This window comes from Burkholderia sp. MBR-1, assembly GCF_013822785.1.
In the GTDB taxonomy this organism is placed as follows: domain Bacteria; phylum Pseudomonadota; class Gammaproteobacteria; order Burkholderiales; family Burkholderiaceae; genus Burkholderia; species Burkholderia vietnamiensis.
The window spans coordinates 168,102-398,787 of sequence record NZ_CP053609.1; the positions used below are offsets into that span (position 1 = coordinate 168,102).

Annotated in this window: 191 protein-coding genes, 8 tRNA genes, 3 rRNA genes, 2 pseudogenes, 3 riboswitches and 1 other annotated feature (2 of these 208 only partly in view); of the genes and pseudogenes, 73 read left to right on the forward strand and 131 right to left on the reverse strand. The window is 66.5% G+C overall.

From position 1 onward, the window contains the following. The 18 genes from fusA to MBR110_RS00925 form a co-directional block, all read right to left on the reverse strand. Positions 1-1,825: the 5' portion of an elongation factor G gene (fusA, locus tag MBR110_RS00840; protein WP_011883003.1), read on the reverse strand. Its footprint begins 278 nt before the window's first position; only the first 1,825 of its 2,103 coding nucleotides appear in the window; its start codon is at positions 1,823-1,825; the stop codon falls past the left edge of the window. 122 nt (positions 1,826-1,947) lie between these two features. After that, a complete protein-coding gene (gene rpsG, locus MBR110_RS00845) occupies positions 1,948-2,418 on the reverse strand; it encodes a 30S ribosomal protein S7 (RefSeq protein ID WP_006477195.1) in 471 nt (156 codons plus the stop codon). Between the two features lie 172 nt (positions 2,419-2,590). After that, complete coding sequence (rpsL, locus tag MBR110_RS00850) at positions 2,591-2,971, reverse strand: 30S ribosomal protein S12 (RefSeq protein ID WP_006400662.1); 381 nt, start codon at positions 2,969-2,971, stop codon at positions 2,591-2,593. A gap of 271 nt (positions 2,972-3,242) precedes the next feature. Beyond that, entirely contained in the window at positions 3,243-5,093 is a 1,851-nt protein-coding gene (gene recQ, locus MBR110_RS00855; protein WP_011883002.1) for a DNA helicase RecQ, read from the reverse strand. Between the two features lie 241 nt (positions 5,094-5,334). Further along, positions 5,335-9,576: a DNA-directed RNA polymerase subunit beta' gene (rpoC, locus tag MBR110_RS00860; RefSeq protein WP_011883001.1), complete on the reverse strand. Its 4,242-nt coding sequence runs from the start codon at positions 9,574-9,576 to the stop codon at positions 5,335-5,337. A 21-nt stretch (positions 9,577-9,597) separates the two neighbouring features. After that, complete coding sequence (gene rpoB / locus MBR110_RS00865; RefSeq protein WP_011883000.1) at positions 9,598-13,704, reverse strand: DNA-directed RNA polymerase subunit beta; 4,107 nt, start codon at positions 13,702-13,704, stop codon at positions 9,598-9,600. Between the two features lie 376 nt (positions 13,705-14,080). After that, positions 14,081-14,452: a 50S ribosomal protein L7/L12 gene (rplL, locus tag MBR110_RS00870; protein ID WP_011882999.1), complete on the reverse strand. Its 372-nt coding sequence runs from the start codon at positions 14,450-14,452 to the stop codon at positions 14,081-14,083. Positions 14,453-14,515: 63 nt separating this feature from the next. Next, complete coding sequence (gene rplJ / locus MBR110_RS00875; protein WP_014722280.1) at positions 14,516-15,013, reverse strand: 50S ribosomal protein L10; 498 nt, start codon at positions 15,011-15,013, stop codon at positions 14,516-14,518. A gap of 304 nt (positions 15,014-15,317) precedes the next feature. Then, positions 15,318-16,016: a 50S ribosomal protein L1 gene (rplA, locus tag MBR110_RS00880; RefSeq protein WP_011882997.1), complete on the reverse strand. Its 699-nt coding sequence runs from the start codon at positions 16,014-16,016 to the stop codon at positions 15,318-15,320. After that, positions 16,017-16,448 (reverse strand): 50S ribosomal protein L11, encoded by a 432-nt coding sequence (gene rplK / locus MBR110_RS00885; RefSeq protein WP_006753591.1) that lies wholly within the window; start codon positions 16,446-16,448, stop codon positions 16,017-16,019. It lies immediately after the preceding gene. Between the two features lie 140 nt (positions 16,449-16,588). Further along, positions 16,589-17,146, reverse strand: coding sequence for a transcription termination/antitermination protein NusG (gene nusG, locus MBR110_RS00890; protein ID WP_006400672.1), 558 nt, complete (start codon positions 17,144-17,146; stop codon positions 16,589-16,591). A 1-nt stretch (position 17,147) separates the two neighbouring features. Continuing rightward, positions 17,148-17,528 carry a preprotein translocase subunit SecE gene (secE, locus tag MBR110_RS00895; protein WP_006482892.1) on the reverse strand — a complete coding sequence of 127 codons (381 nt, stop codon included), beginning with the start codon at positions 17,526-17,528 and terminating at the stop codon, positions 17,148-17,150. A 42-nt stretch (positions 17,529-17,570) separates the two neighbouring features. Further along, positions 17,571-17,646: transfer RNA gene (locus MBR110_RS00900), tRNA-Trp, on the reverse strand. 59 nt (positions 17,647-17,705) lie between these two features. Next, positions 17,706-18,896, reverse strand: a complete 1,191-nt coding sequence (gene tuf, locus MBR110_RS00905; RefSeq protein ID WP_011882996.1) for an elongation factor Tu — start codon at positions 18,894-18,896, stop codon at positions 17,706-17,708. Between the two features lie 65 nt (positions 18,897-18,961). Next, positions 18,962-19,036, reverse strand: a tRNA-Thr gene (locus MBR110_RS00910). 24 nt (positions 19,037-19,060) lie between these two features. Continuing rightward, positions 19,061-19,134: transfer RNA gene (locus MBR110_RS00915), tRNA-Gly, on the reverse strand. Between the two features lie 43 nt (positions 19,135-19,177). Beyond that, positions 19,178-19,263 (reverse strand) — tRNA-Tyr (locus MBR110_RS00920). Positions 19,264-19,291: 28 nt separating this feature from the next. Further along, the gene (locus MBR110_RS00925; protein WP_045578594.1) at positions 19,292-19,483 is read right to left on the reverse strand and encodes a hypothetical protein; all 192 of its coding nucleotides are present in this window, start codon (positions 19,481-19,483) and stop codon (positions 19,292-19,294) included. A gap of 488 nt (positions 19,484-19,971) precedes the next feature. On the opposite strand from MBR110_RS00925, the gene MBR110_RS00930 reads away from it, so the two are divergent. Continuing rightward, positions 19,972-21,177, forward strand: a complete 1,206-nt coding sequence (locus MBR110_RS00930) for an IS110-like element ISBma3 family transposase (protein WP_034193736.1) — start codon at positions 19,972-19,974, stop codon at positions 21,175-21,177. A gap of 806 nt (positions 21,178-21,983) precedes the next feature. Here MBR110_RS00930 and rrf read toward each other — a convergent pair. From rrf to MBR110_RS00960, 6 genes are all read right to left on the reverse strand, one after another. Further along, a 5S ribosomal RNA gene (gene rrf / locus MBR110_RS00935) occupies positions 21,984-22,096 on the reverse strand. A gap of 154 nt (positions 22,097-22,250) precedes the next feature. Continuing rightward, positions 22,251-25,129: ribosomal RNA gene (locus tag MBR110_RS00940) — 23S ribosomal RNA — on the reverse strand. 285 nt (positions 25,130-25,414) lie between these two features. Further along, a tRNA-Ala gene (locus MBR110_RS00945) sits at positions 25,415-25,490 on the reverse strand. Positions 25,491-25,528: 38 nt separating this feature from the next. Further along, positions 25,529-25,605 (reverse strand) — tRNA-Ile (locus tag MBR110_RS00950). Positions 25,606-25,669: 64 nt separating this feature from the next. Further along, a 16S ribosomal RNA gene (locus MBR110_RS00955) occupies positions 25,670-27,204 on the reverse strand. Together the 16S, 23S and 5S rRNA genes with 2 tRNA genes alongside form the textbook arrangement of a ribosomal RNA operon. Before the next feature lie 559 nt (positions 27,205-27,763). Beyond that, the gene (locus MBR110_RS00960) at positions 27,764-29,026 is read right to left on the reverse strand and encodes an SGNH/GDSL hydrolase family protein (protein WP_059735434.1); all 1,263 of its coding nucleotides are present in this window, start codon (positions 29,024-29,026) and stop codon (positions 27,764-27,766) included. A gap of 203 nt (positions 29,027-29,229) precedes the next feature. Here MBR110_RS00960 and paaA point away from each other — a divergent pair, with 203 nt between their 5' ends. The 8 genes from paaA to MBR110_RS01000 all read left to right on the forward strand — a co-directional run bounded on the left by paaA (position 29,230) and on the right by MBR110_RS01000 (position 35,531). Then, complete coding sequence (gene paaA, locus MBR110_RS00965; RefSeq protein ID WP_011882993.1) at positions 29,230-30,228, forward strand: 1,2-phenylacetyl-CoA epoxidase subunit PaaA; 999 nt, start codon at positions 29,230-29,232, stop codon at positions 30,226-30,228. Between the two features lie 35 nt (positions 30,229-30,263). Beyond that, positions 30,264-30,548, forward strand: coding sequence for a 1,2-phenylacetyl-CoA epoxidase subunit PaaB (paaB, locus tag MBR110_RS00970; protein WP_006752453.1), 285 nt, complete (start codon positions 30,264-30,266; stop codon positions 30,546-30,548). A gap of 10 nt (positions 30,549-30,558) precedes the next feature. Further along, on the forward strand, positions 30,559-31,362 hold the full coding sequence (paaC, locus tag MBR110_RS00975; protein ID WP_034192909.1) for a 1,2-phenylacetyl-CoA epoxidase subunit PaaC: 804 nt from the start codon (positions 30,559-30,561) through the stop codon (positions 31,360-31,362). Between the two features lie 34 nt (positions 31,363-31,396). After that, on the forward strand, positions 31,397-31,966 hold the full coding sequence (gene paaD, locus MBR110_RS00980; protein ID WP_034192910.1) for a 1,2-phenylacetyl-CoA epoxidase subunit PaaD: 570 nt from the start codon (positions 31,397-31,399) through the stop codon (positions 31,964-31,966). Between the two features lie 2 nt (positions 31,967-31,968). Next, entirely contained in the window at positions 31,969-33,057 is a 1,089-nt protein-coding gene (gene paaE, locus MBR110_RS00985; RefSeq protein ID WP_011882990.1) for a 1,2-phenylacetyl-CoA epoxidase subunit PaaE, read from the forward strand. Positions 33,058-33,186: 129 nt separating this feature from the next. Continuing rightward, positions 33,187-34,002 carry a DUF1835 domain-containing protein gene (locus MBR110_RS00990; protein ID WP_059735435.1) on the forward strand — a complete coding sequence of 272 codons (816 nt, stop codon included), beginning with the start codon at positions 33,187-33,189 and terminating at the stop codon, positions 34,000-34,002. Positions 34,003-34,043: 41 nt separating this feature from the next. After that, positions 34,044-34,649 carry a TetR/AcrR family transcriptional regulator gene (locus tag MBR110_RS00995; RefSeq protein WP_011882988.1) on the forward strand — a complete coding sequence of 202 codons (606 nt, stop codon included), beginning with the start codon at positions 34,044-34,046 and terminating at the stop codon, positions 34,647-34,649. Between the two features lie 234 nt (positions 34,650-34,883). Beyond that, on the forward strand, positions 34,884-35,531 hold the full coding sequence (locus MBR110_RS01000; RefSeq protein WP_011882987.1) for a GNAT family N-acetyltransferase: 648 nt from the start codon (positions 34,884-34,886) through the stop codon (positions 35,529-35,531). A gap of 67 nt (positions 35,532-35,598) precedes the next feature. Here MBR110_RS01000 and MBR110_RS01005 read toward each other — a convergent pair whose 3' ends face one another. After that, positions 35,599-36,123 carry an Lrp/AsnC family transcriptional regulator gene (locus MBR110_RS01005; RefSeq protein WP_011882986.1) on the reverse strand — a complete coding sequence of 175 codons (525 nt, stop codon included), beginning with the start codon at positions 36,121-36,123 and terminating at the stop codon, positions 35,599-35,601. Between the two features lie 213 nt (positions 36,124-36,336). On the opposite strand from MBR110_RS01005, the gene hppD reads away from it, so the two are divergent. Then, the gene (hppD, locus tag MBR110_RS01010; protein WP_041493933.1) at positions 36,337-37,434 is read left to right on the forward strand and encodes a 4-hydroxyphenylpyruvate dioxygenase; all 1,098 of its coding nucleotides are present in this window, start codon (positions 36,337-36,339) and stop codon (positions 37,432-37,434) included. 112 nt (positions 37,435-37,546) lie between these two features. Here hppD and MBR110_RS01015 read toward each other — a convergent pair whose 3' ends face one another. Further along, on the reverse strand, positions 37,547-37,735 hold the full coding sequence (locus MBR110_RS01015) for a hypothetical protein (RefSeq protein ID WP_059462768.1): 189 nt from the start codon (positions 37,733-37,735) through the stop codon (positions 37,547-37,549). Positions 37,736-38,054: 319 nt separating this feature from the next. Between MBR110_RS01015 and MBR110_RS01020 the strand changes: the two genes are divergently transcribed. After that, complete coding sequence (locus MBR110_RS01020; RefSeq protein WP_034192914.1) at positions 38,055-41,645, forward strand: indolepyruvate ferredoxin oxidoreductase family protein; 3,591 nt, start codon at positions 38,055-38,057, stop codon at positions 41,643-41,645. Positions 41,646-41,785: 140 nt separating this feature from the next. Here the strand turns inward: MBR110_RS01020 and MBR110_RS01025 are convergent, their stop codons facing one another. Beyond that, a complete protein-coding gene (locus tag MBR110_RS01025; RefSeq protein ID WP_011882982.1) occupies positions 41,786-44,056 on the reverse strand; it encodes an NADP-dependent malic enzyme in 2,271 nt (756 codons plus the stop codon). 457 nt (positions 44,057-44,513) lie between these two features. On the opposite strand from MBR110_RS01025, the gene MBR110_RS01030 reads away from it, so the two are divergent. From MBR110_RS01030 to MBR110_RS01060, 7 genes are all read left to right on the forward strand, one after another. Further along, positions 44,514-45,200, forward strand: a complete 687-nt coding sequence (locus MBR110_RS01030; protein ID WP_006752465.1) for an orotate phosphoribosyltransferase — start codon at positions 44,514-44,516, stop codon at positions 45,198-45,200. A gap of 243 nt (positions 45,201-45,443) precedes the next feature. After that, positions 45,444-46,052: a YbhB/YbcL family Raf kinase inhibitor-like protein gene (locus MBR110_RS01035; protein ID WP_046425079.1), complete on the forward strand. Its 609-nt coding sequence runs from the start codon at positions 45,444-45,446 to the stop codon at positions 46,050-46,052. A gap of 196 nt (positions 46,053-46,248) precedes the next feature. After that, entirely contained in the window at positions 46,249-46,821 is a 573-nt protein-coding gene (locus MBR110_RS01040) for a flavodoxin family protein (RefSeq protein ID WP_011882980.1), read from the forward strand. 185 nt (positions 46,822-47,006) lie between these two features. Further along, the gene (gene argC, locus MBR110_RS01045; RefSeq protein WP_014722267.1) at positions 47,007-47,957 is read left to right on the forward strand and encodes an N-acetyl-gamma-glutamyl-phosphate reductase; all 951 of its coding nucleotides are present in this window, start codon (positions 47,007-47,009) and stop codon (positions 47,955-47,957) included. A gap of 426 nt (positions 47,958-48,383) precedes the next feature. Then, on the forward strand, positions 48,384-49,802 hold the full coding sequence (locus MBR110_RS01050; protein ID WP_059454793.1) for a DUF2957 domain-containing protein: 1,419 nt from the start codon (positions 48,384-48,386) through the stop codon (positions 49,800-49,802). Positions 49,803-49,971: 169 nt separating this feature from the next. Then, positions 49,972-51,213, forward strand: coding sequence for a DUF2957 domain-containing protein (locus MBR110_RS01055; RefSeq protein ID WP_011882977.1), 1,242 nt, complete (start codon positions 49,972-49,974; stop codon positions 51,211-51,213). Between the two features lie 16 nt (positions 51,214-51,229). Then, complete coding sequence (locus MBR110_RS01060; protein WP_011882976.1) at positions 51,230-52,063, forward strand: OmpW/AlkL family protein; 834 nt, start codon at positions 51,230-51,232, stop codon at positions 52,061-52,063. Positions 52,064-52,277: 214 nt separating this feature from the next. Here the strand turns inward: MBR110_RS01060 and MBR110_RS01065 are convergent, their stop codons facing one another. Continuing rightward, positions 52,278-53,198 (reverse strand): LysR family transcriptional regulator, encoded by a 921-nt coding sequence (locus MBR110_RS01065; RefSeq protein WP_011882975.1) that lies wholly within the window; start codon positions 53,196-53,198, stop codon positions 52,278-52,280. Positions 53,199-53,294: 96 nt separating this feature from the next. On the opposite strand from MBR110_RS01065, the gene MBR110_RS01070 reads away from it, so the two are divergent. After that, the gene (locus MBR110_RS01070) at positions 53,295-54,572 is read left to right on the forward strand and encodes an MFS transporter (protein WP_034192917.1); all 1,278 of its coding nucleotides are present in this window, start codon (positions 53,295-53,297) and stop codon (positions 54,570-54,572) included. A 275-nt stretch (positions 54,573-54,847) separates the two neighbouring features. Here the strand turns inward: MBR110_RS01070 and MBR110_RS01075 are convergent, their stop codons facing one another. The 3 genes from MBR110_RS01075 to MBR110_RS01085 all read right to left on the reverse strand — a co-directional run bounded on the left by MBR110_RS01075 (position 54,848) and on the right by MBR110_RS01085 (position 56,887). Next, entirely contained in the window at positions 54,848-55,483 is a 636-nt protein-coding gene (locus MBR110_RS01075) for a LysE family translocator (RefSeq protein WP_011882973.1), read from the reverse strand. 70 nt (positions 55,484-55,553) lie between these two features. Further along, the gene (locus MBR110_RS01080) at positions 55,554-56,498 is read right to left on the reverse strand and encodes an NAD(P)-dependent oxidoreductase (protein WP_224019990.1); all 945 of its coding nucleotides are present in this window, start codon (positions 56,496-56,498) and stop codon (positions 55,554-55,556) included. A 155-nt stretch (positions 56,499-56,653) separates the two neighbouring features. Beyond that, complete coding sequence (locus MBR110_RS01085; RefSeq protein ID WP_014722260.1) at positions 56,654-56,887, reverse strand: hypothetical protein; 234 nt, start codon at positions 56,885-56,887, stop codon at positions 56,654-56,656. A 364-nt stretch (positions 56,888-57,251) separates the two neighbouring features. Between MBR110_RS01085 and MBR110_RS01090 the strand changes: the two genes are divergently transcribed. From MBR110_RS01090 to MBR110_RS01105, 4 genes are read left to right on the forward strand one after another with little or no spacing between them, the layout of a single operon-like run. Then, complete coding sequence (locus tag MBR110_RS01090) at positions 57,252-58,457, forward strand: efflux RND transporter periplasmic adaptor subunit (RefSeq protein WP_181709125.1); 1,206 nt, start codon at positions 57,252-57,254, stop codon at positions 58,455-58,457. 10 nt (positions 58,458-58,467) lie between these two features. Further along, entirely contained in the window at positions 58,468-59,166 is a 699-nt protein-coding gene (locus tag MBR110_RS01095; RefSeq protein WP_014722258.1) for an ABC transporter ATP-binding protein, read from the forward strand. An 18-nt stretch (positions 59,167-59,184) separates the two neighbouring features. Further along, positions 59,185-60,339: an ABC transporter permease gene (locus tag MBR110_RS01100; protein ID WP_014722257.1), complete on the forward strand. Its 1,155-nt coding sequence runs from the start codon at positions 59,185-59,187 to the stop codon at positions 60,337-60,339. Positions 60,340-60,343: 4 nt separating this feature from the next. After that, positions 60,344-61,510 carry an ABC transporter permease gene (locus MBR110_RS01105; protein ID WP_011882967.1) on the forward strand — a complete coding sequence of 389 codons (1,167 nt, stop codon included), beginning with the start codon at positions 60,344-60,346 and terminating at the stop codon, positions 61,508-61,510. Between the two features lie 24 nt (positions 61,511-61,534). On the opposite strand, the gene MBR110_RS01110 is transcribed toward MBR110_RS01105, so the two are convergent. Together MBR110_RS01110 and MBR110_RS01115 are read right to left on the reverse strand one after the other, a co-directional pair. Continuing rightward, on the reverse strand, positions 61,535-62,866 hold the full coding sequence (locus MBR110_RS01110; protein WP_045579417.1) for a carotenoid oxygenase family protein: 1,332 nt from the start codon (positions 62,864-62,866) through the stop codon (positions 61,535-61,537). A 17-nt stretch (positions 62,867-62,883) separates the two neighbouring features. Next, a complete protein-coding gene (locus MBR110_RS01115) occupies positions 62,884-63,513 on the reverse strand; it encodes a DUF2239 family protein (RefSeq protein ID WP_011882965.1) in 630 nt (209 codons plus the stop codon). Positions 63,514-63,762: 249 nt separating this feature from the next. On the opposite strand from MBR110_RS01115, the gene MBR110_RS01120 reads away from it, so the two are divergent. Together MBR110_RS01120 and MBR110_RS01125 are read left to right on the forward strand one after the other, a co-directional pair. Further along, positions 63,763-65,103 (forward strand): MFS transporter, encoded by a 1,341-nt coding sequence (locus MBR110_RS01120; protein WP_011882964.1) that lies wholly within the window; start codon positions 63,763-63,765, stop codon positions 65,101-65,103. A gap of 67 nt (positions 65,104-65,170) precedes the next feature. Further along, the gene (locus MBR110_RS01125; protein WP_059568076.1) at positions 65,171-66,568 is read left to right on the forward strand and encodes an enolase C-terminal domain-like protein; all 1,398 of its coding nucleotides are present in this window, start codon (positions 65,171-65,173) and stop codon (positions 66,566-66,568) included. Positions 66,569-66,743: 175 nt separating this feature from the next. Here the strand turns inward: MBR110_RS01125 and MBR110_RS01130 are convergent, their stop codons facing one another. After that, complete coding sequence (locus MBR110_RS01130; protein ID WP_258569970.1) at positions 66,744-67,211, reverse strand: DUF3304 domain-containing protein; 468 nt, start codon at positions 67,209-67,211, stop codon at positions 66,744-66,746. Here MBR110_RS01130 and MBR110_RS01135 point away from each other — a divergent pair. Together MBR110_RS01135 and MBR110_RS01140 are read left to right on the forward strand one after the other, a co-directional pair. Further along, a protein-coding gene (locus MBR110_RS01135) for an IS3-like element IS1416 family transposase (RefSeq protein ID WP_105819029.1) occupies positions 67,210-68,447 on the forward strand; the annotation gives its coding sequence in 2 pieces (ribosomal slippage) (positions 67,210-67,501 and positions 67,501-68,447; 1,239 coding nt in all). The two genes, MBR110_RS01130 and MBR110_RS01135, sit on opposite strands and share 2 nt — an antisense overlap. Beyond that, positions 67,491-67,607: a sequence feature (AL1L pseudoknot), on the forward strand. It overlaps the preceding gene by 117 nt. 293 nt (positions 68,448-68,740) lie before the next feature. Then, positions 68,741-69,124 carry a hypothetical protein gene (locus tag MBR110_RS01140; protein ID WP_181709127.1) on the forward strand — a complete coding sequence of 128 codons (384 nt, stop codon included), beginning with the start codon at positions 68,741-68,743 and terminating at the stop codon, positions 69,122-69,124. A 147-nt stretch (positions 69,125-69,271) separates the two neighbouring features. Here MBR110_RS01140 and MBR110_RS01145 read toward each other — a convergent pair whose 3' ends face one another. Together MBR110_RS01145 and MBR110_RS01150 are read right to left on the reverse strand one after the other, a co-directional pair. Continuing rightward, positions 69,272-70,480 (reverse strand): XRE family transcriptional regulator, encoded by a 1,209-nt coding sequence (locus tag MBR110_RS01145; protein ID WP_059645500.1) that lies wholly within the window; start codon positions 70,478-70,480, stop codon positions 69,272-69,274. Further along, positions 70,477-71,124, reverse strand: coding sequence for an alpha/beta hydrolase (locus MBR110_RS01150; RefSeq protein ID WP_181709128.1), 648 nt, complete (start codon positions 71,122-71,124; stop codon positions 70,477-70,479). Before MBR110_RS01150 ends, MBR110_RS01145 begins: the two co-directional genes overlap by 4 nt. A 354-nt stretch (positions 71,125-71,478) precedes the next feature. Here MBR110_RS01150 and MBR110_RS32565 point away from each other — a divergent pair, with 354 nt between their 5' ends. The 4 genes from MBR110_RS32565 (at position 71,479) to MBR110_RS01170 (ending at position 75,271) form a co-directional block, all read left to right on the forward strand. Beyond that, a complete protein-coding gene (locus MBR110_RS32565) occupies positions 71,479-71,673 on the forward strand; it encodes a type II toxin-antitoxin system Phd/YefM family antitoxin (protein WP_181709129.1) in 195 nt (64 codons plus the stop codon). Between the two features lie 163 nt (positions 71,674-71,836). Then, positions 71,837-73,039: a PP2C family protein-serine/threonine phosphatase gene (locus MBR110_RS01160; protein WP_181709130.1), complete on the forward strand. Its 1,203-nt coding sequence runs from the start codon at positions 71,837-71,839 to the stop codon at positions 73,037-73,039. Between the two features lie 64 nt (positions 73,040-73,103). Continuing rightward, positions 73,104-74,132 (forward strand): protein kinase domain-containing protein, encoded by a 1,029-nt coding sequence (locus MBR110_RS01165; RefSeq protein ID WP_258569960.1) that lies wholly within the window; start codon positions 73,104-73,106, stop codon positions 74,130-74,132. Beyond that, positions 74,129-75,271: a protein kinase domain-containing protein gene (locus MBR110_RS01170; RefSeq protein WP_181709132.1), complete on the forward strand. Its 1,143-nt coding sequence runs from the start codon at positions 74,129-74,131 to the stop codon at positions 75,269-75,271. Before MBR110_RS01165 ends, MBR110_RS01170 begins: the two co-directional genes overlap by 4 nt. 107 nt (positions 75,272-75,378) lie before the next feature. On the opposite strand, the pseudogene MBR110_RS01175 reads toward MBR110_RS01170, so the two are convergent. The 6 genes and pseudogenes from MBR110_RS01175 to MBR110_RS01200 form a co-directional block, all read right to left on the reverse strand. Next, positions 75,379-76,467 (reverse strand): annotated as a pseudogene (locus MBR110_RS01175) (integrase); the annotation flags it as partial. Between the two features lie 120 nt (positions 76,468-76,587). Further along, positions 76,588-76,663, reverse strand: a tRNA-Ala gene (locus MBR110_RS01180). 65 nt (positions 76,664-76,728) lie between these two features. Beyond that, positions 76,729-77,085, reverse strand: a complete 357-nt coding sequence (locus MBR110_RS01185; protein WP_011882941.1) for a c-type cytochrome — start codon at positions 77,083-77,085, stop codon at positions 76,729-76,731. After that, complete coding sequence (locus tag MBR110_RS01190) at positions 77,082-77,879, reverse strand: BON domain-containing protein (protein WP_011882940.1); 798 nt, start codon at positions 77,877-77,879, stop codon at positions 77,082-77,084. Before MBR110_RS01190 ends, MBR110_RS01185 begins: the two co-directional genes overlap by 4 nt. 17 nt (positions 77,880-77,896) lie before the next feature. Further along, a complete protein-coding gene (locus tag MBR110_RS01195) occupies positions 77,897-78,481 on the reverse strand; it encodes an SIS domain-containing protein (protein ID WP_011882939.1) in 585 nt (194 codons plus the stop codon). Positions 78,482-78,607: 126 nt separating this feature from the next. Further along, positions 78,608-79,036: a YraN family protein gene (locus MBR110_RS01200; RefSeq protein WP_011882938.1), complete on the reverse strand. Its 429-nt coding sequence runs from the start codon at positions 79,034-79,036 to the stop codon at positions 78,608-78,610. 46 nt (positions 79,037-79,082) lie between these two features. Here MBR110_RS01200 and rsmI point away from each other — a divergent pair, with 46 nt between their 5' ends. Beyond that, positions 79,083-79,961, forward strand: a complete 879-nt coding sequence (gene rsmI, locus MBR110_RS01205) for a 16S rRNA (cytidine(1402)-2'-O)-methyltransferase (RefSeq protein ID WP_011882937.1) — start codon at positions 79,083-79,085, stop codon at positions 79,959-79,961. A gap of 121 nt (positions 79,962-80,082) precedes the next feature. Here the strand turns inward: rsmI and MBR110_RS01210 are convergent, their stop codons facing one another. Next, positions 80,083-80,694, reverse strand: a complete 612-nt coding sequence (locus MBR110_RS01210) for a septal ring lytic transglycosylase RlpA family protein (RefSeq protein WP_014722250.1) — start codon at positions 80,692-80,694, stop codon at positions 80,083-80,085. A gap of 657 nt (positions 80,695-81,351) precedes the next feature. Here MBR110_RS01210 and MBR110_RS01215 point away from each other — a divergent pair. From MBR110_RS01215 to MBR110_RS01225, 3 genes are all read left to right on the forward strand, one after another. Then, positions 81,352-81,996 (forward strand): MBL fold metallo-hydrolase, encoded by a 645-nt coding sequence (locus MBR110_RS01215; protein WP_011882935.1) that lies wholly within the window; start codon positions 81,352-81,354, stop codon positions 81,994-81,996. Then, positions 81,993-82,652 carry an exonuclease gene (locus MBR110_RS01220; RefSeq protein ID WP_011882934.1) on the forward strand — a complete coding sequence of 220 codons (660 nt, stop codon included), beginning with the start codon at positions 81,993-81,995 and terminating at the stop codon, positions 82,650-82,652. Before MBR110_RS01215 ends, MBR110_RS01220 begins: the two co-directional genes overlap by 4 nt. 79 nt (positions 82,653-82,731) lie before the next feature. After that, positions 82,732-83,202 carry an Lrp/AsnC family transcriptional regulator gene (locus tag MBR110_RS01225; protein ID WP_011882933.1) on the forward strand — a complete coding sequence of 157 codons (471 nt, stop codon included), beginning with the start codon at positions 82,732-82,734 and terminating at the stop codon, positions 83,200-83,202. 27 nt (positions 83,203-83,229) lie between these two features. Here the strand turns inward: MBR110_RS01225 and MBR110_RS01230 are convergent, their stop codons facing one another. The 3 genes from MBR110_RS01230 to MBR110_RS01240 form a co-directional block, all read right to left on the reverse strand. After that, entirely contained in the window at positions 83,230-84,387 is a 1,158-nt protein-coding gene (locus MBR110_RS01230; RefSeq protein ID WP_034192927.1) for a cation diffusion facilitator family transporter, read from the reverse strand. 236 nt (positions 84,388-84,623) lie between these two features. Continuing rightward, positions 84,624-84,917: an H-NS histone family protein gene (locus MBR110_RS01235; protein WP_011882931.1), complete on the reverse strand. Its 294-nt coding sequence runs from the start codon at positions 84,915-84,917 to the stop codon at positions 84,624-84,626. Between the two features lie 347 nt (positions 84,918-85,264). Then, complete coding sequence (locus MBR110_RS01240; protein ID WP_011882930.1) at positions 85,265-85,942, reverse strand: HugZ family pyridoxamine 5'-phosphate oxidase; 678 nt, start codon at positions 85,940-85,942, stop codon at positions 85,265-85,267. Between the two features lie 315 nt (positions 85,943-86,257). On the opposite strand from MBR110_RS01240, the gene MBR110_RS01245 reads away from it, so the two are divergent. Next, positions 86,258-87,472, forward strand: a complete 1,215-nt coding sequence (locus tag MBR110_RS01245; RefSeq protein WP_043290649.1) for an MFS transporter — start codon at positions 86,258-86,260, stop codon at positions 87,470-87,472. Between the two features lie 84 nt (positions 87,473-87,556). Here MBR110_RS01245 and MBR110_RS01250 read toward each other — a convergent pair whose 3' ends face one another. Further along, positions 87,557-88,699: a branched-chain amino acid ABC transporter substrate-binding protein gene (locus MBR110_RS01250; protein ID WP_011882928.1), complete on the reverse strand. Its 1,143-nt coding sequence runs from the start codon at positions 88,697-88,699 to the stop codon at positions 87,557-87,559. Positions 88,700-89,189: 490 nt separating this feature from the next. Further along, positions 89,190-90,269: an NAD(P)H-dependent flavin oxidoreductase gene (locus tag MBR110_RS01255; protein ID WP_045579418.1), complete on the reverse strand. Its 1,080-nt coding sequence runs from the start codon at positions 90,267-90,269 to the stop codon at positions 89,190-89,192. 367 nt (positions 90,270-90,636) lie between these two features. Here MBR110_RS01255 and MBR110_RS01260 point away from each other — a divergent pair, with 367 nt between their 5' ends. Next, on the forward strand, positions 90,637-91,329 hold the full coding sequence (locus MBR110_RS01260) for a dienelactone hydrolase family protein (protein ID WP_011882926.1): 693 nt from the start codon (positions 90,637-90,639) through the stop codon (positions 91,327-91,329). Between the two features lie 78 nt (positions 91,330-91,407). Next, positions 91,408-92,880, forward strand: coding sequence for an amidase (locus MBR110_RS01265; protein WP_181709134.1), 1,473 nt, complete (start codon positions 91,408-91,410; stop codon positions 92,878-92,880). Between the two features lie 96 nt (positions 92,881-92,976). Here the strand turns inward: MBR110_RS01265 and metF are convergent, their stop codons facing one another. The 25 genes from metF to flhD all read right to left on the reverse strand — a co-directional run bounded on the left by metF (position 92,977) and on the right by flhD (position 119,014). Then, positions 92,977-93,807, reverse strand: coding sequence for a methylenetetrahydrofolate reductase [NAD(P)H] (gene metF, locus MBR110_RS01270; protein ID WP_011882924.1), 831 nt, complete (start codon positions 93,805-93,807; stop codon positions 92,977-92,979). 24 nt (positions 93,808-93,831) lie between these two features. Then, a complete protein-coding gene (locus MBR110_RS01275) occupies positions 93,832-94,185 on the reverse strand; it encodes a phage holin family protein (RefSeq protein WP_011882923.1) in 354 nt (117 codons plus the stop codon). Between the two features lie 167 nt (positions 94,186-94,352). Continuing rightward, entirely contained in the window at positions 94,353-95,771 is a 1,419-nt protein-coding gene (gene ahcY / locus MBR110_RS01280) for an adenosylhomocysteinase (protein ID WP_011882922.1), read from the reverse strand. 34 nt (positions 95,772-95,805) lie between these two features. Next, a riboswitch (S-adenosyl-L-homocysteine riboswitch) is annotated at positions 95,806-95,921 on the reverse strand. 94 nt (positions 95,922-96,015) lie between these two features. Further along, positions 96,016-96,750, reverse strand: coding sequence for an RNA polymerase sigma factor FliA (locus MBR110_RS01285; RefSeq protein ID WP_011882921.1), 735 nt, complete (start codon positions 96,748-96,750; stop codon positions 96,016-96,018). A gap of 22 nt (positions 96,751-96,772) precedes the next feature. After that, positions 96,773-97,591, reverse strand: coding sequence for a MinD/ParA family ATP-binding protein (locus tag MBR110_RS01290; protein WP_175949371.1), 819 nt, complete (start codon positions 97,589-97,591; stop codon positions 96,773-96,775). Beyond that, the gene (gene flhF / locus MBR110_RS01295; RefSeq protein ID WP_060044680.1) at positions 97,584-99,374 is read right to left on the reverse strand and encodes a flagellar biosynthesis protein FlhF; all 1,791 of its coding nucleotides are present in this window, start codon (positions 99,372-99,374) and stop codon (positions 97,584-97,586) included. Before flhF ends, MBR110_RS01290 begins: the two co-directional genes overlap by 8 nt. Beyond that, positions 99,371-101,473 carry a flagellar biosynthesis protein FlhA gene (gene flhA / locus MBR110_RS01300; RefSeq protein WP_034192934.1) on the reverse strand — a complete coding sequence of 701 codons (2,103 nt, stop codon included), beginning with the start codon at positions 101,471-101,473 and terminating at the stop codon, positions 99,371-99,373. Before flhA ends, flhF begins: the two co-directional genes overlap by 4 nt. After that, positions 101,470-102,669, reverse strand: coding sequence for a flagellar biosynthesis protein FlhB (gene flhB, locus MBR110_RS01305; RefSeq protein WP_011882917.1), 1,200 nt, complete (start codon positions 102,667-102,669; stop codon positions 101,470-101,472). Before flhB ends, flhA begins: the two co-directional genes overlap by 4 nt. A gap of 504 nt (positions 102,670-103,173) precedes the next feature. Next, positions 103,174-103,554 carry a DUF805 domain-containing protein gene (locus MBR110_RS01310; protein ID WP_011882916.1) on the reverse strand — a complete coding sequence of 127 codons (381 nt, stop codon included), beginning with the start codon at positions 103,552-103,554 and terminating at the stop codon, positions 103,174-103,176. A 349-nt stretch (positions 103,555-103,903) separates the two neighbouring features. Beyond that, a complete protein-coding gene (locus tag MBR110_RS01315) occupies positions 103,904-104,401 on the reverse strand; it encodes a VOC family protein (protein WP_011882915.1) in 498 nt (165 codons plus the stop codon). Positions 104,402-104,563: 162 nt separating this feature from the next. Further along, complete coding sequence (locus MBR110_RS01320; RefSeq protein ID WP_034192937.1) at positions 104,564-105,835, reverse strand: DUF3443 domain-containing protein; 1,272 nt, start codon at positions 105,833-105,835, stop codon at positions 104,564-104,566. Positions 105,836-105,851: 16 nt separating this feature from the next. Then, entirely contained in the window at positions 105,852-106,358 is a 507-nt protein-coding gene (locus tag MBR110_RS01325) for a DUF2844 domain-containing protein (protein WP_011882913.1), read from the reverse strand. A 301-nt stretch (positions 106,359-106,659) separates the two neighbouring features. Continuing rightward, positions 106,660-107,391 carry a protein phosphatase CheZ gene (gene cheZ / locus MBR110_RS01330; protein WP_011882912.1) on the reverse strand — a complete coding sequence of 244 codons (732 nt, stop codon included), beginning with the start codon at positions 107,389-107,391 and terminating at the stop codon, positions 106,660-106,662. A 1-nt stretch (position 107,392) separates the two neighbouring features. Next, positions 107,393-107,788, reverse strand: a complete 396-nt coding sequence (gene cheY, locus MBR110_RS01335; RefSeq protein ID WP_006754880.1) for a chemotaxis response regulator CheY — start codon at positions 107,786-107,788, stop codon at positions 107,393-107,395. Positions 107,789-107,855: 67 nt separating this feature from the next. Then, positions 107,856-108,947: a protein-glutamate methylesterase/protein-glutamine glutaminase gene (locus tag MBR110_RS01340; protein ID WP_011882911.1), complete on the reverse strand. Its 1,092-nt coding sequence runs from the start codon at positions 108,945-108,947 to the stop codon at positions 107,856-107,858. A gap of 5 nt (positions 108,948-108,952) precedes the next feature. Next, positions 108,953-109,693: a chemoreceptor glutamine deamidase CheD gene (cheD, locus tag MBR110_RS01345; protein ID WP_011882910.1), complete on the reverse strand. Its 741-nt coding sequence runs from the start codon at positions 109,691-109,693 to the stop codon at positions 108,953-108,955. Beyond that, positions 109,693-110,673: a CheR family methyltransferase gene (locus MBR110_RS01350; protein ID WP_011882909.1), complete on the reverse strand. Its 981-nt coding sequence runs from the start codon at positions 110,671-110,673 to the stop codon at positions 109,693-109,695. Before MBR110_RS01350 ends, cheD begins: the two co-directional genes overlap by 1 nt. A 3-nt stretch (positions 110,674-110,676) precedes the next feature. Further along, positions 110,677-112,629, reverse strand: coding sequence for a methyl-accepting chemotaxis protein (locus MBR110_RS01355; protein WP_181709135.1), 1,953 nt, complete (start codon positions 112,627-112,629; stop codon positions 110,677-110,679). A 37-nt stretch (positions 112,630-112,666) separates the two neighbouring features. Then, positions 112,667-113,182: a chemotaxis protein CheW gene (cheW, locus tag MBR110_RS01360; RefSeq protein ID WP_011882907.1), complete on the reverse strand. Its 516-nt coding sequence runs from the start codon at positions 113,180-113,182 to the stop codon at positions 112,667-112,669. A 48-nt stretch (positions 113,183-113,230) separates the two neighbouring features. Then, positions 113,231-115,540 (reverse strand): chemotaxis protein CheA, encoded by a 2,310-nt coding sequence (cheA, locus tag MBR110_RS01365; RefSeq protein WP_034192941.1) that lies wholly within the window; start codon positions 115,538-115,540, stop codon positions 113,231-113,233. 33 nt (positions 115,541-115,573) lie between these two features. Beyond that, positions 115,574-115,951 (reverse strand): response regulator, encoded by a 378-nt coding sequence (locus tag MBR110_RS01370; protein WP_011882905.1) that lies wholly within the window; start codon positions 115,949-115,951, stop codon positions 115,574-115,576. A 23-nt stretch (positions 115,952-115,974) separates the two neighbouring features. Beyond that, complete coding sequence (motB, locus tag MBR110_RS01375) at positions 115,975-116,991, reverse strand: flagellar motor protein MotB (protein WP_011882904.1); 1,017 nt, start codon at positions 116,989-116,991, stop codon at positions 115,975-115,977. 13 nt (positions 116,992-117,004) lie between these two features. Then, positions 117,005-117,865 carry a flagellar motor stator protein MotA gene (motA, locus tag MBR110_RS01380; protein WP_011882903.1) on the reverse strand — a complete coding sequence of 287 codons (861 nt, stop codon included), beginning with the start codon at positions 117,863-117,865 and terminating at the stop codon, positions 117,005-117,007. A gap of 179 nt (positions 117,866-118,044) precedes the next feature. After that, positions 118,045-118,599, reverse strand: coding sequence for a flagellar transcriptional regulator FlhC (gene flhC, locus MBR110_RS01385; protein ID WP_011882902.1), 555 nt, complete (start codon positions 118,597-118,599; stop codon positions 118,045-118,047). A gap of 94 nt (positions 118,600-118,693) precedes the next feature. Further along, positions 118,694-119,014 (reverse strand): flagellar transcriptional regulator FlhD, encoded by a 321-nt coding sequence (gene flhD, locus MBR110_RS01390; RefSeq protein WP_034193026.1) that lies wholly within the window; start codon positions 119,012-119,014, stop codon positions 118,694-118,696. Positions 119,015-119,664: 650 nt separating this feature from the next. Between flhD and MBR110_RS01395 the strand changes: the two genes are divergently transcribed. Further along, on the forward strand, positions 119,665-120,729 hold the full coding sequence (locus MBR110_RS01395; protein WP_014722229.1) for a glycosyltransferase family 4 protein: 1,065 nt from the start codon (positions 119,665-119,667) through the stop codon (positions 120,727-120,729). 143 nt (positions 120,730-120,872) lie between these two features. Here MBR110_RS01395 and MBR110_RS01400 read toward each other — a convergent pair whose 3' ends face one another. Continuing rightward, positions 120,873-121,169, reverse strand: a complete 297-nt coding sequence (locus MBR110_RS01400; RefSeq protein WP_011882898.1) for an H-NS histone family protein — start codon at positions 121,167-121,169, stop codon at positions 120,873-120,875. Between the two features lie 295 nt (positions 121,170-121,464). On the opposite strand from MBR110_RS01400, the gene aqpZ reads away from it, so the two are divergent. Further along, complete coding sequence (gene aqpZ, locus MBR110_RS01405; protein WP_011882897.1) at positions 121,465-122,202, forward strand: aquaporin Z; 738 nt, start codon at positions 121,465-121,467, stop codon at positions 122,200-122,202. A gap of 105 nt (positions 122,203-122,307) precedes the next feature. Here aqpZ and MBR110_RS01410 read toward each other — a convergent pair whose 3' ends face one another. Both MBR110_RS01410 and MBR110_RS01415 read right to left on the reverse strand, forming a co-directional pair. Continuing rightward, on the reverse strand, positions 122,308-123,141 hold the full coding sequence (locus MBR110_RS01410) for a Cof-type HAD-IIB family hydrolase (protein WP_046428576.1): 834 nt from the start codon (positions 123,139-123,141) through the stop codon (positions 122,308-122,310). A 119-nt stretch (positions 123,142-123,260) separates the two neighbouring features. Then, positions 123,261-124,142, reverse strand: coding sequence for a BadF/BadG/BcrA/BcrD ATPase family protein (locus tag MBR110_RS01415; RefSeq protein ID WP_059602959.1), 882 nt, complete (start codon positions 124,140-124,142; stop codon positions 123,261-123,263). Between the two features lie 141 nt (positions 124,143-124,283). Here MBR110_RS01415 and MBR110_RS01420 point away from each other — a divergent pair, with 141 nt between their 5' ends. Next, entirely contained in the window at positions 124,284-124,886 is a 603-nt protein-coding gene (locus MBR110_RS01420; protein ID WP_059462317.1) for a DNA-3-methyladenine glycosylase I, read from the forward strand. A 250-nt stretch (positions 124,887-125,136) separates the two neighbouring features. Here MBR110_RS01420 and rpsU read toward each other — a convergent pair whose 3' ends face one another. Beyond that, a complete protein-coding gene (gene rpsU / locus MBR110_RS01425) occupies positions 125,137-125,349 on the reverse strand; it encodes a 30S ribosomal protein S21 (protein WP_006401410.1) in 213 nt (70 codons plus the stop codon). A 541-nt stretch (positions 125,350-125,890) separates the two neighbouring features. On the opposite strand from rpsU, the gene MBR110_RS01430 reads away from it, so the two are divergent. The 3 genes from MBR110_RS01430 (at position 125,891) to MBR110_RS01440 (ending at position 128,637) form a co-directional block, all read left to right on the forward strand. Beyond that, a complete protein-coding gene (locus tag MBR110_RS01430; RefSeq protein WP_014722224.1) occupies positions 125,891-126,709 on the forward strand; it encodes a flagellin domain-containing protein in 819 nt (272 codons plus the stop codon). 189 nt (positions 126,710-126,898) lie between these two features. Beyond that, positions 126,899-128,317 carry a flagellar filament capping protein FliD gene (gene fliD, locus MBR110_RS01435; RefSeq protein WP_014722223.1) on the forward strand — a complete coding sequence of 473 codons (1,419 nt, stop codon included), beginning with the start codon at positions 126,899-126,901 and terminating at the stop codon, positions 128,315-128,317. A gap of 23 nt (positions 128,318-128,340) precedes the next feature. Next, positions 128,341-128,637 (forward strand): flagellar protein FliT, encoded by a 297-nt coding sequence (locus MBR110_RS01440; RefSeq protein WP_014722222.1) that lies wholly within the window; start codon positions 128,341-128,343, stop codon positions 128,635-128,637. Between the two features lie 221 nt (positions 128,638-128,858). On the opposite strand, the gene MBR110_RS01445 is transcribed toward MBR110_RS01440, so the two are convergent. The 3 genes from MBR110_RS01445 to MBR110_RS01455 all read right to left on the reverse strand — a co-directional run bounded on the left by MBR110_RS01445 (position 128,859) and on the right by MBR110_RS01455 (position 135,574). Further along, positions 128,859-131,345: a tetratricopeptide repeat protein gene (locus MBR110_RS01445; protein WP_059462316.1), complete on the reverse strand. Its 2,487-nt coding sequence runs from the start codon at positions 131,343-131,345 to the stop codon at positions 128,859-128,861. Beyond that, a complete protein-coding gene (locus tag MBR110_RS01450; RefSeq protein WP_181709136.1) occupies positions 131,342-133,540 on the reverse strand; it encodes a tetratricopeptide repeat protein in 2,199 nt (732 codons plus the stop codon). Before MBR110_RS01450 ends, MBR110_RS01445 begins: the two co-directional genes overlap by 4 nt. A gap of 246 nt (positions 133,541-133,786) precedes the next feature. After that, positions 133,787-135,574 carry an O-linked N-acetylglucosamine transferase, SPINDLY family protein gene (locus MBR110_RS01455; RefSeq protein ID WP_181709137.1) on the reverse strand — a complete coding sequence of 596 codons (1,788 nt, stop codon included), beginning with the start codon at positions 135,572-135,574 and terminating at the stop codon, positions 133,787-133,789. Here MBR110_RS01455 and MBR110_RS01460 point away from each other — a divergent pair. The 7 genes from MBR110_RS01460 (at position 135,573) to MBR110_RS01490 (ending at position 144,112) form a co-directional block, all read left to right on the forward strand. Next, positions 135,573-135,836, forward strand: a complete 264-nt coding sequence (locus tag MBR110_RS01460) for a hypothetical protein (protein WP_041493726.1) — start codon at positions 135,573-135,575, stop codon at positions 135,834-135,836. The genes MBR110_RS01455 and MBR110_RS01460 overlap by 2 nt on opposite strands. A 144-nt stretch (positions 135,837-135,980) precedes the next feature. After that, positions 135,981-136,766 (forward strand): class I SAM-dependent methyltransferase, encoded by a 786-nt coding sequence (locus tag MBR110_RS01465; RefSeq protein WP_014722216.1) that lies wholly within the window; start codon positions 135,981-135,983, stop codon positions 136,764-136,766. Next, the gene (locus MBR110_RS01470) at positions 136,763-138,148 is read left to right on the forward strand and encodes an NAD(P)/FAD-dependent oxidoreductase (protein ID WP_059462313.1); all 1,386 of its coding nucleotides are present in this window, start codon (positions 136,763-136,765) and stop codon (positions 138,146-138,148) included. The genes MBR110_RS01465 and MBR110_RS01470 overlap by 4 nt, the downstream gene beginning before the upstream one ends. Continuing rightward, the gene (locus MBR110_RS01475) at positions 138,145-138,867 is read left to right on the forward strand and encodes a WbqC family protein (RefSeq protein WP_155624608.1); all 723 of its coding nucleotides are present in this window, start codon (positions 138,145-138,147) and stop codon (positions 138,865-138,867) included. The genes MBR110_RS01470 and MBR110_RS01475 overlap by 4 nt, the downstream gene beginning before the upstream one ends. A gap of 10 nt (positions 138,868-138,877) precedes the next feature. Further along, positions 138,878-139,525: a class I SAM-dependent methyltransferase gene (locus tag MBR110_RS01480; RefSeq protein ID WP_014722213.1), complete on the forward strand. Its 648-nt coding sequence runs from the start codon at positions 138,878-138,880 to the stop codon at positions 139,523-139,525. A gap of 58 nt (positions 139,526-139,583) precedes the next feature. Continuing rightward, on the forward strand, positions 139,584-140,741 hold the full coding sequence (gene rffA / locus MBR110_RS01485; protein ID WP_059561592.1) for a dTDP-4-amino-4,6-dideoxygalactose transaminase: 1,158 nt from the start codon (positions 139,584-139,586) through the stop codon (positions 140,739-140,741). Positions 140,742-140,860: 119 nt separating this feature from the next. After that, positions 140,861-144,112, forward strand: a complete 3,252-nt coding sequence (locus MBR110_RS01490) for a glycosyltransferase (RefSeq protein WP_258569961.1) — start codon at positions 140,861-140,863, stop codon at positions 144,110-144,112. 69 nt (positions 144,113-144,181) lie between these two features. On the opposite strand, the pseudogene MBR110_RS01495 reads toward MBR110_RS01490, so the two are convergent. Continuing rightward, positions 144,182-144,942 (reverse strand): annotated as a pseudogene (locus tag MBR110_RS01495) (TIGR04222 domain-containing membrane protein); the annotation flags it as partial. A 282-nt stretch (positions 144,943-145,224) separates the two neighbouring features. Between MBR110_RS01495 and MBR110_RS01500 the strand changes: the two are divergent. After that, positions 145,225-145,650, forward strand: a complete 426-nt coding sequence (locus tag MBR110_RS01500; protein WP_041493721.1) for an RICIN domain-containing protein — start codon at positions 145,225-145,227, stop codon at positions 145,648-145,650. A 408-nt stretch (positions 145,651-146,058) separates the two neighbouring features. Here the strand turns inward: MBR110_RS01500 and MBR110_RS01505 are convergent. Further along, a tRNA-Arg gene (locus MBR110_RS01505) sits at positions 146,059-146,134 on the reverse strand. Positions 146,135-146,392: 258 nt separating this feature from the next. On the opposite strand from MBR110_RS01505, the gene MBR110_RS01510 reads away from it, so the two are divergent. Continuing rightward, the gene (locus MBR110_RS01510; protein ID WP_014722208.1) at positions 146,393-147,292 is read left to right on the forward strand and encodes a c-type cytochrome; all 900 of its coding nucleotides are present in this window, start codon (positions 146,393-146,395) and stop codon (positions 147,290-147,292) included. A gap of 114 nt (positions 147,293-147,406) precedes the next feature. Here the strand turns inward: MBR110_RS01510 and MBR110_RS01515 are convergent, their stop codons facing one another. Beyond that, positions 147,407-149,494: a UvrD-helicase domain-containing protein gene (locus tag MBR110_RS01515; protein ID WP_011882856.1), complete on the reverse strand. Its 2,088-nt coding sequence runs from the start codon at positions 149,492-149,494 to the stop codon at positions 147,407-147,409. A 326-nt stretch (positions 149,495-149,820) separates the two neighbouring features. Between MBR110_RS01515 and MBR110_RS01520 the strand changes: the two genes are divergently transcribed. From MBR110_RS01520 to MBR110_RS01555, 8 genes are all read left to right on the forward strand, one after another. Further along, the gene (locus MBR110_RS01520; RefSeq protein WP_059735508.1) at positions 149,821-150,531 is read left to right on the forward strand and encodes an SGNH/GDSL hydrolase family protein; all 711 of its coding nucleotides are present in this window, start codon (positions 149,821-149,823) and stop codon (positions 150,529-150,531) included. Between the two features lie 248 nt (positions 150,532-150,779). Beyond that, entirely contained in the window at positions 150,780-151,832 is a 1,053-nt protein-coding gene (locus MBR110_RS01525; RefSeq protein WP_059561604.1) for an oxidoreductase, read from the forward strand. 226 nt (positions 151,833-152,058) lie between these two features. Continuing rightward, positions 152,059-152,427 carry a hypothetical protein gene (locus MBR110_RS01530; RefSeq protein WP_059460826.1) on the forward strand — a complete coding sequence of 123 codons (369 nt, stop codon included), beginning with the start codon at positions 152,059-152,061 and terminating at the stop codon, positions 152,425-152,427. A 111-nt stretch (positions 152,428-152,538) separates the two neighbouring features. Beyond that, positions 152,539-152,641, forward strand: a riboswitch (glycine riboswitch). Positions 152,642-152,674: 33 nt separating this feature from the next. After that, positions 152,675-152,807: riboswitch (glycine riboswitch) on the forward strand. Positions 152,808-152,892: 85 nt separating this feature from the next. Further along, positions 152,893-154,011: a glycine cleavage system aminomethyltransferase GcvT gene (gene gcvT, locus MBR110_RS01535; protein ID WP_011882852.1), complete on the forward strand. Its 1,119-nt coding sequence runs from the start codon at positions 152,893-152,895 to the stop codon at positions 154,009-154,011. A gap of 123 nt (positions 154,012-154,134) precedes the next feature. Beyond that, positions 154,135-154,515 carry a glycine cleavage system protein GcvH gene (gene gcvH / locus MBR110_RS01540; protein WP_011882851.1) on the forward strand — a complete coding sequence of 127 codons (381 nt, stop codon included), beginning with the start codon at positions 154,135-154,137 and terminating at the stop codon, positions 154,513-154,515. 60 nt (positions 154,516-154,575) lie between these two features. Further along, positions 154,576-157,503: an aminomethyl-transferring glycine dehydrogenase gene (gene gcvP, locus MBR110_RS01545; RefSeq protein ID WP_011882850.1), complete on the forward strand. Its 2,928-nt coding sequence runs from the start codon at positions 154,576-154,578 to the stop codon at positions 157,501-157,503. A 151-nt stretch (positions 157,504-157,654) separates the two neighbouring features. Beyond that, positions 157,655-158,791 (forward strand): alginate lyase family protein, encoded by a 1,137-nt coding sequence (locus MBR110_RS01550; RefSeq protein ID WP_045578623.1) that lies wholly within the window; start codon positions 157,655-157,657, stop codon positions 158,789-158,791. A gap of 30 nt (positions 158,792-158,821) precedes the next feature. Further along, entirely contained in the window at positions 158,822-160,210 is a 1,389-nt protein-coding gene (locus MBR110_RS01555) for an L-serine ammonia-lyase (protein WP_011882848.1), read from the forward strand. A gap of 67 nt (positions 160,211-160,277) precedes the next feature. On the opposite strand, the gene MBR110_RS01560 is transcribed toward MBR110_RS01555, so the two are convergent. After that, on the reverse strand, positions 160,278-160,679 hold the full coding sequence (locus MBR110_RS01560; RefSeq protein ID WP_034192973.1) for a type II toxin-antitoxin system VapC family toxin: 402 nt from the start codon (positions 160,677-160,679) through the stop codon (positions 160,278-160,280). After that, the gene (gene vapB / locus MBR110_RS01565) at positions 160,679-160,915 is read right to left on the reverse strand and encodes a type II toxin-antitoxin system VapB family antitoxin (protein ID WP_011882846.1); all 237 of its coding nucleotides are present in this window, start codon (positions 160,913-160,915) and stop codon (positions 160,679-160,681) included. The genes MBR110_RS01560 and vapB overlap by 1 nt, the downstream gene beginning before the upstream one ends. A gap of 278 nt (positions 160,916-161,193) precedes the next feature. Here vapB and MBR110_RS01570 point away from each other — a divergent pair, with 278 nt between their 5' ends. Both MBR110_RS01570 and MBR110_RS01575 read left to right on the forward strand, forming a co-directional pair. Then, complete coding sequence (locus MBR110_RS01570; protein ID WP_059621851.1) at positions 161,194-162,897, forward strand: thiamine pyrophosphate-binding protein; 1,704 nt, start codon at positions 161,194-161,196, stop codon at positions 162,895-162,897. After that, complete coding sequence (locus MBR110_RS01575; RefSeq protein WP_059621849.1) at positions 162,894-164,021, forward strand: hypothetical protein; 1,128 nt, start codon at positions 162,894-162,896, stop codon at positions 164,019-164,021. The genes MBR110_RS01570 and MBR110_RS01575 overlap by 4 nt, the downstream gene beginning before the upstream one ends. On the opposite strand, the gene MBR110_RS01580 is transcribed toward MBR110_RS01575, so the two are convergent. The 4 genes from MBR110_RS01580 to exaC all read right to left on the reverse strand — a co-directional run bounded on the left by MBR110_RS01580 (position 163,987) and on the right by exaC (position 168,002). Beyond that, positions 163,987-164,193, reverse strand: coding sequence for a hypothetical protein (locus MBR110_RS01580; RefSeq protein ID WP_181709139.1), 207 nt, complete (start codon positions 164,191-164,193; stop codon positions 163,987-163,989). The two genes, MBR110_RS01575 and MBR110_RS01580, sit on opposite strands and share 35 nt — an antisense overlap. A 60-nt stretch (positions 164,194-164,253) precedes the next feature. Then, positions 164,254-165,288: a helix-turn-helix domain-containing protein gene (locus tag MBR110_RS01585; protein ID WP_011882843.1), complete on the reverse strand. Its 1,035-nt coding sequence runs from the start codon at positions 165,286-165,288 to the stop codon at positions 164,254-164,256. Positions 165,289-165,493: 205 nt separating this feature from the next. Next, positions 165,494-166,030, reverse strand: a complete 537-nt coding sequence (locus tag MBR110_RS01590; protein ID WP_011882842.1) for a hypothetical protein — start codon at positions 166,028-166,030, stop codon at positions 165,494-165,496. A gap of 445 nt (positions 166,031-166,475) precedes the next feature. Continuing rightward, a complete protein-coding gene (gene exaC, locus MBR110_RS01595; RefSeq protein WP_011882841.1) occupies positions 166,476-168,002 on the reverse strand; it encodes an acetaldehyde dehydrogenase ExaC in 1,527 nt (508 codons plus the stop codon). Positions 168,003-168,316: 314 nt separating this feature from the next. Between exaC and MBR110_RS01600 the strand changes: the two genes are divergently transcribed. Then, complete coding sequence (locus MBR110_RS01600) at positions 168,317-168,745, forward strand: pyridoxamine 5'-phosphate oxidase family protein (RefSeq protein WP_045578627.1); 429 nt, start codon at positions 168,317-168,319, stop codon at positions 168,743-168,745. A 40-nt stretch (positions 168,746-168,785) separates the two neighbouring features. Here MBR110_RS01600 and MBR110_RS01605 read toward each other — a convergent pair whose 3' ends face one another. Next, a complete protein-coding gene (locus MBR110_RS01605) occupies positions 168,786-170,390 on the reverse strand; it encodes an MFS transporter (protein ID WP_059475946.1) in 1,605 nt (534 codons plus the stop codon). A 146-nt stretch (positions 170,391-170,536) separates the two neighbouring features. On the opposite strand from MBR110_RS01605, the gene MBR110_RS01610 reads away from it, so the two are divergent. Beyond that, positions 170,537-171,421 (forward strand): LysR family transcriptional regulator, encoded by an 885-nt coding sequence (locus tag MBR110_RS01610; protein WP_011882838.1) that lies wholly within the window; start codon positions 170,537-170,539, stop codon positions 171,419-171,421. Positions 171,422-171,475: 54 nt separating this feature from the next. On the opposite strand, the gene eutC is transcribed toward MBR110_RS01610, so the two are convergent. The 6 genes from eutC to MBR110_RS01640 form a co-directional block, all read right to left on the reverse strand. Further along, positions 171,476-172,267, reverse strand: a complete 792-nt coding sequence (gene eutC / locus MBR110_RS01615) for an ethanolamine ammonia-lyase subunit EutC (protein ID WP_011882837.1) — start codon at positions 172,265-172,267, stop codon at positions 171,476-171,478. Further along, complete coding sequence (locus MBR110_RS01620) at positions 172,264-173,661, reverse strand: ethanolamine ammonia-lyase subunit EutB (protein WP_059475945.1); 1,398 nt, start codon at positions 173,659-173,661, stop codon at positions 172,264-172,266. The genes eutC and MBR110_RS01620 overlap by 4 nt, the downstream gene beginning before the upstream one ends. A 127-nt stretch (positions 173,662-173,788) precedes the next feature. Next, complete coding sequence (gene eat / locus MBR110_RS01625) at positions 173,789-175,201, reverse strand: ethanolamine permease (protein WP_014722192.1); 1,413 nt, start codon at positions 175,199-175,201, stop codon at positions 173,789-173,791. 407 nt (positions 175,202-175,608) lie between these two features. After that, on the reverse strand, positions 175,609-177,072 hold the full coding sequence (locus MBR110_RS01630; protein ID WP_014722191.1) for a mechanosensitive ion channel: 1,464 nt from the start codon (positions 177,070-177,072) through the stop codon (positions 175,609-175,611). 454 nt (positions 177,073-177,526) lie between these two features. Further along, complete coding sequence (locus tag MBR110_RS01635; RefSeq protein ID WP_080957676.1) at positions 177,527-177,943, reverse strand: zinc ribbon domain-containing protein; 417 nt, start codon at positions 177,941-177,943, stop codon at positions 177,527-177,529. Positions 177,944-177,953: 10 nt separating this feature from the next. Continuing rightward, complete coding sequence (locus tag MBR110_RS01640) at positions 177,954-180,560, reverse strand: heavy metal translocating P-type ATPase (RefSeq protein ID WP_181709140.1); 2,607 nt, start codon at positions 180,558-180,560, stop codon at positions 177,954-177,956. Between the two features lie 81 nt (positions 180,561-180,641). Here MBR110_RS01640 and cadR point away from each other — a divergent pair, with 81 nt between their 5' ends. Together cadR and MBR110_RS01650 are read left to right on the forward strand one after the other, a co-directional pair. After that, positions 180,642-181,073: a Cd(II)/Pb(II)-responsive transcriptional regulator gene (cadR, locus tag MBR110_RS01645; RefSeq protein ID WP_011882831.1), complete on the forward strand. Its 432-nt coding sequence runs from the start codon at positions 180,642-180,644 to the stop codon at positions 181,071-181,073. 68 nt (positions 181,074-181,141) lie between these two features. Beyond that, on the forward strand, positions 181,142-181,714 hold the full coding sequence (locus MBR110_RS01650; protein ID WP_059460831.1) for a PadR family transcriptional regulator: 573 nt from the start codon (positions 181,142-181,144) through the stop codon (positions 181,712-181,714). 25 nt (positions 181,715-181,739) lie between these two features. Here the strand turns inward: MBR110_RS01650 and MBR110_RS01655 are convergent, their stop codons facing one another. The 4 genes from MBR110_RS01655 to MBR110_RS01670 all read right to left on the reverse strand — a co-directional run bounded on the left by MBR110_RS01655 (position 181,740) and on the right by MBR110_RS01670 (position 186,149). Then, positions 181,740-183,182 (reverse strand): FAD-binding oxidoreductase, encoded by a 1,443-nt coding sequence (locus MBR110_RS01655; protein WP_175898695.1) that lies wholly within the window; start codon positions 183,180-183,182, stop codon positions 181,740-181,742. Positions 183,183-183,194: 12 nt separating this feature from the next. Then, complete coding sequence (locus tag MBR110_RS01660; protein WP_011882828.1) at positions 183,195-183,983, reverse strand: ABC transporter substrate-binding protein; 789 nt, start codon at positions 183,981-183,983, stop codon at positions 183,195-183,197. Positions 183,984-184,098: 115 nt separating this feature from the next. Further along, on the reverse strand, positions 184,099-185,253 hold the full coding sequence (locus tag MBR110_RS01665; RefSeq protein ID WP_014722182.1) for a pyridoxal phosphate-dependent aminotransferase: 1,155 nt from the start codon (positions 185,251-185,253) through the stop codon (positions 184,099-184,101). A gap of 227 nt (positions 185,254-185,480) precedes the next feature. Next, a complete protein-coding gene (locus MBR110_RS01670) occupies positions 185,481-186,149 on the reverse strand; it encodes a TetR/AcrR family transcriptional regulator (RefSeq protein WP_059568056.1) in 669 nt (222 codons plus the stop codon). 88 nt (positions 186,150-186,237) lie between these two features. On the opposite strand from MBR110_RS01670, the gene MBR110_RS01675 reads away from it, so the two are divergent. Further along, the gene (locus tag MBR110_RS01675) at positions 186,238-187,890 is read left to right on the forward strand and encodes an acyl-CoA dehydrogenase family protein (protein ID WP_011882825.1); all 1,653 of its coding nucleotides are present in this window, start codon (positions 186,238-186,240) and stop codon (positions 187,888-187,890) included. 120 nt (positions 187,891-188,010) lie between these two features. Here MBR110_RS01675 and MBR110_RS01680 read toward each other — a convergent pair whose 3' ends face one another. From MBR110_RS01680 to hemE, 4 genes are all read right to left on the reverse strand, one after another. After that, positions 188,011-189,150, reverse strand: a complete 1,140-nt coding sequence (locus MBR110_RS01680) for a branched-chain amino acid ABC transporter substrate-binding protein (protein WP_011882824.1) — start codon at positions 189,148-189,150, stop codon at positions 188,011-188,013. An 84-nt stretch (positions 189,151-189,234) separates the two neighbouring features. Then, entirely contained in the window at positions 189,235-193,164 is a 3,930-nt protein-coding gene (putA, locus tag MBR110_RS01685) for a trifunctional transcriptional regulator/proline dehydrogenase/L-glutamate gamma-semialdehyde dehydrogenase (protein WP_181709141.1), read from the reverse strand. Positions 193,165-193,517: 353 nt separating this feature from the next. Further along, complete coding sequence (locus MBR110_RS01690; RefSeq protein ID WP_181709142.1) at positions 193,518-195,770, reverse strand: primosomal protein N'; 2,253 nt, start codon at positions 195,768-195,770, stop codon at positions 193,518-193,520. 445 nt (positions 195,771-196,215) lie between these two features. Then, positions 196,216-197,310 carry a uroporphyrinogen decarboxylase gene (gene hemE / locus MBR110_RS01695; RefSeq protein WP_014722178.1) on the reverse strand — a complete coding sequence of 365 codons (1,095 nt, stop codon included), beginning with the start codon at positions 197,308-197,310 and terminating at the stop codon, positions 196,216-196,218. A gap of 146 nt (positions 197,311-197,456) precedes the next feature. Here hemE and MBR110_RS01700 point away from each other — a divergent pair, with 146 nt between their 5' ends. Beyond that, positions 197,457-198,254 (forward strand): transporter substrate-binding domain-containing protein, encoded by a 798-nt coding sequence (locus MBR110_RS01700; protein ID WP_045578637.1) that lies wholly within the window; start codon positions 197,457-197,459, stop codon positions 198,252-198,254. A 175-nt stretch (positions 198,255-198,429) separates the two neighbouring features. Here MBR110_RS01700 and MBR110_RS32010 read toward each other — a convergent pair whose 3' ends face one another. The 20 genes from MBR110_RS32010 to MBR110_RS01800 form a co-directional block, all read right to left on the reverse strand. Then, positions 198,430-198,666 carry a hypothetical protein gene (locus MBR110_RS32010; RefSeq protein WP_164715973.1) on the reverse strand — a complete coding sequence of 79 codons (237 nt, stop codon included), beginning with the start codon at positions 198,664-198,666 and terminating at the stop codon, positions 198,430-198,432. 194 nt (positions 198,667-198,860) lie between these two features. Continuing rightward, positions 198,861-200,588 (reverse strand): AMP-binding protein, encoded by a 1,728-nt coding sequence (locus MBR110_RS01710; protein ID WP_181709143.1) that lies wholly within the window; start codon positions 200,586-200,588, stop codon positions 198,861-198,863. Between the two features lie 257 nt (positions 200,589-200,845). Continuing rightward, positions 200,846-201,271 (reverse strand): F0F1 ATP synthase subunit epsilon, encoded by a 426-nt coding sequence (locus tag MBR110_RS01715; protein ID WP_011882817.1) that lies wholly within the window; start codon positions 201,269-201,271, stop codon positions 200,846-200,848. A 160-nt stretch (positions 201,272-201,431) separates the two neighbouring features. After that, entirely contained in the window at positions 201,432-202,826 is a 1,395-nt protein-coding gene (gene atpD, locus MBR110_RS01720) for a F0F1 ATP synthase subunit beta (RefSeq protein WP_011882816.1), read from the reverse strand. A 65-nt stretch (positions 202,827-202,891) separates the two neighbouring features. Continuing rightward, positions 202,892-203,767 (reverse strand): F0F1 ATP synthase subunit gamma, encoded by an 876-nt coding sequence (gene atpG, locus MBR110_RS01725; protein WP_011882815.1) that lies wholly within the window; start codon positions 203,765-203,767, stop codon positions 202,892-202,894. Between the two features lie 69 nt (positions 203,768-203,836). After that, positions 203,837-205,378, reverse strand: coding sequence for a F0F1 ATP synthase subunit alpha (gene atpA, locus MBR110_RS01730; protein WP_011882814.1), 1,542 nt, complete (start codon positions 205,376-205,378; stop codon positions 203,837-203,839). 44 nt (positions 205,379-205,422) lie between these two features. Beyond that, positions 205,423-205,962, reverse strand: coding sequence for a F0F1 ATP synthase subunit delta (locus MBR110_RS01735; RefSeq protein WP_011882813.1), 540 nt, complete (start codon positions 205,960-205,962; stop codon positions 205,423-205,425). Positions 205,963-205,964: 2 nt separating this feature from the next. Continuing rightward, positions 205,965-206,435 (reverse strand): F0F1 ATP synthase subunit B, encoded by a 471-nt coding sequence (locus MBR110_RS01740; protein WP_011882812.1) that lies wholly within the window; start codon positions 206,433-206,435, stop codon positions 205,965-205,967. Between the two features lie 129 nt (positions 206,436-206,564). Beyond that, complete coding sequence (gene atpE / locus MBR110_RS01745; RefSeq protein ID WP_006482730.1) at positions 206,565-206,834, reverse strand: F0F1 ATP synthase subunit C; 270 nt, start codon at positions 206,832-206,834, stop codon at positions 206,565-206,567. A 75-nt stretch (positions 206,835-206,909) separates the two neighbouring features. Beyond that, a complete protein-coding gene (gene atpB, locus MBR110_RS01750; protein ID WP_011882811.1) occupies positions 206,910-207,761 on the reverse strand; it encodes a F0F1 ATP synthase subunit A in 852 nt (283 codons plus the stop codon). A 110-nt stretch (positions 207,762-207,871) separates the two neighbouring features. Continuing rightward, entirely contained in the window at positions 207,872-208,399 is a 528-nt protein-coding gene (locus MBR110_RS01755) for an ATP synthase subunit I (RefSeq protein WP_011882810.1), read from the reverse strand. Positions 208,400-208,973: 574 nt separating this feature from the next. Further along, positions 208,974-210,104: an SLC13 family permease gene (locus MBR110_RS01760; protein ID WP_176044245.1), complete on the reverse strand. Its 1,131-nt coding sequence runs from the start codon at positions 210,102-210,104 to the stop codon at positions 208,974-208,976. 13 nt (positions 210,105-210,117) lie between these two features. Further along, positions 210,118-211,011, reverse strand: a complete 894-nt coding sequence (locus MBR110_RS01765) for a ParB/RepB/Spo0J family partition protein (protein WP_011882807.1) — start codon at positions 211,009-211,011, stop codon at positions 210,118-210,120. A gap of 31 nt (positions 211,012-211,042) precedes the next feature. Then, a complete protein-coding gene (locus MBR110_RS01770) occupies positions 211,043-211,822 on the reverse strand; it encodes a ParA family protein (protein WP_011882806.1) in 780 nt (259 codons plus the stop codon). Between the two features lie 50 nt (positions 211,823-211,872). Then, positions 211,873-212,559 (reverse strand): 16S rRNA (guanine(527)-N(7))-methyltransferase RsmG, encoded by a 687-nt coding sequence (gene rsmG / locus MBR110_RS01775; RefSeq protein ID WP_046425470.1) that lies wholly within the window; start codon positions 212,557-212,559, stop codon positions 211,873-211,875. Then, positions 212,556-214,526, reverse strand: a complete 1,971-nt coding sequence (gene mnmG, locus MBR110_RS01780) for a tRNA uridine-5-carboxymethylaminomethyl(34) synthesis enzyme MnmG (RefSeq protein WP_011882804.1) — start codon at positions 214,524-214,526, stop codon at positions 212,556-212,558. The genes rsmG and mnmG overlap by 4 nt, the downstream gene beginning before the upstream one ends. Positions 214,527-214,996: 470 nt before the next feature. Then, a complete protein-coding gene (locus MBR110_RS01785; protein ID WP_011882803.1) occupies positions 214,997-215,752 on the reverse strand; it encodes an ABC transporter ATP-binding protein in 756 nt (251 codons plus the stop codon). Further along, positions 215,752-217,536, reverse strand: a complete 1,785-nt coding sequence (locus MBR110_RS01790) for a branched-chain amino acid ABC transporter ATP-binding protein/permease (RefSeq protein WP_059735492.1) — start codon at positions 217,534-217,536, stop codon at positions 215,752-215,754. Before MBR110_RS01790 ends, MBR110_RS01785 begins: the two co-directional genes overlap by 1 nt. 4 nt (positions 217,537-217,540) lie before the next feature. Beyond that, a complete protein-coding gene (locus tag MBR110_RS01795) occupies positions 217,541-218,596 on the reverse strand; it encodes a branched-chain amino acid ABC transporter permease (RefSeq protein WP_043290604.1) in 1,056 nt (351 codons plus the stop codon). A 162-nt stretch (positions 218,597-218,758) separates the two neighbouring features. Continuing rightward, complete coding sequence (locus MBR110_RS01800; protein WP_011882800.1) at positions 218,759-219,916, reverse strand: ABC transporter substrate-binding protein; 1,158 nt, start codon at positions 219,914-219,916, stop codon at positions 218,759-218,761. Positions 219,917-220,077: 161 nt separating this feature from the next. Between MBR110_RS01800 and MBR110_RS01805 the strand changes: the two genes are divergently transcribed. Then, entirely contained in the window at positions 220,078-220,500 is a 423-nt protein-coding gene (locus tag MBR110_RS01805) for a hypothetical protein (protein WP_043290601.1), read from the forward strand. Positions 220,501-220,988: 488 nt separating this feature from the next. Here MBR110_RS01805 and MBR110_RS01810 read toward each other — a convergent pair whose 3' ends face one another. From MBR110_RS01810 to MBR110_RS01835, 6 genes are all read right to left on the reverse strand, one after another. After that, positions 220,989-221,963 (reverse strand): branched-chain amino acid ABC transporter permease, encoded by a 975-nt coding sequence (locus tag MBR110_RS01810; RefSeq protein ID WP_059568085.1) that lies wholly within the window; start codon positions 221,961-221,963, stop codon positions 220,989-220,991. Further along, the gene (locus MBR110_RS01815) at positions 221,963-222,847 is read right to left on the reverse strand and encodes a branched-chain amino acid ABC transporter permease (RefSeq protein WP_014722163.1); all 885 of its coding nucleotides are present in this window, start codon (positions 222,845-222,847) and stop codon (positions 221,963-221,965) included. Before MBR110_RS01815 ends, MBR110_RS01810 begins: the two co-directional genes overlap by 1 nt. A 119-nt stretch (positions 222,848-222,966) precedes the next feature. Then, on the reverse strand, positions 222,967-224,166 hold the full coding sequence (locus MBR110_RS01820; RefSeq protein WP_014722162.1) for an ABC transporter substrate-binding protein: 1,200 nt from the start codon (positions 224,164-224,166) through the stop codon (positions 222,967-222,969). A 77-nt stretch (positions 224,167-224,243) separates the two neighbouring features. Continuing rightward, a complete protein-coding gene (locus tag MBR110_RS01825) occupies positions 224,244-224,999 on the reverse strand; it encodes an ABC transporter ATP-binding protein (RefSeq protein WP_014722161.1) in 756 nt (251 codons plus the stop codon). Next, the gene (locus tag MBR110_RS01830) at positions 224,996-225,775 is read right to left on the reverse strand and encodes an ABC transporter ATP-binding protein (protein ID WP_011882795.1); all 780 of its coding nucleotides are present in this window, start codon (positions 225,773-225,775) and stop codon (positions 224,996-224,998) included. The genes MBR110_RS01825 and MBR110_RS01830 overlap by 4 nt, the downstream gene beginning before the upstream one ends. Before the next feature lie 467 nt (positions 225,776-226,242). Next, the gene (locus MBR110_RS01835; RefSeq protein ID WP_059735490.1) at positions 226,243-227,928 is read right to left on the reverse strand and encodes a GMC family oxidoreductase; all 1,686 of its coding nucleotides are present in this window, start codon (positions 227,926-227,928) and stop codon (positions 226,243-226,245) included. Positions 227,929-228,092: 164 nt separating this feature from the next. On the opposite strand from MBR110_RS01835, the gene MBR110_RS01840 reads away from it, so the two are divergent. Together MBR110_RS01840 and MBR110_RS01845 are read left to right on the forward strand one after the other, a co-directional pair. Then, positions 228,093-228,992: a LysR family transcriptional regulator gene (locus MBR110_RS01840; protein ID WP_043290600.1), complete on the forward strand. Its 900-nt coding sequence runs from the start codon at positions 228,093-228,095 to the stop codon at positions 228,990-228,992. Positions 228,993-229,078: 86 nt separating this feature from the next. Continuing rightward, positions 229,079-229,612: a class IV adenylate cyclase gene (locus MBR110_RS01845; RefSeq protein ID WP_011882792.1), complete on the forward strand. Its 534-nt coding sequence runs from the start codon at positions 229,079-229,081 to the stop codon at positions 229,610-229,612. A 79-nt stretch (positions 229,613-229,691) separates the two neighbouring features. Here MBR110_RS01845 and MBR110_RS01850 read toward each other — a convergent pair whose 3' ends face one another. Then, the gene (locus MBR110_RS01850; protein ID WP_006408082.1) at positions 229,692-230,177 is read right to left on the reverse strand and encodes an Lrp/AsnC family transcriptional regulator; all 486 of its coding nucleotides are present in this window, start codon (positions 230,175-230,177) and stop codon (positions 229,692-229,694) included. 106 nt (positions 230,178-230,283) lie between these two features. On the opposite strand from MBR110_RS01850, the gene phhA reads away from it, so the two are divergent. Then, on the forward strand, positions 230,284-230,686 hold the 5' end (the start) of the coding sequence (gene phhA / locus MBR110_RS01855) for a phenylalanine 4-monooxygenase (protein ID WP_176322690.1). Its footprint extends 524 nt past the window's final position; only the first 403 of its 927 coding nucleotides appear in the window; its start codon is at positions 230,284-230,286; the stop codon falls past the right edge of the window.

Below are 230,686 nucleotides of genomic sequence, written 5' to 3' on the forward strand. Positions count from 1 at the left end.
CGAGGACGACCGGGTTCGCCTTGCGCATTGCTTCCTTGAACGCCATCGAACCGGCCATGCGGAACGCATTTTCGTTCGAGTCGACGTCGTGGTACGAACCGAACGTCAGGTGAACCTTCACGTCGACGACCGGGAAGCCGGCCAGCACGCCCGACTTCAGCGTGTCCTGGATACCCTTGTCGACCGCCGGGATGTATTCACGCGGAATCACACCACCCTTGATCTCGTCGAAGAACTCGTAGCCCTTGCCCTGCTCGTTCGGCTCGAGCGTGATGACCGCGTGACCGTACTGGCCGCGACCACCCGACTGCTTGACGAACTTGCCGTCGACGTCCTTCGCCGTCGAACGGATCGTTTCGCGGTATGCAACCTGCGGCTTGCCGACGGTTGCTTCCACGCCGAATTCACGCTTCATCCGGTCGACCAGAATTTCGAGGTGGAGCTCGCCCATGCCCGAAATGATGGTCTGGCCCGATTCTTCGTCGGTCTGCACGCGGAACGACGGGTCTTCCTGCGCCAGACGGTTCAGCGCGAGGCCCATCTTTTCCTGGTCGGCCTTCGTCTTCGGCTCGACGGCCTGCGAAATCACCGGCTCCGGGAACACCATGCGTTCGAGAACGATCGGGTTCGCCGGGTCGCACAGCGTGTCGCCCGTGGTTGCTTCCTTCAGGCCGACCGCAGCGGCGATGTCGCCGGCGCGAACTTCCTTGATTTCTTCACGCTGGTTCGCGTGCATCTGCAGAATCCGGCCGAGGCGTTCCTTCTTGCCCTTGGTCGAGTTCAGCAGCGTGTCGCCCGAGTTGACGACGCCCGAGTACACACGGAAGAAGATCAGCTGGCCGACGAACGGGTCGGTCATGATCTTGAACGCCAGCGACGAGAACTTCTCTTCGTCCGATGCCTTGCGCTCTGCCGCTTCACCGTTTTCGAGTTCGCCCTTGACCGGCGGAATGTCGACCGGCGACGGCAGGAAGTCGATCACGGCGTCGAGCATGCGCTGCACGCCCTTGTTCTTGAACGCGGTACCGCACAGCATCGGCTGGATTTCGCACGCGATCGTACGGTCGCGCAGCGCCTTGATGATGTCGGCTTCCGGCAGATCGCCTTCTTCCAGGTACTTGTTCATCAGGTCTTCGCTGGCTTCAGCAGCCGCTTCGACCATCTTTTCGCGCCATTCCTTGCAGGTTTCCGCGAGCTCGGCCGGGATGTCGACGTAGTCGAACTTCGTGCCTTGCGACGCTTCGTCCCAAATGATCGCCTTCATCTTGATCAGGTCGACCACGCCCTTGAAGTTTTCTTCCGAGCCGATCGGCACCACGACCGGAACCGGGTTCGCCTTCAGGCGCAGACGGAGCTGGTCGTAGACCTTGAAGAAGTTCGCGCCGGTACGGTCCATCTTGTTGACGAACGCGAGACGGGGCACCTTGTACTTGTTCGCCTGGCGCCACACCGTTTCCGACTGCGGCTGCACGCCGCCCACTGCGCAGTAGACCATGCACGCGCCGTCGAGCACGCGCATCGAGCGCTCGACTTCGATCGTGAAGTCGACGTGGCCCGGGGTGTCGATGATGTTGATGCGGTGTTCCGGATAGTTGCCGCCCATGCCCTTCCAGAAGGCCGTGGTTGCAGCGGACGTGATCGTGATGCCACGCTCCTGTTCCTGCTCCATCCAGTCCATCGTTGCTGCGCCGTCGTGGACTTCACCGATCTTGTGGTTCACACCGGTGTAAAACAGAATGCGCTCGGTCGTCGTCGTCTTGCCGGCGTCGATGTGAGCGCTAATACCGATATTGCGGTAGCGCTCGATGGGAGTCTTGCGAGCCACTTTGATCCTCTACTGGGATGACGTGACGCAGCCCTGCTGCATCACGCCTCAACACAAACGGGCGAGGCGCCTGAAAAGCGCACCCGCCCGGAATTTATTTCCGCTACAGCCCAGCCAGGCGCTTAGAAACGGAAATGCGAGAACGCGCGGTTGGCTTCTGCCATGCGGTGAACTTCATCGCGCTTCTTCATCGCGCCGCCACGGCCTTCGGCCGCTTCGGAGAGTTCGCCTGCCAGACGCAGAGCCATCGACTTCTCGCTGCGCTTCTTCGCAGCCTCACGCAGCCAGCGCATCGCCAATGCCATACGACGCGACGGGCGCACTTCGACCGGAACTTGATAGTTGGCACCACCAACGCGGCGGCTCTTCACTTCGACCACCGGCTTCACGTTGTTGAGCGCAACGGTGAACACTTCCAGCGGGTCCTTGCCACCCTTGGTCTGGATCTGTTCGAATGCGCCATAAACGATGCGTTCTGCAACCGACTTCTTGCCGGACAGCATCAGCATGTTCATGAACTTGGCTACATCAACGTTGCCGAACTTCGGATCCGGCAACACTTCCCGCTTGGGGACTTCGCGACGACGCGGCATGATTCTTCCTTTACCTGTTCAGTTGGAGCTGCATCCAGCTCCGCGGCCACCAACAAACCCGATCACATCTTCACGACTAACCAGCTTGGCCGGGTGACCACTTACTCGACAGCACCGGCAATCCGGCACTCCCGCCTTGACCGCCCTGCGGCGATCCCTGATCAAAAACTGCTTACTTGGCAGCCTTTGCACGCTTCGCGCCGTACTTCGAGCGCGCTTGCTTACGGTCCTTGACGCCCTGGGTATCCAGCGAGCCGCGAACCATGTGGTAACGCACACCCGGCAAGTCCTTCACACGGCCGCCGCGGATCAGCACAACCGAGTGTTCCTGCAGGTTGTGGCCTTCACCGCCGATGTACGAAATCACTTCGAAGCCGTTCGTCAGACGAACCTTGGCAACCTTACGGAGTGCCGAGTTCGGCTTCTTCGGCGTCGTCGTGTACACACGGGTGCACACGCCGCGACGCTGGGGGCAGTCCTGCAGGGCCGGGCTCTTGCTCTTCGTCGTTTCCGACTGACGGCCTTTGCGAACCAGTTGGTTGATGGTTGGCATTGTTTATTCCTGAAATTGAACAAAATCTGCACACCGATTTCGGGCAAAGCGAAAATCGGCGCACAGTTGACTTCCGAACCGGCGATACGGGCACGAACCTTCGAACAGCGCTCGACGCGACTCGGCCCACCGAATACCGGAACCCAACATCATATTCCGGAAATACCAACTAAGTCAACGGCTTGCGTGATTTGCCGGGCGCGCGGCCGGTTTACGTCGACGGTTGGGACGGACACGGTCGTGCTGCCCGCGCGCCGCCGTCACGCTTCGATCACGCCGATTCGACGACGTCGATGATCTCGTCGCCGAAGCGTTCGAGCTTGCGCACGCCCATGCCGGGGATATGGCGCAGGTCTTCGATCGTCTCCGGCGCGTTGCGCGCGATTTCGGCGAGCGTCGCGTCGTGGAAGATCACATACGCCGGCACGCCGTCGGACTTCGCGGTTTCCGCGCGCCATGCACGCAGCGCGTCCCAGCGTGCCCGCTCGCGGGCGCCCATGCCGGCCGTCGGGTCGACGCGCGTGCCGCTGCGGCTGGACGACTGGCGCGAGGAGCGCTGCGGCTTCACGTAGCGGCGCAGCGTCACCTTCTCCTCATTCTTCAGCACCGGCTTCGCGGCCTCGGTCAGCACGAGCGCGCCGAAGCCCCCGTGATCGACGGCCAGATAGCCGTACGCGACCAGTTGCCGGAAAATCGCGCGCCACTCGGGCTCGGACAGCGCCGCGCCGATCCCGAAGGTGCTCAATTGATCGTGGCCACGCTGCAGGACCTTCTCGGTGCGCGCGCCGCGCAGGATCTCGATCAGATGGCTCGCGCCGAAATTGAAGCCGCTCGCGCGCTGCGCGCGGAACACGCACGACAGCGCCATCTGCGCCTCGCGCGTCGCATCCCACGAATCGGGCGGCTCGAGACAGGTATCGCAGTTGCCGCACGGCTCGCTCGCCTCGCCGAAGTAATTCAGCAAGCGCACGCGCCGGCACGAGATCGTCTCGCACAGCCCGAGCAGCGCGTCGAGCTTCGACGTTTGCACGCGCTTGTGCGCGTCGTCCGCATCGGATTCGTCGATCATCTTGCGCTGCTGCACGACGTCGCCGAGGCCGTACGCCATCCAGGCGTTCGCCGGCAAACCGTCGCGCCCGGCGCGGCCGGTTTCCTGGTAGTAGCCCTCGACGCTCTTCGGCAAATCGAGGTGCGCGACGAAGCGCACGTCGGGCTTGTCGATGCCCATGCCGAACGCGATCGTCGCGCACATCACGACGCCTTCTTCGCGCTGGAACATTTCCTGGTGCTTTTGCCGCACCTCGAACTCCATCCCCGCGTGATACGGCAGCGCGCGCACGCCTTGCGCCTTCAGCCATTCGGCCGTCTCCTCGACCTTGCGACGCGACAGGCAGTAGACGACGCCCGCGTCGGTCGTGCCGTCCGCGTTCGTGTGTTCGGCGCGGATGAAGTCGAGCAGCTGCGCGCGCGCGTTGTCCTTTTCGACGATCCGGTAGCGGATGTTCGGGCGGTCGAAGCTCGACACGAACACGCGCGCATCGTCGAGCGCGAGACGATGGATGATCTCGTCGCGCGTGATCGCGTCGGCGGTGGCCGTCAGCGCGATGCGCGGCACCGACGGGAAACGCTCGTGCAGCACCGACAGCTGGATGTATTCAGGCCGGAAATCGTGCCCCCACTGCGACACGCAGTGCGCCTCGTCGATCGCGAACAGGCCGATCCTCGCGCGCTCGAGCAGCTCGAGGAAGCGGCCGGTCATCAGACGCTCCGGCGCGACGTACAGCAGATCGATCTCGCCTTCGCGCAGCGCACGCTCGGTCGCGGCGGCCTCGGCACCGGACAGCGTCGAGTTCAGGTACGCGGCGCGCACGCCGACTTCGCGCAGCGCGGCGACCTGGTCCTGCATCAGCGCGATCAGCGGCGACACGACGATGCCGGCGCCCTGCCCGACCTCGCGGCGCAGCAGCGCAGGAATCTGGTAGCACAGCGACTTGCCGCCGCCCGTCGGCATCAGCACGAGGCAATCGCCGCCGCCGGCGACGTGTTCGACGATCTCGCCCTGCTGGCCGCGAAAGGCGGAATAACCGAAGACTTCGTCGAGGATTTCGAGGGCGCGGGACATGAATGAGAAATAGGACAGCGGAAGGATGACCGCAATTTTAACAACCCGCCCGCACAACGCACGGCGTATCGTGCAACGTCGGCCAATCGGACGGGTTCACGCGCGCGCATGACGGGCCTGCCCGATCGTGCGGCAAGCCCGTCATGCGCGTGGACGACGGACAAAAAAAACCGCCCGGCGGACCGGGCGGTTTCGACGACAGCGAATAAGGCAACGGGAAGCGGCTCGCGCCGCCCCGCGCTTATTCGGCTGCCGGGTGTTGCGGCTCTTCCGCGGGCGCGCTCGGCGTGCCGAAGTCGAATGCCTCTTCCGCTGCGATCTGGTCGAAACGCTCGCGGTCGGACATCTCCTTCGCCTTGCGTGCCTTGTGGAACGCGAGACCCGTACCGGCCGGAATCAGACGGCCGACGATCACGTTTTCCTTCAGGCCGCGCAGATCGTCGCGCTTGCCCATGATCGCCGCTTCGGTCAGCACGCGGGTCGTTTCCTGGAACGATGCCGCGGAGATGAACGAGTCGGTCGACAGCGACGCCTTCGTGATACCGAGCAGCACGTTGTCGTACGAAGCCGGGCGCTTGCCCTCGGCGATCATGCGATCGTTCTCGTCCAGCATGTCGGAACGCTCGACCTGTTCGCCCGGGATGAAGCGCGTATCGCCGTTGTCGGTGATCTGCACACGACGCAGCATCTGGCGAACGATCACCTCGATGTGCTTGTCGTTGATCTTCACGCCCTGCAGACGGTACACGTCCTGCACTTCGTCGACGATGTAGCGCGACAGCGCCTCGATACCCTGCAGACGCAGGATGTCGTGCGGATCGGCCGGGCCGTCCACGATCATTTCGCCCTTGTTGACGACCTGAGCATCGTGGACCAGCACCTGCTTTTCCTTCGCGATCAGGAACTCGTGCTGATTGCCTTCGAGGTCCGTGATGACGAGACGCTGCTTGCCCTTCGTGTCCTTGCCGAACGACGTCGTGCCGGTGACTTCCGCGAGAATGCCCGCATCCTTCGGCGAACGCGCTTCGAACAGTTCCGCCACCCGCGGCAGACCGCCGGTAATGTCACGCGTCTTCTGCGCTTCGGTCGGGATACGTGCGAGCACTTCACCCACCTGCACTTGCTGACCATCCTTCACGGTGATCAGTGCGCCAACCTGGAAGCCGATCTGCACCGCGTGCTCCGTGCCCGGGATCTTCACTTCCTCGCCGTTCGCGTCGAGCAACTTCACCTGCGGACGCACGCTCTTCGACGCCTGCGAACCGCGGCGCTTCACGTCGATCACGACCAGCGTCGACAGACCGGTCACGTCGTCGATCTGCTTCGCGACGGTCACGCCTTCCTCGACGTTCTCGAACTTCACCGTACCACCGTACTCGGTGATGATCGGACGCGTCATCGGGTCCCACGTCGCCAGCTGCGTGCCGGCCTTGATCGTCGCACCGTCGAGCTGCAGCAGCGTCGCGCCGTACGGGATCTTGTGACGTTCGCGCTCGCGGCCGATATCGTCGGTGATCAGCGCCTCGCCCGAGCGCGAAATGACGATCTGCTCGCCCTTCGCGTTCGTCACGTAGCGCATCGTCGCCGTGAAACGCACGATACCGTTGCTCTTCGCTTCGACCGACGACGCCACTGCCGCACGCGATGCCGCACCACCGATGTGGAACGTACGCATCGTCAGCTGCGTGCCCGGTTCGCCGATCGACTGTGCCGCGATCACGCCGACTGCTTCGCCGACGTTCACCAGCGAGCCGCGGCCGAGGTCGCGGCCGTAGCAGGCCGCGCACAGACCGTAGCGCGTTTCGCAGGTCAGCGGCGTGCGCACGCGCACTTCGTCGATGCCGAGGCGTTCGATTTCCTCGACCGCCGTTTCGTCGAGCAGCGTGCCCGATTCGTACAGCGTTTCCTGCGTTTCCGGATTCACGACGTCCGCCACCGCGACGCGGCCGAGGATACGGTCGCGCAGCGCTTCGACGACTTCACCGCCTTCGACCAGCGCCTTCATCGCGACGCCGTTCGACGTGCCGCAATCGTCCTCGACCACCACCAGATCCTGCGTGACGTCGACGAGACGACGCGTCAGGTAACCCGAGTTCGCGGTCTTCAGTGCCGTATCAGCCAGACCCTTACGTGCACCGTGGGTCGAGATGAAGTACTGCAGCACGTTCAGGCCTTCGCGGAAGTTCGCGGTAATCGGCGTCTCGATAATGGAGCCGTCCGGCTTCGCCATCAGGCCACGCATACCGGCCAGCTGACGAATCTGCACCGCCGAACCCCGGGCGCCCGAGTCGGCCATCATGTAGATCGAGTTGAACGACTCCTGGCGCGTCTCGTTGCCGTCGCGGTCGATCACCGGCTCCGTCGACAGCTGCTCCATCATCGCCTTGCCGACCGCTTCCGACGTTGCCGACCAGATGTCGACCACGTTGTTGTAGCGTTCCTGCGCGGTGACGAGACCCGACATGTACTGACGGTCGTACTCCTTCACCTTCTTCGCGGCGTCGCCGACGATCGTTTCCTTCTGCGGCGGCACGAGCATGTCGTCCACGCAGATCGAAATACCGGCACGCGTCGCGAGACGGAAACCCGACTGCATCAGCTGGTCGGCGAACACGACCGTCGCACGCAGACCGCACTTGCGGAACGCGGTGTTGATCAGGCGCGAGATTTCCTTCTTCTTCAGCGGCTTGTTCAGCACCGAGAACGGCAGGCCGTGCGGCAGGATCTCCGACAGGATCGCGCGGCCGACGGTCGTCGCGTACAGCGAGATCTTCGGCACGAATTGCGGCGCGCCTTCCGACGTGTCCTCGTTGCGGACCATTTCGGTGATCCGCACGTTCACGCGCGATGCGAGCTCGACTTCCTTGTTCTCGTACGCGCGGATCACTTCCGACACGCCGGTGAACGAGAGGCCTTCGCCCTTCGCGTTGACCGCTTCGCGGGTCGCGTAGTACAGACCCAGCACGATATCCTGCGACGGCACGATCGACGGATCGCCGTTGGCCGGGAACAGCACGTTGTTCGACGCCAGCATCAGCGTGCGCGCTTCCATCTGCGCTTCGAGCGACAGCGGCACGTGAACGGCCATCTGGTCACCGTCGAAGTCGGCGTTGAACGCCGCGCAGACGAGCGGGTGCAGCTGGATCGCCTTGCCTTCGATCAGCACCGGCTCGAACGCCTGGATACCGAGACGGTGCAGCGTCGGCGCACGGTTCAGCATCACCGGGTGCTCGCGGATCACCTCTTCGAGGATGTCCCACACGACCGGCGTCTGGTTCTCGACTTCCTTCTTCGCAGCCTTGATGGTCGTCGCGACGCCCATCACTTCCAGCTTGTTGAAGATGAACGGCTTGAACAGTTCGAGCGCCATCAGCTTCGGCAGACCGCACTGGTGCAGCTTCAGCGTCGGGCCGACCACGATGACCGAACGGCCCGAGTAGTCGACGCGCTTGCCCAGCAGGTTCTGACGGAAGCGACCGCCCTTGCCCTTGATCATGTCGGCGAGCGACTTCAGCGGACGCTTGTTCGCGCCCGTCATCGCCTTGCCGCGACGGCCGTTGTCGAGCAGCGAGTCGACGGCTTCCTGCAGCATCCGCTTTTCGTTGCGGACGATGATTTCAGGCGCCTTCAGCTCGAGCAGACGCTTCAACCGGTTGTTACGGTTGATCACGCGGCGATACAGGTCGTTCAGGTCCGACGTCGCGAAACGGCCGCCGTCCAGCGGCACGAGCGGACGCAGTTCCGGCGGCAGCACCGGCAGCACTTCGAGGATCATCCACTCGGGCTTGATGCCCGAGCGCTGGAATGCCTCGAGGACCTTCAGGCGCTTCGCGTACTTCTTGATCTTCGCTTCCGAGCCGGTGTTCTTCAGCTCGGTGCGCAGCGTCTCGACCTGCTCGTCGATGTTGATCGCGCGCAGCAGCTCACGCACGCCTTCCGCGCCCATCTCGGCACGGAATTCGTCGCCGTATTCCTCGACCTTGTTGTAGTAATCCTCTTCGGTCATGATCTGCCGCGCCTTCAGCGGCGTCATGCCCGGTTCGATCACCACGTACGCTTCGAAGTACAGCACGCGTTCGATGTCGCGCAGCGTCATGTCGAGCACCATGCCCAGACGCGACGGCAGCGACTTCAGGAACCAGATGTGCGCGACCGGCGAGGCCAGCTCGATGTGGCCCATGCGTTCGCGACGCACCTTCGCCAGCGTCACTTCGACGCCGCACTTCTCGCAGATCACGCCGCGGTGCTTCAGGCGCTTGTACTTGCCGCACAGGCACTCGTAGTCCTTGATCGGCCCGAAGATCTTCGCGCAGAACAGACCATCGCGTTCCGGCTTGAACGTACGGTAGTTGATGGTCTCCGGCTTCTTCACTTCGCCGAACGACCACGAACGGATCTTGTCCGGCGAGGCCAGACCGATCTTGATCGCGTCGAAAACTTCTTCCTGTTGGACTTGCTTGAATAGATCGAGCAGAGCTTTCATTGCCTTCTCTCCGTAGTCCGATTAATTGCGGTCGAGATCGATGTCGATACCGAGCGAGCGGATTTCCTTCACCAGCACGTTGAAGGATTCCGGCATGCCTGCATCGATCACGTGATCGCCCTTGACGAGGTTCTCGTAGACCTTCGTCCGGCCGGTCACGTCGTCCGACTTCACCGTCAGCATTTCCTGCAGCACGTAGGACGCGCCGTACGCTTCGAGTGCCCACACTTCCATTTCACCGAAACGCTGGCCGCCGAACTGCGCCTTACCACCCAGCGGCTGCTGCGTGACGAGCGAGTACGGGCCCGTCGAACGCGCGTGCATCTTGTCGTCGACAAGGTGGTGCAGCTTCAGGTAGTGCATGTAGCCGAGCGTCACGCGACGTTCGAACTGCTCGCCCGTGCGACCGTCGTACAGGCGGACCTGGTTCTTCGACGGGTTCATGTCGAGCTGTTGCGCGATGTCGTCCGGGAACGCGAGGTCGAGCATCTTGCCCATTTCTTCCTCGGTCGCACCGTCGAACACCGGCGTCGCGAACGGCACGCCTTCGCGCAGGTTCTTCGCGAGTTCGAGGATCTCTTCGTCGGTGAAGCTTTCCAGATCTTCCTGGCGGCCCGACTCGTTGTAGATCTTCGTCAGGAACACGCGCAGTTCCTCGATCTTCGCCTGACGCTGCAGCATTTCGCCGATCCGCCAGCCGAGACCCTTCGCGGCCCAGCCGAGGTGAACTTCGAGCACCTGACCCACGTTCATCCGCGACGGCACGCCGAGCGGGTTCAGCACGACGTCGGCCGGACGGCCGTCGGCCATGTACGGCATGTCTTCGATCGGGACGATCTTCGACACGACACCCTTGTTACCGTGACGGCCTGCCATCTTGTCGCCAGGCTGCAGGCGGCGCTTCACCGCGAGGTACACCTTGACCATCTTCAGCACGCCCGGCGGCAGTTCGTCGCCTTGCGTGAGCTTCTTGCGCTTCTCTTCGAACGCGAGGTCGAACTGGTGACGCTTCTCTTCGATCGAGTTCTTGATCGCTTCGAGCTGCGCCGCTGCTTCGTCGTCCGCGAGGCGGATGTCGAACCAGTGGTAGTGGTCGAGATCTTCCAGGTAAGCCTGGTCGATCTTCGTGCCCTTCGCGAGCTTCTTCGGACCGCCGTTCGCGACCTTGCCCACCAGCATGCGGGCGAGACGCTGGAACGCGTCGCCTTCCACGATGCGCAGCTGGTCGTTCAGGTCGAGACGGTAGCGCTTCAGTTCGTCGTCGATGATCTGTTGCGCACGCTTGTCGCGCTGGATGCCTTCGCGCGTGAACACCTGGACGTCGATCACCGTGCCGCTCATGCCCGACGGCACGCGCAGCGACGTGTCCTTCACGTCCGAAGCCTTCTCGCCGAAGATCGCGCGCAGCAGCTTCTCTTCCGGCGTCAGCTGGGTCTCGCCCTTCGGCGTGACCTTGCCGACCAGCACGTCGCCCGCTTCGACTTCAGCACCGATGTACACGATGCCCGATTCGTCGAGACGGCCGAGCTGGACTTCCGCCAGGTTCGAGATGTCGCGCGTGATTTCTTCCGGCCCGAGCTTCGTGTCGCGTGCAACGACGTTCAGCTCTTCGATGTGGATCGACGTGTAGCGATCGTCCGCGACCACCTTCTCCGAAATCAGGATCGAGTCTTCGAAGTTGTAGCCGTTCCACGGCATGAACGCGATCAGCATGTTCTGACCGAGCGCGAGCTCGCCCAGGTCCGTCGAGGCGCCGTCGGCCAGCACGTCGCCGCGCGAGACCTTGTCGCCCATCTTCACGATCGGACGCTGGTTGATGTTCGTGTTCTGGTTCGAACGCGTGTACTTGATCAGGTTGTAGATGTCGACACCGACTTCACCTGCGACCGCTTCGTCGTCGTTCACGCGAATCACGATACGGCCTGCGTCGACGTAGTCGACCACACCGCCGCGGAACGCCTGAACCGTCGTGCCCGAGTCGACCGCACAGGTGCGCTCGATGCCCGTACCGACGACCGGCTTCTCCGGACGCAGGCACGGCACGGCCTGACGCTGCATGTTCGAGCCCATCAGTGCGCGGTTCGCGTCGTCGTGCTCGAGGAACGGAATCAGCGAAGCTGCCACCGACACGATCTGCGACGGCGCGACGTCCATGTACTGGATGCGATCCGGCGTGACCATCATCGTTTCGCCGGCTTCACGCGACGACACGAGTTCGTCGATCAGCTGGCCGTTCTCGTCGATCGCGGCGTTCGCCTGAGCGATCATGTAGCGCCCTTCCTCGATCGCCGACAGGTAGTCGATCTGGTCGGTCACCTTGCTGTCCACGACCTTGCGGTACGGCGTCTCGAGGAAGCCGTACTCGTTCAGGTGCGCGTACAGTGCGAGCGAGTTGATCAGGCCGATGTTCGGACCTTCCGGCGTTTCGATCGGGCACACGCGGCCGTAGTGGGTCGGGTGCACGTCGCGGACTTCGAAGCCTGCGCGCTCGCGCGTCAGACCGCCCGGGCCCAGTGCGGAAACACGGCGCTTGTGCGTGATTTCCGACAGCGGGTTGGTCTGGTCCATGAACTGCGACAGCTGCGACGAACCGAAGAACTCGCGGATCGCCGACGAAATCGGCTTCGAGTTGATCAGGTCGTGCGGCATCAGGTTTTCGCTTTCGGCCTGGCCGAGGCGTTCCTTCACCGCGCGCTCGACACGCACGAGACCGGCGCGGAACTGGTTTTCCGCCAGTTCGCCGACGCAACGCACGCGACGGTTGCCGAGGTGGTCGATGTCGTCCACTTCGCCCTTGCCGTTGCGCAGCTCGACGAGGATCTTGATCGTCGCGAGGATGTCGTCGTCCTGCAGCGTCATCGGGCCGACGATTTCGTCACGGCCGACGCGGCGGTTGAACTTCATGCGGCCGACCTTCGACAGGTCGTACGCTTCTTCGCTGTAGAACAGACGGTTGAACAGCGCCTCGACCGCTTCTTCGGTCGGCGGTTCGCCCGGACGCATCATGCGGTAGATCGCGATGCGCGCGGCCGTACGGTCGGTCGTTTCGTCGACGCGCAGCGTCGACGAAATGTACGGACCCTGATCCAGATCGTTCGTGTAGAGCGTCTGGATGTCCTTGATGCCGGCTTCGCGCAGCTTCTCGAGCACGCTTTCCGTGACTTCGTCGTTCGCGCTCGCGATCACTTCGCCGGTGTCGCCGTCAACGACGTTCTTCGCCAGCACGCGGCCGAGCAGATAGTCTTCCGGCACCGAGATGAACTTGGTCTTCGCGGCTTCGAGATCGCGAATGTGCTTCGCGTTGATCCGCTTGTCCTTCTGGACGATGACCTTGCCGTCGCGATCGGTGATGTCGAAACGCGCGACTTCACCACGCAGGCGCTCGGGCACGAACTCGAGTTGCGCGCCTTCGTCCATCAGCGTGAAGTTGTCGAACACGAAGAAGTTCGCGAGGATCTGTTCCGGCGTGAGGCCGATGGCCTTCAGCAGGATCGTGACCGGCATCTTGCGGCGACGGTCGACGCGGAAGTACAGGATGTCCTTCGGATCGAATTCGAAGTCGAGCCACGAGCCGCGGTACGGAATGATCCGTGCCGAGAACAGCAGCTTGCCCGAGCTGTGCGTCTTGCCCTTGTCGTGTTCGAAGAACACGCCCGGCGAACGGTGCAGCTGCGAGACGATGACACGCTCGGTGCCGTTGATGACGAACGAGCCCGTCGGCGTCATGAGCGGAATTTCGCCCATGTACACTTCCTGCTCCTTCACTTCCTTGACGACCGGCTTGTTCGGCGATTCCTTGTCGAGGATGACGAGGCGGACCTTCGCGCGCAGCGCCGAGCAGTACGTCAGGCCCCGCTGCTGGCATTCCTTGATGTTGAATGCCGGCGAGGACAGCGCATAGCTCACGAACTCGAGGCGCGCGAAACCGTTGTGCGAAACAATGGGAAATACCGACGTGAACGCGGCCTGCAAGCCTTCGGGCTTGCGTTGCGTTGCCGGCACATCAGCTTGCAGAAACGTGCTGAATGATTCAAGCTGGGTGGCCAGCAAGAACGGAACTTGGTGAACGATGGGGCGCTTCGCGAAACTCTTGCGAATGCGCTTCTTCTCGGTGAAGGAATATTGCATACGATCTCCGAATCACGGCGGGTGCTGTCGAGGCGGGATACCTGGACGTTTCAAACCCGAGTGTTCACCGACTGAGACCCGATGGCCGCCCGATGGCTTGAACGAGCCGAGAAGCTTGGTGGTTGGCCGCTACCAACCGCTGGCTGACGGCAGCGGATGCCTGTGTTGCCCGCTACCCGACCAAACTTGCCTTCTGCAGTCGCTTCAGAAGACAAAGAGAAACGCCAGTCGCGACATCGGCAACGATTTGACGGTTTTCTTTGGCTTCTGGGGCCGATCATTCGGGCTCCCGAAAGAGTGCCAGAATAACGTCCCCACAAAGCACAAAAAGGCCGGCGGTGAAAATACCGCCAGCCTTCGCACGGCGCGTCGAAACTTACTTGACTTCGACCTTCGCGCCTGCTTCTTCCAGCTTCTTCTTGGCTTCTTCAGCAGCAGCCTTGTCGACGCCTTCCTTGACAGCCTTCGGTGCGCCGTCAACGACGTCCTTCGCTTCCTTCAGGCCCAGGCCCGTCAGTTCGCGAACTGCCTTGATGACTGCAACCTTGTTGCTGCCTGCTTCAGTCAGGACGACCGTGAATTCGGTCTTCTCTTCCACAGCAGCGGCTGCGCCGCCTGCCGGGCCAGCGACTGCCACTGCAGCTGCCGACACGCCAAACTTCTCTTCGAATGCCTTGACCAGTTCGTTCAGTTCCAGAACGGTCATCCCTTCGACTGCTGCCAGGATGTCTTCTTTTGCGATTGCCATTTGAAATACTCCTAAATTGAATTCGGATACAGCCAGCGATCAATGACGCTGATGCACGTTCGCTTACGCAGCTTCCGCTTGCTTCTTCTCGGCCAGCGCGGCGAGAGCGCGCGCGAAGCCCGAAACAGGCGATTGCATAACGAACAGCAGCTTCGAGAGCAGTTCTTCGCGGCTCGGGATGCTTGCCAGCGCTTGCACGCCAGCCTTGTCCATCACCTTGCCATCGAACGAACCAGCCTTGATGACCAACTTTTCATTGCCCTTGCTGAAGTCGTTGACGACCTTAGCAGCAGCAATGGCATCTTCCGAGATGCCGTAGATCAGAGGACCAGTCATCTGCTCTGCCAGCGGAGCAAACGGCGTACCTTCGACGGCGCGACGCGCCAGCGTGTTCTTCAACACGCGCAGGTAAACCTGTTGCTCACGCGCTTTCGCGCGCAGCTTGGTCAGATCGCCAACCGCAATTCCACGATACTCAGCCAGCACAACGGTCTGGGCCTTCGCGACTTGCGCGGCAACCTCAGCGACGACGGCTTGCTTGTCTTCTCTATTAAGCGGCACGGTTAGCCTCCAGAAACGATACGTTCGGCTTGCCGATAGGGCTACCTCACGTACCTCGTTCAACAACGGCGTCCGACCTCGTTAGGAGTATTTCCACCTCATGCCGTGAATCGCTTCACGACCTGCGGCTTCACCACTGCAAAACTTTTTCGGGTTCGCCATCTGCGTTGGCTTGAATTAAGGGCTCGCCTGCCTGCTGCGTCCCACCAACGGTCTTTGATAACCGGTTGTTCGCCTTGCTGCACGAACAACCGCCCAAAGCCCATTTAGGCCGCCTCGCGAACGAGGCGGCCCGAATACTTGCTTACTGCGCTGCCAGCGTAGCCTGGTCGACGCGCACGCCGACGCCCATCGTGCTCGACAGTGCGATCTTGCGCAGGTAGACGCCCTTGCTCGTTGCCGGCTTGGCCTTTTGCAGCGCTTCGATCAGTGCCGACAGGTTCGAACGCAGTGCGGTCGCTTCGAACGACGCACGGCCGATCGTTGCGTGGATGATACCGGCCTTGTCGACGCGGAACTGCACCTGACCTGCCTTTGCGTTCTTCACTGCGGTTGCGACGTCCGGCGTGACCGTGCCGACCTTCGGGTTCGGCATCAGGCCGCGCGGGCCGAGGATCTGACCGAGCGTACCGACGATACGCATCGTGTCCGGCGAAGCGATCACGATGTCGAAGTCCATCTGGCCAGCCTTGATCTGCTCAGCCAGGTCTTCCATACCGACGATTTCGGCGCCTGCTGCGCGAGCCTGCTCGGCCTTTTCGCCTTGCGCGAACACCGCAACGCGAACCGACTTGCCCGTACCTGCCGGCAGAACGACCGAACCACGAACGACCTGGTCCGACTTCTTCGCATCGATGCCGAGCTGAACTGCGACGTCGATCGACTCGTTGAACTTCGCGCTCGCGCATTCCTTCACGAGTGCCAGTGCGTCTTCGATCGCGTACAGCTTCTGACGATCGACCTTCGCTTCGAATGCCTGACGGCGCTTGGAGATCTTAGCCATTTACACGCCCTCCACGGTGATGCCCATCGAGCGTGCGCTACCAGCGATGGTGCGAACGGCTGCGTCCAGATCAGCTGCCGTAAGGTCCGGCATCTTGGTCTTCGCGATTTCTTCGGCTTGAGCGCGCGTGATCGAACCGACCTTGTCGGTGTGCGGCTTGCTCGAGCCCTTGTCCACCTTCGCCGCCTTCTTGATCAGGACGGTCGCCGGCGGCGTCTTCATCACGAACGTGAAGCTCTTGTCAGCGAATGCCGTGATGACCACCGGCACCGGCAGACCCGGCTCCATGCCTTGAGTCTGCGCGTTGAACGCCTTGCAGAACTCCATGATGTTCAGGCCGCGCTGGCCCAGTGCCGGACCGACCGGCGGCGACGGGTTGGCTTTACCTGCAGGGATCTGCAGCTTGATAAAGCCGACAATCTTCTTTGCCATTTGAAAACCTCGTTGGAACGCCAGGCGGCGTTCGGTGAGTGATAACGCGCGTTCGCCGCTGGCTACTGACGCTCCTCAACGGCCATGACGCGGGCCGTAAGCGCGAAGGTGGGCAGCCTGGGCTGCCCACCGAATCGGGATCAAACTTTTTCGACCTGGCCGAACTCGAGCTCGACCGGAGTGGACCGGCCAAAGATCGTGACCGATACACGCACGCGCGACTTCTCGTAGTTGACTTCCTCGACGGTGCCGTTGAAGTCCGTAAACGGGCCTTCCTTGACACGCACCATCTCGCCAACTTCGAACAGGGTCTTCGGACGCGGCTTTTCCACGCCTTCCTGCATCTGCGACATGATCTTTTCGACTTCCTTCGGGGAAATCGGGGTCGGGCGGTTGCGCGCACCGCCGACAAAACCGGTGACCTTCGCGGTGTTCTTCACGAGGTGCCACGTTTCGTCCGTCATTTCCATTTCCACCAGCACGTAGCCGGGGAAAAAACGACGCTCGGTCACTGCCTTGTGACCGCCTTTGACTTCGACCACTTCTTCGGTCGGAACGAGTATCTGACCGAACTTGTCCTGCATGCCGGCACGTTCGATGCGCTCTTGAAGCGCACGCTGCACGCTCTTCTCCATGCCGGAGTAGGCGTGCACGACGTACCAACGCTTTCCGCTCGGGGATGCCGGAGTATCGCTCATATCATTTCCAACCCAGAATCGCCGAGAAAATCACCCATTCGATCGATTTATCACTCAACCAGAGGAAAATCGCCATCACGAGCACGAAACCGAACACGACGAGTGTGGTTTGCGTTGCTTCCTTGCGGGTGGGCCAAACGACCTTGCGGACTTCCTTGTACGAATCCTTAGCAAAGGCGATGAGGCTCTTGCCAGGTGCGGACATCAGACCGACGGCCACGCCGGCGATGATACCTACCGCCAATGCGGCACCGCGGACATACCACTGCTGGTTGGCCAGCCAGAAGAAGCCCACGAATCCGGCCAAGACCAGCAATACGCCCAGGGCCAGCATCAGCTTATCGCCGGAGGTATTTACAGTTTCGACGGATGGATTCGCCATAACACCTTAAAACAAATGCCACGTGTGACACGTGGCGATTTTTGGCAGGGGCAGAGGGAATCGAACCCCCAACCTTCGGTTTTGGAGACCGACGCTCTGCCAGTTGAGCTATACCCCTAAACCATGTTGGGGCCGGCTGCTGCCAGCCCCAAAACTGTCGATCAACGAATAACTGGCTTACTCGATGATCTTGGCGACGACGCCAGCGCCGACGGTACGGCCGCCTTCGCGGATTGCGAAGCGCAGACCTTCTTCCATCGCGATCGGCGCAATCAGCTTCACCGTGATCGACACGTTGTCGCCCGGCATCACCATTTCCTTGTCCTTCGGCAGCTCGATCGAGCCCGTCACGTCCGTCGTACGGAAGTAGAACTGCGGACGGTAGTTGTTGAAGAACGGCGTATGACGGCCGCCTTCGTCCTTGCTCAGCACGTACACTTCAGCCGTGAAGTGCGTGTGCGGCGTGATCGAACCCGGCTTCGCCAGAACCTGGCCGCGCTCCACGTCTTCACGCTTCGTGCCGCGCAGCAGGATACCGACGTTGTCGCCTGCCTGACCCTGGTCCAGCAGCTTGCGGAACATTTCAACGCCCGTGCAGGTCGTCTTCACCGTCGGCTTGATACCGACGATTTCGATTTCCTCGCCGACCTTCACGATGCCGCGCTCGACGCGACCCGTCACCACCGTGCCGCGACCCGAGATCGAGAACACGTCTTCCACCGGCATCAGGAACGCGCCGTCAACCGCACGCTCCGGCGTCGGGATGTACGTGTCCAGTGCGTCTGCCAGGTTCATGATCGCCACTTCGCCCAGCTCGCCCGTGTCGCCTTCCAGCGCCAGCTTGGCCGAACCCTTCACGATCGGCGTGTCGTCGCCCGGGAAGTCGTACTTCGACAGGAGTTCGCGAACTTCCATCTCGACCAGCTCGAGCAGTTCAGCGTCGTCCACCATGTCGCACTTGTTCAGGAACACGATGATGTACGGAACGCCAACCTGACGTGCCAGCAGGATGTGCTCGCGCGTTTGCGGCATCGGGCCGTCTGCTGCCGAGCAAACCAGGATCGCGCCGTCCATCTGCGCTGCGCCCGTGATCATGTTCTTCACGTAGTCGGCGTGGCCCGGGCAGTCGACGTGTGCGTAGTGGCGGTTCGCCGTTTCGTACTCGACGTGTGCCGTGTTGATCGTGATGCCGCGCGCCTTTTCTTCCGGTGCCGCGTCGATCTGGTCGTAGGCCTTCGCTTCGCCGCCGAACTTCTTCGTCAGCACCGTCGTGATCGCTGCCGTCAGCGTCGTCTTGCCGTGGTCAACGTGACCGATCGTACCAACGTTGACGTGCGGCTTGGTCCGCTCAAACTTTTCCTTGGCCATTTTCAACTCCCGAAAGGAATTTCACATGTTGCGCCGCGCGCAAACAGACACTGACTTTTTACTGCTGGTGCCCATGGGCAGGATCGAACTGCCGACCTCTCCCTTACCAAGGGAGTGCTCTACCACTGAGCCACATGGGCATGTAACGCTTCAACTTCGCGGACTGGAGCGGGTGAAGGGAATCGAACCCTCGTCGTAAGCTTGGAAGGCTTCTGCTCTACCATTGAGCTACACCCGCACGGGCCACTAACGATTCCCTACCGCTCTCTGCGCTGATGTTCTGGTGGAGGAGGTTGGATTCGAACCAACGTAGGCGTAAGCCAACAGATTTACAGTCTGCCCCCTTTAGCCACTCGGGCACCCCTCCGTAGAGAACTGACGATTATGGGGGTGCATCACACTCTTGTCAAGCACATCCGGAAGATTATTTTCATTTTCTTCCAAGGCACCAGACCGACACACCCGACACCCGCACTCGCCCGGCTAAAGGCAAGTTCGAGAGGATCGCCATCGGCGTCCACATCTTCGTCAGACCCCGTCTTCAGCAGCGATTTGCATCTTTGCTGAAAACGAAAGACCGCCATCATACGACCTCCTGCCCGGAATGCCAAGCAGGTAGACGAAAAAATTTCGCAATTTCCATGCCGGGCAATTGGAACGGCGTCGGTTGGAGTGTTTGGCGGCGGTTCGGATGTCGTGGAGACGGGCTCGACATAATGCGCTTCGTTGTGCTGGAGCTGGGATCGCAGATCCGCTGTTGCTCGCGCACGCTACGAAGCGCGTGATCTCCGCACGACGGCGGACGCGCTCTTCGTCGGCGATGGCTGGGGCGCGTTATAAGCAGCCCCGTTACTATCTTCACGCCCCGATAATCGGGGTTTTGGCCAGCCAGGCCCGGCATGATTCCCGCCCCCAGTCGCAGTCATGATCCGGTGGGTGTTGTCACCGGGCCTGGTGGGTGGCTGGTGATCGCTGATAGGGGTTTGGCCGGGATATCCCGACGCCGTCCGTAACGTGGATGCCGAGACCTGCCACCGTTGTTGCAGGCCAATCCGTTCACTCTGCAGAAACTTCGATGCAAGACACTCAACAACGTGACGCCGTCGATGTCTTTGTCGGCGTCGATGTCGGTAAGGGCCACCATCACGCCGTGGCACTCGATCGGAACGGTAAGCGCCTGTACAACAAGGCACTGCCCAACGATGAGGCCAAGCTGCGCGCCCTCATCGCCGAACTCAAGACTCACGGTCGACTGCTGTTCGTCGTCGATCAGCCTTCCACCATCGGTGCGCTTCCTGTAGCCGTCGCCCGCGCCGAAGGCGTACTCGTCGCCTATCTGCCCGGACTGGCCATGCGCCGCATCGCTGATTTGCACGCCGGCGAAGCCAAGACCGATGCCCGCGACGCCGCGATCATCGCCGCAGCCGCTCGCTCGATGCCGCATACGCTGCGCTCGCTTCGACTGGCCGACGAGCAACTCGCCGAACTCACCATGCTCTGCGGCTTCGATGACGACCTCGCCGCTCAGGTCACGCAAACCAGCAACCGCATTCGCGGGCTGCTTACCCAGATCCATCCGGCGCTCGAGCGTGTTCTCGGACCGCGCCTTGACCATCCAGCGGTACTCGATCTGCTTGAGCGCTATCCGTCGCCCGCCGCGCTTGCCGGCACCAGCGAGAAGACGCTCGCCAATCGCCTGACCAAGCTCGCTCCGCGCATGGGCAAAGGCTTAGCGGCCGAAATCGTTCAGGCACTGAGCGAACAAGCCGTGACCGTGCCCGGCACGCAAGCCGCCACCATCGTCATGCCCCGTTTAGCCCAGCAGCTTGCGGCATTGCGTAAGCAACGCGACGAGATCGCTGCCGAAGTGGAGCGATTGGTGCTTGCTCACCCTCTTTGGCCGGTCCTGACCAGCATGCCGGGAGTCGGCGTCAGGACCGCCGCCAGACTCCTGACCGAGGTCGCTCATAAGGCGTTCGCTTCGGCGGCGCATCTGGCGGCCTACGCCGGCCTCGCGCCGGTTACCCGACGCTCAGGTTCATCGATACGCGGTGAACATCCATCCAGACGCGGCAACAAGGTGCTCAAGCGCGCCTTATTCCTATCCGCCTTCGCGGCCTTGCGGGACCCAGTCTCACGGGCCTATTACTCGCGCAAGATCCAGCAAGGCAAGCGTCATAACCAAGCGCTCATCGCGCTCGCGCGGCGACGCTGCGACGTTCTGTTCGCCATGCTGCGCGACGGCACCATTTACCAACCCAAGTCAGCCCCTAACGCTTGACGAAACACATAGGGGCACCCCCCCCAGTGCCCGTGCAGCCATAGTTCGCTGTATGGCGACCGTTAGGACGGTCGCCATACGCCGATCGAGCTGAAAATGCCTCCGGCTAGGCCACTCCCGGTCGGCGCAATCGAGTAATAGCAGGCGCCCAAGGCACAAAACATCGGCAGCACAACTTCGCCCCGACCTACACGTGCCCACCGTGCACGCTCTTACGCGCCACCCTGGCCGCCCTCAAGTGACGATGTCGTGGACACGCCACCGGGCCGCACATGCTGCACGGACTGAGACCACCAGGTCGCGGCCGGCCAAGCCCTAAATCTTGACGGAACGGACCGCAGCTGCGGCTCGTCGCCGGAGGGAGATATCGGAAATCGGCCGCAGTTCATTGCAGTACGCGTCCGGATATCGCGGGGTGTGGTGCACCATCGCTGGAAGCGATAGATGTCCAGCGGGCCGATAACCCGTTCGATTTCCGAGGAGCTACCGACCGCCCGAGGGACGCACTCAAGCGGCACCATGCTCTGGCGGGCAGCACAAGATTAACCCGCAGTTCGGACTGCCGAAGTGACTATAGGGGGCAGGTACCCGGGAGGGTGTACTGCTTAGCGCTGTGCCTACAGGCATCCGTTCTCGGCCTGTCGATGCGTCGTCCGCTGGGGCGGCTGATCGATATATGTAGGCAGGGGACCTCGGGCGACACGCTGGCAGCAGAGCTTACTACCAAGTCACGAAGGCATAAGACTTTTCCGTCGCGCCAATGCAAAAACCCCCGCCTTATCGGGCGGGGGTTCCTGGCTTAGGGAGCCTGACGATTACCTACTTTCACACGGGAATCCGCACTATCATCGGCGTAGAGTCGTTTCACGGTCCTGTTCGGGATGGGAAGGGGTGGGACCGACTCGCTATGGTCATCAGGCAAAGAGGGTTGTTCTGCTGGCGTGGCCAACAGAACCAATCTTGGAAGAAGCAGTAATTTAGGTTGTGTGTATCACACACGAGAATCCAACATGTCGCTCCGGATCGCGGCCAGTGCTTTCGCACGGCGCCGATCTACAAGGCAGACTTGTTATAGGATCAAGCCTTACGGGCAATTAGTATCAGTTAGCTGAACGCATTACTGCGCTTACACACCTGACCTATCAACGTCCTGGTCTCGAACGACCCTTCAAGGGGATCTAGTCCCCAGGGATATCTCATCTTAAGGCGAGTTTCCCGCTTAGATGCTTTCAGCGGTTATCTCTTCCGAACATAGCTACCCGGCGATGCCACTGGCGTGACAACCGGTACACCAGAGGTTCGTCCACTCCGGTCCTCTCGTACTAGGAGCAGCCCCCTTCAAATATCCAACGCCCACGGCAGATAGGGACCAAACTGTCTCACGACGTTTTAAACCCAGCTCACGTACCTCTTTAAATGGCGAACAGCCATACCCTTGGGACCGGCTACAGCCCCAGGATGAGATGAGCCGACATCGAGGTGCCAAACACCGCCGTCGATATGAACTCTTGGGCGGTATCAGCCTGTTATCCCCAGAGTACCTTTTATCCGTTGAGCGATGGCCCTTCCATACAGAACCACCGGATCACTATGACCTGCTTTCGCACCTGCTCGACTTGTCGGTCTCGCAGTTAAGCACGCTTATGCCATTGCACTATCAGCACGATTTCCGACCGTACCTAGCGTACCTTCGTACTCCTCCGTTACGCTTTGGGAGGAGACCGCCCCAGTCAAACTGCCTACCATGCACTGTCCCCGACCCGGATCACGGGCCAAGGTTAGAACCTCAAACAAACCAGGGTGGTATTTCAAGGACGGCTCCACCGAAACTAGCGTTCCGGTTTCATAGCCTCCCACCTATCCTACACAGATCGGTTCAAAGTCCAATGCAAAGCTACAGTAAAGGTTCATGGGGTCTTTCCGTCTAGCCGCGGGTAGATTGCATCATCACAAACACTTCAACTTCGCTGAGTCTCGGGAGGAGACAGTGTGGCCATCGTTACGCCATTCGTGCAGGTCGGAACTTACCCGACAAGGAATTTCGCTACCTTAGGACCGTTATAGTTACGGCCGCCGTTTACCGGGACTTCAATCAAGAGCTTGCACCCCATCATTTAATCTTCCGGCACCGGGCAGGCGTCACACCCTATACGTCCACTTTCGTGTTTGCAGAGTGCTGTGTTTTTATTAAACAGTCGCAGCCACCAGTTTATTGCAACCCCTTCACCCTCCTGGCGCAGGCCAGTCAAGCTACAAGGGCGTACCTTATCCCGAAGTTACGGTACCAATTTGCCGAGTTCCTTCTCCCGAGTTCTCTCAAGCGCCTTAGAATACTCATCTCGCCCACCTGTGTCGGTTTGCGGTACGGTCATCGTTAGACTGAAGCTTAGAGGCTTTTCTTGGAACCACTTCCAATTGCTTCGCTCCCGAAGGAGCTCGCGCCACACCCTTGAATTACGCACCCGGATTTGCCTAAGTGCCTTCTCCAATGCAGCGACCGGGACTTCCAACACCCGGACAACCTTCCGCGATCCGTCCCCCATCGCATCTAACAATGGTGCAGGAATATTGACCTGCTTCCCATCAGCTACGCATTTCTGCCTCGCCTTAGGGGCCGACTCACCCTACGCCGATGAACGTTGCGTAGGAAACCTTGGGCTTACGGCGAGGGGGCCTTTCACCCCCTTTATCGCTACTCATGTCAGCATTCGCACTTCCGATACCTCCAGCACCCTTTACAAGGCACCTTCGCAGGCTTACGGAACGCTCTCCTACCATGCGAGCAAAGCTCGCATCCGCAGCTTCGGTATATAGCTTAGCCCCGTTACTCTTCCGCGCAGGACGACTCGATCAGTGAGCTATTACGCTTTCTTTAAAGGGTGGCTGCTTCTAAGCCAACCTCCTGACTGTTTTAGCCTTCCCACTTCGTTTCCCACTTAGCTATATTTGGGGACCTTAGCTGGCGGTCTGGGTTGTTTCCCTCTTGACACCGGACGTTAGCACCCGATGTCTGTCTCCCGTGATTGCACTCTTCGGTATTCGGAGTTTGCTATGGCGGGGTAATCTGCAATAGACCCCCCAACCATGACAGTGCTCTACCCCCGAAGGTGAGACACGAGGCACTACCTAAATAGTTTTCGGAGAGAACCAGCTATTTCCAGGTTTGTTTAGCCTTTCACCCCTATCCACAGCTCATCCCCTAACTTTTCAACGTTAGTGGGTTCGGACCTCCAGTACGTGTTACCGCACCTTCATCCTGGCCATGGATAGATCACCTGGTTTCGGGTCTACGCCCAGCAACTGAACGCCCTATTCGGACTCGCTTTCGCTACGCCTGCCCTATACGGTTAAGCTTGCTACTGAACGTAAGTCGCTGACCCATTATACAAAAGGTACGCCGTCACCCCTTACGAGGCTCCGACTGTTTGTATGCATGCGGTTTCAGGATCTATTTCACTCCCCTCCCGGGGTTCTTTTCGCCTTTCCCTCACGGTACTGGTTCACTATCGGTCGATCACGAGTATTTAGCCTTGGAGGATGGTCCCCCCATCTTCAGACAGGATTTCACGTGTCCCGCCCTACTTGTCGCACACCTAGTTCTTTCATACTGTTTTCGCCTACAGGGCTATCACCTGCTATGGCCGCACTTTCCAGAGCGTTCGGCTAACAATACAAATAAAGAGTGCAAGGCTCATCCCATTTCGCTCGCCACTACTTTGGGAATCTCGGTTGATTTCTTTTCCTGCGGTTACTTAGATGTTTCAGTTCACCGCGTTCGCTTCTCTGGACCTATGTATTCAGTCCAGGATGACCCAAAAGGGCCGGGTTTCCCATTCGGACATCTACGGATCAAAGCTCGTTTGCCAGCTCCCCGTAGCTTTTCGCAGGCTACCGCGTCCTTCATCGCCTGTGATCGCCAAGGCATCCACCACATGCACTTGTTCGCTTGACCCTATAACGAGTCTGTCTCATCGACAGTCGCTACAGGTTGAGTTCTCGCGTTGTGCCGTATTCCAATTAGAGCCGAACATGAAGTTCGAATCATCTTGAGATACATCGATACAATCACAACCCGGATAGTTTTCACGTCCATCTCAAGACGCTTCCGCTATCCAAATTACTTACTTCTTCCAGATTGTTAAAGAACGACAGCCGATATGGTGTTACTCATATCACCCTGACTGGCTCAATCGCCAATGACAAAAGCTCGACGCGTCGAACGCTTGTCATTGAGGATTGGTGGAGGCAGACGGGATCGAACCGACGACCCCCTGCTTGCAAAGCAGGTGCTCTCCCAGCTGAGCTATGCCCCCATGAGTACAGATGCCTCAGGGTGTTACCGCCAGACAAATGGTGGGTCTGGTTGGATTCGAACCAACGACCCCCGCCTTATCAAGACGGTGCTCTAACCGACTGAGCTACAGACCCCTGAGTCTGTCTTTAAATTTACAGCCGATAAGCGTGAGCGCTCAATTTTGCGAGATAGCTCTGGAAAGGAGGTGATCCAGCCGCACCTTCCGATACGGCTACCTTGTTACGACTTCACCCCAGTCATGAATCCTACCGTGGTGACCGTCCTCCTTGCGGTTAGACTAGCCACTTCTGGTAAAACCCACTCCCATGGTGTGACGGGCGGTGTGTACAAGACCCGGGAACGTATTCACCGCGGCATGCTGATCCGCGATTACTAGCGATTCCAGCTTCATGCACTCGAGTTGCAGAGTGCAATCCGGACTACGATCGGTTTTCTGGGATTAGCTCCCCCTCGCGGGTTGGCAACCCTCTGTTCCGACCATTGTATGACGTGTGAAGCCCTACCCATAAGGGCCATGAGGAGGACTTGACGTCATCCCCACCTTCCTCCGGTTTGTCACCGGCAGTCTCCTTAGAGTGCTCTTGCGTAGCAACTAAGGACAAGGGTTGCGCTCGTTGCGGGACTTAACCCAACATCTCACGACACGAGCTGACGACAGCCATGCAGCACCTGTGCGCCGGTTCTCTTTCGAGCACTCCCGAATCTCTTCAGGATTCCGACCATGTCAAGGGTAGGTAAGGTTTTTCGCGTTGCATCGAATTAATCCACATCATCCACCGCTTGTGCGGGTCCCCGTCAATTCCTTTGAGTTTTAATCTTGCGACCGTACTCCCCAGGCGGTCAACTTCACGCGTTAGCTACGTTACTAAGGAAATGAATCCCCAACAACTAGTTGACATCGTTTAGGGCGTGGACTACCAGGGTATCTAATCCTGTTTGCTCCCCACGCTTTCGTGCATGAGCGTCAGTATTGGCCCAGGGGGCTGCCTTCGCCATCGGTATTCCTCCACATCTCTACGCATTTCACTGCTACACGTGGAATTCTACCCCCCTCTGCCATACTCTAGCCTGCCAGTCACCAATGCAGTTCCCAGGTTGAGCCGGGGATTTCACATCGGTCTTAGCAAACCGCCTGCGCACGCTTTACGCCCAGTAATTCCGATTAACGCTTGCACCCTACGTATTACCGCGGCTGCTGGCACGTAGTTAGCCGGTGCTTATTCTTCCGGTACCGTCATCCCCCGACTGTATTAGAGCCAAGGATTTCTTTCCGGACAAAAGTGCTTTACAACCCGAAGGCCTTCTTCACACACGCGGCATTGCTGGATCAGGCTTTCGCCCATTGTCCAAAATTCCCCACTGCTGCCTCCCGTAGGAGTCTGGGCCGTGTCTCAGTCCCAGTGTGGCTGGTCGTCCTCTCAGACCAGCTACTGATCGTCGCCTTGGTAGGCCTTTACCCCACCAACTAGCTAATCAGCCATCGGCCAACCCTATAGCGCGAGGCCCGAAGGTCCCCCGCTTTCATCCATAGATCGTATGCGGTATTAATCCGGCTTTCGCCGGGCTATCCCCCACTACAGGACATGTTCCGATGTATTACTCACCCGTTCGCCACTCGCCACCAGGCGCAAGCACCCGTGCTGCCGTTCGACTTGCATGTGTAAGGCATGCCGCCAGCGTTCAATCTGAGCCAGGATCAAACTCTTCAGTTTAAACCTGTTACTGTTTTCGGTTCCGTTAAGAACCGGTCGCTCACTCAAAGCTGACAGGTATATGAATCTCTTCATAAACCTGACTTACTTTAGTGTGAGACTCTTGATACTTTCGCTTTCTGATCCGAAGATCAGCCCGCTTCCATCAAGCGCCCACACTTATCGGCTGTTAATTTTTAAAGAGCATTTCTGCGAGGAACTTCGTGTTCCTCAGCAGCGCTGCGTTTTCAGCAGCAGAGAAGCGAGATTATGAACCGTCTTTCTTCACTCGTCAACAACTTTTTGAACTGCTTCGTTGTGACGGTGAGGGGTTCAGCTTCGTGTGCGTTCGGGTCGTTACAACCGCCCCAACCGCACCGCTTCCCTTCTTCTCCCGCGCCGCGTTTCCGGTAGCGCGAAAGAGGCGTGATTCTATGCATCCGCCCCTCGCAATGCAACCCCTTTTGTGAAAATATTTTGAAAAAGCCTCGCACGCTGCCGCGTGCGGGGCTCAGGCTAAACCGGCAATACCTCCGCGCCGCGTCGTTCTCTATATATAGATAGAGTAAGTGCAGGCAACTCAGTTACCGCGCACCGCCACCCGCAGTTGCTCCAACGGCACGGCGTCGGCCATCGCCGTGTAGCCGGCGTCGCTCGGATGAATCCCGTCGCCGCTGTCATAGCGGCGCTGCAGCACGCTCGGGCGCGCCGGGTCGCGCAGCGCCGCATCGAAGTCCACCACGCCGTCGAACCCGCCGCCGCTGCGGATCCACCGGTTCACCTCCAGCCGGGTCGCCTCGCGCGCGGCCGGCAGCGCGGCCGGCGTCAGCGTCGCGCCGAAAACCTTCACGCCCCGGCGATGCGCGGCGTCGATCAACCGCCGATATCCGTCGATCAACGACGCGGCCGTAACCTGCGTGTGCGGGCTGTCGCAGTCGAGCCCCGCACGCGCCGGCATCGCCGCGAAGTTGATGTCGTTGATGCCGATCAGCACGATCGCTGCCTTCACGCCCGAGCGCGACAGCGCATCGCGCTCGTACCGCGCCGCCAGCGACGTGCCGTAGCACGCGGAATCGCTCAGCAACCGGTTGCCGCTGATGCCGAGATTCACGACGCCGACCGAATCCGAGCCCGCGGCCGCCAGCCTGCGCGCGAGCCCATCCGGCCAGCGGTGGTTGCGGTTCAGGCTCGAGCGCAGCCCGTCGGTAATCGAATCGCCGATCGCCGCGACGCTGGCCCGTGCGGAGCCGTCCTCGACGGCCAGTTCCGTCACCCACGCATACTGCGTGAAGCGGGTCCGGAACACGCGAGCGTCGGCGTCGGTCACGTGGTCGCCGGGCGACGACACGTAGTTGACCTGGTTCGACACCCGGTGCCACACCGTCATCCGCTGGCGCGCGCCCATCTGCAAACTGATCGCATACGGTCGCCCGGACGTCACGTCGATAGTCACCGGATCGCTTTCGAGTTCCTGGCCCGGCGCGAGCGTCACCGCCGCCCGTCCGCCGAAGCGCACCGCGGCTGCACCACCCGCAAGCGCCGCACCGGCGCCCGCCGGCGCCAGGCTCGCCGCGTCGATCTGGAGCGGCGCATGCCCGTACGTGTTACTCACGCGGATTCGCGCGGCCCGCCCCGATACCGTCGGGTAGACGATCTGCCGGACCGTACGACCGGCCACGTCCGGCGCGCGGTAGAGCGGCGGCGGCGCAGCGAGGTCGGGGATCGGCTGCAACGCGGTCGCCCACGCGGCAACCCATCCGCCCGGTGCGGCGGACGCCGCAACCGGCGACAGGAATACGGACGCGCCCACCAGCGCCGCGACGAAACCACTTCGAAATGACATCGGCGAAATCCTCTTCGGAAAGCGGGAATTGTGCCGCAGAACCGGCTCCCGTCACGCAGCGCACCATAAATCGGACGCAATCCCCTCTCGCCGCGACACCTGTCGTTTACCCGCATCTCGCCGTGAATCCATGCAAAATATATTAACCGACCGGTCGGTTGGTTTATACTTTGCGCACAATCAACCGGACGAGAATCTCCGCCATGTACACGCAATCCCTCGACATCCCCGGCAACGTCGCGCCGCTCGACGCCGCAGCCGAGTCACCCGAGCAAGCGCGGTTCGACGCGGTCATGGCCGCGGACGGCAAGGTCGAACCGCAGGACTGGATGCCCGACGCCTATCGCAAGACGCTGATCCGGCAAATCTCGCAGCATGCGCACTCGGAAGTCGTCGGCATGCTGCCGGAAGGCAACTGGATCTCGCGCGCGCCGAGCCTGAAGCGCAAGGCGATCCTGCTCGCGAAAGTACAGGACGAAGCCGGCCACGGCCTTTATCTATATAGCGCGGTCGAAACGCTCGGCGTGTCGCGCGAATCGCTGATCGACGCGCTGCACGCCGGCAAGGCGAAATATTCGAGCATCTTCAACTACCCGACGCCGACCTGGGCCGACGTCGGCGTGATCGGTTGGCTCGTCGACGGCGCCGCGATCATGAACCAGATTCCGCTGTGCCGCTGCACCTACGGCCCGTATGCGCGCGCCATGATCCGCGTGTGCAAGGAGGAATCGTTCCATCAGCGGCAGGGCTTCGATGCCCTGCTGTCGATGATGAAGGGCACCGACGCGCAGCGCGCGATGGTTCAGCAGGCGGTGGACCGCTGGTGGTGGCCGGTGCTGATGATGTTCGGCCCGAGCGATGCCGATTCGGTCCACAGCAACCAGTCCGCGAAGTGGGGCATCAAGCGGATCTCGAACGACGACCTGCGGCAGAAGTTCGTCGACGCGACCGTCGAGCAGGCCAAGGTGCTCGGCGTCACGCTGCCCGACCCCGACCTCAAGTGGAACGACGCGCGCGGCCACTACGACTACGGCGCGATCGACTGGGACGAATTCTGGCGCGTCGTCAACGGCGACGGCCCGTGCAACAAGGAACGCCTCGCGACCCGCGTGAAGGCGCACGCGGACGGCGCATGGGTGCGCGAAGCCGCGCTCGCGCACGAAGCGAAGCGCCGCGCCCGCGCCGAACAGCACGCCGCCTGAGCGGCACCATCGAATACAGGAATCAGGAGAGAGTGATGAACAAGGAATGGCCGATCTGGGAAGTGTTCGTGCGCAGCAAGCAGGGGCTCGACCACAAGCATTGCGGCAGCCTGCACGCGGCAGACGCGTCGATGGCGCTGCGCATGGCGCGCGACGTCTACACGCGCCGCCAGGAAGGCGTAAGCATCTGGGTGGTGCCGTCGTCGGCGATCACCGCGTCGGATCCGGCCGAAAAGGCCGAGCTGTTCGAACCGGCGGGCGACAAGATCTACCGCCATCCGACGTTCTACACGCTGCCCGACGAAGTCAACCACATGTAACGCCCGCGCCATGACGATCACGCCCGAACACCTCTCCTACGTGCTGCGCCTCGCGGACAATGCGCTGATCCTCGGTCAGCGCAACGCCGAATGGTGCGGCCACGGCCCGATCCTCGAGGAAGACATCGCGCTCACCAACATGAGTCTCGACCTGATCGGCCAGGCCCGCATGCTGTACACGCACGCAGCCGAGCTCGAGCGCCAGCTCAACGGCGCGGCGAAGACGGAGGACGATTACGCGTACTTCCGCACCGAACGCGAGTTCGCGAACTTCACGCTCGTCGAGCTGCCGCACTACGGCCCGCTCGCCGGCACCGCGCACGCCGACAAGGACTACGCGGTGACGATCGTGCGCAACTTCCTCTACACGACGCTGATGCTGCACGTGTGGACCGCGCTCGAAACCTCGACGGACGCGCAACTCGCGGCGATCGCCGCGAAATCGGTGAAGGAGACGCGCTATCACGTGCAGCACGCGCGCGAATGGCTGGTGCGCCTCGGCGACGGCACCGACGAATCGCATCGCCGCGCCCAGGCCGCGCTCGACTATCTGCTGCCGTACACGCGCGAGTTCTTCGTCGCGGACGCAATCGACGCCGCCGCCGTCGCCCAGGGCCTCGGCCCGGCCGCGGCCGCGCTCGAGACCGCGTGGCGCGCGGACGTGGACGATGCGCTCGCCGAAGCGACGCTCGTGCCGCCCGCGCCCGTGCAGCACGTGACGACCGGCAAGCACGGCGAGCACTCGGAGCACATGGGCTACCTGCTCGCCGAAATGCAGAGCCTCGCGCGCCAGCATCCCGGCGCGAGCTGGTAAGCGGCCGCCGCGACCCACCGAACGGAGCCCGACGATGTCCGCCCAGACTGCCGCCCCCGCCCATGCCGACGCCGCGCCCGCCGCGCAGCGCGACGATCCGTTGCTCGCACGCGCGTGGGACGTGCTCGAGGCCGTGCCCGATCCCGAAATCCCGGTCGTATCGATTCGCGAGCTCGGCATCCTGCGCGACGTCCGCCGCGCGCACGATGGCCTGCTCGAGGTCGTGATCACGCCGACCTACTCGGGCTGCCCGGCGATGTCGCAAATCGCCGAGGACATCGCGGCCGCGCTGCAGGCGGCCGGCCTGCCGCCGCACCGGATCGAGACGGTGCTCGCGCCCGCCTGGACGACCGACTGGATCACGCAGGAAGCGCGCGACAAGCTGCGCGCGTACGGCATCGCGCCGCCCGTCGGCCAGTGCGGCAGCGCCGCGCCGCGCGAGCAGGTCGTGCGCTTCGTGCCGCGTCCCGTCGCCGCGCCCGTGTGCCCGCGCTGCGGCTCCACGCGCACCGAACGACTCGCGCAATTTGCGTCCACGGCCTGCAAGGCGCTGTATCGCTGCGTCGACTGCCGCGAACCCTTCGACTACTTCAAACCTTACTGATCATGGCGACCCCGCAATTCCACCCGCTGCGTATCCGCGACGTGCGCCCCGAAACCGCCGACGCCGTCACCGTCTCGTTCGACGTGCCGCCCGAGCTGCGCGACGCGTACCGCTTCACGCAGGGCCAGTTCGTCACGCTGAAGACGCACATCGACGGCGAGGAAACGCGCCGTTCGTATTCGATCTGCGTCGGCACGACCGACTACGACCGCGACGGCGAACTGCGCATCGGCATCAAGCGAGTGCGCGGCGGCCGCTTCTCGAACTTCGCGTTCGACACGCTGAAGCCGGGCCACACGATCGACGTGATGACGCCGGACGGCCGCTTCTTCACGCACCTGAACGCCGACCACGGCAAGCAGTACGTCGCGTTCTCGGGCGGCTCTGGCATCACGCCGGTGCTGGCCATCGTGAAGACCACGCTCGAGCTCGAGCCGCGCAGCACGTTCACGCTGATCTACGGCAACCGCAGCGTCGACGCGATCATGTTCGCGGAAGAGCTGGAGGACCTGAAGAACCGCTTCATGAACCGCTTCGTGCTGTATCACGTGTTGTCGGACGATCAGCAGGACGTCGAGCTGTTCAACGGCGTGCTCGACCAGGCGAAATGCGCGCAATTCCTCGCGACGCTGATGCCGGCCGACGCGATCGACGAAGCGTTCATCTGCGGCCCCGCACCGATGATGGATGCGGCCGAGGCCGCGCTGAAGGCCGCCGGCGTGTCGCCGGAGAAGGTGCACGTCGAGCGCTTCGGCACGCCGCTGCCGCAAGCCGGCGCGCCGGTCGTCGAGATCACCGAGCAGACGCCGGCCGCGGACCTCGAAATCGTCCTCGACGGCAAGAAGCGCAAGCTGCGCTTGCCGTACGAAGGCGTGAGCCTTCTCGACGTGGGGCTGCGCGCGGGCCTCGCGCTGCCGTACGCGTGCAAGGGCGGCGTGTGCTGCACGTGCCGCGCGAAGGTGGTCGAAGGCGAGGTGCGGATGGACAAGAACTACACGCTCGACGAGCGCGAAGTGAAGGACGGCTTCGTGCTGACGTGCCAGTGTCATCCGGTCAGCGACAAGGTCGTCGTGAGTTTCGACGAGCGTTGAGCGGCGTCGCACCGGCGCGCCGCGCCGGTTTCTCGCCGTCACACATCTCGCTTACACTAGGGGCCGCCGGCCGGTCGGACGTCGCAACGTCCGGCCGGCCGGCGGTTTTCTTTTGTTGACCACAGGCCGATGAGTACCATTCACGTGATTCAAGGCGGAAGCGCCGCCGAGTCGCTGCGCGACGCGCTCGCGCAAGCGGGACGCGACGAGCACGTCGTCGGATTGCTCAACGATCTCGCGGTCGGCCCCTTGCAGGGCGTCGACGAGACGCCGGACACGCGCGCCGCGTTCTGGCAGCACGTGCTCGGCGACCAGATTCCCGACTGGCACGCGCAGATCGAAGGCGAGCTGGCCCGGCTCGACGCGCTCGCGGCGGACACCGGCCAGGTGGTCGTCTGGCATGCACCGAGCGTCGGTGACAAGCTGCTGCTGCGCCGCGTCGCCTATCATCTGCGCAACGTGCCGCAGCGGCTGAACGAAGTGCGGATGTCACCGGCCGATCTCGATGCACCGGCCCGCGCGGCGCTGACGCGCACCGATCAGGCGTGCGCGACCGGGATGTTCCCGCCGGCGGCGTTCGCCCGCAAACGCCCGGTGGCCGCGCCGATCTCGGTGCTGCGCATCGGCCGGCTCGCGCTCGAATGGCAGGAGGCGAAGCACCTGAACGCGGAATTGCGCTACTGGGTCAGCAACACGATCAAGAGCGGGCACTACACCGACCTCGACGCGCTGATCCTCGCGCATGCCGAAGCCGGCTGGCAACCCGCGCGGCGGCTCGTCGGCAGCGTCATGGCCGGCGCCGACCGCGGCGGGCTGTTCGTCAGCGATTCGATCGCGTGGTGGCGCTGCCGCGAACTGGCGGCAGCGGGCCGCCTCGAGCTGCAGGACGACGCGCCGGCCGCCCTCTCTTCCACGCAGGTGCGCGCGGCAGCCGCCGCCCGCTAACGTCCTGCATCTCCCTCTTTCGTCCCCTTTCGCATTCCACCATGGCCCGTACCCGAGCGCCCGACCACGAATCCCAGCGCGAGCAGATCCTCGATCTCGCCGCCGAGAAATTTGCGCAGACGAGCTATCCGAGCACGTCGATGTCCGATCTGGCGACCGCGAGCGGCACGTCGAAGGCCCGCCTCTATCACTACTACGAGAGCAAGGAAGCGATCCTGTTCGACCTGCTCGACCGCTACACGAAGCGGCTGATGCTGATCATCGCCGAGGTCGAAGGCGCGAGCCAGCGGCGCGGGCTCAGCGAGCGCGACGCGTTCGCCGAGCTCGTGCGCGCGTTCCTCGCCGAGTATGAGACGTCGCACAGCCGCCACGTGGCGCTGCTCAACGACGTCAAGTATCTGGAGGACGCACAGCGCGAAATCGTGCTCGATCGCCAGCGCGATATCGTCGCGGCGTTCGCGCGCCAGCTCGCACGCGCGTATCCCGACCGGATCTCGAAGGAAAACCAGACGTCGGTCACGATGATGGTGTTCGGGATGATCAACTGGACCTTCACGTGGCTGAAGCCCGGCGGCCGCCTGGGCTACCGCGACTTCGCCGAACAGGTGATCGACCTGATGGAGCGCGGGCTGTCCGGCACGGCATGATTGCCGCGCAGCAGCATGCGTTGCGCGGCCGTCACACTGCGACAGGCGGCCGCGCGTTTCATATGATGAATTTTCAATCCTTTAAAAATCAAATAGATACGCGGTTAGCTAAGCGGATTTAGAATTCCCCCTCGGCACGAACACGGCGAAATACGGGTTTTCCCCAACCCACTCAGGTAGAATGCTGCTGCGTCGCACAAGTCGCTTGTGCAGCTACACACTGAGGAACCCACGATGAACACGCAATCCGACCGCCGTGCCGATGCTGTCGGCAACGCCGGGACTGCGCCGGTTCTCGTCAGGGAACTGGCTTCCAAAGACCGTGAGCGCATGCTCACTCACTTTCTCTCGCTCGACGAAGAGGACCGCCTGCTGCGCTTCGGCCAGATGGTGCCCGACCACGTGATCGAGAACTATGTCCGTACGATCGATTTCGGTCGCGATACCGTATTCGGCGTGTTCGACCACGCGCTCGAACTGATCGGCGTCGGCCATCTGGCGTACCTGCCGGCCGACGGCGACAAGCGCACGGCCGAATTCGGCGTGTCGGTGCTGGAACGCGCGCGGGGTTGCGGCGTCGGCTCGAAGCTGTTCGAGCGCGCGGCGATCCGCAGCCGCAATACCCACGTGACGATGCTGTACATGCATTGCCTGTCGCGCAACGCGACGATGATGCACATCGCGAAGAAATCGGGGATGCGGATCGAATATGCCTACGGCGAAGCCGATGCATATCTGTCGCTGCCGCCGGCCGACCACTCGACGATCCTCGCCGAGATGCTGCAGGAGCAGGCCGCGGTGTTCGACTATGCGCTGAAGCGCCAGGCGCACCGCACGTCGAAGTTCATCGAATCGATGATGCCCGCCGCGCTGACGGCGTAACGCATTGGCCGGTCGCGCCGCCCTGCGGGGCTGCGCGGCCGGCACACTTCCCCACTTCCTCCGCGCGCTAGCGCACCGACCGGATCGGCAACGCGGTCGTCTCCTTGAAGCATTCGAGCGAGAAGCTCGTCTTCACGTCGATCACCGACGGATGGTGCAGCAGATGCTCCTGCACGAAGCGGGAGAAATGCGCCATGTCCTCGACCTGCACACGCAGCAGGTAATCCATGTCACCGGTCATCGCATGGCACGCCACCACTTCCGGCCAGGTCTGCACCGCCGCGCGGAACAGCTCCGCGTGGGTCGCGCCCGCGCGCGCCGACGTCTCGTCGCCGCGGGCCGGCGCCAGGCCGCCGCGCTTCTCGAGCCGCACGCTGACGTACGCGAGCAGGTCGAGCCCGAGCTTCTGCGGGTCGAGCAGCGCGACGTAGCCGGTGATCACCCCGATCTCCTCGAGCCGCCGGATTCGCCGCAGGCACGGGCTCGGCGACAGGTTCACGCGCTCGGCGAGCTCCTGATTCGACAGGCGGCCGTTTTCCTGAAGGATCGCGAGAATCCGCCGATCGATGGCGTCCAATTCGACGAGCGCCATTTTCTGCCCTCCGTTCGTGATATTGAGGCTGGAAATTGCGCCATCGTAGGCACCTGCGATTAAGTTCGCAAGTTTTCGCTCGTGGCTGCCCGCTACACTCTGTCGCAGGTATCGATCGCGTTGTGCGCGCCCGCCGCGCGCGCCGCGTTCGACGTGAACCGGGCCGGCGCCCCGCATCGCCCGGCCGATCGCCAAGCAGACAGGAGACAAGGCATGCAGATTCCCAACTGGGACAACCCCGTCGGCACCGACGGCTTCGAATTCATCGAATACACGGCGCCGGATCCGAAAGCGCTCGGACAGTTGTTCGAGCGGATGGGTTTCACCGCGATCGCGCGCCATCGCCACAAGGACGTGACGGTCTACCGTCAGGGCGACATCAACTTCATCATCAACGCCGAGCCGGATTCGTTCGCGCAGCGCTTCGCGCGCCTGCACGGCCCGTCGATCTGCGCGATCGCGTTCCGCGTGCAGGACGCCGCGAAAGCGTACCGGCACGCGCTCGAACTCGGCGCGTGGGGCTTCGACAACAAGACGGGTCCGATGGAGCTGAACATTCCGGCGATCAAGGGCATCGGCGATTCGCTGATCTATTTCGTCGACCGCTGGCGCGGCAAGAACGGCGCGCAGCCGGGCGCGATCGGCGACATCAGCATCTATGACGTCGACTTCGAGCCGATTCCCGGCGCGAACCCGAACCCGGTCGGCCACGGCCTCACTTATATCGACCACCTGACGCACAACGTGCATCGCGGCCGCATGCAGGAATGGGCGGAATTCTACGAACGCCTGTTCAACTTCCGCGAAGTGCGTTACTTCGACATCGAAGGCAAGGTCACCGGCGTGAAGTCGAAGGCGATGACGTCGCCGTGCGGCAAGATCCGGATCCCGATCAACGAGGAAGGCTCGGACACGGCCGGCCAGATCCAGGAATATCTGGACGCGTACCACGGCGAAGGGATCCAGCACATCGCGCTCGGCACGAACGACATCTACGGCGCCGTCGACGGGCTGCGCGGCAAGGGCGTGAAGCTGCTCGACACGATCGATACGTATTACGAGCTGGTCGATCGTCGCGTGCCGAACCACGGCGAATCGCTGGACGAACTGAAGAAGCGCAAGATCCTGATCGACGGCGCGCGCGACGACCTGCTGCTGCAGATCTTCACCGAGAACCAGATCGGCCCGATCTTCTTCGAGATCATCCAGCGCAAGGGCAATCAGGGCTTCGGCGAAGGCAACTTCAAGGCGTTGTTCGAATCGATCGAGCTCGATCAGATCCGTCGCGGCGTGGTGCAGGACAAAGCCTGACGCACCGGCCTCCTGCCCCGCGGCCGCACAGGAAAAAAGGGCGGGAATCTTGCGATTCCCGCCCTTTTGTCGTCTTGCTCCAGCGGCGCGGCCGGACGGCCGCGCGAGCGGATCAACACGCGTTCGCCTTACGTGCGGCGCGCGCCGCGGCCGGCTGCGCATCGGCGTCCTGCGGGGCGATGTGGCGCAGCTGCGCGCCGACGCTCGCCAGTGCGCTCGCACCTTGCGCGCGCACCGGGCCGGTCATCGCGAAAAAGGCCGCGGACACGATCAGGAAACTCTGGATATGGCGTGTGTTCATTGCACCTCCTTTAAAACTGCCGGCGCCTCCCCGGTTGCACCGGAGCAAACCGACGCGGCCGGGCACCTCCGGCAGGCCGATAAGATTAACGGCGTTTGCACGAAGATGGGGACGGCTTTACATGCTTTTACATGATGTAACGCAATGCCGCGTGCAACTTCATTGCCTTGCGGCGGCACGGCCGGCGCTGGGCGGCGGGTTTATCCCAGTGCTACCATCACTTAAAACCGGCCAATATGCCGGCCACTGCCGACACGTTCACAAGACGTCGACGCAATCGAAGCTTTGGTGATCCCAAACTGGGTGGAGGAGACTGTTAATGAATGCCCCGCTAGACGCAGGCCAACGCGCGTCGCTTGAAGCCGCGCTGAAGTCCGTCACGCTTGACGACAAATACACGCTCGAACGCGGCCGCGCGTACATGAGCGGCATCCAGGCGCTCGTCCGGCTGCCGATGCTACAGCAGGAACGCGACCGCGCCGCCGGCCTGAACACGGCCGGCTTCATCTCCGGCTACCGCGGCTCGCCGCTCGGCGGCCTCGACCTCTCGCTCTGGAAGGCCAAGCAGCATCTCGCCGCGCACCAGATCGTGTTCCAGCCCGGCCTGAACGAAGATCTCGCCGCCACCGCCGTGTGGGGCTCCCAGCAGGTGAACCTGTACCCCGGCGCGAAGTACGACGGCGTATTCGGCATGTGGTACGGCAAAGGCCCGGGCGTCGACCGCACCGGCGACGTGTTCAAGCATGCGAACTCGGCCGGCTCGTCCGCGCACGGCGGCGTGCTCGTGCTCGCCGGCGACGATCACGCCGCGAAATCCTCGACGCTCGCGCATCAGTCGGAACACATCTTCAAGGCCTGCGGGCTGCCGGTGCTGTTTCCGTCCAACGTGCAGGAATATCTCGACTTCGGCCTGCACGGCTGGGCGATGAGCCGCTACTCGGGGCTGTGGGTCGCGCTCAAGTGCGTGACGGACGTCGTCGAATCGTCGGCATCGGTCGACATCGACCCGCATCGCACCGACATCGTGCTGCCGACCGACTTCGTGCTGCCGGAAGGCGGCCTGAACATCCGCTGGCCGGACCCGCCGCTCGTGCAGGAAGCGCGGTTGCTCGACTACAAGTGGTACGCGGCGCTCGCGTACGTGCGCGCGAACAAGCTCGATCGGATCGAGATCGACTCGCCGAATGCCCGCTTCGGGATCATGACGGCCGGCAAGGCCTACCTCGACGTGCGTCAGGCGCTGACCGACCTCGGCCTCGACGACGACACCTGCGCGCGGATCGGCATCCGCCTGTACAAGGTCGGCTGTGTGTGGCCGCTCGAAGCGCAGGGCGCGCAGGCGTTCGCGCGCGGCCTCGACGAAATCCTGGTCGTCGAGGAAAAGCGCCAGATCCTCGAATACGCGATCAAGGAAGAGCTGTACAACTGGCCCGACGCGCAGCGCCCGCGCGTGTTCGGCAAGTTCGACGAAAAGGACGGCGCCGGCGGCGAATGGTCGGTGCCGATGGGCAACTGGCTGCTGCCCGCGCATTACGAGCTGTCGCCCGCGATCATCGCGAAGGCGATCGCGACGCGCCTCGACAAGTTCGAGCTGCCGTCCGACGTGCGCGCGCGCATCGCCGCGCGGCTCGCGGTGATCAACGCGAAGGAAATGGCGCTCGCGAAGCCGCACGTGCAGACCGAACGCAAGCCGTGGTTCTGCTCGGGCTGCCCGCACAACACGTCGACCAACGTGCCGGAAGGCTCGCGCGCGATCGCCGGGATCGGCTGCCATTACATGACGGTCTGGATGGACCGCAACACGAGCACCTTCAGCCAGATGGGCGGCGAAGGCGTGCCGTGGATCGGCCAGGCGCCGTTTACCGACGAGAAGCACGTGTTCGCGAACCTCGGCGACGGCACCTACTTCCACTCGGGCCTGCTGGCGGTGCGCGCGGCGATCTCGTCGAAGGCGAACATCACCTACAAGATCCTCTACAACGACGCGGTCGCGATGACGGGCGGCCAGCCGGTCGACGGCGTGCTGACGGTGCCGCAGATCACGCACCAGCTCGCGTCCGAAGGCGCGAAGCGGATCGTGATCGTCACCGACGAGCCGGAAAAGTACGACAGCCAGAAGGCGCTGCTCGCGCCCGGCGTGACGGTCCATCACCGCGACCAGCTCGACGACGTGCAGCGCGAGTTGCGCGAGATCGCAGGCACGACGATCCTGATCTACGACCAGACCTGCGCGACCGAGAAGCGCCGTCGCCGCAAGCGCGGCACGTATCCCGACCCGGCGAAGCGCGTCGTGATCAACGATGCGGTATGCGAAGGCTGCGGCGACTGCTCGGTGAAGTCGAACTGCCTGTCGGTCGAGCCGCTCGAAACGGAATTCGGCACGAAGCGCCAGATCAATCAGTCGAGCTGCAACAAGGATTTCTCCTGTGTGAAGGGGTTCTGCCCGAGCTTCGTCACGGTCGAAGGCGGCCAGCTGAAGAAGCCGAAGGCGGTGGCCGTCGACGGCGGCGCGCTGCCGCCGATCCCGGAGCCGGCGCTGCCGGCGATCGACCGCGCCTACGGCGTGCTCGTGACCGGCGTGGGCGGCACCGGCGTCGTCACGATCGGCGCACTGCTCGGGATGGCCGCGCACCTGGAGAACAAGGGCGTGACCGTGCTCGACGTCACCGGCCTCGCGCAGAAGGGCGGCGCGGTGATGAGCCATGTGCAGATCTCGCATGCGCCGACCGACATCCATGCGACGCGGATCGCGATGGGCGAGGCCGACCTCGTGATCGGCTGCGACGCGATCGTCACGGCCGGCGACGAATGCACGTCGCGGATGCGGCGCGATGCGACGCGCGTCGTCGTGAACAGCGCGCAAACGCCGACCGCCGAGTTCATCAAGAACCCGAACTGGACGTTCCCGGGCTTGTCGGCCGAGAACGACATTCGCGCGGCGGCCGGCGAAGCCGTCGACTTCATCGACGCCAACCGCTTCGCGGTCGCGCTGCTCGGCGATGCGATCTACACGAACCCGTTCGTGCTCGGCTACGCGTGGCAGAAAGGCTGGCTGCCGCTCACGCTCGCGTCGCTCGAACGGGCGATCGAGCTGAACGCGGTGTCGGTCGAGAAGAACCGCGCCGCATTCGACTGGGGCCGCCGCGCGGCGCACGACCTGGCGAGCGTGAAGCAGGCGGCCGCCGGCGCCGCGGGCGCCGCGCAACGCGCCACCGTGATCGCGCTGCACACGAAGAAGGCGGTCGATGCGCTGATCGCGAAGCGCGTGGAGTTCCTCACCGCTTACCAGAACGCCGCATATGCGGCGCGCTATGCGGCCTTCGTCGACAAGGTGCGCGCGGCCGAACGGGCGCTTGCCGACGGCGACGCCGCGCAGGAGCCGCTGACCGAAGCAGTCGCGCGCAACCTGTTCAAGCTGATGGCGTACAAGGACGAATACGAGGTCGCGCGCCTGCAGTCCGATCCGGCGTTCGTCGCGCGTCTGTCGTCGCAGTTCGAAGGCGACTGGAAGCTGAAATTCCACCTCGCGCCACCGCTGTTCGCGAAGAAGGACGCGCACGGCCATCTCGTGAAGAAGGCGTACGGCCCGTGGATGCTGTCGGCGTTCCGCCTGCTCGCGAAGGCGAAGTTCCTGCGCGGCACCGGCCTCGATCCGTTCGGACGCACCGAGGAGCGCCGCACCGAGCGCGCGCTGATCGGCGAGTACGAGGCGCTGATCGACGAAGTGCTGGGCCGGCTGAACGCGGCCAACCGCCCGCTCGCGCTCGAGCTGGCCGCGCTGCCGGACGGCATCCGCGGGTTCGGCCACGTGAAGGAGAACAACCTGCGCGCGGTGCGCCAGAAGTGGGATGCGCTGCTGGCGAAGTGGCGCTCACCGGCCGGCGGGCAGTCGCACCAGCAGGTCGCGTAACGGCAGGTGGCGGGCGGTCGCGCCGCCCGCCGCCCGCCGTTGCAATAGCGCCGGTTCGCAGCAAAAGCGCGAAAAAAGCCACGGAACCTGCATTCCGTGGCTTTTTCCATTGCGCGGCGCGCATAAGCGCGCCGGCGACCTTACTTCGTGTTCGCGTTCGCGGCGGCCACGGCGGTCATGTTGATGATCCGGCGCACGGTCGCAGCCGGCGTCAGGATGTGAACCGGCTTCGCGGCGCCGAGCAGGAACGGGCCGACCGTCACGCCGTCCCCGCCGACCATCTTCAGCAGGTTGTACGCGATGTTCGCCGCTTCGACGTTCGGCATGATCAGCAGGTTCGCTTCGCCCGACAGCGTGGTGCCCGGGAACGCAGCCTTCCGGACCGCTTCGGACAGCGCCGCATCGCCATGCATTTCGCCATCGACCTCGAGGTTCGGCGCACGCTCGTTGATCAGCCGGCGGGCTTCGGCCATCCGGCGCGACGACGCCGACGGCGCGCTTCCGAAGTTCGAGTTCGACAGCAGTGCGGCCTTCGGCGTGATGCCGAAGCGCTCGATCTCGCCGGCCGCCTGGATCGTCATGTCGGCGAGCTGCTCGGCGCTCGGCAGCTCGTTCACGTAGGTGTCGCACATGAACAGGTTGCGGCCCGGCAGCATCAGCAGGTTCATCGCCGCGAAATGCTCGGCGCCCTTCGCACGGCCCAGCACCTGCTCGATGAACTTCAGGTGCGTGTGGAACGTGTCGATCATCCCGCAGATCATCCCGTCCGCGTCGCCCAGATGCACGAGCATCGCGCCGATCAGCGTGTTGAACTTGCGCAGCGCCGCCTTCGCGACTTCCGGCGTCACGCCGTCGCGCGCGCCGATCTCGTGGTACGCCTGCCAGTAGCGCTGGTAGCGCGTATCGTCTTCCGGATTCACGATCTCGAAATCGACGCCGGCCTTCAGCTTCGAGCCGATCTTCTCGAGGCGCATCTCGACGACCGACGGCCGGCCGATGATGACCGGCTTCGCGATCTTCTCGAGCAGCACGAATTGCGCGGCACGCAGCACGCGCTCGTCCTCGCCCTCGGCGAACACGATGCGCGCTTCCTTCTTCTTCGCGGTCGCGAACACCGGACGCATCACCATGCCGGTGCGGTAGACGGTCGTGCCGAGTTGCTCGCGGTAGGCGTCCATGTCCTCGATCGGACGGGTCGCGACGCCCGAATCCATCGCGGCCTGCGCGACGGCCGGCGCGATCTTGATGATCAGGCGCGGATCGAACGGCTTCGGAATCAGGTATTCCGGCCCGAACTCGAGCGAGTGGCCTTCATATGCCTTCGCGACTTCCTCGCTCTGGTCGGTTTCCTCGGCCAGCTCGGCGATCGCGCGCACGCATGCGAGCTTCATTTCCTCGGTGATCGTCGTCGCGCCGACGTCCAGCGCGCCGCGGAAGATGAACGGGAAGCACAGCACGTTGTTGACCTGGTTCGGATAGTCCGAACGGCCGGTCGCGACGATCGCGTCCGGGCGCACGGCCTTCGCGTCTTCCGGGCGGATTTCCGGCTCCGGGTTCGCCAGTGCGAGGATCAGCGGCCGGTCGCCCATCGTCTTGACCATGTCCTGCTTCAGCACGCCCGCGCTCGAGCAGCCGAGGAACACGTCCGCGCCGACGATCGCATCGGCGAGCGTGCGCGCGTCGGTGGTCGCCGCATAGCGCTGCTTCGACGGATCGAGATTGCCGCGCCCTTCGTAGATCACGCCCTTCGAGTCGGCCACCAGGATGTTCGTCTTCGTCAGGCCGAGCTTCACGAGCAGGTCCAGACACGCGATCGCGGCCGCGCCGGCGCCCGAGCACACGAGCTTCACGTCGGCGAGCTTCTTGCCGACGACCTTCAGGCCGTTCAGGATCGCGGCCGACGCGATGATCGCGGTGCCGTGCTGGTCGTCGTGGAAGACCGGAATCTTCATGCGCTCGCGCAGCTTCTGCTCGATGTAGAAGCATTCGGGCGCCTTGATGTCCTCGAGGTTGATGCCGCCGAGCGTCGGCTCGAGCATCGCGATCGCCTCGACCAGCTTGTCGGGGTCCGATTCGGACAGTTCGATGTCGAACACGTCGATGCCCGCGAACTTCTTGAACAGGCAGCCCTTGCCCTCCATCACCGGCTTGGCGGCCAGCGGGCCGATGTTGCCGAGGCCGAGCACGGCCGTGCCGTTCGTCACGACGCCGACCAGGTTGCCGCGCGACGTGTATTTCTGCGCGTCGAGCGGATCGGCGTGGATCGCCTCGCACGCGGCGGCGACGCCCGGCGAGTAAGCGAGCGACAGATCGAGCTGGTTCGACAGCGGCTTGGTCGGCGTGACCGAAATCTTGCCGGGCTTCGGGTTCAGGTGATAAGCGAGAGCGGCCTGCTTCAGTTGTTCGTCCATGATTGACCTGCGAGAGACATGCGAAATATTGACGGTTCAGTACACAGCACCAGCGGCCGCATCTGCGTGAATCGAAGAGGTAGTCGACTGCGAGACGGCCCGCGGCACGCCCGGTCGGCGCGCCATCGAACCTCGGCGGGTGGCAACGGGAAAGTACAAAGTACTGAACGATTTCCAAGGGGCGACTAGTGTACACCCGCGCATGCGCCGTGTTGGTGCGCCGCCGCATATGCGCCGTCGATGGACGTTCGATCGGTCCCCGGTTGATCCGGCGGCGTCGGCCGCCCGCCCGAACCCGCGAATTCCGCCGAAAACCGGCCTGAATCGGGTAAAATAGCGGGCTACGCGCGCAGCGAAACGATCGGTGTTCCGATCGTGCCCCGGCCCTTCGGGCAGGTTCCCCTTGCTGCGCCATCGGGCGCGCGCCCGCTCTTCGCTCATCACCCAAGGAATGCCCATGACAGGCTACGATCGTCAGTCGATCTCGGATACGACCGCCAAAATCCTGCTGGAAGTGCAGGCGGTGCACTTCAACGCCGAAAAACCGTTCATCTTCACGTCCGGGTGGGCAAGCCCCGTCTACATCGACTGCCGCAAGCTGATTTCGTATCCGCGCGTGCGCCGTGCGCTGATGGAAATGGCGGAAACGACGATCATGCGCGACGTCGGCTTCGAGCAGATCGACTCGGTGGCGGGCGGCGAGACGGCCGGCATCCCGTTCGCGGCATGGCTCGCCGACCGCATGATGGTGCCGATGCAGTACGTGCGCAAGAAGCCGAAGGGCTTCGGCCGCAACGCGCAGATCGAGGGTCATCTGGAAGAAGGCTCGCGCGTGCTGCTGGTGGAAGACCTGACGACCGACAGCCGCAGCAAGATCAACTTCGTCAACGCGCTGCGCACCGCGGGCGCGACGGTGAACCACTGCTTCGTGCTGTTCCACTACAACATCTTCAAGGAAAGCGTGTCGGTCCTGAAGGACATCGACGTCGACCTGCACGCGCTCGCGACCTGGTGGGACGTGCTGCGCGTCGCGAAGGCGTCGGGCTACTTCGAGACCAAGACGCTCGACGAAGTCGAGAAATTCCTGCACGCGCCGGCCGAGTGGTCGGCGGCGCACGGCGGCGCCACGGCCCCGAAGGAATGACGCCACCCCGGCCACGCTGCCGGCGCCCAGGCTGAAACGGCCGCCCGCGACCTCGTGGGCGGTTTTTTTTCGTCCGTCGATCCAGATCAGCATCGCGCCGGTCCGCGGGCCACGGCATGCATCGCGCATCCAACCCTAATGCTAGACTTGCTCCAGCGCCGCCATCGGCTGCGCGCGCAACCACCTACAACGCCAATCACGCCGGGAGCGTCGGCCCGGCTCACGTGACGGGAGCAGCGCCATATGCGTGTGGATCGCCGGATCACCTCACCTGCGCCACCCGGTCGTACGGCTCCGTTCATCGCTACCCTGCTCTGCGCCGCCACCGCCGCGTTGGCCACGTTCGCCACCGCGCCCGCGCGCGCGGAAGGCCCGTTCACCGTCACGAGCACCGACCTCGCGCCCGGTGGGCGCGTCGGCGCCGCGCAGCTGTTCGACCGCGGCGAGTGCAACGGCGAAAACCGCTCGCCGCAGCTCAGCTGGCGCAATCCGCCGCCCGGCACGCGCGGCTACGCGGTGACGATCTTCGATCCCGATGCGCCGGGGCACGGCTGGTGGCACTGGGCCGTCGCCGACCTTCCCGCGACCGTCACGAGCCTGCCGGCCAATGCGAGCGCGTCGGGCTTCCTGCGGCGCATCGGCGCGAGCGAGGCGCGCAACGACTTCGGAACCGACGGCTACGGCGGCCCGTGCCCGCCGCCGGGCAAACCGCACCGCTACGTGATCACCGTGTACGCGCTCAAGGGCACGGACCTGCGCGTGGCCCAAGGGCGCCCCGCGCCGATGTTCGAGCACGAAATCGGCACGCTGACGATCGGCACCGCGCAGCTCACCGTCACCTACGGGCGATGAGCGCAGGCGGGCGTCGCGATCGCTTCGGCGCGCGAACGTGCACGCACCGCGCGCCGTTCTCCCGTCATTTCGGCTTGCTAGACTCCACCGCAGCGGTCGCGGCATCCCGCCGCGCACCCGTCGCGCCGCCCCGCTGCGGCGCGTGACGCGGCAGGCCGCGGCGCCCGCCGTGTCGTCCCCTTCCGGAGAACGCCTCATGTCGAACATCGTCATCGTCTATCACAGCGGCTACGGTCATACGCAGAAACTCGCCGAAGCCGTCCACGCCGGCGCGCAGGACGCCGGCGCGGCCGCACGGCTGATCGCAGTCGGCGAGCTCGACGACGCGGGCTGGGCCGCGCTCGACGCGGCAGACGCGATCGTCTTCGGCGCGCCGACCTACATGGGCGGGCCGTCCGCACAGTTCAAACAGTTTGCAGATGCGACGTCGAAACCGTGGTTCACGCAGAAATGGAAGGACAAGCTCGCCGCCGGCTTCACGAACTCGGCGACGATGAACGGCGACAAGTTCTCGACGATTCAATATTTCGTCACGCTGGCGATGCAGCATGGGATGGTATGGGTCGGCACGGGGATGATGCCGGCCAACTCGAAGGCGGCGACCCGCAACGACATCAATTACGTCGGCGGCTTCACGGGCCTGCTGGCGCAGTCGCCGGCCGACGCGACGCCCGACGAGGCGCCGCTGCCCGGCGACCTCGAGACGGCCAAGCTGTTCGGCCAGCGCGTCGCGCAGGCCGCCGTGCGCTGGACGGCCGGCGGCCGCTGAACGCCCGACGCTGGGCAGCGCGGCGGCACGCGGCGCGCGCACCACGCGCGCCGCACGCGCCAAAGCGACACAAGGCGGCCCGCGGGCCGTCTTTTTTTGGCCGCCGGCGGGCAGGCCCGCCGGCTGACGTCTTAAAATGGCGGTTTCAGGGCGCCGCGGCTCCCGTTTCATTCAGCGAGAACGAAATGAGCACCAAAGTTTTTGTCGACGGCCAGGAAGGCACCACCGGCCTCAAGATCTTCGAATACCTGTCGGCGCGCAACGACATCGAAATCCTGCGCATCGACGAAGCGAAGCGCAAGGACGTCGACGAGCGCCGCCGCCTGATCAATGCATCGGACGTCACGTTCCTGTGCCTGCCGGACGTCGCATCGCGCGAGTCGGCCTCGCTCGTCGAGAACCCGAACACGACGCTGATCGACGCGAGCACCGCGTTCCGCACCAGCGCCGACTGGGCGTACGGCCTGCCCGAGCTGACCCGCACGCAGCGCGACAAGATTCGCAACGCGAAGCGCATCGCGGTGCCGGGCTGCCACGCGTCGGCGTTCGTGCTGGCGATGCGCCCGCTCGTCGATGCCGGCATCGTCGCCCCGAGCTTCGCCGCGCACAGCTACTCGATCACCGGCTACAGCGGCGGCGGCAAGTCGATGATCGCCGACTACGAAAACGCGGCGCCGGGCGGCAAGCTCGCGAGCCCGCGCCCGTATGCGCTCGCGCTCGCGCACAAGCACCTGCCGGAAATGGCCGCGCACACGGGCCTCGCGCACGCGCCGATCTTCACGCCGATCGTCGGGCCGTTCCTGAAGGGCCTCGCGGTCACGACCTACTTTTCGCCGGAGCAGCTCGCGAAGCGCGCGACGCCGCAGGACGTGCAGCGCGTGTTCGCCGAGTACTACGCGGACGAGCCGTTCGTGCGCGTCGCGCCGTTCAACGCCGACGAGAATCTCGACAGCGGCTTCTTCGACGTGCAGGCCAACAACGACACGAACCGCGTCGACCTGTTCGTGTTCGGCAACGAAGAGCGCTTCGTCACGGTCGCCCGCCTGGACAACCTCGGCAAGGGCGCATCGGGCGCCGCGATCCAGTGCATGAACCTCAACATCGGCGCCGCCGAGGACACCGGCCTCAAACGCTGAGCGCGCTTGCACGCGATGCAAAGCCGGCCGCGGGCCGGCTTTTTATTTGCCCATATCGGGCAATGAATTAAATCCAGTCGCCGGATTTACAAATATTTACAAGCTTTCCATTGCGCGAGTGGCGTTGAATTAATTCAACGGTTTTTATCCAGTCAATCCCGAATAGGGATAAACCGGATACCCGCGATTTAAACGCAGCCGTTATACGCGGGAAGGCTCCGGACGCCCGAGCCGCGCGGCCGACGCCCACCACGGCGCCACTCTATGACGCGTCGCGCGTTTTAATTCTTACTGAAATCCGCTTCCCGCAAGGATTCGTCGCGGGCGCTTTGTTTCAAGCGCCTTTTTTAGACGAGTTCATCAATTGACAGCGAATATCCAGACGGCGACATTAGCTCGCACAATTAAACGATTGGAGACAGCGGCATGTCGCACGCCTTATCGAAGGGGGTGGCAACGGCCTTTGCCATCGCACCTTTCCTGATTGCCTGTGGTGGGGGGGATTCCGGCGGCGCGCTCGCGCCGGTCGACGCGCCCCAATGTTCCGGATCGAGTTGCGGCACGCAAGGCCAGCCGCCGTCGCAGCCCATCAACGGCGCGCTGTGTCCGGCCGATGCCGACATCGTGAAGAGCACGTACCTCGGCGGCGCCGGCAGCGGCGAGGTCGTCAGCGTCAACATCGACGCGGTCGCGATGACCTACACGCTCAAATGGCTCGAATCGCCGATTCCGCTCGCGACCGGCACCGTCACGCCGAGCCGCGCCGGCGTCACGATCACCGGCAAGGTCGTGCACCCGCCGACCGGCACGCTGCCCACCGCCGAGCAGACCCGCTGCGCGTTCGTGCTGACGCCGGGCGCCGGCACCGCCCCGAACGGCTCGACCTACTCGACGGCCGCCGACTTCAACCAGGCGAACCCGCCGATGCTGCTGGTCGGCATGGGCGTCGCGGGCGGCGGCATCCCCGGTGCGACGGTCCAGTACGACGGGCTCACGATCATCCCCGGTGTGATCCAGAACGTCGGCCAGGTGCCGAACCGCCATTTCGATTTCTACCCGTTCCTCGGCTTCGCGAGCACGACGACCGACCTCTCGAAGCTGCCGGGCACCTACAACGCGCTGATCTATCACCTCGTGCCGTCGGGCAACTACGCGACGAAGGGCGTCAACTCGAGCGAGACGTTCGATGCGAACGGTGCGTGCACGTCGTCGTCCGGCAGCTGCATGACGACCGGCAATCCGTGGACGCCGCATGCGAGCGGCGGCTACTTCGACAGCACGCAGGCGCCGCAGATCCTGCCGCAGACGTCGCTGCCGCTGATCGGCGCGACCGGCAAGTCGGCGACCGCGCACATGGTGATCGGGCAGCTCAACGGCGCGACGGTGCCGGTGATCGTGCGTACCGGCGACGTGAACCTCGGCACGCCGCCGCTGCATACGGACGCCAAGGTCGACGACGAATCGGGGATCGCGGTGCTCGCCGGCGCGACGGCGATCCAGTCGGGCGCGATCGACGGCGGCTACGCGGGCGCGGACTCGAACTTCAAGTACACCGCCGCGCTGATCCGCGGCAGCAACGCGTCGTTCATCAATCCGAGCACGCAGGCCGAAGAGGACGGCTTCACGCTCGACTACGGCCAGTCGACGCCGGGCCTGCTGAACACGACCACGAAGCCGGCCAGCGGCGCGACCTACCCGTCCGCGTCGGGCGTGGTGATCGCGACGGGCGGCTTGTACGCGGCACTCGTGCAGGGCACCGTGAACGGCGGCGTCACGTCGACGTCGGCGAACGCGAGCACCTCGTCGACGCCGTACTTCGGCGTGGGCGCGCAGATCAGCAAATAAGCGGTGCGCGGCGGCGGGCGCGCCGCCGCGCACCGCACGCAACGCATCGCAGGAAAGGCACGAAACGACGGCGCCCGGCACGGCGCAGCTACGCACGCGGCACGAGCAACGAAACAGAAGCGGTCGACAGGGAGCCGGCCGCCGGACAAGACAAATCTGGAGGAGCAACATGAAGCGCAACCTCGTTCTGGCGGCGGCCCTTGCCGCCCCCCTTCTTTCCGCATGCGGCGGCGGCAGCGACAACCCGCCGCCGCTCGTCGAAGACCGGCTCTGCCCGGCGTCGCTCGACTACAGCACCGTCTTCACGGGCGGCGCGGGCAGCGGCGAACTGGCCAAGGTCCAGCTCGACACGACCAAGATGACCTGGCAGGTCACCTACGTCGAATCGGCGGTTCCGCAAACCACCGGTACCGTCACGCCGACGCGCGCCGGCACCGTGGACAGCGGCACGCTCACGCAGGAAACGATGTTGCCGACCAACAAGCTCAACCAGTGCGCGTTCCGCCTGAACGGCGCGAGCCTCGATCCGTCGCGGCCGGCGCGCATCTTCGTCGGCTTCGGCGTCGCCGGCGGCACGATTCCGGGCAAGGAGATCCAGTTCAACGGCGTGCTCGGCCAGGCCGCGGTGCCCGACACGAAGTTCCCGTACTACCCGTTCATCGGTTTCTCGTCGATCGAAACCGACATCACGAAGGTCGCCGGCACGTACAGCCATATCGGCTTCGGCGAAGTGCCGTCGCAGAAATTCGCGCCAGCGTCGATCGATGCGAAGGTGACGATCAACGCCGACGGCACGTGGACCAAATGCGACACGACCGGCCAGTTCGCCGGCGGCGCGTGCGTGCAGCAGGGCACGAACTTCGTGCAGTCGGCCGACGGCAGCGGCGCGTTCCAGAGCAACAACTACCAGAGCCAGCTGAAGCCGACGCTGTCGGCGACGCCGCAGGGCAAGGGCTTCATGATCGTCGGCAGGCTGCGCAACCAGCTCGTGCCGGTGCTCGTGCGCACGGGCGTCGCGAACCCGAACCCGACGCCGGACAGCAACGGCGTGCCGGGCCTCACCGCCGACGACGAATCGAGCATCTCGATCCTGTCGCCGCAGACGGCGATCGCGGCCGGATCGCAGAACGGCGAATACATCGGCGTCGACAGCCAGTTCGACTACCGCACCACCGCGCTGATCAACAACCAGGCCACGCTGCTCGATCCGTTCCAGCCGTCGCAGGCTTCGCTCGCGACCGCGCTCGACCTCGACTACACGCAGAAGGTGCCGGGCACGGTCACGACGATCCACACGGGCTCGGGCAGCACGTCGCCGACCGGCAAGTTCATCTTCACGGGCGGCGTGTTCGGCTTCCTCGACAACGCTGGGACGACGCCGTATTTCACGATCGGCGCGTTCGTCCAGTAAGCGGAGGCAAGCCGTGATGAACAAGACCCTTCTCTGCGCGGCAGCCGGGGCGCTTGCCCTGGCGCCGCTCGCCGCGCAGGCGCAGAGCGCCGGCAGCAACGTCGTCACACTGGGCTGGTTCCACGTGATGCCGCAGCAAAGCAGCACGCCGATGACGACCAACGTCGCCCCGACGCCGATCAACACGCCGCTGCGGCTGCCGCCGACGTTCACGTCGCCCGGCACCGGCCTGCGCACGAGCGGCGCCGACACGGTCGGGCTGACGGTCAGCCATTTCCTGACCGACCACATCGCGGTGACGTCGGTGGCCGGCGTGCCGCCGGTGTTCAAGGTGTCGGGCCAGGGGACCATCAGGCCGCCGGGACCGGCCGGCGCGCTCGGCACGCAGAACATCGGGCTCGCGTCGGTGAACCCGATCGTCAAGAGCGTGCGGCAGTGGAGCCCCGCGGTGTTGCTGCAGTACTACTTCGGCGCGGCGACCGCAAAGTTCCGGCCGTTCCTCGGGCTGGGCGTGTCGTACAACTGGTTCAGCGACCTGCAGCTCAATACGAACTTCATCAAGCAGACGCAGGACAATCTGGGCGCGATTCTCGCGGCGGGCGCGGGCAAGCCGGGGACGACGTCGGTGGAGGCGAAGGCTTCGTCGTCATGGCAGCCGGTGTTCAACGCGGGCTTGCAGTACAACTTGACCGAGCACTTCGGGCTGATCGCGTCGGTGACCTACATCCCGCTGAAGACGACGTCGACGGTGACGATCAAGGCCGCCGACGGCACGGTGCTCGCGGAATCGAAATCGGAGCTGAAGGCGGATCCGATCATCAGTTACGTCGGGATGACGTACAAGTTCTGATGCGGACGAAGCCGGATGAAACCGGCCGAAGCTGCAGGAAGCGACAGCCCGCGTCAAAAAACGCGGGCAAAAAAAAGCCCGCCTAAGAGGCGGGCTGAATCCATATCAGAGGAGACATGGAGGAGACAGGTGTAACTATAGCGAATCGAATGCGGCATTGCAACATTTCCGTAGAGAAAATCAGGATTTTCCCTCGAACGCGCACTCTAGCCGTTTAGTCGTCATCCGACCCCTCCCCGTTCTCCCGCTCCAGCACGGCGCCGAGCGTGTCGCGCAGCAGCGCGACCGGCCGCGTCAGGCGGCCCGGCAGCGCGCCGTGCACCATCCATACGTTGATCCGCGTCTCGAGCCCCGTGGTTTGCACCACGCGCAGCGCGTCGCGATGTGCGCTGCGCGCGAGCGCATTCGGCGAGGCGATGCCGATGCCCGCGCCGCGCGCGACCAGCGACAGCTGCAATTCCGAGCCGAACGCCTCGACCGCGACGTCGAACGGCAGGCCGGCCGCGCCGAGCGCGCGGCTCAGCGCCGAACGCATGCCGCAGCCGTCCTGACTCAGCACCCACGGAAAACCCGACAGCACGTCGAGCGACAGCGGCCCGTCCGGCAGCGGGAAATCGCGCGCGGCGACCAGCACCGTCGGCTGCGTGCCGAGCAGCGTGGCCGTCAGCGTGTCGGGCAGCGCCGCGCTGGCCGGCACCATCACGGTCGCGACATCGACCGTGCCGCGCTCGATGCCCTGCACCAGCGCCGGCGACCAGCCGGCCGTCACGCGCAACGTGAGCCGCGGAAACGCATCGCGCAGCCGGTCGATCGGCTGCTCCAGCGCGAGTTCGGACAGAAACGGCGGCACGCCGATGCGCAGCTCGCCCGACGGCTCGCTGTCGGGCGAGCCGGCCGCCATCAGCTCGTCGATCGCACCGAGCACGTTGCGCGCCAGCGCATAGACGTCGCGCCCGGCGGCGGTCGGCTTCAGCGGCTTGCTCTGCCGCTCGAGCAGCGGCAGGCCCAATAGCGCCTCGAGGTTCTGCACGCGGCGCGTCAGGCCCGGTTGCGTCAGATGGAGCTTCGCGGCGGCGGCGACCATCGAGCCGCTGTCGACCACGGCGACGAACGCCTCGAGATCACGCGTATTCAAAGCAAACTCGCATAATCATGTTAGACATATTTCAATTGTCGCATAACGATGCGATACCTACGATGAGGACTTCTTCCTCACTTGCGCGGAGCTCCGATGAACTGCCCTGCCGACGCCTGCCCCGCCGCCGTTCGCCGCGCGGCGCACGCCCAGCCTGCGCTCAGCGCCGGCATGACGCTGTTCTTCGCCGCGACGGTCGGCGTGATCGTGATGGACCTGTTCGCCGCGCAGCCGCTGACCGGCGCGATCAGCGCGGACCTGCGCCTGCCGGCGGGCCTCACCGGCCTGGTCGCGATGCTGCCGCAGCTCGGCTACGCGGCCGGCCTCGTGCTGCTGGTGCCACTCGTCGACCTGATCGAGAACCGTCGGCTGATCGTCGCGACGCTCGTGGTCTGCGCGGCAGCGCTCGCGCTGCCCGCGTTCACGCGCTCGGGCGCCGTGTTCCTGGCGGCGACGCTCGTCGCCGGCGCGGCTTCCAGCGTGATCCAGATGCTGGTGCCGATGGCCGCGGCGATGGCGCCCGAAGCGCAGCGCGGGCGCGCGGTCGGCAACGTGATGAGCGGGCTGATGCTCGGCATCCTGCTGTCGCGGCCGCTCGCGAGCCTGATCGCCGGCACGGCCGGCTGGCGCGCGTTCTACGTGCTGGCCGCGCTCGCCGACGCGGCGATCGCCGCGGTGCTCGCGCTGCGGCTGCCGTCGCGCGTGCCGTCGGTCACGACCGGGTATCGGGCGCTGCTCGCGTCGATGGGCCGCCTCCTCGCCGCCGAGCCGGTACTGCGCCGCCATGCGCTGTCGGCGGCGCTGGCGATGGCCGCGTTCAGCGCATTCTGGACGGCCGTCGGGCTGCGCCTCGCGCAAGCGCCGTTCGGCCTCGATCTGCACGGGATCGCGCTGTTCGCGTTCGCGGGCGCGAGCGGCGCGATCGTCACGCCGCTGGCAGGTCGCGTCGGCGATCGCGGCCACGGTCCGGCCGCGCAGCGCGCCGCGCACCTGACGATGCTCGCCGCGCTGACCGTGCTGGGCATCGCCGGCGCCGGCTGGTTCGGCTTCGACGCGCCCGCGCACCGCGGCATCGCGCTGGCGCTGCTGGCCGGCGGCGCGGCGCTGCTCGATGCGGGCGTGATCGTCGACCAGACGATCGGCCGGCGCGAGATCAACCTGTTGAACCCGGCCGCACGCGGGCGGCTGAACGGCCTGTTCGTCGGACTGTTCTTCGTCGGCGGCGCGCTGGGGGCCGCACTGGCGGGCAGCGCGTGGGCGTGGGGCGGGTGGAGCGCCGTGTGTGGCGTGGGGTTCGGGTTCGCGGGCGCAGCCACCGTATTCGGCTTGTCGGCCGGGCGCCGTGCCGATACCGCGGCGACACCGGGCGCGTGACGGCGCATGCGCACGCGCCGACGTGGAAGCGCCCCGCCCTACGACAAGATGCGGGGTGTAAGGCCGACCGATGCCACCGCGACGCCACACGCGCGACAGCACATGCCCCATGCCCTGACGTGAAAACGCCCCGCCCTACGACAAGGTGCGAAGCGTGCGGCCGTGCCGATACCGCGGCGACACCGCACGCGTGACAGCGGGTGCCCACGCCCAACGTGAAAACGCCCCGCCCTCGGACGAGGTGCGGGGCGTGCGGCCGGCCGCGCCGGCGGCGTTCAGTGACGGACCAGCGCCATCATCGCGCCGAAGCCGACGAACAGCCCGCCGGTCAACCGGTTGAAGACGCGCGCGACGCTCTGGCTCTTCAGCGTCGCGCCGATGCGCGTGCCGAACGACGCGTAGACCAGATACCAGCTGACCTCGATCGCCGCGAACGTGACGACGAGGATGCCGAATTGCGGCAGCGTCGGCTCGGCCGCGTTGATGAACTGCGGCAGCAGCGCGGCGGCGAACAGGATCGCCTTCGGGTTGCTGCCCGCGACCAGGAAGCCGTTGCGAAACAGCGCCCACGACGACGCCGATGCGCCCGGCGCGGGCGCGGCGAGGTCGGCGGCCGGCGCGTCGTCGACCCGTGCGCGCCAGGCCTTCACGCCCAGATAGATCAGATAGGCGGCGCCCGCGAAGCGCAGCGCATTGAACATCGCCGGCCACGCCTGCAGCACCGCGCCGAGCCCGGCCGCGGAAACGGCCAGCATCAGCACCAGCGCACTGAGACAGCCGGCCATCGTCGCCGCCGAGCGGCGCAGCCCGTGGCGTGCGCCGTGGGTCATCACGAGCAGCATGTTCGGACCGGGAATCGCCGACACGACGAACACCGTCGCCACGAAAAGCCACCACGTATGCAGGTTCATGCGCGCCTCAGCGATAGAGCAACGAAACGACGATTATGCCGCGTGCGCGGCGCTTCTGTCCCGCGCCGGCTCAGCGGCCCGCGCGGCGCAGTGCGACTTCGCCGAGCACCGCGAAGTCCTGGTCGCCGCCGCCGTGCGCGAGCGCATCGAGCAGGCTGTCGCGCACGACGCTCGCCACCGGCAGCGGCACCGACGCCGCGTCGCCGGCCTGCAGCGCGAGCCGGACGTCCTTCAGCCCGAGCCGCGCCTTGAAGCGCGCCGGTTCGTAGCTGCGCTCGGCGATCATCCCGCCGTAGCCCGCATAGACCGGCCCCGGAAACACGCTGCTCGTGATCACGTCGAGGAAATCGCGCATCGCGACGCCATGCGCGCCCAGCAGCGCGGACGCCTCGCCGAGCGTCTCGATCGCCGACGCGAGCGTGAAGTTCGCCGCGATCTTCGCGATGTTCGCGTGCTGCGGCAGAGAGCCGAACCGCCAGGTCTTCTGGCCGATCGCGTCGAACAGCGGCTGCACGCGGTCGATCGCCTCGGCCGGGCCGCCGGCCATGATCGTCAGCCGCGCGGCGGCCGCGACGTCCGGGCGCCCCATCACCGGCGCGGCGACGTAGTCGAGGCCGCGCGACGCATGCGCGTGCGCGAGCGACTCGGCGAGCGCGACCGACACCGTCGCCATGTTCACATGGATCAGGCCGCGCGGCGCCTGCGCAAGCAGCGCGTCGTCGAACACGTCGCGCGCGGCGGCATCGTCGGCGAGCATCGAGAACACCGCGTCGCCGCGAAACGCGTCGGCCGGGGTCGCGACGATCTGCGCGCCGAGCGCCGCCAGCGGCTCCGCGCGCTCGCGCGAACGGTTCCACACGCGCACGGTATGCCCGGCCTTCAGCAGGTTCGTCGCGATCGCCTGCCCCATTTCGCCCAGCCCGATAAATCCAAGATCCATTTCCCGCTCCTTCGACCCGTGAAGCGGCGAGTTAAACACAGATGCCGGCAGTCTGCAGCGCCTGCGGCCGGCCATGCGCGGTGCGATGCCGACCGCATCGACTCGGCGGGCGCATCGGGTTCCGAGGCTCGGAGGCGTCGAACGCCCGAAAAAACAAAACCCCGCATGCCGGAAAGCGTGCGGGGTCTTGCGACGGGGCGGCCGGTCGCGCCGGCCGCGGCGAAGCGTGCTTAGTTCTGCGAGCCTGCGTCGTTCGTGCCGGCGGCCGATGCTGCTGCGGCCTTCGCCTGGCCCTTCTTCGAGCCGTGGTGCTTCAGCTGGTGCTTCGGCTTGCTGTGATCCTTCTTGGCCGGTGCCGATGCGGCAGCCGACGTGTCGGCGGCCGGCGCCGACGCCTGTGCGAATGCCGAAACCGATGCGAGAGCGAATGCTGCGGTCATGATCGAAGCGAGCGTCTTCTTCATTGTTCTTCCTTTAGCGGAGAAAAAGTCAAACGTACCGGTAAGAGATGCGAGGCATCCGCATCGGAACATCAGTCGCGCCGGGGTTGCCGGTCGCGGCCGGGCGGAGCGGCGTTGGCCTTTCCGTCACGGCAAATACTGACGCACTGGCTCCATAACGCACCGCCGGCGCGGCCAGTTGACACGCAGCTTGCATCCTCCGGGTTTCCACCGAGCACTGCGACGCAGGGCCGCGGCGGCGGCGCCCGCGCACGCGCCGAACCGCCGCTTCCGCCCGCCCCGGCGACGCTATACTGGCCTCCTTCCGACTGAACGGCGCGCGGCCCGTCGCGAGACCGGAGACCGCCGCCGTCGCGAGGCGCCCCAATTGCCCGAACACAATCTGGACAAACTGAAAATCGACCGGCGTCCGCTCGCACCCGCGCCGCTCCGGCGCCGCTGGGTCCGCTACGCGGCGGCCGCCGCGCTCGTCGCCGCGGCGATTGCGGCGGCGCTCGTGCTGACCAGCCGGCCCACGGTCGATACGACGTCCGTCACGACCGCCTACCCGTACCAGAACGACACGCAGCTCAACGCGACCGGCTACGTCGTGCCGCAGCGCAAGGCCGCGGTCGCGTCGAAGGGCCAGGGCCGCGTCGAATGGCTCGGCGTGCTCGAAGGCACGCGGGTGAAGAAGGGCGACATCATCGCGCGCCTCGAGAGCCGCGACGTCGAAGCCTCGCTCGCGCAGGCGCGCGCGCAGGTGCTGGTGTCGCGCGCCAATCTCGGCGTCGCGCAGGCCGAGTTGAAGGACGCCGAAATCGCGCTGCGGCGCACCGCCGTGCTTGCGCCGAAGGGCGCCGTGCCCGCCGCGCAGCTCGACATCGACACGGCGCGCGTGAACAAGGCACGCGCGACGCTCGGCAGCGATCAGGCTGCGATCGCGTCGGCCGAAGCGAACGCGCAGGCCGCCCAGGTGGCCGTCGACCAGACGGTGATCCGCGCCCCGTTCGACGGGATCGTCCTCGCGAAGCACGCGAACGTCGGCGACAACATCACGCCGTTCTCGTCCGCGTCGGACAGCAAGGGCGCGGTCGTGACGATCGCCGACATGGACACGCTCGAAGTCGAGGCCGACGTCGCCGAGTCGAACATCGCGAAGATCCGCTCGGAGCAGCCGTGCGAGATCCAGCTCGACGCGCTGCCCGACATGCGCTTCGCGGGCCGCGTGTCGCGCATCGTGCCGACCGTCGACCGCTCGAAGGCGACCGTGCTCGTGAAAGTGCGCTTCGTCGACCGCGACGCGCGCGTGCTGCCCGACATGAGCGCGAAGATCGCGTTCCTGTCGAAGCCCGCGACGCCGCAGGACCGCCAGCCGGTGACGGCCGTGCAGGCGAGCGCCGTGGTCGAGCGTGACGGCCGGCCGGTCGTGTTCGTCGTGCAGGACGACGCCGTGCATGCGCGCGCGGTGACGCGCGGCGCGCGGATCGGCGAGCTCGTCGCGATCGGCGGCGTGAAGCCCGGCGACACCGTCGTGCTCGCGCCGGAGGCGCAACTGAAGGACGGCGCGCACGTGACCGTCGCGAAGAAATAGCGTGGCGCACGTGAACGACGCATCGCCGCCGCTCGTCGAGATCCGCCACGTCGCGAAGTCGTACCGGCGCGGCAATCAGGTCGTGCCGGTGTTGACCGACATCACGCTCGACATCGCCGCAGGCGACTTCGTCGCGCTGATGGGGCCGTCCGGCTCCGGCAAGAGCACGCTGCTCAATCTCGTCGCCGGCATCGACCGGCCCGACAGCGGCGAGCTGCGCGTGGGCGGCCTCGACATCACGCGCCTGGAAGAAGCGCAACTGGCCGAATGGCGCGCGGCGAACGTCGGCTTCATCTTCCAGTTCTACAACCTGATGCCGGTGCTCACCGCGTTCGAGAACGTCGAGCTGCCGCTGATGCTCACCACCCTGTCGCGCCGCGAACGGCGCGAGCGCGTCGAGCTGGTGCTCGACATGGTCAATCTCGGCGACCGGATGAGCCACTACCCGTCCGAACTGTCGGGCGGCCAGCAGCAGCGCGTCGCGATCGCCCGCGCGCTGATCACCGATCCGGTGCTGATCGTCGCCGACGAGCCGACTGGCGACCTCGACCGCGCCTCGGCCACCGACGTGCTCGCGATGCTGCAGCGGATGAACGCCGAGCTCGGCAAGACCATCATCATGGTGACCCACGACGCGCAGGCGGCCCGCGCCGCGCGCGCGCTCGTGCATCTGGAAAAAGGGGAGCTGATCGATGGGCACGCGGCCTGACCCACGCGAGCGCGCGACATGTTCGTATTCAAGCTGATCGCGCGCAACGCGCTGCGGCACCGGCTGCGCACGCTGCTGACCGTGCTCGGGCTGACCATCGCCGTGCTCGCGTTCGGGCTGCTGCACACCGTCGTCGACGCGTGGTACGCCGGCGCGGCCGCCGCGTCGAGCGGACGGCTCGTCACGCGCAACGCGATCTCGCTCGTGTTCCCGCTGCCGGTCAGCTACGAGAACCGGATACGCGGCGTCGACGGCGTGACCGCCGTGGTGCGCTCGAACTGGTTCGGCGGCGTGTATCGCGACCCGAAGAACTTCTTCGCGAGCTTCGCGGTGTCGGACAACTATCTCGACCTGTACCCGGAGTACCTGCTGCCGGCGCAGCAGCGCGCCGATTACGACCGCGACCGGCGCGGCTGCCTGGTCGGCCGGCAGCTCGCGACGCAGTTCGGCTTCAAGGTCGGCGACGTGATTCCGCTGAAGGGCACCATCTACCCCGGCACGTGGGATTTCGTCGTGCGCGGCATTCTCGACGGCCGCGACGATTCGACGATCACGCGCCAGCTGGTGTTCCACTGGGACTACCTGAACGAGACGGTGCGCAAGCGCACGCCCAAACAGGCCGACCAGGTCGGCGTGTTCGTGCTCGGCGTCGCGCGCCCGGACGCCGGTGCGGCGATCGCGCGCGACGTCGACGCGGTGTTCAGGAACTCGCTCGCCGAGACGCTGACCGAGACCGAGCAGGCGTTCCAGCTCGGCTTCGTCGCGATGTCGAACCAGATCATCGCAGCGATCCGCATCGTGTCGTTCGTCGTGATCCTGATCATCATGGCCGTGATGGCGAACGCGATGGCGATGAGCGCGCGCGAGCGCACCGCCGAATACGCGACGTTGAAGGCGCTCGGCTTCGGCCCGGGCTTCATCGCGGCGCTCGTGTTCGGCGAATCGGTCGTGATCGCCACGGCAGGCGGCGCGCTCGGCATGCTGGCGACGCCGCCGGCCGCGACCCTGTTCAAGCACGCCGCCGGCGGCATCTTCCCGGTGTTCAAGGTGTCGGCCGCGACGATGGCGCTGCAGGCCGCGTGCTCGGTCGCGGTCGGCGTCGCAGCCGCGCTCGTGCCGGCATGGCAGGCCGCGCGCGTGCGCGTGGTCGAAGGCCTGCGGGCGATCGGGTAGGCGCATGGCGATCCCGCTCACCTACATCGCGCGCAACCTGTGGACCCGGCGCCTCACCACCGCGCTGACGGCCGGCGGGATGGCGCTCGTGATCTTCGTGTTCGCGACGGTGCAGATGCTCGACGCGGGGCTCACGCAGACGCTCGTGTCGACCGGCGAACCGGACAACGTCGTCGTGATCCGCAAGGGCGCGGAGACCGAGATCCAGAGCGCGATCGATCACCAGCAGGCGAATGCGCTAGAAATGCATCCGGCCGTCGCGCTCGGCCCCGACGGACGGCCGCTGGTGTCGAAGGAAGCGGTCGTGCTGATCTCGCTCGTGAAGGCGTCGACCGGCAAGCCGTCGAACGTCGTGATTCGCGGTGTGTCGCCGGCCGGCCTCATGCTGCGTCCGCGCGTGAAGCTGGTGGCCGGCCGCGCGTTCGCGCCGGGTTCGTCGGAGATCGTCGTCGGCAGCGCGATCGCGAACGGCTTCAGCGGCGCGCAGCTCGGCGACCGCCTGCATTTCGCGCAGCGCGACTGGACCGTCGTCGGCATCTTCGACGCGGGCGGCAGCGGCTTCGACTCCGAGATCTGGGGCGACGTCGATCAGCTGATGCAGTCGTTCCGGCGCACCAGCTATTCGTCGATGGTGCTGCGCATCGCGAGCGCCGACGGCTTCGCGCGCTTCAAGGCCGACATCGACGTCGACCCGCGCCTCACCGACGAAGCGAAGCGCGAGCAGACCTTCTACGGCGACCAGTCGAAGGCGCTGTCGACGTTCATCAACATCCTCGGCGTCACGCTGTCGACGATCTTCTCGATCGCCGCGATGATCGGCGCGATGATCACGATGTACGCGTCGGTCGCGAACCGCACCGCCGAGATCGGCACGCTGCGCGCGCTCGGCTTCAAGCGCGTCAACGTGCTCGCCGCGTTCCTGCTCGAGGCGCTGCTGCTGGGCTTCGCGGGCGGCGTCGCGGGGCTCGCGTGCGCGTCGCTGATGGGCTTCGCGTCGTTCTCGACCACCAACTTCCAGACCTTCTCCGACCTGTCGTTCCGCTTCGTGCTGACGCCCGCGATCGTCGTGAAAACGCTGTCGTTCTCGCTGGTGATGGGGCTCGTCGGCGGGCTGCTGCCGGCGCTGCGCGCCGCGCGGATGAGCATCGTCGACGCGCTGCGCGCGCAGTGACGCGCGCGCCTGCGGCGTCACGCTTCAACGCTCGCGCGGCAGCCATGCGCCGTGGAATCCGGCCGGCACGCGGCGCGGCAGGTGGACGGTCGCGACCGGCAGCGCGTCGATCGCGCTCGCATCGAGAATCACGACGTCGCTCGTGTCGGTCGCCGCGCGGTAGACCACGACCAGCAGCCAGCCGTCGTCCTCGGCGCTGCGGCCCGGACGCGGCACGAACACCGGCTCGCCGTTCTGGTCGCCCACCGGCAGCGCGTAACGCGTGCTCGTGCCGCGCACGTGGTCGTAGCGCACGACGCCGCGCATCTCGGCGCTGTCGGGCTGCTCGGCCGCATACAGATAGCGGTAGCTGCGCCCCGTGCGGCTTTCGTCGATGCGCGGCAGCTCGATGCCGCCGTCGGCGAGCGGTCCTTCGTCGATCAGCCCGTTCGCGGTATCGATCACGTAGCGCCACAGCTCGCCGACCGGATTGTCCGCAAAGCGGCCGGTGCGCGCGTCGAGCCGCAGGAACCACGGATAGCGCACCACATCGAGCACGATGCACGACGGATCGCAGTCGTACGCGTTCACGACGTGCTGGATGAAGCACGGCTCGATGCCGAACCAGCGCACGTCGCCGCCGTGGCGCGGCAGCACGCCGATCCGCGCGTCGCGCTCGTCGTGCCAGCGCAGCGGCATCCGGTGGCCCTGCTTCAGCATCGCGAAGTCGTAGCCGACGTTCAGGTCGAGCAGCAGGCTGCGGGTTTCGGTGATCGCGAGATCGTGCATCATCGATGGCGCGCGCACGTCGACGACCATGTCGACGCGCTGCACGCCGTACGCGTCCGCGACGCCGTAACGCAGCCACGGTTCGCGCCAGTCCGCGCGGAACAGGATCAGCTCGCCCGTCACCGGATCGAGCTTCGGATGCGCGGTCATCGCGCCGCCCAACCCCGCGTGCCGGGCCGGCTCGCCCAACGTGTCGAGTGCGGCCGTGATCGCGAGCGGCGCACCGCCTTCGGCCAGTGCGAGCAGTTCGCCCGCATGACGCAGCACGCTGACGTTCGGATTGGCGTCGGGCAGGTGCGGCGCCTGCTCGGGCGCATGCACGCGCGCCCAGCGCTGCGTGCGCAGCCAGCGGTTGCGGTAGCCGGTCGCACGGCCGCGCTCGAACGAGATCGCGTGCAGCATCGCCGCTTCCGGCCACCACGACAGCACGTCGTTGCCTTCGAAACGGCCTGCGGGCGGATTGGGGCCGTTGCGCAGCAACGTGCCGTCGAGTTCGGGCGGGATCGCGCCGGTCACGCGCAGGTCGACGAGATCGGCTTCGTCGGCCACCGGCGCGAGCGCTCCTCGGTTCAGGTCGAACGTCGGCATCGTGTCGCCTCCCCGGTTCAGCCTTCGTCGGCCGACGGCGGCAGATCGCCGCGCGCCAGCGCGAGCGCATGAGCGCTCACATCGGCCGGCCAGCCGGCGATCAGTTCGCCCATCCGCGCGAGATCGTTCGCGTACAGCGCGCGCACGGCCTCCTCGAAGCCCGGCAGATCGCCCGCGAGCGCCGACATGAAGTGGTACGCGCGCGCCTGCGCATCGCGCCGCCGATCGGCCGCCGCATGGGTGCGCCGCGCGTCCTCGACCAGCTTGCGCAGCGCCACCGACGCGCCGCCCGGCTGCGCGGCCAGCCAGTCCCAGTGACGCGGCAGCAGCGTGACCTCGCGCGACACCACGCCGAGCTTCGGCCGGCCGCGGCCGCGTTGTTCGCCCGCGCCCGGCTCGCCGGCTTCGGACGCTGCCCGCGCCTCGGCTGGCGCCGCTGCGTAGCGCGCGCGGACGTCGTCCGCCGTGCCGCGCAGGTCGAGATCGATCGTGCGGCCGGTCGCATCGTCGAAGATCGCGATCGGGCCGCTCGCAGCGTCGTCGGCCGCGCGCCGGACCGCCAGCGCGACCGTCTCCAGCGCCCCGGACGCGAGGCGCCGATGACCGTCGAACGCGGTGTAGGAAGGAACGAACAGGGAAAGCGTCATCGTGGCCGCCTTGCAGTGGAAATTGGAATGCCGCTATTTTTATCCGGGTATAAACAGACTGTCAATATCATCCGGGTAAAAAAGAATGCGCGTGGTTCTGTCGATTGATTCAAGTTCTGAATCAATCAAGTCAGCAATTGGCATGAAAACGTGAATTCCCCCGTGCCAGAATGGCCAGACGTCATATGACGAAGCGCGCATTCGACGCGCAGTAGCCCCGGCACGTTCCGCCTCTCGGAGGAGACAGATATGAATCCGCTTCACGCATTGCCGGCGTCCGCGTCGGCAACGGCCCAGCGCACGCGTGTGCGCTGGCTCGTGCTGGCCGTGCTGTTCGCGGTCACGACAATCAACTACGCGGACCGCGCGGCGATCGCGATCGCCGGCCCCGCCATCGCGCGTGCGATGCACCTGAGCCACGTGCAGATGGGCTTCATCTTCTCGGCGTTCGGCTGGTCGTACGTGATCGCGCAGTTGCCGGGCGGCTGGCTGCTCGACCGCTTCGGCTCGCGCATCGTCTATGCGTTCAGCATCTTCTTCTGGTCGCTGTTCACGCTGCTGCAGGGTGGTATCGGCTTCATCGGCGGCGCGGCCGCGTTCGGGCTGCTGTTCGCGCTGCGCTTCCTGGTCGGCGCGGCCGAGGCGCCGTCGTTTCCGGCCAACAGCCGGATCGTCTCCACGTGGTTCCCCGCCGCCGAACGCGGCACTGCATCGGCGATCTTCAACGCCGCGCAGTACGCGGCGACCGTCGTGTTCGCGCCGCTGATGGGCTGGCTGGTGCACGCGTTCGGCTGGCAGTGGGTGTTCGCGGTGATGGGCGTGCTCGGCTTCGCGTTCGTGCTGGTGTGGAACCGCACGATGTACGACCCGAGCGCGCACCCGCGCATCAACCGCGCGGAGTTCGACTACCTCGCCGAAGGCGGCGCGCTCGTCAACATCGACCGCGCGGCCGGCGCACGCGACGGCGGCCCGTCGATGCACCACGTGAAGGCGCTGCTGAGGAGCCGGATGCTCGTCGGCGTGTACGTCGCGCAGTACTGCATCAACGCGCTCACCTATTTCTTCATCACGTGGTTTCCCGTCTACCTCGTGCAGGCGCGCGGGATGTCGATCCTCAATGCGGGGCTCGTCGCGTCGATCCCGGCCGTGTGCGGGTTCCTCGGCGGGATCCTGGGCGGCATCGTGTCCGACGCGCTGCTCAAGCAGGGACGCTCGCTGTCGGTCGCGCGCAAGGTGCCGATCGTGATCGGCATGCTGCTGTCGATGTCGATGATCGTCTGCAACTACACCGACTCGCACGTGCTGGTCGTGCTGTTCATGGCGCTGTCGTTCTTCGGCAAGGGGCTCGGCGCGCTCGGCTGGGCCGTCAACGCCGACACCGCGCCGCGCCAGATCGCCGGCCTGAGCGGCGCGCTGCTCAACACGTGCGGCAATCTCTCCAGCATCACGACGCCGATCGCGATCGGCTATATCGTCGACCGCAGCGGCTCGTTCAACGGCGCGCTCGTGTATGTCGTCGCGCACGCGCTCGTCGCCGTGATCTGCTATCTGTTCGTCGTCGGCGAGATTCGCCGCGTCGAGCTCAAATGAACTGAACGGCGCGGGCGGCGCCGGTGCGTCCGGCGGCTCGCGCATGACCGGAACCAGGAGCAAACCGATGTCCGAAGCCCGCCACACCGGCACGCCGCGCGTCACGCGCATGCGGGTGATTCCCGTCGCCGGCCGCGACAGCATGCTGCTGAACCTGTGCGGCGCGCACGCGCCGTACTTCACGCGCAATCTCGTGATCCTCGACGACAGCAGCGGCCACACGGGCGTCGGCGAAGTGCCCGGCGGCGAAGGCATCCGTCAAGCGCTCGAACGGATGACCGACGTGGTGGTCGGCCAGTCGATCGGCCGTTACCAGGCGACGCTCAACGCGGTGCGCGCGGCGCTGTCCGGCGCGGGTGCGGCGGCCGGGCGCACGATCCGGCACGAGGTGACGTCGGCGAGCGAAGCGGCGGTGCTGCGCCAGCCGCACGAGATCAATCTGCGGCTCGACAACGTGATCACCGCGATCGAGGCGGCGCTGCTCGACCTGCTGGGCCAGCATCTCGACGTGCCGGTGGCCGCGCTGCTCGGCGAGGGGCAGCAGCGCGACGCGGTGCCGATGCTCGCGTACCTGTTCTACATCGGCGAGCGGCGGCGCACCGACCTGCCGTATCGCGACGAGGCGCATGCCGCCGACCCGTGGTTCCGGCTGCGCAACGAAGCGGCGCTGACGCCGGCCGCGATCGCGGAGCAGGCCGAAGCCGCGGTCGCGCGCTACGGCTTCGCCGACTTCAAGCTGAAAGGCGGCGTGATGGCCGGTGCGGACGAAATGGCGGCGATCGCGGCGATCAAGGCGCGCTTTCCCGACGCGCGGGCGACGCTCGATCCGAACGGTGCGTGGTCGCTCGACGAGGCCGTCGCGCTGTGCCGCGGGCAAGGCGATCTGCTCGCTTATGCGGAGGACCCGTGCGGGCCGGAGGCGGGCTACTCGGGGCGCGAGGTGATGGCAGAGTTCCGGCGCGCGACCGGCATTCCGACCGCGACGAACATGATCGCGACCGACTGGCGGCAGATGGATCATGCGGTGCGGCTGCAGGCGGTCGACATTCCGCTCGCCGACCCGCACTTCTGGACGATGCAGGGCTCGGTGCGGCTCGCGCAGCTGTGTCGCGACTGGGGGCTCACGTGGGGTTCGCATTCGAACAACCACTTCGACGTGTCGCTCGCGATGTTCACGCATGCGGCCGCGGCGGCGCCGGGCACGATCACGGCGATCGACACGCACTGGATCTGGCAGGAAGGCGACGCGCGGCTCACGCGCGAGCCGCTCGAGATCGTCGGCGGCCAGGTGGCCGTGCCGGAGCGGCCGGGGCTCGGGATCGAGCTCGACATGGCGCAGGTGGAGGCCGCGCATGCGTTGTATCGGCAGGTGGGCGGCACCGCGCGCGACGACGCGATGGCGATGCGGTATCTGGTGCCGGGGTGGACGTATGATCCGAAGCGGCCGAGTTATGGGCGGCGGTGAGGGATCGGGCGGGGGAATTCAGTCTGCTTCATGCATGAATTCGCGGTGCCTTCGACGCGTCTGGGCGAGGGACATGAATGCGTCTTGCACGGCGGCGCGCGCCCATTCGTTCGTCAACGCCGTGGCGCTTGCCGGCACGCGTCGACGCGCGGCACCGGGTCGGCCCGGTTGCGGCTCATTGCGCGTTTTCTCCGTCACGGTATAGCCGGTTCCATTCCGGATCCAGCGCTCCTTGAGCGATGTACGGATCATTGTCCTGCGGACGTATGCCAGGGTCGTTAGCGCCGCCTCTCTGGCCATCGGCCACCATGATGCGAACACGGTCGCCCGGCAGGAATACGGCCCATAAGCCGCCCATGACCTCACCGTATTTGGCAATTCGGACGTTTTCGGCCTTGTACCAGTTCGTCGTGTGATCCTGTTTTCTGTATGCCAGCCAACGGACTGTCAGCCTCAGGTCCGGCTGCCAGACAACAGGAACGTCGCTGCAGCAAGTTTCTTTGCCGCCGCCAGACGGCTTTCCGTCCGATCCCGCCGGCCATACGTTAGGGCCACCGCCAGTCACCCCAGATCCGTCTGGTCCCTCGACTCTGAACCGCACCGAATTTTGTGGAGGCTCGGATTCTTGAGAGAATCGAGCCATGAACAAGAAGGCAACCAAGTTTTCCCCGGAAGTCCGGGAGCGCGCAGTGCGTCTGGTACGTGAGCAGCGTAGCGAACATCCGTCGATGTGGGCGGCGGTCGAATCGATTGCGCCGATGATCGGCTGTACGCCGCAGACGCTGCTGGATTGGGTCAAGCGCGAGGAGATCGATCGTGGGGAACGTGATGGCGTGAGCACGGCCGAGCGTGAACGCATCAAGGCCCTGGAGCGTGAGGTCAAGGAACTGCGCCGTACCAACGAGATTCTCAAGCTGGCGAGCGCGTTTTTCGCCCAGGCGGAGCTCGACCGCCGATTCAAGTCCTGAAGGCCTTCGTTGATCAGCATCGCGACACCTTCGGGGTCGAGCCGATCTGCAAGGTATTGCGGATCGCCCCGTCGGGCTACCGACGCCATGCTGCGCAGCTTCGTGATCCGTCCAAACGCTGCGCTCGTGCCAAACGCGATGAGGTCCTGCAACCCGAGATCAAGCGTGTCTGGCGGGCCAACATGCAGGTCTACGGTGTGCCGAAGGTCTGGAAGCAGATGAACCGGGAGGGCATTGTGGTCGCACGCTGCACGGTCGGGCGGCTGATGAAGCTGCAGGGCTTGCGAGGCACAGTTCGCGGCAAGCGAGTTCGCACGACGAATCCCGATACGAGCGCCCCGCGCCCGCTGGACCGGGTCAACCGGCAGTTCAAGGCTGAGCGCCCAAATCAGCTCTGGGTGTCTGACTTCACCTATGTCTCGACATGGCAGGGTTGGCTGTACGTGGCGTTCGTGATCGACGTGTTTGCCCGTCGCATCGTCGGTTGGCGCGTCAGTTCGTCGATGAGCACGGACTTCGTTCTGGATGCGCTCGAACAGGCGCTGTACGCGCGCCAACCGGGCGACGATGGGACCTTGATACACCACTCCGATAGGGGGGCTCAATACGTCAGCATTCGGTATAGCGAACGTTTGGCCGAGGCGGGTATCGAGCCGTCCGTCGGCAGCCGTGGCGACAGCTACGATAACGCGCTGGCTGAAACGATCAACGGTCTCTACAAGACGGAACTGATTCATCGGCGCGCTCCTTGGAAAACGAGGGAATCCGTCGAACTGGCAACGCTGGAATGGGTCGCCTGGTACAACCATCATCGGCTGATGGAACCGCTCGGCTATATCCCGCCCGCCGAGGCTGAGGCAAACTACTACAGGCAACTCAGAAATGCTGCTGAAGTGCCTGCATTAACTTAAACCAACCGGCCTCCACGATTCCCGGTGCGGTTCATACTTACGTACATATGTATGTACGTAAATGCCTCACTGAGATCGCCGACTTGCCGAGAATCTCGCAGAAATGCCTGTATCCGTCGGCGTTATACGACTCCTTCGGACCGCATCGACCTGATTGGCCGACCATTTCATCTGATGTATTCTGAAGCCGCTCAGCGATGCCCGGCGCAGCCCGAACAGTAGCCAGCCCAATACAGCGTGACGGCTTTGCCGTATGCCCTACGTCCGATATCAATCAATGTGAAGGGAGAACGATGAACGAGCCTATTAAACGCTCCGCATGGGGCTGGCTACTGCTTGGATACGTGGTGATGTATGTCGGATTTACGTTACTCGCAGCGATGCTAGCCACACCACCGGATAATCCGTCGACGCCATTGTTCGTCTATCGCTTGGGCGGCCTCGCTGGGCAGCTACCCGGCGCCGGCATCTGGCCAGAACTCATGGACATGAACGGCAAAATTGCGGGCAACTTTCCCGTACCGTTCGTCGGCGGGGCCATTCTAGTTTTACTCGGCGCCGGAGCAATACAAGTGGGGCGCAACATACGCGCACAACGGAAGCATGACGCCGCCATTGCACGCGATGAAGCCATACGTATTGGCGAAAGAGAGCGCCGTCAGTCGCGCCCTAGGTAACTCGCCCCATATACATCCGCGATGCATGATTCACTTCTTCCTCGCTACTGAACCATCTGCGTTTTAGAAGCCTGCATCTGCAACGGCGTCGGCGTTATACGAGTCCCCCGGCACTCAAATTCCGCCAACGCCACCGACAGCCACTCGCTACTTTCTGGGAGATCTAAACGGCAAAACGGTACTGCCCTCTGTCAGCACCGGGGCTGGGGAATTGCCTATCGCCGACCGCAACCGAGCCATGTGAACTACGTTCGGCTTACCCTGGAAGTACCCCTCAGGTAGACCGGCCAGCATCTCGATGTCATATGCCGCCAAACCAATATGGCGGGGAATTGCATCGAGCGGCATTACGTTTTCCTCAACCAACAAGTCAATGGTACGGCGTAGCAAGCGAGGCCGCTCCGGCGCACGATCACCATCTCCCGGCTCTGACTTAGCCCCCCATCTTGCAGAGCGCCGTTTGAAGAGCAGTTGAGCAGCATCTTCATCCAGTATCTTCAACGCGCGCAGACGCATTATGATCGCAGCAACGGAAACGCCCCACCGTCTCTTCAACAACAGCAGATCGTCCAATGTGACGGGCGTACGAACCTCATTGGCAAACGTTTCAGCAGGCAGCAAAAATGCGCCAGCAAAACGATGAGCTTGCGCCTCCAGCTGCTTGTGTCGCTCTCGTTCCGTTGGTCGCGGGATATGCCGGTGCAAAATCAAATGGCCGAGCTCGTGCGCGAGATCAAAGCGGCTGCGGTAGCCGTTATCCTTATCGGCTGACAACAGCACGAGCGGCCGCCCAAGTACCTCGCTCCACGTCGAAAGACCCTCAATCTGCGCAATGCCGGTTTCCTCCCTGATCAAGATGACGCCAGCCCCTTCAATTGCGAGCGCGAGATCCGGCACGGCAGTTCGCCCGATGCGCCATAAGTCCCGGCACTCGATCGCCGCAGACTCAATCTCGTCCGGCGTGACCTCATCCGGCTCCTTGAAGTGCCTGACGGGCAAATTCACTTCGGGATAGTCCACGAACTCCGACAACGCGAATGCCACATCCTGAGCCCATTCGACACGCGCCTCCAACATTGCTCGCGCAGCGACATGTGCGGATGCGTTGCTGCGAAACAATGGGGGAGACACTCTCGCAGAAGGTGCTCTCGTGAACCACTCAGGAGTCACGTTAACGACGCTTGCCAGCCGCTCCAAAGTATCGCGCTCCGGCGCTTGAATCCCCGAGCGCCATTTGCTTACCGTTGCAGGTGACACACCGACCAGCGACGCGAGCTGGGCTTGACTCAACCGCCGAGCGGCCAGAACCTGACTGAGACGTTCATTGTGAAACGCCTGAACACCACCGCGACTCATGACGCCGTACCTTCGTTGCCCTGCTTCTTGATCTTCTTGAGCTTCGGCTTAGCCAGATCGTCCTGCACGGCCGGCTTGTCCTCGTAGCGCTGGAGGAAAGCATCAACGGATTCCCTAAACAACCAGCCGCGCATGTGCCGATCCGGGACCGCAATTTGAATAGACAGCGGCGCATCCGGCTTAACGTGAAGCGATCCGGAAAAGCACGCAACGAAAAACGCCACCGCGTCGGTCGGTGCCGTGTACTCGCCAAACAGTTCGGGCTGAACCAGCGGCTCGATGGCCCTATTCGCAGCCGACATTTGCCGGCGCGTATGGCTGCGGCGACCATTGATCCAGAAACCTTCGGGGATGTTGAATCGGGCAAGCGAAAAAACGCCCGAGCGCCCGCTCACGACCCCATTTCCACGAATCGGCGTCGGGGAGGCGTCACCCACCTCAAGGGCCCGATGAAACGACTCGTTCATGTGAAAGTGCCGCAGTTGCCCGACGGCGTGCGGAAGATGCCCGTCGGCCATCCCCTTAGCTGCTGCGAAAGCGCGTTGAGCTCCGGCGAAAAGTGCATCTTCGATTGCCATAACGAGCTCCCGCGGCACATTGCGCAGCAGAAGATCCGGAATCGAGTCAGTCGAGGGATGAGCCATGCGGCCTCCAATGGCAGTTTCGTTTACCGGGATTCTATAGGAGAAAAGTTTCGTTTAAAAGCCCTCACTGACCCCAATGTTGCGCCTCCTACCAAAACAAAACGAAAAATACTATCAATTATCGACAGACAATTGCTCATGACTATTTGTGGCTTCTCACTCGAATCGCCGCTTCCTTCGCTCAACTGTCAACTCGAGCGGCAGAACGGCTGTCCGTCGCACTACTCGCCATCCAGACGGAGCTAAAGTCGTGTATCGCGGGGGCCGAAATCATGATGACCAGCGCGTTCGTAGCGTTGCCAGTTTTGGCCATTATGGCCATAATGGACACAACATTATTGGTCGCGTGGAGTTATGCAAACATTGTCGGCAAAAGTCGCTAAATACAACTTTGGCCGCCTCATCGACACCGCTAGGGCTGAACCCGTGACAGTCGAGAAGCACGGGCGGCCAGTGGTGGTGGTTTTGTCCGTCGAAGAGTATGTGAGGTTGAAGACGCTGGAAGCAGATTGTTCGGCGAAAGTCGACAGCTCTAGACCTGACGCTTGAAGTCGTCTATCGGAATTTGGCGCAGCCGATTCAAGACTATCAGAGGGGTTGGAAACGCAGTGGCGACGTGTAGCTTGTGCTTAGAACGGGGAAAATCGCCCGGCTCCACGAGCGCTCCGCCACCAACTTCACCGCGTGAGAGCCCTATCTATTGAACATTACGATGAACAGACCAATTGAAGATATCCGTCGAGCACTATCTGGCACAGCAGGCCCTGAGCTACTAACTGAGATCTGGCACGCGGATTGGAATGTTCCGACCGCAAGGAAAATTGAGGCCACAATCGATGTGGCGATCGGCGTCCATCTTGGGAGCCGACGGAAGCGGAACGAGGACAGGGCTGGCATGGCGCATGTGAAGTCGCTTTGTGGCCAAGGTTTTGCCGTTGCTTTAGTTTGTGATGGAGTCGGTGGATCTGAGATGGGCGATATGGCCGCTACGATCGCACTCGCGTCGTGTGTTGGCGATCTTGCTGAACTTCGTCAGGCTACCCCAGTCCGGGAGTTGTTGCCGCGAGTTATCCGCAGCATGGATGATGCCGTACGTCGAGCATTAGCGGGAAAGGGGGCGACAACGGCAAGTGTGTTGTTAGCTTCGTCTGACGGAGACCTTGTTGCAGCCAACGTAGGCGATAGCCGCCTCTTCGCGTGGAACCAAAGTGAGCAACAGCTTCGGCAGGTTAGTGTCGACGACACTTTAGAAAACGAGCTGCGAAATCTGCCTGGCGCAGATATTTCCGCGCTCAATGCGCGAGGGTTGCAAGGAAGCCTGTCGCAAGCGCTTGGAGAAGCGGGCAGATCTTCTTCGGATTTGCGTATTGTTGTTTTCGAACGTCGTGAATTCGGTCAAGGTGCCGTTATAGCTTCAGATGGTGCATGGAAAGCGGCGCCGGATGGGTTTGCGGCGATCGTCCGCAACGCACCTTCCGCAGCAGACTTGGTCCGGCGCGTGGTTACATCGGCACTCTGGATGGGCGGGATCGATAATGTGTCCGTTGTCGCTATTCAAGATGTCGAGCAATTTATAAATCTGGCAAGCTATGACGTCGACGGGCTCGGTCGTAATCGGATAACTTTCTGGTTCGCTGACACGAAGCTTGTGTTGAACGATGTCTATGGTGGTCAACGACCTGAGCCGATACCACCACGGGAGAACGGAAGGCAGGACAAGCCCAGCGCTCAACTCGACAAAAAAGCGGCGAGAAAACCGTCCGGAAGAAACCGGAAAAAGATGACAGTTACGAGTCGCATGAACCCACAGCTCGATCTTGAGGTTGAGGGAGAGTCGCGGGCTAGTGAGCAGTACAATGAGACCAAACCAAAGATAGTAGTTTCGACCGACGACGATTCGCCAAAATCGGAATAAAGATAACCATAAGGTTGATTCTTATATGCTTCCACCACGCTATAGACCTCTTACCACCACAGTAATGCCCGGCGGTTTCGGAAGTGTCCAAAAGGTGCAGGACACATATCTAGATCGGGCCGTGTTATTCAAGTCGATGCAAGACGCGAATAACAACGATCAATTGCTTAATGAGATCCAGGGGCTATCTCAAGCGCGATCGCGCCATGTAGTCGAAATATACGACGTGATCAAGTCGCAGAATGGGGATGTGCAAGGCATTATCATCGAGTATCTCGGAGGCGAAGGCTATGCCGACTTCCACTTAAAGGCAAAGTCTGATCCTCACTTATATGTGAAAGTGCTTTATCAAATTGGATGCGCTCTGAGAGATTTACACGCAGCCGGTATAACGCACAGGGATCTCAAGCTCGAGAATATGAAAAATTCGGACTCGGGCGTGTTGAAGCTATTCGATTTTGGTATATCTGTGTCCGGAGTTGATTACCGCACGAAGATGAACCGTGGGACCCTAGTTTATGCGGCCCCTGAGCTTTACATTCCTCACGCCGTGATTACAACGGCAATGGACATATATGCTTTCGGGGTCTGCGCGTGGGCGCTGGCGTCCGATTCTTACCCGCGCGAGTTGCTCGAGCGCCCGCCCCAGCAATCTTCTCGCGCTCCGTCCATTGAGACCGCGCTTCCGGGTCTCCTGCATCCTGAGATCGTTCAAATGATCGATGCATGTTTGGCGCCGGATCCCGGCTTACGGCCGTCTGCTGATGTGCTTAGTAAAGTATTTGCCCACCATTTGACTAGGGGGATGCATAAGGGTTTGTTTTCGCAGGGACAGACAGCTGTTTTCGAGCTATCTAGCGCCAAACCCAATGTGAACATCCAGATAGGGTCGTTAGGTACATTGAAGGCGGGTTACGATGGATTAATCTTTAAAGTAACTGGCGTCTCTGGGCACGTGTATATCAATAATAATGCAGCAACCATCGGGATGGTGTTACATGAGTCATGTGTCTTAACCTTTGGCGGCCCGGCCCTAGGATCAGGTAGGCAGTGGGTAACATTCACGTCGTCGCAACCGGAGGTAATTCTATGAGCAAATTTACGCCTGGCACGGTTCTGATCGACAGATATGAAATCGAGCAATTTCATGCGGCCGGAGGTATGCAAGAGGTATATCGTTGCTACGATCGTACTCTAAATCGACATGCGGCATTGAAAACACCAAAAGATGGTGTGAAGGACCGCCGGTTTCGGCGTGGTGCTGAAATGGGGGCGCGCGTCGTACATACGAACGTGGCAGCAACGTTCGATTATTACGAAGACGACCAGCTCACTTTCATGGTGGAAGAATTCATCGAGGGAGCCGACCTCGGACAGCGGCTTTCAAATGAGTTCTTGTTCTTGGATCCTGCATTAGCGGCACACGTCGTTCACCATATCGCACGAGCGATACATGAAGCGCATCGGGTTGGGATTTGCCATCGAGATCTTAAACCGAGCAACATCATGACCTCGAATGATCCGAGCCTGAATTCTATCAAGTTGACAGATTTCGGTATCGCAAAGCTCGCGGAGGCCGAAATTGCTGCGGAGATGGCGCTCTTTGATAAGGATGAGTCGACGCTAACGTCATCTAACACGCTTCTCGGTGCGGTGCCGTACATGGCTCCCGAATGCTGGGACAACTGGAAGGCTGCCGGGCAGCCCATGGATATTTGGGCTTTGGGGTGTATCGCGTACCAGCTTCTTGTCGGGGAACCACCCTTCGGCTACGGACGCCTAGCAATTCGGAACGTGGCGATGCTCGCAGTCAACGGCGTCACGCTGAAAGCACCCGCGTGGTTCGGGAAACATAAAGCTACCGAAACGCTCGAATCCGACCTGTGGAAGGTAATTGAAAGCTGCATCCAAGTCGACCCCGCCAAGCGTCCCAGCGCTCAGGAAGTAGTTCGTTTATGCGACGATCTTTTGTACGCAGTTGCGACACGCCGCACTGGGGCGATTCAGAAATTCAGGGTGCCATATCGGGATGGTGGAGTTGGAGACTTCGGTTTCATCGACGACGACGCGACTACGGAGGAATTCTTCTTCCACGAATCAGCGTACTTTGGGGCCAATAGGATTACAGTTGGTCGACCAGTTTCGTTCAGCGTGTATCCGGGGAACCCCAGTCAGCGCGCATTCCCCGTCTTAGAGCTCCGAGAGCGGGGGCAAAACGCCGTTGACTCGTAAGGCCCGGCGAGAGATCCACGGTCGGCACAGCAAGCGAGGGGCGGATCTGCTTGCTTGCCGATCGATTCAAAGCTGGGAGCAAACTTCGGCAGCCAAGGCGAACTTTGTCGAAGCTTCTTCGCCAGATCTTCTGCCAGCGGATGGTAGTAGCGCATCAGCATGCGCGGATCTCGATGACCAGTGATTTTGGCCAAATCATGCATGGGGAAAATCGAAGCCAGCCGCGAGGTCGCTTCGTGCCGCAAATCGTGGAAGCGCAGATCCACGAGGTAGCTCTTACTCGGCAGCTTGCCGTTGGCACCACATTCCGCCTCATATACGGATCGCGCACGCTCCACTGCCCGCTCGAAGGCGCGAGTAACTGCGTCTCCACGAACGGGAAACACCCTCCCGTCACCTAGGCCCATCTTGGCGGCTTTTCGCTGTGCCTTGAGCACGCCGATCGCCCGAGTCGACAACGGAACGTCTCTCGAATTGCCGTTCTTTGTTTGAGGAAGGTGGGCGACCCGTCGGCGCAAGTCGACATGTTCCCACCGCAGATCAACGATCTCTCCACGGCGCATCGCCGTTTCCACGGCCAGCCAGATGATCCCCGGCAGAACTTCGGAGTTACTGGCCGCGACGACGCGTTCCAGTTCGCCATCCGTTGCTTCCCGACCAGATTCCACGTCAGGCTCGGCGACGGCCACGCGACGAGTTCGCGCGTTGTTCGCTGGCGGTTTGCGGACGTTCTCTATGGGGTTGAGCAAGCTCTCCATGCCCCATTCCTTGCGGGCGATACTAAAAACGTGCGAAAGCACCGCCAGGCGACGCAGCACCGTGGCCGGCTTCAGCGGCGGATTCGCCTGCTTGAGCCAGTCGTCTCGCAGTTTAGCGACGTCGGAACTGCGGATCGAAGCCATCGACCTTGGAGCGATAACAGCATTCTTCCATGTCCGCAGCAACGAGGCCTCCTGGACGTACCCCTTCTTGCTCGACGCGATCTCTCGGTCGTAACGGTCGAGCGCCTCGGCAAGCGTCGTGGACTCCGCCTCGGCTCGACTGACGAAGACCCCACGATCAATCTCGGACTCAATCTGTCGAGCCCAAGCCTCCGCTTCAGCTCGCGTGTTGAACGTCTTGATCTGTACCGGGTAGCCCTTGCGGCGAACGCGGGCCTGCCACTGAAGATCGCCTCGACGGGTGATAGATGCCATTCACTGCTCCTTAAGTGTTGCGTCCAAGGCTTCGACAGCCCAAGTGGCGCAAAATTGGCGCAATAAATCGAATCTACCAAAGAAAAAGGGCCTAGCCATCGGCTAAGCCCTTGATTCTATTGGTGGAGCGGAGGAGGATCGAACTCCCGACCTTCGCATTGCGAACGCGACGCTCTCCCAGCTGAGCTACCGCCCCAACAGCTGACTATCATACACACGCATTTCTGCGCTTGGCAATAGGGGTTGTATTCTCCCGACGCGTCACTTCGACGGCGCGCCCGCCAGCACCCAGTCGACCACCGACCGCAGGTCGGCATCGCTCATGCGCGGATGCGCGGGCATCGGGATCGCCCCCCACGCGCCGGAGCCGCCGTCCTTCACCTTCTTCGACAGCTTCGCAACGGCTTGCGGGTCGGCCTTGTAGCGCGCCGCGATGTCCTTGAACGACGGCCCGACGAGCTTGCGATCCACCGCGTGGCAGCCCATGCACGCGTTGCTGCGCGCGACCCTCAGCCCGTCGCCGACATCCGCATGCGCGGTGCCGAACGCACCCGCCAGCGCCACCACCGCGGCGCCATGCCGCACCCATTGCTTCATTCTGATCCGCGTCCGTTTCATTGCGGCGCCGCCTTCGGGTTGCCCGGATGCACGCTCGTCGAATTCGAAATCGGCGCCGGCGGTTGCAGCGGCGTGGACTGGACCGACGCGTCGGGCACCGCCCCGACCGTCGCGGCATCGGCCGGCGCAGCGGTAGCCGGCGCGGCGGACGCGCCGCTCGGCGACGCGGCCTGCAGCGCCTGCGCGTCCTGCGGCTGGATGTACTGGAACACCTTCACGACCTTCTCGACGCCCGGCACCTGGCTTGCCGCATCGGCGCCGCGGTTGCCTTCGTCGACCGTCACGAGCCCCATCAGATAGACGTTGCCGCGCTCGCTGACGACCTTGTAGTAATTCGCCGACAGACCCTTCGTCGCGATCAGCTCCGACTTCACGCGCCCTTCGAGGTACGAGTCGTTCGCACGCGACGACAGCGACGACGCCGGCTCGACCGACAGCTCGTTGACGATCGCGCTCACGTTGTTGATGCCGCGCACGATTTCCTCGGCACGCCGCTTCGACGCGTCGTTCGGCACCTCGCCCGTCAGCAGCACGCGGCGGTTGAACACCGTCACGTTCACGTGCGACTGGTCCGGCAGCCCGTTGTTGATCTGCGTGAGCGCCTTGACCTGGATCTCGCGATCTTCCGTCTGCGCGCCGAGCGTACGACGATCGGTCGCGATCAGCGCGCCGCCGCCGGCCGCCGCACCGAGCACGCCGAGCACGCAACCCTGCAGCGACATCGCGAGGCCCGCCGTCAGCGCGGCGAGCAACGTGGTTCTGACGAGCGTCTGTTTGACGCGACTTTGATTCATCGACGGCTCTCCTTCGTTCAATCCTCACCCAGCAGCATCGCGTCGATGCCGTCGCACAGGCAGTGGATGGTCAGCAGATGGACTTCGTGGACGCGCGCCGCACGCGAGGCGGGCACGCTGATCGCAATATCGGTGTCGGACAATGCGGCCGCGACCGCATGGCCGCTGCCGCCGGTCAGCGCGACGACGGTCATCTCGCGCTCGTGCGCTTCGTCGATCGCGGCCAGCACGCGCGGCGACGCGCCGCTGGCATCGAGCACGAGCAGGATGTCGCCGGTCTGCCCGAGCACACGCACCTGCTGCGCGAACAGCTGGTCGGCGGCCGTTGCCGCCATCAGGCCGCCCTGCGACGCATCGGTGGCCAGCGCAATCGCGGGCAGGCCCGGCCGCTCGCGCTCGAAGCCGCCGACGAGCGACACGGCGAGGTAGTGCGCGGCCGCCGCGGACAGGCCGTCGCCGCACGCGACGATCTTGTTGCCGTTCGCCAGCGCGGCGAACATCGCGTCGACCGCCGCTGCGATCGGCAGCGACAGCGCGTCGGCGGCTTCGGCATGAAGCGCGGCGCTGTCGCGGAAATGTTGCTGAATACGTTCGACTGACATCGATTTCTGGTGAACTGAGCGCGAGGGTACGCCACGCGCAACGTCATGGGTGCGGCGAGTTTACCGCACTCCGGCACCGGCTCCGGGGGTCCGGCAAGAACTCTTTACATCTCGTCACAGCTCGCGTTACGCATCGTCGGCACGAAACGCGTCGCGCAGCCAGTCGAGGCGGCCGGCTTCGAACGCGACGACGTCGAATCGGCACGCGGCGCCCGCGCCGTGCCGCGCCCAGAAATCGAGCGCCGCGGCGATCACGCGCCGGCGCTTGCGCCAGCCGACGCTCGCCGCGGCGCCGCCATGCCGCGCACTGCGCCGCGCGCGCACTTCGACGAACACCAGCATGCCGTCGGACGCGCGCATCACGAGATCGAGCTCGCCGCCGCGGATCGTCACGTTGGCCGCGACGAACGCGAGGCCGCGGCGCTCGAGGAACTGCCGCGCACGTTGCTCGAAGTTGGCGCCCACGGCTCGGGATCGCACCGCGCCCGAAAATTCGCCGCCGCCGCGCGGCGCATCGCGCCCACCCGCAGGCGCGGCAGGCGCCGCGTGGCACAATGCCGACCTTGTTCCGCCTGCGCCGCGATTGCGCGCATTGCCTGCCATGACTGCCCTCCTCGAACTCGCGCAAACCCAGCACTATCCGAGCGCCGCGCTCTACGTGGTCGCAACGCCGATCGGCAACGCCGCCGACATCACGCTGCGCGCGCTGCACGTGCTCGGCCTCGCCGACCGCATCGCTGCCGAAGACACCCGCAACACCGGCCAGCTGCTCGCGCGCTACGGCATCTCGAAGCCGCTCCTGGCCGTGCACGAGCACAACGAACGCGAAGCCGCGCTGCGCGTGGTCGAGCTGCTGCGCGCCGGCGAGCGCGTGGCCTACGTGTCCGACGCCGGCACGCCGGGCATCTCGGACCCTGGCGCGCGGCTCGTCGACGCGGTGCGCGCGGCCGGCTTCGCGGTGATTCCGCTACCGGGCGCGAGCGCGGCCGTGACCGCGGTGAGCGTGGCCGGCGCCTGGGCCGGCGCGTTCACGTTCGCGGGCTTCCTGCCGCCGAAGGCGAAGCAGCGCGCGAGCGCACTGCAGGCGCTCGTGCAGCACCCGTACGCGCTGGTGTTCTACGAAGCGCCGCACCGGATCGCCGAAACCGTCGCGGCGCTCGCCGACGCGTTCGGCCCCGCACGCCGGTTGCTGATCGCGCGCGAGCTCACCAAGCTACATGAACAGCTGTTCGAGGGCACCCTGGCCGAAGGACAGAGCTGGCTCGACGGCGATGCGAACCGGCAGCGCGGCGAGTTCGTGCTGGTCGTCGAAGGCGCGCCGTCCGATGCCGGCGCAGCCGACGACACCGCGCACGACGCGCTGCTCAAGCTGTTGCTGGAAGAAGTGCCGGTCAAGAGCGCGGCGAAGCTGGCGGCCGCGCTGACGGGCGCGTCGCGCAACACGCTGTACGCACGCGCGCTGGCGTTGAAGGAAGGCTGACGGGGCGGGCGGCGGGCACGGCCGGAAGCCATGACCGGCCGGCTCGCGGAAACGAAAAAGGGCTGCGGGGAAGCAGCCCTTTCTACCTGCTGGACGCGCGGACGAAATGCCGCGCGACCCGTTACTTCGACGACAGCGACGCGAACATCTCGTCGCGCGCCTCACGCGCTTCCTGCGGCGACAGCCCTTCGATCTTCACGCGGCCCGTGCCGGCATGCACGAGGCCGATCATCTTCGCGGCGGCATACGACAGGTCGAGCACGCGGCCGCGCTTGAACGGCCCGCGATCGTTGACCTTCACGACGACCCACTTGCCGGTCGACGCGTTGGTCACCTTGATGTACGAAGACAGCGGCAGCGTCCGGTGCGCGGCGGTCAGCGCGTTCATGTTGAAGCGCTCGCCGTTCGCGGTGCGGCGGCCGTGGAAATCGCGGCCATACCACGACGCGCGGCCGGTCTGACGGAATTCGGACACGTCGGCGCCGTCGATCGGCTCGGCATCGGCGAGCGATGCCTTCTTCGCGTCCTTGCTGTCCGCGGCCGGCATCGACGCCAGCGCGGAATCGAAATTCAGTTGCTGCTTGTCGTCGTCCGCCTTCGCGGCGGCAGCGGTCTTGTTGACCGCACCCTTCTGGTTGGCGCTGCCGGTGGTCTGGCTGGACGGCACGGCACAGCCCGTCAGCGCAAAAAATAAAGCAATGGTCCCGAATCGAGTCGGAAATCGAAAATTCATCGACGTGTCGCCTTCTGGTTCGGGCCGCATCGATACAACGCTGCTGAACAACGCAGATACGCGGCCCGGACGGCAAATGCGGGCACGCCCCGCTCGGATGCGAGCAGGCGGCTAGCATGGGCGCGGCTTTCGTCTCTGCCGCAACCGTCCTGATTAGTTTTCACGTCTGGCGCAACCTGTCCCCGGCAGCCTGACCAGACCCCACATGCCGCCATCGAACATGGCTCTCACGTTCGCGTGCGTCGCTTACGGCCAACGCACAGGAACGGCGGCACAGGCCTCATCCGGCGGCGCGGCAGCTAGGCCGCAAGACGGGCGCGCAGCACCCGGCCGGACAAGACGTGAGCACCGAACGTCGGTGCTGGATACACCGCCGGACTCCCCGGCGGTCGATGCTTGACGGTGAATCCGACGCCCCGTTTAACGGGGCCGAAACACCAGCGAACTGCGTGAAATTCACGCACAGTGGGCCGCATTATACATAAATCAAAACGCTGTCTCGAAAAGCGCCCCCGCCGGACCATTGATTCTCTCTATGGCCGTAACAATCGGGATGCTCGGGGAATGCCCGTAGAAGCGCGCCGCGCGGCGCGGCGCCACGCCCACATGCGGCGCGTGCGACCGGTACAATCGCTCCTTTTAGCCGCCGGTGCCTCCATGAAAGTCACGCTCATTCCGGTCACGCCGTTCCAGCAGAACTGCTCGCTGCTCGTCTGCGAAAAGACCGGCCGCGCCGCCGTCGTCGATCCCGGCGGCGATCTCGAACGCATCGAACAGGAGATCGCGCGGCAGAACGTGCAGCTCGAGAAAGTGCTGCTCACGCACGGCCACGTCGATCACTGCGCGGGCGCGAAGGCGCTCGCGACGCACTACGGCGTGCCGATCGTGGGCCCGCAGGAAGACGAGCGCTTCTGGATCGAGCAGTTGCCGACGCAGAGTCAGCGCTTCGGCTTCCCGGCCGCCGAAGCGTTCGAGCCCGACCAGTGGCTGCACGACGGCGACACCGTCCGGTTCGGCGACGAGACGCTCGAGGTCTACCACTGCCCCGGCCACACGCCCGGCCACGTGGTGTTCTTCAGCCGCGCGCATCGCGTCGCGATCGTCGGCGACGTGCTGTTCGCCGGCTCGATCGGCCGCACCGATTTCCCGCGCGGCAATCACGCCGACCTCGTGCGTTCGATCAAGGAAAAGCTGTGGCCGCTCGGCGACGACGTCACCTTCGTGCCGGGCCACGGTCCGGTGTCGACCTTCGGCGACGAGCGCCGCACGAACCCGTTCGTGTCCGACAAGGTATTTGGATGAACCAGACCGCCATTCCCGAAATCTACGTCAGCACCGACGTCGAAGCCGACGGCCCGATCCCCGGCCCGCACTCGATGCTGAGCTTCGCATCGGCCGCCTATACCGAGGACAAGCAGCTGATCGCGACGTTCTCGGCGAACCTCGAGACGCTGCCGGGCGCACACGCGCATCCGGTGCAGGAAGCGTGGTGGAAAACCGAGCCCGAGGCATGGGCCGCGTGCCGGACCGACCTGCAGGCGCCCGAGAAGGCGCTCGTCGCGTACGTCGAGTGGGTCGAGGCGCTGCCCGGCAAACCGGTGTTCGTCGCGATGCCGGCCGGCTTCGATTTCACGTTCATGTTCTGGTACATGATGCGCTACGCGGGACGTTGTCCGTTCTCGTGGTCGGCGCTCGACATCAAGACGCTCGCGTTCGCGATGACTGGGCTGCCGTACCGCAAGGCGATCAAGCCGCGCTTTCCGAAACACTGGTTCGACGATCATCCGCACACGCACGTCGCGCTCGACGACGCGATCGAGCAAGGCGCGCTGTTCTGCAACATGCTCGCCGACCTGCGTCGTCAGCAGGCGGCGCTCGCCGGCCTCGCGGTCGCCGACACGGACCGTTCGGAGCAGGCAGGCGCGGGACAAAATCCTACGGATCCGCGCGCAAATTAGCGAATCTCGCTCAACCACGCGCCGCCAGATTGCCTTTCCTTTCCCGGCCCTCTAACATTGAGCGTGTTGTAGCTGCCGCATGGAGGCGCAGGTGACGCTCGATTCCTTTTCGCAAAAAATCCTTCGCCTGTTGCAGCTCGACGCGCGCCGTTCGGTTCAGGAAATCTCGGACCAGGTCGGCCTGTCGAGCACGCCGTGCTGGCGTCGCATCAAGGACATGGAACAGTCCGGCGTGATCCAGCGCTACACCGCGCTGCTCGATCGCGAGAAGCTCGGCCTGCACGTATGCGCGCTCGCGCACGTGCACCTGACTCGCCACAACGAGGGCGGCGTCGAGCAGTTCGAGCGCGAGATCTCGACCTGCCCGGAAGTGACCGAGTGCTACAGCACGACCGGCGAAGCCGATTACATCCTCAAGATCGTCGCGCCCGACATCAAGGCTTACGACGTGTTCCTGCACGAACGGATCTTCAAGATCCCGGCCGTGTCGCAGGTGCGCACGAGCGTCGTGCTGCGCGAAATCAAATTCGACACGCAACTGCCGCTGTAACACGCCGCCCACGCACGTCGGCGCCGCTCACGCTTTCATCGGCAAGGCGCGCGTGAAGCCGATCCGGCGCGCGCCGAATTGGCGCTTCAACGCATCCAGATCGAGCCGCTCGGCGAGCGCCGCGTCGGTATCGCCGGCGCCCGCGTCGAGCGTCACGTCGACCTCGAGCCCCGTGCTCAGATAGTGCAGGTTGATGGTGGCCGCATGCAGCCCGCGCTGCGCGAGCGCGGCCTCGAGCCGCGCGGTGATCTCGGCGCGCGGCGGCAGCGCGAGCGCCGGACGGCGCGCGGTGTCGTTCTCCGGGTCGACGTGGATCAGCGCGTCGAGCACGCGCGGGTCGGACAGCACGCGCGCCCGCGCGTTCTCCGCGATGTAGTGACCTTCCGATACGGAAATCATCGGGTCGACCAGAATGTGGGCGTCGACCAGCGCCGCGTCGCCCATCTTGCGCGTGCGCAGCTCGTGCACGTCGCGCACGCCGGGCGTCGCCGCGAGCAGCGCCTGGATCTCGGCCGTGGCGGTGGTGTCGAGCGCACGGTCCGACAGGTCCTGCAACGCGTCGTAGCCGAAGGTCCAGCCCATGCGCGCGACCATGAAGCCGACGATCGCCGCGGCGATCGGGTCGAGCAACCGCACGCCGGCGAGGCTGCCGACGATGCCGATCGCGACGACCAGCGACGACGCAGCATCCGAACGCGCATGCCATGCGTTCGCGACGAGCATCGCCGAGCGCACGCGCCGCGCCTCGCGCAGCATGTAGCGGAACAATCCTTCTTTCGACACGAGCACGGTCAGCGCGACGATCAGCGCGGAAAAATGCACGGCCGGAATGTTCTCGAGATTGACCAGGCGATTGCCGGCGCGCCACAACATGCCGATACCGACCGCGATCAGGATCGCGCCGAGAAACAATGACGCGACGGTCTCGTAGCGGCTGTGCCCGTAATTGTGATCCTCATCCGGCGACGCACCGCTATGGCGATTCGCGATCAGCACCACAAAATCGGAGATCAAATCGGAAATCGAATGAATCCCGTCGGCAATCAATGCCTGCGAGTGCGCGACCGCGCCCACCGCGATCTGGAATGTCGCAAGTACGACATTCAGCACGATACTGACCAGGGTGCTCTTGCGCGCGACCGCGTGCTTATCCGCGCTTTGCGCGTCGCCTGAAAACGAGGACATGAAATACGAGATAACGGTTGAGATAGGTGATTCTATCAAACCAATCTCGCCGGGCATTCCGTTAACACGGATTTTTCCCGTTAAATCAGACGCTTATGCGAACCGGTTGCATTTTCATTCACGCCGAGCGTGACGTTTCCGTGACATTTTCCTTACATTTTCGTATCACGATGCAAAAAAGGCCGCACTCCTCGACGGAGACGCGGCCTTCTTTCGGCACCGACTCAATCAGTCGTTTAAATCGCGAACTGATCGCGGTTCTTGCCGGCGATCCAGCGCGGCGGCTTGCCGCGGCCCGACCACGTCGCGCCCGATTCCGGGTCGCGGTACTTTGCTGCCACACCGGCGCGCGGACGGCCGACCTTGCCCGCCTTCGCACGGCTGAGACCGAGTTCGGCGAGCGAAAAGCCGTAGTCGGCAATTTTCTGCTTCACGTCATTCAGCACTTCCGCGTATTCACGCGACTTTGCTTCTTCGATTTGCTTCTCCAGCTTCTCCCGCTGGGCGAGCAGGTCCTTGTAAGAAGACATAGTTTTCCTTTCGATATGATCAATGGCGCCGGTCTTGGGCCGGTTCACCATTCATGGAATATTTGTGCCTCGGATTTTCGAAGGCAGAGATTAGCACAAAACAGATTTGATAGAGCGCGTTTCACGAAAATACACAGATCGTTTTCAATTCGGCCGTGTCATTTTGACCTGCCGCGGCCTTATCTCAAATTTTTACGCGGTTGCATAGAGATTAGGACATTACCGATCCACTAATTGGACTTTCAACATACGCAATTACCCTGCATACGGAAAATCAAACCTTTCATCGGACGACAGGTTTGCGAAAAAGTATGCAATAAAGCAATGCTATGCGCGGCGGTGCGACGTCACGCCGCAGCGCGCGCACTCGCAATCAATTGCTCGCTCAATTGCTCGCGCAGCGCAGGCGGGCCAGCGTCGGCCGGCAGCGGCGCGAACGGCGTGCGCAGCCGTCGGCCGTCGAGGCGCCAGTCGGCGCCGTGGCGATCGACACCGAGCAGATCGAGCCCGTCGCGGCGCACGTCGCTCGACTCGTACGCATCCCATAAGGCGCGCTCGTCGTCGAATCCGAGCGGTGGCAACGCGTCGAGCGCCGCGCCGTCGACCCACCCCATCCGCCCGAACCCGGCGATATAGCGCAGCCGCTCGATGTCGAGCGCCCAGAACGTGAAATCGCCGAGCGCGAGATAACGTGCGGCGCCCGGTTCGTAACGCGTGTAACGCGCGGCGACATGCGGATCGTCGCCGAGCGGCACGAAACGCCCGACGAGTGTCGCGCGCTCGGCATTCAGCACGTCCCCGTCGCGCGCGTCGACGACGAGAAAGCCCGCGCGCGGATCGGCGACGAGATTGCGCGTGTGCTCCGCGAGGCCGCTCACGAGAATCACGGGCCGATGCGCCGCATCGGGCGCGAACGGCACGATCGTCGGATACGGAAAACCCTGCGGCTCGCGCGCGTGGGTCGCGAGCGTACCGAGCGCGCAGCGATGCAGTAAATGCAGTGGCAGGGCGGGGTCGATGTTCACGGTGACTCCTGCGGTCGAAAGGCATGGAATGGAAATGTCAGCAGCGCGCGACGCCGATATGCCGCGCGCACGCAGCTTGCTGCATCGATGTTACTCGCGGCGGTCGCCGGCCGACCATTGGCCGAAAGGCAGATGAGGCGCGCGCCGGCACGCCCGCCAAGCTGGAAACGGCAGACGACATCTCGCTCGCCCGACACACTCCGAACGCCTGGAGCACCAGCCCACAACGCCGGCAAGATCGTAAGCGCTTCGATAAAATCGGACGAATCCAGCCAGCGCCGCGCGCCCATCCATCGCCCCACCCGAGAGCGTCCCGTGTCCGAATCTCCGTCCCGATCCCCGTCCGACTTCGCCGCGCCGCCCGACGCGCATCGCGCGCTCGCGTTGCCGGTTCGCCGGCGCGCCCGCACGGCCACGATGGCGCTGTTCTTCGTGGCGGGCATGATGTACGCGTCGTGGGGCGTGCATGTCCCGACCGTGCGCGACAAGTTCGAGCTCAGCCCCGGACTGCTGTCGGTCGCGTTGTTCGCGGTCGCGGGCGGCTCGATCGCCGCGATGCTGACGATCGCGCGCTGGATCGCGCGCGTCGGCTCGCGCACCGCGTGCCTGACCGGCGGGCTCGTGATGTCGGCCTGCGCGGCGCTGATCCTCGTCGTGCCCGAGTACTGGATGCTCGTCGCCGCGCTCGCGCTGTTCGGCTTTTCGATGGCCACGCTCGACGTCGCGATGAACGCCGAGGCGAGCGCCGTCGAGATCGCGCTCGGCAGGCCGATCATGTCGGCGCTGCACGGAATGTTCAGCCTCGGCGGGATGGCCGGGGCGGCGGCCGGCGGCGCGCTGCTGTCGGCCGGCATGGCGCCGGCCGTGCACCTCGCGCTCGCGGCAGCCGTCTGTGCGGCGGTGCTGCTGGCCGCGAGCCCCGCGGTGCTGCCGCACATCCCGCATCACGAAGCGGCACACGGCGGCGGCAACCGCTGGCGCTCGCCCGCGCTGTGGATGCTCGGCGGCATCGCACTGGTTGCGTTGATCGCCGAAGGCGCGATGTACGACTGGGCGACCGTTTATATGCGCGACGTCGTCGCGGCGAGCCCCGCGCTCGCGAGCGCCGCGTATGCGGCGTTCTCCGGCGGGATGGCGCTCGCGCGCTTCGCCGGCGACGCGGTGCGCGCCCGCTTCGGCGCGCCGCAGCTCGTGTTCGCGAGCGCGTCGCTCGGCTGCGCGGGCATGGTCGGCGCGCTGTTGCTGCCGAATCCGATCGCGGTGCTGACCGGCTTCACGCTGATGGGCCTCGGCCTCGCCAACCTGATGCCGGTGCTGTTCGCGGCCGCGGCGCGCGTCGAAGGCATTCACGCGGCCGAAGGGCTCGCGCACGTCGCCGGGCTCGCGTATTTCGGCTTGCTGTTCGGCCCGGTCGTGATCGGTGCGGTCGCGCAGGCAGCGAACCTGACGGCCGCGCTGTCGGTCGTCGCGATCTGTGCGGCGCTCGTCGCGGCGGTCGCGCCGAAGGTGCTCGCGCATCTGAAGATCTGAGCGCCTGCCGCGCACCGCCCAGAAAGAAAGCGCGCCTGCGTTTCCGCAGGCGCGCTTTCACCCCTCCGTCGGCCGCTTGTCGGCTTACATCTTCACTTCGTCGAGCAGCGTCTTCTTGCCGCTCTTGTAGTTGTACAGCGAGATCACGCCGTGCTGCAGGTCGCCCTTCGAGTCGAAGGTCGTCGTGCCGATCACGCCGGTGTACTTCGTCGCCGGCATTGCCGCGAGGATCTTCGCCGGATCCGTCGAGTTCGCGCGCTTCATCGCGTCGGCGATGATGTACACGGCGTCATACGTGAACGGCGCGTAGATCTGGATCGGCTGGCCGAAACGCTTCTCGTACTTCGCCTTGAACGCGGCGCCGCCCGGCATCTTCTCGAGCGATGCACCGGCTTCCGAGCACACGATGTTGTCGGTCGCTTCGCCGGCCAGATCGGCCAGCTTTTCCGTGCAGACGCCGTCGCCCGCGAAGATCTTCGCGCGCAGGCCGAGCTGCTTCGCCTGCTTCGCGAACGGACCGCCGGTGGCGTCCATGCCGCCGTACATGATCGCATCCGGATTCTCACCCTTGATCTTGGTCAGAATCGCGCGGAAGTCGACCGCCTTGTCGTTGGTCGCGTCGTGCGACAGCACCTTCAGGCCGAGCGCCTTGGCCTTCTTCTCGAATTCGTTCGCGAGACCCTGGCCGTATGCGGTCGAATCGTCGACCACCGCTACGCTCTTGATGCCCTTCGAGTGCGCGTAGTTCGCGAGTGCCGGGCCCTGCTGCGCGTCGGTCGCGACCACGCGGTAGGTGGTCTTGAAGCCTTGCTGCGTGTAGGCCGGGTTGGTCGCCGACGGCGAGATCTGCACGATGCCCGCGTCGCTGTAGATCTTCGATGCCGGGATCGTCGTGCCCGAGTTCAGGTGGCCGACCACCGCGACGACCTTGTCGTCGACCAGCTTCTGCGCAACCTGCGTGGCCTGGCGCGGGTCGGCCGCGTCGTCCTGCGCGTCGAGTTGCAGCGTGATCTTCTGGCCGCCGATCGTGAGACCCTTGGCGTTGATCTCTTCGACAGCGAGACGCGCGCCGTTTTCGTTGTCCTTGCCCAGGTGTGCAATGCCGCCCGTCAACGGCGCGACGTGGCCGATCTTGACGACTTGATCGGCGGCCGCGTTGCTTGCAGCTGCAGCACACAGCATCGCAGCTGCGGTGATCGGCAACAGCTTTTGCATCTTGATATTCATGTAAGTCTCCAGTTTCGGTCCCATAAAACGCCATCGCCCGGTGCCCCGCTGCCATCCCTGTGTTTGCATCACTGGACGATTCGCCGGGTGCATCGTTCATGCACTTGGCCTCAAGCACGTGAAAACAGCCGCTTTTAGCCGCCGCCCGCCCGTACTTGCGCGCAAGTGTAGGTGATCAAATTAATTTGTGGGACTTTTTTGAGGTAGTGGTAACACTACCGATACGGGCGCTTTCGAGCGCTTCCTCGAATATCGCTGCAAGCCAAGCCGGATAAGGGTTTCCGATAGTTTCGCCCGCGCCGTTGCGACGGCATTTCAGTGCGTCGTCGCGCGTTTCGATTCTGTATTTTTTGCGCTGGATCATTGAATGAAACGCGCGTGACGATACGCGCGTCTGCACAATGCTCGAGCAACGGTTGCGCCGCATCCTCGATGTGCAGCCGCACCGCGCGGGCCGTGACGGTTCGCTGCGCGCGGCCCGCGCACCGCTTCATGCGGCCATCGCGCGCCATTCGGCGTCGAGCGCGTCGACGAGTTGCGCAGCGCTCAGCGCCGCGTCGCGTCGTCGCGTGAGCGGCGCGCCCTGCCCGGCCCACAGCGACAGATAGTCGCCGTCGTTGGCGCGGGCAGCCGCCTGGCGCAGCGGCTGGGTCAGCGCGTTCTGCACCGGATACGGCGGCACCTCGGCCACATGCTCGCCGAGTCGCGCCATCAGCGTGTTGCGCAAGCCGCGCGCATGGCGCCCGGTGATCGCGCGCGTGACCTGCGTCGAGGTATCGGCGCTCGCGCGCACCCGCGCCTTCCAGTCCGCCGCGATCGCGCTTTCCGCACAGGTGAGGAACGCGGTGCCGAGCTGCGCGGCCTGCGCGCCGAGTGCGAGCGCCGCGGCGATGCCGCGGCCGTCCATGATGCCGCCGGCCGCGAGCACCGGCAGGCCGGTCGCATCGACGAGTTGCGGCACCAGCGCGAACGTGCCGATCAGCGCGTCGTCGGCCGAGCCGATGAAGGTGCCGCGATGGCCGCCGGCCTCGGCGCCCTGCGCGGCCAGCGCGTCGGCGCCGGCCGCCTGCCATGCGAGGCCCTCGGCCACGTGCGTCGCGGTGCCGATCACGTAGGTGCCGGCCGCCTTCAGGCGCGCGACGTCGGCGGCGTCGAGCACGCCGAACGTGAAGCTCGCGACCGGCACGCGCAACGCGACGAGCGCATCGAGTTGCGCGCGGAAGTCGGGCGCGTAGCGCACGGGCGCCGCGCCGGGCGGCAAACCGAGCGCCGCGTTCAGCGGATCGATCGCGGCGAGTGCGCGCGCAACCGTCGCCGCGTCGGGCGACGCGGGCTGCAACACGAACAGGTTCACGGCGAACGCGCGCGCGGTCGCCGCGCGAATCGCCGCGACTTCGGCGACGAGCCGCTCGGGCTCGAACGCGCCGCACGCGAGGCTGCCGAGCGCGCCCGCATTGGATGCGGCCGCGACCATCGCGGCGGTGCTTGCGCCGACCATCGGTGCCTGCACGAGCGGCAGACGCAGGCCGAAACGCTCGGCGAACGGAGTGGAAAAGATACGGGCGGGCATGGCGGAATCCTTCGATGACGATGCGAGAAAGCGCTTTGTAATGGGATATGCGTCGACTTTATCGAAGCCGCGCTGCACCGAAAAATGAATAATCGAGATCGAAACGATCGCTGCGGGAGAAGCGGCGGGGAGTGGCTCGACACGCGGCTCGACAAACGACTCGGGACGCAGGAGGCCCTTCGAAAGCGCGTCGACAAGAGGGCCGGCCAAGCGCAACAGCGGTCCCGAGCATCTGCCGCAAAACCGAGGAAGCCACCCGCGCGCCCATCTCTGCGGCGCCCTGCACCACCCCCCGATTGATGGCACACTAGGCCGCCCTCTCTTACCCGCGGCGCGCACCGCGCGCCCGCTCGCCAGGAGTTCACACGTGACAGCCCAATGGATCGACATTCCGACCGGTAGCGACAGCTTCGGCGGCTACCTCGCACTCCCCAAGCGCGGCACCGGCCCCGCCGTCGTCATCATCCAGGAGATCTTCGGCGTGAACGCGCACATCCGCGCGGTCGCCGACCAGTACGCCGCCGACGGCTTCGTCGCGCTCGCGCCCGACGTGTTCTGGCGCACGCAGCCGCGCGTCGAGCTGACCTACGACGGCGCCGATCGCGACAAGGGCATCGAGCTGATGAAGAAGACCGACATCGGCCTCGCGGTAGCGGACATCGGCGCGGCCGCGGACGCATTGCGCGCACGCGCGGACGTCGCCGGCAAGGTCGCGGCGATCGGCTACTGCTTCGGCGGCCAGCTCGCCTACCGCGCGGCGGCGGCCGGCACGGTCGACGCGGCGGTCGCCTATTACGGCGGCGGCATCCAGAATGCGCTCGACCTCGCGGATAAAGTCACGCAGCCGATCCTGTTCCACTACGCGGAGAACGACCACGCGATCCCGCTCGACGCGGTCGAGCAGGTGAAAGGCGCGTTCGCGGGCCGCGGCAACGCCTCGTTCCACGTGTACCCCGACGCGAGCCACGGCTTCAACTGCCCGGATCGCGCGTCGTACCATCAGCGCGCGTCGGCGCTCGCGCACGGCCGCACGCTGACGTTCCTCGCCGAACAGCTGTAGTCGCAGCCGGCGGCCCCGGCACGCCGCGGCCGCGTTATCCTCGCTCGATCGTCACGCGTCACAACGGGGGTGAGCGCGATGCAGTCGGACTATCTCGGATATGACGCGATCGGCCTCGCCGCGCTGGTGCGCGAGCGCGCCGCGAGCCCGCGCGAACTGCTCGACGCCGCGATCGCGCAGGCCGAAGCCGTCAACGGCGCGATCAACGCGATCGTGCTGCAGGACTACGACGCCGCGCGCCAGCGCGCCGAAGCGGCCGCCGGCGCCGACGCGCCGTTCGCCGGCGTGCCGTATCTCGTCAAGGATCTGTCCGCGGCGGTGGCCGGGTTGCCGATGTCGATGGGCAGCCGGCACTACCGCTACTTCGTGCCCGCCGACGATTCGCCGCTGATCGCGCGCAGCCGCGCCGCCGGACTCAACGTGTTCGGCAAGACCAACACGTCGGAACTCGGCCAAATGCCGTACACCGAGCCCGCGCTGTTCGGCGCGTGCCGCAATCCGTGGAACCTCGATCACACGCCGGGTGGCTCGAGCGGCGGCGCGGCCGCGGCCGTCGCGGCCGGCATCGTGCCGCTCGCGCATGCATCCGACGGCGGCGGCTCGATCCGCATCCCCGCGTCGTGCTGCGGGCTGTTCGGGCTGAAGCCGAGCCGCAATCCGCTGCTGGTCGACCAGCCGTCGAACGGCGAACTGGTGGTGCAGCACGCGGTGTCGCGCAGCGTGCGCGACAGCGCGCTGCTGCTCGACGTGACGACCGGACAGACGCTGCCGCCCGGCGCGCCCGGCACCTTTCTCGGCGAACTCGACACGCCGCCCGGCCCGCTGCGCGTCGGGCTGGTGGTCGATCCGATGCTCGCGCCGGCGCTCGCCGACGACACGCGCGCGGCGCTCGCCGATGCGGCCGCGCTGCTCGAATCGCTCGGCCATCACGTGGAACCCGCGACGCTGCACCTCGACCATGCACGCGTGGCCGAAACCTTTCTGACGCTGTGGGCGACGATCGCCGACGAGCTCGTGCTCGGCGCGCGCACGCTCACCGGGCGCACGCCGCGCCGCTCGGAATTCGAGCCGGCGACGTGGGCGATGGCCGTGGTCGGCCGGCGCGTCGCCCGCGCGCGGCTGCACGACGTGCTCGAATGGCAGCGCCAGCTGACCGTGCAGGTGGCCGGCCTCGTGTCGCGCTACGACGTGATCCTGTGCGCGACGCTCGCGGGGCCGCCGGTGCGGATCGGCGAGCTGCAGCCGAGCGCCCTCGAAACCGCGCAGATGAAGCTGCTCGGCGCGCTGCCGGTGAAGCCGCTGTTGCGCGAGATGCTCGCGCGGGCGTCGCAGAAGGCGTTCGCATGGGCCGGCTGCACCGAGCTGTTCAACCTGACCGGACAGCCGGCGATGTCGGTGCCGCTCTACTGGAACGCGCGCGGTCTGCCGATCGGCGTGCAGTTCGCCGCGCGCCACACCGACGACGCCTTGCTGCTGAAGCTCGCGCGCCAGCTCGAACAGGCGCGGCCGTGGTTCGACCGTCGGCCGCCGCTGATGCAGGCGCAGCGCTGAGCGCGCCCGGCCCGCACCGGCGCACCGGCGCACGGCGATAAAAAAGCCCCGCCGGCATGACCGACGGGGCTGTCGCGTGCGCGCGTCTGGCTGTGCTCACATCGTCAGGCGTTCGCAGATGGTGCGCGTCGCGGCTGCCGCGTTCAGCGTGTAGAAGTGCAGCCCCGGCACGCCCGCATCGATCAGGCGCTGGCACAGGCCCGTGACGACATCGGCGCCGAACGCGCGGATCGCGTCGCGATCGTCGCCGAAGCTCTCGAGCCGGCGCGCGACCCAGCGCGGCACTTCCGCGCCGCACATTTCCGAGAAGCGCATCAGTTGCGAGAAGTTCGTGATCGGCATGATGCCCGGCACGATCGGCACGTCGACGCCGAGCTTGCGCGCATCGTCGACGAAGCGGAAGTACGCGTCGGCGTTGAAGAAGTACTGCGTGATCGCCGAATTCGCGCCGGCCTTCACCTTGCGCGCGAAGTTCTGCAGATCGGCCGCGGGCGAGCGCGATTGCGGGTGGTATTCCGGATAGCCGGCGACTTCGATGTGGAACCAGTCGCCGTGCTCGGCGCGGATGAAGCTGACGAGCTCGGACGCATAGCGCAGCTCGCCGACCTCGCCCATCCCCGACGGCAGGTCGCCGCGCAGCGCGACGATGTGCCGGATGCCGTGCGAGCGGTACTGGTCGAGGATCGCGCGCAGGCTGTCGCGCGACGAGCCGATGCACGACAGGTGCGGCGCGGCCTCGAGGCCGTCCTTCTGCATGTCGAGCACGGTGTCGAGCGTGCCCTGCTGCGTCGAGCCGCCGGCGCCGAACGTCACGGAGACGAATTTCGGCTTCAGCGGCAGCAGCTGCGCACGCGTCGCGCGCAGCTTCTCGACGCCGTCCGCCGTCTTCGGCGGGAAGAATTCAAACGAGAGTTCGATCGGTTTCATGATTCGCAAGAGTGGGCGCGGCCGTCAGCCGATGTCGCGCTGCCCGAAGATCAGCGCCGACAGCAGCCACGACACGATGCTGTACAGGATCGAACCGAAGAACGCCGACCAGAACCCCGACACCTCGAACCCCTTCAGCAGCGACGACGCGAACCAGAAGCACAGCGCGTTCACGACGAGGATGAAGACCCCGAGCGTGACGATCGTGACCGGCAGCGTCAGCAGGATCAGCACCGGACGGATCACCGTGTTGATCAGGCCGAGCACGACCGCGACGATCAGCGCGGTGCCGAAGCTCTTGATGTGGATCGACGGCACGAGGTACGTGATGATCAGCAGCGCAAGGGCGTTGATGACCCAGGTGAGGATGACGCTCATGGAGGGCTCCGGTTCGGTTGTCGATCTGGACGGTCAGTGCATCGGGTCGGCGCCGCCGGCCGCGCCGCGCGCGAGCGCACGCGGCGTGACGAGCGGCGCTCCGGCGCCGCGCCGCCGCACCGCGCACGGCCGAAACGGCACGCACGCGGCGCGGCGGCGGCGGTGCATCAGTAGCGGTAGTGGTTCGGCTTGAACGGGCCGTCCTTCTCCACGCCGATGTACGCGGCCTGCTCGTCGGACAGCACGGACAGGTTCGCGCCGATGCGCGCGAGGTGCAGGCGCGCAACCTTCTCGTCGAGATGCTTCGGCAGCACGTAGACCTTGTTCTCGTACTGTTCGCCGCGCGTGAACAGCTCGATCTGCGCGAGCGTCTGGTTCGCGAACGAGTTCGACATCACGAACGACGGGTGGCCGGTCGCGCAGCCGAGGTTCACCAGGCGGCCTTCGGCCAGCAGGATCACGCGCTTGCCGTCCGGGAAGATGATGTGGTCGACCTGCGGCTTGATGTTTTCCCACTGGTACTGGCGCGTCGACGCGACGTCGATTTCCGAGTCGAAGTGGCCGATGTTGCAGACGATCGCGTTGTGACGCATCGCCTTCATGTGATCGTGGTTGATCACGTGGTAGTTGCCGGTCGCCGTCACGAAGATGTCGGCCTTGTCGGCCGCGTATTCCATCGTCACGACGCGGTAGCCTTCCATCGCCGCCTGCAGCGCGCAGATCGGATCGATTTCGGTGACCCACACGGTCGCGCCCAGGCCGCGCAGCGACTGCGCGCAGCCCTTGCCCACGTCGCCGTAGCCCGCGACGACCGCGACCTTGCCCGCGATCATCACGTCGGTGGCGCGCTTGATGCCGTCGACGAGCGATTCGCGGCAGCCGTACAGGTTGTCGAACTTCGACTTGGTGACCGAGTCGTTCACGTTGAACGCCGGGAACGGCAGGCGGCCGTCCTTTTCCATCTGGTACAGGCGGTGCACGCCCGTCGTCGTCTCTTCGGTCACGCCCTTGATGTGCGCGAGGCGCTTCGAGTACCAGTTCGCGTCGATGTCGAGGTGCTTCGCGATCGACTTGTACAGCGCGACTTCTTCCTCGTTGGTCGGCTTCGCGATCACCGAACGGTCCTGCTCGGCCTTCGAGCCGAGGATCAGCAGCAGCGTCGCATCGCCGCCGTCGTCCAGGATCATGTTCGCGAATTCGCCGTTCGGCCATTCGAAGATGCGGTGCGAGAACTCCCAGTATTCGTCGAGCGATTCGCCCTTGAACGCGAACACCGGCGTGCCGGTCTCGACAATCGCGGCGGCCGCGTGGTCCTGCGTCGAGAAGATGTTGCACGAGGCCCAGCGGACTTCGGCGCCGAGCGCCTTCAGCGTCTCGATCAGCACGCCGGTCTGGATCGTCATGTGCAGCGAACCGGCGATGCGCGCGCCCTTCAGCGGCTGCTGCGCCTTGTATTCGTCGCGAATCTGCACGAGGCCCGGCATTTCGGTCTCGGCGATGTTCAGCTCCTTGCGGCCCCAGCCGGCAAGCGCCATGTCGGCGACGACGTAATCGTTGGAAACTTGCGAATCGATAATGGCGTTCATCACGCCCTCCTTTCTAAAAAAGTTCTAGAAATTGGTGACGTGAGCGCCGTTCAGGAAGCGGAGCCGGCGCGAATTTCGCCGCACGGCTGCTTGGTGAAGCTTTCCGAGCCTGGCGGACACAGGCGGTCCGTCGCAACGCTCCTCGGAAAACGGGAAGGATTGTAGCAAATCGTGGCGAGAAATGGGGGGTTGGGCGGGCGGCCGCACGCGCGGCGTCGGCGCGCGCGACGCCCGCCGCTGCCGCTCAGTTCTCCGCGCCGACCCACGCCTGCTCGCGCAGCCGCGCGCGCAGGCGCGCGACCGCCTGGCTGTGCAGCTGGCACACGCGCGACTCGCTCACTTCGAGCACCGCGCCGATCTCGCGCAGATTCAGCCCGCGCTCGTAGTACAGCGACATCAGCAGCTTCTCGCGCTCGGGCAGCCGGTCGATCGCATCGACCAGCGCGCCGCGCAGATGGTCGTCGAGCAGCGCCGACAGCGGATCGGCGTGATCGACGCGATAGCGGTCGAGGAACGGCTCGTCGTCGGCCGCGCGGTCGAAATCCTCGTAGTAGATCAGCTGGCTGCCGTGCAGGTCCTGCAGCATCTCCTGATATTCGTCGAGCGGCATCTTCAGGTGCTGCGCGATCTCGGCCTCGCTCGCCGAACGGCCGAGCTGCTGCTCGACCTGGTGCACCGCGTGTTCGACCTCGCGCGACGTCTTGCGCAGGCTGCGCGGCAGCCAGTCGTTGCTGCGCAGCTCGTCGAGCATCGCGCCGCGGATGCGCTGGGTCGCGTAGGTTTCGAACTGCGCGCCCTGGTCTTCCTTGTAGCGGCCGGCCGCGTCCATCAGGCCGATCATGCCGGCCTGGATCAGGTCGTCGAGGTCCACGCTCGCCGGCATCTTCGCGACGAGCTGCAGGCCCAGGCGCCGCACGAGCGGCGCGTATTGCGCGAGCACGTCGGCCTGGGTCATCTTTCCTTGAGCGTTGTACATCATGGCTCTCTCCTTGCGGTGGCGCTCACGCGGCGTGCGCCGCACCGGCCTCGTAAGACGGCTTGCCGCCCCCGTGCACGGCGCGGCCGGAGCCGGGGCGCGGGCGCATCGGCCAGTACAGCAGGTCGCCGGCGATCTGCCGGTAGTCGCGCGCGGCGACCGACGACGGGAACGCATCGACCGCGGTATGCATCAGCTCGCGCGCGTGCTCGACGAGCGGATCGGCGCTCACGCAGCCGGCATCGGCGATCGACACCGTCAGGTAGCGGCTCGCGACGCCCGCGAGGTTGTCGAAGGCGGTCTTCGCGTCCGCGTGGCTGCCGACGTGATTGGTCAGCACGCGGAACTGCGCGACCGCGTGCGCGAAATGCAGGCGCTTCATGCACGCGTATGCCTCGGTGATCGCCTGCGCGGCCACGCGCGTGACGATCAGCACGTCGTGCGCCTCGCGCGCGAGCTCGGAGAACGCGCCGTCCGCGCCGAGCTGCGCATCGACCAGCACGATGTCGGCCTGGCCGTCGACGAAGTCGCTCAGCTGCTCGTCGCTGTAGCCATCGCGCGCGAAGCCCGCGGCCGCGCACAGCGCGAAGCCGGCCGGCGTGCGCGTGCGGTCGCCGTCGCGCAGCCATGCGCCGGCGAGCGTCGCCGTGGCCGAATGCACGTCGGTGCGCTCGTCGACGACGAGCACGTCCTTGCCCAGCGCGCTCAGCGCCGCTGCCAGATTCACGACGGCCGCCGTGCAGCCGACGCCCAGCGGGCCGCCCGTCACCGCGACGATGCGCGACGCCCGCCCGGCCAGCAGGCGCCGGAGTCCTTCGGCCTGGTCGATGATCCGTTTATCCAAATCGCACCTCGTGCAGTTCGGCGGTGGACCGCGCGGTCAGCGCGGACAGCAGCGTCGGCATGTCCTCGTCCTGCGGCACGAACGGCGAGCCGTCGCGCGGCACGCAGAACGCGCTCTTCAGCAGGAACCGGGTCGACGCGACGTACAGGTTTTCCGGCACTTTCTGGCCGGTCGACACGTAGTGGACCGGCAGCTTGTAGCGGATCACCGTGTCGAGCACGCCGCCGAGATGGGTCGCCTCGTCGAGCTTCGTCAGGATGCAGCCGGCCAGATCGGGCGTCGGCCCGTGCGGATGCTCGCCCGCGCTGCGGTATGCCTGAACGACTTCGTTGAGCGTGTCGCCGTGGCTCGTCGCGTTCAGCAGCAACAGGCGCTGCACCGGTGCGTTCGCGCCGTGCAGCATCGCGATCTGGTCGGACAGCGCGCGATCGCGCTGGCTCATGCCGATCGTGTCGATCAGCACGATGTGCTTGTTGCGCAGCTCGGACAGCGCGAGCGCGAGGTCGCCCGCGTCCTTCACCGCATGCACCGGCACGCCGAGGATCTTGCCGAAGATGCGCAATTGCTCGTGGCCGCCGATCCGGTAGCTGTCGGTGGTCAGCAGCGCGACCTTGCTCGCGCCGAAGCGCATCACGCAGCGCGCGGCGAGCTTCGCGGTGGTGGTGGTCTTGCCGACGCCCGTCGGCCCCATCAGCGCGAACACGCCGCCGCGCTCCATCAGCGCGTCTTCGCTTTCGAGCACCGGCAGGTTCGCGGCGAGTACCGATTGCGCCCATTCGGCCGCCTGTTCGAAGCTCTGCGCGCCGTCGCCGGACGGCAGGTTGTCGACCAGCATCCGCACCAGCTGCGCGGAAAAACCGGCCGAGAACAGATGCTTGGTCAGCGCGCCGTGCACCGGGCTGCGGCGCTGGCGGTCATGCCACATCAGGCTGTCGAACTGCTCCTCCATCATCCCGCGCATCGCGCCGAGCTCGTTCATCACCGTGTCGTTGACGATGCTTTCGATCCGCACCTTCACCGCATCGGCCACCGCGGCGGCCGCATCGGCGGGCAGGCGCGTGCGCTCGGCCGGCTTCTCGGCGCGGGCGTCGTTCGCACGCGCAGGCGGCGCCATCCGGCGCTCGGCATCGCGCACGATGTCGCGCGCCCAGCCGGCCGGCGCCGCGGGTGCCGCGTCGTGGCGTGCACGCGTGGGCGCGGCGGGCGCGGCCGGCGCGCCCTGCAGGCGGGCGTTGAGCGCTTCGCGCTGCTGCGTGAGGCGCTTCGCATGCTCGACGAGCCATGCGGCCGGTTCGGCCGGCGCTGCGGCGGGCGCGCCGGCGGCCGGCGCCGGCGCCGGCTCGGCCGACGACGCTGCCGCGGCGCTCGACTGCGCCTCGGCGTGGTGGGCGGCATCGAAGGCGGCCGCTTCGGACGTCTGGATCGTGTCGGCGCTCGCGCCGAACACCGACGAGAACACGTCGGGCAGCCCGCCGTCGCCGGCTGCGTAGGGATTGACGGCCGGATTGACGACCGGGCGCGGGAACGTCGCGCCGGGGCGCGTCACGATGCCCGGCACGGCGGCGGCCGGCACCGATTCCGGCATGCGCGGCACGGCGGCGCGCACGCGTGCGGCGGCCTGCGGCGCGACCGCGGCGAGATCCGAGTCGGCGAGTGCGACGATTTCGACGCTGCCGTCATCGAGCGTGCGGTTCGACAGCACGACGGCATCGGCGCCGAGTGCCTCGCGCACGAGACGCAGCGCGTCGCGGCTCGTCGCGCCGGTGAATTTGCGAATGTTCAAGCGGAACCCCCGATGACGTTAACGACTTTGATCGTGCGTGTGTCCGGCACTTCGGCGTACGACAGCACTTTCAGTTGCGGCAGGCTGCGGCGCAGGAAGCGCGCGAGCATCGCGCGCAGCGCGTGCTGCACCAGCAGCACCGGCGGCAGCCCGAGATTCTGTTGACGCAGCATCGCCTGTTGCGTGCCGGTCAGAAGGTTGTGCGCGAGGCCGGGCTCGAGGCCCGGGTTCGCGCCGGTCGCGAGCGCCTGCGACAGCACGCGCTCGAGATTCGAGTCGAGGCCCATCACCTGCATCTCGCCCGCGCCCGGATACCACTGCTGCGTGATCGCACGGCCGAGCGACAGGCGCACCGCGGCGGTGATCTCGTACGCGTCGCCGCGGCCCGCGTGCTCGGACACGGACTCGAGGATCGTGCGCATGTCGCGGATCGGCACGCCTTCCTCGAGCAGGTTCTGCAGCACTTTCTGCAGCGTGGTGAGCGAGATCGTCTTCGGGATCAGGTCCTCGACGAGCGACGGCGCGTCCTTGCCGGTGCGCTCGACGAGCGACTGCACTTCCTGACGGCCGAGCAGCTCGGCCGCGTGCTGCACCACCAGATGGTTCAGGTGCGTCGCGACCACCGTGCTCGCGTCGACCACCGTGTAGCCGTACACCTGCGCCTGTTCGCGCATCGCGACGTCGATCCACACGGCCGGCAGCCCGAACGCCGGGTCCTGCGTCACCGCGCCGGGCAGCGCGGCCGTCACCTGGCCGGGGTTGATCGCGAGCCACTGGCCCGGGAACACCTCGCCCGCGCCGATCTCGACGCCCTTCAGCGCGATCCGGTATGCGTTCGGCCGCAGCTCGAGGTTGTCGCGAATGTGGATCACCGGCGGCAGGAAGCCGATCTCCTGCGCGAACTTCTTGCGGATGCTCTTGATGCGCTTGAGCAGCTCGCCGTCGCTGTTCTTGTCGACCAGCGGAATCAGCCGGTAGCCGACTTCGAGGCCGAGCGGGTCGATCAGCTGCACGTCGTCCCAGGTCGCCTCGTGGCTGTCGCTCGGCAGCGCGGCGGGCGGCGCGATCTCGGTCACGTCGCCGGCCGCCTTGCGGGCCGCCGCGCGGCGCACCTGCGTGCGCGCCAGCCAGATCGCGCCGCCGCCGAGGGCGAGGAACGCGAAGTGCGGCATGCCGGGGATCAGGCCCATCAGCACGATGATCGCGCCGGTGATGGTCAGCACGCGCGGGTTGGTGAACAGCTGGCCGGTGATCTGCGTGCCGATGTCCTCGTCGGTCGCGACGCGCGACACGATCACGCCGGCCGCCGTCGAAATCACGAGCGACGGGATCTGCGCGACGAGGCCGTCGCCGATCGTCAGCAGCGTGTAGTTGGTGCCAGCCGCCGCGAAGCTCATGTCGTGCTGGACCATCCCGACGATCAGCCCGCCGATCACGTTGATCGCCATGATGATCAGGCCGGCGATCGCGTCGCCGCGCACGAACTTCGACGCGCCGTCCATCGACCCGTAGAACTCGGCTTCCTGCGCGACGGCCTGGCGGCGCTTGCGCGCCTGCTCTTCGTTGATGAGGCCCGCGTTGAGGTCGGCGTCGATCGCCATCTGCTTGCCGGGCATCGCGTCGAGCGTGAAGCGCGCGGACACTTCGGCGATCCGCCCCGCGCCCTTCGTGATCACCATGAAGTTGATGATCATCAGAATCACGAACACGACGATGCCGACCGCGAAGTTGCCGCCGACGAGGAAGTGCCCGAACGCCTCGATCACCTGGCCGGCCGCGTCGGGGCCGGTGTGGCCTTCGAGCAGCACGACGCGCGTCGACGCGACGTTCAGCGACAGGCGCAGCAGCGTCGAGAACAGCAGCACGCTCGGGAACGCGGCGAAGTCGAGCGGCTTCATCGTGTACATGCTGACGAGCAGCACCATCACCGACAGCGCGATGTTGAAGGTGAACAGCAGATCCAGCAGCAGCGGCGGCAGCGGCAGGATCATCATCCCCAAAATCATGCAGATGAGGACCGGGCCCGCGAGGCCGCGCAGGTTCGCGCCGGCGAACGGGTTCGGGCGCTTCGCGAACAGGCCGGTGGTCGGAGTGCTCATGCCGCGTTTCCTTGCTTGCCGAGCGCGTCCTCGGCTTCTTCACGCGCGTCGTCGGCCGATACCGACGCGCCCTTGTCCAGCTCGGCCGGCACGTCGATGTCGACGGGCGCGGCGGGGAACGCGCCGCCTTCCGAGCGGAAGCGCTTCAGCTGATAGACCCACGCGAGCACCTCGGCGACGGCCGAGTAGAGCGAGCCGGGAATCTCGCGTTCGAGTTCGACGTTGTGATACAGCGCACGCGCGAGCGGCGGCGCCTCGAGCAGCGGCACGTTGTGCTCGGCCGCGAGCTCGCGGATGCGCGCGGCGACGAGGTTCACGCCCTTCGCGACGACCTTCGGCGCACGCATCTCGCCGTCGGTGTATTGCAGCGCGACCGCGAAGTGCGTCGGGTTGGTGACGACCACGTCGGCCTTCGGCACGGCGGCCATCATCCGGCGCCGCGCGATCGCGCGCTGCTGCTGGCGGATGCGGCCCTTCACGTGCGGATCGCCTTCGTTCTCGCGATGCTCGCGCTTCACTTCTTCCTTCGTCATGCGCAACTTCTTGTTGTACTGCCAGAGTTGGTAAGGCACGTCGAGACCGGCCAGCACCAGCATCCCGGCGACCGTCGTGCCGCAGCACACGGCGACCAGATGAAGCGCATCGGCGAGCGCCGCGCCGAGCGGCTGGGTCGCGAGGCCGAGCAGCTCGTCCTTGCTGCGCCAGATCGCGACTCCGCCGATGCCGCCGACGACCATCGTCTTGGCCACCGACATCGCCAGCTGGATCGGCCCCTGGATCGAGAACATGCGGCCGAGGCCCGCGATCGGGTCGAGGCGGTCGAACTTCAGCTCGAACGTCTTCTGCGAGATCAGCCAGCCGCCGAGCGCCATCGGCGCGAGCAGGGCGGCGAGGCCCGTGAGGGCGAGGATCGGCAGCACCGCGGCGAGGCCTTCGGCGCTCGCCGTGCCGGCGGCCGACAGCATCCGGTGCGTGTCGAACGCGGTCGCGCGGTCGAAGGTGAACGCACTGCGCAGCATCGTCTGCAGATGGGCGCCCGACGGCCCCGACACGAGCCACGTGCCGTAGAACCCGGCCGCGAGCAGCGCGAACGAAGCCAGCTCGCGCGAACGCGCGACCTGCCCCTCCTCGCGCGCCTTCTCGCGGCGTCTCGGAGTGGCGGCTTCGGTTCTGTCGAGATCGCTCTCGTCTGCCACGGGGCCTCCAGTCGGGTACGGCGAAATGCCGTTTTCCAGTGACACCGATTATTCATGCGCGCGTCAAACGCCGATCGGTCGAGCAAAGCCGTGAAAGGGGGGTATTTCGGGGAATCGGGTGAGGGCGTGCGGCAGGCGGTGGGCGGCGGGGGTTCGGCGATGGATGGGGGGATGCTGCGGCGGCGGGACACGCGTTCGCGGGTGGGCGATGCGGGGGAAATGCGGTGGGGATGGAGGGAGCCGAGGGTTGGCGGGCCGGCTAAGGCGGCTAAGGCGGCTAAGGCGGCTAAGGCGGCTAAGGCGGCTAAGGCGGCTAAGGCGGCTAAGGCGGCTGAGGCGGCTGAGGCGGCGGTGGGCGGTGGGAGCGAACGGCGGGCGGGCCGGAGTATTTAAGCCTGAGCCAGCGACCGAATCACCGCCCCAGCGTTGGTCTGCGTGTTGGCCCCGGCGCGAGCCGGAGCCCAACCCGCCCGGAACCGGCCGCCAGGCCGCCCCCGGCCCCGCTCAGACAGCCGGGATCGGATCCGGACCGTAGCGGTTCGGGCCCTCGGTGCCGCGCGCGCACATCCACACGAGCAGCACGATCGCGCCGACGAGCGGGATGAGCGTGATCAGCACAAACCAGCCGGAGCGGTCCGTATCGTGCAGGCGGCGCACGGTGACCGCGAGGCTGGGCAATACCAGCGCAAGCGACGCGAGCGCGACGACGACCATCAGCAGCATCGCGATCGCGCTCGGGTCCTCGGCGGCCGCGGCGACCACCTGACAGACGATCGACACGATGCCCGTGAGCAACGCGAAATACCAGTATTCCGCGCGGCGCGCCCGGCCGTCGAATTTTGCGTATTGATTGAGTGCGGAACGCACGGCTTCACCGAAATTCATTTTATTGCCCTCTCGTTTTATATCGTCGACCGCGGAAACAACGAAGGCATTATAAATATCAAGTTCCGGGTATTGCATCTCTTTTCGCGCATCGCTCAATGCTTGCCGCACCGGCCGCGCCGGCGCTCCGGGAGAACCGCCAGCCGCGTGCCCCGCCGCGCTTATAATCGCCGCGCCGCGCGACGAATAACCAAAAGATAATCCACAATTCGATTACGGCGGCATGAAACGCTGCACAGCCGATAATCGGCTCGCCGATGCCGCGACGGATTTACCGCCCATTCGCAACAGGCATGCCACCAGCATCGCGCACGGGCCTGAAACGGCGCAGCAAATCGCCGTGCCGCCGCTAACCGGCCGCCGCCTGCTCCAGCACGCTCAGATCGAGCTTCTTCATCCGCAGCACCTGCGCCATCACGCGCTCGGCGCGCGCCGGGTCGCCGGCCATCAGCTCGGGCATCTGCACGGGCACCACCTGCCACGACACGCCGAAGCGGTCGCGCAGCCAGCCGCACTGCTGCGCGCGCTCGTCGCCGCCCTCGGCGAGCGCGGCCCAGTAGCGGTCGATCTCGCGCTGGTCGCGGCAGTTGACGACGAACGACACGGCCGGCGTCAGCGGAAAGGCGGGGCCGCCGTTCAGCGCGAGGAACGCCTGGCCGTCCAGCTCGAACGAGACGGTCATCACCGCGCCCTCGGCCTGCCCGGCCGCCTGCGCACCCGCTTTGCCGTAGCGCGCGACGTCGACGATGCGCGCGTTGTCGAACACCGACACGTAAAAGCGGGCGGCCGCCTCGGCGTCGCGGTCGAACCACAGGAACGGCGTGATGCGCTGGATACGCTGGGTCATGGCAGTGCCTCCTCGATGTCGTCCCGGCACCGGCGCCGGTCTTATATCGTAGGCGCTGCGCGGCGGCGGCGCGGCGCCGCGCTCCGTAGCACGCCCGGTGCCCGCGCAATGAGAAAGGGGGCGATCGCTCGCCCCCTTTCCGGTGTCGCCAGCCGCGCGCGTTCAGAACGCGACGTAAGGCTGCGCGCCGCCGCTGGCCGTCTTGTCCATCCCGAAGTAGATGGTCTTGCCGTAGAAGTGCGGCATGCCGAGGTCGAGCCAGCCGCTCGGACCGAACGGGCCGGCGATGTCGTTGTAGACGAACGTCGACGGCGCCGCGAACAGCGCATCCGCATTCCCCACCGGCATCGACACGCCACCGCTCGCGCCGTTCTTGCCGGTCAGCGTCGCCGAATAGGTGACCGTCGACGACGGGCAGTAGAACTGCGTGTTGGTCGAGCACGTCGTCTGCGCCGCATCGTTGAAGAAGTACGCGTTCGAGCCGGTATCGAAGAACGCGGTCACGCTGCTGCCGAGGAAGGTCGCATCGACGTCGCCGGCGCTCGTCGACGTCAGCTGCGTCGATGCGCCGAGCGCGTTGTTGCTCTGCGTGCCGATCCCGAACGTCAGCAGGCCCGTCGCGCTGCCCTGCCCGCTGTTCGACACGGTCGGCATCTGCACGATCACGCCGTTGTTGTCGGTCGCGAAGTGATGGACCGGGTTCGCGACCTGTTGCGACGTCGGCACGAGCGCGACCGTGCAGCTCGCGTTGCCGTTCGGGCACGCGTAGTAGTTGTTGTAGGTCGGCGACGTCGACGTCGCACAGGTCGCGCCGCAGTCGAGCGGCGCCGGCCCGATGCCGAGGATGCCGTTCGCGCCGAGATCGCCGGTCGTGTTCGCCGAGGTCCGCGCGCCGTTGTTCGAGCACGAGGCCGGCACGTTGGCCGTGCCGAGGTCGCCGATGATCTGCACCGGCAGCGCAGGCGCCTGCTCGGTGCCGATCGACAGATCGACGGTGCGCAGCGAGCCCCACGTGTAGCTCGACACGAACTTGCCGCACTCGGCCACCGGCGCGCCGCCGCTGGTGATTTGCGGCAGGCCGTTCAACACGCCCGACGTCAGCGCGCTGCTGACGAGTCGCAGCCCGTACGACGCGGTGTCGACGAGCACGTTGTTGACCACCTGGCAGGTCGACGTGCCGGGCACGCAGATCTTCACATTGACCGTCGGGATGTTGATCACCCGCGCGGCGCCCGGGCCGACCGTGATCACGGCCGTGTTCGCGGTATTGCCGTCGGACACGTTGGAGCCGCCGCCACTGCTGCCGCCGCTACCGCCGCCGCTGGTGCTGCCGCCACTGTCGCCGCCGCCGCCGCATGCGGTGACGAGCAGCGCCGTCGCGGCGGCCAGGCCCAGCACGCCGAGCCAGCGCTTGAAGGTACGAGAAATGTTCAAGGTCGCTCTCCCGCCGTCACTGGATGTCGTTGCCGGTCAGCCCGGCCGGCAATGCCGCGGGCAGCCATGCCTGGCCCGCGAACGAGCCCATGTGGCCGCCGGTGCGGATCACGAGGCCGCTGGTCGCGACCGACACGGGCGCGCGCCAGCCGTGCGCCGCGTGCGCCGCCTGCACGCCCGCCGTGTACTGCGGGAAATAGCTGCCGAGCAGCGACTCGAGGTCCGGCATGCTCGGCCCGCGCCACGCGAGCCCGAACACGCTGCCGGCCGCGCTGGTGTATTCGTGGATGACGGTGCCCGACCCGAGCGTGATCTCGCGCACGGTGTATGCGGCCGCGCTCGGCTGCACGACGCCGTCGGCGGAGCGCATCGCGCGCTGCAGCGCGCGCACGGTGGCGGCATGATCGTCCGCCGGCGGCGACATCGGTGCGCCGCCCAGTTCGGCATGTGCGTGGATCGACCACAGCACACCCGTTGCAGCCGCCGCATGCGCGACGGCCCAGCCCAAGCGTTTCAGTTTCACATTCCCCCCCAAGGGACTGGCTTCGTCGCCGCGATACCGAACCGCCCGGCACCGCCGGCTACGAATTGGAGTCTTCACAATGACGCTTCATTGCTGCTGACGCGTAGTATGCCTGCGGAGTATGTCGGAATGTCAAATGGGTGCCGCATGATGCGTCGCAGCATGTCGCGCGAGGCAGGGCAAGGCAAAAAGCGACGCGGCGTGGGGCGCGGCGATCCGGGCGATGTGAATACCGCGCATGCGCGCCGCACCGGGCCGCTCCATGCAACGGAGGGGCCGCGGGCGCGATGGGTGTGCCCGGTCAGAAACCGAGGCTGGCGAGCAGATCGTCGACCTGCGCCTGATCCTGCACGACGTCGGACTTGCCTTCCGGCGCGATCTGCGGGCCGTTCAGCAACGACGCGGGGCTGCCCGTCGAGCTGACCTGCTCGGCGGCGAGCGCGGCGGCGGTGGCCGCGAACTGCTCGCGCCGCTCCGGGGCGATGTTCTCGACGAGCACGGTCAGCAGTTGCTGCTCGATCAGGTAGACCATGTCCATGATCTTCTTGATCACCTGGCCGGTCAGATCCTGGAAGTCCTGCGCGAGCATGATCTCGAGCAATTGCGCGCTCGTCGCCGAGGCGGCCTCGGGCAGCGTATGCAGGAACGTGCGCGTGTCGTCCATCAGCTCGCGCACTTCCGCGTGCTCGATCGGCGCCGCGTACCACTGCGCCCAGCGCGCGTCGAGTGCCTCGGCTTCGTTCTGGATGCGCTCCTGCACCGGCTTCGCGATCTCGATCGCGTTCAACACGCGCTCGGCCGCCTGCTCGGTCATCGTCGCGACGTAGCGCAGCCGGTCGCGGGCGTCGGGCACGGCTTCCGCCGCGCGCTCGACGTGCTTGTCGAGCCCGAGCTCGCGCATCGAATCGCGCAAGGCGCGCGTGACCTGGCCGATGCGCGCGAGGATCCTGTCGCTCGCGAAATCGGCGCCTTCGGCATGGCCGTCGGCGTTGATCGCCGCGCCGGCGAGCGCCGCATGGATCGGCTCGTTCACGTCAGCTCCCGGCCTTGGCCATCTTGTCGATGATCTTGTTCAGCTTCTCGTCGAGCGTCGCGGCTGTGAACGGCTTCACGACGTAACCGCTCGCGCCGGCCTGCGCCGCCGCGATGATGTTCTCCTTCTTCGACTCGGCCGTGACCATCAGCACCGGCAGGTGCGTGAGCGTCGCGTCCGCGCGGATTTCCTTCAGCATCGCGAGGCCGTCGAGGTTCGGCATGTTCCAGTCCGAGATCACGAAGTCGAAGCCGCCGCCGCGCAGCCGCGCGAGGCCGGCCGCGCCGTCTTCGGCTTCGTCGACGTTCGTGTAGCCGAGCTCCTTGAGCAGGTTGCGGACGATCCGGCGCATCGTCGGGAAATCGTCCACCACCAGGATTTTCATGCTCTTGTCCATCGTCGTTCCTTTGCAGATTCGTTACCGTCAGGGCATGCAGCATCGTACATGCCCGGAGACATTTCGTTCAGACGCGCTGCACGCGATCGCCCATCGTAGCGAGTCGCGCCATCACGCGCCGGCTCATTTCGGCGAGCGGCGCGACTTCGTCCGCGCCGCCGAGCGCGATCGCCTCGCGCGGCATACCGAACACGATGCAGCTCGCCTCGTCCTGCGCGAACGTGTGGGCGCCCGCGCGCTTCATGTCCAGCAGCCCGGCCGCGCCGTCACGGCCCATGCCGGTCAGGATCACGCCGATCGCGTTCTTGCCCGCGTGCTGCGCCGCCGAGCGGAACAGCACGTCGACCGACGGCCGATGGCGGTTCACCGGCGGATCGTCGGACAGCTGCGCGATGTAGTTCGCGCCGCTGCGCGCGAGCAGCAAGTGCGCGTGGCCGGGCGCGATGTACGCATGGCCGGGCAGCACGCGCTCGCCATGCTCGGCTTCCTTCACCGCGATCCGGCACAGGCCGTTCAGCCGCTGCGCGAACGACTTCGTGAAGCCCGGCGGCATGTGCTGCGCGATCAGCACGGCGGGCGCGTCGGGCGGCAGCGGCGTCAGCACCTCGCGGATCGCCTCGGTGCCGCCCGTCGACGCGCCGATGATGATCAGCTTCTCGGTACTGACGAGCGGGTTGTTGAACATCGGCGCGGCCGGCTGGCCGTTCGCCGCGCGTGCGGCGGCGTGCGGCTGCGGCGTCTGGCGCACGCGCGCGCGCGCGGCCGCGCGGATCTTGTCCGCGAGCTTCTCCGCGTAGTCGAGCATGCCGTCGCGAATCCCGACGCGCGGCTTCGTGACGAAATCCACCGCGCCGAGTTCGAGCGCGCGCAGCGTGATTTCGGAGCCGCGCTCGGTCAGCGACGACACCATCACGACCGGCATCGGCCGCAGGCGCATCAGCTTCTCGAGGAAGTCGAGCCCGTCCATGCGCGGCATTTCGACGTCGAGCGTCAACACGTCGGGGTTGTGCTGCTTGATGAGCTCGCGCGCGACGAGCGGATCGGGCGCGGTCGCGCACACCATCATGTCGGGCTGGCTGTTGATGATCTCGGTCATCAGACTGCGGATCAGCGCCGAGTCGTCGACGCACAACACTTTGATCTTCTGCACTGCGGTCATGCCTCCTACTTTCTCGAAAGGTTGGCCGCGTACGGGCTGGCGGCCTTTTGAACCGCCGGCTGCACGCCCGCGCCGCCGCTGCGGGCGCCGAACAGTTCGATGCGCGGCCGCGCCGGCGGCGGCGCACTCGGCCGCGGCGCGGCGAACAGTTCCACTTTCGCACGCGCGCGCGCCGCGCTTGCGCGGACGGCCTCGCGCGCGAGCGCGGCTTCGCGCTCCGCCACGCCCGGCACCTGCAGCCGCAGCTTCTTCACCATCGCGCGGCCGGTGCGCGGCATGAACGCGACCTTGCGCGGATGCACGCCCTGCAAGTCTTCCGCGGTGATGCGAATGCGTTCGAGCGCGAGATAGCGGCGCACGAAATCGGCGTTGCGGTCGCCGATGTTGATCGTCGTCATGCCGGCCAGCACCGCGGCGCCGCCGAACACCTTCGCCTCGAAGCGCTCGCGGCGCCCGCCGGCCTTGATCAGTTCGTTGATCAGCACTTCCATCGCGTATGCGCCGTAGCGCATCGACTCCGACGCGGCCGCGCCGGCATCGGCGCCGTCGTCGGGCAGCATGAAGTGATTCATTCCGCCGATGCCGGAGACCGGGTCGTGCAGGCAGGCCGCGACGCACGAGCCGAGCACGGTCATCAGCACGATGTCTTCGGACGTCGTGTAGAACTCGTTCGGCAGCAGCTTCACGCCGGGGCGGTCGAAGTGGGTGTCGAAGTAGTGGTTGGTCGCGATCGGGAGAGCGCTCATCAGCGTTCTCCGTAAGCGGGCGTCGCGCCCGCGGCGCGTTGCGCGCCCGACGGCGCTGCCGCGGAACCCGCCGCGCCGCGCGCGCGCGCGCTCTGCACGGCGTCGCGCGTGAGCTCGTACACCGTCTGCCCGCGCAGCCGGAACGCCTGCGTCACGTACGTGAAATTCTCCGAATGCCCGGCGAACAGCAGCCCGCCCGGCTTCACGAGCGGCTCGAAGCGCGACAGCACCTGCCCTTGCGTCGGCTTGTCGAAATAGATCATCACGTTGCGGCAGAAGATCGCGTCGAACGGCTTCGCGATCCCGTAGTCGGCATCGGTCAGGTTCAGCTGCTCGAAGCGGATCATCGCGCGCAACTCCGGGCGCACCTTCACGCGGCCGGCCTGCGCGCCCGTGCCCTTCAGGAAGAAGCGCTTGAGCCGCTCCGGGCTCAGGTGCTTGACCTGGTCGTACGTATAGATGCCGGCCTCGGCCTTCGCGAGCACCTGCGTGTCGAGGTCGGTCGCGAGAATCGACGCGCTGCGCGCGGCCGATTCGCCGAGCGCCTCGACCAGCGTGATCGCGATCGAATACGGCTCCTCGCCGGTCGACGCGGCCGAGCACCACACCGACACCGGCGCCGGCCGCCCTTTCACGAACTCGGCCAGGATCGGGAAGTGGTGCGCCTCGCGAAAGAACGCGGTGAGGTTGGTGGTCAGCGCGTTGGTGAACGCCTCCCACTCGAGCGGATCGTCTTCCCGCTCGAGCAGGTCGAGGTATTCGCGGAACGTGTCGAGGCCGCGTGCGCGCAGCCGGCGTGCGAGCCGGCTGTACGCCATGTCGCGCTTGTGCTCGGACAGCGAGATCCCGGCGCGTTGATGGATCAGCTCGCGTATGCGCGCGAAATCCGCGCCGGTGAATGCGAAGTCGCGCCCCGGCTCGCCCGCTCGGGGCGAGGCTTCCGGTGCATCGGATCGAAACGGTGCGCGCGCGGACAGCATGGCTTAGAAGGTCTCCCAGTCGTCATCGGACGTACCGGCCGCGGCCGGCGCCGGCTTCTCGCCGTGCAGCGCGGGGCGCACCAGTGCGGGTTTCTCGGCGGTCTTCGCAGCCGGCGCGGCGGGCGCCTTCGCGAGACGCGGGCCGTAGCCGCCGGCAGCCGGCGCTTCCTTGGACGGACGTGCGCCGGCATCGGCCGCGCGCTTCGGTTCGTGGCTCGATGCCGATGCAGCCGATGCCGCTGCGGCGCGCCGTGCGGCCGGCTGCGCGGCTGCTTGCGGCGCCGGCGATGCAGACGATGCGCTCGGTGCGGCGTCGTGACGGCTTTCCGACGACGCGGCAGCCGGCGTTGGCGTCGGCGCGGTCGCCCGTGCGACGCTGCGCGCCGGCGCGAGCGCGATGCCGCCCGCGACGCGCCATTCGGCGACGATCGCCTTCATCTGGCGCGTCTGCTCTTCGAGCGACGCAGCAGCGGCCGCCGCCTGCTCGACCAGCGCCGCGTTCTGCTGCGTGACCGAATCCATCTGGCCGACCGCGCGGTTGACCTGCTCGATGCCGGTCGACTGCTCCTCCGACGCGGCGCTGATCTCGCCCATGATGTCGGTCACGCGGCGCACGGCCTGCACGATTTCGTCCATCGTCGTGCCGGCGCGCGCGACCAGCGCCGACCCGCTTTCGACCTTCTCGGCCGAATCGCCGATCAGCTGCTTGATTTCCTTCGCGGCGCTCGCGCTGCGCTGCGCCAGCGAGCGCACTTCGCCCGCGACCACGGCGAAGCCGCGGCCCTGCTCGCCTGCGCGTGCGGCTTCGACCGCCGCGTTCAGCGCGAGGATGTTGGTCTGGAACGCGATGCCTTCGATCGTGCCGATGATGTCGACGATCTTGCCCGAGCTCGTCGCGATGTCCTGCATCGTCGACACCACTTGGCCGACCACGTCGCCGCCTTGCGTCGCGATGTCCGATGCGTTCACGGCGAGCTGGCTGGCCTGACGCGCGTTCTCCGCGTTCTGGCGCACGGTGCCGGTCAGCTGCTCCATGCTCGACGCCGTTTCCTGCAGCGACGCGGCCTGCTGCTCGGTGCGCTGCGACAGGTCGGTGTTGCCGGTCGCGATCTCGCGCGCGCCGACGTCGATCGACTCGGTGCCGCGGTGGACGGCCTGCACCATCCCCGTCACGGCGTCCTGCATCCGCTTGATGCCGCCGAACAGGCGGCCGATCTCGTTGTTGCTGAATACGGTCACCCGCTGCGTGAGGTCGCCGCCGGCGATGCGCTCGAAGTGCGCGATCGCGTCCTCGAGCGGCTTCACGATCAGCCCGCGCAGCATGAAGCGGATCGCGATCACGACGACGAACGCGATCGCGATGCCCGCGGAGATCAGGACGATCATCAGCGAGATGCGCGACTGCGTCGCGGCCTGGCGGTCTTCCGCGCGCTTTTGCAGCGCCGCGATCACGGCGGCGGCGGTCTGGTCGAACGCGACGAACATCGGGCTGATCTTGGTGTCGGCGATCGCGTGGTACGCGGCCATGTCGCCCGCACGCGCCGCGGCGAATTCGGGCTCGACGCCGTCCTTGACGATGGCCGTGTAGCGCGCACCGAGGTCGTCGAGCAGCGACTGGTCGACGCCGAGCTTGGCCGTCGCCTGGAACGCCTGCCAGTTCTGGTTCGACTTCGCGTACAGCTCCTGCGCGCGTTCGAGCACCTTCGCCGCCTCGGCCGTGTTGCCGCCTTCGGTCAGCGTGCGGAAGCGGTCGAGCGCGACGCGCGAGCGCAGCAGATGCGCCGACGTGTCGTCGAGCGTATGGATCGCCGGCAGATCGGCGTGCGCGATCTCGTCGAGCGCGCTGCTCGCGCGATCGAGCGCGTAGAGGCCGAGCCCGCCGACCGCGGCGGCCAGGCAAACGAGGATGAGTCCGACCGCCGTCAGCGTCGAGCGGATCGACCAGTTGTGCAACATTGCAGAATCTCCCGAAATTACTGCGCGCGCGTGGCGCTTATGCGCCGAGCATCTCGATCAGCGCCATTTCCCGGCTCGACATCAGCTTCTCGATGTCCATCAGGATCAGCATGCGGCCGTCCACCGTGCCGAGGCCCGTCAGGTACTCGGTCGTCAGCGTCGCGCCGAATTCCGGCGCCGGCATGATCTGGTCGGTCTGCAGGGTCAGCACGTCCGACACGCCGTCGACCACCATCCCGACCACGCGGTTCGACACGTTGAGGATGATCACGACGGTCTGATGGTCGTACTCGACGCGGCCCAGATGGAACTTGATCCGCATGTCGACGATCGGCACGATGATGCCGCGCAGATTGATCACGCCCTTGATGAAGTCCGGCGCGTTGGCGATGCGCGTGACGCTGTCGTAACCGCGGATTTCCTGCACCTTCAGGATGTCGATCCCGTATTCCTCGTCGCCGAGCGTGAAGACGAGGAATTCCTGCCCGGTCGCATCGCCCTGTTCGGCGTCGCGGCGGCTTGCGACCGCGTTCGCCGCGGCCGGATTGATCATTTGGACTTCAGCAGACACGTGTGCCCCCAATCGGTTGAATGGCGAGAGTTAGAAGATCGCGAGTTCAGCGCCCACCCGGGCGCCGTGCGTCGCACGGGTTTCGCGGTTCAGCGCCGCGACGTCGACGATCAGTGCGACGCTGCCGTCGCCCAGGATCGTCGCTGCCGAGATGCCGTGTACCTTGCGGTAATTGGTCTCGAGGTTCTTCACGACCACCTGCTGCTGGCCGACCAGCTCGTCGATGAGCATCGCGAAGCGGCGCCCTTCGGTTTCCATGATCGTCACGATGCCCTGGGTCGGATCGGTGCGCGCGTCGTCGACCGAGAACACCTCGTGCAGCGCGACGAGCGGCAGGTATTCGCCGCGCACGCGCACCACGCGCTCGCCGTTGCCGACCGTGTAGATGTCGTCCATCGACGGCTGCAGCGACTCCATCACGAAGTTCAGCGGCAGGATGAAGATCTCGCTGCCCACCTTCACCGACATCCCGTCGAGGATAGCGAGCGTGAGCGGCAGCACGATCCGCGTGGTGGTGCCGCGGCCGGCCTGCGACGAAATCTCGACGTGGCCGCCCATCGACTGGATGTTGCGCTTCACGACGTCCATCCCGACGCCGCGGCCCGACACGTCGGTCACCGTCTCGGCGGTCGAGAAGCCCGGCGCGAAGATCAGCTGCCACACTTCGTCGTCGCTGACGTTCTCGGAAATCTGCATGCCCTGCTTCGCGGCCTTCGCGAGGATCCGCTCGCGGTTCAGGCCCGCGCCGTCGTCGCTCACCTCGATCACGATGTTGCCGCCGTGATGCGCGGCCGACAGCACGAGCTGGCCGACTGCGTCCTTGCCGGCCGCGACGCGCTTGTCGACGGTTTCGATGCCGTGGTCGAGGCTGTTGCGCACCAGGTGCGTGAGCGGGTCGATGATGCGCTCGATCAGGCTCTTGTCCAGCTCGGTGGCCTGACCGAACGTGACGAGCTCGACCTGCTTGCCGAGCTTGCCGGCGAGATCGCGCACCAGCCGCGGGAAACGGCTGAACACGTAATCCATCGGCATCATCCGGATCGACATCACCGCTTCCTGCAGGTCGCGCGCGTTGCGCTCGAGCTGCGCCATCCCGTTGAACAGGCGGTCGTGCAGCGCGGGATCGAAGGCGGTCGCGGTTTCCGCGAGCATCGCCTGCGTGATCACGAGTTCGCCGACGAGGTTGATCAGCTGGTCGACCTTCTCGACGCCGACGCGAATCGAGCTGCCTTCGGCGCCGCCTGCCGCGCCGGCCGCGCCGCGCGGACGCTTGTCGTCGTGGTGATGGTGGGCAGCATGCGCGTTGGCCGGTTCGGCGTGCGGCGCTTGCTGCGGCTGGGCTGCGGCCGCCGGCTGTGCCGGCGCCTGCGGCGCGGCCGCGGCGGCCGGCGCCGCCGGTGCGGCGGGCGCTGCGGGCGCGAATACCTCGACGCGTGCGGCCGGTGCGGCTGCGGCCGCGGCCGGTTCGGCGGCAGCCGGCGGCGCGGCGGCCGGCGCCGGTGCGGGCGCTGCGGCCTCTGCTGCCGGTGCGCCCGGCGCCGCCGCTGCGGCCGGCGCGGTGCCGCGCGAGATGCGGATCTGGCTTTCGTCGATCACGAAGCAGCACACGGCGATGATGTCGTCGGACGGCACGTCCGATTCGAGCCACAGCGTCAGGTCGCCGCCCGACTGCTCGCGGCCGGCGATCCGGCCGAGATTGCTCAGCTCCTCGGTGAGGAGCGCCTGGTCCTTCGTGTCGACGCCGACCAGCGTGATCTTCAGATGCGGGCCTTCGGCGCCGGCATCGGCCCCGCCTGCCGCCGGATGGGCGGCCGCGACGGCCTGTTCGATCACGTGGTCCGGCGCGCTATCGCCGGCGGCGGCGGGCTCCGGCGCAGCCGCAGCCGGCGCAGCGGGCGCGGGTGCGGCGGCCGCAGCCGGCGCGGGCGCCGGTGCTGCCGCGGCCGTGCCGCTCGCGGCCTTCAGCTGTTCGAGCTTCGCGCAGATTTCCGCGGCGGCCGCCGCGTCCGGCTCCGCGCTCGCACGATAGTCGGCGAGCTGGTCGGACAGCACGTCCTTGGTCTCGAGGAACGCGTCGACCATTTCCTTGGTCAGCGTCAGCTCATGGTTGCGCGCGCGGTCGAGCAGCGATTCGAGGATGTGGGTCGTTTGCGTCAGCGCGGTAAAGCCGAACGTCGCCGCGCCGCCCTTGATCGAATGCGCGGCGCGGAAGATCGCCGCGAGATCCTCGGGGTCGGGTGAATCGACGTCGAGGTTCAGCAGCAGCTGCTCCATCTGCGCGAGCAACTCGTCCGCTTCGTCGAAAAAGGTCTGGTAGAACTGCGTGATGTCGAGAGTCATGCCCGGTCACCGGTTGGATTCGTCGCGTTCATGTCAGGAGGCCGTCTGCTCGGAGAGCGTCGCGACCAAGTCGATCAGCACGGCCGGGTCGATCGGTTTTTCGATCCAGCCGGTCGCGCCCGCGTCGCGTGCGGCGTCCTTGAAGGCATCGCTGCCTTCGGTCGTCAGCACGAGGATCGGCGTGGCCGTATACGCGCTGAGCCTGCGCAGCGCGGAGATCACCTCGAGCCCGCTCCTGCGCGGCATGTTCTGGTCGGTCAGCACCAGGTCGTACGGCATCGTGGCCGCCATGTCGAAGCCGGCTTCGCCGTCCGGCGCCACCGTCACGTCGTAGCCGGCCTGCGCAAGCGTCGCCTGCAGCAGCGCACGCATGGTCGCGGAGTCGTCGATGGCGAGAATGGTTCGGATCATGTCTGTCTCGGAAGCTGGAAACGTCAGGGTTTCGGCGCGACGGCCACGGCGCTCGCGAGCACCGGCCGGGCGGCCGAGGCGGCGCCCAGCTGCTGCCCGAGCAGCTTCGAGCCGGCCGCATCGGCCGACAGCGTGGTGGTCGTCGCGTCGTCGCGCATCAGCGCCTCTTCGGATTTTCGGTTCAACACGATCACGCTGATCCGGCGGTTTTCCGGATCGAGCGGATCGGCCTTGTTCAGGTTCTGCGTCGAGGCGAGGCCGAGCACGCGCAGCACCTTCGCCTCGTCCATGCCGCCTGCGATCAGCTCGCGGCGCGACGCGTTCGCACGATCGGCCGACAGCTCCCAGTTGCTGTAGCCGCCTTCGCCGCCCGCATACGGCACCGCGTCGGTGTGACCCTGCACGATGATCCGGTTCGGCACGTCGTTCAGCGTCTTGCCGATCTCGCGCAGGATGTCGCGCATGTACGGCTCGACGTTGTTGCTCGACATCGCGAACATCGGCCGCTTCTGCGAATCGACGATCTCGATGCGCAGGCCCATCAGCGTCGAATCGATGCGGATCTGCTGGCGGAACTGACGCAGCGTCGGGTTCGCCTCGATCGCCGCCATCAGCTTGATCTGCAGGTCGTGCAGGCGCGCCTGCTCGCGCCGCTCGATCGCGCCTTGCGCCTGCGCCTGCGCGGTGTCTTCGCCCTTCTTCGCGACGCGGTCCGCGAGGCTCGTCGAGCCGTCGGTGCGGCGCGTCGTGCCGGCGTCGACGCTCGACAGGTCGCGGCCGCCGCCGTTGATGATGCTCGAGTCCTGCGAGCTGCGGTCGCCGCTGCCGAACAGCGCGGCCTGCAGCGGCGTGTTGAAGTACTCGGCGATCCCCTTCAGCTGCACCGGCGTGGCCGAGCTCAGCAGCCACATCAGCAGGAAGAACGCCATCATCGCGGTCATGAAGTCCGCGTATGCGAGCTTCCATGCGCCGCCGTGGTGGCCCTTCTTCTGCGGGGCCACCCGTTTCACGACGATTGCGCGATCCTTGCTCTTGCTCATCGAACGCTCCGCGTCACTTCGCCTTCACGCGGCGCACGTGCTCTTCGAGCTCGTTGAACGACGGACGCTCGGTCGAGAACAGCACCTTGCGGCCGAATTCGACCGCGATTGCGGGCGCGTAGCCGTTCAGGCTCGCGAGGATCGTCACCTTGATGCACTGGAACATCTTGGTCGCCTCGGCCACGCGCTGCTCCGCGAGGCTCGACAGCGGCCCGATCAGCCCGTACGACAGCAGGATGCCCAGGAACGTGCCGACCAGCGCCTGCGCGATCATCGCGCCGAGCACCGCGGGCGGCTTGTCGGCCGACGCCATCGTGTGCACCACGCCCATCACGGCCGCGACGATACCGAATGCCGGCATCGCGTCGCCGACACGCATCAGCGCGTGCGCCGGGGCTTCACCTTCGGTGTGGTGCGTCTCGATCTCCTCGTCCATCAGGCTCTCGATCTCGAACGCGTTCATGTTGCCGCCCACCATCAGGCGCAGGTAGTCGGTCAGGAATTCGACGATGTGGTGATCGGCGAGGATCTTCGGGTACTGCGTGAAGATCGGGCTCTTCTCCGGATCGTCGATGTCGGCTTCGAGCGTCAGCGTGCCTTCCTTGCGCGCTTTCGCGAGCAGCACGTACAGGAGCCCCATCAGCTCCATGTAGACGTCCTTGTTGTACTTCGAGCCCTTGAAGAGCGTCGGCAGCACGCGCAGGGTCGCCTTGATCGTCTTGATGCCGTTGCCGAGGATGAACGCGCCGACACCCGCACCGACGATCATCAGGATCTCGAGCGGCTGGACCAATGCGCCCAAATGCCCGCCTGCCAGCGCATAACCGCCGAAGACGGACAACAGCGTCACGAGTGTTCCCACGATAATCAGCACTGCCTGTCCCTCACGAAAGACCGGCGGGGAGACCGCCGTTAATCAGGTTTACGGCAGTCGGCAGGAAAACTTTCGCGGCGCCTCCGCTGCGCTGCGGCGGTGTTTACCAGCAGGCCGGAATCGGTTCGCATGCGGTGCAGCCGCTGCCGGACACTCGCCAACGCGCCGTCCGGCGCGGCTCAGGCCGTCGCGGCGGCCAGTTCGGCGCGCGCGGCGGCAGCCTTGCGGGTCTTGCCCGCGCGCGACGGCGGTTGGCACAGGCCGCACACGAAACCTTGATGCGGATCATGCGCATGGGCGACGAAGTGGCCGCCGCAGCGCGTGCAGGGCGTCATCTGCAGCATCCCGGAATCGAAGAAGCGCACCAGCGTCCATGCGCGCGTGAGGCTCAGCGCGGCCTCGTCGCCCGACAGATCGACGTGCTCCTGATAGAGCCGGTACGCCTTGACGATCGACTGGATCGGGTCGCAACGGCCGTGGTCCTGCATGAACCGGTAGATGTTGTAGAACAGCGACGAATGGATGTTCGGCTGCCACGTCATGAACCAGTCGGTCGAGAACGGCAGCATCCCCTTCGGCGGCGACACGCCCTTCAGTTCCTTGTACAGCTTGATCAGGCGATCGCGCGACAGGCTCGTCTCCGCCTCCAGCAGCTGCAGCCGGGCGCCCAGTTCGATGAGTTCGATCGCGAGGGTGATTTCCTTCACCTCGTTCACGACGCTTTTGCTAGCCATGGTCAATAACCGTACGCTTGACGTTGTTCGGATGTGTCGCCGATACGCCGCCCGCCGGCGCGGCGCGCCGGGGCGAACGTGGAGGCGGTGGTGATCAGCGGACGCTTTCGACCGGCTGGCCGGCCATCAGGATGGCCGAGTGTGCGTGCGTGACGACGTCGCTGCGGCCTTTGTCGGCGAGCGACGACAGCAACGCGTGGTCGTCGAAGCGGAAGCGGCACAGCATCTGGTTCGATGCGGCGAGCTTCACGGTCTGCGCGAGCGTGAGGTTCGCGAGCACATCGGCGAGTTCCTCGGAAACACCCATGCGGAACATGCCCATCGCTTTGTCTTCCCGCAGCAGGCGCTGCGCGAGAAGGAGGTACGACAGGTTGACCTCTTTGATCTCACTGAGCATTTCGCTGGTGGCGCTCATCATTCCCCCGTTAGAAAACTTTGCTTTGGCCTTTCGTGTTATGAAAACGTTTGCTCTATCAGGCGCCTACTGGCGCAGCTGCCGGCACGTTTATAGTCTTACAGGCCGAATTCTGGCTAAACGGCCTTTATGCCGGTATCAGCGAAGTGGCGTATGCCGTGCAGGATTTGTCTGTAAACCGTGTAGGAATTTTTCCGACAGAAAAAATGCCCGGTGGGGACGGGTGAAACCCGGATCTGTCGGAGGAGAGGCGCTGCAGAGCGCGTAGACGGGGGAAGCTGGAACGGCGGGGCGCGAGTGAGTCAATCGGTAAAAATTATAGTGGTTTTTCACGATATCGCAACAATTATGGCCACTGTCTCGATTTCGATTCGCGTGCCCTTTTTCTCGGGGTTTTCGCGTATTTCATCGTGTAACAAGCCTTAAGTCTTTGAAAAAACACTCGAACCCCTGAAGGCGATATCCATAATGGACTCCAATGGGCGGCGGCGTGAGCCGCGCCGGCCCGCCCCGCAGCTTGCCGCCCGGCGTCCCGCATCTCCCCTCGCGGGCCGGTCACGTACCGCTCAACGCGTGCGTCGGCGAGTTCCGCAACCTTGTATCGGACCAGCATCCGCACCGGACCCGCTGGTCGACACTGGAGAACGCCCATGCGTATTGCCCAGATCGCGCCGCTTTACGAAGCCGTCCCGCCGAAACTTTACGGCGGCACCGAGCGTGTCGTGTCCTACCTGACCGAGGCGCTCGTCGAGCTCGGCCACGACGTGACGCTGTTCGCGAGCGGCGACTCCGTCACGTCCGCGCGGCTCGAGGCCGCGTGGCCGCGCGCGCTGCGGCTCGACCCGTCGATCCGCGACTCGATGGCGCCCCATATGCGCCTGATCGAGCAGGTGGCGCGGGTCGCGCACGAATTCGACGTGCTGCACTTCCATCTGGACTATCTGCCGTTCCCGCTGATGTCGCGGCTCGACACGCCTTATGTGACGACGCTGCACGGCCGCCTCGACCTGCCCGAGCTGCAGCCGGTGTTCGACGCGTTCCCGGACGCGCCCGTCGTATCGATCTCGAATTCGCAGCGCAAGCCGCTGCCGCAGGCCGCGTGGGCCGGCACCGTGTATCACGGGCTGCCCGACACGCTGCTCACGCCCCAGCCGGACGTGAAGCCCGAGTACCTCGCGTTCCTCGGCCGCATCTGCCCGGAAAAGCGCGTGGACACGGCGATCCGGATCGCCGCGCAAAGCGGGCTGCCGCTGAAGATCGCCGCGAAGGTCGACAAGGCCGACGCCGACTACTTCAAGGAAGTGATCGAGCCGCTGCTGGGCGAGGCGCACGTCGAATTCATCGGCGAGATCAACGAGGCGCAGAAGCCGGCGTTCCTGTCGGGCGCCAAGGCGCTGCTGTTCCCGATCGACTGGCCGGAACCGTTCGGGCTGGTAATGATCGAGGCGATGGCGTGCGGTACGCCGGTCGTGGCGTTCAACCGCGGCTCGGTGCCGGAGGTGATCGAGGACGGCGTGACCGGCTTCATCGTCGAGGACGTGCAGGGCGCGGTCGGCGCACTGCACCGGATCGACAGCCTGTCGCGCGACGCGATCCGCGCCCGCTTCGATACGCGCTTCAGCGCCACGGCGATGGCGCGCCGCTATGTCGAAACCTACGAATCGCTTTGCGCGGCGGCGAAACGCCCGGCGTTGCGCAGGGTCGCCGGAGCCTGACGCGTAAATTCGTCACGAAATACGCCGGAAAAATTGCGTGGAAATCCGCGCGTAAAAGCTGCCAGCATCGAACAAAGAGCCGCATCGTCGATGCGGCTCTTTCTTTTTGCGCGGCGCGCTGATTGGTGCCGGCGATTGGTGGATCATTCGATCAGGAAACGATCGCGGTTTTTGCCGACGATCCAATTCGGCGGCTTGCCGCGACCACTCCAGGTTGCACCCGACTTCGGATCGCGGTATTTCGGCGGCAACGGCGCCTTTTTCGGCGGCCGGCCGCGCCGCGCCCGCTCGGCGAATCCCAGATCCTGGGCCGTCAGCCCGTATTCGGCAATCACCCGCTGGACTTCGGTGATCACTGCCGCCACTTCCTGACGGCGCACTTCGTCCGCCTGGGCCTGCAGATCGGCGATCTGCGCCTTGAGTTTCGCGTATTGAGACATATCGACTCCCTTTTTTTGCATGATGCGGCTCCGCCGACTCCGGCCGGAACGCCGACACCCGTTACGTCATCGCACTGCCGCCCTGCTCTTGCCAATTAATTCTGCCATCTTTAACCGATTCGTCTATATGGAGAATGCGGATTTATTCTAATAAAGCGAGCCGTCGGCATTCAAATTTAACAATCGTTGACCCTCGTCGGTCCGATTCATTTCCTATAATCCAGACCAATTCGGGCGACGAAGTAAATCAGCCGGCCGCTCATTGGTGTTCACCCTACTTGGACGAGGTCCCTTCATGAATCTTTCACAGCGGCTGGCCGCAGAAGCATTCGGCACGTTTTGGCTGGTGCTCGGCGGGTGCGGAAGCGCCGTGCTGGCGGCCGCCTTTCCGGGCCTCGGCATCGGCTTTGCCGGCGTCGCACTTGCTTTCGGCCTGACCGTGCTGACGATGGCATTCGCGATCGGCCATATTTCGGGTTGCCATTTGAATCCGGCTGTGAGCGTGGGCTTGACGGTCGCCGGCCGCTTTCCGGCACGCGATCTCGTCCCGTACATCGTCGCGCAGGTGGTCGGCGCCACGCTCGGCGCGTTCGTGCTGTATCTGATCGCAACCGGCAAGCCGGGCTTCGACGTGGTGGGCAGCGGCTTTGCGACCAACGGCTTCGGCGAGCGCTCGCCCGGCCACTACTCGCTCGGCGCGGCGTTCATCTGCGAAGTCGTGATGACGGGCTTCTTCCTGTTCGTGATTCTCGGCGCGACCGACAAGCGCGCGCCGGCCGGCTTCGCACCGATCGCGATCGGCCTGTGCCTGACGTTGATCCACCTGATCTCGATCCCGGTCACGAACACGTCGGTGAACCCGGCCCGCTCGACCGGCCCCGCGCTGTTCGTGGGCGGCGAAGCGATCGGCCAGCTGTGGCTGTTCTGGATTGCGCCGATCATCGGCGCAGCCATCGCAGGGGTCGTCTATCCGTTGATCGCAGGGCGCGACGCTGCCGTCCTGCTGCCCGCATCCGCTCGCACCGTCGAATAACAACGCTACGGGGTCACGCGAGCAGCGCAGCGAGCCTCACGCTGTCGAACAACACGAGGCAGGTAATTTGAACGGGCGCCGCTGGCGCCCGTTTTTCCTTTTCGTTCAGGACGCCGCGACGCCGTCGACGGCATCCGTCAGCGCGAACAGCGTGCGCAGGTGACGCGCCACGCCGGCGTCGAAGTTGTTGCCGATCCGCGGAATGTGCGGCAAGCGCGCGATCAGGTCGGGATTCGCGTTGTTCATCATGAACGCGTGCCCGGCGGTTTCGAGCAGATCGATGTCGTTCATGTTGTCGCCGAACGCGATGCAGTGCCCGGCGTCGACGCCGAGCCGCTCGAGCACCGCCCGCAGCGCGCGGCCTTTCGAGACGTTGGCGGTCATCACTTCCAGGCAATCGGGCAGCGAGTAGGTGACGTACAGCGCGTCGCCGAACTGCACGCGCATCTGCTCGGCGACCACCGCGAGGTCGGCCGGCTCGCCGATGTAGAGCACCTTCGCGATATCCGTGCCGTCGTGCGCGGCCATGTCGATCACGTCGTAGCGGAAACCGGAGTCCTGATGGAATTCGAGCAGGTGCGGGGCCTCGCGATCGATCAGCCAGCCGCGATCGGTAAACAGATTGACGATCACGCGCCCGTGCGCGCCGGCCACGGCGGGCTGCACGAGCTCGCGGACGATTGCCGGGTCGATGTCCTGCGCGTGGATCGCCGTGTCGTCCGGCGCGTGCACGCGCGCGCCGTTCGACGTGATCAGGTATGGCCGGATCCCCAGCACGTCGCGGATGCCGGCGACGTCCGCATAATGCCGCCCGGTCGCGATCACGAACTGCAGGCCGTCGCGTTCGAGCCGGCGGATGGTCTCGATCGTGTACGGATCGAGTTGGTGATCGCTGTTCAGCAGGGTGCCGTCGAGATCGGTGGCGATGACTTTGTACATGGGACGCGGTGAAGGACGCGCACGGCGGTGCGGAGCCGCCATTTTAACGTCGGGCCGACCCGCGCGCCGGACGACCGGCGTCTGCCTCCGATCACCGGTGACTCACCACGCGCGCCCCGCTATCCGGCGCCCGCGGCCGCCAGCGCCTTCAAGGCGAGTCGCAACGCGCCGTGCGCGGAATCGTCGAGCGGCGCCCGCAACCGGGTCGCGTGGCGCTCGGGTACGGCCGGCGCGAGCGCGTCGGCCAGCCCGCCGCACAGCGCGACCGGCAGCGCGTGCCGCGGGTCGAGCGCGTCGATCATCTTGCCGATCTCCTCGCCGGCCTGCGCGATGAGCGCGGCCGCATACGGATGGTCGCGATGCGCGAACACGATCGGCGCGAGCCGCGCGTAGATGGTCTGGTTCGCGTCGCACGACCACTGGACGAGCGCGTCGCGATCGTCCGCGCCCGTTGCGCCGAGCAGCGCCTCGGCAAACGCATCACGCGGCGCACGGCCATCGAGCGCCTGCTGCGCGTAAGCAAGCGCACGCATGCCGAGCCACGCGCCGCTTGCCTCGTCGCCGGACGGAAAGCCGAAGCCGCCCGCAATGCGGCAATCGCCCACCGCATCGAGCACCGCCGCGATGCTGCCGGTGCCCAGCGCGACGATGAGCCCCGGCGCGCCGCCGTGCGCACCGACCAGCGTCGTGTATGCGTCGCTTTCGACCGCGAGCGCGTCGAGCGGCGCGTGCGCACGGAAAGCGGCCAGCCAGGCAGCGTTGTTGACGCCCGCCAGCCCGCAGCCAAGCGCGCATTGCGACCAGTTCAGCGCGAGTCCCGCTTGCGTGAACGCGTCGGCACAGGCCGTGCCGATCGACGCCCAGGCGCGCTCGATGCCGAGGCCGAGCCCCGACGGGCCGCCGCGCCCCTGGGCGAGTTCGCGGCCGTGCCGGTCGGCGAGCACCGCGCGGGTGCCGGTGCCGCCGCCGTCGATGCCGATTGCAAAAAGTAATGCCGTCATGCGTGGATCCTGCTGATTCGACCAGTCGCCAAGCTTAACCGCATCGGCCCCGCGCGCCCATCTGCCGTTCGGCCAGCTATGCCGCGCATGGGGCTTCCGCTATGCTGGCGCGATCGAATCGACACTGGAACGAGGCCGACGATGTCGCAGCGGTGCAACTGGGTAAAGACGGAAGCGGACGCGCACTATCACGATACTGAATGGGGCGTGCCGTCGCATGACGATCGCCACCTGTTCGAGATGCTGATCCTGGAAGGCGCGCAGGCCGGGCTGTCGTGGTCGACGATCCTGAACAAACGCGCCGGCTATCGGGAGGCGTTCGCCGATTTCGACGTCGACGCGGTCGCGCGCTTCACACCGCAACGCGTCGACGAGCTGCTCGCGAATCCCGGCATCGTGCGCAATCGCGCGAAGGTCCAATCAGCGGTGATCAATGCGCGGGCCGTGCAGCAGATTCGCGAGGAGCACGGGTCGCTGGCGAAGTTCCTGTGGTCGTTCGTCGGTGATACGCCGATCCAGAACGCGTGGCGGTCGTATCGCGACGCGCCGGCGTCGACCGCCGAGTCCGACGCGCTCAGCAAGGCGTTGAAGGCGTACGGCTGCAAGTTCGTCGGCTCGACGATCTGCTATGCGTTGATGCAGGCGACCGGGATGGTGAACGATCACGAACTCGGCTGCCCTTGCCATGCGCAATGTGCGGCGCTGGCCGGCAAGCGGCCGGCACGGCGCCGCAACGCGGGCTGACGGCGAGGCGGCGGGCAGCGGGGGCCGGGCGGGCCGACGACAGGCCCGCCACGAAGCGGGCTGGCCCGGCGGCACGACCGCGGCAGCGGCAGCGGCAGCGGCGCCGGCTGGGGGGATAGCCGCAGACCGCGCCTGTCGGCAGCGCTCCCGACGCCTTTCCCGCCCGGAACAGCCAGCCAAAAAAGCAAAACGGCGGAGCGGCTTCTTTCGAAGCACGCTCCGCCGTTTCGCGGCGAACCGTCAGACGCTCTTAGTGGAGCTTCTTCGGCAGCATCTGGCTACGCAGACGCTTGTGCAGGCGCTTGACGGCTGCTGCCTTCTTGCGCTTGCGGACTGCGGTCGGCTTTTCGTAGGACTGGCGTTCGCGCAGTTCAGCGATCAGGCCATTTTTTTCGATAGCACGGCGAAAGCGGCGAATCGCCACTTCGAACGGCTCGTTTTCTTTCAGAAGAATCGTCGTCATGTCGTTCCTAAAGTGCTTAAACGGTCAAAAACGTAGCGGCCAAGCGCCACGCACCGGCCATCCGGGCGTCCCCACAACAGGCGAAACGAGCGGAAATACGGCCTCGGAGGCCGGAAATGAGAGGCGGAAAGCACCGCGAGTACGCTTCACAAGCCGCGTGCAGCGCCGCGTTTGACTGCCAGCAGGAATGCCGCAACGGCAAAGGCGTGACAGAAAATCTCAATTCAGCCCGCCATCATAGCAGGAAATCACAGACAAAACCATCCTTTTGTCGTTCGCGGGGTGCTGCAGCGCGTGAAGGCTGCCGAAATGCCGTCCCGAACGGCTGCCGCACGCGCCCACAAAATCGCTGCGACCCAAGCCAGGCTTGGGCTTCGCGCCCCCATCCCACTTCCGTCCCGAATTTCCTCGACGGAGTTTCTAAAGTTTTCGCCGGGTGCCGCCGTCAACCAGGAAAGGCGGGCAGCGCCACTCGCGATAAAGCGCGACGCCGAAAACGACCCCTGTCTGTACTCAGGCATTTTCCAAAACGAGGAAGCAAATGCTGAACATCAACACCAACATCCTTTCGCTGACGACGCAGACGAACCTGTCGGGCTCGCAAAGCGCACTGTCGCAAGCGATCAACCGCCTCTCGTCGGGCAAGCGCATCAACACCGCAGCTGACGACGCAGCAGGCCTGGCGATCGCAACGACGCAAACCGCAGCAATCAACGCGCTGACGCAGGGTGTTGCAAACGCGAACAACGGCATCTCGATGATCCAGACCGCCAACGGCGCGCTGCAATCGACGATCGACAACCTGCAACGTATCCGTACGCTGGCAGTGCAGTCGGGTGACGGCTCGCTGGATTCGGCCGCTCGTGCAAACCTGCAAGCTGAAGTCTCGACGCGTCTCGGCGAAATCGACCGTGTCGCATCGCAAACGACGTTCAACAGCCAGACCATCCTGGGCGGCACGGGCAGCGTCACGTTCCAGATCGGCGCAGCAGCGAACCAGGTCGTTACCGTCGACTTCGGCACGCAGAACTGGAACAGCACGGGCATGAGCGTGAACGCCCTGAGCGTCAGCACGCAATCGGGTGCGCAATCGGCGATCACGGCGATCGACGCGGCACTGAAGCAAGTCAACACGTTCCAGGCAACGCTGGGTGCGGCACAGAACACGTTCCAGGCTGCGATCTCGACGACGCAAACCCAGGCAACCAACATGAGCGCTGCTCGCGCGCAGATCACCGACGCGGACTTCGCGACGGAAACGGCGAACCTGAGCAAGGCGCAAGTGCTGCAGCAAGCAGGCATCTCGGTTCTGGCGCAAGCGAACTCGCTGCCGCAGCAAGTCCTGAAGCTCCTCGGTTAATAGAGAAGCACGCGCGGCGGGCCACATGCCCGCCCGCCTACGGGCACCGCGGCGTCGCCATCGGCACTCGATGCGACGCCGCCGCCCTGACCGGAATTCTCAAGGGAGGCACGCCTCCCTCTTTGCATTGAACCGCGGCGCCACCGCCGCATCGCGCTCGTTGATTGCGCGGACGACCGGAGTAACGGCATGGCCACCACCACCCCCGTCAGCAGCACCGACATCAGCACCCTCCTGTCGCAGGCCGGACAGTCGATCATCAGCGGCGCGACCAATTCGTCGCTCGACGTCAATACGCTCGTGACGACGCTGGTGAACGCGAAGACGGCCGGGCAATTGCAGACGCTGCAGACCCGGCAGACGAACGACAATACGCAACTGTCCGCGATCGGCCAGTTGAAGAGTGCGCTGTCGGCGCTGCAGAGCGCGCTTACCGGCCTCTCGGACGGCAGCACGCTCAGCGGCCTGGCGGCGACGGCGAGCGGCACCGGCATCGCGACGACGGTGACGAGCAGCAGCAGCGCGGTGGCCGGTTCGTATTCGGTCAACGTCACGCAACTCGCGACCGCCAACAAGCTGTCGTCGGCCGGCGTGACGTCCGCGGACACGATCTCGGCAGGCTCGCTGAGCATCACCTTCGGCAGCAATGCCGCGTTCAACGTCAACGTGGCGGCCGGCGCATCGCTGTCCGACATCGCGTCGTCGATCAATTCCGCATCCGGCAATGCTGGCGTTACCGCATCGGTCATCACCGGTTCGGACGGACAGCATCTCGTGATGCAGTCGAACGCCACCGGCGCGGCCAACACGATCTCGATCACGGGCACGGGCGTCAACTCGAAACTGACGTCGGGCTACACGACGGTCACCCCGGCGGCCGATGCGAAGCTGACGATCGACGGCACGCCGGTATCGAGCGCATCGAACACCGTCACGGGCGCGCTGACGGGCGTCTCGCTGGCGCTGTCGCAAGCCGCGGTCGGCACGACGCAAACCATCACGCTGTCGCAGGACACGGCCGCGGCGACGAATGCGATCACCAATTTCGCGAACGCGTACACCAGCTTCGTGACCACGGCGAAATCGCTGTCGTCCTACGACTCGACGGCGAAGAGCGCCGGCCCGCTGCTCGGCGATGCGATGCTGAACACGATCACGAACGCGCTCGCAACGACGCTCAGCAGCGGCGTCACGACCGGCGGTACGACGTATGCGCTCGGCAGCATCGGCATCAACGTGACGTCGACCGGCACGATGACGGTCGATACCGCCGCGCTGACCACCGCACTCAAGTCGAACAGCTCGACGGTGGCGGCGATCTTCAACCAGACGAACGGCGTGGCGCAAGCGCTCAACTCGCAGATCAACTCGTACACGCAAACATCCGGCCTGATCGACCAGCGCACCAGCGCGATCAACGCCGATCTGACGAACGTGCAGAGTCAGGCCACGCAACTGCAGACCTACTCGAACCAGCTGACCACGCAATACACCGCGCAGTTCACCGCGCTGAACTCGCTGATGGCGCAGATGGCGAACAACACGCGGTATCTGACTCAATTGTTCGGCGGCCAGAGTAGCGCCGGCGCGTTGGCCACCAACAAGTAAGCCACTACGAACCGGACCTGACCATGACGACCGACACCCTGTCCCGCGCCTTCGACCTGACCCGCGCCATGCAGTCGGCGGCCGACGCACGCGACTGGGTGCGCGTCGCGGCCCTCGTCGGCGAACGCTCGCCGCTGCTGATGAGCCTGTCCGGCGAGCAGACGCAGGATGCGCTGGACCGGGTGCGGCAAATCATGGCCATCGACGCGTCGATCACGGCGCACGCGCAGGCGGACCATCACCGTCTGACTGCGGAATTTGCGCAGTCGCAGGAACGCATCAAGGCCGCGAGCTTGTACCAGAAGACGGGCATGCTGTAACCGGCAGGCCGTCTGGTCTGTACCGATGTCGAACTAGAAGACGCCGCCAGTCGAGCGGACCGTAGTCGCCGTAACGTCGAGCCGCTTCAATGCGGCTTTTTTTTCGCCGGCACGCGGGGCGCGAGCGGGATCGCGCCGGTCACCCAGTAGCGCTCATTCGGCCGGCACACAAAGCGTCGGTTCGAACGTCGCTTCCAGCCGCGGCCCGCCCCGCTCGCGCGTCACGCGTCCGCGGGCGCCGTCTCGCCAGCCGCGTAGCTGGCCCACATGCCGTGCAGCGCGTCCTCCAGGTTGTGCGCAAAGCGCGATGCGTCGCACAGCGGCGACGCCAGCACGCGCTCGCGCAGCGTGGCGCGCAGCGTCGCCAGCCGGTCGCGGTCGGTCGCGAATGCGACTGCCTTCGCGAGGTACGCCGCCTCGTCGTCGGCGATCCATTCGCCCATGCCCGCCGCGTGCAACAGGCTCTCGCAGATGTGCGTGACGAACCGGCCGCCCTTCATGCCGAGCACCGGCACGCCCATCCACAGCGCTTCGGCGGTGGTCGTGCCGCCCGGGTACGGGAACGGGCTCAACGCGATGTCGATGCGGTTGTACGCGGCGAAGTATTCCGCGCGCGGCGAGCCGCCCTCGAGAATCAGCCGGTCCGCGCTGATGCCATGCCGCGCGAAGCGCTCGAGCGTCGCCCGATTCACGTCGTCGGCGCCGAGTTCATACGCCTTCAGCAGCAGGCGCGCGCCCGGCAGCGCGTGCAGGATCCGCGACCACAGCGCGACGACCCCGTCGCTGATCTTGACCAGCTTGCCGAAGCAGCCGAACGTGACGCCGCCATTGGTCGCCATCGGCAGCGGGCCGACCGCGACGTCGTACGCAGGCGGCGTGAAGCACAGGTAGCTGTCCGGCAGCCGCCACGGGCGCTCGGTGAAGTGATGCTCCTCGTCGGCGGGCAGCGTGTGCGCATCGCCGATGAAATAGTCGATCGCGCGGCAGCCGGTCGTCGCGAAGAAACCGAGCCAGCTCGCCTGCACCGGCGCGGGCTTGTGCGCGAAGATCGGCAGGCCGCTCCAATCGGTGTGACCGGCCATATCGATCAGGATGTCCATCCCGTCGTCGCGAATCAGTTGCGCGGCCTCTTCGCGGCCCAGGCCGACCACCTTCTTCCAGCTCGCGAAGTTCGGCTTGAGCCGCGCGGTCACGCCGTCCTCGCCGACGAAGGTCACATAGGCATGCGGCTCGATACGCGACCGGTCGATCCGCCCGAGCACGCTCTCCAGGAAAATCCCGACCGGATGCTGGCGCAGGTCGCCCGACACGAAGCCGACGCGCAGCGGCCGTGCATGCGCCTGCGCGACGCGCTTCGCGCGATCGTGCTCGAACGGATCCGCATCGCGCTCGAGATGTTCGCCGTAGCGGACCGCTTCGACGACCCACTCCTGCGGCTCGAACGCCGGCGAACTCGACATGTTGAACAGCATCCGCGAGTACGCGCGATGCAGGTCGTATCGGATCGCCGAGCGGTACGCGTCCAGCGCGCCGGTGAAATCGCCTCTCGCCCACCGGATGTCGCCGAGCGTCATCTGCATCTTGAGGGGATCGATGCCGAGCTCCCGAGCGATCTCGATGTGCTCCATCGCCTCGTCCAGCTTCTCGAGCCGCAACAGCACGGCGGCGAGGTTGTGATGCGCGTCGGCATCGTCGGGGTTCAGGTCGATCGCGTGTCGGTAGCTCAACTCCGCGGCGGCCAGCGCGTTGAGGTTGTGATACGCGAAGCCGAGGAAGTTGTACGCATCGGCCAGTTCGGGATCGAGCTCGATCGCGTGCCGGCACGCCTGCACTGCCTGCCCGTATTCGCCCTGCTGGTTGCGCAGGTCGCCGAGCCAGGCCCATGCCCGCGCACGCGCGGGATCGATCTCGATCGCCCGTTCGAGCAGCGCGACCGCCTTGTCGAATTCGCTCATGCGCTGCAGCAGTCTTGCCAGTACGCAGTGCGCGTCCGCGTCGCCCGGATCGAGCCCTTCGCGCGCATGGTCGACCGCACCCCGCAGATCGCCTGCCGCGCGCAGCGTCTCGCTCAGCCCTTGATGAGCAACGCGCAAACCCGGTTGCAGCGCGATAGCGCGGCGATAGGCATCCGCAGCCTCGTCGAATTTCTCCTGCGCGCGCAGTGCGTTGCCGAGGTTGCTGTACGCGTCGGCGTATTGCGGCTGGTGCGCGACCGCCTTGGCGTAGCTCGCCGCCGCCGCCTCGTGCTCGCCCAGATCCTGCAGCGCGTTGCCCAGATTGTTGTAGGCCTGCGCGTAGTCGGGGCGCAGCTCGATCGCGCGCGCGCAGCTCGCCATCGCCGCCGTCGGATCGCGCGCGTCGCGCAGCGCGTTGCCGAGGTTGTTGTGCGCTTCCGCATAATCCGGACGCAGCGCGACCGCGCGACGGTAGTGCGCGATCGCGTCGTCGAGCCGGCCGCTTTCGCGCAGCATGTTGCCCAGGTTGTTGAAGTACGACGCGTCCGGCCGCTCGACCAGCGACTGCTTCATCAGCGCGAGGCCCGCGTCGTACTGCTTCAGCTGACACGCCAGCAGCCCCAGGAAATGCAGCGCATCCGGCTGGCCCGGCTGGGCGGTGAGGATCGCGTCGTACAGCGTCTTCGCTTCCGCGAGACGCCCCGACTGGTGATGCGCCAGCGCGGATTGCAGCGTGTCGTGGATATCGTTCATGCTTCCTGTTCCGAGTTCGTATAGCGTTGCCACATGGCGAGGAACGCCGCTTCGAGATGCGTCGCGAACCGGCGCGCGTCGCACAGCGGCGATGCGAGCACCTGCGCGCGCAGGCCGGCGCGCAGCGTCGCGAGCCGCTCGCGGTCGCGCACCGCCGCGATCGCCTTCGCGACGTAGGCGTCCTCGCCGTCCGCGATCCATTCGCCCATGCCCGCCGCGTGCAGCAGGCTTTCGCAGATGTGCGTGACGAACCGGCTGCCCTTCATGCCGAGCACCGGCACGCCCATCCACATTGCTTCGGCGGTGGTCGTGCCGCCCGGGTACGGGAACGGGCTCAGCGCGACGTCGATGCGGTTATATGCGTTCAGGTATTCCGTGCGCGGCGAACCGGCCTCGAGGATCAGCCGGTCGGCGCCGATGCCATGCCGCGCGAACCGCGCGACGGTCGCGTCGCGCACGCCCTCGCGGCCGAGCTCGTGCGCCTTGAGCAGCAGCCGCGCGTCCGGCACCGCGTGCAGGATGCGCGACCACGCGTGCACGACGTCGTCGCCGATCTTCACGAGCTGGCCGAAGCAGCCGAAGGTCGGATGGCCGTGCGCCGCCATCGGCAGCGGACCGACCTCGACCTCGTCGGCCGGCGGCGTGAAGCACAGGAAGCTGTCCGGCAGCCGCCACGGCGCTTCGACGAAGTGATGCGCGTCGGCGTCCGGCAGCGTGTAGCGGTCGCCGATGAAGTAGTCGATCGCGTCGCAGCCTGTCGTCGCGAAAAAGCCGAGCCAGCTCGCCTGCACCGGCGCGGGTTTCCAGCCGAATGCGGCCAGCCCGCTCGACTGCGTATGGCCCGCGAGGTCGACGAGGACGTCGATCCCGTCGTCATGAATCATTCGCGCGGCGGCCTCCGGCGGCAGCGCGGCGATCGAGCGCCAGACGCTCGCGTGCGGCTTCAGTTTCGCGGTGATCGCGTCCTCCTCGTCCGTGGTCACGTACACGCGCAGGTCGATGCGCGTGCGGTCGAGGTGGGCGAGCACGCTCTCCAGGAAGATGCCGACCGGATGCAGGCGCAGATCGCCGGACACGAAGCCGACGCGCAGCGGCCGCCCCTGCGCGCGCGCGGCCCGCTCGCGCGGATCGTGCGCATAGCGCGTCGAACGCGCCGCCAGATGGCGGCCGTAGCGCAGCGCATCGGCCAGGTAATCGTCAGGGCTCACGCAAGCGGATGCCGCCGCGCTGAACAGCAAGCGGCTCAGCACCGTCGCCGCCACGTCGTCGGCGTCGTCGCGCACCAGCGCCAGCGCGTCGCGATATGCGTGGACCGCGGCATCGACGTTGCCCTGCGCGCGCAGGATGTCGCCGAGATTCACGTGCATCAACACGGCGGGCGCGCCGGCCTGCAGCGCCTGCCGGCAATACACGAGCGCTTCGTCGAGCCGCTGCAGCTTCAGCAGCACGACGGACAGGTTGTGGCACGCGCCGGCGTCGGCGGGATTCAGCGTGACGGCGGTGCGATGGCACGCCAGCGCGTCGTCGAGCCGGTTCAGCCCGTGATACGCGTTGCCCGCGTGGTTGTGCGCCTCGCCCAGGTTCGGCGCGAGGCGGATCGCGTCCAGCGCATGGGTAAGCGCTTCCGCGCAGCGCAACTGCTTGTGACGCACGGCGCTCAGGTTCGCGTGGGCCATCGCCATCGACGCGTCCAGCTCGATCGCGCGTTCGTAGTGCGTAGCGGCGCCATCGAGGTCGCCCAGGTCCTGCAGCGCGTTGCCGAGATTGTTGTAGGCCTGCGCGTAATGGGCGCGCAGCTCGATCGCGCGCGCGCAGCTCGCCATCGCCGCCGTCGGATCGCCCGCGTCGCGCAGCGCGTTGCCGAGGTTGTTGTGTGCTTCAGGGTAGTCGGGCCGCAGCGTCACCGCGCGCCGGTAGTGCGCGATCGCGTCGTCGAGCCGGCCGCTTTCGCGCAGCATGTTGCCGAGGTTGTTGAAGTACGACGCGTCCGGCCGCTCGACCAGCGACTGCTTCATCAGCGCGAGGCCCGCGTCGTACTGCTTCAGCTGACACGCCAGCAGCCCCAGGAAATGCAGCGCATCCGGCTGGCCCGGCTGGGCGGTGAGGATCGCGTCGTACAGCGTCTTCGCTTCGGCCAGACGGCCGGACTGATGGTGCGCGAGCGCGGTCTGCAATGCCTGTCCTGTTCCGTCCATCTCGTGTGTCCTGCTCAATAGGGATGAGTCGCATACGCAGTCGATCGGCGACCGTCAGATGTCCGATCGTGACGGGCGAGGTCGCGATCCCTTCGCGACCTATCGCGGCCTATCGCGGCGACGATGCCGCGCGCCGCCAGGTCGGGTGAACGTCAGGTCGGCCGGCGCGCTGCTCGGCGCGACGTCCGCCGTGTTCCGCTTGCCGCCGACGCGGCATCGTCGGCGCACGTCACGCCGTGACCGACCTCACGCGGACTCGACCGGCGCGGCTTCGACGTGCTGCGCCCACATGCCGTGCAGCGCGTCCTCGAAGTGGCGCGCGAAGCGCGGCGCATCGCACAGCGGCGACGCGAGCAAGCGCGCACGCAACGTCGTGCGCAGCACCGCCAGCTCGGCGGGCTTGCCGACCCGCGCGACGGCCTGCGCAACATACGCGTCGTCGTCGTCCGCGATCCAGTCGGGCAGCCCTGCCGCATGCAGCAGGCTTTCGGTGATGTGCGACAGGAAGCGGTCACCGCGGCGGCACAGCACGGGCACGCCCATCCACAGCGCCTCGGCGGTCGTCGTGCCGCCCGGATACGGGAACGGGCTCAGCATCAGGTCGACGCGTCGATATGCGGCCAGATACTCGGCGCGCGGCGCGCGGCCTTCGAGGATCAGGCGCCGAGCGTCGATGCCGTGCGCCGCGAAGCGCGCGGCAAGCGCTTGCTGCTCTTGGGGATCATCGAGATGCTCCGCCTTAACGAACAGCTTCGCGCCCGCGACCGATTGCAGCACGCGCGACCAGACCGCGACGACGCGATCGGTGATCTTCGCGAGCTTGCCGAAATAGCCGAAGGTCGGATGGCCGTTCGCGAGCGTCGGCAGCGCGCCGACATCGATCGGCTCGGCCGGCGGCGTGAAGCACAGGTAGCTGTCCGGCAGATGCCACGGCCGCTCGGTGAAATGCGCGGCCTCGGCAGGCGGCAGCACGTGGCGGTCGCCGATCACGTAATCGATCGCGCGCACGCCGGTGCTCGCGAAATAACCCGGCCAGCTGGCTTGCAGCGGCGCCGGCTTCCACGCGAACAGCGGCAGGCGGTTGTAGATCGTGTGACCGGCCGCGTCGAGCAGCACGTCGATGTGGTCCGCGCGGATCCGTGCGGCCGCCGCTTCGTCGCTCAGGCCGGCGATGCAGGTCCACGTCGAGAAAGCCGGCTTGATGCGGGCGGTCAGGTCGTCTTCGACGTCGCGCGTCGGGTACGCATGCATCTCGATCCGGTTCGGGTCGAGATGCTTGAGCATGCTCTCGATGAAATAGCCGACCGGGTGCGACTTCAGGTCGCCCGACACGATGCCGACCTTCAGCGGCCGACCGACCCGCGGCGACAGGTCGACGAGCCAGTCCGTCCACGGCTTCGCGTGCCGCGTGACGAGCTCGTCGTAGCGCGCGGCCTCGGCAAGATACGCAGCGTGGTCGAACGTTTCGCCGTAGTGGCTCGCGAACAGCAGGTTGCTGCGCGGCTCCGGCAGGTCGGGGCGCAGCGCGACCGCATGCTGGTATGCCTCGAGCGCGGCCGGAATCTCGTTCAGGTCGAACAGCGCGTTCGCAAGATTGTTGTAGGCCTGGCCGTTGTCGGGCTTCAACGCGAGGGCCTGGCAAAACGCATCGACGGCGCCGCGCGCGTTGCCTGCGAGCCGCAGCGCGTTGCCGAGGTTGTTGTACGCGTCGACGTAATCGGGCCGCAGTTCGATTGCGAGGCGGAAGCACTCGGCGGCGGCGGCATGACGGTTGTCCGCCTGCATCACGTTGCCGAGGTTGTAGTAGTACATCGCGTCCGGCCTGATCTCGATCGCCGCCATGATCAGGTCGGATGCCTGCCGATAACGCCCGTACTGATGGCCGATCAGGCCGAGGAGGTGAAGCGCGTCCGCGTGCCGGGGATCGGTGTCGAGGATCTGCCGGTACAGCGTCTCGGCCTCTTCCAGCCGGTCGGCCTGATGGTGCGCCAGCGCCTGTTCGATCGTGGCGGCGGCGGGGGAGGTGGGCATCATGAGCTATGTCGTCCTGGTAGCCAATACGGGATTCGAATCGCGGCCGGCGACGCTGCGTCGGCGCACGCCTTCGCCCGCGGACGCACACACCGACGGTCTCCGACGTGTCCGAATTCTCCTCGCGCACGCCGCGTTCCAATTTGGCGAGCAGGTGCTGGAATTGGTCGCTATTCCCGCGACTGCAAGCCGCACCGGCGGGCGCCCCGAATTCGCGCCGGACACCCGCGAATCCATCGAAATGCGGGGTGAAACCACCCGCTAATCCGACATTCGATCCCGGCGGCGCTCGCTAGACTTGATCGCAGAAAGATGTCCGACCTGCGACGCTCGGACGGCTGTGCATTCCGATGCCGCCGCGCCGACGCGTGCTCGTCCGGTCACACCCTTTGTGCCTGGAGCCCTGTGTATGCACGAATCAGCGATCATCACCAACGCAGATGGCGATCAGCTCGCGGCGCGCCGCGAATTGTTCGACCTGATGCAGACCTACCCCGCGACGCGCGAGGAACTGGAACGGTCGCTCGGCCTGTTCGTGCGCGGCTCGCTCCTCGCACGCATTCTCGCGACCTTTGAGATTTATCAAAAAATCGTGCCGCTGCCCGGCGCGATCCTCGATCTCGGCACGTGGCGCGGGCAGACCGCCGTGCTGTGCGAGAACTTCCGCGCGATTCTCGAGCCGCTGAACTTCCAGCGCCGCATCCACGCATTCGATACGTTCACGGGCTACACGGGCTTCGCCGAGCACGACACGCGCGACCGCAAGCTGTTCTCCGACGGCACGTACTCGCTGTCCGGCGAGTACGCCGACCTGCTGCGCAAGCTGCTGAACCTGCACGAGCGCAGCAACGCGATGGGGCACGTGCATGACAAGCACCACGTGTGGGAAGGCGACTGCCGCGACACGCTGGCGGCGTTCGACGAAGCGCATCCCGGCGAGATGGTCGCGCTCGCATGGTTCGACCTGAACGTGATCGAGCCGACCCGGCATGCGTTCGACGCGGTGATGGAGCGGCTGGTGCCCGGCGGCGTCGTCGCGTTCTGGCAGCTCACCCGCGGCGGCCAGCTGCCCGCGGAAGGCGTCCATTACCTGCGCGACCTGCTCGGCAACCGTCCGCACCAGATCCACAAGGCGGCGGCATATCCGTCGCTCTGCTACCTGTCATTCCCCGAAGGTGGGGGCACACGCAAATGAAAATCGCAATCCTTGGCAACGGCATTCTCGGCCTGATGACGGCCCGCGCATGGCAGCAGGCCGACCCGGGCGTCGAGCTCGTGATCGTCGGCCACGCGCATCGGCCAGGCTCGGCCACGCGCGCTGCGGCGGCCATGCTCAATTCGTTCACCGAGCTGGAAGGCGATTCGCTCGGCACGCCGATCGACCGCTTCAAGTTCGAGCTGAGCCGCGGCGCGACGGCGGCCTGGCCCGCCGTATTCGCCGAAATCTGCACGCCGGAGCGCGCGGTCGCGCACGGCTTCGGCACCTTCGTGCTGAACAACGCGGCGACCGACGCGCTCGACGACGAGAACTTCGCGGCCATGCAGCGGTTCTGCCGCGAATTCGAGGAGCCCTGCGAGGCGGTCGATCCGTCAGGCATCCCGAACTATCACCCGGACCCGCGCTATCGCGCGCTGAAGGCGGTCTTCCTGAAGCGCGAAGGCTGGGTCAATCCGAAACAGTTTCTCGACGCGCTGACCGCGTCGGTCGCGCAAGCCGGCAACGTGCGCTTCATCGACGCCGAGGTCGAGCGGCTCGACACCGCGGCCGGACGCGTCACCGCGGCGCACTTGTCCGATGGCAGCGTGCTCGGCGCGGACCGCTTCATCCTCTGCAACGGCGCCAACGTGACGCGCGTGCTGCAGGCGAGCCTGCCCGAGCTGCCGGTGCAGCGGATGTTCTACGGCATCGGCATGTCGGTCGAACTGCAGAGCGCGGAGAACGTGCACACGCACTGCGTGCGCACGACCAACCGCGGCCTCGCGTGCGGTGTGTATTCGGCGCCGCACGGGCCTGACCGGACCCTCGTCGGCGCCAGCAACTACATCAGTCCGGTGCCGCACGAGCACGGCCACGCCGGCAGCGCGTACACGCTGCTCAAGTCCGCGATGGACCAGATCAACACCCGCTTCTCGCGCGCGAACCTGGTCAACGTCAACGTCGGCTGGCGACCGACGACGTCCGACCTGTATCCGCTGTTCGGCGAAACCAGCGTGCGCGGACTGTGGATTCTCGGCGGCACCAAGCGCGACGGCTTCCACCTGTCGCCGGTGCTGTGCCGCGATCTCGTCGCGGCGATGCGCGGCGAGCCGGTCGATCCGCGCTACGCGGAACTCGCGCCTGAACGCCCGCTGATCCGCAACATGACGCGCGAGGCCGCGATCGCGAAGACGGTACGCCATCAGATCAATGCCGCGTACCAGCACGACTTCGTGCCGGCGCGCAACCGCATGGTCGAACAGCTTCAGAACGCGATGCGCGCGGACCTGGAGGCGCTGCACGACAAGCTGGGCGCAACGGACTGGGGCATTCCGCCCGAGCTCGTCGACATGTACCGGTACGGCCACATTCCGGCATGAGCGGCGCGACCATGAACCGCGACGCGAAGCGGGTGGCGATCGTCCAGTCCAACTACATTCCGTGGAAGGGCTACTTCGACCTGATCGCCGCCAGCGACGAGTTCATCCTCTACGATGACGCGCAGTACACGCGCCGCGACTGGCGCAACCGCAACCAGATCAAGACGCCGCAGGGCGTGCAATGGCTGAGCGTGCCGGTGAAGGTGAAGGGCAAGTATCACCAATCGATCCGCGAAACCGAGATCGACGGCGCCGACTGGGCGCCGCTGCACTGGAAGGCCCTGCAGCAAAACTACGCGCGCGCGCCGCACTTCGCGCGCTACGCGGACGAGCTCGAAGCGCTCTACACCGGTCGCACCTACGGGATGCTGAGCGAACTGAATGTCGCGATGCTGACGTGGGTCCTCCGGCAACTGGAGATCGGCACGCGCGTGTCGTCGACGTCGGACTATGCGCTGCACGGCGACCGCACCGAGAAGCTGCTGAACCTGTGCGTGCAGGCCGGCGCGACCGAGTACCTGTCCGGCCCGGCCGCGCGCAGCTACCTCGACGAGAACCTGTTCGCCGATGCCGGCGTCGCGGTGCGCTGGTTCGACTATCCGACCTACCCCGAGTATCCGCAGCAGTGGGGCGACTTCGTCCACGGCGTGACGGTGCTGGACGTGCTGTTCAACTGCGGTCCCGAAGCGCGCCGGTACGCGCTGACCTCGAAAGACTGAAGCGATGTCCATGAGCGAATCCCCGCATGCGAGCCTGCTGGAAGAAGTGGCCGCGTACTACAGCGCGCGGCTGGCGGAGCACGGCGCGACCGCGCGCGGCGTCGACTGGAACGGCGAAGCCGGCCAGTTCCTGCGCTTCGAACAACTGACGAAGATCCTGCCCGCGTCCGGCGGCCACTCGGTGAACGACATCGGTTGCGGCTACGGCGCGCTGGTCGATTTCCTGAAGGCGCGCGCGCTGCCGGACGGCTTCGCGTATGCGGGCTACGACATCTCGTCCGACATGGTCGACGCCGCGCGGCAGCGCTACCGCGACGACGCGAACGTCGCGTTTCATGTCGGCGCGGTGCCGCAGGCTGCGTCGGACTACGGGATCGCATCCGGCATCTTCAACGTCAGGCGCGGTCACGGCGACGACGCGTGGCTCGACTACATCCACGCGACGCTCGACACGCTGCACGCGACGAGCCGCTTGGGCTTCGCGTTCAACTGCCTGACGTCGTATTCCGATCCGCCGTTCATGCGCCCGGACCTCCTGTACTACGCGGACCCGTGCGCGCTGTTCGATCGCTGCAAGCGCCGCTATTCGCGCCACGTCGCGCTGCTGCACGACTACGGCCTGTACGAATTCACGATTCTCGTCCGCAAGGACATCTGAGCGGCGCCGCGCGCGCGCCGCGCGGCCGAACCTCCCCAACTTACCGCGGAGCCTGACCATGTTCGGCCCACCCAATCTCGACAGCATTCCGTTCGGCCGCCCGTTCGTGGTCGGCAAGGAGCTCTACTACATCGCGAAAGCGGTCGAGCAGGGCGGCCTCGCTGGCGACCAAGCGTTCACGAAGCTCTGCCACCGCTGGCTGGAGGCGCGCATCGGCTGTCAGCGCGCGCTGCTCACGCACTCGTGCACGGCCGCGCTCGAGATGGCCGCGATCCTCGCCGACGTGCAGCCCGGCGACGAAGTGATCATGCCGTCCTACACGTTCGTGTCGACCGCCAATGCGTTCGTGCTGCGCGGCGCGACGCCGGTGTTCGTCGACATCCGCCGCGACACGCTGAACCTTGACGAGACGCAGATCGCCGCCGCGATCACCAAGCGCACGCGCGCGATCGTGCCGGTGCACTACGCGGGCGTCGCATGCGACATGGACGTGATCGGGCAGCTCGCGGCGGACCACGACCTGTGGGTGATCGAGGACGCCGCTCAGGCGCTGCAGTCGACCTGGAACGGCAAGCCGCTCGGCAGCCTCGGCCACCTCGCGTGCCTCAGCTTCCACGAGACCAAGAACGTGATCTCGGGCGAAGGCGGCGCGCTGCTGGTCAACGACCCGCGCCTCGTCGAGCGCGCGGAGATCATCCGCGAGAAGGGCACCAACCGCAGTCAGTTCTTCCGCGGGCAGGTGGACAAGTACACATGGGTCGACGTCGGCTCGTCGTTCCTGCCGGGCGAGCTGATCGCGGCGTTCCTGTACGCACAGTTCGAGCACGCGGACGTGATCACCGCGCAGCGGCGCGCGACCGTGCAGCGCTACCAGGACGCGCTGCAGCCGCTGCATGCGGACGGATTGATCGAGCTGCCCGCGATTTCGCTCGCCGAGCGCGGCAACGGCCACATGTTCTATTTCCTCGCACGCGACCTCGCCGAACGCACCGAGCTGCTGCAGCAGATCCGCACGGCGGGCGTGAACGCGGTGTTCCACTACGTGCCGCTGCACAGTTCGCCGGCCGGCCAGCGCTACGGGCGCTGCGGGTCCGGCATGGCGGTGACGGACCTCGTCGCCGACCGGCTCGTCCGGCTGCCGCTGTACCACGACATGACCGAAGCCGAACAGGATCGCATTCTCGACGTGGTCTTCGATTTCTACCGCACCCGATAACGATGACGACTCACAAACCTGGCTTGGCGCACAGCGGTTCGCGCATCTTTACGCGACTCGACCGCCCGTACTACATACTCGCGCCGAATTTCCGGCAAACCTCCGGCGGGATCCGCGCAATGCACTACCTGTGCCACACGCTGAACCTGCTCGGCCACGAAGCGTACGTCTGCACGCCGGTCGTGCATCCCGACCTGCGCACGCCGCCGCTGACCAACGACATCGTGCAGGCGCACGCCCGCGCGAATCGCAGCCCGATCGTCGTCTACCCGGACGTCGTCACCGGCAATCCGTTCAACGCGCGCTGCGTCGTGCGCTACCTGCTGGCCGAGCCCGGCCGCATCAACGGTGAACCGATCGCCCTGCAGCCGGACGACCTCATCTTCACGTTCGGGCCGTCGCTGGTGCCCGAAGGATGGAAGGCGGACCTGCTGCGCATGCCACTGGTCGACACGCGCATTTTCAACAGCGACGGTGTCGACGACGCCCGCCGCAACGGCACGGCCGTCTTCATCAATCGCCACCTGCGGCGCGGCGGCACGCTGCATCCGGTGACCGCCGAGTCGATCGAAATCTCGACCCGCGTGCCGGAACGTTCGGCGCACGAACTCGCGGCGCTGTTCCGACAGGTCGAGTGCGTGTACATGTACGAATGGTCGACCGCGGTGTTCGAGGCGCTGCTGTGCGGCTGCCCGGTCGTGTGCATCATGAATGACGCGTCGCTGTCGGAGCCGACCCGGTGGGTGATGGACGGCAAGGGCATCGCGTGGGGGCTCGACGAACACGAGATCGCTCACGCGAAGGCCACCGTTCATGAAGCGCGCAGCGTCTACCTGAAGGAAGAGGAGACCTTCTGGCAGCAGTTGCAGAACTTCGTCGAACGGACCCAGGCCCACGCGGACACGCTGGATGCGCAGGCCGTCGCAGCGGGCGCGGCCGCCCAAGGGCAGTCGGCATCCACGCCGCGCTCGTGCATCGCGGTCGTCACCGCCGAACCAGCCGACCACGCGCACACCAGCCTGCGCTTCGCGCAGCCGTTCGCGCGGCTGGACCGCGAATGGGCGCTGACTTTCCCCGTCACGCCAGCCGGCATCGATCCCGACGCGCTGCAGCGCGCGGACCTGATCGTGCTGCAGGGCGACACGCCCGGCCTGCTGTCCCCCGCCACGCTGGAACACCTGTTCTCGCTCGGCAAGCCGGTCGTCCTCGAGATCGACGCGCCGCTCGACACGCTGCTCGCCGACATCCCCGGCGCGGCCGACAACGCGCGCCGCAAGGCGGGCATCCGCAGCGCCGTGCAGCGCGCGCATGCGCTCGTCGTGCCGTCGGAAGCGCTGGTGCGGCAGTACCGTCATGTCAACGCATCGGTCCACGTGCTGCCGACCGGCGTCGATCTCGAGCGTCTGCACCGCGCGGCGCCCGGCGTGCGCGACCACGTGAACCTCGCGGTTTCCGGCACCGGTCTCGACGGCGCGCGTCTCGAGCAGGTCCGCCTCGCGCTGGCCGAGCTCCGCCGCCGGTTTCCGGGGAAGCTCCGGGTGTCGTTCGTCGGCGCGGCGCTGCCGGCCGGCTGGGACCGCGAACCGGACGTCACGCTGATCGCAGAGCCTGCCGCTTACGAGAGCTACGCCGACGCGCTGAAGCGCGCGGACCTCGACATCGCGCTGGTCGCGGCGCCGGTCACGTTGCGCGGCGATGCGCCGCCGCGCGCATGGCTCGAATGCTCGGCGGTCGGCGCGGCCACGGTGCTCGTCGCCACGCCGGCAGAAGGCTGCTCGGTCGTCCACGGCCGCACGGGCTGGCTCGTCGCCGACACCGCCGACGCGTGGGTCGACGCGATCGCGCACCTGATCGAGCATCCGCAAACCCGCGCGCAACTCGCCGCGGCCGCGCAGGATGAGATCCGCGCGCAGCACGACATCGGCCGCAACGCCCCGCGCCACGGTGCCCTGTACGCGCGACTGCTGGCGGAGAACCGGACGCTGGCGCCGGTCGCCGCGACCGCGGACGCCGCACCGCGCCGCAAGCGCCTGATCGTGTATTCGATCGATCCGGACGCATGCGCGTCGTCGCGAATTCGCCTCACGCTGCCGTTCGGTCTGCTGAGCGACGAATGGGAACTCGTCCCGGGCATCCGGGACGGCCAGATCGACAGCAGCGCGCTGGCAACGGCCGACGCCATCCTGCTGCACCGGCTGACGCCCGGCATACTGACCGGCAACGACCTGTACACGATCTTCAAGCATGAAAAGCCGGTGATCTACGAGACCGACGACCTGCTGACCGAGTTGCCGGCCTCGCATCCGCTCGCCGCGCAAGGCGAGATGGCCCGCGCGGGGATCGAGCTCCTGCTGCGCAACGCGGACGCCGTGATCGTATCCACGCCGTTCATCGCCAGCCGCTACCGGCTGTTGCACCCGCGCGTTCACGTGCTGCCCGACAGCGTGGACTTCGACCGGTTCTACCGCCCCGTGACGGCGCGCGGCGACGATTGCGTGACGATCGGCATCGCCGGTGCGTCGCTGCGCGCCGACAACTTCGCGCTCGTCGACGCGGCGCTGCAGGCGATCTGCGCGCGCCATCCCGGCAAGGTCAGGGTGAGTTTCGTCGGCGCGGACGTCCCGCCGGGCTGGGCCGGCCACCCGGCCGCCGGGTGGGAGCCAGAGCTTCACGACTACGACGCGCACGCACGACGCCTGCCGGAACGGCGCTGGGACATCGCACTGCTGCCGCTCGCCGACCACGACTACAACGCCGGCACGAGCACGATCCAGTGGCAGGAATACGCGGCGGCCGGCATCGCCTCGATCGTCAGCCACCGGCCAGCCTATCGCTTCGCGCTGCACGACGGCTGCGACGGCCTGCTGGTCCCGGATGCGCCGCAGGCCTGGGTCGACGCGCTCGACCGGCTGATCGCGAACCCGGCGCTGCGCCGCGGGCTCGCGCGCACGGCGCAGGCGAAGGTCCGCAAGCATCACGCGCTGCAGCAGGTGCTGCCGCGCTATCGCCATGTGTATCAGCAGTGCATCGACAAAGGCGCTGTCGGCAACCAGCCCGGCCGGACGGATGCGCCGATCCTCGGCGCGCTGATCCTGGACGCCGAGGGCGATCTCGACAAGGTTCGGCTGAGTCTGCAGGAAATCGCAAGGCGGCCGGAACAGGATCTGCTGGCGGTCGTGCTGACCACGTCGCAGGCGCCGCTGCCCGAATGGACCGACAAGCTGCGCTACCTGCACGCGCCCGCGCACGAGTACACGGCCACCGTCGAGCAGCTCTGCGCACTGCCGGCGTTCGACTGGACGCTGATCGTCGAAGCGGGCGACGGGCGTGCCGCGCAGGCACGAACGCCCGCCGATGCCGCGATCGCGTAGTTCGGCGCGCGCCGCGCCGCTTGCCTGACGCCGGCGGCCCGGCGCGCTACCCGGCAGCGCGCCCTGTGTTCAGTTGCTCGAACAGCCGCCGCAACTGCTCGAGCTGCATGAGCTCGACGAACTGCACGAACTCGAACTACTGCTGTCCCCGGCGCCCGAGTCGGACGAACCGCTCGACCCGCCGGTTTTCACGGCGACGGGCGGCGGCGCCATCAGCACTTCCGAATGCGCGGCCCACACGGTGCCGGCGAGCGCGCCGGCGCCGAACGGCGCGGCCGTCCACAAGAGCCCGTCCGGCGTCGCACGGTCGCCCCGGCGTTCGCCGCGGTGCGCGTCAAGCGCCACCGCGCCCGAAGCCGGGCAGGCGTCCGACCATGAAGTGGTACGCGACCATGAACGCCGTCATGAAAATCATCAGCGGCAGCATGGGCTGGCCGCGGGTCAGGCCGACCGGGAGCTTCGCCGCGCCCGCGCAGAACACGAGCAGCGGGATCGCGCGCGCGGCGGGCTCGCTCGACGGGCCGTCGCGCAGTTCTGCGCACTGCACCGGGGCGTCGGCGGGCACGACCGGCTCAGCCACGGGGCACGACCAGATCGCTTCGGGCGGCTCGCAGCCACAGCCTGCGGTAGCTGTCGAGCGTCTGCCGGCAGTGCCGCGCGTACTGCGCGGCCTCGTCGGGCGCGCCCGCGCCCGGCACGTGGTGCAGCGGCGCGCGCAGCACGCCGGCGCAGAACACGTCCCGGTATTCGCGCGTGTATTGCAGGTGCAGGTGCCATGCGGCGTCGACCGCGCGCGACGGCGTGACCGGATGGCCGGCTGCCTGCGCGAGGATCCAGATACAACAAATCAAACGAAACACGAAATTATTTCAAAAATACATAAGCATTAAATTGCACCAGAACCAATTAATTCGGCGCGACCATACGAAATAAAACACCGAGCGAAAAAATCACTCGGACTGCAAACTAAAATAACCCCGTCAAATCTGACAGATAGGAATTTGGCAACCACCGCCTAATATTCTTCTGCCGACCCGATTCAATTTCGGCCACACTACCCCCAAAAAAACTACGGGGATAGCCGTTAACAAAATGATTAGAAGAGGGCAAAAATGGGTGTTTATATCATTGAATATGGTCAAGATACCAACTTCGTGCTCGCCGTCCAGGACCAAATGCTGGGCTCGTCGGTCGTAATCAAGAACAAGAAAGGGCTCGCGCCGCGATATGCCTTTTGGGATGTCGACTTCGACAGCGGCGTCATTTCGCTCAATTCGAGTGGCGGCGGGATTGCGATCGGTGCAACGCCGATCGCCGCCGAATCCTATGCGAAGCTCGCCCTTCGTCAGGATGCGATACATTTCGATTTCTTCCTGCATCCCGGCTACCTCATGGTCGATGTCAATCCGCCCCTGTGCCTCGACGTCAAGGACCGCAGAATTGCCGACGGGACGCCGACGTGGCTCTACCCGTACAACGGCTCGCCGGCTCAACAGTGGAATCTCATCCCGCTGCGCAACCTCAACGCGTTCGAATAAGACGCCGATCGAGGTCGACAGGCTCGTAGCGAGCCTTCCAGACCTTGGTCGCTCGAGCGCCGCTCGAGTCTGATCACGCCGTTGATACTGAAGCCCGCGGACCAGGAGTTCGCGGGCTTTTTCGTCGTGATCTGTCCCGCCGCAATCGAATACACGTGCTCTGCGCCGCGCGCGGGGCATCGTCGCTGCATGGATGATTGGCTGACCTGAACCGGCACGTTGAGAGCCTGCTTCGCGAAGGCACGTGTTCGAAGCCGATCACGATGCCCGCCGTGTGGGCGTGGAGTCTGGCGGTCTCCCGACTGACTGGAGGTCGCGCCGCAAACGGCCGAGCTGGTGCCAGCTGCAATTTAGCTGCAACGGGTCTGCACGACGAAGGGAAAAAACCGCTGAGAGCCTGACTAGGCTTGGCGCGCCCGGCTGGGATCGAACCAGCAACCCCTGCCTTCGGAGGGCAGTACTCTATCCATTGAGCTACGGGCGCATATGACAGTGACGACGGTGAAACGACCCCGATAAACCAGTCGCCACCGTTGGCAAGACGGCAAGGATACCCGGTTTCCCATGACGCGTCCACCTCGCGCCCGAATCCCCGTCCGGCCGGCTTCCCGTGCGGGTAAACACGCGCCGCCGCGCCGCTCGCCGTGATGTAAACGTTCCGTCTATAATCGTCCGTGCTTCATTGGACTGCCATTTTGCCGTTGCACCGCGCACAATTCCTAATCACGGAGACGAGGCAAGCATGAGCGAAGCACCCCACGAATCTCCCGTCAAAACTCCCGGGCAGCTGATTGCCGTTGTCATCGCGTCATTCGCCATTCCGATCGCCCTGATCGTCCTGTTCGCCAGCTATGCCAACCACGCGTTCCGTTCGGGCGCGGGCACCGACGCGCTCTCCGACCAGCAGGTCGCCGCACGCATCGCGCCGATCGCGCAGGTCGAGGTGAAGGACGCCAACGCGCCTCGCACCTACAAGACAGGCGAGGAAGTCTACAAAGCCGTGTGCGTGACCTGTCACGGCACCGGCGCGGCCGGCGCGCCGAAGTTCGGCAACAAGGACGACTGGGCGCCGCGCATCGCGCAGGGCTACGACACGCTGCTGAAGACCGCGCTGTCGGGCAAGGGCGCAATGCCACCGCGCGGCGGCACGAACCCCGACGACGTCAGCGATTATGAAATCGCCCGCGCGATCGTCTACATGACCAACAATGCAGGAGCGAACTTCGCCGAACCCGCCGCGCCGGCCGCCAACGCCACACCGGCCGCGGGCGGCGCATCGGGTGCAGCAGGCGCATCGGGCGCCGACGCATCGAACGCACAGGCCGCCGCGGCAATGGCCGCGATCGCCGCAATTCCGAAGGCCGGCGACACGCCCGCGGCCGCGCCGACCAGCGCCGACGCCGCGTCGGCCGGCAAGGCGCTGTACACGCAGGTATGCCAGGCCTGTCACGCAGCGGGCGTGCTCGGCGCACCGAAATTCGGCAGCAAGGAGGACTGGGCGCCGCGCCTGAAGGACTCGATGGACACCGTCTACAACTTCGCGCTGCACGGCAAGGGGGCGATGCCGCCGAAGGGTGGCTCGAACGCGTCCGACGCCGACGTGAAGGCGGCCGTCGACTACATGGTCAACGCGGCGAAGTAACGCGCTCGCCGGCCAACGGAAAAAACCCCCGCGATGCACTCGCATCGCGGGGGTTTCTTTTTACCGGGCTGGCAGATCGAGCGTCGCCTCGGAACGGCGCAACGATTCGCGGAATTACTTCTGCAACAACGCCTTCAAACTCGCGAGCCGGTCCTTCGGCGTCATCGGCGCTTCCTCCGGCGTCGGCGGCGGCGCTTCGTCGAGCCCCATCTCGGGGATGAAGCGCGACGGCTCGCACACCACCGTCTCCCGCGCCCGCTTGCGCTTCTTGCACCAGTTCAGGTGCAGGCTGCGCTGCGCGCGCGTGATCGCGACGTACATCAGCCGGCGCTCCTCCTCGATCCGCTCGCTGTCGACCGGGCCGTCGTCGTCGCTGCCGCCGCGGTGCGGCATGATCCCTTCCTCGACGCCGACCAGGAACACGTGCGGATACTCGAGCCCCTTCGACGCATGCACCGTCGACAGACGCACCGCGTCCGGGTCCTCGTCCTTGCCTTCGAGCATCGACATCAGCGCGACCGTCTGAATCAGGCCGAGCAGATTCTTGCCGGTGTCCGCCAGCCCGTCCGCGTTGTGGAAGCCCTCGGCCTCGCCGTCCACGGCTTCGGTCTCCGGCTTGGTGCCCTTGCGCTTCAGCCATTCGAGGAATTCGAGCACGTTCTGCCATTTCGACTGCGCCTGCCGCTCGTCGAACGCGTCGTACAGGTACGCCTCGTAGTGAATGGCGTCCATCATGTCGTCGAGCACGACGCTCGCCGGCTCCTTGTCCGCACGCTCGGTCAGGCGCTGGATGAAGTCGCAAAACATCCGCAGCGGCTCGACCTGCCGCGCCGACAGCCGCGCCTCGATGCCGCCCATGTACACGGCCTCGAACAGCGACACCTTCGCCTGCCCGGCAAACGAGCCGAGCGCCTCGAGCGTCGTATTGCCGATCCCGCGGCGCGGCGTCGTGACCGCGCGGATGAACGCGGGATCGTCGTCGGCGTTCGCGATCAGCCGCAGATACGCGCACAGGTCCTTGATCTCCGCCTTGTCGAAGAACGACTGGCCGCCCGACAGCACGTACGGAATCCGCTCGCGCCGCAGCACCTGCTCGAAGATCCGCGCCTGGAAGTTGCCGCGATACAGGATCGCGTAGTCGCGAAACTGCGCGCGCCGCTCGAACTTGTGCGCGGACAGCCGGAACACGACCGATTCGGCCTCGTGCTCCTCGTCGTTGCACGGCGTGACGGTGATCGAATCGCCCATCCCGTGCTCGGACCACAGCTTCTTCTCGAACAGCTTCGGGTTGTTCGCGATCACGTTGTTCGCGGCGGTCAGGATCCGCACCGTCGACCGGTAGTTCTGCTCGAGCTTGATCACGTGCAGCTTCGGGAAATCCTTGCCGAGCTGCGCGAGGTTCTCGAGCGTCGCGCCGCGCCAGCCGTAGATCGCCTGATCGTCGTCGCCGACCGCCGTGAACGCGGCGCGCGGGCCGGCCAGCAGCTTCAGCAGCTCGTACTGGCACGCGTTGGTGTCCTGGTATTCGTCGATCAGCAGGTAGCGCAGCTTGTTCTGCCAGCGGTCGCGCACCTGCTCGTTGTTCGCGAACAGCTCGGCCGGCAGGCGGATCAGGTCGTCGAAATCGACGGCCTGGTACGCGTGCAGCGTCGCGACGTAGTTGCGGTAGACGAGCGCGGCCTGGTGTTCGTCCTCGTTGGCCGCGATGGTCATCGCCTCCTCGGGCATGATCAGGCCGTTCTTCCACAGCGAGATGGTGCTCTGGATCTTGCGGATCAGCCCCTTGTCGGTGGTGCCGATCTGCTCCTGGATCATGCCGAAACAGTCGTCCGAATCCATGATCGAGAACTGCGGCTTCAGGCCCACGTGCTCGGCTTCCTGACGCAGGATCTGCACGCCGAGCGAGTGGAACGTGCACACGGTGAGCTGATTGACGGGCACCTTGCGGCCTTCCTTGCCGGGCGTGGTGAGCGTCTTGCCCTCCAGCAGCTTCGACACGCGCTCGCGCATCTCGGCGGCCGCCTTGTTCGTGAAGGTGACGGCCGCGATGTGGCGCGGCTCGAAGCCTTTCGCTTCGATCAGGTGCGCGATCTTCTGCGTGATCACGCGGGTCTTGCCGCTGCCCGCGCCGGCGAGCACGAGGCAGGGACCGTCGAGGTAGCGCACCGCTTCGTTCTGAGCGGGGTTGAGGCCTGCGGACATGATGGCGGATGATGTTGCGGTTGACGGCGGAACGCCGGGAGGATGCCGCGCGCGCGACGGCTGGAATGCAGGCTCACGCGCGGGCAGGACGCGCATGTTAACACGTCGGCGGCCCGCTTTTCGGGAGGCCCGCCGTATGGGGCAGAGCGGGCGGGACGCCCACGGGCCGCCCGCGGGACGCTCGTTTTCGCGGGTCGGCCGAACGGCTAATCCGGCCCTCTCGTCGCCATTTCGCCGGTCCGATCGGCCACAATGGCTGCACGTCCGGCGCGCTGCTCGGCCCCGCGCCGGGCCGCCCCGCCCCGCCACTTCACCGGATCGACTCCATGGGATACCCGCTTGCCACCGCCGCCCTCGGCCCGCTGCTGTTCCTGCAAGGCCGTCACGTACGCCGCGTCACGCCGCGGCTGCCCGAGGCAGCCGGCCCGCGCGACGGCGTGACCGGCGACGGCCCGCCGCTGCGCGTGCTGGTGGTCGGCGATTCGGCTGCCGCGGGCGTCGGCGTCGCGTCGCAATGCGACGCGCTGTCCGGGCAACTGGCGCGGCGGCTCGCCGCCACGCATCGGGTGCACTGGAAACTGCTCGCCCGCACGGGGCTGACCACGCGCGAGCTGATCGACTGGCTCGCGACCGAGCCGGCCGGGCGGTTCGACGTCGCGGTGACGTCGCTCGGCGTCAACGACGTGACGGGCGGCGTGCCGCCGGCCCGCTGGCGCGCGCAGCAGGCCGAGCTCGTGCAACTGCTCGCCACGCGCTTTCAGGTCGCGCACGTGATCCTGTCGGCCGTGCCGCCGATGGAGCGCTTCCCCGCACTGCCTCAGCCGCTCGCGTGGTATCTGGGGCGGCGCGCGAAACGGCTCAACGCGGCGCTGGCCGAATGGGCGGCGCCGCGGCCGAACTGCACGTTCCTGCGCGTCGCGCTGTCGTTCGAGCGCGACCAGATGGCCGCCGACGGCTTCCATCCGGGCGCGGCGGCCTGCGAGGCTTGGGCCGCGCAGGTCGCCGACGCGGTGGCGCGGCAGCGAGCTGCTGCGTGACGGCGCGCGATAGCGGGCGGCCGGTTGCGGCACCGCATCCGCAACAGTGCCGCCCACAAAGGCACGGCGAATGCCTGCCGCGCCGACGCGGTTGCCGCTTGCCGCTTGCCGCTTGCCGCTTGCCGCTTGCCGACGGGCATTCTGCCGGCCCCGGCGATGCGGGTCGCCGCGCCATGCCAAAATAGCCGGTCGTCCCCGCGCCAACCCGGCGCGCCATCCTTTCGTTTCGTACGCAGCCAGGAATTGCCATGTCGTCATTGCTCAGGATTGGTTTGATGGGTTTCGGTTTCGCCGGCGCGACGTTCCACGCGCCGGTGATCGCCACGAGCGGCCGCACCGAGGTCACCGCGATCTCAACGGGGCAACCCGATCGCGCGCGCGCCGCATATCCGGGCGCGCGCATCGTCCCCGACCTCGAAACGCTGCTGCGGCTGGACGTCATCGACTGCGTGGTGATCGCCACGCCGAACGACACGCACTTCACGCTCGCGCGCCAAGTGCTCGAAGCCGGCCGCCACGTGGTCGTCGACAAGCCGGTCACGCTGACCGCCGACGAAGCGCTCGCGCTCGCCCGGCTCGCCAACGCGCGCAGCCGCCTGTTCGCGCCGTTCCACAACCGCCGCTGGGACGGCGACTTCCTCACCGTGCGCCGGATCGTCGAATCGGGCGAGCTCGGCCGCCTCACCTACTTCACGTCGCACTTCGACCGTTTCCGCCCGACCCCGCGCACTCGCTGGCGCGAGGAGCCGGCCCGCGGCGGCGGCCTGCTGCTCGACCTCGGCCCGCATCTGATCGATCAGGCGCTCGCATTGTTCGGCCTGCCCGAGACGGTCAGCGCGACGGTCAAGACGCGCCGCGACAACGGCACGGCGCCCGACTTCGTACACCTGATGCTCGGCTACCCGGACAAGGACGTCGCGCTGCACGCGAGCGCGCTGTCGGCGATCGAGCCCGCGCGCTTCACGCTGCACGGCACGCGCGGCAGCTACCAGAAGTTCGGGCTCGACACGCAGGAGGACCAGCTGAAGGCCGGCCTCACGCCCGACGACGTCGAATTCGGCGGCGGCAACCCGCCCGGCGTGCTGCGCACGCTCGAAGGCGAGGTCGAGGTCGAGCGGCCGGTGCCGACGCTCGACGGCCAGTACGCGGAGTTCTACCGGGCGCTCGCCGCGGCCGTCCACGACGGCGCGCCGTTCCCCGTCACGCCGCAGGACGCCGTCGACGTGATGACCATCATCGAGCTTGCCGCGCAGAGCGAACACGAAGGCCGCCGCGTACCGTTCGTACGGCGCGTCGTCTGAAAGGCGGTCGGCGCGGGCCCTTGCCGCGCCGGCCGTCGCGGCAAGCTCGATCCGCGGTCCGGCCGCACCGTGCCGCGCGCCCGCGCGGCGGCCGCTCGCGCCGCATCACGGAACAACCCCGCCGAACAAACCGTTACAAATGGTGCGGGAACGAAAGTCAGCGCTGCCCCGGTCTGACGCGTTTCTCAAAAAGTCGATCCGACACCAAACCGTCAGGAGAATTGTGATGCAACGGTTGATTCGCGCAGCGGCATGCTGCGTTCTGGTTTCCGCACTCGCGGCCTGTGTCGTGCAGCCGCCGCGATCGGTCCGGCAGGTTCCGCCGCCGCCGCCGCGCCCGAACCCGCAGGTCGTCGCCAACGAGCGCATGCAGGAAGTGCAGGGCCGGATCGACAATCTGCACCGCCGCATCGACGCGCGCGTGAACGGCGGCTACTATCCGCCGCCGTACGGCGCGCAGCTGCACCATCGCCTCGACGTGATCCGCCAGGAGGCGAGCGACATGTCGACGCAGCACAGTGGCGGTCTGTCCGGCGACGAGCAGCGCGTGCTGAACCAGGAACTCGACACGGCCGCACGCGCGATCGGCGAGTGACGCCGGGCGCGCGCGGGCGCCGGCGAGCACGTCGGCGCCCGCGCCGCGCTTGTCGCGAAGCGACATTCTTTTGCTCAAATTGACAACGCCGACCCGCTCGCGTACAGTCGCCCGCACGCGTCGGGAGAGCGCGTGACCGCATAGTCGATACGCCGGTCGCGCCGCCGAAGGGGCACACCCGCAAACTCTCAGGCAAAAGGACCGACCGCGTCGGGGAATCCCGTTCCGCGCATTGCGCGGGCCGCCTTCCCCGCACTCTGGAGAGCGGCAGTAGCCCGCTGCGCACATGCTGCGCGGGCAGGCTGCCCACCGAAGGGGCGCGCGTTTGCCGGCTTGGTCCGCAGCGCAATCTCTCAGGTATCGAGGACAGAGGGGCATGTACCGGATCGCTCGCAGGCCACACGGCCGCGAAGGTCCGCACATGGCCGTTCTGACCCGCGCGCAAGCGCCTTGCCTGAGGCCTCGATGACTGCCCTGAATCACACCCCGCTCAACGCCGCGCACCGCGCGCTCAATGCCCGCATGGTCGACTTCGGCGGCTGGGACATGCCCGTCAACTACGGCTCGCAGATCGAAGAGCACGAAGCCGTGCGCACCGACGCCGGCATGTTCGACGTGTCGCACATGTGCGTCGTCGATTTCACCGGCAGCCGCGTGCGCGCGTTCTTCGAGCATGCGCTCGCCAACAACGTCGGCAAGCTCAAGACGCCCGGCAAGGCGCTCTACTCGTGCCTGCTCAATCCGCAAGGCGGCGTCATCGACGATCTGATCGTCTATTACTTCACCGAAGACTTCTTCCGCGTGGTGGTCAACGCCGGCACGGCCGAGAAGGACATCGCGTGGTTCAACCAGCTCAACGAACAAGGCGGATACGGCCTGACGATCGCGCCGCGCCGCGATTTCGCGATCGTGGCCGTCCAAGGCCCGAACGCCCGTGAAAAAGTCTGGGCCACCGTGCCCGCCGCGCGCGCCGCGACGAGCGAGCTCAAGCCGTTCAACGCCGCGCAGGTCGCCGGCACGCCGTTCGGCGATCTCACCGTCGCGCGCACCGGCTACACCGGCGAAGACGGCTTCGAAGTGATCGTCCCCGCCGTGCACGTCGTCGCGCTCTGGAACGCGCTGCAGCAAAACGGCGTGCGCCCGTGCGGGCTCGGCGCGCGCGACACGCTGCGCCTCGAGGCCGGCATGAACCTGTACGGCCAGGACATGGACGAAACCGTGTCCCCGCTCGACGCCGGCCTCGCATGGACGGTCGATCTCTCCGCCCCGCGCGAATTCGTCGGCCGCCCCGCGCTCGAGCGCGACGGCACGCGCGCCGCGTTCGTCGGCCTGATCCTGCAGAAGGAAAACGGCAAGGCGGGCGGCGTGCTGCGCGCGCACCAGAAAGTCGTCACGCCGCACGGCGAAGGCGAGATCACGAGCGGCACGTTCTCGCCGTCGATGCAGGAGTCGATCGCGTTCGCGCGCGTGCCGGCCGCCGTCCAGCTCGGCGACATCGTCCATGTGCAGATTCGAGACAAGCAACTTCCCGCGCGCGTGGTAAAACTGCCGTTCGTGCGCAACGGCAAGGTCCTCGCTGCGTAACGACCGGGAAGCGGCCACGGCCGCCGCCCGGCAAAGCCGGGAATGGCGCCCGGCGCAACCCCATCCGGCGCACCCCGACGGCGCGCCAGCATAACGAACACATCTTTTATCCAGGAGCATCCGATGAGCAACGTCCCGGCCGATCTGAAGTACACCGACGAACACGAGTGGGTCCGCACCGAGGCAGACGGCACGCTGACGGTCGGCATCACCGATCACGCGCAGAGCACGCTCGGCGACATCGTCTTCCTCGAGCTGCCGCAAGTCGGCAAGTCGGTGAATGCGGGCGACGCGGTGGGCGTCGTCGAATCGGTGAAGGCGGCATCCGACATCTACTCGCCAGTGTCCGGCGAAGTCGTCGCGATCAACGAAGAAGCGACCGATTCGCCCGAAGGCGTGAACGGCGACGCCTATGGCGTGTGGCTGTTCAAGCTGAAGCTCGCCGACGGCGCATCGACCGACAAGCTGATCGACGCCGCCGCGTACAGCAAGCTGATCGACTAATTCCCCTACCCGAACCGCGCGCGGCCGGCCAGCCGGCGCGCGCGGGACCAGAGTCACGCCATGAAGCACGAACACCCGGACCGCCTGATGAACCGCACGCCCCTCTCGCTCGCCGCGCTCGAAACGCACGACGCGTTCGCAGAACGCCACATCGGCCCCGATGCCGCCAGCCAGCAGGCCATGCTCGACACGCTCGGCTTCGCGTCGCGCGCCGCCCTGATCGACGCCGTGATCCCCGCGTCGATCCGCCGCGCCGAAGCGCTGCCGCTCGGCCCGTTCGCGCAGCCGAAGAGCGAGGCCGAAGCGCTCGCCGCGCTGCGCGCGCTCGCGGACAAGAACCAGGTGTTCCGCTCGTACATCGGCCAGGGCTATTACGACTCGCACACGCCGGCCGTGATCCTGCGTAACGTGCTCGAAAACCCGGCGTGGTACACGGCGTACACGCCGTACCAGCCCGAAATTTCCCAGGGCCGCCTCGAGGCGCTCCTGAACTTCCAGCAGATGGTCGTCGATCTGACCGGCCTCGCGATCTCGAACGCGTCGCTGCTCGACGAAGCAACGGCCGCGGCCGAAGCGATGACGCTGCTGCAACGCACCGGCAAGCCGAAGTCGAACGTGTTCTACGTGGCCGACGACGTGCTGCCGCAAACCCTCGAAGTAGTCCGCACGCGCGCGCTGCCGATCGGCATCGAAGTGAAGACCGGCCCGGCCGCCGAGGCCGCGCAGGCCGGCGCGTTCGGCGTGCTGCTCCAGTATCCGGGCGTGAACGGCGACGTGCGCGACTACCGCGCGCTCACCGACGCGATCCACGCGGCGGGCGGCCATGTCGTCGTCGCGGCCGACCTGCTCGCGCTGACCGTGCTGACGCCGCCCGGCGAATGGGGCGCGGACGTCGCGGTCGGCAACACGCAGCGCTTCGGCGTGCCGATGGGCTTCGGCGGCCCGCACGCCGCCTACATGGCCGTGCGCGACGAATTCAAGCGCCAGATGCCGGGCCGTCTCGTCGGCGTGACCGTCGACGCGCAGGGCAAGCCCGCGCTGCGCCTCGCGCTGCAGACGCGCGAACAGCACATCCGCCGCGAGAAGGCCACGTCGAACGTGTGTACCGCGCAGGCGCTGCTCGCGATCATGGCGAGCATGTACGCGGTCTATCACGGCCCGCACGGCCTGAAGACGATCGCGCTGCGCGTGAACCGCATCGCCGCACTGCTCGCCGCGGGCGTCAAGCAGCTCGGCTTCACGACCGTCAACGACACCTTCTTCGACACGCTGACGATCGACGCCGGCGCACGCACCGCGCAGCTCCACGCCTTCGCGAACGCGAAGCGCATCAACCTGCGCCGCGTCAGCGACACGCAAGTCGGCGTGTCGGTCGACGAAACGACGACCCGCGACGACCTCGCCGATCTGCTGGCCGTGTTCGCGCAGGCCGCGGGCGGCACCGCGCCGGACGTCGACGCGCTGGACGCGGGCCTGCCCGGCGTCGCCGCGCTGCCGGCCGGCCTCGAGCGCACGAGCGCGTACCTGACGCACCACGTGTTCAACCGCCACCATTCCGAAACCGAGATGCTGCGCTACCTGCGCAGCCTGTCGGACAAGGACCTCGCGCTCGACCGCTCGATGATTCCGCTCGGCTCGTGCACGATGAAGCTGAACGCGACGTCGGAAATGCTGCCGGTCACGTGGCCCGAGTTCGGCCGCATCCATCCGTTCGCGCCGTCCGAGCAGACGGCCGGCTACCGCGAGATGATCGACCAGCTCGAGCAGATGCTCGTCGCGGCCACCGGCTACGCGGCCGTGTCGCTGCAGCCGAACGCCGGCTCGCAGGGCGAGTACGCGGGGCTGCTGGTGATCCATGCGTACCACGCGTCGCGCGGCGAAGCGCATCGCGACGTCTGCCTGATCCCGGCGTCCGCGCACGGCACCAACCCGGCGTCCGCGCACATGGCCGGCATGAAGGTCGTGGTCGTCGCGTGCGACGCGCAGGGCAACGTCGACATCGCCGACCTGAAAGCGAAGGCCGAACAGCACGCGAACGACCTCGCGGCGATCATGATCACGTATCCGTCGACGCACGGCGTGTTCGAGCAGAACGTGCGCGAGATCTGCGAGATCGTCCATGCGCACGGCGGCCAGGTGTACGTCGACGGCGCGAACATGAACGCGATGGTCGGCCTCACCGCGCCGGGCCAGTTCGGCGGCGACGTGTCGCACCTGAACCTGCACAAGACCTTCTGCATCCCGCACGGCGGCGGCGGCCCGGGCGTCGGCCCGGTCGCGGTCGGCCCGCACCTCGCGAAGTTCCTGCCGAACCAGCGTTCGACCGGCTACGCGCGCGGCGAAGAAGGGATCGGCGCGGTGTCGGCCGCGCCGTACGGCTCCGCGTCGATCCTGCCGATCTCGTGGATGTACATCGCGATGATGGGCGCGAAGAACCTGACCGCCGCCACCGAGACGGCGATCCTCAACGCGAACTACATCGCGAAGCGCCTCGCGCCGCACTACCCGGTGCTGTATTCGGGCCCGGGCGGACTCGTCGCGCACGAGTGCATTCTCGACCTGCGGCCGATCAAGGAAACCAGCGGCATCACCGTCGACGACGTCGCGAAGCGCCTGATGGACTACGGCTTCCACGCGCCGACGATGAGCTTCCCGGTGCCCGGCACGCTGATGGTCGAGCCGACCGAATCGGAATCGCAGGAAGAACTCGACCGCTTCATCGCCGCGATGATCGCGATCCGCGAGGAAATCCGCGCCGTCGAGGAAGGCCGCGCCGACCGCGAGGACAACCCGCTGCGTCACGCGCCGCATACGGCAGCCGTCGTCACCGCGAACGAGTGGCCGCATGCGTACTCGCGCGAGCAGGCCGCGTATCCGGTCGCATCGCTCGTCACGAACAAGTACTGGCCGCCGGTCGGCCGCGCGGACAACGCATACGGCGACCGCAACCTGTTCTGCTCGTGCGTGCCGATGTCGGAATACGCATAACGCGCGGCGACACCGGCCTCCGATCGTGACCGGACCGCACGCAACCGCTGGTTGCGTGCGGTTTTTGCGTTGTCGGCCGGGCCGTCCGGTGCGCGCTGGACCGCCGATCGGGCTAACATCACACGCGATCCAGCCAATCAAGGAGTTCCGCATGGTGCGTCCGATGTTTCCGGGCCATGGTGCAACGCAGGACCGGCCGGCCACGCGCCGTTCGTTGCCGTTGCTCGTCGCGTCGCTGTCGCTCGTCGTTGCCGGCCTCGGTACGGCCGGCAGCGCGCGCGCTGCCATGAATTTCTGCGCGGCGCCCGCGTTGCAGGCGAGCGAGACGACGCAGGCCGAGCCGGGCGTGCAGGCGCTGATCCGCAGCGTCGACGCGCGCATCGGCGAACAGCCGAAGGCGATGCCGCGCGTGCATACCGAAGGCACGCTGCCGCATGAAGGCATCTACGACCAGAGCAACGACGCGCTGAAGGACATGGAGCTGATGCGCGACGCCGCGCTCGCGTGGCGGGTGACCAATGCGCCGCGCTACCTGCAGCTGGTCGACCGCTTCCTGTCCGCGTGGGTGTCGACCTACGAGCCGAGCTTCAATCCGATCGACGAGACGCGCTTCGACAGCCTGATCATCGCGTACGACATGACCGCCAGCGCGCTGCCGGTGAAGACCCGCAACGCGACCGCGGCGTTCATCGCGAAGCTCGGCGCGGGCTACGTCGCGCAGATCGACGCGCAGAAGCGTCCGCTCACCGGCACCTGGCGCAACAACTGGCAGAGCCACCGGATCAAGCTGATCGCGCTGTCGGCCTTCACGCTCGGCGACCGCCGGATGATGAACGCCGCGCAGCGGCTGTTCGTCGAACACCTCGCCGACAACATCGGCGCGGACGGCAAGACCTGGGACTTCGACGAGCGCGATGCGCTGCACTACACGGTGTACGACCTGCAGCCGCTGGTAACGGCCGCGCTCGCCGCACGCCGCTTCAACCGTAACTGGCTGCGCGAGCGCGGCACGAACGGCGCGACGCTCGCGGCCGCGCTCGACTGGCTCGTGCCGTATGCGCGCGGCGAGAAGACGCACGACGAATTCGTGCATTCGGCGGTGCCGTTCGACGCGAAGCGCCGCGAAGCCGGGCTGCCGGGCTACACGGGGCAGTGGGACCCGAAAAACGCCACCGAACTCTTTCATCTGGCCGCGCGGCTCGACGGGCGCTATGCCCGCGTCGCGCGGCAGCTCTCCGTCATGCCGCCCGCATGGCTGGCCGCGTGCCTGCCGCTGCAGGCGCGCTAGCACTACTTTCAACGCAAGGCAGGAATCGAAATGGCAGTCAGCGTGTTTGACCTCTTCAAGATCGGCATCGGCCCGTCCAGCTCGCATACGGTCGGCCCGATGCGCGCGGCGCTGATGTTCGTTCAGGGCCTGGAGCGCGACGGGCTGCTCGACGCGACCGCCCACGTGAAGGTCGAGCTGTACGGCTCGCTCGGGGCGACCGGCAAGGGCCACGGCACCGACCGCGGCGTGATGCTCGGGCTGCTCGGCGACGCGCCCGACACCGTCGATCCGGACACCATCGACGCGCGGCTCGAACAGATCCGCACGTCGAAGCAGCTCGCGCTGCTCGGCAGGCATCCTGTGCCGTTCGTGCTGAAGGAGCACATCGCGTTCTACCGGCAGGCGCTGCCGGAGCATCCGAACGGGATGAAACTGCGCGCCGCCGACGCGGCGGGCGCGGTGCTCGCCGAGCGCACCTATCTGTCGGTCGGCGGCGGCTTCGTCGTGACGGCCGGCGCGCCGAACACGAAGGTGCTGAGCGCGGCCGAGCAGATGACGCATCCGTTTCGCACCGGCGCCGAGCTGCTCGCGCTGGCCGAGTCGACCGGCAAGTCGATCGCGCAGTTGATGTGGGAAAACGAGCGCGCGTGGCACACCGAGGAACAGACGCGCGACGGCCTGCTGAAGATCTGGGCGGTGATGCAGTCGTGCGTGTCGCGCGGCTGCGGGATCGGCAACCCGAACGCCGACGGCAACCTGCCCGGCCCGTTCCAGGTCAAGCGCCGCGCGCCGCAGCTGTATCGCGCGCTGACCGGCAACCCCGAGCGCGCGCTGCAGGACCCGCTGTCGATGGTCGACTGGATCAACCTGTATGCGATCGCGGTCAACGAGGAGAACGCGGCCGGCGGCCGCGTCGTGACCGCGCCGACCAACGGCGCGGCCGGCATCGTTCCCGCGGTGCTGCATTACTACACGCGCTTCACGCCGGGCGCGAACGAACAGGGCGTGATCGACTTCCTGCTGACGGCCGCGGCGATCGGCATCCTGTACAAGCTCAACGCGTCGATTTCCGGCGCGGAAGTGGGCTGTCAGGGCGAAGTGGGCGTCGCGTGCTCGATGGCGGCCGGCGCGCTCGCCGCCGTGCTCGGCGGCACGCCGCGCCAGGTCGAGAACGCGGCCGAGATCGGGATGGAGCACAACCTCGGCCTCACCTGCGACCCGGTCGGCGGGATGGTGCAGATCCCGTGCATCGAGCGCAACGCGATGGCGTCGGTGAAGGCCGTCAACGCGGCGCGCATGGCGCTGCGCGGCGACGGCTCGCACTACGTGTCGCTCGATTCGGTGATCAAGACGATGCGCGAGACGGGCGCCGACATGAAGACGAAGTACAAGGAAACGTCGCGCGGCGGGCTCGCCGTGAACATCGTCGAGTGCTGATGCGCGGCACGGCGGCAAGGCGGCGCGAATCGCCGTCGCGCCTTGCCGCCGCACGCGCCGCCCGGCGCTAATCGTTCAGCCAGTTCTCCAGCCGCAATCCCGGATAGCTCGTGAAATCGCGCTCGTCATTCGTCACCAGCACGACATCGAGCGACACCGCATGAGCGGCGATCAGTTTGTCGAGATGATCCTTCTTCCATGCGCGCGTTGCGTCACGCACGGGCCCATATGCTTGCGCGGCCGCGGCGTCGAACGGCGCGACGGGAATATCCTCGATCAGCGCCGCAAGATGGCGGCGCTCACGCGCGGGCGCCGCGCAAGCGGTGACGCCGTACTCCAGCTCGGCACACGTGATCGCCGACATCACGACGTCGCCCGTGTAGCACTGCGCAAATCGCTTCGCCACTTGCTCGGGCTGGCTCTTCATCAAGTAGATGCACATGTTGGTGTCGAGCATGTAGCGCGGCATCACAACCCCTCGCGTTCGGCCTGCTCGTGGTCGCCACGCCCTTCCGCCATGAAATCGGGCGCGAACTTCGCGAACTTCTTGAGCACCTGCGTCAACGGCCGTCGCGCCGGCCGGATGCGGATCTCGTCGCCGATGCGCTCGATCTCGAGCTCGATATCGCTGCGCTCATAAGCGAGATCCGCAGGAATTCGCACGGCCTGCGAATTGCCGTTCCGAAATACCCTCGTGGTATGCATGTCGACCTCTCGTCGGATGTACTGAGGATGTACATCATATGACGCCATGCGTGATGTAAATCCCTGTGTGTACATAAGCTCCCTCCATCGTCCGGCCCGATATTCACAGCGCCCACTTTCCACCGGCGCACGCGCCCGCACAAGCCGGCCGTCCGGCCAGTCGAAAGCGGCGCGAACGCCCGGCCGTGCTCCGGTGAACGCCCCTCGTTCCGCCCCTTTTCACCGGGCGGGCAACCGGCGTAAGCTGTACGTCCCGCTACCCAGGGAGACGGCAGCCCATGTCGCATTCCAAGGATCTCGAGCCGCGCACCACCACGGGCGCGCGACTGCTCGTCGATGCGTTGCTCGCCAATCACGTCGAACGCGTGTTCTGCGTGCCGGGCGAGAGCTTCCTCGCCGTGCTCGATGCGCTCGCGGACGACACCGCGCGCATCCAGACGGTCGTCTGCCGGCACGAGGCGGCGGCGGCCAACATGGCCGAGGCGGTCGGCAAGCTGACGAGCCGGCCCGGCATCGCGTTCGTCACGCGCGGGCCGGGAGCGACCCACGCGTCGATCGGCGTGCATACGGCGTTCCAGGATTCGACGCCGATGATCCTGTTCGTCGGCCAGTGCGCGCGCGAACACCTCGATCGCGAAGCGTTCCAGGAAATCGACTATCGCCGCATGTTCGGCCAGATGGCGAAGTGGGTCGCGCAGATCGATGACCCGCGCCGCATTCCCGAATATCTGAGCCACGCGTTCCATGTCGCGACCTCGGGCCGCCCAGGGCCCGTCGTGCTCGCGCTGCCGGAAGACGTGTTGTCCGAAGCATGTGCGCCGCAACCGGCCGTGCCGGCCGCGAAACGCATCGCGGCGTCGCCGTCGGCCGCGCAGCTCGACGAATTGCGCGAACGGCTCGCGCGCGCCGAGCGGCCGTTCGTGATCGTCGGCGGCAGCGGCTGGACGCCCGACGCCTGCGCGAACCTGCGAACCTTCGTCGAGCGCTGGCAGTTGCCCGTCGCGTGCGCGTTCCGCTTCCAGGACACGTTCGACAACGCGCATCCGAACTACGCAGGCGACGTCGGTCTCGGCATCAATCCCGCGCTCGGCCGGCGCATTCGCGACGCCGACCTGCTGCTCGTGCTCGGCCCGCGGCTCGGCGAAGCGACGACGGCCGGCTACACGCTGCTCGACATCCCGAAGACGCACCAGACGCTGATTCACGTCCACCAGGGCGCCGACGAGCTCGGCCGCGTGTATGCGCCCGATCTGCCGATCGTGGCGGGGATGCCCGAGATCGCCGCGCCGCTCGCCGCGCTGGAGCCGCCGCCGCAACGGCCGTGGGCCGGCACGGTCGCCGATGCGCACCGCGCGTACCGCGAATGGCATGCGCCGCTGCCGATGCCCGGCGACGTCCAGCTCGGCGACGTGATGGTGCAGTTGCGCGAGCGTCTGCCGCACGATGCGATCCTGACCAACGGCGCCGGCAATTACGCGATCTGGCTGCATCGCCACTTCGCGTACCGGCATTTTCGTTCGCAGCTCGCGCCCACCAGCGGCGCAATGGGTTATGGGCTGCCGGCCGCGCTCGCCGCGAAGTCGCTTTATCCGACGCGCGCGGTCGTCGCGCTCGCCGGCGACGGCTGCTTCATGATGGCCGGCAACGAGCTCGCGACCGCGATGCAGTACGGGCTGAACATCGTCGTGATCGTCGTCAACAACGGCCATTTCGGCACGATCCGCATGCATCAGGAGCGCAACTATCCGGGACGCGTGCACGGCACGGGCCTGACGAACCCCGATTTCGCCGCATATGCGCGCGCGTTCGGCGCGCATGGCGAGACGGTCGCGCACACCGCCGAGTTCGGGCCGGCATTGGAGCGCGCGCTCGGCTGCGGACTGCCGGCGCTGATCGAGATCCGCATCCCGCAGGACGCCAGCACGCCGGCCGCGACCCTCGAGCAGATCCGCGAGCAGGGCCGTCGCGCGCGCGGCGCATGACCGCGACACCGCTTGCGGCGGGCGCCGGCGCGGGCGTCGGCGTCGCACTGTCGCGCGACGCTGCGCTCGCCTACCCCGGCACGCTGCTCGCGCGCGACGGCACGCTGGTCGCACCGTACGATCTCGAGCACGGCAGCGAATGGGCGGCCGAGTACCTGCCGGCCGCACCTGCGCTGGGCCTGCTGCATGCGGCCCAGCGGCCGTTCCGGCTCGACTACGCGCGTACGGCCGACGTGCACGTGATCAACGGGATGGGCGTCGCGCTCGGCGATTCGGTGATCGGGCTGAGCGCGCTCGCGGCGTTGCGCGCGCGCCATCCGCAGCTGCGCTTCACGGTGTACCGGCCGGCCCGCGCGCCGCGCTACGTCGACGCGCTGTATGCGCTCGCAGCCGACGTCGTCGCCGTGCCGCGCACGCTGCCTTGCGCAGCCGATGCTCTGCCCGCGCACACGCGCTGCATCGATCTCGGCAATCACCTGTACTGGCCGGCGTTCGCGCGCGAGCCGATGATCGACTTCTTCCTCGCCGCGCTCGGCACCGATCCGGCCGCGGTGCCGGCCGCCGACAAGCGCAACCGCTGGCTCGCGAAGCTGCCGCTGCCTGCGCTGCCGCCCGCATGGCGGCGGCCCTACGTGCTGTTCTGTCCGACCGCGAGCACCGCGGTACGCAGCGTGCCGCCGGCGCTGCGTGCCGCGTTCGTCGACATGCTCGCGCAGCGTTACCGGATGCCGGTGGCCGGGTTCGGGCCGGTCGCGCATCCCGCATACGTCGACGTGAGCCGCGACGCGGCCGACACCGCGCACTTCATCGCGTGGATCGCCGGTGCGAGCATGCTGCTCGCGCCCGACACGGCCGCACTGCATATCGCGGACGGCTTCGACGTGCCGACGCTCGGCTGTTTCACGACGATCGCCCCCGAACTGCGCGTGCGCGACTATCCGCACTGCGTGCCGGTGGCGGTGAACGTGCCGGCCGAATTGCACGGACTGCACCGCAGCGAGCGGCCGGACGATCTTGCGGCGGTCGAGGCCGCCTACCGGGCGATCGACTGGACGGCGCTGTCTTGGCCAAGTGCGCGGGACGTGGTGGTCACGGGTGCGGCTGGGAGTACGGCGGGGAGTTAGGGTCGAAGTGCGGCTGGAAGTGCGGCTGGAAGTGCGGCTGGAAGTGCGGCTGGAAGTGCGGCTGGAAGTGCGGCTGGAAGTGCGGCTGGAAGTGCGGCTGGAAGTGCGGCTGGAAGTGCGGCTGGAAGTGCGGCTGGAAGTACGGCTGGAACGACCGCCTCAGAGCGCGCACGCTACGAGCGCGGCGGTCACGCCGACGCCCACGCGCGCCGCCGCATCCTGCGTCGCCCGGTCAGCCGGCCGTCACCATTGCGGCACGGTCGCGCAGCGTCTCCGACGGGCGCTTGCCGAACATCCGCCGATAGTCGGTCGCAAACTGGCTCAGGTGCCAGAAGCCCCACGCGGCCGCGACGTCCTGCACCGAGCCGGCCGCGCGCCCGCACAGGTCGCGCCGCGCGCCGTTGAGCCGCAGCGTGCGCAGATAGGTGGCGGGCGCCATCCCGAGCACATCCTGGAAGCAATACTGCAGCGTGCGCCGGCTCACGTGCAGCTGCTCGCACAGCTCCGGCACGCCGACGGGACGAGTACGGTGAGCGAGCACGTACTCGCGCGCCTGCTCGACGATCCAGCGCCGCGTCGACGGCGCACTGCCGACGCCATCGTCGGCCGGCTGCGCGCACGCGTCGAACAGCGCGGCCAGCACGCCGGCCTGCAGGTCGTCGCGCTGCGCATCGGCCAGCGGCCCGCCTGCGGCAGCCGCACCGTCGAGCCGCTGGCCGAGCAGTGCACACAGCCGCGCGAGCCGCGCGTCGCCGACCTGGATCACGCGCTGCGCGAACAGCCGCTCGTCGAGCGCGCGGTGTTCGACTTCCTCCGCGTAACGGCGCAGCACGTCGCCGCGCACGACCACGCCGTAGATCGAAAACTGCGCGGGCGTCAGCAATTCGAATTCGACGTTGCCCGGCCGGAACGCGAGCGCACCGGGCCCAATGCGGCATGCGTCGACCCGCGCGCTGCCGTCGTTCGCGAGCGGGATGCCGAACCAGTATGCGTCGCCGCGCACCTCGCAGGCCTGGCGCAGCAGATGGCTGGTCGATTCGCGAAAGAGCTTCATCGTGTCGAGCGGCAGCTCGGTCAGCGTGCCGACGAAGCGGCCGGCCGCGAGCTGGTCGTAGGTTTGCCGCCAGCCGATCAGGTTGCGCGCCTGTTCGTCGGCGTCGTGCGCGACGCTGACGACCGCCTGGCCGGCGAGCGCGTCGTCGCCCTGCGCGCTGCAGCGCGTGTTCTCGGCCGTCGGCTCGGCCGCGCACTCCACTCGTCGTTCCATCGTGTTCTCCTCTGCTGCCCAGGCGCGCGTGCGTCACGCAAGTCCCGTGCCGAACCGCGCGATCGGGCGAGAAGCCCGTCATTGCGCGGCGCACGGCCGGCGCGGGGCTGGCGCGCGCAACACGGGCGCACCCGCAGGCGGCGCGCCGCGCACCGAGCGGGTGCGCGATGCGCGGCGGCGGCCATCGACGCCCCTCGGCGGCCGGCTACGTGCCCGGTCGCAAGCGCACGACGCGCGTGCCGCAATTGCCGTACGCCTGCTGGATCGCCAGCTCGACGATCGGGCGGCCGGCGGCCCAAGGCGCCGCGTCGGCGCCGCCGAGGTCGGTGCGCAACGTCGCGCGGCCGTTGATCCGGTAACGGATGCCGCGCACGAAATCGACGAACAGCAGCCCGATGCCGACCGCCTCGTCCGCGCGCATGGCGATCCGGTTGCCGTCGTCATGGAGCGGCAGCACGAAGCGCAGCGTTTTCGTGTCGACCACGCGCACGACGGGCAGCAGATCGCCGTTCGCGTCGCGCTGGCTCTGCACGATATCGCAGGTCGCCGCGCCGTCGGACGTCGCGCCGACGAACATGAACGGCTGCGTCTCGACGAACTGGCGCACGCCGATGCTCAGGCGCGTCGTGACGACCTCGCTCATCCGTTCGGCATCGTCGGCCACGCCGAAGCGTTGATGTGCATCGAGTTCGCCCGCGTGGAACACAGGGTGATGTGGAAAGGAACGCGGCGGTTCGGCCATGCGGGCTCCGGTAGGCGCGTCGTTATGCGATACGGGCCGCTCGCGCTCGGGCGATCGACGGCGTCGTTGCCGTCGCGCTCGGACGCTGCGGCGATATGCGGCCGACGTCGCGTATCGAACGCGAACCCCGAACCACGAGAAGCGGAACAATCAGCAGACGATGAAGCACCGGACACGACGGCCGGCGGCGCATGCAGCGTGCGCCACGGCGGCTTGCTGGCCGCAGACTGCACGGCCGGCCAGCGCCGCACGGCCCTTGCGCGCCGCGCGACGTCGCGTGCGGCGTGGTCCAGCCCCGGCGCCTCACCGCTGCCGCGGCGATCGGAACAACCCGAACGCCTCGACCGGTACCCGGACCAGCAGACACCGCCGCACGGCGCTCACATGCCGCACGACACCACGTGCGGCACGGTCCGGCCCCGGCGCTTCACCCCTGCCCCAGCGATCAGAAGAACCCGAGCGCCTCGGCCTGGTAGCTGACCAGCAGGCACTTCGTCTGCTGATAGTTGGACAGCGCCATCTTGTGCGTCTCGCGACCGATGCCCGACTGCTTGTAGCCGCCGAACGCCGCATGCGCGGGATACAGGTGATAGCAGTTGGTCCACACGCGGCCGGCCTCGATCTCGCGGCCCATCCGGTATGCACGCGTGCCGTTGCGCGTCCACACGCCCGCGCCGAGCCCGAAGAACGTGTCGTTCGCGAGTTCGATCGCTTCCTGCTCGTCCTTGAACGTCATCACCGACGCGACCGGCCCGAAGATCTCTTCCTGGAACACGCGCATCTTGTTGTTGCCGAGCAGCATCGTCGGCTTCACGTAGTAGCCCGCGCCGAGATCGGCTGCCGGCGCCGTGCGTTCGCCGCCCGTCAGGCATTGCGCGCCTTCGCCGCGGCCGATGTCGATGTACGACAGGATCTTGTCGAGCTGCTGCTGCGACGCCTGCGCGCCGATCATCGTCTGCAGGTCGAGCGGATGGCCGGCCTTGATGCGCTCGACACGCGCGACCGCCTTCTCGATGAAGCGCTCGTAGATCGATTCCTGGATCAGGATCCGCGACGGGCACGTGCACACTTCGCCCTGGTTCAGCGCGAACATCGCGAGGCCTTCGAGCGTCTTGTCGAGGAACGCGTCGTCCTGGTCGAGCACGTCGGCGAAGAAGATGTTCGGGCTCTTGCCGCCCAGTTCGACGGTCGACGGAATCAGGCTCTCGGCGGCGGCGCGCAGGATGTGCTTGCCGACCGGCGTCGAACCGGTGAACGCGATCTTCGCGATGCGCTTGCTGGTCGCGAGCGCCTCACCGGCTTCCTTGCCGAAGCCGTTGACGATGTTGATCGTGCCGGCCGGGAACAGGTCGCCGATCAGCTCCATCAGCACCAGCACCGATGCAGGCGTCTGCTCGGCGGGCTTCATCACCACGCAGCAGCCGGCTGCGAGCGCCGGCGCGAGCTTCCAGGCGGCCATCAGCAGCGGGAAGTTCCACGGGATGATCTGGCCGACCACGCCGAGCGGCTCATGGAAGTGGTATGCGACGGTGTTGTCGTCGATCTCGGAAATGCCGCCTTCCTGCGCGCGGATGCAGCCGGCGAAGTAGCGGAAGTGGTCGACCGCGAGCGGCAGGTCGGCGGCCATCGTCTCACGCAGCGGCTTGCCGTTGTCGATCGTCTCGGCCACGGCCAGCAGCTTCAGGTTCTTCTCCATCCGGTCGGCGGCGGCGAGCAGCAGGTTCGCACGCTCGGTGACGGACGTCTTGGCCCACTTGCGGCGCGCGGCGTGTGCGGCATCGAGTGCGGCCTCGATGTCCTCCGCGCCCGAGCGCGGCACGCGGCAGAACGGCTTGCCGTTGATCGGCGACACGTTCTCGAAATAGTCGCCCTTCACCGGCGGAACCCACTTGCCGCCGATGTAGTTGTCGTACTGCTGACGATACGGATATTCGACGTCGAGGCCCAGTTGTTTCAGGTCAAACGGGTTCATACATGTCTCCTGTTCATCGTGCTTGTGTGAATGCAGCGCCGGTTGGATCGCGCTGCACGGATTACGCAACATGCGTGCCAAAGCGGGCCGACAAGCAAACCGGAGCGATGCGTGCGGCCGTCCGCCGCGCGCAGTCGCTGCACGCATCGCGCGAGTGTGTCGATTCTGAACAATACGATGGCACAGCCGCGGCGCGGGTGTTCGGATTTTCCACAGCGCGGCCGCGCCGCCGCATCGGTGTGTGACAGTCGGCGCGTGGCATGTGGCTTGCGTACGGCTCGGTGTTTCGTACGCCCAGACGCGACCACCGAACCATGACCGATGCGGCCCCTCTCAGCGACGATGCCGTCGCCTTCATCCAGGAACAGGCGTTCCTGATCGTCGCGACCGCGAACGCGGCCGGCGACGCCGATTGCTCGTATCGCGGCCGTCAGCCGCGCGCCGACGGCTCGTTCGCGCCGCTGGTCCATGTGGCCGATCGCAGGACGCTGGTGCTGCCCGACTTCGCGGGCAACAACCTGTTCAACACGATCGGCAACCTGCTCGTGAACCCGTCGATCGCGCTGCTGTTCGTCGATTTCGTGCGGCAGACGACGTGGCTCGTGCAGGGGCGCGCGACCGTTGACGAAGATGCCGCAAGCCACGCGCAGCTGTGGCCCGATGCGCGGCGCTACGTGGTCGTCGCGGTGGAGCGCGCGCAGGCACGCGCGGATGCGCGGCTGCCGCCGCTGGTGCTGGCGTGACGCGGCGTGGGGCGGGCGTCGGGTCTTCGGATCGGTAGGACTACGCGGCGTTGCGCGCCGCGCGCCGCGCCGCCGCATCGCCACGCATGCGGCTGCCGTCGTCGGCGCCCGTCGTCGCGTCCGGCGCCGGCCGCGCGCCGAGAAACGCGAACACCACACCCGCGCACAGCACCGTCACCACCGCGAGCGCGAGCAGCAACCGGTCGAACGCGTGCAAATAACTCGCCAACAGCGTCGCGCGATCGACGCCCGGCAACACGGCCGCCGCGCCGGCGAGATCGCCGGTCGCGAGCCGCGCGGCCGCGCGCAGCGCCGCATCAGACGCGCCGGACTCGCCGGCCGCCGGCACGCGCCGCAGATCGGCGTGCGCAAGCGTCGCCAGCACCGCGCCGACGATCGCGAGCGCGATGCCCTCGCCCGCCACGCGCGTCGTGCTGAAGATCCCCGTCGCCATCCCCGCGCGCTCCTTCGGCACGACGCTGACCGACAGCCCGTCCATCAACCCCCACGGCATCCCCGCCCCGATGCCGATCGCGAGCATCGGCCCAATCGCGGCCGGCCCGGCGCCGCCGCGCAGCGCCACATCGAGCCACACCAGGCCGGCCGCCGCGAGCAGCAGACCGAGCCCCGAGATCACGCCGGCCGACAGCCAGCGCGTGAGCGTCGCCGCGACCAGCGGCACGATGAGCATCGGCGCGGAGATCGCGAGCATCAGCCAGCCTGCGTCGATTTCGCTGAAGCCGTCGATGCCGATGAAGCGCAGCGGCAGCACGACCAGCAGCACGATGTAGCAGCAGCAGGTCGACACCGGCAGCACCTGCACGCCGACGAAGCGCGGAATCCGGAACAGCGACAGGTCGAGCATCGGCCGCGCGACGCGCGTCTCGATCGCGACGAACGCGCACGCGCCGAGCGCCGCGCCGGCCAGCAGCACGACGACGAGCGGGTCCGTCCAGCCGCGCGCGGGCGCCTCGATCACGCCGAACGTGAACAGCGTCAGCGCGCCGGTGAACGCGACGGTGCCGGGCCAGTCGAGCCCCGTCGCATGCGGATCGCGCGACTCGTGCATGCGCGGCAGCCCGAGCGCCAGCGACAGGACGCCCGCCGCCGCGCCGGTGACGAAGATCGCGCGCCAGCCGTGATGCGCGATCAGCCAGCCCGCGAGCACCGGCCCGAACGCGAGGCCGACGCCGAACGTGGTGCCGAGCAGGCTGAACGCGCGCGTGCGGGCCGCGCCGTCGAACTCCTGCGCGAGCGCGGCCGTGCCGCCCGCGAGCGCCGCGGCGGCCGCGAGCCCCTGCGCGGCGCGCAGCAGGTCGATCGCGAGCATCGACGGCGCGAACGCGAGCGCGACCGACATCAGCGTGAAGCCGCCGACGCCGATCGCGAACACGCGCTTGCGGCCGAACTGGTCGGCCAGCGCGCCCGCCGCCATCAGGCAGCTGCCGAACGCGAGCATGAACGCGTTGGTGATCCAGTTCATCGCGACGGGGCCGCCATGCAGGTCGCGGCCGATCGCCGGCGTCGCGACCGCGCCGCCCGAAAACGACAGCGGCAACGCGACGGCCGCCATGCACACGGCCGCCAGCACCCACGCGCGCCGGTGTGCCGCGCCGGTCGAACCGGCTGAAAACGGGTGATCCATCATCGCTCCTCGAAATGACCGCGCGGATGCGCGTCGATAGCGATCGAAGATAAATCGGATTGAATCCGCGAAAAACCGTGCAATGCTCCGCATATATCGGAATAGAATTCCGCAATTCACGATCAATCGCAGCCCGCTCCGTCTCGATGGAAAACCTCAATGGCATCGCCGCGTTCGTCCGCGCCGCCGAAGCGCTGAGCTTCGTCGCGGCCGGCCGCGCGCTGGGCATTTCGGCGTCGGCCGTCGGCAAGACGATCGCGCGGCTCGAGCAGTCGCTCGGCGTACGCCTGTTCAACCGCACGACGCGGCGCGTCACGCTGACCGACGAAGGGCGCCATTTCTACGAGCGCTGCCAGCGCATCCTGGAAGATCTTCGCGACGCGGAAGCGACCGTCACGGCCTCCGCGCAGCGCCCACGCGGCAGGCTGCGCGTGAGCCTGCCCGTGATCGGCTACCGGTTTCTGCTGCCGGTGCTGCCGGCGTTTCGCGAGTGCTACCCGGAAGTGGAGCTCGACCTGGATTTCAACGACCGGATGGTCGACGTCGTCGAAGGCGGCTTCGACGCGGTGATCCGCAGCGGCCCGCTGTCGGATTCGAGCCTGATGTCGCGGCGGCTCGGCCCATTCGCGTTCGTGCTGTGCGCCACGCCCGCGTATCTCGCGCGGGCCGGCACGCCGCGCGTACCGCACGATCTCGACACGCACGATTGCGTGCGCTACTGCTTTCCGACCACCGGCAAGCTACAGGACTGGGCGCTGGCGGCCGACGACGGCACACCGCTGAAACTGCGCACCGCGATGACCTGCAACAACATGGAAGCGCTGCGCGGCGCGGTGATGGCCGGCCTCGGCATCGGCTACATGCCCGACTTCCTCGCGCGCGACGCGCTCGACGCCGGCACGCTCGTCACCGTGCTCGACGACTACCGGATCGCACCGGGACAGTTCTCGATCGTGTGGCCGTCGAGCCGGCAGCTGTCGCCGAAGCTGCGCGTGTTCGTCGACTTCCTGTGCGAGCGGCTGTTCAGGTAGCCGAACCGCGCGCCCGTGTCGGCCGCCGCGCCGCGCGCCATCGACGGCACACCGTCACGCGGCGCCAATCCGCTCGGCCTGTTGCGGCGGCAACAGCGCGTCGCTGTCGTCCTTGAGCCCGACCCCCGTGAGCCGCAGCCGGCGCGCCTCGGTCATCAGGTAGTGCAGCTTGTGCGCCGCCGCCGCATGCGGCAGGCCTTCGGGCCGCACGTTCGAGATGCAGTTGCGCTGCGCGTCGTGGCAGCCGACCTTCGGCGCCCACGTCAGGTACACGCCGAGGCTGTCCGGCGAGCTGAGCCCCGGCCGCTCGCCGATCAGCATCGCGACGGCCCGCGCGCGCAGCAGCTCGCCGATCTCGTCGCCGAGCGCGACGCGCGCCTGCGTCGCCACCACTACCGGGCCGAGCCGCCAGCCGTCCGCGTGCAGCCGCGGGCACACGGCCTGCAGCAGCGGCAGCGCCTGCTTCGCGGCCGCGAACGCGGACAGCCCGTCGCCGACCACGAACACCACATCGGGCGCATCGTCGAGCATCGCACCGTAGCCGGCCAGCAGCGCGCGTCCGTCGTCCGACAGCTTGCGGCCGAGATCGGGACGGCGCAGGTAATGCTGGCGATCGACGGCGGCGCTCTGCACGCCGAGCGTCGCGAAGCCGGCCGTGTCGAGCTCGCGACGCAGCGCCTCCGAATCGAGCGGCTGATGCACGGCGTCGCGCGCCTGCGCATGCGACAGGTTGAACGCGAGCAGCGGCGCGGTCGGCAGGCTGCTGCCGGCGCGGCCGAGCGCGATTCGCGCGTTCGTGAACGCCTTCAGCTGCGCCCACGGATTCTTCTCGACGGCGTCGCTCATGCGGAAATCCCCATCCAGTCGTTCGCGCCCGCGAGCAGCGGCACGCGTGCGTTCGCCGCGCGCAGCGCGCCGTGCGCGTCGGCGATCTCCATCGTCTCGAGCCACTCCTCGAACTCCGGCGCGCGGCGCAGGCCGAGCACCTCGCGCACGTACAACTGATCGTGAAACGACGTGCTCTGGTAGTTCAGCATCACGTCGTCCGCGCCGGGAATCCCCATGATGAAGTTGATGCCGGCCGTGCCGAGCAGCGTCAGCAGCGTGTCCATGTCGTCCTGGTCGGCTTCCGCGTGGTTCGTGTAGCAGATGTCGCAGCCCATCGGCACACCGAGCAGCTTGCCGCAGAAGTGATCCTCGAGGCCCGCGCGGATGATCTGCTTGCCGTCGTACAGGTATTCCGGGCCGATGAAGCCGACCACCGTGTTCACCAGGAACGGATCGAACTTGCGCGCGACCGCATACGCGCGCACTTCGCAGGTCTGCTGGTCGACGCCGAAATGCGCGTTCGCCGACAGCGCGCTGCCCTGGCCCGTCTCGAAGTACATCACGTTGTTGCCGACGGTGCCGCGCGCGAGCGACAACGCGGCGGCGCGCGCCTCGCCGAGCAGCGCGAGCGAGATCCCGAAGCTCGCGTTCGCCTTCTCGGTGCCCGCGATCGACTGGAACACGAGGTCGACCGGCGCGCCCTTGTCGATCGCCGCGATCGTGTTGGTCACGTGCGTGAGCACGCAAGACTGCGTCGGCACGCCGTAGCGCTCGCGGAAGCCGTCGATCATCGCGAGCAGCTTGACGATCGCCGCGAGGCTGTCGGTTGCGGGGTTGATGCCGATCATCGCGTCGCCGCAGCCGTACATCAGCCCGTCGAGCATCGACGCGGCGATGCCCTTCACGTCGTCGGTCGGATGATTCGGCTGCAGCCGCACCGACATCCGGCCGGGCAGCCCGACCGTGTTGCGAAAGCGCGTGACGACGCGGCGCTTTCTCGCCGCCGCGATCAGATCCTGGTTGCGCATCAGCTTCGACACGGCCGCGACCATCTCCGGCGTGAGCCCCGCTGCGATGCGTTCGAGCGCCGCGCCGTCGGCCGCCGGCGACAGCAGCCAGTTGCGGAAATCGCCGACGGTCAGATGCGAGATTTCCGCGAAGGCCTGCGCGTCGTGATCGTCGACGATCAGGCGCGTGACTTCGTCCTGTTCGTACGGGATCACCGCCTCGTTCAGGAACGCCTTCAGCGGCACGCTCGCGAGCGCGATCTTCGCGGCCACGCGCTCTTCCTCGCTCGCCGCCGCGACGCCGGCGAGCTGGTCGCCCGAGCGCAGCGGGCTCGCCTTCGCGAGCAGCGTTTTCAGGTCCGCGAACCGGTACGTGCGCGGGCCGATCGTCTCCGTATAGGACATCGTTCGAATCTCCTTGCCAGTGCTTGCGCTGCCTGCCCACCTCTTCCGCCTGCCGAACGCCAACGGCGCGCCCGTTCCATCGGGCGCGCCGCAGGCCGTCATGCGCCGCCGTTCGGGCGTGCCAACGTCATTCCTCGAGCAGCACGTCGGCCGGCGCGCTCGCGCGCTGCGACCGGGTCGCGATGAAGTAAGCGTAGCCGACCGCCAGGAACGCGATGAACACCATCGCCACCAGCCCGTTGAAGTAGACCATGGTTCCGAGGCACACGAGGGCCGCCACGATCGCGAACGCCGGGAACAACGGGTACATCGGCGCACGGAACGGCCGCGCCATGTTCGGTTGCGAGCGGCGCAGCTTGAACAGCGCCGCCATGCTGACGATATACATCACGATCGCGCCGAACACCGACATCGTCACGATGTTCGCGGTGAGCGTCTGGCCGCCGAACTGGATCAGCTCGTCACTGTAGATCGCGGCGATCCCGACCACGCCGCCCGCGAGGATCGCGCGATGCGGGGTCTTGAAGCGCGGATGCACCTTCCCGAGCCATTCGGGCAGATAGCCTTCGCGGGCCAGCGCGAAGATCTGGCGCGAATAGCCGAGGATGATCCCGTGGAACGACGCGACCAGCCCGAACAGCCCGAGCCACACCAGCATGTGCATCCAGCCGCTGTTCGCGCCGACGATGTACTTCATCGCCTGCGGCAGCGGATCGTTGATGTTCGCGAGCTTGGTCCAGTCGCCCGCGCCGCCGGCGAACACCATCACGCCGATCGCGAGGACCACGAGCGTCAGGATGCCGGCCACGTAGGCGATCGGGATCGAGCGCTTCGGGTTCTTCGCTTCCTCGGCGGCCATCGCGACACCTTCGATCGCGAGGAAGAACCAGATCGCGAACGGAATCGCGGCGAACATGCCGTGGAACGCGCCCATGCTGAAGTGATCGGCACCGGCCCAGCCGCCCTTCATGAAGTTGCTCCACGCGAAGCCCGGCGACACGACGCCCATGAACACCAGCAGCTCGAAGATCGCGAACAGCGTGACGACCAGCTCGAACGTCGCGGCGATCTGCACGCCGACGATGTTCAGCGCCATGAACACGAGATACGCGCCCATCGCCGCGTGCTTCGGCTCGAGCCCAGGGAACTGCACGTGCAGGTATGCGCCGATCGCCAGCGCGATGGCGGGCGGCGCGAACACGAATTCGACGAGCGTCGCGGCGCCGGCGAGATAGCCGCCGGTCGGGCCGAATGCGCGGCGCGCATACGCGAACGGGCCGCCCGCGTGCGGGATCGACGTGGTCAGCTCGGTGAAGCTGAAGATGAAGGTGGTGTACATCGCCGCGACGAACAGCGCGGTGATGACGAAGCCCAGCGTGCCGGCGCTCGCCCAGCCGTAGCTCCAGCCGAAGTACTCGCCGGAGATCACGAGGCCGACCGCGATGCCCCACAGTTGCCAGGTGCCGAGCGTTTGCTGCAGCGCGGGCTGGCCGGACGACTTGGCGCCGGCTGCGGGCCGGCCATTCGACTCTGCTTTCATCGGATTCTCCTGAAGGGCGCCGGCCTGCCTGCCCGCGCGACTGAGAATCGATGCTAGAGAGTCATAAAACGACGTGTTATCGAAATTCGGCAAAGATGGCGGCTGACGTTTCGCTGACGGAAACGCCGGGCGCGTGGTGCGGGACGTTATGCAGGCGCGCTGGGCGCGCGCGGAGCGCGCCGGAGCGGGGTGTGGTGGCTCGGGCGGTGTGGACGCCTCGCGCGGTGTGGGTGGCTCGCGCGGCGTTGGTAGTCCGCGCGGCATGAGAGGCTCACACGGCGTTGGTGGTCCACGCGGTGGGGGTGGCTCGCGCGGCGTGGGTAGTCCGCGCGGCGTGAGTGGCTCGCGCGGCGTGGGTAGTCCGCGCGGCGTGAGTGACTCACGCGGCGCGGACGCCCCGTGCGGCGTTACTGACCGCCGCCGCGCTGGTTGAACCAGCGGTCGAGCAGCTTGCCGGCCGCTTCGCGGCCGCCGAGACCGAACGACAGCGCGACCGCGACCGCGACCGCGCCGAGCACGAGCCCGAACGCGAGCTGCACGATCTCGTTGGCGATGCCCATCGCGCGCAGCCCCATCGCGAACACGAGGCCGAGGATCGCGAACTGCGCGATCCGTGCGAACAATACGCTGTGCTCACGGTCGGCCTGCTCGATCACGCGCCGTGCAAGCCCGGCGAGCCACACGCCGATCACGAGGATCACGCCGCCCATCAGCACGTGACCACCGAATTCGATGAACAGCGTGACGACGTCGCGCACCTGCGTGAAGCCGAGCCGGTTGGCCGCCTCGACCGCCGCGAACAGCATCGCGAAGAACACGATCAGCCGTGCGACGAGCACCGACGGCTGCAGCATCCCGGAGAACACGCGCTCGACGCCGAGCACGGCCGGCAGCCCGTCGGCGCCGGCGGCTTCCAGCAGCTTCTGCGTGAGCGACGCGACGAAGCGCGCGAAATAGAACGTCACCACCACGATCACGATCGCCGCGACGATGTCGGGCACCGCGCCGAGGAACTGGTTCAGCATGTTGGTCGCAGGGATCGAGATCGCCTCGATCTTCAGCGCATCGAGCGCGGAGATCAGCGTCGGCACGAACACGAACACGTAGACGATCGTGCCGATCAGGCTCGACACGCGCACCGGCGTCGGGCTGTCGAGGCGCGCGGTGAGGCGGTCGGCGCCGGCCGCGACCAGCAGGTTCGTCACGAGGCCGCGCAGCACGCGCGCGACGATCCAGCCGACGAAGCCGATCATCGCCGCCGCGAACAGGTTCGGCACGATCGCGAGCAGCTTGTCGACCATTCCCTGCACCGGCGCCAGCAGTCCGGACAACGCGAACGACCCGAGAATCGCGGGCAGGAACATCAGGATGACGAGCCAGAACAGCACGTCGCCGAGATAGCCGCTCATCGGCTGCATGCCCGCGCTTTCGGCCAGCGCGGTGTCGACCTTGCTCGCCTTCAGTGCGCGGTTCGCGAGGCTGCGCAGCAGCGACGCGATGAGCCACGCGATCAGCGTCAGCGCCGCGCCGCCGATCAGGTTCGGCAGGTAGTCGACGATGTGCGTGACGAGCAGCGAGAACGGATTGGACACCGCGTACAGATTGAGCACGTTGAAGATGCCGACCGCGGTGACGAGCAGCACGAGCCAGAACAGCCCGGCGGCGATGATCCGCTCGACGCACGCGCCCTGACCGGTGCTTTCGCTGATCCGCCGGTCGACGTTCAGCGCGTTCAGCAGCCGGAGCGCGCCGGCCCGCACGGCCACGGCGATCAGCCAGCCGATCAGCAACAGGCCGATCGCGCCGGCTATCTTGGGCAGGTAGCCGCCCAGCGTGGTCTGCAGCGACGTGATGAAGCTGGAAGCATCCATTTCTTCTTCTCCCGAAAACGTGGCGTTGCGATTGAACGTCGACGAACTACCTGCGTACTTCGAAAACCGTGCGTTACCGTCCGGCGAACTTACCCGAGAAAAATGACGCGTTGATCCGATTTCACCCTCTTTAACTTTAGTCGGTGATCGGAGGGGTGAACCCCGATTCGGACAAATTAAAAGGGGGCGATTCGGGGGCGGACGATGGCTGGGAGAGGGGGCTAGCGATGACGTGGGGCGAACGCGGGTCCGGGGTATCGGGATGTCTGGGCTGGGAGGGAAGCCGGTCGATGCGGTCGCGGAGGGGTGCGGGGGTGGGTCTGTCGGTCTGTCGGTCTGTCGGTCTGTCGGTCTGTCGGTCTGTCGGTCTGTCGGTCTGTCGGTCTGTCGGTCTGCCGGTCTGCCGGTCTGCCGGTCTGCCGGTCTGCCGGCAACGATACCCGTGCTTGCGCGTCTAGCCGGCCTGCGTCCCGCAGTTCGGACAAAAGCGCGCGTCGGCGGCGAGTGCTGCCTGGCAACGGCCGCACGCGCGGCCACGCTGCGATACGCCGCACTGCGCGCAGAATCGCGCGGCCGGCGCGTTGAGCGCACCGCAGCCCGCGCATACGAGTTGGCGCAACGACAAGTCGGCGCCGGGCACGCCGCGGCCGCCGGTCGGCGGCTGCCGGCCCCAGTCATGGCGATCGCGGCCGTGCGCGTCGTACAGTTCGCGGCCTCGCTCGCCGTGATGGCCGCCGCCATGGCCGCTCTGCGGTCCGCTGCCGTGCCCGCCGCCGTGTGAGCCGTGTGAGCCGTGTGAGCCGTGTGAGCCGCCGTGCCCGCCCCCGTGCCGACCACCCCACCCGCCAAACACCCGTTTCAGCAACCCCATCGCCCGCTCCTCAGCGCTGCGTGCGCGCGCCGTCGAACACACCGGCCTTCGACAGCAGCCGCAACCCGTTGCCGACGACGATCAGGCTCGCGCCGGCGTCCGCGAACACGGCCATCCACATCGTGCCGAGCCCGGCGATCGTGAGACCGAGGAACACGATCTTCACGCCGAGCGCGAAGCCGATGTTCTGCACCAGCACGCGGTGCGTCGCCCGCGACAGCCGCACGAACGCGGGGATCTTGCGCAGGTCGTCGTCCATCAACGCGACGTCGGCCGTCTCGATCGCCGTGTCGGTGCCCATCGCGCCCATCGCGAAGCCGATATCGGCGCGCGCGAGAGCCGGCGCGTCGTTGATGCCGTCGCCGACCATCCCGACCGCGCCCGCGCCGCGCGCCGACAGCTCCTCGACCGCCGCGAGCTTGTCTTCGGGCAGCTGGTTGCCGCGCGCATCGTCGATGCCGGCCTGTTGCGCGATCGCCTGCGCGGTGTGCGGGTTGTCGCCCGTCAGCATCGCGGTGCGGATGCCGAGCGCATGCAGATCGGCGATCGCAGCGCGGCTCGTCTCCTTGATCGTGTCGGCCACCGCGAAGATGCCGAGCACGCGCGCCTCGTCGATCAGCATCACGACGCTCTTGCCCTGCCGCTCGAGCACGTCGAGCTTCGCTTCGAGCGCCGGCGAGCAGCGTTCGAGCTCCTCGACGAGCCGGTGATTGCCGAGCCAGTAGCGCGCGCCGCCGATCGTGCCGCGCACGCCGCGCCCGGCGAGCGCCTCGAAGTCCGTCACCTCGTCGAACGCAGCCGCGCTCGCATCGCGGGCGGCCGCGGCGATCGCCTGCGACACCGGGTGATCGGAGCGCGCCGCGAGGCTCGCGCCGAGCCGGTGCACCTGCGCGGCGTCGGCGTGCTCGGCATGCAGGTCGAAGTCGGTCTGCACCGGCTTGCCGTGCGTGATCGTGCCGGTCTTGTCGAGCGCGAGCCACGACAGCGTGCGGCCCTGTTCCAGATACACGCCGCCTTTCACGAGGATCCCGCGTCGCGCCGCGGCCGCGAGCCCCGACACGATCGTGACGGGCGTCGAGATCACCAGTGCGCACGGGCATGCGATCACGAGCAGCACCAGCGCGCGGTAGATCCAGTCGTGCCACGCGTCGCCGATGACGAGCGGCGGGACGACGGCCACCAGCAGCGCGATCGCGAACACGATCGGCGTGTAGACGCGCGCGAAGCGGTCGACGAAGCGCTGCGTCGGCGCCTTCGCGCCCTGCGCCTGCTCGACCGCATGGATGATCCGTGCGAGCGTCGAGTTCGATGCGGCCGCCGTCACACGATAGTCGAACGAACCCGATTCGTTGATCGTGCCGGCGTACACCGCGTCGCCGGTCGTCTTGTCGACGGGCAGGCTCTCGCCGGTGATCGGCGCCTGGTTCACCGTCGAGCGCCCGGCAACGACCTCGCCGTCGAGGCCGATCCGCTCGCCCGGCTTCACGCGCACGATCGCGCCCGGCGCAATCTGCGCGGCGTCGAGCGTGCGCCACGTGCCGTCGGCGTCCTGCACGGTCGCGGTGTCCGGTGCGAGCTGCATCAGCCCCTGGATCGCGTTGCGCGCCCGGTCGAGCGACTTCGCCTCGATCAGTTCGGCGATCGTGAACAGCACCATCACCATCGCCGCTTCCGGCCACTGGCCGATCGCCATCGCGCCCGTCACCGCGATGCTCATCAGCGCGTTGATGTTCAGGTTGCCGTTGCGGATCGCGATCCAGCCCTTCCTGTAGGTGGTCAGCCCGCACGCGAGGACGGCGGCGATCGCCAGCGCTGCCGACAGCCACACCGGCAGGCCGGCCCAGTTCACCGCCTCCGACGCGACCGCGGCGACGCCGGCGAGCGCGAGCGGCCACCAGGACTTCGCACGCGGCGCGTCGACGGGCGCGGCGGGCGTGTCCGCCGATGCAGCCTCGGGCGTCATCCCGAGCGTGCGGATCGCGCTTTCGATCGCCGGCTGCGCGCCGGGCACGTGGTCGACGGTCAGCATCCGCTGCATCAGGTTGAACTCCAGCGCCGACACCTGCTGCATCGCGCCGAGCTTCTTGCGGATCAGCGTCTCCTCGGTCGGGCAATCCATCTGCATGATCCGGAACGCGGAGCGCACGTGGCCCGATGCGGTCGCCCGTGCAGCGGGCAGCGGCGCGAGCGTCGGCGCGGCCGGCGCGCAGCAGCCGCCGGCCGCGTGCTCGTGCTCGTGCTCGTGCTCGTGCTCGTGCTCGTGCTCGTGCTCGTGCTCGTGCTCGTGCTCGTGCTCGTGCTCGTGCTCGTGAGCATGCTCGTGGGCGTGGCCCTGCGAACAAGCCGCCCCATGCACATGCCCATCGCCCCGCACCCTACCTGCAGCAGCGGCGCCGTGATCGTGCTGCGCGCCGTGCGCGCGCGAATCGGCGTGCTCATGACCATCGGCCTCCGGACGTACGCCGCGCGCCGCCACATCGCCGTGTGCGTGCTCGCCGCCCGCCGGCGCCGCGTCGCCGGCGCAGCACGCCTGCGTGTCGCGCGCGTCGGCGCAGCAGGTCGCGGCGCCGTCGGCATGGCGGTGTCGTGGGTCGGGGGTACGCTGGGCGTCGGTCATGAAGACCTCCTCTATGGCTGGACGAGGTAGAGTTAACACCCTGAAGCCACTACAAGGTCAACCCTTACAACGGAGCAAGCCATGAAGATCGGCGAACTGGCCAAAGCGGCCCGCTGCACGCCCGAAACGATCCGCTTCTACGAGCGGGAGGGGCTGATGCCGGATGCGGAGCGCACCGATTCGAACTACCGCAACTACACCGACGTGCACGTCGAACGGCTGCGCTTCATCCGCAACTGCCGCGCGCTCGACATGGCGCACGACGAAATCCGCGCGCTGCTGCAACTCACCGACACGCCGGCCGATCCGTGCGATTCGGTCAATGCACTGCTTGACGAACACATCGGCCACGTCGACGCGCGCCTCGCCGAACTCACGCATCTGCGCGACCAGCTGATCGAACTGCGCCGCCAGTGCGTCGGCGAACATTCGGTCGAGGACTGCGGGATCGTCCACGGTCTGACGACCATGGAGACGGTCGCGCCGCCCGCAAAACGCTCGCACCTCGGCTGAAGCCCTTGTCGGATCTGATAGTTTGCCCAATACTAGTCATGTCATGACTAGATATAGATGAACTACCCATGCCGGTCAGCCGCCCGTCACCGCTCGCCCTCGCCGTGCTGGCGACCCTCACCGAAACACCGATGCATCCGTACGGGATGCTGCAGCAGCTGAAAGCGCGCGGCTATGACGAAGTCGTCAACGTGCGGCAGCGCACGAGCCTTTACCAGATGATCGACCGGCTGTTGCGCGACGGGCTGATCGCCGTGCACGACACCGAGCGTGACGGCGCGTTTCCCGAACGCACGCTGTACAAGCTGACGGAAGCCGGCCACAAGGCGGGACAGGCCTGGCTGCATGCGCTGCTCGCCGAACCGGCGCGCGAATTCACCGCGTTCGGCGCCGGCCTCGCGTTCCTGCCGCTGCTCGACGCCGAGGATGCGCGCCGCCAGCTGGAGCGCCGCATCGACGCGCTCGAGGCCGAGCGCGAGCGCCTCGATGCGCTGCGCAACGCCGCGCAAGGCGATCAGGTGCCGCGCCTGTTCCTGCTGCAGAACGAGCATGCGCTCGTGATGCTCAACGCGGAGCTCGACTGGACGCGCAGCGTCGTCGAACACCTGAAGATCGGCGCGCTGCGCTGGGTCGACGCCTGACGCGCGCCCGCCCGGCCTGCACCCGTCAAAGCACCTTGCCGGGATTGAGCACGCCGGCGGGATCGAGCGCGGCCTTCAGGCGCCGCATCAGCGCGATCTCGGCTTCACTGCGCGTGTGCGCGAGATAGCCGCGCTTGAGCACGCCGATGCCGTGCTCCGCCGACACCGAGCCGCCCATGTCGCGTACGACCGCGTAGACGCAATCGTCGATCGCCTCCGCATCCGCGTCGCGCCTGCCGGCGAGCGATACGCCGACATGCACGTTGCCGTCGCCGACATGGCCGAAGAACAGACACACGATGTCCGGCCAGCGCCCGCGCAACGCCGCTTCGCAGCGTACGGCGAACGCGCCGAGCTCACCGGTCGGCAGGCTCACGTCGAAGTTCATCAGGTGCGGCAGCGCATCGATCGCGAGGCCTTCGCGCAGCGTCCACACGTCGCGCGCCTGCCGCGCCGAGGTCGCGAGCACGGCATCGTCGACGAGGCCCGCGTCGAGCGCGTCCGCGAGCGCGGCTTCCAGCGCCGCGCGCGCATCGCCGCCCGGCGCGCTCGTCGCGCACTCGATCAGCACCGCGAAGCCGCCGTCGCCCGCGAACGGCGCGACGACGCCGGGCGTATGACGCGCGACGTAGTCGTAAAAGGCCGGCCACATCGCTTCGAAACTGACGAGCTCCGGCAGCGCGCGCAGGCGGTTCCACAGCTCGAGGACGGCATCGTAGCCCTGCACGCGGCACAACGCGGTAGCCGGCTCGGCCAGCTTCGGATGCAGCCGCAGCACGGCGCGCGTGACGACGCCGAGCGTGCCCTCGCTGCCGATGAACAGCTGCTTCAGGTCGTAACCGGCGTTGTTCTTCAGCATCCGGTTCATCGACGACACGACGGTGCCGTCCGCCAGCACGGCCTCCAGCCCGAGCACCTGCTCGCGCATCATCCCGTAGCGGATCGCGCGCGTGCCGCCCGCGTTGGTCGCGAGCATGCCGCCGATCTGGCACGACCCGCGCGCGCCGAGATCGACGCCGAACGTGAAGCCCGCCGCGTCCGCCGCCTCCTGCACGGTCTGCAGCGGCGTGCCGGCCCGTACCGTCATCGTGCCGGCCGCCGCGTCGATCGCCTCGACGCCGGCGAAGCGCTCCATCGACAGCACGATCTCGCCGCCCAGCGCGACCGCGCCGCGCGCGAGCCCGGTGAGGCCGCCCTGCGGCACGACCGGCTGCGCGAGGCGCGTGCACAGCGCGAGCGTGCGCGACACCTCGTCGACGCTGCGCGGCCGCACCAGCGCGCGCGGGCGCACGCCGGCCGGCTCGTTGTACGCGGTGAAGTAGCGCGGCTCGATGTCGGCCGAGCGCGTGACGAGGCCATCATCCAGCGCATCGCCCAGCGCGGCGGCGAGCGCCGCGGCGAGCGCGTCGTCCGCCTGCGGCGGCACGCCAGGGCCGTCCGGCACGCCGGCCGCGGGCAGGCTCTGCATCGTCCGCACCGCTTACTTGGCGGAGATATCGACGTCGCCGAAGTACTTCCGGCCGAGCGTCTTCACGGTGCCGTCGGCCTTCAGATGCTCGATTGCCGCATCGAGCTTGGTCTTCAGCGCGTCGTCGCCCTTGCGCAGGCCGAACGCGATCCCGCTGCCGAGGATCCGGTCGTCGCGCACCGGCTGGCCGACGAACGCGAAGCCCTTGCCGTCCGGGCGCGACAGGAAACCGCGCTGGCCGGCCGGCGCGAGCACCAGAGTCGCGTCGAGGCGGCCCGCGACGAGATCCGCGTACGCCTGGTTCTGGTCCTGATACGCGACGACCGACACGCCGGCCGGTTCCCAGTGCGCCTTCGCATAGGTTTCCTGGATCGACGCCTGCAGCACGCCGACACGCTTGCCCTTCAGCGCGTCGGGCGTCGGCAGCAGGCCGCTGCCGGTGCGCGCGATCAGCTGCGTCGGCACGCGATAGATGATCGTCGTGAAATCGATTGCCTGACGCCGTTGCTCGGTCGCGTTCATCGCCGAATTGATCGCGTCGAACTTGCGTCCCTTCAGCGCCGGGATCAACCCGTCGAACGATGTCTCCACCCACTTGCACGTGAGTTTCGCGCGCTCGCACACCGCGTTGCCGACGTCGATGTCGAAGCCCTGCAGGTCGCCGTTCGGCGCCTTCGATTCGAACGGCGGGTACTGCGCCTCGAGGCCGAAGCGCAGCGTCTGTGCGTCGGCGAGCGCGGCGCCCGCGCCGAGCGCACATGCGATTGCGAACGCGAACTTGAGGATGGGGACATGCTTCATCGTGATCTCCTGGCTGGTCGGGCGGCGCCGTGCAGCGGCACGTGCGCCGGGTCCGTCGGTGGCTTTCCGTGCGACGTGCCCGTCGCGTGCTTGGGATGCGGGCCGCGCCCGCGCGTTACAGCGAACGCAATCGCCGCGCGCCCTCGATCAGCGTCGCGTCGTCCTTCGAGAAACTGAGGCGGATCACGCCCGTATCGGTGCCGTCCGCATAGAACGCCGACAACGGAATCGTCGCGACGCGCACATCGCGGATCACGCGCAGCACGAAGTCGCTGTCGCGTTCGTCCGACAGGTGCCGGAAGCGCGCGAGCATGAAGAACGAGCCCTCGCTCGGCAGCAGCTGCAGGCGCGAGCCGGCCAGCTCGCGCGCGAGCAGGTCGCGCTTGGCCTGATAGAACGCCGACAGGCCCAGATAGCTTTCCGGCCGCGCGAGCATCTGCGCGAACGCGACCTGCATCGGCGTGTCGGCCGAGAACGTCATGAACTGGTGGACCTTGCGGATCTCGTCCATCAGCGCGGCCGGCGCGACGCAATAACCGACGCGCCAGCCCGTCACGTGGAACGACTTGCCGAACGACGACACGATCACGCTGCGCTCGGCCAGCTCGCGATGCCGCGCGACGCTCTGGTGCTGAGCGCCGTCGAACACGACGTGCTCGTAGACCTCGTCGGACAGCACCACGATGTCGGTATTGCGCGTGAGCTGCGCGAGGCGTTCGAGATCGTCGGCGCGGAACACCGTCGCGGTCGGGTTGTGCGGCGTGTTGACGACGATCATCCGCGTGCGCGGCGTGATCGCCGCGGCCACTTCGTCCCAGTCGACGCGGAAATGCTCGGGCGACAGCTTGATCGCCACCGGCGTCGCGTGCTGCATCCGCACGATCGGCGCATAGCTGTCGAACGCCGGCTCGAAATAGATGACCTCGTCGCCCGGATGCACGAGCGCGCTGATCGCCGCGTACAAGCCCTCGCTCGCGCTCGCGATCACGGTGATCTCGGTGCCCGGATCGTAACGCGCGCCGTACAGCGCCTCGGTCTTTTCCGCGAGCCGCTCGCGCAGCGACACGACGCCGGCCATCGGCGCGTACTGGTTGTGCCCGTCGCGCATCGCGCGCGCGACGCCGTCGATCAACGCGGGATCTGGCGCGAAATTCGGCGCGCCTTGCGAAAGGTTCAGCGCATCGTGCTGCGCGGCAAGCTGGCCGATCACCGTGAAGATCGTCGTGCCGACGTCCGGCAGTTTCGAACGGTGCGTGATGGCGCTTCGCATGACTCCTCCTGATGTCCGCCGGGCATGCCGGCGCGGTGCGCGGCGATGCCGGTGTCGGGCGATTTAGCCCGAGCCAATATCGACGCACAATCGAAAGTTCGTCATGACGGCCATGCATTTTGCTCATGGCATTCGATACGCGTGGCCCGGCATCGCGCGGGCAGATGCCGTTCACGCATGCGTATCAGGCATCGTCGTGCGGAGAAGCCGCGCGGCCGCGGCGCGTGTCAGTCGTGCAGCGCCGCCAGATAGCCGCCCAGCGCGGCGTGCAGCTCGCGGCGCAGCGCGGCGAAGTCGAGCGCCGGCCCGAGCGTCAGCAGCGCCTGGGACACGCCGCCGTAGCAGAGCGCGTGCGCCATCCGCGCGCACGCCTCAAGCCGCGCGGCCGGCGGCGGGTCGCCGGCCTGCGCGAGCGCGTCGCGCCACAACGCGACATAGGCCGCGTAATGACGGCGGTACGCGGCAAGCGGCGACACCTGACGCTCCAGCACGAACAGCACGCCCCACAGCGCCGCATCGGCGGCGATCACTTCCACCTGCAGATCGACGAGCGCGGCCGCGACCTCGGCGCGCGGCATGCCGCGCAGCCCGTGCGCGGCCGCACGCAGCCGCTCGGCGAGCGCCAGCACGCGCCGGTGGATGCACAGCGCGGCGAGGCTCTGCTTGTCGCCGAAGTATTCGTAGAAGGTGCCGACGCTCACGCCGGCGACCGCCGCGATCTCGCGGATCGTCACGTTCGCGTGCCCGCGTTCGAGCAAAAGCTGAACGAACGCCTGCTGCAACGCATCGGACGTGGCCTGAGCGCGCGACTGGCGCGGCCGGCGGCGCAACGCGGGCGCGGGTTGCGCGCCCGGCTGACCGGGCGGCGCCGGAACCTGAACATGTCGCGGCGGCATATTTGCTACTCTGAAATTCAGCGGAACACGCGGTTGACGGGAAACCGGCACACGAGCGGCCGCGAAGCACGACACCGGAGACAGCCCGATGACCGAAGCGACCCATGCCGTCACGAACCAGTTCGACGAACTGGTCGACTATAACCTGTTCGCCACCGACGCCGCGCTGCGCGACGCGCTCGCCCGCGCGGGCGCCGGCTGGGCCGCGCCGCAGCTCGACGCATACGGCGCGCGACTCGGCAGCGCCGACACGGCGCGCCTCGCCGACGAAGCGAACCGCCACACGCCCGAGCTGAACGCGTTCGACCGGCGCGGGCGCCGCATCGACCGTGTCGAGTTCCACCCGGCCTGGCACACGCTGCTCGGCATGTACCGCAACGAAGGCCTGGTGTCGCTCGCGTTCCGCGACACACGCCGCGGCCGCTGGGCGGCGACCGCGGCGGGCTTCTACCTGCACGGCCAGATCGAGGCCGGCACGCTGTGCCCGGCGACGATGACGCAGGCCGCGATTCCGCTGCTGCAGAAGGAGCCCGCGCTGTGGGCGCTGCTGCGCGACAAGCTGTACAGCGACGACTACGATCCGCGCGACGTGCCGCTCGCCGGCAAGCGCTCGATCTGGTTCGGGATGGGCATGACGGAGAAACAGGGCGGCTCCGACGTGCGCGCCAACACGACGCTCGCGACCGCCAGCGGCGCCGGTGGGCGCGGCGGCGAATACCGGCTGCGCGGGCACAAGTGGTTCTTCTCCGCGCCGATGTGCGACGCGCATCTCGTCGTCGCGCGCACCGAAGCGGGCGGCCCGTCGTGCTTCTACGTGCCGCGCTGGCGGCCCGACGGCACGAAGAACGCGGTCGAGATCCAGCGGCTGAAGAACAAGGTCGGCAACCGCAGCAACTCGAGCAGCGAGATCGAGCTGAACGACGCGTGGGGCATCATGCTCGGCGACGAGGGGCGCGGCATTCCGACCATCATCGAGATGGCGACCTACACGCGGCTGAACTGCGTGCTCGGCAGCGCGGCGATGCTGCGCCAGGGGGTCGTGCAGGCGATCGCGTACACGCGCCAGCGCCACGCGTTCGGGCGCGCGCTCGCCGAGCAGCCGCTGATGCGCACGGTGCTCGCCGATCTCGCGCTCGAGAGCGAGGCGGCGCTGGTGCTGGCGATGCGCATCGCCGACGCATTCGAGCTCGACGACTCGCCGCGCGAGCGCGCATGGAAGCGGATCGTCACGCCGGCCGCGAAGTTCTGGGTCTGCAAGCGCGCGGTCGAGCTGACCGGCGAGGTGATGGAAGTGTTCGGCGGCAACGGCTACGTCGACGACGGGCCGATTGCGCGGCTGTTCCGTGAAGCGCCGGTGAATTCGATCTGGGAAGGCTCGGGCAACGTGATGTGCCTCGACGTGTTGCGCGCCGTGTCGCGCGAGCCCGACGCGGCGGCCGCGCTGCTCGCCGAACTGACGGAGCTGGGCGCGGGCGAGCCGCGCATCCGCGCGGCGCTCGACGTGCTGCGCGCGATGCTGGCGGCGCCGGCCGACGCGCTCGAAGCCTCGGCGCGCCTGTTCGCGCAGCGGCTCGCGCTGGTGGCGCAGGCCTGCCTGCTCACACGCGATGCGCCGGCGGCGGTCGCCGATGCGTTCATCGCGACGCGGCTCGCGGCGCCGGACTGGGGACGCGTCGCGGGCGGCTTCGATCCGCGTGCGATGGATGTCGCGGCGTTGCTGGAGCGTACGTACCCCGCCTGACGTCGCCGCAGTACCCGCCAATCCGCCAACAAAAAAGCCGCCGGGCCCGAAGGCCCGACGGCTTTCCCGCAGGATGCGCGACGCGACGCCGTTCGGCGCCGCCCGCGATCCGCATCGTGCTTACTTGCCGCCGATGCTCTTCAGCGGCTTCCACTCGCCCTTCTCGACCTTGTACATCGTGATGCCGCCGTTCTTCAGGTCGCCCTTCGCGTCGTACGCGACGTGCGTCGACGTCACGCCGGCCATGTCGGTCTTCGCGAGGACCGGCAGATACTTCGCCGGATCGGTCGAATCGGCCTTCTTCATCGCGTTCAGCATCGCCATCGCGCCGTCGTAGGCATACGGCGAGTAGGTCTGGACGTCTTCGCCGAAACGCTTCTTGTACTTCTCCGCGTACGACTTGCCGCCGGGCATTTCGTCGAGCGGCAGGCCGGCCAGCGATGCGATCGTGCCATCGGCCGCGTTGCCCGCGATCTTCAGGAACGTCGGCGTCTTCACCATTTCGCCGCTCATCAGCGGTGCGGTGAAGCCGAGCGTCTTCATCTGCTTGACCATCGGCGCTGCCTGCGAGTCCGCGCCGCCGTAGTAGACGAGATCCGGCTTCGCCGCCTTCAGCTTGGTCAGGATCGCCTTGAAGTCGACGGCCTTGTCGTTCGTGAATTCACGATCGACGATCGTCGCGCCGGCCGCCTTTGCAGCCTTCTCGAACTGGTCGGCAAGACCCTGGCCGTAAGCCGTGCGGTCGTCGACGATCGCGATCTTCTTCAAGCCGAGATCCTTCGCCGCGAAGGTGCCCGCCACCGAGCCCTGCTGCGTGTCGGACGTCATCATGCGGAAGGTCGTCTTGTAACCCTGCTGCGTGTATTCCGGCGCCGTCGCCATCGCGATTTCCGGAATGCCGGCGTTCGCGTAGATGCGCGATGCCGGAATCGTCGTGCCCGAGTTGAAGTGGCCGAGCATGCCCTTGATGCCGTCGTCGACCAGCTTCTGCGCGACCGTCGTGCCGGTGCGCGGGTCAGCCTGATCGTCCTGCGTCTCGAGCACGAACTTCACCGGCTTGCCGCCGATCTTCGGGTTCGTCGCGTTGAAGTCTTCCAGCGCGAGCACGATCCCGTTCTGCATATCCTTGCCGTAGTGAGCCTGGGCGCCCGTCATCGGCCCTGCGTAACCGATCTTCACGTCGTCCGCATGGGCCGTCCCCGCAAGCGACATGACGGCGACGAACGTCGCGCCTGCCAGCTTTTTCATCGTGTGTTGCATAGCATCTCCTTGGTACCAGGGTAAATGGAGCGGCTTCGGGATCGCCTTGCCACTCCCTTTGTTTGATCCGAACGGCAAGGATCGTCAGCCGATCGTCATCAAATTCGCATTGCCGCCCGCCGCGGCCGTGTTCACGCTGACCGAGCGCTCGGTCAGCAGCCGCTCGAGCGCGTAGTCTTCCGCGTCGCCGTTCTCGAACGCGCCCGCCGACACGCCCTGCACCGACACGATCGGACCCGGGCGCTGCGCGACGTCCTTCACGAGCGTCTGCAGCTCGTCGCTGTCGCCTTCGAACAGCACGGCGTCGAACGGCGCGTCGGCCTGCTTGCGCACGGCCGCATGGCCCTTCAGCGCGGCCGGCAGCGCGGCGACCAGCGCCTCGCCCGCCGAGCCGACGAACAGCGCCCGGTTGCCCGTCGCCAGCACCGCCGCGAACTGCGCGCGCGCGCCGCTCGGCGTGGCCGCGACACACAGCACCGTGCCGCGCGGGCCGAGTGTATACGTGTTTCGCTCGCCCGTCGGCCCGGTCAGCACGGCCGTCGCACCGGCCGGCACCTGGGACAGATAGCCGTCGCAGCGCGCCGCCAGCGCCGGCTCGCGCTGCTCGATCAGCCAGTCGCGCAGCGCGGTGAGCGCCGCCGCCGGATTGCCGCGCTGCTCGCCTTCGGCCACGCCGTCGGCGATCAGCGTCTGCGCGAGCGCCTTCGGCAAGCCCGACGGACGCGTCGCGAGCAGACGCTGCAGGTACAGCGCGCCGCCGGCCTTCGGGCCCGTGCCCGACAGCCCTTCGCCGCCGAACGGCTGCACGCCGACCACCGCGCCGATCACGTTGCGGTTCACGTAGATGTTGCCGACGTGCGCATTGGCGATCACGTGCGCGATCGTCTCGTCGATCCGCGTGTGGATGCCGAGCGTGAGCCCGTAACCGGTCGCGCGGATCTGCTCGAGCAGCTTGTCGAGCTGGCTGCGGCGGTAACGCACCACGTGCAGCACGGGGCCGAACACCTCGCGCTTCAACTCGTCGATGCTGCCGATCTCGATCAGCGTCGGCGGCACGAAGGTGCCGTGCGCGCAGGCGTCGGGCATCGGCAGCTGCGTGACCGCGTGGCCCTTGTCCTTCATCGCGGCGACGTGCGTGTCGATCGTCTGCTTCGCTTCGGCGTCGATCACCGGGCCGACGTCGGTCGACAGACGGTCCGGGTTGCCGAGCGCCAGCTCGTGCATCGCGCCCTTGAGCATCGTCAGCGTACGGTCGGCGACATCGTCCTGCAGACACAGAACGCGCAGCGCCGAGCAGCGTTGACCGGCCGAGTCGAACGACGATTGCATCACGTCCGCGACGACCTGCTCCGCGAGCGCCGACGAGTCGACGATCATCGCGTTCTGGCCGCCCGTTTCGGCGATCAGCGGAATCGGCTTGCCGTCCGGGTCGAGCCGCGCGGACAGCGTCTTGTTGATCAGGCGCGCGACTTCGGTCGAGCCGGTGAACATCACCGCACGCGTGCGCGGATCGGCGACCAGCGCCGCGCCGACGGTTTCGCCGGTGCCCGGCAGCAGCTGCACCGCGCCGGCCGGCACGCCGGCCTCGCGCAGCAGGCGCACGGCCTGCGCGGCGATCAGCGGCGTCTGTTCGGCCGGCTTGGCGAGCACCGTGTTGCCGGCCGCGAGCGCGGCGGCCACCTGCCCCATGAAGATCGCGAGCGGGAAGTTCCACGGGCTGATGCAGACCACCGGGCCGAGCGGACGGTGCGTGTCGTTCGAGAACTCGCCGCGGATCTGCGCCGCGTAGTAGCGCAGGAAGTCGACGGCTTCGCGGATTTCGGCGATCGCGTTCGGCAGCGACTTGCCGGCTTCGCGCACGATCAGGCCCATCAGCGTGTGCATCTGCGCTTCGAGCAGATCGGCTGCGCGCACCAGGCAGTCGGCGCGCGCATCGACCGGCGTCGCCTGCCAGATCGGCGCGGCCGCGACCGCGTGGGCGAGCGCCGCGCTCACGTGCTCGGACGTCGCTTCGCTGACCGCGCCGACCACGTCGCGCTGGTCGGCCGGGTTGCGCACGTCGCGCGCCGGGGCGTCGGCGAGCGCGTCGTCGGCCAGCATCGGCGCCGCGCGCCACGGATGATGCGCGCTCGCGAGCAGCGCCGACGACAGCGACGCGAGACGGTGCTCGTTCGACAGGTCGAGGCCCATCGAGTTGGCGCGCTCGTCGCCGTACAGGTTGCGCGGCAGCGGGATCTTCGCGTGCGGCGCGCCGAGCGGCACGACCTTCGACGCCTCGTCGACCGGGTCGGCGACCAGCTCCTTCACCGATACCGTCTTGTCGGCGATGCGGTTCACGAACGACGTGTTCGCGCCGTTCTCCAGCAGGCGGCGCACGAGGTACGCGAGCAGCGTTTCGTGCGTGCCGACCGGCGCGTAGACGCGGCACGGGCGGTTCAGCTTGTCGCGGCCGGTGACTTCCTCGTACAGCGGCTCGCCCATCCCGTGCAGGCACTGGAATTCGTACTGGCCCGGGTAGTAGTTCTGGCCGGCCAGGTGATAGATCGCGGCGAGCGTGTACGCGTTGTGCGTCGCGAACTGCGGGTACACGGCGTCGGGCGCCGCGAGCAGCTTCTTCGCGCACGCGAGGTACGACACGTCGGTGTAGATCTTGCGCGTATAGACCGGATAGCCTTCGAGGCCGTCGACCTGCGCGCGCTTGATTTCGCTGTCCCAGTACGCGCCCTTCACGAGGCGGATCATCAGGCGGTGACGGCTGCGGCGCGCGAGATCGATCAGGTAGTCGATCACGAACGGGCAACGCTTCTGATAGCCCTGCACGACGAAACCGATGCCGTTCCAGCCGGCGAGATCCGGATCGAAACACAGCGCCTCGAGCAGGTCGAGCGACAGCTCGAGCCGGTCGGCTTCTTCCGCGTCGATGTTCAGGCCGATGTCGTAGCGGCGCGCGAGCAGCGCGAGCGCACGCACGCGCGGCAGCAGCTCGCTCATCGTGCGGTCCTGCTGCGAGCGCGAGTAGCGCGCGTGCAGCGCCGACAACTTGATCGAGATGCCCGGGCCCTCGTAGATGCCGCGGCCGCCCGCGGCCTTGCCGATCGCGTGGATCGCCTGCTCGTACGACGCGTAGTAGCGCAGCGCGTCCTCTTCGGTGGTCGCCGCTTCGCCGAGCATGTCGTACGAGTAGCGGAAGCCGCGCGCTTCGTACTTGCGGCTGTTCGCCAGCGCTTCCGAAATCGTCTCGCCGGTGACGAACTGCTCGCCCATCAGGCGCATCGCCATGTCGACGCCCTTGCGGATCAGCGGCTCGCCGCCGCGCCCGATCAGGCGCGTGAGCGCCGACGACAGCCCCGCTTCGCTGTTGGTCGTCACCAGCTTGCCGGTGATCATCAGGCCCCAGGTCGCCGCGTTCACGAACAGCGACGGCGCGTGGCCGACGTGCGAGCGCCAGTCGCCCTTGCTGATCTTGTCGCGGATCAGCGCATCGCGCGTCGCGCGGTCGGGGATGCGCAGCAGCGCTTCGGCGAGGCACATCAGCGCGACGCCTTCCTGGCTCGACAGCGAAAACTCGTGGATCAGCCCTTCGACGCCGCCGCCCGAGCTCTTCTCGCGCAGCGTCTCGACGAGGTGCGTCGCGAGCGTCTGCACGTCCGCCTGCAGGTTCGCCGGCAGGCGCGCCTGGCCCAGCAGGAACGGCACGCATTCCGGCTCGGGGCGGCGATACGCGGCGGTGATCGCCGCGCGCAGCACCGATTGCGGCTGCACGTTCTGCGCGAACTCGAGGAACGGATGCGGCGAGTTGTCGTCGTCTTCCGCCGCGTGGCCGTCGGCGAGCTCGGTCACGCCGCTGCTGCCCGACAGCTCGGGCGGCAACTGACCGTGCTCGATGCGCTCGAGATACGCGAAGATCGCCTGCTTGATCAGCCAGTGGGGAGTGCGCTCGAGACGCGTCGCCGCGTCTTTCAGGCGCGAGCGGAGAAGGTCGTCGACTTTGACGCCGAGAGTCGTGCTTGCCATGGTGGGTTCGTGCGCCGGCGCGGGTCCGGCCATGTGGTGTGAGAGGATGCGCGAAATCCTACGGCACGCAATAAAAAGGTGCAACCGAATTACACGGCCGGTTGCACCCATTGGATAGTCAATATAATCAGCCACTTAGGCGGTTGCAACCTAGGAGTTGCCCGTGGTCGGCGGATCGGTGTTTTCCCTGATCCGTGCCGTTTGGCCGGCGGCGGCGGCTTTTGGGGCGCGCGGCGCGTGGCCGAAGCGGGTTGCACTGACGGTGTCGACGCGCGCGGCGCCGCGCACGCGGCGGGCCGGCAGGCGGGAAAGGGCCATAGCGTGGCGGCGTGAAGCGGCAGCCCGCGCCGCGCTCAGATGTCGAGCGGATCGACCTCGATGCTCCACCGCAGCACGCCCTTCAACGCGCGCAGCTGCGGCTGCCATGCGCGCAGCGCATGCTGCAGCGCCGAGCGCGACGCGCTCTCGAGCAGCAGCTGGGCGCGGTGGACGTTCGCGACCTTCACGATCGTCATCGGCACGGCGTCGTAGACGGTCACGCGCTCGGCGCCCGGCAGCGCGGCGGCCGCCTGCAGCAGGAACCCGAGCGCCGCGTCGAGCGTGCGCCCTTCGGCGCGCAACAGCGCCTGGTAGACGAACGGCGGCAGGTGCGCGTCGCGCCGCTCGCCGAGCGTCGAATTGGCGAAGCCGACGTAATCGTGCCGGCCGAGCGCGTGATACAGCGCGTGACGCGGATAGCGCGTCTGCACGAGCACCTCGCCGGGCAGCCCGGCGCGGCCCGCGCGGCCGCTCACCTGCATCAGTTGCGCGAACAGCCGCTCGCTCGCGCGGAAATCGTGCGAGAACAGCGCGGTGTCGGCATTCAGCACGCCGACGAGCGAGACGCGCTGGAAGTCGTGCCCCTTCGCGATCATCTGCGTGCCGACCAGGATGTCCACCTCGCCCGCATGCACGTTGGAGAACAGCGCCTGCGCGCTGCCCTTGCGGCGCGTGCTGTCCGCGTCGATGCGCAGCACGCGCGCGCCCGGCACGGCCTCGGCGAGCGCCTCCTCGATGCGCTGGGTGCCGCGGCCGAGCGGTGCGATGTCGACGTTTCCGCATTCCGGACACGAGCGCGGAATGCGCGCTTCCCAGCCGCAGTGATGGCAGCGCAGCGCATGCTCGGGCTTGTGCAGCACGACGTAGGCGCTGCAGCGCGGGCAGCCGGCGACCCAGCCGCATGCGTCACACGCGAGTTGCGGCGCGTAGCCGCGCCGGTTCAGGAACACGAGGCTCTGTTCGCCGCGTTCGAGGCGCGCCTTCAGCGCCGCGACGAGCGGCCCGGAGAGTCCGCCCATCGACGCGCGCCCGCGCCGCCGCTCCTCTTCGAGATCGATCAGGCGCACGGTCGGCAGCGTCGCATCGGCCACCGCGCGGCGCGACAGCGTGAGCCGCGTGTAGCGGCCCTGCTCGGCCTGCCACCAGCTCTCGAGCGACGGCGTCGCCGAGCCGAGCACGACCGGAATGCCGAGATGTTTCGCACGCCATACGGCCAGATCGCGCGCCGAATAGCGCAGGCCTTCCTGCTGCTTATACGCGGGCTCGTGTTCTTCGTCGACGACGATCAAGGCGAGCATCGGCAACGACGCGAGCACCGCCAGCCGCGTGCCGAGCACGATGCGCGCGCGCCCGGTATGTGCGGCGAGCCAGTTGCGCGCGCGTTCGCCTTCGGCGAGCCCGCTGTGCAGCGTGACGATCGCGTCGTCGGCGAGCGTGCCCGCGAAGCGCGCGCGAAACGCGGCCTCGAACTGCGGCGTCAGGTTGATTTCGGGCACCAGCACGAGCGCCTGCGCGTCCGGCCGCGCGTCGAGCAACGCGGCCAGCGCGTGCAGATAGACCTCGGTCTTGCCGCTGCCGGTCACGCCGTGCAGCAGGAACGGCGCGAAGCCCTGTGCCGCGCGGATCGCGTCGAGCGCCTCGGCCTGCTGGTCGGTCAGCGCCGGCGGCACAGATCTTCCACTGCTTGTCGACAGGTTATCCACAGCTTTGGGCACAGGCGCATCGCCCCAGCCGATTTCGTCGACGGCCACCCAGCCCCGCGCCGCCCAGTCGTCGAGCGTCGCGGCGGCCTTCGGGTGCATCGCGCGCGCATCGGGCAGCGTCAGCGAAGCGGCGTCCGCGAGTGCCTGGGCGAGCCGCCGCAGCGCGGCGCCTCGTGCGGGCAGCGCATCGGGAAGCGCCGCGCGGCCGGCGTCGGTCAGCCGATAGCGCAGCTCCGGCGCCAGCAGCCGGCCCCAGCGCTGCGCGTCGCGCAGCGCCTGCGGCAACGCGGGCAGCGCGACTTCGCCGCGCCCGCGCTGATAGTAGTCGGCCGCGAATGCGACCAAAGCCAGCCAGTCCGATCCGAGCGGCGGAAGCTCGGTACAGACCGCATCGATCGCGCGCAAGCGGGAGGGCGGCACATCCGTGTGAGTCGTCACTTCGCACACGAGGCCGACGGCCTGCCGCTTGCCGAACGGCACCTGGACCAGCGTGCCCGGCCCCGGCACCGGCTGCACGTCGCAACGATAGTCGAACAGCGTGGCCAGCGGATGGTCGAGCGCGACCCGCAGATAGGCGCCGTCCATCACCGCACTCCCGCAGCGATGGACGCAGCGCCGACGCGGTGCAGCACGCCGGGGGCGGTGGCGGACTTAAAGTAAAACTTCACATTCGGCGCTAAGTTTTGGATTCGCATTAGGAATCGCCGTATACCCTGACCAGCCTGTGGATAACTTTGTTGAGAACTCGGCGCTGAATAGCCGAGAAGGGCGTGCGGCGGCGCTTTCCGCCGATTTCGGCCGCGCTGCGCCGCGCCCCGCGGAGCCTTATTCCATAAGGCTGCTATTCAAATTCCCCAACCATAGCGAGACAATTCGACCGATACAGGCCTCTACCGCGCTGCAACGTGGAAAATGTGTATAAGTCAAGTCTTGACAAGCGATGAATCGGCATCCGGGGCGGGGTTGCGCCCTGTTTAGCGCCGGCCGCGAAACGCTGCAATTCCGCGGCGCAGCATGCCGGCGCTTGCGTTCAGCCCGCGGCTCCGCTACGCAGCTTACGGCTGTAGCCATGCACCTCGTCGACGAGTTCGGCGACGTGGTCGGGCGACGTGAACTGCGAAATGCCGTGGCCGAGGTTGAACACATGGCCCGGGTGATTGCCGTAGCTGTCGAGTACCGCGCGCGCCTGTTCCCGCACTGCAGCAGGCGGCGCGAACAGGATCGTCGGGTCGAGGTTGCCCTGCAACGCCACGCGCCCCGCCACGCGCTCGCGCGCGGCGCCGAGATTCACCGTCCAGTCGAGCCCGACCGCGTCGACGCCGGTCGCCGCGATTTCCTCGAGCCACAGCCCGCCGCCCTTCGTGAACGTGATCACCGGCACGCGTTCGCCGTCGTGTTCGCGCTTGAGCTGCGCGACCACGCGGCGGATGTAATCCAGCGAGAAGCGCTGGTATGCGCCGTCGGCCAGCGCGCCGCCCCAGGTGTCGAAGATCATCACGGCCTGCGCGCCGGCTTCGATCTGCGCGTTCAGGTACGCGGCCACGGCCTGCGCGTTCACGTCGAGGATCCGGTGCATCAGGTCGGGGCGCGAATACGCCATCGACTTCACCGTGCGGAAATCGTCCGATCCGCCGCCTTCGACCATGTAGCACGCGAGCGTCCACGGGCTGCCCGAGAAGCCGATCAGCGGCACGCGCTGCCGGCCCTGACCGTCGGTCAGCGCGCGACGGATCTCGCGCACCGCGCCCGTGACATAGCCGAGCGTTTCGTCGATGTCCGGCACCGCGAGCTTCGCGACGTCGGCCTCGGTGCGCACCGGATGCGCGAACTTCGGCCCTTCGCCGGCCTGGAAGTCGAGGCCGAGCCCCATGGCATCGGGAATCGTCAGGATGTCGGAGAACAGGATCGCCGCATCGAGCGGGAAACGATCGAGCGGCTGCAACGTCACTTCGGTCGCGTAGTCGGGATTCTTCGCGAGGCCGAGGAAACTGCCGGCGCGGGCGCGCGTCGCGTTGTATTCGGGCAGATAGCGGCCGGCCTGGCGCATCAGCCAGATCGGCGTGTAGTCGGTCGGCTCGCGCAGAAGCGCACGCAGGAAGGTGTCGTTGAGCAGGGTATAGGCCACGGTAGGAGCGACGATGCGAGAGCAAACCGGCATTTTACCGGAGCGCGGCCGCGCGGCCGTCATGCCGATGCGATGGCGGCCATATGACGCGCGCGACGGCTCCGTTATGATCGAACGCTGATATCACCGAACAAAGGAGGAGACCGATGAAACGATTCGCCACACTCGCCGCGCTCGGCGCCGCGACGCTGTTCTGCTGCGGCGCCGCGCATGCGCAGGCCGCTGCGGCCACTGCCGCCGCAGGCTCGCGGCTCGACGACGTGCTCGCACGCGGCACGCTGCGCGTCTGCACGACCGGCGACTACAAACCGTATTCGTACTATCGGGGCGACGGGCGCTTCGAGGGCATCGACATCGACATGGCCGAATCGCTCGCGACTTCGCTCGGCGTGAAGGCCGAGTTCGTGAAGACGAGCTGGTCGAGCCTCACCAACGACTTCGTCGCGAAATGCGATATCGCCGTGGGCGGCGTGTCGACGACGCTCGAGCGTCAGAAGCGCGTGTTCTTCACGCAACCGTACGTGGTCGACGGCAAGACGCCGATCGTGCGCTGCGCCGACGCCGACAAATACCAGACCATCGCGCAGATCGACCGGCCCGAGACCCGCGTGATCGTGAACCCGGGCGGCACCAACGAGCGCTTCGCGAAGCAGTTCTTCACGCACGCGAACCTGAGCGTTTATCCGGACAACGTGACGATCTTCAAGCAGATCCTCGCCGGCAAGGCCGACGTGATGGTGACCGATGCGTCCGAGACGCTGCTGCAGCAAAAGCTGAATCCGGGCCTGTGCTCGGTGCATCCGGACAAGCCGTTCCAGTTCGGCGAAAAGGCCTACATGGTGCCGCGCGGCGACGTCGTGTTTCAGCAGTACGTCGACCAGTGGCTGCATCTCGCGCTGGCGAGCGGCGCGTACCAGACGATCTCCGACAAGTGGCTGAAATGATGTGATGGCCGGCGGCGGCGGGCGTCGAACATGTATCCGGCCGCCCGTCGCGCACGCCGAACCCGTTTCAAAATCTTTCTGACGATTGAATCGGCGGGCGCGGCGTCCGCCGCGCAATGCGCGTTTCGCCGTGCAAATCCGCAATTCGACGACACTGAACCGCGCGAAAATCGCATTACGCGCACGCGATGAAAACTCGGCGGAAAAGATAAGTAAATATGACCTTTTTCAGGACGCCGAAAACAGCAAAAAATCCCGGAAAGCCTTGTCCGACGGGCGTTACAACCTGAAACACTTTGTTACCGCGATGGGCCGTCAATTCGCCCACAATGGCCTCAACGGTTTCAACACGGATGCGGTCTCGTGTGCCAAGTGTGAGCGGACGCGAAGCGCTGCGAGCCCAGTCGGTCACGTACCGAAGCCCTTCCCAGGGGCATCCCTGTTGGAGTCGTTTCCGGCCCCCCGCCGGATCCGGTTTCAACTTTGGTCTCCTCGCGCTAACCCCGTAGCGTGTGGTTTTTAGCGGGCTAATAAGCCCGCTTTTTTTCGTCCATCGAAAACGCAACGGCCTGCCGACCGCCGCGTTTCCTCCGGCGCCGTACCGCTTCACGCGGTCTTCTGCACGTCGAGCTTCAACTCTTCGATCATCCGTTCGCGCATCACGAACTTCTGTACCTTGCCGGTCACCGTCATCGGCAATTCGTCGACGAAGCGGATGTAGCGCGGAATCTTGTAGTGCGCGATCTGGCCTTGGCAGAACGCGCGCACGTCGTCGTCGGTCATCTGCTCGCCGGCGCGCAGCACGATCCACGCGCACAGCTCCTCGCCGTATTTCGCATCGGGCAGGCCGAACACCTGCGCGCTCTGAATCTTCGGATGCCTGAACAGGAATTCTTCGATCTCGCGCGGATACACGTTCTCGCCGCCGCGAATCACCATGTCCTTCAGCCGGCCGACGATGTTGCAGTAGCCCTGCGCGTCGAGCGTCGCGAGATCGCCCGTGTGCATCCAGCCGTCGATCAGCACCTCGCGCGTCTTCGCGTCGTCGTCCCAGTAGCCGAGCATCACCGAATAGCCCTTCGTGCACAGCTCGCCGGTCGCGCCGACCGGCACGATGTCGCCGCCCGGATCGACGATCTTCACCTCGAGATGCGGCTGGATTCGCCCGACCGTCGTCGTGCGCTTCTCGAGCGGATCGTCGGTCGAGCTCTGGAACGACACCGGGCTAGTTTCGGTCATCCCGTACGCGATCGTGATTTCCGACAAATGCATCTGCGACACGACGCGCTTCATCGTCTCGATCGGGCAAGGCGAACCGGCCATGATCCCGGTGCGCAGCGTCGACAGGTCGAACGTCTTGAACTCGGGATGATCGAGTTCGGCGATGAACATCGTCGGCACGCCGTGCAGCGCGGTGCATCGCTCGTCGGCCACGGCCGCGAGCGTCGCGACCGGGTCGAACGCCTCGCCGGGGAACACCATCGCCGCGCCCGTCGACACGCACGCGAGCACCGCCAGCACCATCCCGAAGCAGTGATACAGCGGCACGGGAATGCAGAGCGCGTCCTGTTCGGTGAAGCGCATCGCCATCGCGATCGAGCGCGCGTTGTTGACGACGTTGCGGTGCGTGAGCGTCGCGCCCTTCGGGCTGCCGGTGGTGCCGCTCGTGAACTGGATGTTGATCGCCTCGCCGGCCGCGAGCGTCGCGCCGATCGCATCGAGCCGCACCGCATCGAGCGTGTCGCGGCCGCGCGCCATCACGTCCGCGAAGCGGAACATGCCGGCAGGCGCGACGTCTCCCATCGACACGACCGTGCGCAGGCTCGGCACGCGCGCCGCGTGCAGATCGCCGGGCGTCGCGCTCGCGAGCTCGGGCGCGATCGTCTGCAGCATTTCGACATAGGCGGAGCTCTTGAAGCGCTCGGCCGCGATCACGGCCTTGCAGCCCACCTTGTTGAGCGCGTATTCGAGTTCCGCGAGCCGGTAGGCCGGGTTGATGTTGACGAGCACCGCGCCGATGCGCGCGGTCGCGAACTGCGTCAGCAGCCATTCGCTGCGATTCGGCGACCAGATGCCGACGCGATCGCCCTTCACGATCCCGAGCTCGACGAGGCCCGCCGCCAGCACGTCGACCTCGTGAGCGAATTCGCGCCAGCTCCAGCGCACCTGCTGCTCGCGGAACACGACCGCCGGGCGGTCCGGAAAGCGGCCGGCCGTGTCGAGCAGGAAGCGGCCGATCGTCGCTTCGGATAGCGGCACGTCGGTTGCGCCGCGCACGTACGAGAGTCCGTTTTCGGGCGCGATCAGCGCCCGCATGCCAAGGTCTGCTGCCATCGATGTCTCCGTCCGTTTTTTTGTCTGATCGGCCCGGCGCGCGCGTTAGGCGCACCGCTCCGCCGCACTCGCGACGGGCGGCCTACGAGCGGATGATGCCGCGCTCCGCTGACGACACTCTGACATCGAATCGCTGCGCGCGGATGAAATAGCACGATCGGACGATACGACGCGGCCGGCACAACCGCGACGAAACCGCCGGACGAAAAAAAAGCAGCCCGAAGGCTGCTTTCTTTCGCGGGATACGCGCGCGCGGCTCAGTGCCGGCTGCGGATCTTCGCCAGACGCTGGATCGCTTCGAGCTGCGCCATCGCGGTCGCGAGCTCCGATTGCGCCTTTGCGAGGTCGAGGTCCGACTTCGCGTTCTGCAGCGTTTCCTCGGCACGCTTGCGCGCGTCCTCGGCTTTCGCCGCGTCGAGGTCCTTGCCGCGGATCGCGGTATCGGCGAGCACCGTCACGGCGCCCGGCTGCACTTCGAGGATGCCGCCCGCGACGAACACAAATTCGTCGTTGCTGCCCTCGACTTCGATGCGCACCGCACCCGGACGGATCCGCGTGATCAGCGGCGTGTGACCCGGCAGAATACCCAGCTCACCCGTTTCGCCCGGCAGCGCGACGAATTTCGCCTCGCCCGAGAAGATCTGCTCTTCCGCGCTGACGACGTCTACTTTGATGGTTGCCATATCGACTCCTGTCAACGAGCGCGAACGCCGCAAGGCGCGTGCGCTCGTCCCATGCACGGCGGGTTGAGCGTATTGCGGTCGGCGCGGCCGGCCGGCGCACGAGCCATTGACGGTTCGTGCAGCCGGCCGGCGCGCGCCAGCGTGCTACTCACTCAAGCCCTTACTGGATCTTCTTGGCCTTTTCGAAGGCTTCGTCGATCGTGCCGACCATGTAGAACGCCTGTTCCGGCAGGTGGTCGCACTCGCCGTCGACGATCATCTTGAAGCCGCGGATCGTTTCCTTCAGCGGCACGTACTTGCCCGGCGAGCCCGTGAACACTTCTGCGACGTGGAACGGCTGCGACAGGAAACGCTGGATCTTACGCGCACGCGCGACCGACAGCTTGTCTTCCGGCGACAGTTCGTCCATGCCCAGAATCGCGATGATGTCGCGCAGTTCCTTGTAGCGCTGCAGCGTTTGCTGAACGCGACGCGTGATCGTGTAGTGCTCTTCGCCGATCACGTTCGGGTCGATCTGGCGCGACGTCGAGTCGAGCGGGTCGACCGCCGGGTAGATACCCAGCGAAGCGATGTCACGCGACAGAACGACGGTTGCGTCCAAGTGGCCGAAGGTGGTCGCCGGCGACGGATCGGTCAAGTCGTCCGCAGGGACGTACACGGCCTGAACCGACGTAATCGAGCCCTTCTTGGTCGACGTGATGCGCTCTTGCAGCTTGCCCATTTCTTCAGCCAGCGTCGGCTGATAGCCCACTGCCGACGGCATACGGCCGAGCAGTGCCGACACTTCGGTACCGGCCAGCGTGAAACGGTAGATGTTGTCGACGAAGAACAGCACGTCGAGGCCTTCGTCACGGAAGTGCTCGGCCATCGTCAGACCGGTCAGCGCGACGCGCAGACGGTTGCCCGGCGGCTCGTTCATCTGGCCGTACACCAGCGCGACCTTGTCGAGAACGTTCGAGTCCTTCATTTCGTGGTAGAAGTCGTTCCCTTCACGGGTACGCTCGCCCACGCCCGCGAACACGGAGTAACCGCCGTGCTCCTTCGCGATGTTGTTGATGAGCTCCATCATGTTGACGGTCTTGCCCACGCCTGCACCACCGAACAGACCGACCTTGCCGCCCTTCGCGAACGGGCAGATCAGGTCGATGACCTTGATACCCGTTTCGAGCAGTTCGGTCGACGGCGACAGCTCGTCGAACGCCGGAGCCTTCTGGTGGATCGAACGCGTATGTTCGCTTTCGATCGGGCCGGCCTCGTCGATCGGACGGCCGAGGACGTCCATGATACGACCGAGGGTCGGCTTGCCGACCGGCACCGAAATCGGCTTGGCCGTGTTCTTCACGGTCAGGCCGCGGCGCAGGCCGTCGGATGCACCCAGACAGATGGTGCGGACCACGCCGTCGCCCAGCTGCTGCTGGACTTCGAGCGTCAGTTCCGAGCCATCGAGAATAAGCGCGTCGTAGATCTTCGGCATGCTGTCGCGCGGGAATTCCACGTCGATAACGGCGCCGATGCACTGTACGATCTTGCCTTCTACCAAAGCAGCAGTACTCATCGCTTTTCCTTTAAATACCTGATTCTTTACTCGCGCAAAGGCGCAGTTGTCGTCCGGGCGCGCGCTTAAACAGCAGCTGCGCCGCCGACGATCTCCGACAGTTCTTTCGTAATCGCGGCCTGGCGGCTCTTGTTGTACACGAGCTGCAGTTCGCTGATCACCGTCTTCGCGTTGTCGGACGCGGCCTTCATCGCGACCATGCGCGCCGATTGCTCGGACGCCATGTTTTCCGCGACGGCCTGGTACACCAGCGCCTCGACGTAACGCACGAGCAGTTCGTCGACGACTGCCTGCGCGTCCGGCTCGTAGATGTAGTCCCACGACGTGGCCGGCGTACCGTCATTGGCGTCGAAGTGGTCCGCCGACAGCGGCAGCAGCTGTTCGATCACGGCTTCCTGCTTCATCGTGTTGACGAAGCGCGTGTACGCGATGTAAACGGCCGACAGCTTGCCTTCCGAGTACAGATCGAGCTGCGTCTTCACGGCGCCGATCAGCTTGTCCAGGTGCGGGGTGTCGCCGAGGTGTACGACCTGCGACATCACCTTCGCGCCGAAGCGGTTCAGGAACCCGAGGCCCTTGCTGCCGATTGCGGTAGCTTCGACCTTCTGGCCCCGCTCTTCGAGCTCCTTGAACTTCTGCACCGTCGCACGCAGCACGTTGGTGTTCAGACCGCCGCAAAGACCCTTGTCCGTCGTGACGAGGATGATGCCGGCCGTCTTCGCGCCGTCGTTCGCCACCATGAACGGGTGGCGGTACTCCGGGTTCGCACGGCTCATGTGCGCGGCGATGGCACGGACCTTGTCCGCGTACGGACGAGCGGCGCGCATGCGTTCCTGCGCGCGGCGCATCTTCGATGCGGCCACCATCTCCATCGCCTTCGTGATCTTGCGCGTGTTTTGCACGCTCTTGATCTTGCCGCGAATTTCCTTCATTCCAGCCATAGCTTGCTCCTTGACCGGAGCGGCGCGGGCGCCTCAGCACCCGCGCTGCCCCGTTGTGTCACTCGCGGATCAATAGGCACCCGACTTCTTGAAGGATTCGATCGCCGCGCGCAGCGCGCCTTCGTCGTCCTTCGAGAGGTCCTTGGTGTCTTCGATGCGCTTGATGAGGTCAGCGTGGCTGGTCTTCAGGTTGTCGCGCAGGCCCTTCTCGAACGACAGCACTTGCTTGACGTCGAGATCGTCGAGGTAGCCGTTGTTCGCGGCGTACAGCGACACGGCCAGTTCCCACACCTGCAGCGGCTGGTACTGCGGCTGCTTCAGCAGTTCCGTCACGCGGCGGCCGCGCTCGAGCTGCTTGCGGGTCGCTTCGTCGAGGTCCGATGCGAACTGCGCGAATGCGGCCAGTTCACGGTACTGCGCGAGGTCGGTACGGATACCGCCCGACAGCTTCTTCACGACCTTCGTCTGAGCGGCACCACCGACGCGCGACACCGACACGCCGGCGTTGATTGCCGGGCGGATGCCTGCGTTGAACAGGTCGGTTTCCAGGAAGATCTGGCCGTCGGTGATCGAGATCACGTTCGTCGGAACGAACGCGGTCACGTCGCCGGCTTGCGTTTCGATGACCGGCAGTGCCGTCAGCGAGCCGCTCTTGCCCTTCACTTCGCCGTTCGTGAACTTCTCGACGTACTCTTCCGACACGCGAGCCGCACGCTCGAGCAGACGCGAGTGCAGATAGAACACGTCGCCCGGGTACGCTTCACGGCCCGGCGGGCGGCGCAGCAACAGCGAGATCTGACGGTATGCCCATGCCTGCTTGGTCAAGTCGTCATAGATGATCAGCGCGTCTTGACCGCGGTCGCGGAAGTATTCGCCCATCGTGCAGCCGGCGTACGGTGCCAGGTACTGCATCGCGGCCGAATCCGACGCCGAAGCGGCGACGACGATCGTGTATTCCATCGCGCCCGTTTCTTCGAGCTTGCGAACCACGTTCATGATCGACGAAGCCTTCTGGCCGATCGCGACGTAGATACAGATCAGGTCCTTGCCCTTCTGGTTGATGATCGCGTCGAGCGCCACCGCGGTCTTGCCGCACTGACGGTCGCCGATGATCAGCTCACGCTGGCCACGGCCGATCGGCACCATCGCGTCGATCGACTTGATGCCCGTCTGCACCGGCTGCGACACCGACTTACGCCAGATCACGCCCGGGGCGATCTTTTCGATCGCGTCGGTCAGCTTGGCGTTGACCGGGCCCTTGCCGTCGATCGGGTTGCCGAGCGCATCGACCACGCGGCCGACGAGTTCCGGACCAACCGGCACTTCCAGGATGCGGCCCGTCGTCTTGACGACGTCGCCTTCCGAGATGTGTTCGTATTCGCCGAGAATCACCGCGCCGACCGAGTCGCGCTCGAGGTTCAGCGCGAGGCCGAACGTGTTGCCCGGGAACTCGAGCATTTCGCCCTGCATCACGTCGGACAGGCCGTGGATGCGCACGATACCGTCGGTCACGGAGATCACGGTGCCCTGGTTGCGAACGTCTGCGCTCGCTTCAAGGCCCTGGATCCGGCTCTTGATCAGCTCGCTGATCTCAGAGGGATTGAGTTGCATTATTCGCTCCTGATAGTCAATTCTGTTGCGTGCCGGCGTGGCGCTCAGGCGGTCAACGCAGCCTGCATCGATGCGAGGCGCGCGCGAACCGAGGTGTCGAGCACTTCGTCGCCGACCGTCACGCGCACGCCGCCGATCAGCGACGAATCGACTTCGACCGTCGGTTTCAGCTTGCGCTTGAACTTGCGTTCGAGGCCCGAGACGAGACTGTCGAGCTCCGCGCCTTCCAGCGGGAACGCGCTCACGATCTCGGCGTCGGCTGCACCTTCACGTTCGTTCTTGAGCGCCTCGAACTGCTCGGCGATTTCCGGCAGCAGCGCGATGCGATGATTGTCGACCAGCATCTGCACGAAGTTCTTCGCTTCGGCGCCAGCCGCGAGCGGCGACTTCACCGCAACAAGCAGCAGCTCGGCTACTTGCTTGCGGGTCACCTTCGGGCTCGACGCGACCGACAGCACTTCCGGCAGATGCGCAACCTGGGCCAGCTCTTGCACGAGCGTGGACCAGGCGGCGATGTCACCGCCCTCGGCCACGCGGAACAGCGCTTCTGCGTAAGGGCGGGCGATGGTTGCAAGTTCGGCCATGATCAGAGCTCGGCTTTCAGTTGATTCAGCAGTTGGGCGTGGGCCGTTTGATCGACTTCGCGCTTCAGGATCTGCTCGGCGCCCTTCACGGCCAGCGCGGCAACTTCGCCACGCAGCGTTTCGCGCGCCTTCACGATTTGCTGTTCTGCTTCCGCTTTCGCCTGGGCGACGATGCGGGCGGCTTCAGCCTGGGCGTTGGCCTTGATTTCCTCGGCGACCGCCTGGGCACGCTTTTCGGCGTCGGCGATGCGCTGCTGGCCGTCGTTACGGGCCTGCGCGAGTTCCTGGTCCACGCGCTTGTGCGCTGCGTCGAGTTCCGCCTTGCCCTTTTCCGCGGCGGCGAGGCCGTCGGCGATCTTCTTCGAACGTTCGTCGAGGGCGTTGATCAACGGCGGCCACACGAATTTCATCGTGAACCACGCGAGGACCAGGAACACGACCATTTGCGCAAACAGAGTTGCGTTGAGATTCACGGTGTTTCCTTATCTGCTATTCCGGAAAAATGAAACGGTAAGGCGCTCATCGAGTTGCATTCGATCAGCGCCCCAAGTCTCCGTTCCGCCCTGCGCCGGCTCACGCCGTGCGCATATTTCCGAGGAACCTTAGCCTGCGAGCTTCGACAGGAGCGGGTTCGCGAACGCGAACAGCATTGCGACACCAACACCGATCAGGAATGCAGCGTCGATCAGGCCGGCCAGCAGGAACATCTTGGTTTGCAGCGGGTTGATGAGTTCCGGCTGACGTGCGCAGGCTTCGATGTACTTGCCACCCATCAGCGCGATACCGATACAGGCGCCGATTGCACCCAGGCCGATGATGATGCCGATACCGATGGCGGTCAGACCCTGGATGTTGGCGATGTAAGCTTGCATGATCACTCCTTTGAGAAAAGACTTGGAACTTAGATTTAAAAAACTAAAACGGAAACTCTTGTTTGCACGTCGCGCTTAGTGCTTGTCGTGCGCCTGGCCGAGATACACCAGCGTCAGCATCATGAAAATGAATGCCTGCAACAGAACAATCAGAATGTGGAAGATTGCCCAGACGCTGCCCGCGATCACGTGACCAACGAAGCCGAGGAACGTTGCGTCGCCACCGAAGCTCCACATGCTGCCGAGCAGGGCGATCAACAGGAACAACAGCTCACCTGCGTACATGTTGCCGAACAGCCGCATGCCGAGGGAGACGGTCTTCGCGACGTATTCGACGATGTTCAGCGCAAGGTTCGGGATCCACAGCAGCGGGTGGCCGCCGAACGGCGCCGACAGCAGCTCATGCACGAAACCGCCGGCGCCCTTGATCTTGATGCTGTAGTAGATCATCAGGACGAACACGCCGAGCGCGATGCCGAGCGTGCCGTTCAGGTCGGCCGTCGGGACGATGCGGTGGTGGGAAATCACGTCCGACAGACCGAGCAGGGCGATCACGCGGCCCGGCAGGTCGACCGGCAGGAAGTCGAGGGAGTTCATCAGCGCGACCCACACGAACACGGTGAGCGCGAGCGGAGCGATGAACGTGCGATTGCCATGGACGATGGCCTTCGATTGATCTTCGACCATCTCGACGAGCATTTCGATCGCGCACTGGAAACGGCCCGGCACGCCCGACGTCGCCTTGCGGGCGGCCAGACGCAACACGACGATCGTCACGATCCCGCACACGATCGACCAGAACAGCGTGTCGATGTTCCAGACGTGGATGTCGAAAATCGACGTCTGATGCGAGGTGGAAAAGTTCTGCAAGTGGTGCGCAATGTACTCGGACGGATCCGGACCGCGCGTGCCTTCGCTAGCTGCCATATCGTTAATGCCACCCAAATTGTCGAAAATCGTTTCCCCCGTTTCCGCAATACGCTATTGCGGGAACGGGCCGGTGCGGTTCCTGTCGAAAACCGCACGCTGCTTGTTGCTTACCGCCAGGCCAGCGCGATCCAGTACGTCTTCAGCACGACGAGGTAGGTGACGAGGAGCGCCGGCCAGTGCACGCCGGCATAGCCGTACGCCACTGCGGCGAACATTCCGATCGTCACGCCGAGCTTCAGGGCTTCGCCCATCACCCAGCTCATCACGGTGGCCGAGCCACCTGCCTTCAGTCGTGCCACGAACAACGCGCTTGGCACCCAGCCGATCGCCCCGCCCAGAAACGCGGATTGCGCAGCGGCGCCCGGCGACTTCGAAAACAGCCACCACGCCAGCGTTGCAACCAGGGACAAGACCACCTGCGCGATCACCACCTTGTAGGGAGTGACGCGCGGCGGCTTGCTCACGTTCGGACCGAACAACCTCTCGGCTTCCGTCCGCGTGAGCGGAACGATGTTGTCATCTTGCTGCTCGGCATCCCAGTCGTCGCCGTCGGATTCGCGCCGTTCGCCGGCCGCTGAAGCGGTGCGTTGCGCTCGGGGACCATCGTGCCTGTCGTTCGGCGCCTGACCCGCCATCGCAATCTTCCGCAAAATCCTTGAACCCGGCCCCAAGCTTTCTGAAAGCTTTCAGGGGTGCCTAGCTAACAAATCCGGGCGATTGTAAGCGATAGTTGCAAGTGATTCAAGGCTTTAGACGCGACAAAAACCTTCGTAAAACGCCGCCTCATCATGTGAAAAACGCGCGAATCGACGACGTACGATGACAGTTGTAAGGTGGTTTTTTCGCGTCGCACATTTTGCGGGCGGAAATGCGCGTTTCAGCGGAAATCAACGGCCGGAAATGGGGGCTGTGACGAGGCGTCGCGGCGGGCTGATTGCGATGAAATTCCGCGAAGGCGGAACGAACGGAAGCGCAGCCGCTTGCGCTGCGCGACAACCGCACATCGCCGACGTGCGCGCTTGGCAGCACGAAGAAATGCGATCAGCCGTGCAGATGAAGCGGCGAGCGGCGTTGCGTCGCCACAGCAGATCGACTGAGAATCGGCGCACTTATCAACAGGGGGGTGTTTCGAAGATCGCTGCTGCTGCCGCCCTGCCCGGCCACGCTTTTGCAGGCGGCCGGCGTCGCCGCTGCCGCCGGCCGCGGCGCTCAACCGTGGACGAGCAACCACGCGCCGAGTGCCGCGCTCGCCAGCGCGAACGGGATCGACACCGCGTGAAACGGCAGCCACATGCGCGGCTCCTTCGCGAGACGCACGGCGATCAGGTTCGCGAGCGAGCCGATCGCGAAACCGAAGCCGCCGACCGAGACGCCGAACGCGAGTGCGCGCCAGTCGTGCGTGAATTCCGACAGCAGGATCGCGGCCGGCACGTTGCTGATGCCCTGCGACAGCACCGCGCCCGCGGCGAACACGCGCAACGGCGTATCGAGATGGCTGCTCGCAATCGTGTCATGTATGACCGGCAACGCGGCCGCGCTGCGCAACACGACGAACATCAGCACGAAGATCAACAACAGCAGCCAGTCGATTTTCAGGACTGCGTCGCGCTTCGCCACCAGCAGCGCGATCACGACGGCGATCAGGCCCGGCACCGGATGGTGCGCGTCGGCGAGCAGCACGAAGCCGCCGAACAGCACGGCCGCGAGCAATGCGTGCATGCGTTGCACGGGCACCGCCTGCACGTCTCCCGACAAGTCGAGCGGTTTGGCACGAAACGCGCACGCCGTGACCGCGAGCAGCAACGCCATCAACGCGAGCGCGAGCGGCCCGAGCGCGACGACGAAGCCGCCGAACGACACGCCGCTCAATTGCCACAGAAACAGATTCTGGGGATTGCCGAGCGGCGTCGCGACGGACCCGGCGTTGACCGCCAGCGCGACGACGATCACCAGCCGTCGAAACGGCAGCGGCGTCAACGCACGCAGCGATACCATCAGCGGCACGACGACGAACAGCGCGACATCGTTGGTGAGCCACATCGCAAGCGCCGCCGCGAATATCACCAGCAGCATCGCGAGCCCGCGCTCGGAGTGCACGTGGTGCACGATGCGATGCGCGAGCCACATCAGACAACCGGACAGCTCGAGCGCCTTGGTCAGCATCAACAGGCCAGCGAGCGTGACCACCGTCTGCCAGTCGACCAGACCGGCCAGTATCGCGAACGGTTGCGGGCGCAACCATTCGAGAACGATCAGCGCAACGGCCAGTACCGTCAGTACGGGCTCCTGCAAAAGCCAGCCGAGCCACCGGCGCGGCGCCGGCGCGCCCGTGCTTTCGATCAATTGAACCTCGTCACTCTTCAGTTGCGACGTTACCGCGCAGCCGCGCGAGAATGCCCTCGAGCGCATCGAGGTTGCCGAAATCGATCAACACCTGCCCTCGGCCGCGGCGGCCGAGCTTGATCTTCACCGTGGACGCGAGCAGGTCGGACAACTCCTCCTCCAGCCGGCGCGTGTCGCGGCCGCCGTCGTCCTTCGCGCGCGCCTTCACGGCCGGCGCTTCCTTCGTCGTGTGCGCGACCAGCTTCTCGGTCTCGCGCACCGACATGCGCTTGTTGACGACCTGATGCGCGAGCGCGATCTGCGTTGCCGCATCGACGGCGAGCAGCGCACGCGCGTGACCCATGTCGAGATCGCCGGCCAGCAGCATCGTCTGCACCGGCGACGCGAGGTTCAGCAGCCGCAACAGGTTCGACACCGCGCTGCGCGAGCGGCCGACGGATTCGGCGGCCTGCTCGTGCGTGAAACCGAACTCGTCGAGCAGGCGCTGGATGCCGTGTGCCTCTTCCAGCGGGTTCAGATCCTCGCGCTGGATGTTCTCGATCAGCGCCATCGCCGCGGCGGCCTGATCGGATACGTCCTTCACCAGCACCGGCACTTCTTCGAGGCCGGCGAGGCGCGCAGCCCGAAAACGCCGCTCGCCCGCAATGATCTCGTATTTATCAGACGAAACGGGCCGCACCAGGATCGGCTGCATCACGCCTTGCGCGCGAATGCTGGCGGCCAGCTCCTGGAGGTTGCCTTCGTCCATCCGCGTGCGCGGCTGATACTTGCCGGCCTGCAGCTTGCCGAGCGCAAGCGTGTTCGGAGCGCCTTCGATCTTCACCGCTTCGGTGATGTCCGCACTGCCGCCGAGCAACGCTTCGAGGCCACGTCCCAAGCCCTTCTTCTTTGGTACCGCGTTCATGTCTTTCTTCCTCGCTTCGCTCATGTCCGGCTCACGACACCTCGAACGCGCGCACGCGGTCGATCATCTCGGCACCGAATTGAAGATACGCCTGCGCACCGCGCGAGTTACGGTCGAATACGACGCCCGGCAACCCGTAGCTCGGCGCTTCCGCCAGACGCACGTTGCGCGGAATCACCGCGTCGAACACCTTGTCGCCGAAATGCGCTTTCAGTTGATCGGAAACCTGCTGCTGCAGCGTGATGCGCGGATCGAACATGACGCGCAGCAAGCCGATGATCTTCAGGTCGCGGTTCATGTTCGCGTGAACCTGCTTGATCGTGTTGACGAGATCGGACAAGCCCTCCAGCGCGAAGTACTCGCACTGCATCGGGATCACCACGCCGTGCGCCGCGCACAGTCCGTTCAGCGTCAGCAGCGACAGCGTCGGCGGGCAGTCGATCAGCACGAAATCGTAGTCGTCCGCGACGCGCTCGAGCGCGGCCTTCAGCCGGCGCTCGCGGTTGTCGATGCCGATCAGCTCGATCTCCGCGCCGGACAACTCACGGTTGGCCGGCAGCACGTCGTACGTGACGCCTTCCGGACGCACACGTGCGTCCGACACCGGTACGCCGTCGATCAGCACTTCGTACACGGTCGACTCGCATGCGGCCTTGTCGATCCCGCTGCCCATCGTCGCGTTGCCCTGCGGGTCGAGATCGATCAGCAGCACGCGCTGCTCCTGCGCTGCAAGGCTTGCGGCGAGATTGACCGATGTCGTCGTCTTGCCGACGCCCCCCTTCTGGTTTGCAACGCAGAAGATCTTTGCCATCGTTGGGTGTTCCTCTTACCTTCAAACAAACGGCGCGCATCCGCGCGCCTTCAATTCGCTTCGTCGACGGCGACTTCGATCAGATGCCGTTCGGCATCGAGCATCGGGACGGCCAATCGTATCGTCTGCTTCACGCGGCTGCCTTCCGGCAGTCGCGCAATTTCGTCGTCCGGGTGGACGCCCTTCATTGCCCAGATCGATCCGCCCGGTGCGACGAGATGACGAGCAAGTTTAACGAAGTCGGATAGATCCGCGAAGGCGCGGGATACGATCATGTCGAATTTTTCCGGCACTTCGACGCCCGGCTGCAGCGATTCGACGCGCCCGGTGACGACGGACAGGTTCGTCAGCTTCAGTTCTGCGCGCATTTGCGTCTGGAATGCCGATTTCTTCTGCACGATATCGTTCAGCGTAACCTGCCAGCCCGGCTGGACGATCGCCAGCACGATGCCCGGCAGCCCGCCGCCGGAGCCCACATCGAGCACGCGCGCATCCGTGCGGCCGCGCAGATGCGGAACGATGGAAAGCGAATCGAGGATGTGCTGAGTCAGCATCTGCCTCGGGTCACGGATCGCCGTCAGGTTGTAGACGGCGTTCCATTTACCGAGCAGCGCCACATAGTCGAGCAACTGGTTGCGCTGAGCATCCGTCAATACGATGTCCAGCGCGGCCGTGCCGTCGATCAACATCTGCTCAAGTACGTCCCGATTAACCGCCGGCGCGCGACGCGCCGTCATTGCTGCGTCGGGACGGTATCGCCCCCCTGCTCGGTCGTTTCTGCTGCGGCGCCGTTACGGCGGCCGAGGCCGCGGCGCTTCAGGTGCACCATCAGCAGCGAGATCGCGGCCGGCGTCACACCCGAGATACGCGAGGCCTGGCCGATCGTTTCGGGGCGGAACTCGTTGAGCTTCTGACTCACCTCGAACGACAGACCGCGAACCTCACGGTAGTCGATACCATCCGGCAGACGGGTATTCTCATTCGCATCATTGCGCTCGATCTCGTTGGCCTGGCGCTCGATATAACCCTGATACTTGATACCGATCTCGACCTGCTCCTTGATCTGACCCAGCAGCACCGGCTCATCGGCCAGCGGCTCCACGGGGCCACATTCACCGCCCTTCAGCCCACATACGCCGTCGTAGCTGATACCAGGCCGCCGCAGCAGTTCGGCCAGGCTGTATTCGTGGTCGATCGGCTTGCCGAGCAGCGCGGTCGCCTCTTCCGGCGGCAGCGTCTTCGGCGTCACCCAAGTCGACTTCAAGCGTTCGGTTTCACGTGAAACAGCGTCGCGCTTCCGGCTGAACGCGTCCCAGCGCACGTCGTCGACGAGGCCCAGCTCGCGACCAATCTCGGTCAACCGCATATCCGCATTATCTTCACGCAGGCTCAGCCGGTATTCGGCGCGGCTCGTGAACATCCGGTAAGGCTCAGCCACGCCGCGCGTGACGAGGTCGTCGACCAGCACGCCAAGGTACGCCTGATCCCGACGCGGGCACCATGCGTCCTTTTCCTGCACGTAACGGCCGGCATTCAGGCCAGCGAGCAGGCCCTGCGCCGCCGCCTCTTCATAGCCGGTCGTACCGTTGATCTGGCCCGCAAAGAACAGCCCGTTGATCGCCTTCGTTTCCAGCGACGCCTTCAGCGCACGTGGGTCGAAATAGTCGTACTCGATCGCGTAGCCGGGGCGCAGGATGTGCGCGTTCTCGAGGCCGCGCATCGAGTGCACGAGTTCGAGTTGCACGTCGAACGGCAGGCTCGTCGAAATGCCGTTGGGATAGAACTCGTTGGTCGTCAGCCCTTCCGGTTCCAGGAAGATCTGGTGCGACTCCTTCGACGCAAACCTGTGAATCTTGTCCTCGATCGACGGGCAGTAACGCGGGCCGACGCCTTCGATCACGCCCGTATACATCGGCGATCGGTCGAGCCCACCGCGAATGATGTCGTGCGTGCGCTCGTTCGTATGCGTGACCCAGCATGGCAGCTGCTGCGGATGCTGCTCTGCGCGGCCGAGGAACGAGAACACCGGGATCGGATCGAGGTCGCCCGGCTGCTCGTCGAGCTTCGAAAAGTCGATCGAGCGGCCATCGATACGCGGGGGGGTGCCGGTCTTCAGGCGGCCCTGGGGCAGCTTCAATTCCTTCAGGCGGGCCGACAGCGAGACGGCTGCCGGATCGCCCGCACGGCCGCCGGTGTAGTTGTTCAAGCCGACATGGATCTTGCCGTCGAGGAACGTGCCCGCCGTCAGCACGACAGCGCGCGCCCGGAAACGGATGCCGATTTGCGTGACCGCACCGACCACCCGGTCGCCCTCGACCATCAAATCGTCGACGGCCTGCTGGAACAGCCACAAGTTCGGCTGATTCTCGAGCCGATGGCGGATCGCAGCCTTGTAAAGGATGCGGTCGGCCTGTGCACGCGTTGCGCGTACGGCCGGACCCTTCGACGAATTGAGGATCCGGAACTGAATACCGCTCTCGTCGGTCGCGGCGGCCATCGCACCGCCGAGCGCATCGACTTCCTTCACGAGATGGCCCTTGCCGATGCCGCCGATCGACGGATTGCAGCTCATCTGGCCGAGCGTTTCGATGTTATGGGTCAGCAGCAGCGTCTTCGCACCCATGCGGGCCGATGCCAACGCGGCCTCCGTGCCGGCGTGCCCGCCGCCGACGACGATGACGTCAAATTCTGTGGGAAAAAGCATGGTGGATTCCGTACGCAGGACAGCGCACGAACCTATCAGAGAAATGTATGGGCCGAATTATAGCGGGTTCGCTTTTACGCCGAAGACCGTCCGAATGGTAGGGTGCGTTCATTTGACGGTTTTTTCGACCGCTGTGGCGTGCAGTGATGCTCAAAGGAGCCATCGCGGCCGTTGGTCGGGCGGAAATACGTGAATTTCTGTGAAGCCTCGTTAGCTTGCGGTGGCGCTCACAGCACTTGCACTCGGCCCGCAACAAGTTATCCCCCTGTGCCGCCTGGCGCGTCGCCATAGCTCCGCCCTCAGTGGCGACGCAGAGCGACGCTTGCCGGTCACGCCACAGTATTTCTATAAGACCGGCAGACTCTTATCCCCACCCGCTTCCGTTCCCCGGTCCGCCCAACAAAAACGGCGTGTTTCACGTGAAACACGCCGTCCGTTTCCCGGTTCCGCCTCCACTGCCCAAGCAGGCGTCACGCCGATTTCTTGGCTAACCCGAGGTAAGTCTCGATCACCTGCGGATTCTGTGCCAACTCGGCCGCCGGGCCTTCCAGCGCAAACTCGCCAGTCTCGAGCACATAGCCGTAGTCCGAAATCTGCAGCGCAGCGCGCGCATTTTGCTCGATGAGCAACGTCGCGACGCCCGTACCGCGCAGCGCGCTGATGATGTGGAAAATCTCCTTCACGATCAGCGGCGCCAGCCCGAGGCTGGGCTCATCGAGCATGAGCAAGTCGGGCTTGCCCATCAGCGCGCGTCCGACCGCCAGCATCTGCCGCTCACCGCCCGACAACGTACCGGCAGCCTGCCTGCGTCGCTCCCTGAGCCGCGGAAACAGCGCGAAGACATGATCGAGCTGATCGAGAAAGTTCGCCTCGCCTGCCTGCTTGCGGCGGTAGGCGCCCAGCACGAGGTTATCCTCGACCGTCATCGTGCTGAACAGCTCGCGCTTTTCCGGCACGAGGCACATGCCATGCGCGACGCGTTGCTCGATCGGCAACGCGCCGACGTCGCGGCCGCGATACAAGACCTGGCCAGACGCATGCCCCGTCACCGGCAACGCGCCCATGATCGCGTTCAGCAGCGTCGACTTGCCTGCGCCGTTCGGCCCGATCACGCTGACGATCTGGCCCGCGCCGACCTTGATCGCCGCGCCGTGCAACGCCTCGACCTTGCCGTACCGCACGGCCAGCCCACGTACCTCGAGAATCGGCATCGTCGTGTCCGCCATCACTCCACCCCGCCCAGATACGCCTCGAGCACCGCCGGATCCTGCTGCACGTCCTGCGGCAGCCCTTCCGCGATCCTCGTGCCGAATTCCATCACGACCAGCCGGTCCGTCAGGTTCATCACGAAATCCATGTCATGTTCGACGAGCAACACGCTCATCCCCTCGCCCTTCAGGCGCCGCAACAGCTCGGCGAGCTGCTGCTTCTCCTGATAGCGCAACCCGGCGGCCGGCTCATCGAGCAGCAGCAGCGTCGGATCGCAGCACAGCGCGCGGGCGATTTCGAGTATCCGTTGCTGGCCCAGCGCGAGGCTGCCGGCTTCGTCGTACATGTGCTTTTCGAGCCCGACACGGCGAATCTGCTGCGCCGCCTCGGCCAGCAGTTGCGCTTCCTCGTGCGCATTGAGCCGCGCGATGCTGCGCCACACGCCGGTGTGACCGCGCAGGTGTGCGCCGATCGCGACGTTCTCGAGCACCGTCATCGTCGGAAGCAACTTCACGTGCTGGAAGGTCCGGCCGATCCCACGGCGCACGATCTGCCGCGACGTGAGCCCGTCGATCCGCTCGCCACGGAACGTGATCGCGCCGCCGGTCGGCTTGAGCACGCCCGTCACCAGATTGAACGTGGTCGACTTGCCGGCGCCGTTCGGCCCGATCAGTCCGATGATCTGCCCCGCTTTCACGTCGAAGCTCACGTCGTTCACGGCCACCAGCCCGCCGAATTGCTTGCGCGCGCGATCGACCACGAGCAGCGGCTCGCCCGCAACCGGCTTCGCCCGCTGCGGCAACGGATCGGCGTACTCGGGCGCATGGGCGCGCGGCCCGCGCGGAAACAGCTTCGCGACGAACGGCCATACGCCCTGGCGCGCGTACTGCAGCAGAACGACCATCAGCACGCCGAACACGATGATCTCGAAGTTGCCCTCCGAGCCGAGCAGCTTGGGCAGCAGCGTCTGCAGGTAGTCCTGCAGCACGGTGAGGATCGCGGCGCCGAGCACCGCGCCCCACACGTGCGACACCCCGCCGACCACGGCCATGAACAGGAATTCGATCCCGTGGTTCAGGCCGAACGGCGTCGGGTTCACCGCACGCTGCAGATGCGCGTAAAGAAAGCCCGATACCGCAGCGAGCACCGCCGCGTAGACGAAGATCACCACGCGCATCCAGGCGGTGTTCACGCCCATCGCCTCGGCCATCACGCCGCCGCCGCGCAGCGCGCGAATCGCGCGGCCCGGCCGGCTATTGAGCAGGTTCTGCACCGACACGATCGCGGCGAGCACGACGGCCCAGATCACGAAGTACAGGCTGCGGCCGCTTTCGAGTGCGACGCCGAACAGGTTCAGCGCCGGAATCCCGCTGATCCCGTCGTACTTGCCGAGCAGTTCGAGGTTGCCGAACAGGTAGAACAGCGCGAGGCCCCATGCGATCGTACCGAGCGGCAGGAAGTGCCCGGACAGCCGCATCGTGACCGCGCCGAGCAGCAGCGCGACCAGCGCCGTCAGCACGACGCCGACGACCAGCGCGAGCCACGGCGACACGCCGTAGCGCGTGGTCAGAAGCGCGGTTGCATACGCGCCGATGCCGACGAACGCGGCCTGACCGAAGCTCGTCATCCCGCCGACGCCGGTCAGCAGCACGAGGCCGATCGCGACAATCGCGTAGAGGCCGATGTAGTTGAGCAGCGTGATCCAGTATTCGGGCACCTGCAGCGCGCCGGGCAGCACCGGCAGCGCGAACAGCACCACGAGAAACGCCCAGAAGGCCTTGTTGCGTACCATCGTCGTCATCGCGTCACTCCTCTTCCTCTTCCGCATGCGGCGTCGCGAAACTGCGCCACAGCAGCACCGGGATGATCAGCGTGAACACGATCACTTCCTTGTACGCGCTCGCCCAGAACGACGAATACGACTCGAGCACGCCGACGAGCAGCGAGCCGGCCGCCGCGAGCGGATAACTGACGAGACCGCCGATGATCGCGCCGACGAAACCCTTCAGCCCGATGAGGAAGCCGGAGTCGTAGTAGATGGTCGTCAGCGGGCCGACCAGAATGCCGGACAGCACGCCGAGCCCGGCTGCCAGCGTGAACGCCAGCCGCCCGGCCTCGGTCGTGCCGATCCCGACGAGCCGCGCGCCGAGCCGGTTCACCGACGTCGCGCGCAGCGCCTTGCCGGCGATCGTGCGGCCGAAGTACACGTAGAGCGCGCCGATCAGCACCAGCGCGGTCGCGACCACGACGATGCTCTGCACCGACACCGTCATGCCACCCAGGGCGAGTGACGCATCGGTGAATCCGTTGGTGCGCGAGCCTTCCGCGCCGAACATGACGAGCCCCAGCCCGACCATCGCGAAATGGACGGCAACCGACACGATCAGCAGCAGCAGCGTCGTGCCTTCGGCGATCGGCTGATACACGAGCCGATAGACGAACGGCCCCATCGGCACGACGATCGCCAGCGTCAGCGCGATCTGCGCGAGCATCGGCAGCGGCTGCGCGGCGAAGTTGCGCGTGAGCGCGAACATGGCGAGCGGCAGCAGCACGTAGCGGCTGCCGAGCGTCGCGAGCGTCCGGCCGAGCTGATGACGGCGTTCGCGATGGCGGATCAGGCCGCCCGCTTCGAGCAGAAAGCACGCGATGCCCATCACCAACAGGAGCCAGCAGGTGGCCGGAAATTTCTGCGCCTGCAGCGCCGCGAGCGTCAGCGCACCGTAGGCGACGAATTCGCCCTGGGGAATGAAGATGACCCGCGTGACGGAAAACACCAGCACGAGCGCCAGCGACAGCAATGCATAAATGGCGCCGGTCGTGATGCCGTCTTGCGCGAGGATCGCCGCAATCGAGAGATCCATACGTTTCGTGTATCGAGAGTGCTGCGAAGAATCGGTGACGGGACAACGGCCCGCAAGCGAGAACGGCATGGCGGGAACGCGGCGCGCCGTTCCGCGGTGTTCCGGAAAACATGCGGCGGGCCCGGTGCCGTTCCCTCCGGCCCCGCCGGTTTCACGTGATGCTTACTCGGCCTGCAGCTTCCACTTGCCGTCGACGATCTGCACCATCACGCGCGCGCGCGTGTCGAAGCCGTTGTGATCGGTCGGCGTCATGTTGATCACGCCGTGCGACACCGGCAGATCCTTCACGCTCTCGAGCGACGCGCGCAGCGCCTCGCGGAACGCTTCGGTGCCCGGCTGCCCTTTCTTCAGCGCCTCCGGAATCGCGCGCTGCAGCAGCAACCCTGCGTCCCATGCGTGGCCGCCGAAGGTCGACAGCGAACCCGCGCCGTAGGCCTTCTCGTACGCCGCCTTGTAGCCGAGCGCCGGCTTCTTCACCGGGTTCGAGTCGGGCAGCTGGTCGGTCACGAGCACGGGGCCGGCCGGCAGGATCTCGCCTTCGCAATCCTTGCCGCACACGCGCAGGAAGTCGTTGTTCGCGACGCCATGCGTCTGGTACACCTTGCCCTTGTAGCCGCGCTCCTTCAGCGTCTTGGCCGGCAGCGCGGCCGGCGTGCCGGAGCCGGCGATCAGCACCGCGTCCGGCGTCGAGCCCATCAGCTTCAGCACCTGCCCCATCACCGACGCATCGGTGCGGTTGTAGCGCTCGTTCGACACGACCTTCAGCCCGTTCTTCGCCGCGGCGGCGTTGAAGGTGTTGTACCAGCTGTCGCCGTATGCATCGGCGAAGCCGATGAAGCCGACGGTCTTCACGCCGTGCTTCGCCATGTAGTCGGCGATCGCGTCGGCCATCAGCTGATCGTTCTGCGGCACCTTGAACATCCACGCGCGCTTCGCATCCATCGGCGCGATGATCTGCGCGCTCGCGGCCAGCGAGATCGTCGGCGTCTTGCCCTGCGACACCGGATCGAGCATCGCGAGCGAGTTCGGCGTAACGGACGAACCGATGATCGCGTCGACGTGATCCTCGTCGATCAGCTTGCGCACGTTCTGCACGGCGCGGCTCGTGTCGGACGCGTCGTCGAGCACGATGTACTGGACGCTCTTGCCCCCGATCTCCTTCGGCAGCAGCGCGATCGTGTTCTTCTCCGGGATTCCGAGCGATGCGGCCGGCCCGGTGGCCGACAGCGTCACGCCGATCTTGACCTGGGCGGACGCCGTCGCCGCCGCGCACACGAGGCCAGCCGCAAACAGAGCCTCCATCCATCGATTCATTTTCATTTACGTTGTCTCCAAACGCTGCTCGAAAAATCCGCGGGTCGCTCTGGCGGCTCCCGGTCCTCAAACAATTTAATAATTTAACTATCCCGCTGTGCCGCGCCTACGCTCGTTTTCCCGCGAGGCATCGTCGCGCACAGCAGAACGGCCATTCGACCGCAACGATGCGCGACGGCGATGTCGTCGAAATGAAGCAAGCGAAAAACAGAAGCGGCGAAGCGGCCGCGATGCACGCGCAACGACGGCGGCAACGCGCCCGGTGCGGCGCCGTCGCCAGGGGCGAACAAAGGCCGCAATCGGCCGCTCATGCGACGGTGAACGAGGCATCGGATCTGGCGAGCACCGCGCCAACCTGCGCGTTGCCGGCGCTTCCCGCGGCAACGGACGTCGCACCCGCCCGGCTGCGCCCGCAAGCCGCAAGAAGCCCGCGCCGCCCTGCTCCCGAACGGCTGCCCTCGACCGTACGCGATACCGCGATCCAACGTCCTGCGCGTCTCATCCAACCGTACTCCCTGTTCTGCGTTGCGCTCGTAGGAGAACTGCCGACCGATTTTCCCGACCGCTCGGTCGGCGAAAGCCGAGTGTAACGGACGCCTTTCATGCACGCTAACCGGGTAAGCCCGAACCGCGCGCAGGCGCGCGCGTGCCGTCGACAGCTCGACAGGACGATCGAAGGAAAATACGGGGCGGGATGAACGGTGCGATGCGAGCGCGCGAAATGGCGCGCATTGAGGGCGATGCGCGCCATGCACCATCGATGCAAATTCGCGCACGCAAATGAAAAAGCGCTGTTGGATTCCGTCCAACAGCGCTTTGGGGTCCGGGCACTTTGTGCCTCGATTGTCTCCTCGTTCTCCACCTGCAAATTCGTTTCGCGGTGCATCAGAACTGAAACGAAGATTAAAGGACCTTTCACCCTGCGACAACTTAGCATTTACCCCTATGGTGCATCGCCGCACGAAAATGGGGCAGCAATCTGGCCGTGCGGCGCGGCCCGGGCGAGCGCAAAACGCCTCTGCGCAAGGCGCCGGATGGTGCTTCGCATCAACGCCGCCGCGCACCGAATGCAACGCGATCAGGACGGCCGCAGCGTCTTCACGCGCGCGACCATCTCGCCGACGATGCCGCGCCGGAACGCAAGCACGCATGCGATGAAGATCAGCCCGGTGACGATCGTCGCCGATTCGCCCAGCGAGTGGAACCAGCCGACGCCCGTGAGCGATGCGAGCCACTCGCCGATGTCGCCGAGTCGGTCTTCGAGCGCGACGATCAGCGCCGCGCCGAGCAGCGGCCCGAACAGCGTGCCCATCCCGCCGACGAGCGTCATCAGCACGACGAGGCCCGACATCGTCCAGTAAGCGTCGGACAGCGTCTCGAAGCCGAGCACCAGCACCTTCAACGCGCCGGCCAGCCCGGCGAGCCCGGCCGACAGGATGAACGCGAGCAGCTTGAAGCGGTCGGTGTCGTAGCCGAGCGAGATCGCGCGCGGCTCGTTCTCCTTGATCGCGACGAGCACCTGGCCGAACGGCGAATGCACGACCCGCACGATGAACGCACACGCGGCGACGATCACCGCGAGCACGACGTAGTACAGCGTAACGTCGTTCGACAGGTCGAGCACGCCGAACAGGTGGCCGCGCGGCACGCCCTGCAGCCCGTCCTCGCCGTGCGTGAACGGCGCCTGCAGGTAGATGAAGTAGACCATCTGCGCGAACGCGAGCGTGATCATCGCGAAATAGATGCCCTGCCGCCGGATCGCGAACAGGCCGACGACGAGCCCCAGCAGCGTGGCCGCCGCCGTGCCGGCGAGCACGCCGAGCTCCGGCGTGAAGCCGAGCGTCTGGATCGCGTAGCCGGTCGCGTAGCCGGCGCTCGCGAGGAACATCGCATGGCCGAACGACAGCAGCCCCGTATAGCCGATCAGCAGGTTGAACGCGGCCGCGAACAGCGCGAACGCGAGCACCTTCATCACGAACACCGGATACGCGCCGATGAACGGCGCCGCCAGCAGCGCGGCGAGCAACGCGCCGTAGAGCACTTTTCTCTGCATCATTTTTCCTTGCCGAACAGGCCCGCCGGACGGAACAGCAGCACGATCGCCATGATCACGAACACGACGGTGGCCGACGCTTCCGGATAGAACACGCGCGTGAAGCCCTCGATCACGCCGAGCAGCAGCCCGGTGACGATCGAACCGAGTATCGAGCCCATCCCGCCGATCACGACCACCGCGAACACGGTGATGATCATCGGCTGGCCCATCAGCGGCGACACCTGGATCACCGGCGCCGCGAGCACGCCCGCGAACGCCGCGAGCGCGACGCCGAAGCCGTAGGTGAGCGTGATCATCATCGGCACGTTCACGCCGAACGCCTCGACGAGCTTCGGGTTCTCGGTGCCGGCGCGCAGATATGCGCCCAGACGCGTCTTCTCGATCACGAACCAGGTCGCGAGACACACCGCGAGCGATGCGACGACCACCCACGCGCGGTAGTTCGGCAGGAACATGAAGCCGAGATTGGTCGCGCCCGACAGTTGCGCGGGCACGTCGTACGGCTGGCCCGACGAACCGTAGATCGAACGGAACACGCCTTCGACCACCAGCGTGAGGCCGAACGTGAGCAGCAGCCCGTACAGGTGATCGAGCTTGTACAGCCAGCGCAGCATCGAGCGCTCGATCGCGATCCCGAACGCGCCGACGATCAGCGGCGCGAGCACGAGCATTGCCCAGTAAGGCAGGCCGAAGTACGACAGCCCCATCCACGCGAGCATGGCGCCCAGCATGAACAGCGCGCCGTGCGCGAAGTTGATCACGTTGAGCAGCCCGAAGATCACCGCGAGCCCGAGGCTCAGGATCGCGTAGAACGAGCCGTTGACGAGGCCGAGCAGCAACTGGCTCAGCATCGCCGGCAACGGAATGCCAAAGATTTCCATCGACTTAGCCGTCAGTATGAGTTTGGTTGCGCGTGCAACCTTCAGGCCGGCGCGCATGCGCGGCCCGGCGGCCACGTCGCCCGGGCCGCCGGAACCGCCGCAGCGCCGCTACGCCGCGCCTACTTCCACAGCGCGCAGCGCGATTCCTGCTTGGTGCCGAACGCCTGGTCGCCCGGGATCGTCGCGAGCACCTTGTAGTAATCCCACGGCTCCTTCGACTCGGACGGCTTCTTCACTTCCATCAGGTACATGTCGTGGATCATGCTGCCGTCCTGACGGATGTAGCCCTTCGCGTAGAAGTCGCTGATCTTGAGCTTCTTCAGCTCGGCCATCACCTTGTCGGAGTCGGTCGTACCGGCCGCCTGCACGGCCTTCAGGTAGGTCGTCACCGACGAGTAGTCGGCGGCCTGCAGGCTCGACGGCATCTTCTTCATCTTGCCGAAGTAGCGCTGCGCCCACTGGCGCGACGCGGCGTCGCGGTTCCAGTACCAGCTGTCGGTCAGCACGAGACCCTGCGTCGTCTCGAGGCCGAGGCTGTGCACGTCGTCGATGAACATCAGCAGCGCGGCGATCTTCATCGTCTTGGTGATGCCGAATTCCTTCGCGGCCTTGATCGAGTTGATCGTGTCGCCGCCCGCGTTCGCGAGGCCGAGGATCTGCGCCTTCGACGACTGCGCCTGCAGCAGGAACGACGAGAAGTCCGACGCCGACAGCGGGTGCCGCACCGCGCCGAGCACCTGGCCGCCGTTCGCCTTCACGACGTCGGACGTGTTCTTCTCGAGCGCCTTGCCGAACGCATAGTCGGCGGTCAGGAAGAACCAGCTCTTGCCGCCTTGCTTGACCACGGCCGAACCGGTGCCCTTCGCGAGCGCCATCGTGTCGTATGCGTAGTGGACCGTGTACGGCGTGCACTGCTCGTTGGTCAGCGTGTCGGCGCCCGCGCCGATGTTGATGTAGACCTTCTTCTTCTCGGCCGCGACCTGGTTCATCGACAACGCGGTCGCGGAGTTCGTGCCGCCGACCAGCAGGTCGAGCCCGCCGCGATCCATCCATTCGCGCGCCTTCGACGCGGCGATGTCGGCCTTGTTCTGGTGATCCGCGTAGACGACCTCGATCGGCTTGCCGAGCACCTTGCCGCCGAAGTCGGCGACTGCCATGCGGATCGCCTCGAGGCCGCCCTGCCCGTCGATGTCCGCGTAAAGCCCCGACATGTCCGTGATGAAGCCGATCTTCACGCTGTCGGCGGCATGTGCCGCGCCGGCGCTGAATGCTGCGGTCGCGACCGCGAGACACGCGTGTGCGAGGGTCTTCATTTTCATTGACGTCTCCTGTTGTTCTGATGCGTTGTGGTTGTTCGTGCGCCGCCACGGCCAGCGGCAAGTGAAACGGGGCGGCGTCACACCCCCAGCAGGTCGTGAAGGATCGGCATCTTTCCTTCCAGTTCGGACGAGCGGAAATGCTCGACGATGCGGCCATGCTCCATCACGTAGAAGCGGTCGGCGAGCGGTGCGGCGAAGCGGAAGTTCTGTTCGACCATCACGACCGTATAGCCGCGCGCCTTCAGCGCGACGATCATGCGCGCGAGCGCCTGCACGATCACCGGCGCGAGGCCTTCCGAGATTTCGTCGAGCAGCAGCAGGTTCGCGCCGGTGCGCAGGATCCGCGCGACCGCGAGCATCTGCTGCTCGCCGCCCGACAGCCGCGTGCCCTGGCTCTGCCGGCGCGACGCGAGATTCGGGAACATCGCGTAGATCTCGTCGAGCGACATCGCGTGCTCGCGCGGGCCGATCGGCGGCGGCAGCATCAGGTTCTCCTCGCACGACAGGCTCGAGAAGATGCCGCGCTCCTCCGGGCAATAGCCGACACCGAAATGCGCGATGCGGTGCGTCGCCAGGCCGATCGTCTCGTTGCCGGCCACCTTGATCGAGCCGCTGCGGCGCCCGGTGAGCCCCATGATCGCGCGCAGCGTCGTGGTGCGCCCCGCGCCGTTGCGGCCGAGCAGCGTGACGACCTCGCCGCGATGCACGGTCAGATCGACGCCGTGAAGAATGTGGGATTCCCCGTACCAGGCCTCGAGGCCCGAGATTTCCAGCGCGGGCGCGCCGCTTTCGACGCCGCTCAATTCGCGTTCCTCCCGTTCGCTGTGCTTCATGCGTGCGCCCCTGCGAGCGCCGCGTCGGCGCTGCCCATGTAGGCCTCGATCACCAGCGGATTCTTCGACACTTCGGCATACGAGCCTTCGGCAAGCACCTCGCCGCGCTGCAGCACGGTGATCGTGTCGGAGATGCCGGCGATCACGTTCATGTTGTGCTCGACCATCAGGATCGTGCGGCCGGCCGCGACTTTCTTGATGAGCGCGGTCACGCGATCGACGTCCTCGTGGCCCATCCCCTGCGTGGGCTCGTCGAGCAACATCAGTTCGGGCTCCATCGCGAGCGTCGTGGCGATTTCGAGCGCGCGCTTGCGGCCGTATGCAAGCTCGACGGTCGGCACGTGCGCGAAATCGCTGAGGCCGACCTGCGTGAGCAGATCCATCGCGCGATCGTCGAGGCGCCGCAGCGTGCGCTCGCTGCGCCAGAAATGGAATTCGGTGCCGAGGGCGCGCTGCAGCCCGATGCGCACGTTCTGCAGCGCGCTCAGGTGCGGGAATACCGCAGAGATCTGGAACGAACGGATGATGCCGCGGCGCGCGACCTGCGCGGGCCGCTCGCCGGTGATGTCGATGCCGTTGAAGACGATCTGGCCGGCCGTGGGCGTCAGGAACTTGGTCAGCAGGTTGAAGCAGGTGGTCTTGCCCGCGCCGTTCGGTCCGATCAACGCGTGGATCGCGCCTCGGCGCACGCGCAGGTTGACGCCGTTGACGGCAGTGAAGCCCCTGAATTCCTTCGTCAGTCCGCGTGTTTCGAGAATCGTGTCGCCGAGAATCATGTTCCCTTCCGTACGAAGTCGGGCGAAGCACCGGGGAGCGTCGCACTGGCGATCGCGATCGGCGCCGCGGATCGGCGGGCCGCCCCCGGGCGCCGTATTACACGTCGAGGGTGGTCTCCCCGCGCCGACGCGTATGCACACTGCGGGACATTGTCGCCTCGTTGGTGCAGTGCAATCATCGGGATTTGCACTTATAGGGCTGGCCGCCATATCGCACGCGGTGGAGCGCGAAGGTTCGACACGTGCGCGCTCCGCGACCACGCTGCGCACGGCGCGTGCCTGTGAAAACAGCGCGCGTCAGGTCATCGCGACCACGTCGCCGATCGTGACCCATGCGCGGGTTCAACGTGATCGTTCGCACGCGCGCGCTTCCAACCGCCGCATATGCGAACCCGTTTCGCCGCATAGCTCGAAGGTCGCCGCAGACACGCGGCCGCCGCGCGTGTGGCGCCGATATCACGCCGATATCACGCCGGCGTCATCGCCGCTTCCGTGCGCACCTGCGTCGCGTCGCGCGCCGTGCGGCGATCCTCGCGGATCATGTCGCTCGCGCGCTCGGCGATCATCAACGTCGGCGAATTCGTGTTCCCCGACGTGATGAACGGCATCACCGACGCGTCGACGATCCGCAGCCCCGCGATCCCGCGCACGCGCAGCCGGCTGTCGACCACCGCACGTTCGTCGTCGGCGCGCCCCATCCGGCAGGTGCCGACCGGATGGAAGATCGTCGTGCCGATCGCGCCCGCCGCTTCGACGAGCTCGGCCTCGGTCTGATAGCGCGTGCCCGGCAGAATCTCCTGCGGGCGATAACGTGCGAGCGCCGGCGCGGACGCGATGCGCCGCGTCAGCCGCAGCGCATTCGCGGCGACGTGACGATCGTGATCGGTCGACAGATAGTTCGGCGCGATCGACGGCGCGACGCCCGGATCGGCGCTCGCGATATGCACGCTGCCGCGCGAGCTCGGCCGCAGCTGGCAGACCGACGCGGTGAATGCGTTGAAGCGGTGCAGCGGCTCGCCGAAGCGCTCGAGCGACAGCGGCTGCACGTGATATTCGAGATCGGGACGCGTGAGCGCCGGGTCGTCCGGATCGGATTTCGCGAACGCGCCGAGCTGCGACGGCGCCATCGACATCGGCCCGCGCTGCAGCAGCGCGTATTCGGCGCCGATCATCAGCTTGCCCCACCAGTTCGCCGAGCGCGTATTCAACGTGCGCACGCCGTCGACGCGAAACGCCATCCGCAGCTGCAGGTGGTCCTGCAGGTTTTCGCCGACCGCGGGCAGATCGTGCACGACGTCGATGCCGAGCGCCTGCAGCCGCGCGCCCGCGCCGATGCCCGACAGTTCGAGCAGCTGCGGCGAATTCACCGCGCCGGACGTCAGCAGCACTTCGATGCGCGCGTGCGCGACGTAGTCGACGCCGCCGCCGTGGTATTCGACGCCGACCGCGCGCCGGCCGTCGAACACCACGCGCTGCGCGTGCGCGCCGGTGATCACCGTCAGGTTCGGGCGCGCCATCGCGGGCCTCAGGAACGCCTTCGACGTATTCCAGCGCACGCCGCGCTTCTGGTTCACTTCGAAATAGCCGACGCCGGTGTTGTCGCCGCGGTTGAAATCGTCGGTGGCCGGGATGCCCGTCTGCTGCGCGGCCTGCGCGAACGATTCGAGAATCTCCCAGCGCAGCCGCTGCTTCTCGACGCGCCAGTAGCCGCCCGCGCCGTGCGCGTCGCTCGCGCCGGCGTGATGGTCCTCGCTGCGCTTGAAGATCGGCAGCACGCTGTCCCACGACCAGCCGGCGTCGCCGGCTTCCTGCGCCCAGCCGTCGTAATCCTCGCGCTGGCCGCGCATGTAGATCATTCCGTTGATCGACGAGCAGCCGCCGAGCACGCGGCCGCGCGGATACGACAGCGCGCGGCCGTTGAGCGCCGCCTCGGGCTGCGTCTTGTACAGCCAGTCGGTGCGCGGATTGCCGATGCAGTACAGATAGCCGACCGGGATATGAATCCAGTGGTAATCGTCCTTGCCGCCCGCTTCGAGCAGCAGCACGCGGATGTCGGGATCTTCGGTCAGGCGGTTCGCGAGCACGCAGCCGGCCGTGCCCGCGCCGACGATCACGTAATCGAATTCGCCCTCGAGCGTGCGTTGAGTGGTCACGACGTGTCTCCTGAGTTGTTGTGCGCCGCGCGGGGCGTGCCGCGCGCCTTTTTCAGCATAGTGCGCCGCGGAGCGACGCGATCGTTGCAGCGTACTCCGGCCGCGCGCTGCCGATCCAATGAGTTATGCTGAACTGCGTTATAAGCCGCACTCATATCACGACGATGGATCTCACTCTGCTGCGCGCGTTCGCGACGGTCGCCCGTGAAGGCAATCTCACGCGCGCCGCCATGCAGCTGCACCTGACGCAGCCGGCCGTCAGCCTGCAGATCAAGCATCTGCAGGAAGCGCTCGGCGTCGTGCTGTTCACGCGCACGTCGCGCGGGCTCGCGCTCACCCGCGACGGACAGACGCTGCTGCCGCACGCGGAGCGCGCGCTCGCCGCGGCCGTCGACGTCGAGCGCGCCGCCGCCGCGCTGCGGCACGAGGTGCGCGGCCGGCTGCGGATCGGCACGATCCTCGATCCGGGTTTCCTGCGGCTCGGCGGCTTCCTGCGCGCACTGGTCGAAACGCATCCGCAGATCGAAACGGCGCTGCGGCACGGGATGTCGGGCTGGGTGCTCGAACAGGTGCGCGGCGCGGCGCTCGACGTCGGCTACTACATCGGCCGGCCGGGCGAAGACGATCCGCGCGACGACGCCCTGTTCCACACGGTCACGCTGACCCATTTCGAGTACCGCGTGCTGGCGCCGGCCGGCTGGAAGGAGCGCGTGCAGCGCGCGCACGACTGGCGCGCGCTGGCCGCGCTGCCGTGGATCTGGACGCCGCCGGCGTCCGCCCATCATCGGCTGCTGACGCGGCGGTTCGCGGCCGCGGGCGCACAACCGGTGAAGGTCGCCGAGGTCGATCAGGAGCAATCGATGCTCGATCTCGTGAAATCGGGGATCGGTTTGACGCTCGCGCGCGATTCGACCGCGCTGGCCGAAGCGCACGCGCACGCATTGACGATCGTCGAACAGGTGACGGTGCCGACCGAGCTCACGTTCGTGACGCTCGCCGAGCGCCGCGACGAACCGGCCATCGCCGCCGCGCTGCGGTTGATCGACGCGCAGTGGGCGAGATGAGGCCACCGCGCGTCATGCCACCGTCGCAGGTTTTTTGCTAGATTGTGCGTTCGCACACCGCGAGCCCCTGACCGAAGGAGATCCGCATGGCCCGCAACATCGAGATCAAAGCCCGCGCCCGCGAATTCGACCGGCTGCGCGAACAGGCGGCGATGCTCGCGACCGAAGCGCCGCTGTTCTACCGTCAGCAGGACTTCTTCTACGACGTGCCGCGCGGCCGGCTGAAGCTGCGCCGCTTCGAGGACGGCACGCCGGCCGAACTGATCTTCTACCAGCGCGACGACCGTGACGGCCCGAAGGCGTCGTACTACACGCGCAGCCCGGTGACGAACCCCGACGCGATGCATGCGCTGCTCGCGACCGCGCTGACCACGCGCGGCATCGTGACCAAGGAACGGCACGTCTATCTGGCGGGCCGCACGCGTATTCACCTCGATCGCGTCGACGGCCTCGGGGACTTCATCGAACTCGAAGTAGTGCTCGCCCCCGACGACGACGAAGCCGACGGTGAAGCCGAAGCGCATCGCGTGTTCGCGCAGCTGGGCGTCGCGCAGGAGGACCTCGTCGCGGTCGCATACGTCGATCTGCTGAACGCCGACGCTCAATCGGAAGCCGCATAAGCGGCGACAATAATGGCGGCATGACCGCCGCCGGCGCGTCATGTGGCGGCGGCACCGCCATCACCGCCCTGCCGCTCGATCACGCCGCGCCGGGCGCCAGATGCGCGAGCGGCAGCGCGCCGTTGCGCTTGAACGTGGTCAGCACGATGTTCGAGCGCACGCTGTCGACGCCCGGCACGCGCATCAGCTTCTTCATCACGAACTGCGACAGCGCGTTCAGATCGGGCGCGACGATCCGCAGCAGATAGTCGGCGTCGCCGACCACCGCATGACACTCGAGCACCTCGGGCAGCACGTCGATCTGCTGCTGAAACTGCTCGATGATCGAATCGCCGTGATGCTTGAGCTTCAGGCTCGTGAACGCGGTGACGCCCAGGCCGAGCTTTTCCGGCCGCAACATCACGCGATAGCCTTCGATCACGCCGGCCGCCTCGAGCCGCTGCAGCCGCCGGCCGATCTGTGACGGCGACAGCGGCACCTCCTCGCCGAGCTGCTGATGCGTGGCACGGCCGAAGCGCTGCAGCACATCGAGAAGCGCGAGATCGAAGTGGTCGAGTTCCAGCATGAATGTCCTCCGCACAAAACGATGAAATGATGCGGGATTATCGCATCGAACGGAGAATCGACGCCCTCTTTGCGCCCATCACGCGCGCACCCCGCTCTACACTCGCATGGTCATTCACCCCAGCATGCAGAGCGTCACCATGTCCAGCGTCGTCACCGCGAAACTGCAGGAGCAGTTCGACGCGGGCCTCGAAACCCGTGCCGATTTCACCATCGACCAGCCGCTCGAACGCTACGGCCAGGTCGATCACGCGGTATGGCAGCAGCTGTATGCGCGCCAGGCGGCGCTGCTGCGCGGGCGCGCATGCGACGCGTTCATCGGCGGGCTCGGGAAGATCCGCTTGCCGGCCGACCGCGTGCCGTCGTTTGCTGACGTGAACCGCCAGCTGAAGCCGGCCACCGGCTGGGAGATCGTCGCGGTGCCGGGCTTGGTGCCCGATCGCGTGTTCTTCGAGCATCTCGCGCACCGGCGCTTTCCGGTCACCTGGTGGATGCGCCGCCCCGACCAGC

Excerpts from the sequence above, each read along its gene's own strand:
- rpsG (WP_006477195.1), bottom strand. The coding sequence starts at position 2,418 with ATGCCGCGTCGTCGCGAAGTCCCCAAGCGGGAAGTGTTGCCGGATCCG.
- rpsL (WP_006400662.1), bottom strand. The coding sequence starts at position 2,971 with ATGCCAACCATCAACCAACTGGTTCGCAAAGGCCGTCAGTCGGAAACG.
- recQ (WP_011883002.1), bottom strand. The coding sequence starts at position 5,093 with ATGTCCCGCGCCCTCGAAATCCTCGACGAAGTCTTCGGTTATTCCGCC.
- rpoC (WP_011883001.1), bottom strand. The coding sequence starts at position 9,576 with ATGAAAGCTCTGCTCGATCTATTCAAGCAAGTCCAACAGGAAGAAGTT.
- rpoB (WP_011883000.1), bottom strand. The coding sequence starts at position 13,704 with ATGCAATATTCCTTCACCGAGAAGAAGCGCATTCGCAAGAGTTTCGCG.
- rplL (WP_011882999.1), bottom strand. The coding sequence starts at position 14,452 with ATGGCAATCGCAAAAGAAGACATCCTGGCAGCAGTCGAAGGGATGACC.
- rplA (WP_011882997.1), bottom strand. The coding sequence starts at position 16,016 with ATGGCTAAGATCTCCAAGCGCCGTCAGGCATTCGAAGCGAAGGTCGAT.
- rplK (WP_006753591.1), bottom strand. The coding sequence starts at position 16,448 with ATGGCAAAGAAGATTGTCGGCTTTATCAAGCTGCAGATCCCTGCAGGT.
- nusG (WP_006400672.1), bottom strand. The coding sequence starts at position 17,146 with ATGAGCGATACTCCGGCATCCCCGAGCGGAAAGCGTTGGTACGTCGTG.
- secE (WP_006482892.1), bottom strand. The coding sequence starts at position 17,528 with ATGGCGAATCCATCCGTCGAAACTGTAAATACCTCCGGCGATAAGCTG.
- tuf (WP_011882996.1), bottom strand. The coding sequence starts at position 18,896 with ATGGCCAAGGAAAAGTTTGAGCGGACCAAGCCGCACGTCAACGTTGGT.
- MBR110_RS00925 (WP_045578594.1), bottom strand. The coding sequence starts at position 19,483 with ATGATGGCGGTCTTTCGTTTTCAGCAAAGATGCAAATCGCTGCTGAAG.
- MBR110_RS00930 (WP_034193736.1), top strand. The coding sequence starts at position 19,972 with ATGCAAGACACTCAACAACGTGACGCCGTCGATGTCTTTGTCGGCGTC.
- MBR110_RS00960 (WP_059735434.1), bottom strand. The coding sequence starts at position 29,026 with ATGTCATTTCGAAGTGGTTTCGTCGCGGCGCTGGTGGGCGCGTCCGTA.
- paaA (WP_011882993.1), top strand. The coding sequence starts at position 29,230 with ATGTACACGCAATCCCTCGACATCCCCGGCAACGTCGCGCCGCTCGAC.
- paaB (WP_006752453.1), top strand. The coding sequence starts at position 30,264 with ATGAACAAGGAATGGCCGATCTGGGAAGTGTTCGTGCGCAGCAAGCAG.
- paaC (WP_034192909.1), top strand. The coding sequence starts at position 30,559 with ATGACGATCACGCCCGAACACCTCTCCTACGTGCTGCGCCTCGCGGAC.
- paaD (WP_034192910.1), top strand. The coding sequence starts at position 31,397 with ATGTCCGCCCAGACTGCCGCCCCCGCCCATGCCGACGCCGCGCCCGCC.
- paaE (WP_011882990.1), top strand. The coding sequence starts at position 31,969 with ATGGCGACCCCGCAATTCCACCCGCTGCGTATCCGCGACGTGCGCCCC.
- MBR110_RS00990 (WP_059735435.1), top strand. The coding sequence starts at position 33,187 with ATGAGTACCATTCACGTGATTCAAGGCGGAAGCGCCGCCGAGTCGCTG.
- MBR110_RS00995 (WP_011882988.1), top strand. The coding sequence starts at position 34,044 with ATGGCCCGTACCCGAGCGCCCGACCACGAATCCCAGCGCGAGCAGATC.
- MBR110_RS01000 (WP_011882987.1), top strand. The coding sequence starts at position 34,884 with ATGAACACGCAATCCGACCGCCGTGCCGATGCTGTCGGCAACGCCGGG.
- MBR110_RS01005 (WP_011882986.1), bottom strand. The coding sequence starts at position 36,123 with ATGGCGCTCGTCGAATTGGACGCCATCGATCGGCGGATTCTCGCGATC.
- hppD (WP_041493933.1), top strand. The coding sequence starts at position 36,337 with ATGCAGATTCCCAACTGGGACAACCCCGTCGGCACCGACGGCTTCGAA.
- MBR110_RS01015 (WP_059462768.1), bottom strand. The coding sequence starts at position 37,735 with ATGAACACACGCCATATCCAGAGTTTCCTGATCGTGTCCGCGGCCTTT.
- MBR110_RS01020 (WP_034192914.1), top strand. The coding sequence starts at position 38,055 with ATGAATGCCCCGCTAGACGCAGGCCAACGCGCGTCGCTTGAAGCCGCG.
- MBR110_RS01025 (WP_011882982.1), bottom strand. The coding sequence starts at position 44,056 with ATGGACGAACAACTGAAGCAGGCCGCTCTCGCTTATCACCTGAACCCG.
- MBR110_RS01030 (WP_006752465.1), top strand. The coding sequence starts at position 44,514 with ATGACAGGCTACGATCGTCAGTCGATCTCGGATACGACCGCCAAAATC.
- MBR110_RS01035 (WP_046425079.1), top strand. The coding sequence starts at position 45,444 with ATGCGTGTGGATCGCCGGATCACCTCACCTGCGCCACCCGGTCGTACG.
- MBR110_RS01040 (WP_011882980.1), top strand. The coding sequence starts at position 46,249 with ATGTCGAACATCGTCATCGTCTATCACAGCGGCTACGGTCATACGCAG.
- argC (WP_014722267.1), top strand. The coding sequence starts at position 47,007 with ATGAGCACCAAAGTTTTTGTCGACGGCCAGGAAGGCACCACCGGCCTC.
- MBR110_RS01050 (WP_059454793.1), top strand. The coding sequence starts at position 48,384 with ATGTCGCACGCCTTATCGAAGGGGGTGGCAACGGCCTTTGCCATCGCA.
- MBR110_RS01055 (WP_011882977.1), top strand. The coding sequence starts at position 49,972 with ATGAAGCGCAACCTCGTTCTGGCGGCGGCCCTTGCCGCCCCCCTTCTT.
- MBR110_RS01060 (WP_011882976.1), top strand. The coding sequence starts at position 51,230 with ATGAACAAGACCCTTCTCTGCGCGGCAGCCGGGGCGCTTGCCCTGGCG.
- MBR110_RS01070 (WP_034192917.1), top strand. The coding sequence starts at position 53,295 with ATGAACTGCCCTGCCGACGCCTGCCCCGCCGCCGTTCGCCGCGCGGCG.
- MBR110_RS01075 (WP_011882973.1), bottom strand. The coding sequence starts at position 55,483 with ATGAACCTGCATACGTGGTGGCTTTTCGTGGCGACGGTGTTCGTCGTG.
- MBR110_RS01080 (WP_224019990.1), bottom strand. The coding sequence starts at position 56,498 with ATGGCCGGCCGCAGGCGCTGCAGACTGCCGGCATCTGTGTTTAACTCG.
- MBR110_RS01085 (WP_014722260.1), bottom strand. The coding sequence starts at position 56,887 with ATGAAGAAGACGCTCGCTTCGATCATGACCGCAGCATTCGCTCTCGCA.
- MBR110_RS01100 (WP_014722257.1), top strand. The coding sequence starts at position 59,185 with ATGTTCGTATTCAAGCTGATCGCGCGCAACGCGCTGCGGCACCGGCTG.
- MBR110_RS01105 (WP_011882967.1), top strand. The coding sequence starts at position 60,344 with ATGGCGATCCCGCTCACCTACATCGCGCGCAACCTGTGGACCCGGCGC.
- MBR110_RS01110 (WP_045579417.1), bottom strand. The coding sequence starts at position 62,866 with ATGCCGACGTTCGACCTGAACCGAGGAGCGCTCGCGCCGGTGGCCGAC.
- MBR110_RS01115 (WP_011882965.1), bottom strand. The coding sequence starts at position 63,513 with ATGACGCTTTCCCTGTTCGTTCCTTCCTACACCGCGTTCGACGGTCAT.
- MBR110_RS01120 (WP_011882964.1), top strand. The coding sequence starts at position 63,763 with ATGAATCCGCTTCACGCATTGCCGGCGTCCGCGTCGGCAACGGCCCAG.
- MBR110_RS01125 (WP_059568076.1), top strand. The coding sequence starts at position 65,171 with ATGTCCGAAGCCCGCCACACCGGCACGCCGCGCGTCACGCGCATGCGG.
- MBR110_RS01130 (WP_258569970.1), bottom strand. The coding sequence starts at position 67,211 with ATGGCTCGATTCTCTCAAGAATCCGAGCCTCCACAAAATTCGGTGCGG.
- MBR110_RS01140 (WP_181709127.1), top strand. The coding sequence starts at position 68,741 with ATGAACGAGCCTATTAAACGCTCCGCATGGGGCTGGCTACTGCTTGGA.
- MBR110_RS01145 (WP_059645500.1), bottom strand. The coding sequence starts at position 70,480 with ATGAGTCGCGGTGGTGTTCAGGCGTTTCACAATGAACGTCTCAGTCAG.
- MBR110_RS01150 (WP_181709128.1), bottom strand. The coding sequence starts at position 71,124 with ATGGCTCATCCCTCGACTGACTCGATTCCGGATCTTCTGCTGCGCAAT.
- MBR110_RS32565 (WP_181709129.1), top strand. The coding sequence starts at position 71,479 with ATGCAAACATTGTCGGCAAAAGTCGCTAAATACAACTTTGGCCGCCTC.
- MBR110_RS01160 (WP_181709130.1), top strand. The coding sequence starts at position 71,837 with ATGAACAGACCAATTGAAGATATCCGTCGAGCACTATCTGGCACAGCA.
- MBR110_RS01165 (WP_258569960.1), top strand. The coding sequence starts at position 73,104 with ATGCCCGGCGGTTTCGGAAGTGTCCAAAAGGTGCAGGACACATATCTA.
- MBR110_RS01170 (WP_181709132.1), top strand. The coding sequence starts at position 74,129 with ATGAGCAAATTTACGCCTGGCACGGTTCTGATCGACAGATATGAAATC.
- MBR110_RS01185 (WP_011882941.1), bottom strand. The coding sequence starts at position 77,085 with ATGAAACGGACGCGGATCAGAATGAAGCAATGGGTGCGGCATGGCGCC.
- MBR110_RS01190 (WP_011882940.1), bottom strand. The coding sequence starts at position 77,879 with ATGAATCAAAGTCGCGTCAAACAGACGCTCGTCAGAACCACGTTGCTC.
- MBR110_RS01195 (WP_011882939.1), bottom strand. The coding sequence starts at position 78,481 with ATGTCAGTCGAACGTATTCAGCAACATTTCCGCGACAGCGCCGCGCTT.
- rsmI (WP_011882937.1), top strand. The coding sequence starts at position 79,083 with ATGACTGCCCTCCTCGAACTCGCGCAAACCCAGCACTATCCGAGCGCC.
- MBR110_RS01210 (WP_014722250.1), bottom strand. The coding sequence starts at position 80,694 with ATGAATTTTCGATTTCCGACTCGATTCGGGACCATTGCTTTATTTTTT.
- MBR110_RS01215 (WP_011882935.1), top strand. The coding sequence starts at position 81,352 with ATGAAAGTCACGCTCATTCCGGTCACGCCGTTCCAGCAGAACTGCTCG.
- MBR110_RS01220 (WP_011882934.1), top strand. The coding sequence starts at position 81,993 with ATGAACCAGACCGCCATTCCCGAAATCTACGTCAGCACCGACGTCGAA.
- MBR110_RS01225 (WP_011882933.1), top strand. The coding sequence starts at position 82,732 with ATGGAGGCGCAGGTGACGCTCGATTCCTTTTCGCAAAAAATCCTTCGC.
- MBR110_RS01230 (WP_034192927.1), bottom strand. The coding sequence starts at position 84,387 with ATGTCCTCGTTTTCAGGCGACGCGCAAAGCGCGGATAAGCACGCGGTC.
- MBR110_RS01235 (WP_011882931.1), bottom strand. The coding sequence starts at position 84,917 with ATGTCTTCTTACAAGGACCTGCTCGCCCAGCGGGAGAAGCTGGAGAAG.
- MBR110_RS01250 (WP_011882928.1), bottom strand. The coding sequence starts at position 88,699 with ATGAATATCAAGATGCAAAAGCTGTTGCCGATCACCGCAGCTGCGATG.
- MBR110_RS01255 (WP_045579418.1), bottom strand. The coding sequence starts at position 90,269 with ATGCCCGCCCGTATCTTTTCCACTCCGTTCGCCGAGCGTTTCGGCCTG.
- MBR110_RS01265 (WP_181709134.1), top strand. The coding sequence starts at position 91,408 with ATGCAGTCGGACTATCTCGGATATGACGCGATCGGCCTCGCCGCGCTG.
- metF (WP_011882924.1), bottom strand. The coding sequence starts at position 93,807 with ATGAAACCGATCGAACTCTCGTTTGAATTCTTCCCGCCGAAGACGGCG.
- MBR110_RS01275 (WP_011882923.1), bottom strand. The coding sequence starts at position 94,185 with ATGAGCGTCATCCTCACCTGGGTCATCAACGCCCTTGCGCTGCTGATC.
- ahcY (WP_011882922.1), bottom strand. The coding sequence starts at position 95,771 with ATGAACGCCATTATCGATTCGCAAGTTTCCAACGATTACGTCGTCGCC.
- MBR110_RS01285 (WP_011882921.1), bottom strand. The coding sequence starts at position 96,750 with ATGATGTACAACGCTCAAGGAAAGATGACCCAGGCCGACGTGCTCGCG.
- flhA (WP_034192934.1), bottom strand. The coding sequence starts at position 101,473 with ATGAGCACTCCGACCACCGGCCTGTTCGCGAAGCGCCCGAACCCGTTC.
- MBR110_RS01310 (WP_011882916.1), bottom strand. The coding sequence starts at position 103,554 with ATGAATTTCGGTGAAGCCGTGCGTTCCGCACTCAATCAATACGCAAAA.
- MBR110_RS01315 (WP_011882915.1), bottom strand. The coding sequence starts at position 104,401 with ATGACCCAGCGTATCCAGCGCATCACGCCGTTCCTGTGGTTCGACCGC.
- cheY (WP_006754880.1), bottom strand. The coding sequence starts at position 107,788 with ATGGACAAGAGCATGAAAATCCTGGTGGTGGACGATTTCCCGACGATG.
- MBR110_RS01340 (WP_011882911.1), bottom strand. The coding sequence starts at position 108,947 with ATGACCGCAGTGCAGAAGATCAAAGTGTTGTGCGTCGACGACTCGGCG.
- cheD (WP_011882910.1), bottom strand. The coding sequence starts at position 109,693 with ATGAGCGCTCTCCCGATCGCGACCAACCACTACTTCGACACCCACTTC.
- MBR110_RS01350 (WP_011882909.1), bottom strand. The coding sequence starts at position 110,673 with ATGCTGTCCGCGCGCGCACCGTTTCGATCCGATGCACCGGAAGCCTCG.
- MBR110_RS01355 (WP_181709135.1), bottom strand. The coding sequence starts at position 112,629 with ATGTTGCACAACTGGTCGATCCGCTCGACGCTGACGGCGGTCGGACTC.
- cheW (WP_011882907.1), bottom strand. The coding sequence starts at position 113,182 with ATGATCAATCCGGCCGCGGCGAACGCGGTCGCAAGCCGCCGCGACGCC.
- cheA (WP_034192941.1), bottom strand. The coding sequence starts at position 115,540 with ATGACTCTCGACATCACGCAGTTCTACCAGACCTTTTTCGACGAAGCG.
- MBR110_RS01370 (WP_011882905.1), bottom strand. The coding sequence starts at position 115,951 with ATGATCCGAACCATTCTCGCCATCGACGACTCCGCGACCATGCGTGCG.
- motB (WP_011882904.1), bottom strand. The coding sequence starts at position 116,991 with ATGAGCAAGAGCAAGGATCGCGCAATCGTCGTGAAACGGGTGGCCCCG.
- flhC (WP_011882902.1), bottom strand. The coding sequence starts at position 118,599 with ATGGCTAGCAAAAGCGTCGTGAACGAGGTGAAGGAAATCACCCTCGCG.
- flhD (WP_034193026.1), bottom strand. The coding sequence starts at position 119,014 with ATGAGCGCCACCAGCGAAATGCTCAGTGAGATCAAAGAGGTCAACCTG.
- MBR110_RS01395 (WP_014722229.1), top strand. The coding sequence starts at position 119,665 with ATGCGTATTGCCCAGATCGCGCCGCTTTACGAAGCCGTCCCGCCGAAA.
- MBR110_RS01400 (WP_011882898.1), bottom strand. The coding sequence starts at position 121,169 with ATGTCTCAATACGCGAAACTCAAGGCGCAGATCGCCGATCTGCAGGCC.
- aqpZ (WP_011882897.1), top strand. The coding sequence starts at position 121,465 with ATGAATCTTTCACAGCGGCTGGCCGCAGAAGCATTCGGCACGTTTTGG.
- MBR110_RS01410 (WP_046428576.1), bottom strand. The coding sequence starts at position 123,141 with ATGTACAAAGTCATCGCCACCGATCTCGACGGCACCCTGCTGAACAGC.
- MBR110_RS01415 (WP_059602959.1), bottom strand. The coding sequence starts at position 124,142 with ATGACGGCATTACTTTTTGCAATCGGCATCGACGGCGGCGGCACCGGC.
- MBR110_RS01420 (WP_059462317.1), top strand. The coding sequence starts at position 124,284 with ATGTCGCAGCGGTGCAACTGGGTAAAGACGGAAGCGGACGCGCACTAT.
- rpsU (WP_006401410.1), bottom strand. The coding sequence starts at position 125,349 with ATGACGACGATTCTTCTGAAAGAAAACGAGCCGTTCGAAGTGGCGATT.
- MBR110_RS01430 (WP_014722224.1), top strand. The coding sequence starts at position 125,891 with ATGCTGAACATCAACACCAACATCCTTTCGCTGACGACGCAGACGAAC.
- fliD (WP_014722223.1), top strand. The coding sequence starts at position 126,899 with ATGGCCACCACCACCCCCGTCAGCAGCACCGACATCAGCACCCTCCTG.
- MBR110_RS01440 (WP_014722222.1), top strand. The coding sequence starts at position 128,341 with ATGACGACCGACACCCTGTCCCGCGCCTTCGACCTGACCCGCGCCATG.
- MBR110_RS01445 (WP_059462316.1), bottom strand. The coding sequence starts at position 131,345 with ATGAACGATATCCACGACACGCTGCAATCCGCGCTGGCGCATCACCAG.
- MBR110_RS01450 (WP_181709136.1), bottom strand. The coding sequence starts at position 133,540 with ATGGACGGAACAGGACAGGCATTGCAGACCGCGCTCGCGCACCATCAG.
- MBR110_RS01460 (WP_041493726.1), top strand. The coding sequence starts at position 135,573 with ATGAGCTATGTCGTCCTGGTAGCCAATACGGGATTCGAATCGCGGCCG.
- MBR110_RS01455 (WP_181709137.1), bottom strand. The coding sequence starts at position 135,574 with ATGATGCCCACCTCCCCCGCCGCCGCCACGATCGAACAGGCGCTGGCG.
- MBR110_RS01465 (WP_014722216.1), top strand. The coding sequence starts at position 135,981 with ATGCACGAATCAGCGATCATCACCAACGCAGATGGCGATCAGCTCGCG.
- MBR110_RS01470 (WP_059462313.1), top strand. The coding sequence starts at position 136,763 with ATGAAAATCGCAATCCTTGGCAACGGCATTCTCGGCCTGATGACGGCC.
- MBR110_RS01475 (WP_155624608.1), top strand. The coding sequence starts at position 138,145 with ATGAGCGGCGCGACCATGAACCGCGACGCGAAGCGGGTGGCGATCGTC.
- MBR110_RS01480 (WP_014722213.1), top strand. The coding sequence starts at position 138,878 with ATGAGCGAATCCCCGCATGCGAGCCTGCTGGAAGAAGTGGCCGCGTAC.
- rffA (WP_059561592.1), top strand. The coding sequence starts at position 139,584 with ATGTTCGGCCCACCCAATCTCGACAGCATTCCGTTCGGCCGCCCGTTC.
- MBR110_RS01490 (WP_258569961.1), top strand. The coding sequence starts at position 140,861 with ATGCACTACCTGTGCCACACGCTGAACCTGCTCGGCCACGAAGCGTAC.
- MBR110_RS01500 (WP_041493721.1), top strand. The coding sequence starts at position 145,225 with ATGGGTGTTTATATCATTGAATATGGTCAAGATACCAACTTCGTGCTC.
- MBR110_RS01510 (WP_014722208.1), top strand. The coding sequence starts at position 146,393 with ATGAGCGAAGCACCCCACGAATCTCCCGTCAAAACTCCCGGGCAGCTG.
- MBR110_RS01515 (WP_011882856.1), bottom strand. The coding sequence starts at position 149,494 with ATGTCCGCAGGCCTCAACCCCGCTCAGAACGAAGCGGTGCGCTACCTC.
- MBR110_RS01520 (WP_059735508.1), top strand. The coding sequence starts at position 149,821 with ATGGGATACCCGCTTGCCACCGCCGCCCTCGGCCCGCTGCTGTTCCTG.
- MBR110_RS01525 (WP_059561604.1), top strand. The coding sequence starts at position 150,780 with ATGTCGTCATTGCTCAGGATTGGTTTGATGGGTTTCGGTTTCGCCGGC.
- MBR110_RS01530 (WP_059460826.1), top strand. The coding sequence starts at position 152,059 with ATGCAACGGTTGATTCGCGCAGCGGCATGCTGCGTTCTGGTTTCCGCA.
- gcvT (WP_011882852.1), top strand. The coding sequence starts at position 152,893 with ATGACTGCCCTGAATCACACCCCGCTCAACGCCGCGCACCGCGCGCTC.
- gcvH (WP_011882851.1), top strand. The coding sequence starts at position 154,135 with ATGAGCAACGTCCCGGCCGATCTGAAGTACACCGACGAACACGAGTGG.
- gcvP (WP_011882850.1), top strand. The coding sequence starts at position 154,576 with ATGAAGCACGAACACCCGGACCGCCTGATGAACCGCACGCCCCTCTCG.
- MBR110_RS01550 (WP_045578623.1), top strand. The coding sequence starts at position 157,655 with ATGGTGCGTCCGATGTTTCCGGGCCATGGTGCAACGCAGGACCGGCCG.
- MBR110_RS01555 (WP_011882848.1), top strand. The coding sequence starts at position 158,822 with ATGGCAGTCAGCGTGTTTGACCTCTTCAAGATCGGCATCGGCCCGTCC.
- MBR110_RS01560 (WP_034192973.1), bottom strand. The coding sequence starts at position 160,679 with ATGCCGCGCTACATGCTCGACACCAACATGTGCATCTACTTGATGAAG.
- vapB (WP_011882846.1), bottom strand. The coding sequence starts at position 160,915 with ATGCATACCACGAGGGTATTTCGGAACGGCAATTCGCAGGCCGTGCGA.
- MBR110_RS01570 (WP_059621851.1), top strand. The coding sequence starts at position 161,194 with ATGTCGCATTCCAAGGATCTCGAGCCGCGCACCACCACGGGCGCGCGA.
- MBR110_RS01575 (WP_059621849.1), top strand. The coding sequence starts at position 162,894 with ATGACCGCGACACCGCTTGCGGCGGGCGCCGGCGCGGGCGTCGGCGTC.
- MBR110_RS01585 (WP_011882843.1), bottom strand. The coding sequence starts at position 165,288 with ATGGAACGACGAGTGGAGTGCGCGGCCGAGCCGACGGCCGAGAACACG.
- MBR110_RS01590 (WP_011882842.1), bottom strand. The coding sequence starts at position 166,030 with ATGGCCGAACCGCCGCGTTCCTTTCCACATCACCCTGTGTTCCACGCG.
- exaC (WP_011882841.1), bottom strand. The coding sequence starts at position 168,002 with ATGAACCCGTTTGACCTGAAACAACTGGGCCTCGACGTCGAATATCCG.
- MBR110_RS01600 (WP_045578627.1), top strand. The coding sequence starts at position 168,317 with ATGACCGATGCGGCCCCTCTCAGCGACGATGCCGTCGCCTTCATCCAG.
- MBR110_RS01605 (WP_059475946.1), bottom strand. The coding sequence starts at position 170,390 with ATGGATCACCCGTTTTCAGCCGGTTCGACCGGCGCGGCACACCGGCGC.
- MBR110_RS01610 (WP_011882838.1), top strand. The coding sequence starts at position 170,537 with ATGGAAAACCTCAATGGCATCGCCGCGTTCGTCCGCGCCGCCGAAGCG.
- eutC (WP_011882837.1), bottom strand. The coding sequence starts at position 172,267 with ATGAGCGACGCCGTCGAGAAGAATCCGTGGGCGCAGCTGAAGGCGTTC.
- MBR110_RS01620 (WP_059475945.1), bottom strand. The coding sequence starts at position 173,661 with ATGTCCTATACGGAGACGATCGGCCCGCGCACGTACCGGTTCGCGGAC.
- eat (WP_014722192.1), bottom strand. The coding sequence starts at position 175,201 with ATGAAAGCAGAGTCGAATGGCCGGCCCGCAGCCGGCGCCAAGTCGTCC.
- MBR110_RS01630 (WP_014722191.1), bottom strand. The coding sequence starts at position 177,072 with ATGGATGCTTCCAGCTTCATCACGTCGCTGCAGACCACGCTGGGCGGC.
- MBR110_RS01635 (WP_080957676.1), bottom strand. The coding sequence starts at position 177,943 with ATGGGGTTGCTGAAACGGGTGTTTGGCGGGTGGGGTGGTCGGCACGGG.
- MBR110_RS01640 (WP_181709140.1), bottom strand. The coding sequence starts at position 180,560 with ATGACCGACGCCCAGCGTACCCCCGACCCACGACACCGCCATGCCGAC.
- cadR (WP_011882831.1), top strand. The coding sequence starts at position 180,642 with ATGAAGATCGGCGAACTGGCCAAAGCGGCCCGCTGCACGCCCGAAACG.
- MBR110_RS01650 (WP_059460831.1), top strand. The coding sequence starts at position 181,142 with ATGCCGGTCAGCCGCCCGTCACCGCTCGCCCTCGCCGTGCTGGCGACC.
- MBR110_RS01655 (WP_175898695.1), bottom strand. The coding sequence starts at position 183,182 with ATGCAGAGCCTGCCCGCGGCCGGCGTGCCGGACGGCCCTGGCGTGCCG.
- MBR110_RS01660 (WP_011882828.1), bottom strand. The coding sequence starts at position 183,983 with ATGAAGCATGTCCCCATCCTCAAGTTCGCGTTCGCAATCGCATGTGCG.
- MBR110_RS01665 (WP_014722182.1), bottom strand. The coding sequence starts at position 185,253 with ATGCGAAGCGCCATCACGCACCGTTCGAAACTGCCGGACGTCGGCACG.
- MBR110_RS01670 (WP_059568056.1), bottom strand. The coding sequence starts at position 186,149 with ATGCCGCCGCGACATGTTCAGGTTCCGGCGCCGCCCGGTCAGCCGGGC.
- MBR110_RS01675 (WP_011882825.1), top strand. The coding sequence starts at position 186,238 with ATGACCGAAGCGACCCATGCCGTCACGAACCAGTTCGACGAACTGGTC.
- MBR110_RS01680 (WP_011882824.1), bottom strand. The coding sequence starts at position 189,150 with ATGCAACACACGATGAAAAAGCTGGCAGGCGCGACGTTCGTCGCCGTC.
- putA (WP_181709141.1), bottom strand. The coding sequence starts at position 193,164 with ATGGCAAGCACGACTCTCGGCGTCAAAGTCGACGACCTTCTCCGCTCG.
- MBR110_RS01690 (WP_181709142.1), bottom strand. The coding sequence starts at position 195,770 with ATGGACGGCGCCTATCTGCGGGTCGCGCTCGACCATCCGCTGGCCACG.
- MBR110_RS01700 (WP_045578637.1), top strand. The coding sequence starts at position 197,457 with ATGAAACGATTCGCCACACTCGCCGCGCTCGGCGCCGCGACGCTGTTC.
- MBR110_RS01710 (WP_181709143.1), bottom strand. The coding sequence starts at position 200,588 with ATGGCAGCAGACCTTGGCATGCGGGCGCTGATCGCGCCCGAAAACGGA.
- MBR110_RS01715 (WP_011882817.1), bottom strand. The coding sequence starts at position 201,271 with ATGGCAACCATCAAAGTAGACGTCGTCAGCGCGGAAGAGCAGATCTTC.
- atpD (WP_011882816.1), bottom strand. The coding sequence starts at position 202,826 with ATGAGTACTGCTGCTTTGGTAGAAGGCAAGATCGTACAGTGCATCGGC.
- atpG (WP_011882815.1), bottom strand. The coding sequence starts at position 203,767 with ATGGCTGGAATGAAGGAAATTCGCGGCAAGATCAAGAGCGTGCAAAAC.
- atpA (WP_011882814.1), bottom strand. The coding sequence starts at position 205,378 with ATGCAACTCAATCCCTCTGAGATCAGCGAGCTGATCAAGAGCCGGATC.
- MBR110_RS01735 (WP_011882813.1), bottom strand. The coding sequence starts at position 205,962 with ATGGCCGAACTTGCAACCATCGCCCGCCCTTACGCAGAAGCGCTGTTC.
- atpE (WP_006482730.1), bottom strand. The coding sequence starts at position 206,834 with ATGCAAGCTTACATCGCCAACATCCAGGGTCTGACCGCCATCGGTATC.
- atpB (WP_011882811.1), bottom strand. The coding sequence starts at position 207,761 with ATGGCAGCTAGCGAAGGCACGCGCGGTCCGGATCCGTCCGAGTACATT.
- MBR110_RS01755 (WP_011882810.1), bottom strand. The coding sequence starts at position 208,399 with ATGGCGGGTCAGGCGCCGAACGACAGGCACGATGGTCCCCGAGCGCAA.
- MBR110_RS01765 (WP_011882807.1), bottom strand. The coding sequence starts at position 211,011 with ATGAACGCGGTACCAAAGAAGAAGGGCTTGGGACGTGGCCTCGAAGCG.
- MBR110_RS01770 (WP_011882806.1), bottom strand. The coding sequence starts at position 211,822 with ATGGCAAAGATCTTCTGCGTTGCAAACCAGAAGGGGGGCGTCGGCAAG.
- rsmG (WP_046425470.1), bottom strand. The coding sequence starts at position 212,559 with ATGACGGCGCGTCGCGCGCCGGCGGTTAATCGGGACGTACTTGAGCAG.
- mnmG (WP_011882804.1), bottom strand. The coding sequence starts at position 214,526 with ATGCTTTTTCCCACAGAATTTGACGTCATCGTCGTCGGCGGCGGGCAC.
- MBR110_RS01785 (WP_011882803.1), bottom strand. The coding sequence starts at position 215,752 with ATGGCGGACACGACGATGCCGATTCTCGAGGTACGTGGGCTGGCCGTG.
- MBR110_RS01790 (WP_059735492.1), bottom strand. The coding sequence starts at position 217,536 with ATGACGACGATGGTACGCAACAAGGCCTTCTGGGCGTTTCTCGTGGTG.
- MBR110_RS01795 (WP_043290604.1), bottom strand. The coding sequence starts at position 218,596 with ATGGATCTCTCGATTGCGGCGATCCTCGCGCAAGACGGCATCACGACC.
- MBR110_RS01800 (WP_011882800.1), bottom strand. The coding sequence starts at position 219,916 with ATGAAAATGAATCGATGGATGGAGGCTCTGTTTGCGGCTGGCCTCGTG.
- MBR110_RS01805 (WP_043290601.1), top strand. The coding sequence starts at position 220,078 with ATGCGCGACGGCGATGTCGTCGAAATGAAGCAAGCGAAAAACAGAAGC.
- MBR110_RS01810 (WP_059568085.1), bottom strand. The coding sequence starts at position 221,963 with ATGCAGAGAAAAGTGCTCTACGGCGCGTTGCTCGCCGCGCTGCTGGCG.
- MBR110_RS01815 (WP_014722163.1), bottom strand. The coding sequence starts at position 222,847 with ATGGAAATCTTTGGCATTCCGTTGCCGGCGATGCTGAGCCAGTTGCTG.
- MBR110_RS01820 (WP_014722162.1), bottom strand. The coding sequence starts at position 224,166 with ATGAAAATGAAGACCCTCGCACACGCGTGTCTCGCGGTCGCGACCGCA.
- MBR110_RS01825 (WP_014722161.1), bottom strand. The coding sequence starts at position 224,999 with ATGAAGCACAGCGAACGGGAGGAACGCGAATTGAGCGGCGTCGAAAGC.
- MBR110_RS01830 (WP_011882795.1), bottom strand. The coding sequence starts at position 225,775 with ATGATTCTCGGCGACACGATTCTCGAAACACGCGGACTGACGAAGGAA.
- MBR110_RS01840 (WP_043290600.1), top strand. The coding sequence starts at position 228,093 with ATGGATCTCACTCTGCTGCGCGCGTTCGCGACGGTCGCCCGTGAAGGC.
- MBR110_RS01845 (WP_011882792.1), top strand. The coding sequence starts at position 229,079 with ATGGCCCGCAACATCGAGATCAAAGCCCGCGCCCGCGAATTCGACCGG.
- MBR110_RS01850 (WP_006408082.1), bottom strand. The coding sequence starts at position 230,177 with ATGCTGGAACTCGACCACTTCGATCTCGCGCTTCTCGATGTGCTGCAG.